This window comes from Kibdelosporangium banguiense (assembly GCF_017876405.1).
Taxonomy (GTDB): domain Bacteria; phylum Actinomycetota; class Actinomycetes; order Mycobacteriales; family Pseudonocardiaceae; genus Kibdelosporangium; species Kibdelosporangium banguiense.
The window spans coordinates 2455715-2683129 of sequence record NZ_JAGINW010000001.1 but is presented as its reverse complement, the minus strand read 5'-3'; the positions used below and the strand labels follow the sequence as shown (position 1 = coordinate 2683129).

At 66.6% G+C, this 227415-nt stretch carries 222 protein-coding genes, 1 tRNA gene and 1 pseudogene (2 of these 224 only partly in view); 94 read left to right on the top strand and 130 right to left on the bottom strand.

Features of this window, described 5'->3' with window-relative positions; genetic code table 11:
• From JOF56_RS12855 to JOF56_RS12845, 3 genes are all read left to right on the top strand, one after another.
• Positions 1-2687 carry the 3' end of a LamG domain-containing protein gene (locus JOF56_RS12855; RefSeq protein ID WP_209637518.1) on the top strand. 3988 nt of this gene lie to the left of the window's left edge, so 2687 of the gene's 6675 nt are visible here — the last part of the coding sequence; the start codon falls outside the window, past its left edge; it ends in the stop codon at positions 2685-2687.
• Positions 2688-2707: 20 nt separating this feature from the next.
• Positions 2708-8098 (top strand): RHS repeat-associated core domain-containing protein, encoded by a 5391-nt coding sequence (locus JOF56_RS12850; protein WP_307855074.1) that lies wholly within the window; start codon positions 2708-2710, stop codon positions 8096-8098.
• A gap of 67 nt (positions 8099-8165) precedes the next feature.
• Entirely contained in the window at positions 8166-8615 is a 450-nt protein-coding gene (locus tag JOF56_RS12845; protein WP_209637515.1) for a VOC family protein, read from the top strand.
• Here the strand turns inward: JOF56_RS12845 and JOF56_RS12840 are convergent.
• Positions 8612-9031: a nitroreductase family deazaflavin-dependent oxidoreductase gene (locus JOF56_RS12840; protein ID WP_209637513.1), complete on the bottom strand. Its 420-nt coding sequence runs from the start codon at positions 9029-9031 to the stop codon at positions 8612-8614. The genes JOF56_RS12845 and JOF56_RS12840 overlap by 4 nt on opposite strands.
• Before the next feature lie 172 nt (positions 9032-9203).
• Between JOF56_RS12840 and JOF56_RS12835 the strand changes: the two genes are divergently transcribed.
• Entirely contained in the window at positions 9204-9842 is a 639-nt protein-coding gene (locus JOF56_RS12835) for a class I SAM-dependent methyltransferase (protein ID WP_209637511.1), read from the top strand.
• Here the strand turns inward: JOF56_RS12835 and JOF56_RS12830 are convergent.
• Entirely contained in the window at positions 9839-11200 is a 1362-nt protein-coding gene (locus JOF56_RS12830; RefSeq protein WP_209637509.1) for a zinc-dependent metalloprotease family protein, read from the bottom strand. The two genes, JOF56_RS12835 and JOF56_RS12830, sit on opposite strands and share 4 nt — an antisense overlap.
• Positions 11201-11381: 181 nt before the next feature.
• Between JOF56_RS12830 and JOF56_RS12825 the strand changes: the two genes are divergently transcribed.
• The 3 genes from JOF56_RS12825 (at position 11382) to JOF56_RS12815 (ending at position 15435) form a co-directional block, all read left to right on the top strand.
• Positions 11382-12581 (top strand): endonuclease/exonuclease/phosphatase family protein, encoded by a 1200-nt coding sequence (locus tag JOF56_RS12825; RefSeq protein ID WP_372447866.1) that lies wholly within the window; start codon positions 11382-11384, stop codon positions 12579-12581.
• Positions 12578-13048, top strand: a complete 471-nt coding sequence (locus JOF56_RS12820; protein WP_307855073.1) for a SixA phosphatase family protein — start codon at positions 12578-12580, stop codon at positions 13046-13048. The genes JOF56_RS12825 and JOF56_RS12820 overlap by 4 nt, the downstream gene beginning before the upstream one ends.
• 107 nt (positions 13049-13155) lie before the next feature.
• Positions 13156-15435: an ATP-binding protein gene (locus JOF56_RS12815; RefSeq protein ID WP_209637506.1), complete on the top strand. Its 2280-nt coding sequence runs from the start codon at positions 13156-13158 to the stop codon at positions 15433-15435.
• Here JOF56_RS12815 and JOF56_RS12810 read toward each other — a convergent pair.
• The 3 genes from JOF56_RS12810 to JOF56_RS12800 all read right to left on the bottom strand — a co-directional run bounded on the left by JOF56_RS12810 (position 15407) and on the right by JOF56_RS12800 (position 17572).
• The gene (locus JOF56_RS12810) at positions 15407-16360 is read right to left on the bottom strand and encodes a nucleoside hydrolase (protein ID WP_209637504.1); all 954 of its coding nucleotides are present in this window, start codon (positions 16358-16360) and stop codon (positions 15407-15409) included. The genes JOF56_RS12815 and JOF56_RS12810 overlap by 29 nt on opposite strands.
• A gap of 310 nt (positions 16361-16670) precedes the next feature.
• A complete protein-coding gene (locus tag JOF56_RS12805; protein ID WP_209637502.1) occupies positions 16671-16877 on the bottom strand; it encodes a hypothetical protein in 207 nt (68 codons plus the stop codon).
• 137 nt (positions 16878-17014) lie between these two features.
• Positions 17015-17572 (bottom strand): TetR/AcrR family transcriptional regulator, encoded by a 558-nt coding sequence (locus JOF56_RS12800; protein ID WP_209637500.1) that lies wholly within the window; start codon positions 17570-17572, stop codon positions 17015-17017.
• Positions 17573-17677: 105 nt separating this feature from the next.
• On the opposite strand from JOF56_RS12800, the gene JOF56_RS12795 reads away from it, so the two are divergent.
• Positions 17678-18325 carry a response regulator gene (locus JOF56_RS12795; RefSeq protein WP_209637498.1) on the top strand — a complete coding sequence of 216 codons (648 nt, stop codon included), beginning with the start codon at positions 17678-17680 and terminating at the stop codon, positions 18323-18325.
• On the opposite strand, the gene JOF56_RS12790 is transcribed toward JOF56_RS12795, so the two are convergent.
• Positions 18292-18879 carry a TetR/AcrR family transcriptional regulator gene (locus JOF56_RS12790; RefSeq protein ID WP_307855072.1) on the bottom strand — a complete coding sequence of 196 codons (588 nt, stop codon included), beginning with the start codon at positions 18877-18879 and terminating at the stop codon, positions 18292-18294. The two genes, JOF56_RS12795 and JOF56_RS12790, sit on opposite strands and share 34 nt — an antisense overlap.
• A gap of 48 nt (positions 18880-18927) precedes the next feature.
• Here JOF56_RS12790 and JOF56_RS12785 point away from each other — a divergent pair, with 48 nt between their 5' ends.
• The 4 genes from JOF56_RS12785 (at position 18928) to lysA (ending at position 22096) form a co-directional block, all read left to right on the top strand.
• Entirely contained in the window at positions 18928-19365 is a 438-nt protein-coding gene (locus JOF56_RS12785) for an SRPBCC family protein (RefSeq protein ID WP_307855071.1), read from the top strand.
• A gap of 19 nt (positions 19366-19384) precedes the next feature.
• Complete coding sequence (locus tag JOF56_RS12780) at positions 19385-19993, top strand: TetR/AcrR family transcriptional regulator (RefSeq protein WP_209637492.1); 609 nt, start codon at positions 19385-19387, stop codon at positions 19991-19993.
• 54 nt (positions 19994-20047) lie between these two features.
• Positions 20048-20665, top strand: a complete 618-nt coding sequence (locus JOF56_RS12775; RefSeq protein WP_209637490.1) for an FMN-dependent NADH-azoreductase — start codon at positions 20048-20050, stop codon at positions 20663-20665.
• A 108-nt stretch (positions 20666-20773) separates the two neighbouring features.
• The gene (lysA, locus tag JOF56_RS12770) at positions 20774-22096 is read left to right on the top strand and encodes a diaminopimelate decarboxylase (RefSeq protein ID WP_209637488.1); all 1323 of its coding nucleotides are present in this window, start codon (positions 20774-20776) and stop codon (positions 22094-22096) included.
• On the opposite strand, the gene JOF56_RS12765 is transcribed toward lysA, so the two are convergent.
• Positions 22093-23061, bottom strand: a complete 969-nt coding sequence (locus JOF56_RS12765; protein WP_209637486.1) for a helix-turn-helix transcriptional regulator — start codon at positions 23059-23061, stop codon at positions 22093-22095. The genes lysA and JOF56_RS12765 overlap by 4 nt on opposite strands.
• A gap of 343 nt (positions 23062-23404) precedes the next feature.
• Between JOF56_RS12765 and JOF56_RS12760 the strand changes: the two genes are divergently transcribed.
• Both JOF56_RS12760 and JOF56_RS12755 read left to right on the top strand, forming a co-directional pair.
• Positions 23405-24238: a hypothetical protein gene (locus tag JOF56_RS12760; RefSeq protein WP_209637485.1), complete on the top strand. Its 834-nt coding sequence runs from the start codon at positions 23405-23407 to the stop codon at positions 24236-24238.
• Positions 24238-24858 carry a class F sortase gene (locus JOF56_RS12755; RefSeq protein WP_209637483.1) on the top strand — a complete coding sequence of 207 codons (621 nt, stop codon included), beginning with the start codon at positions 24238-24240 and terminating at the stop codon, positions 24856-24858. Before JOF56_RS12760 ends, JOF56_RS12755 begins: the two co-directional genes overlap by 1 nt.
• 132 nt (positions 24859-24990) lie before the next feature.
• Here JOF56_RS12755 and JOF56_RS12750 read toward each other — a convergent pair whose 3' ends face one another.
• The 3 genes from JOF56_RS12750 to JOF56_RS12740 all read right to left on the bottom strand — a co-directional run bounded on the left by JOF56_RS12750 (position 24991) and on the right by JOF56_RS12740 (position 26388).
• A complete protein-coding gene (locus JOF56_RS12750) occupies positions 24991-25548 on the bottom strand; it encodes a hypothetical protein (protein WP_209637481.1) in 558 nt (185 codons plus the stop codon).
• 130 nt (positions 25549-25678) lie between these two features.
• Positions 25679-25882, bottom strand: coding sequence for a hypothetical protein (locus tag JOF56_RS12745; protein ID WP_209637479.1), 204 nt, complete (start codon positions 25880-25882; stop codon positions 25679-25681).
• Positions 25883-26067: 185 nt separating this feature from the next.
• Entirely contained in the window at positions 26068-26388 is a 321-nt protein-coding gene (locus JOF56_RS12740; RefSeq protein WP_209637476.1) for a hypothetical protein, read from the bottom strand.
• A 65-nt stretch (positions 26389-26453) separates the two neighbouring features.
• Between JOF56_RS12740 and JOF56_RS12735 the strand changes: the two are divergent.
• Positions 26454-26786 (top strand): annotated as a pseudogene (locus JOF56_RS12735) (tRNA-dihydrouridine synthase); the annotation flags it as partial.
• A gap of 30 nt (positions 26787-26816) precedes the next feature.
• Here the strand turns inward: JOF56_RS12735 and JOF56_RS12730 are convergent.
• Positions 26817-27368 carry a hypothetical protein gene (locus JOF56_RS12730; RefSeq protein ID WP_209637474.1) on the bottom strand — a complete coding sequence of 184 codons (552 nt, stop codon included), beginning with the start codon at positions 27366-27368 and terminating at the stop codon, positions 26817-26819.
• A gap of 132 nt (positions 27369-27500) precedes the next feature.
• Between JOF56_RS12730 and dusB the strand changes: the two genes are divergently transcribed.
• The 3 genes from dusB (at position 27501) to JOF56_RS12715 (ending at position 30113) form a co-directional block, all read left to right on the top strand.
• On the top strand, positions 27501-28634 hold the full coding sequence (gene dusB, locus JOF56_RS12725; protein WP_209637473.1) for a tRNA dihydrouridine synthase DusB: 1134 nt from the start codon (positions 27501-27503) through the stop codon (positions 28632-28634).
• An 8-nt stretch (positions 28635-28642) separates the two neighbouring features.
• On the top strand, positions 28643-29089 hold the full coding sequence (locus JOF56_RS12720; protein ID WP_209637471.1) for a hypothetical protein: 447 nt from the start codon (positions 28643-28645) through the stop codon (positions 29087-29089).
• 157 nt (positions 29090-29246) lie between these two features.
• A complete protein-coding gene (locus tag JOF56_RS12715; RefSeq protein WP_307855070.1) occupies positions 29247-30113 on the top strand; it encodes a GGDEF domain-containing protein in 867 nt (288 codons plus the stop codon).
• Positions 30114-30654: 541 nt separating this feature from the next.
• Here JOF56_RS12715 and JOF56_RS12710 read toward each other — a convergent pair.
• Complete coding sequence (locus JOF56_RS12710; RefSeq protein WP_209637467.1) at positions 30655-30933, bottom strand: hypothetical protein; 279 nt, start codon at positions 30931-30933, stop codon at positions 30655-30657.
• A gap of 412 nt (positions 30934-31345) precedes the next feature.
• On the opposite strand from JOF56_RS12710, the gene JOF56_RS12705 reads away from it, so the two are divergent.
• Together JOF56_RS12705 and phoU are read left to right on the top strand one after the other, a co-directional pair.
• Complete coding sequence (locus JOF56_RS12705; protein ID WP_209637465.1) at positions 31346-33205, top strand: LCP family protein; 1860 nt, start codon at positions 31346-31348, stop codon at positions 33203-33205.
• A 79-nt stretch (positions 33206-33284) separates the two neighbouring features.
• Positions 33285-33947: a phosphate signaling complex protein PhoU gene (phoU, locus tag JOF56_RS12700; protein ID WP_209637463.1), complete on the top strand. Its 663-nt coding sequence runs from the start codon at positions 33285-33287 to the stop codon at positions 33945-33947.
• On the opposite strand, the gene JOF56_RS12695 is transcribed toward phoU, so the two are convergent.
• From JOF56_RS12695 to JOF56_RS12655, 9 genes are all read right to left on the bottom strand, one after another.
• Entirely contained in the window at positions 33944-34699 is a 756-nt protein-coding gene (locus JOF56_RS12695) for an ESX secretion-associated protein EspG (RefSeq protein WP_209637461.1), read from the bottom strand. The genes phoU and JOF56_RS12695 overlap by 4 nt on opposite strands.
• Positions 34696-35724 carry a PPE domain-containing protein gene (locus tag JOF56_RS12690; protein ID WP_209637459.1) on the bottom strand — a complete coding sequence of 343 codons (1029 nt, stop codon included), beginning with the start codon at positions 35722-35724 and terminating at the stop codon, positions 34696-34698. Before JOF56_RS12690 ends, JOF56_RS12695 begins: the two co-directional genes overlap by 4 nt.
• Positions 35725-35746: 22 nt before the next feature.
• On the bottom strand, positions 35747-36157 hold the full coding sequence (locus JOF56_RS12685) for a hypothetical protein (protein ID WP_209637457.1): 411 nt from the start codon (positions 36155-36157) through the stop codon (positions 35747-35749).
• A gap of 272 nt (positions 36158-36429) precedes the next feature.
• The gene (gene pstB / locus JOF56_RS12680; RefSeq protein WP_209637455.1) at positions 36430-37206 is read right to left on the bottom strand and encodes a phosphate ABC transporter ATP-binding protein PstB; all 777 of its coding nucleotides are present in this window, start codon (positions 37204-37206) and stop codon (positions 36430-36432) included.
• Positions 37207-37213: 7 nt separating this feature from the next.
• Positions 37214-38122 (bottom strand): phosphate ABC transporter permease PstA, encoded by a 909-nt coding sequence (gene pstA, locus JOF56_RS12675; protein WP_209637453.1) that lies wholly within the window; start codon positions 38120-38122, stop codon positions 37214-37216.
• Positions 38119-39204, bottom strand: coding sequence for a phosphate ABC transporter permease subunit PstC (pstC, locus tag JOF56_RS12670; RefSeq protein ID WP_209637451.1), 1086 nt, complete (start codon positions 39202-39204; stop codon positions 38119-38121). Before pstC ends, pstA begins: the two co-directional genes overlap by 4 nt.
• Positions 39205-39230: 26 nt before the next feature.
• Positions 39231-40355, bottom strand: a complete 1125-nt coding sequence (gene pstS / locus JOF56_RS12665; RefSeq protein ID WP_209637449.1) for a phosphate ABC transporter substrate-binding protein PstS — start codon at positions 40353-40355, stop codon at positions 39231-39233.
• A 197-nt stretch (positions 40356-40552) separates the two neighbouring features.
• Entirely contained in the window at positions 40553-41398 is an 846-nt protein-coding gene (gene mshD, locus JOF56_RS12660; protein WP_307855069.1) for a mycothiol synthase, read from the bottom strand.
• Positions 41399-41402: 4 nt separating this feature from the next.
• Positions 41403-42128, bottom strand: a complete 726-nt coding sequence (locus JOF56_RS12655; protein WP_307855068.1) for a winged helix-turn-helix transcriptional regulator — start codon at positions 42126-42128, stop codon at positions 41403-41405.
• A gap of 135 nt (positions 42129-42263) precedes the next feature.
• Here JOF56_RS12655 and JOF56_RS12650 point away from each other — a divergent pair, with 135 nt between their 5' ends.
• The 12 genes from JOF56_RS12650 (at position 42264) to JOF56_RS12595 (ending at position 57107) form a co-directional block, all read left to right on the top strand.
• The gene (locus tag JOF56_RS12650) at positions 42264-42986 is read left to right on the top strand and encodes an alpha/beta hydrolase family protein (RefSeq protein WP_245378248.1); all 723 of its coding nucleotides are present in this window, start codon (positions 42264-42266) and stop codon (positions 42984-42986) included.
• Positions 42983-43900 carry an LmeA family phospholipid-binding protein gene (locus tag JOF56_RS12645; RefSeq protein WP_209637447.1) on the top strand — a complete coding sequence of 306 codons (918 nt, stop codon included), beginning with the start codon at positions 42983-42985 and terminating at the stop codon, positions 43898-43900. Before JOF56_RS12650 ends, JOF56_RS12645 begins: the two co-directional genes overlap by 4 nt.
• Complete coding sequence (locus tag JOF56_RS12640) at positions 43897-44307, top strand: TlpA family protein disulfide reductase (RefSeq protein ID WP_209637445.1); 411 nt, start codon at positions 43897-43899, stop codon at positions 44305-44307. Before JOF56_RS12645 ends, JOF56_RS12640 begins: the two co-directional genes overlap by 4 nt.
• A 212-nt stretch (positions 44308-44519) precedes the next feature.
• Positions 44520-49820, top strand: coding sequence for an SdrD B-like domain-containing protein (locus JOF56_RS12635; protein ID WP_209637443.1), 5301 nt, complete (start codon positions 44520-44522; stop codon positions 49818-49820).
• Between the two features lie 284 nt (positions 49821-50104).
• Complete coding sequence (locus JOF56_RS12630; protein WP_209637441.1) at positions 50105-50539, top strand: DUF4395 domain-containing protein; 435 nt, start codon at positions 50105-50107, stop codon at positions 50537-50539.
• A gap of 37 nt (positions 50540-50576) precedes the next feature.
• The gene (locus JOF56_RS12625; protein ID WP_209637439.1) at positions 50577-51419 is read left to right on the top strand and encodes a sulfurtransferase; all 843 of its coding nucleotides are present in this window, start codon (positions 50577-50579) and stop codon (positions 51417-51419) included.
• A gap of 4 nt (positions 51420-51423) precedes the next feature.
• Entirely contained in the window at positions 51424-51720 is a 297-nt protein-coding gene (locus JOF56_RS12620) for a DUF1416 domain-containing protein (RefSeq protein ID WP_209637437.1), read from the top strand.
• Between the two features lie 145 nt (positions 51721-51865).
• Complete coding sequence (locus JOF56_RS12615; protein ID WP_209637435.1) at positions 51866-52498, top strand: peptidoglycan-binding domain-containing protein; 633 nt, start codon at positions 51866-51868, stop codon at positions 52496-52498.
• Between the two features lie 169 nt (positions 52499-52667).
• The gene (locus tag JOF56_RS12610; RefSeq protein WP_209637433.1) at positions 52668-53309 is read left to right on the top strand and encodes a heme-binding beta-barrel domain-containing protein; all 642 of its coding nucleotides are present in this window, start codon (positions 52668-52670) and stop codon (positions 53307-53309) included.
• A gap of 6 nt (positions 53310-53315) precedes the next feature.
• Positions 53316-53924, top strand: coding sequence for a 5-oxoprolinase subunit B family protein (locus JOF56_RS12605; protein ID WP_209637431.1), 609 nt, complete (start codon positions 53316-53318; stop codon positions 53922-53924).
• Entirely contained in the window at positions 53921-54799 is an 879-nt protein-coding gene (locus JOF56_RS12600) for a 5-oxoprolinase subunit C family protein (protein ID WP_209637429.1), read from the top strand. The genes JOF56_RS12605 and JOF56_RS12600 overlap by 4 nt, the downstream gene beginning before the upstream one ends.
• Positions 54800-54869: 70 nt before the next feature.
• A complete protein-coding gene (locus tag JOF56_RS12595; RefSeq protein WP_209637427.1) occupies positions 54870-57107 on the top strand; it encodes a glycosyl hydrolase family 18 protein in 2238 nt (745 codons plus the stop codon).
• A 45-nt stretch (positions 57108-57152) separates the two neighbouring features.
• Here JOF56_RS12595 and JOF56_RS12590 read toward each other — a convergent pair whose 3' ends face one another.
• The 3 genes from JOF56_RS12590 to JOF56_RS12580 form a co-directional block, all read right to left on the bottom strand.
• The gene (locus tag JOF56_RS12590; protein ID WP_209637425.1) at positions 57153-57791 is read right to left on the bottom strand and encodes a hypothetical protein; all 639 of its coding nucleotides are present in this window, start codon (positions 57789-57791) and stop codon (positions 57153-57155) included.
• Positions 57792-57876: 85 nt separating this feature from the next.
• Positions 57877-58581 carry a Crp/Fnr family transcriptional regulator gene (locus tag JOF56_RS12585; protein ID WP_209637423.1) on the bottom strand — a complete coding sequence of 235 codons (705 nt, stop codon included), beginning with the start codon at positions 58579-58581 and terminating at the stop codon, positions 57877-57879.
• 104 nt (positions 58582-58685) lie between these two features.
• The gene (locus JOF56_RS12580) at positions 58686-59534 is read right to left on the bottom strand and encodes an aminodeoxychorismate lyase (RefSeq protein WP_209637421.1); all 849 of its coding nucleotides are present in this window, start codon (positions 59532-59534) and stop codon (positions 58686-58688) included.
• A 92-nt stretch (positions 59535-59626) separates the two neighbouring features.
• On the opposite strand from JOF56_RS12580, the gene JOF56_RS12575 reads away from it, so the two are divergent.
• The 3 genes from JOF56_RS12575 to JOF56_RS12565 all read left to right on the top strand — a co-directional run bounded on the left by JOF56_RS12575 (position 59627) and on the right by JOF56_RS12565 (position 63074).
• On the top strand, positions 59627-60007 hold the full coding sequence (locus tag JOF56_RS12575; protein ID WP_209648209.1) for a Fur family transcriptional regulator: 381 nt from the start codon (positions 59627-59629) through the stop codon (positions 60005-60007).
• Positions 59986-61071 carry a CAF17-like 4Fe-4S cluster assembly/insertion protein YgfZ gene (ygfZ, locus tag JOF56_RS12570; RefSeq protein WP_209648208.1) on the top strand — a complete coding sequence of 362 codons (1086 nt, stop codon included), beginning with the start codon at positions 59986-59988 and terminating at the stop codon, positions 61069-61071. The genes JOF56_RS12575 and ygfZ overlap by 22 nt, the downstream gene beginning before the upstream one ends.
• Before the next feature lie 236 nt (positions 61072-61307).
• A complete protein-coding gene (locus JOF56_RS12565; RefSeq protein ID WP_209633904.1) occupies positions 61308-63074 on the top strand; it encodes an IS1634 family transposase in 1767 nt (588 codons plus the stop codon).
• A gap of 48 nt (positions 63075-63122) precedes the next feature.
• Here the strand turns inward: JOF56_RS12565 and JOF56_RS12560 are convergent, their stop codons facing one another.
• Complete coding sequence (locus tag JOF56_RS12560) at positions 63123-65903, bottom strand: S8 family serine peptidase (RefSeq protein WP_209637419.1); 2781 nt, start codon at positions 65901-65903, stop codon at positions 63123-63125.
• A 312-nt stretch (positions 65904-66215) separates the two neighbouring features.
• Between JOF56_RS12560 and JOF56_RS12555 the strand changes: the two genes are divergently transcribed.
• The gene (locus JOF56_RS12555) at positions 66216-67073 is read left to right on the top strand and encodes a beta-keto acid cleavage family enzyme (RefSeq protein ID WP_209637417.1); all 858 of its coding nucleotides are present in this window, start codon (positions 66216-66218) and stop codon (positions 67071-67073) included.
• 24 nt (positions 67074-67097) lie between these two features.
• Positions 67098-67664 (top strand): RsiG family protein, encoded by a 567-nt coding sequence (locus tag JOF56_RS12550; RefSeq protein WP_209637415.1) that lies wholly within the window; start codon positions 67098-67100, stop codon positions 67662-67664.
• Here the strand turns inward: JOF56_RS12550 and JOF56_RS12545 are convergent.
• Complete coding sequence (locus JOF56_RS12545; protein WP_209637413.1) at positions 67661-68545, bottom strand: DUF8083 family protein; 885 nt, start codon at positions 68543-68545, stop codon at positions 67661-67663. The genes JOF56_RS12550 and JOF56_RS12545 overlap by 4 nt on opposite strands.
• A 194-nt stretch (positions 68546-68739) precedes the next feature.
• Here JOF56_RS12545 and JOF56_RS12540 point away from each other — a divergent pair, with 194 nt between their 5' ends.
• Positions 68740-68916, top strand: coding sequence for a DUF3073 domain-containing protein (locus tag JOF56_RS12540; protein ID WP_209637411.1), 177 nt, complete (start codon positions 68740-68742; stop codon positions 68914-68916).
• Positions 68917-68979: 63 nt separating this feature from the next.
• Here the strand turns inward: JOF56_RS12540 and JOF56_RS12535 are convergent, their stop codons facing one another.
• Positions 68980-69531 (bottom strand): flavodoxin family protein, encoded by a 552-nt coding sequence (locus JOF56_RS12535; RefSeq protein WP_209637409.1) that lies wholly within the window; start codon positions 69529-69531, stop codon positions 68980-68982.
• A gap of 103 nt (positions 69532-69634) precedes the next feature.
• Between JOF56_RS12535 and JOF56_RS12530 the strand changes: the two genes are divergently transcribed.
• The gene (locus tag JOF56_RS12530) at positions 69635-70066 is read left to right on the top strand and encodes a MarR family winged helix-turn-helix transcriptional regulator (protein ID WP_209637407.1); all 432 of its coding nucleotides are present in this window, start codon (positions 69635-69637) and stop codon (positions 70064-70066) included.
• A 349-nt stretch (positions 70067-70415) separates the two neighbouring features.
• Here the strand turns inward: JOF56_RS12530 and iolD are convergent, their stop codons facing one another.
• The 7 genes from iolD to JOF56_RS12495 form a co-directional block, all read right to left on the bottom strand.
• The gene (gene iolD, locus JOF56_RS12525; protein ID WP_209637405.1) at positions 70416-72260 is read right to left on the bottom strand and encodes a 3D-(3,5/4)-trihydroxycyclohexane-1,2-dione acylhydrolase (decyclizing); all 1845 of its coding nucleotides are present in this window, start codon (positions 72258-72260) and stop codon (positions 70416-70418) included.
• Positions 72257-73204 carry a 5-dehydro-2-deoxygluconokinase gene (iolC, locus tag JOF56_RS12520; RefSeq protein WP_209637403.1) on the bottom strand — a complete coding sequence of 316 codons (948 nt, stop codon included), beginning with the start codon at positions 73202-73204 and terminating at the stop codon, positions 72257-72259. The genes iolD and iolC overlap by 4 nt, the downstream gene beginning before the upstream one ends.
• Entirely contained in the window at positions 73201-73980 is a 780-nt protein-coding gene (locus JOF56_RS12515; RefSeq protein WP_209637401.1) for an ATP-binding cassette domain-containing protein, read from the bottom strand. The genes iolC and JOF56_RS12515 overlap by 4 nt, the downstream gene beginning before the upstream one ends.
• Positions 73977-75020: an ABC transporter permease gene (locus JOF56_RS12510; protein WP_209637399.1), complete on the bottom strand. Its 1044-nt coding sequence runs from the start codon at positions 75018-75020 to the stop codon at positions 73977-73979. Before JOF56_RS12510 ends, JOF56_RS12515 begins: the two co-directional genes overlap by 4 nt.
• A gap of 215 nt (positions 75021-75235) precedes the next feature.
• On the bottom strand, positions 75236-76234 hold the full coding sequence (locus JOF56_RS12505; RefSeq protein WP_209637397.1) for a sugar ABC transporter substrate-binding protein: 999 nt from the start codon (positions 76232-76234) through the stop codon (positions 75236-75238).
• A gap of 27 nt (positions 76235-76261) precedes the next feature.
• The gene (locus JOF56_RS12500) at positions 76262-77062 is read right to left on the bottom strand and encodes a sugar phosphate isomerase/epimerase family protein (RefSeq protein WP_209648207.1); all 801 of its coding nucleotides are present in this window, start codon (positions 77060-77062) and stop codon (positions 76262-76264) included.
• A gap of 56 nt (positions 77063-77118) precedes the next feature.
• Entirely contained in the window at positions 77119-78120 is a 1002-nt protein-coding gene (locus tag JOF56_RS12495) for a Gfo/Idh/MocA family protein (protein WP_209637395.1), read from the bottom strand.
• 135 nt (positions 78121-78255) lie between these two features.
• Here JOF56_RS12495 and JOF56_RS12490 point away from each other — a divergent pair, with 135 nt between their 5' ends.
• Positions 78256-79254: a LacI family DNA-binding transcriptional regulator gene (locus JOF56_RS12490; protein WP_209637393.1), complete on the top strand. Its 999-nt coding sequence runs from the start codon at positions 78256-78258 to the stop codon at positions 79252-79254.
• Here JOF56_RS12490 and JOF56_RS12485 read toward each other — a convergent pair.
• A complete protein-coding gene (locus JOF56_RS12485; RefSeq protein ID WP_209637391.1) occupies positions 79210-79977 on the bottom strand; it encodes an alpha/beta fold hydrolase in 768 nt (255 codons plus the stop codon). The genes JOF56_RS12490 and JOF56_RS12485 overlap by 45 nt on opposite strands.
• A 61-nt stretch (positions 79978-80038) precedes the next feature.
• On the opposite strand from JOF56_RS12485, the gene JOF56_RS12480 reads away from it, so the two are divergent.
• Complete coding sequence (locus JOF56_RS12480) at positions 80039-80662, top strand: TetR/AcrR family transcriptional regulator (protein WP_209637389.1); 624 nt, start codon at positions 80039-80041, stop codon at positions 80660-80662.
• Here JOF56_RS12480 and JOF56_RS12475 read toward each other — a convergent pair.
• The gene (locus JOF56_RS12475) at positions 80637-80957 is read right to left on the bottom strand and encodes a hypothetical protein (RefSeq protein WP_209637386.1); all 321 of its coding nucleotides are present in this window, start codon (positions 80955-80957) and stop codon (positions 80637-80639) included. The two genes, JOF56_RS12480 and JOF56_RS12475, sit on opposite strands and share 26 nt — an antisense overlap.
• A gap of 430 nt (positions 80958-81387) precedes the next feature.
• Between JOF56_RS12475 and JOF56_RS12470 the strand changes: the two genes are divergently transcribed.
• Positions 81388-82224, top strand: a complete 837-nt coding sequence (locus JOF56_RS12470; RefSeq protein WP_209637384.1) for a helix-turn-helix domain-containing protein — start codon at positions 81388-81390, stop codon at positions 82222-82224.
• Between the two features lie 9 nt (positions 82225-82233).
• On the top strand, positions 82234-82401 hold the full coding sequence (locus JOF56_RS12465) for a DUF397 domain-containing protein (RefSeq protein WP_209637382.1): 168 nt from the start codon (positions 82234-82236) through the stop codon (positions 82399-82401).
• Here JOF56_RS12465 and JOF56_RS12460 read toward each other — a convergent pair whose 3' ends face one another.
• The 7 genes from JOF56_RS12460 to JOF56_RS12430 all read right to left on the bottom strand — a co-directional run bounded on the left by JOF56_RS12460 (position 82402) and on the right by JOF56_RS12430 (position 89055).
• Entirely contained in the window at positions 82402-83274 is an 873-nt protein-coding gene (locus JOF56_RS12460) for a Vgb family protein (protein WP_209637380.1), read from the bottom strand.
• Between the two features lie 18 nt (positions 83275-83292).
• Positions 83293-84807 carry an alpha/beta hydrolase gene (locus JOF56_RS12455; protein ID WP_209637378.1) on the bottom strand — a complete coding sequence of 505 codons (1515 nt, stop codon included), beginning with the start codon at positions 84805-84807 and terminating at the stop codon, positions 83293-83295.
• A gap of 14 nt (positions 84808-84821) precedes the next feature.
• Positions 84822-85391 (bottom strand): hypothetical protein, encoded by a 570-nt coding sequence (locus JOF56_RS12450; RefSeq protein ID WP_209637376.1) that lies wholly within the window; start codon positions 85389-85391, stop codon positions 84822-84824.
• Positions 85391-85903: a SigE family RNA polymerase sigma factor gene (locus JOF56_RS12445; protein WP_209637374.1), complete on the bottom strand. Its 513-nt coding sequence runs from the start codon at positions 85901-85903 to the stop codon at positions 85391-85393. The genes JOF56_RS12450 and JOF56_RS12445 overlap by 1 nt, the downstream gene beginning before the upstream one ends.
• Positions 85904-86033: 130 nt before the next feature.
• Positions 86034-87551 carry a tripartite tricarboxylate transporter permease gene (locus JOF56_RS12440; protein ID WP_209637372.1) on the bottom strand — a complete coding sequence of 506 codons (1518 nt, stop codon included), beginning with the start codon at positions 87549-87551 and terminating at the stop codon, positions 86034-86036.
• Complete coding sequence (locus JOF56_RS12435; RefSeq protein ID WP_209637370.1) at positions 87551-88072, bottom strand: tripartite tricarboxylate transporter TctB family protein; 522 nt, start codon at positions 88070-88072, stop codon at positions 87551-87553. The genes JOF56_RS12440 and JOF56_RS12435 overlap by 1 nt, the downstream gene beginning before the upstream one ends.
• Positions 88069-89055, bottom strand: a complete 987-nt coding sequence (locus JOF56_RS12430) for a Bug family tripartite tricarboxylate transporter substrate binding protein (protein ID WP_372447865.1) — start codon at positions 89053-89055, stop codon at positions 88069-88071. Before JOF56_RS12430 ends, JOF56_RS12435 begins: the two co-directional genes overlap by 4 nt.
• A gap of 126 nt (positions 89056-89181) precedes the next feature.
• On the opposite strand from JOF56_RS12430, the gene JOF56_RS12425 reads away from it, so the two are divergent.
• Together JOF56_RS12425 and JOF56_RS12420 are read left to right on the top strand one after the other, a co-directional pair.
• Positions 89182-90747, top strand: a complete 1566-nt coding sequence (locus JOF56_RS12425) for a sensor histidine kinase (protein ID WP_209637367.1) — start codon at positions 89182-89184, stop codon at positions 90745-90747.
• A complete protein-coding gene (locus tag JOF56_RS12420; RefSeq protein WP_209637365.1) occupies positions 90744-91415 on the top strand; it encodes a response regulator in 672 nt (223 codons plus the stop codon). The genes JOF56_RS12425 and JOF56_RS12420 overlap by 4 nt, the downstream gene beginning before the upstream one ends.
• Positions 91416-91606: 191 nt before the next feature.
• Here the strand turns inward: JOF56_RS12420 and JOF56_RS12415 are convergent, their stop codons facing one another.
• Entirely contained in the window at positions 91607-92248 is a 642-nt protein-coding gene (locus JOF56_RS12415; protein ID WP_209637362.1) for a GntR family transcriptional regulator, read from the bottom strand.
• Between the two features lie 143 nt (positions 92249-92391).
• Here JOF56_RS12415 and JOF56_RS12410 point away from each other — a divergent pair, with 143 nt between their 5' ends.
• Positions 92392-93387 (top strand): pyridoxal-phosphate dependent enzyme, encoded by a 996-nt coding sequence (locus JOF56_RS12410; RefSeq protein ID WP_209637360.1) that lies wholly within the window; start codon positions 92392-92394, stop codon positions 93385-93387.
• Here the strand turns inward: JOF56_RS12410 and arfB are convergent.
• From arfB to JOF56_RS12375, 7 genes are all read right to left on the bottom strand, one after another.
• Positions 93377-93802, bottom strand: coding sequence for an alternative ribosome rescue aminoacyl-tRNA hydrolase ArfB (arfB, locus tag JOF56_RS12405; RefSeq protein ID WP_209637359.1), 426 nt, complete (start codon positions 93800-93802; stop codon positions 93377-93379). The two genes, JOF56_RS12410 and arfB, sit on opposite strands and share 11 nt — an antisense overlap.
• Before the next feature lie 36 nt (positions 93803-93838).
• On the bottom strand, positions 93839-94939 hold the full coding sequence (gene purM / locus JOF56_RS12400; protein ID WP_245378246.1) for a phosphoribosylformylglycinamidine cyclo-ligase: 1101 nt from the start codon (positions 94937-94939) through the stop codon (positions 93839-93841).
• Between the two features lie 14 nt (positions 94940-94953).
• Complete coding sequence (gene purF / locus JOF56_RS12395) at positions 94954-96537, bottom strand: amidophosphoribosyltransferase (RefSeq protein ID WP_209637357.1); 1584 nt, start codon at positions 96535-96537, stop codon at positions 94954-94956.
• A 66-nt stretch (positions 96538-96603) separates the two neighbouring features.
• The gene (locus JOF56_RS12390) at positions 96604-96930 is read right to left on the bottom strand and encodes a sterol carrier family protein (RefSeq protein WP_209648205.1); all 327 of its coding nucleotides are present in this window, start codon (positions 96928-96930) and stop codon (positions 96604-96606) included.
• A gap of 53 nt (positions 96931-96983) precedes the next feature.
• A complete protein-coding gene (locus tag JOF56_RS12385; RefSeq protein WP_307855064.1) occupies positions 96984-97793 on the bottom strand; it encodes an ESX secretion-associated protein EspG in 810 nt (269 codons plus the stop codon).
• Positions 97790-99094, bottom strand: coding sequence for a PPE domain-containing protein (locus tag JOF56_RS12380; protein ID WP_209637355.1), 1305 nt, complete (start codon positions 99092-99094; stop codon positions 97790-97792). The genes JOF56_RS12385 and JOF56_RS12380 overlap by 4 nt, the downstream gene beginning before the upstream one ends.
• 35 nt (positions 99095-99129) lie before the next feature.
• Positions 99130-99507, bottom strand: coding sequence for a hypothetical protein (locus JOF56_RS12375; RefSeq protein WP_209637353.1), 378 nt, complete (start codon positions 99505-99507; stop codon positions 99130-99132).
• Positions 99508-99741: 234 nt separating this feature from the next.
• On the opposite strand from JOF56_RS12375, the gene JOF56_RS12370 reads away from it, so the two are divergent.
• Positions 99742-100281 (top strand): type VII secretion system-associated protein, encoded by a 540-nt coding sequence (locus JOF56_RS12370; protein ID WP_209637351.1) that lies wholly within the window; start codon positions 99742-99744, stop codon positions 100279-100281.
• Here the strand turns inward: JOF56_RS12370 and JOF56_RS12365 are convergent.
• Positions 100271-102403 carry a putative bifunctional diguanylate cyclase/phosphodiesterase gene (locus JOF56_RS12365; protein WP_209637349.1) on the bottom strand — a complete coding sequence of 711 codons (2133 nt, stop codon included), beginning with the start codon at positions 102401-102403 and terminating at the stop codon, positions 100271-100273. The two genes, JOF56_RS12370 and JOF56_RS12365, sit on opposite strands and share 11 nt — an antisense overlap.
• A 225-nt stretch (positions 102404-102628) precedes the next feature.
• Between JOF56_RS12365 and JOF56_RS12360 the strand changes: the two genes are divergently transcribed.
• Positions 102629-103465 (top strand): lysozyme, encoded by an 837-nt coding sequence (locus tag JOF56_RS12360; RefSeq protein ID WP_372447864.1) that lies wholly within the window; start codon positions 102629-102631, stop codon positions 103463-103465.
• On the opposite strand, the gene JOF56_RS12355 is transcribed toward JOF56_RS12360, so the two are convergent.
• Complete coding sequence (locus tag JOF56_RS12355; protein WP_209637347.1) at positions 103462-104331, bottom strand: LysR family transcriptional regulator; 870 nt, start codon at positions 104329-104331, stop codon at positions 103462-103464. The genes JOF56_RS12360 and JOF56_RS12355 overlap by 4 nt on opposite strands.
• A 110-nt stretch (positions 104332-104441) precedes the next feature.
• Here JOF56_RS12355 and JOF56_RS12350 point away from each other — a divergent pair, with 110 nt between their 5' ends.
• Both JOF56_RS12350 and JOF56_RS12345 read left to right on the top strand, forming a co-directional pair.
• Positions 104442-105302, top strand: a complete 861-nt coding sequence (locus JOF56_RS12350) for an aldo/keto reductase (RefSeq protein WP_209637345.1) — start codon at positions 104442-104444, stop codon at positions 105300-105302.
• Between the two features lie 54 nt (positions 105303-105356).
• Entirely contained in the window at positions 105357-106523 is a 1167-nt protein-coding gene (locus JOF56_RS12345; RefSeq protein WP_209637343.1) for a pentapeptide repeat-containing protein, read from the top strand.
• A gap of 108 nt (positions 106524-106631) precedes the next feature.
• Here the strand turns inward: JOF56_RS12345 and JOF56_RS12340 are convergent, their stop codons facing one another.
• A complete protein-coding gene (locus JOF56_RS12340; RefSeq protein ID WP_307855063.1) occupies positions 106632-108194 on the bottom strand; it encodes a GMC family oxidoreductase in 1563 nt (520 codons plus the stop codon).
• Positions 108195-108227: 33 nt separating this feature from the next.
• On the bottom strand, positions 108228-109193 hold the full coding sequence (locus JOF56_RS12335; protein WP_209637341.1) for an NAD-dependent epimerase/dehydratase family protein: 966 nt from the start codon (positions 109191-109193) through the stop codon (positions 108228-108230).
• A 127-nt stretch (positions 109194-109320) separates the two neighbouring features.
• On the opposite strand from JOF56_RS12335, the gene purS reads away from it, so the two are divergent.
• The 6 genes from purS to JOF56_RS12305 all read left to right on the top strand — a co-directional run bounded on the left by purS (position 109321) and on the right by JOF56_RS12305 (position 115868).
• Positions 109321-109560: a phosphoribosylformylglycinamidine synthase subunit PurS gene (purS, locus tag JOF56_RS12330; RefSeq protein WP_209637339.1), complete on the top strand. Its 240-nt coding sequence runs from the start codon at positions 109321-109323 to the stop codon at positions 109558-109560.
• The gene (gene purQ, locus JOF56_RS12325; protein ID WP_209637337.1) at positions 109557-110228 is read left to right on the top strand and encodes a phosphoribosylformylglycinamidine synthase subunit PurQ; all 672 of its coding nucleotides are present in this window, start codon (positions 109557-109559) and stop codon (positions 110226-110228) included. Before purS ends, purQ begins: the two co-directional genes overlap by 4 nt.
• Complete coding sequence (purL, locus tag JOF56_RS12320; RefSeq protein WP_209637334.1) at positions 110225-112501, top strand: phosphoribosylformylglycinamidine synthase subunit PurL; 2277 nt, start codon at positions 110225-110227, stop codon at positions 112499-112501. Before purQ ends, purL begins: the two co-directional genes overlap by 4 nt.
• A gap of 281 nt (positions 112502-112782) precedes the next feature.
• A complete protein-coding gene (locus JOF56_RS12315) occupies positions 112783-113088 on the top strand; it encodes a lactococcin 972 family bacteriocin (protein ID WP_209637332.1) in 306 nt (101 codons plus the stop codon).
• A 70-nt stretch (positions 113089-113158) separates the two neighbouring features.
• The gene (locus JOF56_RS12310; RefSeq protein WP_209637330.1) at positions 113159-115207 is read left to right on the top strand and encodes a bacteriocin-associated integral membrane family protein; all 2049 of its coding nucleotides are present in this window, start codon (positions 113159-113161) and stop codon (positions 115205-115207) included.
• Between the two features lie 4 nt (positions 115208-115211).
• Positions 115212-115868: an ABC transporter ATP-binding protein gene (locus JOF56_RS12305; RefSeq protein WP_209637328.1), complete on the top strand. Its 657-nt coding sequence runs from the start codon at positions 115212-115214 to the stop codon at positions 115866-115868.
• A 37-nt stretch (positions 115869-115905) separates the two neighbouring features.
• Here the strand turns inward: JOF56_RS12305 and JOF56_RS12300 are convergent, their stop codons facing one another.
• Positions 115906-117393: an aldehyde dehydrogenase family protein gene (locus JOF56_RS12300; RefSeq protein ID WP_209637327.1), complete on the bottom strand. Its 1488-nt coding sequence runs from the start codon at positions 117391-117393 to the stop codon at positions 115906-115908.
• 34 nt (positions 117394-117427) lie between these two features.
• Complete coding sequence (locus JOF56_RS12295) at positions 117428-118555, bottom strand: MFS transporter (protein ID WP_209637326.1); 1128 nt, start codon at positions 118553-118555, stop codon at positions 117428-117430.
• A gap of 67 nt (positions 118556-118622) precedes the next feature.
• Between JOF56_RS12295 and JOF56_RS12290 the strand changes: the two genes are divergently transcribed.
• Positions 118623-119591, top strand: a complete 969-nt coding sequence (locus tag JOF56_RS12290; RefSeq protein WP_209637325.1) for an ArsR/SmtB family transcription factor — start codon at positions 118623-118625, stop codon at positions 119589-119591.
• 14 nt (positions 119592-119605) lie between these two features.
• Positions 119606-120241 carry an MBL fold metallo-hydrolase gene (locus JOF56_RS12285; RefSeq protein ID WP_209637324.1) on the top strand — a complete coding sequence of 212 codons (636 nt, stop codon included), beginning with the start codon at positions 119606-119608 and terminating at the stop codon, positions 120239-120241.
• Here JOF56_RS12285 and JOF56_RS12280 read toward each other — a convergent pair.
• Together JOF56_RS12280 and JOF56_RS12275 are read right to left on the bottom strand one after the other, a co-directional pair.
• Positions 120163-120897: a DUF2334 domain-containing protein gene (locus JOF56_RS12280; RefSeq protein WP_209637323.1), complete on the bottom strand. Its 735-nt coding sequence runs from the start codon at positions 120895-120897 to the stop codon at positions 120163-120165. The two genes, JOF56_RS12285 and JOF56_RS12280, sit on opposite strands and share 79 nt — an antisense overlap.
• Positions 120898-120983: 86 nt before the next feature.
• The gene (locus tag JOF56_RS12275; protein ID WP_209637322.1) at positions 120984-121859 is read right to left on the bottom strand and encodes a phosphoribosylaminoimidazolesuccinocarboxamide synthase; all 876 of its coding nucleotides are present in this window, start codon (positions 121857-121859) and stop codon (positions 120984-120986) included.
• 147 nt (positions 121860-122006) lie between these two features.
• Here JOF56_RS12275 and JOF56_RS12270 point away from each other — a divergent pair, with 147 nt between their 5' ends.
• The 3 genes from JOF56_RS12270 to JOF56_RS12260 are packed head-to-tail and all read left to right on the top strand — an operon-like array spanning position 122007 to position 126086.
• Positions 122007-123497: an ABC transporter transmembrane domain-containing protein gene (locus tag JOF56_RS12270; protein WP_307855062.1), complete on the top strand. Its 1491-nt coding sequence runs from the start codon at positions 122007-122009 to the stop codon at positions 123495-123497.
• Positions 123494-125227: an ABC transporter ATP-binding protein gene (locus tag JOF56_RS12265; RefSeq protein WP_209637321.1), complete on the top strand. Its 1734-nt coding sequence runs from the start codon at positions 123494-123496 to the stop codon at positions 125225-125227. The genes JOF56_RS12270 and JOF56_RS12265 overlap by 4 nt, the downstream gene beginning before the upstream one ends.
• A gap of 49 nt (positions 125228-125276) precedes the next feature.
• Positions 125277-126086 carry an SAM hydrolase/SAM-dependent halogenase family protein gene (locus JOF56_RS12260; RefSeq protein WP_209637320.1) on the top strand — a complete coding sequence of 270 codons (810 nt, stop codon included), beginning with the start codon at positions 125277-125279 and terminating at the stop codon, positions 126084-126086.
• On the opposite strand, the gene JOF56_RS12255 is transcribed toward JOF56_RS12260, so the two are convergent.
• Both JOF56_RS12255 and JOF56_RS12250 read right to left on the bottom strand, forming a co-directional pair.
• Positions 126083-126718, bottom strand: a complete 636-nt coding sequence (locus JOF56_RS12255; RefSeq protein ID WP_209637319.1) for a hypothetical protein — start codon at positions 126716-126718, stop codon at positions 126083-126085. The genes JOF56_RS12260 and JOF56_RS12255 overlap by 4 nt on opposite strands.
• A complete protein-coding gene (locus JOF56_RS12250) occupies positions 126715-127500 on the bottom strand; it encodes an ATP-binding cassette domain-containing protein (protein WP_307855061.1) in 786 nt (261 codons plus the stop codon). Before JOF56_RS12250 ends, JOF56_RS12255 begins: the two co-directional genes overlap by 4 nt.
• 165 nt (positions 127501-127665) lie before the next feature.
• Between JOF56_RS12250 and JOF56_RS12245 the strand changes: the two genes are divergently transcribed.
• Positions 127666-128922, top strand: a complete 1257-nt coding sequence (locus JOF56_RS12245) for a M14 family metallopeptidase (protein ID WP_209637316.1) — start codon at positions 127666-127668, stop codon at positions 128920-128922.
• On the opposite strand, the gene JOF56_RS12240 is transcribed toward JOF56_RS12245, so the two are convergent.
• The 7 genes from JOF56_RS12240 to JOF56_RS12210 are packed head-to-tail and all read right to left on the bottom strand — an operon-like array spanning position 128919 to position 134512.
• Positions 128919-129731, bottom strand: a complete 813-nt coding sequence (locus tag JOF56_RS12240) for an MOSC domain-containing protein (protein ID WP_209637314.1) — start codon at positions 129729-129731, stop codon at positions 128919-128921. The genes JOF56_RS12245 and JOF56_RS12240 overlap by 4 nt on opposite strands.
• A gap of 48 nt (positions 129732-129779) precedes the next feature.
• Positions 129780-131207: an adenylosuccinate lyase gene (gene purB, locus JOF56_RS12235; protein WP_209637312.1), complete on the bottom strand. Its 1428-nt coding sequence runs from the start codon at positions 131205-131207 to the stop codon at positions 129780-129782.
• A 20-nt stretch (positions 131208-131227) separates the two neighbouring features.
• A complete protein-coding gene (locus JOF56_RS12230; protein ID WP_209637310.1) occupies positions 131228-132010 on the bottom strand; it encodes a hypothetical protein in 783 nt (260 codons plus the stop codon).
• Positions 132007-132546 (bottom strand): RNA polymerase sigma factor, encoded by a 540-nt coding sequence (locus JOF56_RS12225; RefSeq protein WP_209637308.1) that lies wholly within the window; start codon positions 132544-132546, stop codon positions 132007-132009. The genes JOF56_RS12230 and JOF56_RS12225 overlap by 4 nt, the downstream gene beginning before the upstream one ends.
• Before the next feature lie 60 nt (positions 132547-132606).
• Positions 132607-133194, bottom strand: a complete 588-nt coding sequence (locus tag JOF56_RS12220; protein WP_209637307.1) for a TetR/AcrR family transcriptional regulator — start codon at positions 133192-133194, stop codon at positions 132607-132609.
• A 20-nt stretch (positions 133195-133214) separates the two neighbouring features.
• Positions 133215-133979, bottom strand: a complete 765-nt coding sequence (locus JOF56_RS12215) for a hypothetical protein (protein WP_209637305.1) — start codon at positions 133977-133979, stop codon at positions 133215-133217.
• A 14-nt stretch (positions 133980-133993) separates the two neighbouring features.
• Entirely contained in the window at positions 133994-134512 is a 519-nt protein-coding gene (locus tag JOF56_RS12210) for a SigE family RNA polymerase sigma factor (protein ID WP_209637304.1), read from the bottom strand.
• 150 nt (positions 134513-134662) lie between these two features.
• Here JOF56_RS12210 and JOF56_RS12205 point away from each other — a divergent pair, with 150 nt between their 5' ends.
• Both JOF56_RS12205 and JOF56_RS12200 read left to right on the top strand, forming a co-directional pair.
• Positions 134663-135667 (top strand): threonine aldolase family protein, encoded by a 1005-nt coding sequence (locus tag JOF56_RS12205; RefSeq protein WP_209648200.1) that lies wholly within the window; start codon positions 134663-134665, stop codon positions 135665-135667.
• A gap of 1 nt (position 135668) precedes the next feature.
• A complete protein-coding gene (locus tag JOF56_RS12200) occupies positions 135669-136253 on the top strand; it encodes an HAD-IA family hydrolase (protein WP_209637303.1) in 585 nt (194 codons plus the stop codon).
• Here the strand turns inward: JOF56_RS12200 and JOF56_RS12195 are convergent.
• From JOF56_RS12195 to JOF56_RS12145, 11 genes are all read right to left on the bottom strand, one after another.
• Complete coding sequence (locus JOF56_RS12195) at positions 136248-136409, bottom strand: hypothetical protein (RefSeq protein WP_209637302.1); 162 nt, start codon at positions 136407-136409, stop codon at positions 136248-136250. The genes JOF56_RS12200 and JOF56_RS12195 overlap by 6 nt on opposite strands.
• 133 nt (positions 136410-136542) lie before the next feature.
• Positions 136543-137688, bottom strand: a complete 1146-nt coding sequence (locus JOF56_RS12190) for a pyridoxal phosphate-dependent aminotransferase (RefSeq protein WP_209637301.1) — start codon at positions 137686-137688, stop codon at positions 136543-136545.
• A gap of 186 nt (positions 137689-137874) precedes the next feature.
• Positions 137875-139029: a transglycosylase SLT domain-containing protein gene (locus JOF56_RS60055; RefSeq protein ID WP_209637300.1), complete on the bottom strand. Its 1155-nt coding sequence runs from the start codon at positions 139027-139029 to the stop codon at positions 137875-137877.
• Between the two features lie 23 nt (positions 139030-139052).
• Positions 139053-139349: a hypothetical protein gene (locus tag JOF56_RS12180; RefSeq protein ID WP_209637299.1), complete on the bottom strand. Its 297-nt coding sequence runs from the start codon at positions 139347-139349 to the stop codon at positions 139053-139055.
• 64 nt (positions 139350-139413) lie between these two features.
• Positions 139414-140172 carry an ESX secretion-associated protein EspG gene (locus tag JOF56_RS12175; RefSeq protein WP_209637297.1) on the bottom strand — a complete coding sequence of 253 codons (759 nt, stop codon included), beginning with the start codon at positions 140170-140172 and terminating at the stop codon, positions 139414-139416.
• Positions 140169-141410 carry a hypothetical protein gene (locus JOF56_RS12170; RefSeq protein WP_209637295.1) on the bottom strand — a complete coding sequence of 414 codons (1242 nt, stop codon included), beginning with the start codon at positions 141408-141410 and terminating at the stop codon, positions 140169-140171. The genes JOF56_RS12175 and JOF56_RS12170 overlap by 4 nt, the downstream gene beginning before the upstream one ends.
• Before the next feature lie 9 nt (positions 141411-141419).
• Positions 141420-142016, bottom strand: coding sequence for a DUF3558 domain-containing protein (locus JOF56_RS12165; RefSeq protein WP_209637293.1), 597 nt, complete (start codon positions 142014-142016; stop codon positions 141420-141422).
• A gap of 19 nt (positions 142017-142035) precedes the next feature.
• Positions 142036-142428, bottom strand: coding sequence for a PE domain-containing protein (locus JOF56_RS12160; protein ID WP_209637291.1), 393 nt, complete (start codon positions 142426-142428; stop codon positions 142036-142038).
• A 111-nt stretch (positions 142429-142539) separates the two neighbouring features.
• Positions 142540-143802 carry a phosphoribosylamine--glycine ligase gene (gene purD, locus JOF56_RS12155; RefSeq protein WP_209637289.1) on the bottom strand — a complete coding sequence of 421 codons (1263 nt, stop codon included), beginning with the start codon at positions 143800-143802 and terminating at the stop codon, positions 142540-142542.
• A gap of 29 nt (positions 143803-143831) precedes the next feature.
• Positions 143832-144821 (bottom strand): TAXI family TRAP transporter solute-binding subunit, encoded by a 990-nt coding sequence (locus JOF56_RS12150; protein ID WP_209637287.1) that lies wholly within the window; start codon positions 144819-144821, stop codon positions 143832-143834.
• Positions 144814-146814 (bottom strand): TRAP transporter permease, encoded by a 2001-nt coding sequence (locus JOF56_RS12145; RefSeq protein WP_307855060.1) that lies wholly within the window; start codon positions 146812-146814, stop codon positions 144814-144816. Before JOF56_RS12145 ends, JOF56_RS12150 begins: the two co-directional genes overlap by 8 nt.
• 168 nt (positions 146815-146982) lie before the next feature.
• On the opposite strand from JOF56_RS12145, the gene JOF56_RS12140 reads away from it, so the two are divergent.
• Positions 146983-148083, top strand: a complete 1101-nt coding sequence (locus JOF56_RS12140; protein WP_209637283.1) for a glycerophosphodiester phosphodiesterase — start codon at positions 146983-146985, stop codon at positions 148081-148083.
• A 342-nt stretch (positions 148084-148425) separates the two neighbouring features.
• Here the strand turns inward: JOF56_RS12140 and JOF56_RS12135 are convergent, their stop codons facing one another.
• The 5 genes from JOF56_RS12135 to JOF56_RS12115 form a co-directional block, all read right to left on the bottom strand.
• Positions 148426-149547: an LLM class flavin-dependent oxidoreductase gene (locus JOF56_RS12135; protein WP_209637281.1), complete on the bottom strand. Its 1122-nt coding sequence runs from the start codon at positions 149545-149547 to the stop codon at positions 148426-148428.
• On the bottom strand, positions 149544-150554 hold the full coding sequence (locus JOF56_RS12130; RefSeq protein WP_307855059.1) for an ABC transporter substrate-binding protein: 1011 nt from the start codon (positions 150552-150554) through the stop codon (positions 149544-149546). Before JOF56_RS12130 ends, JOF56_RS12135 begins: the two co-directional genes overlap by 4 nt.
• Positions 150535-151206, bottom strand: coding sequence for an ABC transporter ATP-binding protein (locus tag JOF56_RS12125; protein ID WP_209637277.1), 672 nt, complete (start codon positions 151204-151206; stop codon positions 150535-150537). The genes JOF56_RS12130 and JOF56_RS12125 overlap by 20 nt, the downstream gene beginning before the upstream one ends.
• Positions 151194-152006 carry an ABC transporter permease gene (locus JOF56_RS12120; RefSeq protein ID WP_209637275.1) on the bottom strand — a complete coding sequence of 271 codons (813 nt, stop codon included), beginning with the start codon at positions 152004-152006 and terminating at the stop codon, positions 151194-151196. Before JOF56_RS12120 ends, JOF56_RS12125 begins: the two co-directional genes overlap by 13 nt.
• Positions 152007-152107: 101 nt before the next feature.
• Positions 152108-153397 carry an adenylosuccinate synthase gene (locus tag JOF56_RS12115; RefSeq protein WP_209637273.1) on the bottom strand — a complete coding sequence of 430 codons (1290 nt, stop codon included), beginning with the start codon at positions 153395-153397 and terminating at the stop codon, positions 152108-152110.
• 66 nt (positions 153398-153463) lie between these two features.
• On the opposite strand from JOF56_RS12115, the gene JOF56_RS12110 reads away from it, so the two are divergent.
• Complete coding sequence (locus JOF56_RS12110; RefSeq protein ID WP_209637271.1) at positions 153464-154144, top strand: hypothetical protein; 681 nt, start codon at positions 153464-153466, stop codon at positions 154142-154144.
• Here the strand turns inward: JOF56_RS12110 and JOF56_RS60050 are convergent.
• The gene (locus JOF56_RS60050; RefSeq protein WP_209637269.1) at positions 154137-154820 is read right to left on the bottom strand and encodes a zinc-binding dehydrogenase; all 684 of its coding nucleotides are present in this window, start codon (positions 154818-154820) and stop codon (positions 154137-154139) included. The genes JOF56_RS12110 and JOF56_RS60050 overlap by 8 nt on opposite strands.
• 244 nt (positions 154821-155064) lie before the next feature.
• On the opposite strand from JOF56_RS60050, the gene JOF56_RS12100 reads away from it, so the two are divergent.
• Positions 155065-155691 (top strand): HNH endonuclease family protein, encoded by a 627-nt coding sequence (locus tag JOF56_RS12100; RefSeq protein ID WP_209637268.1) that lies wholly within the window; start codon positions 155065-155067, stop codon positions 155689-155691.
• Here the strand turns inward: JOF56_RS12100 and JOF56_RS12095 are convergent.
• On the bottom strand, positions 155688-156086 hold the full coding sequence (locus JOF56_RS12095) for a DUF3151 domain-containing protein (RefSeq protein WP_209637266.1): 399 nt from the start codon (positions 156084-156086) through the stop codon (positions 155688-155690). The genes JOF56_RS12100 and JOF56_RS12095 overlap by 4 nt on opposite strands.
• Before the next feature lie 233 nt (positions 156087-156319).
• On the opposite strand from JOF56_RS12095, the gene JOF56_RS12090 reads away from it, so the two are divergent.
• Positions 156320-157786, top strand: coding sequence for a trypsin-like serine protease (locus JOF56_RS12090; RefSeq protein ID WP_307855058.1), 1467 nt, complete (start codon positions 156320-156322; stop codon positions 157784-157786).
• A 159-nt stretch (positions 157787-157945) separates the two neighbouring features.
• On the opposite strand, the gene fbaA is transcribed toward JOF56_RS12090, so the two are convergent.
• A complete protein-coding gene (fbaA, locus tag JOF56_RS12085; protein ID WP_209637265.1) occupies positions 157946-158980 on the bottom strand; it encodes a class II fructose-bisphosphate aldolase in 1035 nt (344 codons plus the stop codon).
• Positions 158981-159260: 280 nt separating this feature from the next.
• On the opposite strand from fbaA, the gene JOF56_RS12080 reads away from it, so the two are divergent.
• Positions 159261-160271: a nitric oxide synthase oxygenase gene (locus JOF56_RS12080; protein WP_307855057.1), complete on the top strand. Its 1011-nt coding sequence runs from the start codon at positions 159261-159263 to the stop codon at positions 160269-160271.
• Here the strand turns inward: JOF56_RS12080 and JOF56_RS12075 are convergent.
• On the bottom strand, positions 160260-161096 hold the full coding sequence (locus tag JOF56_RS12075; protein WP_209637264.1) for an LLM class F420-dependent oxidoreductase: 837 nt from the start codon (positions 161094-161096) through the stop codon (positions 160260-160262). The genes JOF56_RS12080 and JOF56_RS12075 overlap by 12 nt on opposite strands.
• Positions 161097-161146: 50 nt before the next feature.
• Here JOF56_RS12075 and JOF56_RS12070 point away from each other — a divergent pair, with 50 nt between their 5' ends.
• Together JOF56_RS12070 and JOF56_RS12065 are read left to right on the top strand one after the other, a co-directional pair.
• Positions 161147-162085: an aldo/keto reductase gene (locus JOF56_RS12070; RefSeq protein ID WP_209637263.1), complete on the top strand. Its 939-nt coding sequence runs from the start codon at positions 161147-161149 to the stop codon at positions 162083-162085.
• A 43-nt stretch (positions 162086-162128) separates the two neighbouring features.
• Complete coding sequence (locus JOF56_RS12065) at positions 162129-163022, top strand: SDR family oxidoreductase (RefSeq protein ID WP_209637262.1); 894 nt, start codon at positions 162129-162131, stop codon at positions 163020-163022.
• On the opposite strand, the gene JOF56_RS12060 is transcribed toward JOF56_RS12065, so the two are convergent.
• On the bottom strand, positions 163019-163306 hold the full coding sequence (locus JOF56_RS12060; RefSeq protein ID WP_209637261.1) for a YciI family protein: 288 nt from the start codon (positions 163304-163306) through the stop codon (positions 163019-163021). The genes JOF56_RS12065 and JOF56_RS12060 overlap by 4 nt on opposite strands.
• A 158-nt stretch (positions 163307-163464) precedes the next feature.
• Between JOF56_RS12060 and JOF56_RS12055 the strand changes: the two genes are divergently transcribed.
• From JOF56_RS12055 to JOF56_RS12035, 5 genes are all read left to right on the top strand, one after another.
• On the top strand, positions 163465-164046 hold the full coding sequence (locus JOF56_RS12055) for a SigE family RNA polymerase sigma factor (protein WP_209648197.1): 582 nt from the start codon (positions 163465-163467) through the stop codon (positions 164044-164046).
• A 99-nt stretch (positions 164047-164145) separates the two neighbouring features.
• Positions 164146-165291, top strand: coding sequence for an N-acetylglucosamine-6-phosphate deacetylase (nagA, locus tag JOF56_RS12050; RefSeq protein WP_209637260.1), 1146 nt, complete (start codon positions 164146-164148; stop codon positions 165289-165291).
• 166 nt (positions 165292-165457) lie between these two features.
• On the top strand, positions 165458-165898 hold the full coding sequence (locus tag JOF56_RS12045; RefSeq protein ID WP_209637259.1) for a hypothetical protein: 441 nt from the start codon (positions 165458-165460) through the stop codon (positions 165896-165898).
• Positions 165899-165959: 61 nt separating this feature from the next.
• On the top strand, positions 165960-166223 hold the full coding sequence (locus JOF56_RS12040; protein WP_209637258.1) for a hypothetical protein: 264 nt from the start codon (positions 165960-165962) through the stop codon (positions 166221-166223).
• A gap of 37 nt (positions 166224-166260) precedes the next feature.
• Entirely contained in the window at positions 166261-166938 is a 678-nt protein-coding gene (locus JOF56_RS12035) for a DedA family protein (protein WP_209648196.1), read from the top strand.
• On the opposite strand, the gene JOF56_RS12030 is transcribed toward JOF56_RS12035, so the two are convergent.
• Complete coding sequence (locus tag JOF56_RS12030; protein ID WP_307855056.1) at positions 166935-168308, bottom strand: FAD-binding oxidoreductase; 1374 nt, start codon at positions 168306-168308, stop codon at positions 166935-166937. The genes JOF56_RS12035 and JOF56_RS12030 overlap by 4 nt on opposite strands.
• Positions 168309-168436: 128 nt before the next feature.
• On the opposite strand from JOF56_RS12030, the gene JOF56_RS12025 reads away from it, so the two are divergent.
• From JOF56_RS12025 to JOF56_RS12010, 4 genes are all read left to right on the top strand, one after another.
• Positions 168437-169381, top strand: coding sequence for an alpha/beta hydrolase (locus JOF56_RS12025; protein ID WP_209637257.1), 945 nt, complete (start codon positions 168437-168439; stop codon positions 169379-169381).
• A 24-nt stretch (positions 169382-169405) separates the two neighbouring features.
• Entirely contained in the window at positions 169406-170323 is a 918-nt protein-coding gene (locus JOF56_RS12020) for an alpha/beta hydrolase (RefSeq protein WP_209637256.1), read from the top strand.
• A 40-nt stretch (positions 170324-170363) separates the two neighbouring features.
• A complete protein-coding gene (locus JOF56_RS12015) occupies positions 170364-170999 on the top strand; it encodes a DedA family protein (protein WP_372448376.1) in 636 nt (211 codons plus the stop codon).
• Positions 171000-171067: 68 nt separating this feature from the next.
• Positions 171068-172357 (top strand): DUF2207 family protein, encoded by a 1290-nt coding sequence (locus JOF56_RS12010; RefSeq protein ID WP_209637254.1) that lies wholly within the window; start codon positions 171068-171070, stop codon positions 172355-172357.
• On the opposite strand, the gene JOF56_RS12005 is transcribed toward JOF56_RS12010, so the two are convergent.
• From JOF56_RS12005 to JOF56_RS11980, 6 genes are all read right to left on the bottom strand, one after another.
• Positions 172354-172764, bottom strand: coding sequence for a VOC family protein (locus JOF56_RS12005; RefSeq protein ID WP_209637253.1), 411 nt, complete (start codon positions 172762-172764; stop codon positions 172354-172356). The two genes, JOF56_RS12010 and JOF56_RS12005, sit on opposite strands and share 4 nt — an antisense overlap.
• Before the next feature lie 132 nt (positions 172765-172896).
• Entirely contained in the window at positions 172897-173508 is a 612-nt protein-coding gene (locus JOF56_RS12000) for a nucleoside/nucleotide kinase family protein (RefSeq protein ID WP_209637252.1), read from the bottom strand.
• Positions 173492-174295 carry a PfkB family carbohydrate kinase gene (locus JOF56_RS11995; RefSeq protein WP_209648194.1) on the bottom strand — a complete coding sequence of 268 codons (804 nt, stop codon included), beginning with the start codon at positions 174293-174295 and terminating at the stop codon, positions 173492-173494. Before JOF56_RS11995 ends, JOF56_RS12000 begins: the two co-directional genes overlap by 17 nt.
• Positions 174295-175098: an ATP-binding cassette domain-containing protein gene (locus JOF56_RS11990; RefSeq protein WP_209637251.1), complete on the bottom strand. Its 804-nt coding sequence runs from the start codon at positions 175096-175098 to the stop codon at positions 174295-174297. Before JOF56_RS11990 ends, JOF56_RS11995 begins: the two co-directional genes overlap by 1 nt.
• Positions 175095-176066 (bottom strand): ABC transporter permease, encoded by a 972-nt coding sequence (locus JOF56_RS11985; protein WP_209637250.1) that lies wholly within the window; start codon positions 176064-176066, stop codon positions 175095-175097. The genes JOF56_RS11990 and JOF56_RS11985 overlap by 4 nt, the downstream gene beginning before the upstream one ends.
• Positions 176067-176070: 4 nt before the next feature.
• On the bottom strand, positions 176071-177075 hold the full coding sequence (locus JOF56_RS11980; protein WP_209637249.1) for a substrate-binding domain-containing protein: 1005 nt from the start codon (positions 177073-177075) through the stop codon (positions 176071-176073).
• A 117-nt stretch (positions 177076-177192) separates the two neighbouring features.
• Here JOF56_RS11980 and JOF56_RS11975 point away from each other — a divergent pair, with 117 nt between their 5' ends.
• Positions 177193-178185 carry a LacI family DNA-binding transcriptional regulator gene (locus tag JOF56_RS11975; protein ID WP_281065678.1) on the top strand — a complete coding sequence of 331 codons (993 nt, stop codon included), beginning with the start codon at positions 177193-177195 and terminating at the stop codon, positions 178183-178185.
• Positions 178186-178189: 4 nt separating this feature from the next.
• On the opposite strand, the gene JOF56_RS11970 is transcribed toward JOF56_RS11975, so the two are convergent.
• From JOF56_RS11970 to JOF56_RS11915, 12 genes are all read right to left on the bottom strand, one after another.
• Positions 178190-178918: an SDR family oxidoreductase gene (locus tag JOF56_RS11970; protein WP_209637245.1), complete on the bottom strand. Its 729-nt coding sequence runs from the start codon at positions 178916-178918 to the stop codon at positions 178190-178192.
• Positions 178919-178927: 9 nt separating this feature from the next.
• Positions 178928-180040: a glycoside hydrolase family 76 protein gene (locus tag JOF56_RS11965; RefSeq protein WP_209637243.1), complete on the bottom strand. Its 1113-nt coding sequence runs from the start codon at positions 180038-180040 to the stop codon at positions 178928-178930.
• A 77-nt stretch (positions 180041-180117) separates the two neighbouring features.
• On the bottom strand, positions 180118-180759 hold the full coding sequence (locus JOF56_RS11960) for a TrmH family RNA methyltransferase (protein ID WP_209637241.1): 642 nt from the start codon (positions 180757-180759) through the stop codon (positions 180118-180120).
• Complete coding sequence (locus JOF56_RS11955) at positions 180756-181124, bottom strand: DUF2784 domain-containing protein (protein ID WP_209637239.1); 369 nt, start codon at positions 181122-181124, stop codon at positions 180756-180758. The genes JOF56_RS11960 and JOF56_RS11955 overlap by 4 nt, the downstream gene beginning before the upstream one ends.
• 42 nt (positions 181125-181166) lie before the next feature.
• A complete protein-coding gene (gene pyrE / locus JOF56_RS11950; RefSeq protein WP_209637237.1) occupies positions 181167-181718 on the bottom strand; it encodes an orotate phosphoribosyltransferase in 552 nt (183 codons plus the stop codon).
• A 323-nt stretch (positions 181719-182041) separates the two neighbouring features.
• Positions 182042-182851: an LURP-one-related family protein gene (locus JOF56_RS11945; protein ID WP_209637235.1), complete on the bottom strand. Its 810-nt coding sequence runs from the start codon at positions 182849-182851 to the stop codon at positions 182042-182044.
• Positions 182852-182860: 9 nt separating this feature from the next.
• On the bottom strand, positions 182861-183631 hold the full coding sequence (locus tag JOF56_RS11940; protein ID WP_209637233.1) for an SDR family NAD(P)-dependent oxidoreductase: 771 nt from the start codon (positions 183629-183631) through the stop codon (positions 182861-182863).
• Positions 183632-183640: 9 nt separating this feature from the next.
• Positions 183641-184330 carry a TtfA family protein gene (locus JOF56_RS11935; protein WP_209637231.1) on the bottom strand — a complete coding sequence of 230 codons (690 nt, stop codon included), beginning with the start codon at positions 184328-184330 and terminating at the stop codon, positions 183641-183643.
• 42 nt (positions 184331-184372) lie between these two features.
• A complete protein-coding gene (gene clpB, locus JOF56_RS11930) occupies positions 184373-186958 on the bottom strand; it encodes an ATP-dependent chaperone ClpB (RefSeq protein WP_209637229.1) in 2586 nt (861 codons plus the stop codon).
• A 324-nt stretch (positions 186959-187282) separates the two neighbouring features.
• Entirely contained in the window at positions 187283-187729 is a 447-nt protein-coding gene (locus JOF56_RS11925) for a MarR family winged helix-turn-helix transcriptional regulator (protein WP_209637226.1), read from the bottom strand.
• Between the two features lie 41 nt (positions 187730-187770).
• Complete coding sequence (locus JOF56_RS11920; RefSeq protein ID WP_209637224.1) at positions 187771-188229, bottom strand: MarR family winged helix-turn-helix transcriptional regulator; 459 nt, start codon at positions 188227-188229, stop codon at positions 187771-187773.
• On the bottom strand, positions 188226-188999 hold the full coding sequence (locus JOF56_RS11915) for a pyridoxamine 5'-phosphate oxidase family protein (RefSeq protein WP_307855055.1): 774 nt from the start codon (positions 188997-188999) through the stop codon (positions 188226-188228). The genes JOF56_RS11920 and JOF56_RS11915 overlap by 4 nt, the downstream gene beginning before the upstream one ends.
• Before the next feature lie 332 nt (positions 189000-189331).
• On the opposite strand from JOF56_RS11915, the gene JOF56_RS11910 reads away from it, so the two are divergent.
• On the top strand, positions 189332-190435 hold the full coding sequence (locus JOF56_RS11910; RefSeq protein ID WP_245379403.1) for a globin domain-containing protein: 1104 nt from the start codon (positions 189332-189334) through the stop codon (positions 190433-190435).
• Positions 190436-190494: 59 nt separating this feature from the next.
• Here the strand turns inward: JOF56_RS11910 and JOF56_RS11905 are convergent, their stop codons facing one another.
• The 10 genes from JOF56_RS11905 to JOF56_RS11860 all read right to left on the bottom strand — a co-directional run bounded on the left by JOF56_RS11905 (position 190495) and on the right by JOF56_RS11860 (position 201123).
• The gene (locus tag JOF56_RS11905) at positions 190495-190947 is read right to left on the bottom strand and encodes a heat shock protein transcriptional repressor HspR (RefSeq protein WP_372447863.1); all 453 of its coding nucleotides are present in this window, start codon (positions 190945-190947) and stop codon (positions 190495-190497) included.
• Positions 190947-192113, bottom strand: a complete 1167-nt coding sequence (dnaJ, locus tag JOF56_RS11900) for a molecular chaperone DnaJ (protein ID WP_209637218.1) — start codon at positions 192111-192113, stop codon at positions 190947-190949. Before dnaJ ends, JOF56_RS11905 begins: the two co-directional genes overlap by 1 nt.
• A 24-nt stretch (positions 192114-192137) precedes the next feature.
• Positions 192138-192863: a nucleotide exchange factor GrpE gene (gene grpE, locus JOF56_RS11895; protein ID WP_209637216.1), complete on the bottom strand. Its 726-nt coding sequence runs from the start codon at positions 192861-192863 to the stop codon at positions 192138-192140.
• Positions 192860-194710: a molecular chaperone DnaK gene (gene dnaK, locus JOF56_RS11890; protein WP_209637214.1), complete on the bottom strand. Its 1851-nt coding sequence runs from the start codon at positions 194708-194710 to the stop codon at positions 192860-192862. The genes grpE and dnaK overlap by 4 nt, the downstream gene beginning before the upstream one ends.
• Before the next feature lie 145 nt (positions 194711-194855).
• Positions 194856-195689 (bottom strand): DUF4097 family beta strand repeat-containing protein, encoded by an 834-nt coding sequence (locus JOF56_RS11885; RefSeq protein ID WP_209637212.1) that lies wholly within the window; start codon positions 195687-195689, stop codon positions 194856-194858.
• A 245-nt stretch (positions 195690-195934) separates the two neighbouring features.
• Positions 195935-198280, bottom strand: a complete 2346-nt coding sequence (locus JOF56_RS11880; RefSeq protein ID WP_209637210.1) for a glycoside hydrolase family 65 protein — start codon at positions 198278-198280, stop codon at positions 195935-195937.
• A complete protein-coding gene (locus tag JOF56_RS11875; protein WP_209637208.1) occupies positions 198280-199008 on the bottom strand; it encodes an HAD family hydrolase in 729 nt (242 codons plus the stop codon). Before JOF56_RS11875 ends, JOF56_RS11880 begins: the two co-directional genes overlap by 1 nt.
• 39 nt (positions 199009-199047) lie before the next feature.
• A complete protein-coding gene (locus JOF56_RS11870) occupies positions 199048-200163 on the bottom strand; it encodes a serine hydrolase domain-containing protein (RefSeq protein ID WP_209637207.1) in 1116 nt (371 codons plus the stop codon).
• A 62-nt stretch (positions 200164-200225) separates the two neighbouring features.
• Positions 200226-200792, bottom strand: a complete 567-nt coding sequence (locus JOF56_RS11865) for a TetR/AcrR family transcriptional regulator (RefSeq protein ID WP_209648192.1) — start codon at positions 200790-200792, stop codon at positions 200226-200228.
• A 4-nt stretch (positions 200793-200796) separates the two neighbouring features.
• Positions 200797-201123 carry a DMT family transporter gene (locus tag JOF56_RS11860; protein WP_209637205.1) on the bottom strand — a complete coding sequence of 109 codons (327 nt, stop codon included), beginning with the start codon at positions 201121-201123 and terminating at the stop codon, positions 200797-200799.
• Between the two features lie 114 nt (positions 201124-201237).
• Between JOF56_RS11860 and JOF56_RS11855 the strand changes: the two genes are divergently transcribed.
• From JOF56_RS11855 to JOF56_RS11845, 3 genes are all read left to right on the top strand, one after another.
• Positions 201238-203412, top strand: coding sequence for a (Fe-S)-binding protein (locus tag JOF56_RS11855; protein WP_209637203.1), 2175 nt, complete (start codon positions 201238-201240; stop codon positions 203410-203412).
• Between the two features lie 150 nt (positions 203413-203562).
• Complete coding sequence (locus JOF56_RS11850) at positions 203563-204930, top strand: dihydrolipoyl dehydrogenase family protein (protein ID WP_209637200.1); 1368 nt, start codon at positions 203563-203565, stop codon at positions 204928-204930.
• Entirely contained in the window at positions 204927-205928 is a 1002-nt protein-coding gene (locus JOF56_RS11845; RefSeq protein WP_209637198.1) for a cation diffusion facilitator family transporter, read from the top strand. Before JOF56_RS11850 ends, JOF56_RS11845 begins: the two co-directional genes overlap by 4 nt.
• Here JOF56_RS11845 and JOF56_RS11840 read toward each other — a convergent pair.
• Entirely contained in the window at positions 205905-206774 is an 870-nt protein-coding gene (locus JOF56_RS11840; RefSeq protein ID WP_307855054.1) for an alpha/beta fold hydrolase, read from the bottom strand. The genes JOF56_RS11845 and JOF56_RS11840 overlap by 24 nt on opposite strands.
• A 129-nt stretch (positions 206775-206903) precedes the next feature.
• Between JOF56_RS11840 and JOF56_RS59475 the strand changes: the two genes are divergently transcribed.
• Entirely contained in the window at positions 206904-207074 is a 171-nt protein-coding gene (locus JOF56_RS59475; protein ID WP_307855785.1) for a LuxR C-terminal-related transcriptional regulator, read from the top strand.
• Between the two features lie 6 nt (positions 207075-207080).
• Here the strand turns inward: JOF56_RS59475 and JOF56_RS11830 are convergent, their stop codons facing one another.
• From JOF56_RS11830 to JOF56_RS11820, 3 genes are read right to left on the bottom strand one after another with little or no spacing between them, the layout of a single operon-like run.
• Positions 207081-207701, bottom strand: a complete 621-nt coding sequence (locus tag JOF56_RS11830) for a GntR family transcriptional regulator (RefSeq protein WP_209637193.1) — start codon at positions 207699-207701, stop codon at positions 207081-207083.
• Positions 207698-209941 carry a xanthine dehydrogenase family protein molybdopterin-binding subunit gene (locus JOF56_RS11825; protein WP_209637191.1) on the bottom strand — a complete coding sequence of 748 codons (2244 nt, stop codon included), beginning with the start codon at positions 209939-209941 and terminating at the stop codon, positions 207698-207700. Before JOF56_RS11825 ends, JOF56_RS11830 begins: the two co-directional genes overlap by 4 nt.
• Entirely contained in the window at positions 209938-210417 is a 480-nt protein-coding gene (locus JOF56_RS11820; RefSeq protein ID WP_209637189.1) for a (2Fe-2S)-binding protein, read from the bottom strand. Before JOF56_RS11820 ends, JOF56_RS11825 begins: the two co-directional genes overlap by 4 nt.
• Before the next feature lie 110 nt (positions 210418-210527).
• Between JOF56_RS11820 and JOF56_RS11815 the strand changes: the two genes are divergently transcribed.
• A complete protein-coding gene (locus JOF56_RS11815; RefSeq protein ID WP_307855053.1) occupies positions 210528-211745 on the top strand; it encodes an RNA-guided endonuclease InsQ/TnpB family protein in 1218 nt (405 codons plus the stop codon).
• Between the two features lie 14 nt (positions 211746-211759).
• On the opposite strand, the gene JOF56_RS11810 is transcribed toward JOF56_RS11815, so the two are convergent.
• Both JOF56_RS11810 and JOF56_RS11805 read right to left on the bottom strand, forming a co-directional pair.
• Positions 211760-214024 (bottom strand): xanthine dehydrogenase family protein molybdopterin-binding subunit, encoded by a 2265-nt coding sequence (locus tag JOF56_RS11810; RefSeq protein ID WP_245378240.1) that lies wholly within the window; start codon positions 214022-214024, stop codon positions 211760-211762.
• Positions 214025-214068: 44 nt separating this feature from the next.
• The gene (locus JOF56_RS11805; RefSeq protein ID WP_209637186.1) at positions 214069-214902 is read right to left on the bottom strand and encodes an FAD binding domain-containing protein; all 834 of its coding nucleotides are present in this window, start codon (positions 214900-214902) and stop codon (positions 214069-214071) included.
• 44 nt (positions 214903-214946) lie between these two features.
• On the opposite strand from JOF56_RS11805, the gene JOF56_RS11800 reads away from it, so the two are divergent.
• The 4 genes from JOF56_RS11800 to JOF56_RS11780 are packed head-to-tail and all read left to right on the top strand — an operon-like array spanning position 214947 to position 219475.
• Positions 214947-215609 (top strand): enoyl-CoA hydratase/isomerase family protein, encoded by a 663-nt coding sequence (locus JOF56_RS11800; protein WP_209637184.1) that lies wholly within the window; start codon positions 214947-214949, stop codon positions 215607-215609.
• Entirely contained in the window at positions 215606-218014 is a 2409-nt protein-coding gene (locus JOF56_RS57830) for an AMP-binding protein (RefSeq protein ID WP_245378239.1), read from the top strand. Before JOF56_RS11800 ends, JOF56_RS57830 begins: the two co-directional genes overlap by 4 nt.
• A gap of 10 nt (positions 218015-218024) precedes the next feature.
• Complete coding sequence (locus tag JOF56_RS11785) at positions 218025-218822, top strand: SDR family oxidoreductase (RefSeq protein ID WP_209637182.1); 798 nt, start codon at positions 218025-218027, stop codon at positions 218820-218822.
• Positions 218822-219475, top strand: a complete 654-nt coding sequence (locus JOF56_RS11780) for an SRPBCC family protein (RefSeq protein WP_209637180.1) — start codon at positions 218822-218824, stop codon at positions 219473-219475. Before JOF56_RS11785 ends, JOF56_RS11780 begins: the two co-directional genes overlap by 1 nt.
• Before the next feature lie 75 nt (positions 219476-219550).
• Here the strand turns inward: JOF56_RS11780 and JOF56_RS11775 are convergent.
• A tRNA-Gly gene (locus JOF56_RS11775) sits at positions 219551-219624 on the bottom strand.
• A gap of 68 nt (positions 219625-219692) precedes the next feature.
• On the opposite strand from JOF56_RS11775, the gene dcd reads away from it, so the two are divergent.
• Complete coding sequence (gene dcd / locus JOF56_RS11770; protein WP_209637178.1) at positions 219693-220286, top strand: dCTP deaminase; 594 nt, start codon at positions 219693-219695, stop codon at positions 220284-220286.
• 53 nt (positions 220287-220339) lie between these two features.
• Positions 220340-222541, top strand: a complete 2202-nt coding sequence (locus JOF56_RS11765; protein ID WP_209637176.1) for a CLIPPER-2 domain-containing protein — start codon at positions 220340-220342, stop codon at positions 222539-222541.
• Here the strand turns inward: JOF56_RS11765 and JOF56_RS11760 are convergent.
• The gene (locus tag JOF56_RS11760) at positions 222509-223156 is read right to left on the bottom strand and encodes a class I SAM-dependent DNA methyltransferase (RefSeq protein WP_209637174.1); all 648 of its coding nucleotides are present in this window, start codon (positions 223154-223156) and stop codon (positions 222509-222511) included. The genes JOF56_RS11765 and JOF56_RS11760 overlap by 33 nt on opposite strands.
• A gap of 74 nt (positions 223157-223230) precedes the next feature.
• On the opposite strand from JOF56_RS11760, the gene JOF56_RS11755 reads away from it, so the two are divergent.
• Positions 223231-223836, top strand: coding sequence for a TetR/AcrR family transcriptional regulator (locus JOF56_RS11755; RefSeq protein ID WP_209637172.1), 606 nt, complete (start codon positions 223231-223233; stop codon positions 223834-223836).
• A gap of 110 nt (positions 223837-223946) precedes the next feature.
• Here the strand turns inward: JOF56_RS11755 and JOF56_RS11750 are convergent, their stop codons facing one another.
• The 4 genes from JOF56_RS11750 to JOF56_RS11735 all read right to left on the bottom strand — a co-directional run.
• Positions 223947-225233 (bottom strand): sensor domain-containing diguanylate cyclase, encoded by a 1287-nt coding sequence (locus JOF56_RS11750; RefSeq protein ID WP_307855052.1) that lies wholly within the window; start codon positions 225231-225233, stop codon positions 223947-223949.
• 235 nt (positions 225234-225468) lie between these two features.
• Positions 225469-226728 (bottom strand): MFS transporter, encoded by a 1260-nt coding sequence (locus JOF56_RS11745; RefSeq protein ID WP_209637169.1) that lies wholly within the window; start codon positions 226726-226728, stop codon positions 225469-225471.
• Positions 226729-226912: 184 nt separating this feature from the next.
• Entirely contained in the window at positions 226913-227176 is a 264-nt protein-coding gene (locus tag JOF56_RS11740) for a DUF1707 SHOCT-like domain-containing protein (RefSeq protein ID WP_372447862.1), read from the bottom strand.
• 184 nt (positions 227177-227360) lie between these two features.
• Positions 227361-227415, bottom strand: partial view of a sodium:solute symporter family protein gene (locus JOF56_RS11735; RefSeq protein ID WP_209637167.1) — the 3' end only. It continues 1454 nt past the right edge of the window; 55 of the gene's 1509 nt are visible here — the last part of the coding sequence; its start codon lies beyond the right edge, outside the window; the stop codon is at positions 227361-227363.

The following is a 227415-nucleotide window of genomic DNA, read 5'->3' as shown; positions in this document are numbered from 1 at the left end:
AGGTGACCCTGTCCGGCGGCGCGACTTTCGCGCCCGGACGGGTCGGCAACGCGGTCAAGCTCGACGGTGTCAACGACGTCGCTTCCACCACGGGCGTGGACATCCGCACCGACGCGAGCTTCAGCGTGTCGGCGTGGGTTCGCCTGGAGGGCAACGAATGTGACACCGACGTCACGCAACGGTGCCTGGTCAGCGCGGTCTCCCTGGACGGCGGTGAAACGCGGACATCAAGCAAGTTCCGGCTCGGCCACATCAAGGACGACGAAGGCCACGACGGCAACTGGGTGTTCGAGATGGCCGAAGAAAGCGGCACGATCACCGAAGCGGCGTTCGAGGTCGTCCCCGGTCAGCTGAACTCGTGGGTGCATCTGACCGGGACCTACGACGCCACGGCAAAGACGATCTACCTGTATGTCAACGGAGTCCGCAAGGACGACGGCACCATGCTCGGCCCCTGGCAGGCCAAGGGCGGGCTGCAGATCGGCCGCGGCTGGGAAGGCGGTAAGGAGAACGGTTTCTGGAAGGGGTCCGTCGACGACGTCCGGATGTACGGCGGTGCGCTGACCGCGGACCGCGTTTCCGCTTTGTACCGCGGCTACCCAGCGGTGGAGGGCTCGACGACGCTGCCCGTCGCGAACAAGGGGCGCTGGAAGTTCGACGAGAACACCGGCACCTCAGTGGGTGACTCGAGCGGCCGTGGCCTGACAGCGACGCTTCAGGGCGGTGCCGGGTGGCACACCGGACGCGATGGGACCACCGGCTGGTTCGACGGCGCCGCAGGCTATGCGGAGACCGCTGGGCCGGTGATCGACACCAGCGAGAGCTTCTCCGTCGCCGCGTGGGCCTTCCTCAAGGAGGGCACGCACTACGCGACCGTGTTCGGGCAGGACGCAGGCCGGGTGAGCGGATTCCACCTGCAGTACGACCTTGGCTCGAAGACCTGGGGCGTGGTGGCGCCGAAGGCGGACCAGAACGACCCGGACCTGCGCTACGTGCTCTCCACCGAGCCGGCACAAGTGGGTGGCTGGTCGCATCTGGTGATGGTGTACAACGCCGGGCTCAAGCAGGTGCGCCTGTACGTCAACGGTGCGCTGTCGGGAATGCAGTCGGACATCACGATCCTGCCGTCCGCCGGGAAGTTCTCCGTCGGCCGGTGCCGCTGGAACGGCAACAACGGCTGCTACTTCCCCGGCGGTGTCGAAGAGGTCAGGGCATACGGGAAGGCGTTGTCCGACGGCGAAGTCCGGCGGATCCACGACGACATCCTGCCCGCGTCGCACGGCTACTGGAGGTTCGACGACGGCACTGCGCGCGACTACTCGTGGGCGCAGAACCCGACGGCTGTGACCGGAACCGCGACCTACCCCGAGGGCGTGATCGGGAAGGCGCTGAAGCTCGACGGCAACTCGTATGCGCAAGCATCCGGGCCGGGTGTCACCATGCGGGACAGTTTCACGGTCGCCGCGTGGGCTCAGCTCTCGAAAGCGGACAAGGTCGCCACTGTGCTCGGGCAGGATGGCGTTCAGCACAGCGGGTTCGTACTGCAGTACCGGCCTGAGGTGAACCGGTGGATCTTCGGTGCGGCGCGGGAGGATTCGGCGAGCGCGGACCACACCCCGCTGGTGTACGCGAACTCGTTGCAGCCGCCGGCGTTGAACACGTGGACGCATCTGGCCGGGGTGTACGACTACCCTGCGCGGCAGTTGCGGTTGTACGTCAACGGAGAACACGTCGGCACCAAGGACAACGTGCTGTTGTGGACCGCGTGGGGAAGCTTCTCCATCGGTCGCGGCAAGGCGAACGGTGTCCCGTCCGGGTTCTTCCCCGGCGCGATCGACGAGGTCACCACTGATCTCGGTGTGGTGTCCCCGGACGAGATCCGCAGGCGCGCCGGCTGGCCGGAGCCCCCGGGCGGTCAGTTCGGCCGGTTCATCCGGACCGGCGGCGATCACCGGTCGGTCCTGCTGGGCGGGGACTTCTTCAGCAAGGCAGGGGGACTGCCGCCGGGTTACCGGTTCGAGAAGTCGCTCGGCATGATGCTGCCCTCGGCCCGGCCGGGCACCCAGCGGGTCTACAGCTGCCTGGCCGATGAGACCGACGCGTTCACCTCGGCCGATCCAGCCTGTGAGGGCAAGACGAAACTCGGGGATCTCGGCTGGGTGTACACGCAGAAACCCACAGGCGTGACAACGGTTCCGCTGTACCGGTGCCTGAGCAACGGCGAACGGTTCGACTCCTACCTGGCCGACTGTGAAGGCCAGCAGGTGGACGTCCTGATCGGCCACGTACTCGCCTACGCACCGCTGGCGCGGTACTACCACCCGCGGATCGGCGAGCACGACGTCACGACGAGAGGTACTCCGCCCGGCTACCGGTACGAAGGCACGTTCGGCCTGCTGGCGATGTCGAACGAGCCCGGCACACAGCTGGTCAAGTCCTGTGTGGACGGCACGGACCGGTTCCTGTCACTGGATCCGGCCTGTGGCGGGAAGACCGTGTACCGCGACATCGGCTACATCTGGACGCAGCCGCCTGCCGGGCAGCCCAGCATCCCGCTGTACCAGTGCACGTTGAATTCCGGCCCGTCGACAGGTCAGCTGTTCGTCTCCGCCGAGGCGAACTGTGAAGGCCAGACCGTGCGCGGACAGCTAGGTCATGTTCTCCGCGCGGCACCACCCGCGGTATGAGGCGACGTAAGGGGATGCTCGTGCGGAGAACATCGAACACACGCCGTGGTATCGCGTTACTGATCGCAGGTCAGCTCGCGGCGTCGCTGATGATGGTGGCGGCGCCTACGGCGTCCGCTGCAGGCGGCCCGTCGGCCGGCCTGGAGACGACCGCGTCGACTCCGGTGCAGAAGCAGGAGCGGGTCGCGCCTGAGAAGGATCAGGCCACGGCGAGCCAGTTGTCCGGTGACCAACCCGCCCGGACCAGCAAGGAAGGCGCCGGGTCGACCGAGGCGACGTCGTTGTCGCCGTCGGCGACCTGGGCGGTTTCCGCGCACACCGGGGACTTCACCTGGTCGTATCCGATGCGGGTGCCGCCCGCGGCGGGCGGGCTGGAACCGGAACTGTCGCTGCGCTACCGGTCGTCCGCTGTGGACGGTCGGACCAGCGTCACCAACAACCAGCCGACCTGGGCCGGTGACGGCTGGGACCTTTCAGCCGGATTCGTCGAACGGACCTACGGCGGCTGCGCCTCGGACACCCAAGGCGGAACCACCCCGCCGAAGACCGGCGACCTGTGCTGGCGCAGTGACAACGCGATCGCTTCGTACGGCGGTAGCGGCGGCATGCTGATCCGCGACGACGCCAGCGGGCAGTGGCGTGCCCGCAGCGACGACGGTTCACGGATCGAGCGGCTCACTGGCGTGGACAACGGGGACAACGACGGCGAGCACTGGCGTATCACTACAGTGGACGGTACGCAGTACTGGTTCGGTTCCCAGCCGGACTCGCGGTCCACGTGGACGGTTCCGGTATTCGGCGACGACGCCGACGAGCCTTGTCACGCCGAGACGTTCGACGCATCGCATTGCGTGCAGGCGTACCGGTGGAACCTCGACAAGGTCGTCGACCGCAACGGCAACGTGATGCGCTACTTCTACGACACCGAGACCAACTCCTACGGAATGAACCTCAAGGAAGCCGCGGTTTCCTACGTCCGCGGTGGCACCTTGGCTCGGATCGACTACGGATTGGCCGACGGCGTGACCACACCGAGCGGCCGGGTCGTGTTCACCACGGCAGACCGGTGCGTTCCAGGCAGCGCCTGCACGTCCGACAAGCCGGACAACTGGCCGGACGTCTCTTGGGACATGAAGTGCGACACGGCGACCTGCAAGGACAAGTACTCGCCGTCGTTCTGGACGACCAAACGCCTGGCGTCGGTGACTACGCAGGTCCTGCGCGGCACGGCGTACACCGACGTCGACCGGTGGGATCTCGACCACCAGTTCCCGGATCCCGGCGACGGTGAGAAGGCCGCGTTGTGGCTCAAGGGGATCAAACACACTGGGTTGGTCGGCGGGACCGCCGAAATGCCATCGGTGACCTTCCAGGGCAAGGCGCTCTACAACCGTGTGGCGACCCCGGGCGACGGCGTCTCGGAGCTGATCCGCTACCGGGTCAACGGGATCGTCTCCGAGACCGGTGGCGTGACCTCGGTGGAGTACGAGTCCGAATGCAAGGCGGGCGGCCCGATGCCGGCCAACGCCGAGACCAACACCATGCGCTGCTTCCCGGTGCGCTGGGCCAAGAAGAACCATGCCGAACGCACGGACTGGTTCCACAAATATATGGTCAAGCAAGTCAACCGGTCCGACCGGTTGAGGGTGCATGGCACCACGACGTCGACGTTCACCGACCAGGTCACGTCCTACGAGTACCTGGACGGCGCCGCCTGGCACTGGGACAGCTCGGAATTCACCAAGGAAGACAAGAAGACCTGGAACGAGTTCCGCGGCTTCGGCCGGGTTCGTGTCCGCAGCGGCCGGCCGGACGATCCGGCGGGTCCGATGACCATGGCCGAGCAGCGGTTCTACCGCGGGATGGACGGCGACAAGCTGCCGTCCGGAACGCGGCAGGCCACCGTGACCGACTCCGAAGGCGGGGTGCGGGCCGACGCGGACTGGCTGAGCGGTTTCGGTTTCGAGTCCGCCACCTTCGACCGTGAGGTCGCCTCCGGCCAGCCGGATCCGGACCGGGTGCGCAAGTCGATCAGCGAGCCCAGCGTCCAGGGGCCGACGGCCACCCGCGGCTCCTTCCGCGCCTATCAGGTCAATCCCGGCGTGCAGCGGGACTTCACCGCGCTCTCGTCCGGTGGATGGCGCACGACGAAGACCGAGACGTTCTATGACGACCGCAGCCTGCCGATCAGGGTGGACGACCAGGGCGATCTGTCGACGGCGGCCGACGACCGGTGCACGCGCACCGACTACACGCGCAACACCGACAAGTGGCTGCTGAACCTCGCCGGCCGGGTGGAGACCGTATCCGTCGCCTGTGGACAGACGGCTGTATTCCCCGCGAACGCGCTTTCCGACACCCGCAACACATACGACGACAAGGGAAACCTCACGAAGGTCGAGGTCGCCAAGGAACGTCCAGCCGCCGGGGCGGAGTTCGTCACCGCGGCCACGTCCGAGTACGACATCCACGGGCGGGCCACGGCCACCACCGATGCGCTGGGCCGGACGACGAAGACGGCGTTCGTCCCGGAGACAGGCGGCCCGGTCACCCAGACCGTGAGCACGACCCCGGCGACCGCGGCCGTTGCGGCCGGGCTGGTCACCACGACCACCGTGGAACCGGCCTGGGGCCTGCCGACCCTGGTGAACGACCCCAACAAACGCAAGACAGAGCAGGCCTACGACCCGCTCGGCCGCAAGACGAAGACCTGGCTGCCGAACCGGTCGAGGACGAGTTACCCGAATTCGCCGAGTGCCCAGCACGAGTACCTGGTCCGTGCGGACGCGCCGACCGTGGTCTCCACAACGAGGATCGGGCCGCGAGGGACGGCCTCGACCAGCGCGGTCATCTACGACGGGCTGTTGCGGGAACGCCAGGTCCAGGCCCCCGCGATGGGCGGAGGCCGCCTGCTCACCGACACCCGATACGACACGCAGGGCCGGGCATGGAAGTCCACGCAGCCGTACTTCCAGGACGGAGCCGTCGACACCGACCTGTGGGTGGCGTCGGACGCTGACGTTCCCGGCCACACCCGGAAGCTCCACGACGGCGCCGGGCGTGCGGTCGCTTCGGTCTACTTCGGTGGCGCGAACGAGAAATGGCGGACCACAACGGCTTACGACGGTGACCGGGTGCGCGTGACCCCGCCTGCCGGCGGCATCGCGACCACCACGATCACGGATGCCAAGGGCCATACGACCGAACTGCGGCAGCACCACGGCCCCACGCCCGACGGCGGCTACGACGCCACCGTGTTCACCTATACCAAAGCGGGGAAGCTGGAGACGGTCACAGATCCGTCCGGCGCGTTCTGGCGAAACGGTTACAACCTGCTCGGCCAGCAGACCACCCGCGAGGATCCCGAGACCGGGACGTCGGTCATGACCTACGACGCGGCGGGGCAGCTCGCCACGATACGTGATTCGCGAGGCAGCACGATCGCCTACGACTACGACACGCTGGGGCGCAAGACCGGGAAGTTCGTCGGGCAGATCGGCGGCACGAAACTGGCGGAATGGACCTACGACACGGTCGAAAAAGGCCAGGGAAAGCCGGCGGTTTCGACGGCATGGACCGATGGCAAGGCGTACTCAAGCGCAGTGCTCTCCTATGACGCCCTCTACCAGCCGACCGGCACGTCGGTGACGATCCCGGAGGAGGAGGGACTGCTTGCCGGGACGTACAACAGCTACGCCGGGTACAACCCTGACGGCAGCCTGTCCAGCCTGTCCTACGCGGCGGCCGGGGACCTGCCTGAGGAGACGGTCAACTACGTCTACCACGACCTCGGGCCGATCAGGTCCAGTTCCGGCGGCTTCGATGGCGTCACCACGGAACACGTCACTGAGACCGAGTACACGCGATACGGAGAACTGGCACGGATCCAGCTCGGCGCGGGAACGAAACGCGCCTGGCTGTCGCAGTACTACGACACCAACACCCGGCGGCCAACGCGGTCCATTGTGGACGCCGAGGTGGCGTCGCCGATGCAGTCCGACGTCCGCTACACCTACAACCCGGCGGGCGCGATCACCTCGGTCGCGGACCTTAGTTCGTCTACTGTGGATACTCAGTGCTACGGCATGGACCAGCTCGGCCGGATCACCGAGGCGTGGACGCCCGCCGCGGGGACCTGGTCGCAGGAGCAGGGCTGCCGGGAAACGCCCAGCGTCGGCGGCCTGCGTGGACCAGCGCCGTACTGGCATTCCTACACCTACGACAAGGCAGGCAACCGCAAGACCGAGACAAAGCACGCAGCGGCCGGGAACACCGTGCGCACCTACACCGGCAACGTGGCGGGCCACGCGCACGCGCTCGGTTCGGTGACCACGGCGGGACCGGGCGCGAGTGGTCCGGCCAACTATGCCTACGACGCGGCGGGGAACCTTTCCAGCCGGACGACCGGAGCAGTGTCCCAGGCACTCACCTGGGACGCCACCGGGAAACTGACCAAGGTGACCGAAGGCAACAAGACGACTTCGTTCGTCTACGACGCCTCCGGAACCCGGCTGATCCGGCGCGACCCCACCGCTACCACGCTGTACCTGGGCAGCCAGGAGATCAAGGTCGCCACCGCGGGCGGCAACCCGACCGCGACCCGCTACTACCAGCATGGCGGGAAGACGATCGCCATGCGGCAGGGCACCGGTCAGCTGACCTGGCTGGCAGGCGACCACCAGGGAACCTCGCAGATCGCGATCAAGTCGGATACGCAGGAGGTCGTCCAGCGCCGCCAGCTGCCGTTCGGCGATCCTCGTGGCACTGCGGCCGCCTTCCCCGGCGAGCGTGGTTTCGTAGGCGGCACAACGGATGCCAATACCGGGTACACGCATCTCGGTGCCCGGGAGTACGACCCGGACACCGGCCGGTTCATCTCGGTCGACCCAGTCCTGGACCTAGGAGACGCGCAACAGCTGAACGGGTACACCTACAGCAACAACAGCCCGGTAACGCGTAGCGACCCGTCAGGTCTGCTGTCCTGCCCGGACGGTGACTGCCGGAACGGCAAGAGCGGATCGCGAGCACCGGCGAAGCCCACGCCCACACCGCCGCCTGCCCCCAAGAACAACGCCGCACAGCCGGCCGCGAGCCCGCCGAGCCAGGTTCCGTCCAAGCCGGTGAAGCTGTCGAGGGTCGACCAGCAGGTCTGGCGGGCGGAAATGTGGGAACAGGCGATCGTCGACAAGAGCTGCTACGGCGGCCGCAGTGTGGTGCTGATGAGATGCATGGAAATGAAGGGACAGCCGACCCGGTCCTTTGAAGAACTCAAGGCTCAGCTGGACAGGAACAACCTCGGCATCACCGCCAACTCACCGGCTGCACATACCGTGAACGGTGCCAGTGCCGCGGGTACCGAGGTGTCAAAGGGCATCGGCGACGACATCCGCGATGCCGCGTCCGGCCGCTGAGGTCTGGTTGCCTCACACAGGTGTGTACCTTGCCGACAACGGACAACGAGCTCAGCGGAGGTGCCCGGTGAACTGGACACTGGAGGTCATCTGCCTGCCGGTCACGGATGTCGATCGTGCCAAACAGTTCTACGGCGGGAAGCTCGGGTTCACCGTGGACTTCGACTCCCAGCAGGGTGATGTCCGGGTCGTGCAGGTGACTCCGCCGGGTTCGGGGTGCTCGATCGCATTCGGCGTCGGGATCATGGACGAGAAGACCGAGGCGCTTCGGTTCACCGGGCGTCCGCCGATGGCGCCCGGATCACTGCAGGGCGTCCAGCTGGTCGTCCCGGACATCAAGGCCGCGCACGCCGAGCTCGTCGGGCGGGGTGTCGAGGTGACCGGCATCCAGGTGTACGGCCAGAACGGCGTCCGGCCGTACACCGACGGCGACCAGCTCGACAATGTCGGGTTTTTCTTCTTCACGGACCCCGACGGCAACGGCTGGGCCGTGCAGCAGATCAGTTCCCGCGGTTAGGCCTTGCGCTCGACGGCGACGACGGGGATGACCCGGTTGGTGTTCTTCTCGTAGTCGCCGAAACCCGGCATGACGGCGACCATGCGCGCGTACAGCTCGTCGCGCTCGGTGCCGCCTTCGATCGGCTTGGTGACGGCTTCGTACTTGTCGGTGCCGACCTCGACGGTGATGTCCGGGTTGGCCTTGACGTTGTAGAACCACGCCGGGTGGGTGTCAGCGCCGCCGTTGGACGCGATGATCACGATGCGGTCGCCGTCCGGCAAGTACACCAGCGGGTTGGTGCGCTGGTTGCCGCTCTTGGCACCCGTGGTCGTGATCAGCACCATGTTGGCGCCCTCGAACATGCCGCCGACCTTGCCCTCGTTGGCACGGAACTCTTCGATGATCTTGGCGTTGAAGTCGTTCGGGGTGGTCATACCCAGTCCTCCCAGTCCGGATTTTCTTCTCCGAGAAAGTCACAAGCCTGCCAGATTGTTCCCGTCGTCACCGATCTGGCTCGCGGCCAGAAGGGGGCACGCGGCGCGTGCGGTAACGCAGAGCCGGTCCAAAACGGACTTATCGGGTGTACCCCCGAGGCGAAAGCGAGCCATGAAGACTTCCTACGAACGCCTTCGCAGGACCATTGGCAAACTCGCGTACGAGCGTCGCTACAACGTGCGGACCGCCGAGCTGATCGAGCTCGACGAGCTGGGTATCGCCGGCGCCGGGCGCGGCTACTACGTGGCCGCGAGCTGGCGGACCCTGCGGCGGACGCTGTCACGCAAGGAGATCACGCCCAAGGACGTGTTCGTCGACTTCGGTTCGGGCATGGGACGCATGGTGCTGGAGGCGGCCCGGTTCGACTTCGGCCGTGTCGTCGGCGTGGAACTGTCCGGGCAGCTGCACGAGATCGCCCAGGACAACGTCCGGCGCACCCGCCAGCGGCTGCGGTGCCGGGACATCGAGCTGCTGCAGACAGACGTGCTCGCCTACGAGATGCCCGACGACATCAGCGTCGTCTTCTTCAACAACCCGTTCCAGGGTCCGGTGTTCGAGACGGTGATCGACCGGCTGGTCGCCACGATCGACCGCAACCCCCGGCAGATCAAGATCATCTACTACAACCCGGTCGAGGAGCGGACCATCCTCGGCACCGGCCGGGCCGAACTGGTCCGCGAACTCGTCCACGCCAGGCGCCGAACGGCGGGATCGCCGTTCGGCCTGACAAAAGTGTTCGCTCTGTCCTAACCAGCGTCCACGGTCAGCGTGTACTGGCCGAGGCTCGCGTACCCGGTGTAGCCGTTGGTGGCCGGGTCTCCGGCGCCGGTGCCCTCGATCTGGAAGGTGTACCGACCGGCCGCGAGGCTCTGCGAGAAACGCGCGTCCAGTCCTGTCGCCTCGTTCGCCGAAACGCGGCGCACCGCTGGATCGACCGTGGCCACGACTGTGCCCGCGGCATCCCGGATCGTGAGCTTGATGTCCAGGTCAGGGGCGTAAATCGCCGGCACCGCGGTCGCGGTCAGCGTGCCGCCCGCGTGCTGGATGGCGAACACGTCCACATCGGCGTCGGTGGCGATGATGCCGGTCACGGCGGTGTTGTCGGTCAGTGCCGAGGCCGACGCGGGGTCGTTGGGGAAGTCATCGGCCAACGTGGGGGCGCCGTTGGCTGGAATGACGGCCAGATCGTCCTCTTTGTTGTTCGCGCTGCCGTACTCGCCCTTGCTCCACTGGGTGACCGGCTGGCTGTAGCCGACGCCCATGATCGGGGCCCAGTTGGTGTGGCCGCCGTAGTACTCGGTGCCGTTGGTCTGGCCGTCGTGGCCGAGGCCCAGGTTGTGGCCGGTCTCGTGGGAGACGATCTCCGCGATCGACTTGCCGTCGTAGCTGCCGCTGGCGTACGCCCAGGCCGGCTGGTAGTTCGCGTGCCGGTTCGCCTCGTCGAACGTGCCGATGTAGGCCTGCCCACCGCAGCCGCAGTTGGTCACGTCCTTGGGCGTGATCACCGCGCGGGTGCCGTAGACCTGGTCAGCCGTGCTGGAGCGGGTGATCCGGTCGGCCGCGGGCTCCTGCGTGGTCACGTCCACGTCGAACGAGCGGTAGTCCTCGGAAACGGCCAGGAACGCCTCGTAGATCGTCTCGCGCTCGGCGGCGCTGAACGTGGCCGGGTCGTTGTCGGCGTCGAAAGGTGGCGCGTCGATGCGGGCACCGCCGTTCCAGGCCGTGCCCTCAACGCTGTGGCCGTTGAAGTCGAGGTAGATCGTCCGGTTCGAGCCGGGCCTGCTGTGCAGGGCGAACACGTCCACGCCGGGCGGGACGGCGATGTCGGCCGACACCGCGACCCCCGCTTTGGGCGCGTTGTCCTTCTCGACCGATCTGATTCTTCCGTACTGGTCGGCCTGGAAGTGGTCGCCGCGAGCCAGCTGGCGGACCTTGGTGATCGACAGGTTGTTCAGCGCGGCCAGGGCGATCGGCGACACGTCGGCCAGCGACCGGGGCTGCTCGAAGAGCACCTCAGGGGCGGACTGGGCGGGAGCTGGGATGAGCACCAGCAGTGCGGCGGCCGAGAGGACAGCCGTCACCGTGACGACTCGTGCAGGGTGGGACAACCGAGACAACTCCTTTGGGTTAACCCAAATGGGTTCATCGGCGGCCCAAGATACAAACAAACAGTCGAATTGAGAACCGTCCGAACGGACGTTTATCCCTCGAAAGACTGAACTAGCTGTTCATGAGTGTTCATCTCGAGGTTCGTGCGGATGCCGCCATCGCATGGCAGAGTCCTTCGCTGTGCGAATCCGGGTACTGCTTGCGTGTGCGCTGTTAGGTGTTGTCGTCGCCCAGCCCGCTGAGGCAACAAGTGGGGCGAAAGGTGGACCTGCCCAGGTCCGGTTCTCGACGTTCAACGCGTCGCTCAACCGGTCCGCGGCCGGTCAGCTGGTGTCCGACTTGTCCACTCCGGACAACGCCCAGGCCCGCAAGGTCGCCGAGGTCATCCAGCGCGACCGGCCGGACGTGCTGCTGATCAACGAGTTCGACTACGTGCCGGACAACAAGGCCGCGGACCTGTTCCGGACGAACTACCTCAAGCACGGGCAGAACGGCGCCAAGCCGATCGACTACCCGTACGCCTTCACCGCGCCGGTGAACACCGGCGTGCCCAGCGGCCTGGACTTCAACCGCAACGGCAGCACCACCGACCCGGACGACGCGTACGGTTTCGGCTTCTTCCCAGGTCAGTACGGCATGCTCGTGCTGTCGAAGTTCCCGATCGACCGCAAGGACGTGCGCACCTTCCAGAACTTCAAGTGGAAGGACATGCCAGGCGCGCTGCTGCCGGACGACCCGGCCACCCCGGCCAAGGGCGACTGGTACAGCCCGCAGGTGCTGGACGTTTTCCGGCTGTCGTCGAAGTCGCACTGGGACCTGCCGCTGAAGATCAACCGGCAGACCGTGCACTTCCTTGTCTCGCACCCGACGCCGCCCGCGTTCGACGGTGCCGAGGACCGCAACGGCACCCGCAACAACGACGAGATCCGGCTCTGGGCCGACTACATCACCGGCAAGGCCGGCTACCTGTACGACGACAAGGGCAAGCGCGGTGGCCTTGAGCGTGGCGCCAAGTTCGTGATCGCGGGCGACAACAACTCCGACCCGATCGACGGCGACAGCGTGCCGGGCGCGATCCAGCAGCTGCTGAACTCGCACCGCGTGATCGACCTCAAGCCGAGCAGCAAGGGCGCGGTCGAGGCCGCGCAGACGCAGGGCGGCGCGAACCTCACGCAGAAGGGCAACCCGCGCTACGACACGGGCGACTTCAACGACAACGCGCCGGGCAACCTGCGTGTCGACTACGTGCTGCCGTCCTACGGTCTGATCCCGCTGCATTCCGAGGTGTTCTGGCCGGTCGCAGGCTCGCCGCTGGCCCGGCTCAACGACACCTCCGACCATCACCTTGTGGGTCTCAGCCTGCTAGTTTTGGGCTGGTGACAAGGACTCTCGCGGTTATGCGGCACGCCAAATCGGCCTGGCCGGACGGCGTGCCCGACCTCGATCGCCCGTTGGGGGAACGTGGCCGCCGGGACGCCCCGGCGGCCGGTCGCTGGATCGAGAAGAACCTGCCCGGCCTTGAGCTGGTGACGTGCTCGACCGCGTTGCGGGCACGCCAGACCTGCGAGCTCGTCGTTGCCGAGTTGTCCAGTCCACCCGAGGTCCGGCACCACGCCAAGATCTACTACGGACCCGTGCTCGATGTCGTCCGCGAGCTGCCGGAGAACACCGAGTCCGCGCTGCTCGTCGGGCACAACCCGGAACTTGAGGACCTGGTCGAGCTGCTGTCCGGCAGGCAGGCCACGTTCAAGACCTCGACCATCGCGGTGCTGTCCACCGAGCTGCACTGGGCCGAAGCGGGCCCGGCCTGGGCGAGTTTGGTGACCGCCGAAACACCGCGTGGATAGGACTACTCCAATCGAGGGACGCTGATCACCCAGGTTGTCGCTATAACCCAAACCCTGAAATCCTGCCAAGGGGAGTCAACGGATTGGGTTACGGGACCATGCCGCAGGTGAAGCTGGGGGACGACAGCTCGCCGTTCGGACGGGAACTGCGCCGGCTGCGCACCCGGCGCGGACTGTCCTTGCAGAAACTCGCCGAACTGGTCAATTACACCCGCGGGTACATCGGCAAAGTCGAGGTAGGCGACAAACCGCCGACCTCGGAGCTGGCCCGGCGGTGCGATCAGGTGCTGGAGGCCGGCGGACAGCTGGTCGCCCTGGCCACGTCCGAGGGACTGCCCCGGCTCGCCCAGCTCCCGGCCGCCGCGGCCACGTTCGTCGGCCGCGAGACACAACTGAGCCAATTGGACATCGCGCTGGCCGGGGACAGCCATGGCGCGCCGTGGACCGTGGCCGTGGACGGCCCGCCCGGCGTCGGCAAGACCGCGCTGGCGTTGCGCCTCGCACACCAGGTCAAAGACCGGTTCCCGGACGGCCAGTTGTACGTCGACCTGCACGGTTACTCCCCCGACGGGCAGCCGTCGCGGCCGGACGTCGTGCTCGAGGAATTCCTGGTCGCGCTGGGTACGAGCGCAAGCGCGATTCCGTCTTCCACCAGCCAACGCGCCGCGCTGTACCGCTCGTTGCTCGACGGCAGCCGCATCCTGCTTGTCCTCGACAACGCACGCGACTCTCGTCAAGTCGAGCACCTGCTGCCGGGGTCCGCCGGTTGCGGCGTGATCGTGACCAGCCGCATGCGCTTGTCCGGGTTGCCGATGCGGCAGGACCAGCGAATCACGCTCGGCCCGCTCAGCGAGCACGAATCCATTGCGTTGCTGCGCACAGTGATCGGCAGCGATCGCGCGGACGACGAGCCGGAAGCGACCGCCGGGCTGGCGCGCCGATGTGGACATTTGCCGCTGGCGCTGCGGATCGCGGCCGAACGGGTTGCCACGCATCCCCACCACTCGGTCGATGAACTGGCCGATGAGCTTGGCGCCGAAGAAGAACGGCTGGACGTGCTGTCCACTGACGACGACTCGGTGGCCGTACGGACGGTGTTCTCGTGGTCCTACCGGGATCTGTCCGGTGAGTCCGCCCGGATGTTCCGGCTGATCGGCCTGCACCGTGGACCGCATCTGAGCGCACACGCCGCGGCCGCGCTCGCCGGTGTGCCGGTCGCTCACGCCAAACGGTTGCTTGACCGGCTTGTCGGCGTGCATCTGGTGCAGGGACTGGGAGGCAACCGATACCGCTGCCACGACCTGCTGCGCGTCTACGCGGCCGAGCGTGCCGCCGAGGAGGAGCCGCAGAGCGAGCGGAACCTTGCGGTGCGGCGGGTTCTGCACTGGTACCTGCACACGGCCTATGCAGCCAACCACACGCTCTCCCCGCAGCGCTTCGACCCGCCGCTGGAGCCGTCCGAGTTCTCGTTGCCGTTGCTGGACTTCACCTCGTACAACGAGGCGTTGGCCTGGTGTGAGCAGGAAACGGCGAACCTGGTCGCGGCCACCCGGCTCGCACTGGAGGTCGGCGAGGACGCGATCGCGTGGAAGATCCCGGTCGGCAGCTGGAACTTCGTCTTCCTGCGCAAACGCTGGAGTGCGTGGATCAGCGCGCACGAACTCGGCCTGGCCGGGGCACGGCGGATGGGCGACCGGTTCGGCGAGGCCTGGGCGCTCAACAACGTCGCACACGGCTTCCGTGAGCTGCGCCGCTTCAAGGACGCGAAGGAGCACCTCGCAGAGGCGTTGGAGATCCGCAAGGAGATCGGCGACACCGTCGGTCTGGCGTGGACGATCACCGCGATCGGGTTCGTGGACTGCGATCTGCGCCGGTTCTCCGTCGCGGTCGACACCCTCAGGGAGGCGCTGCGGATCCGGGAGGAAGTCGAGCGCGACTACGCAGGCAACGAATCGATCATGATCGCCAACCGGCAGGGCCAGGGCATCGCGCGGGCCTCACTCGGCGACGCGCTGCGGGAGCTGGGCCGGTTCGACGAGGCGCTCGACGAGCTCAACGAGGCACTGCTGACGTTCCGCAACATCGCCGACAAGCACGGCGAGGGCTACACGCTGGTGAAACTCGGCGACACCTACGCGCGGATGCGTCGCCCGCAGGACGCGCTGGCCAATTTCGAGCAGGCGCTGGAGACCCGTCGTGAGATCGGCGACCGGTGGGGTGAGGCGGAGACCCTGCACAGCCGCGGCCGGGTACTCCTGGACACAGGTGAGCCCGAGGCAGCGCGGGAGGCGTGGCGGCACGCGCTGGCGATCTTCACCGACCTGGACGACCCGCGCGCCGACGACGTGCGCGCGTTGCTTACTTCAACGCCTCGAACAGCCGGCTGAGAAACGTCTCGGTGTCCACCGACACCGTCGCCTTCACCGGACAGCGGCCGTGCCCGGCCTGGCTTTCGATGTGCGAATCGTCCACAATCGGCCGCCAGTCGGAGATCAGCTGGCCACGCGTGTGCGTACCGCGTAACTCCAGAGTCACCACGACGTCCTTGTACCGGCCGAGCGACGGATCGTGCAGCAGTGCGGCGGCGAGCGGGTCGTGGATCGTGCACGTCCGGAAGCCGAACATCCGCGAGTAGAAGTCCGAGTAGTGCTTGAGCAGCGCCGAGGCGAACTGCGCGCGGGGGCTGCCGATCTCGGCCAGCGCGCCCATCCACGCCTCGTCGGCCCGCGCGGTCTCGGTGACGTCCAGGCTGACCAGGGTCAGGTTCTCGAACCCGGCGTCGAAGACGAGATCCGCGGCTTCGGGGTCGTGCCACATGTTCGCTTCGGCGTGTGTGGTCACGTTTCCCGGGACGCCGAGCGCCCCGCCGAGCACCATGATCGATTTCAGCAGCCGGGGAAGCTCCGGCTCCAGCAGGACGGCCAGCGCGATGTTGGTCAGCGGGCCCAGCGCGAGGATCGACAATTCGCTCGGATTGGACCGTGCCAACCGGACGATCTGCTCGGCCGCGGAACCGTCGACCGGCCTGCGCTGCGGGGAACGCCCTGCCTGGCCGCCGAGACCGTCGTCACCGTGCACGAACTCGGTCGTCCGCAGCTCCTGCGCCAACGGCCGGTGAGCACCGACCGCGACCGGCACGTTGTCCAGACCAGCCAGTTCCAGGACACGCAACGCGTTGTCCGCCGCGGTGGGGGCCGGCACGTTGCCGTGCACACTGCCGACGGCGACGATCTCCATCTCCGGCTGCGCCGCGAGGTAAAGAATGGCCAGCGAGTCGTCGATGCCCGGGTCGGTGTCCAGGATGATGCGCACGAGACACGACTCAACCAGACAGACGCGCTGGACGCAGCCACTAACGATAAACACCGACAGTGTGTTGGTGACTTGCCATCATGGTTTCCGCAGGTCGTTCGCATGACAGTGCCTGCTCCAGCAGGGTGACGGCCGCATGTCTCCCAAAAGAGTCGACAAGTCACCCCTGCAAACGAATGCTCAGGCAGTCAATCGTTGACCATATGCGGAACGCCTTTTGCGTGTCCGCGCCAGAACAGCAGCATGTCTAGGGGTCTTGCTGGTGTCAGCGGACTGGCGCGGGCACACGCGTTCTGGCGAAGCCCCGAAGCTAACGGGAGCGAATCCACTCCGTGGCCAGCGCGTACGGGTCCATCGTGGACGCAGTGCCCTCAGCGATTCGTTGCACGGCGAACCTCAGCAGGTGACCGGCGTGTTCAGGGCCGATCCCGGCGTCCCGCGTGAGGCGTTCGTACGCCACCTCGGACCGCCACGCGCGCTCGCACGACGCGGCTACCAGGTCGGGTAGGTCGTCCATACCTCTCTTGACTCCTCCAACTCGCATGAGGTTGGGACGTGCGGTGAACCTAGTGGTTACGCGACTGCGATGGTGACCCTTGCCATGCTGCGTTCGCGTAACGTTCACCGGTAACGCCCCAGTCCCCCCGGGTCGATCTAAGCCCGGACGCTCTCGATCATCAAGGCCCCCAACCGGCCCGGTTCCCCGCCGATCTGGCGTTCCGTGGCGACAATGCCGACCAGGATCGCCTTGAGATCATCCCCCGTGAGATCGGCCCGCACGGCGCCTGCCCGCTGAGCCCGATGCAACAACTCGTCCTGCGCGGCCCGTAGATCCCGGCCGGCCGTCGCGGTGATCTCCATGAGGTCGCGGCCCGCGGCGCTCAACGCCTCGCCGAGCGCCTTGTTCCCGACCACCCGCCGAATCATGTTCTTGTAGAAACCGAAGAACGCATCTCCCGGCTCCTCGGCGTCCGCAAGCGCTTTCGCCTCGGCGACCAACTGCTCGACCCGATGCACCAGGATGGCCTCAAAAAGGGCCTCCTTGGTGGGAAAATGCCGGTAGACGGTGCCCACTCCCACGCCCGCACGCCGGGCCACCTCGTCAACGGGCACGGCAAGCCCCTCGGTCTCGAAGACCTGCTGCGCCACCTCAAGCACGCGCGCGCGGTTCCGCCGCGCATCCGCCCTCAGCGGCCGCTCAGTCTCCGTCATCCCGACCCAACCCAACACACCGAAAGGCCCCGCCATCCCAGCATGCGGAGCACCCACTCCGATTCTATCGGGATCGATGAGGTGAATCGACCTAAACTGGGCGACATGGCCGACGACACGATCACGGTTGTGATCAGTGACGACGCGCCGATCGTCCGAATGGGTCTGCGGATGATCGTGCAGTCCGAACCAGATCTCACTGTCCTCGCCGAAGCCTCGAACGGCGCTGAAGCCGTCGCGGCGGTCAGGGCCGAGCAACCGGACGTCGTCCTGCTCGACATCCAGATGCCGGGCGTCAACGGCATCGAGGCGGCTCGCCAGATCCTGGCGGGAACCACGAAAACCCGCGTTCTCATGCTCACGACATACGACCACGACGACAACATTCACGCCGCGTTGAGCGCCGGTGCCAGCGGATTCCTGGTCAAGGACGCCCCGCCGGAACGCGTCGTCGAAGCCATCCGCGCGATCGCGGCCGGCGACGCGATGCTCTCCCCATCCGTGACCCGGCGACTGCTCGACCGCGTCGCCCTACCGACTGGCCGGCTACCCGACTTGTCCGAACAGGACAGTCAAATACTGCAGCTGATCGCAAAGGGCCACACGAACAGCGAAATCGCGACCGATCTCCGCCTCACGCCGGCGACCGTGAAAACCTACGTATCACGGCTGTTCACGAAAATCGGTGCGCGAGACCGTACCCAAGCCGTCGTCCTCGCCTACGAAAGCGGACTCGTCCGGCCAGGCAGCTGAGCCTCGTAGCTCTGGATGAACCGTTCCATCGCCGCGTCGACTCCCTCGCGGTCGCCCGTGGCCAGCAGGTCGAGCAGCAACCCGCGGGTGACGGCAACGCCAAGCCGGGCGTTCGCGCGAGCGTCCTCTTCGGACAAACCCTGCGCGATGCCAAGCGCTGTCGCCGGCTGTACCCAGGTCTCGACGACATCGTCGAGCAGGTGGGTCGTTCCCGGCCTGCCCTGCAGCGCCTGGCCGTAGACCTCGAAGAACAGCCGTTCGTTGGGCCACAACACCGGATCGGAGATCCGCTGCCAGAACCTGCGGGCCAGATCGCCAGGCGACTCCCCAGGCTCGGCGGCCAGCTCGGCGAGCACTTCGCGCTGCCGCGTCTCGACCGCGCGAATGATCTCCACGAGCATGCCCTGCTTGGAGCCGAAGTGATAGATCAGCATGCGGTGGCTGGTGCCGAGCCCGGCGGCGAGCTGACGCAGGCTCTGGTCGCTGACCCCGTGTTCGGCGACGTAGTCGACCGCGGCGGCCAGCAGGCGTTGTTTCGCGTCCTTGTCACTCACTGAACCGAATGGTACATGTACCATCTGGTACACGAAGGAGGCAGGGCAGTGGGAACTCAGGAAATCGATGTTCAGGTGCACTCAGCGGCACAACCCGCGGCGGTCTACGCACTGCTGCGCGACGGTTCGACGTGGCCGACCTGGTCGCCGATCGAACGGTTCGCCCTGGAACGCCCCAGCTCACCGGAGCCGGAGAGCGTCGGCGCGATCCGCAATTTCTTCACCGGCAAGTACAAGATGCGTGAGGAGGTCGTCGAACTCGTGCCGGACAAGCGGTTCAGCTACGCCCTGCTCGAAGGGCTGCCGCTGACCGGCTACCGCGCCGTGGTCGACCTGACACCGGCCGCCGACGGCGGCACGGACATCCGCTGGCACACCACGTTCAAGTGCAAGATCCCCGGAATGGGCTTCATGTACCGCCGCGGCCTGCACAAACTGACCAGAACCGTCGCACACGGCCTCGCCGACCACGCCGCGAAGTCCTGATTCGGACTACAGTCCCCTTGTGCCTGACGAAGACCCGCTGAAAATCGGCGCCGGACCGCCCAAAGAACGTGCCGACGCGGCCCGAAACCGCCAGAAGATCCTGGACGCCGCCGCTCGACTGTTCGAGCGGCACGGCGTCGCAGGCGTGTCGATGGACCAGATCGCTGCGGAGGCCGGCGTCGGCAAGGGCACGTTGTTCCGGCGATTCGGCGACAAGTCCGGCCTGGCCGTGGCCCTGCTCGACGACCGGGAACGCGAACTGCAGCAGGGCGTGCTGTCCGGCCCGGCGCCGCTCGGCCCGGACGCGCCCGCCGGCGCCCGACTGGTGGCGTTCGTCGAGGCCTATGCCGATTTCCTGGAAGCCAATCTCGATCTTGTCCACCTGTCCGAGACGGCGTCGCCCGGGGCGCGCTACCGGGTCGGGGCCTACCAGTTCTGGCACCGGCACGTGACGATCCTGCTCGCCAAGGCCCGCCCCGACCTGGACGCCGACTATCTGGCCCACGCGATCCTCGCGCCACTGGCCGCCGACCTGCGCAAAGCACTGAACCACCAGGCCGAGCGTGCCAAGGCCGGCGCTGTGACGCTCGCCCTGCTCACACTCAGCGGGGTGACAACCGGACCGTAGTCCGCTAACCTCAGTCGAAGCGGACCGGAGTCCGTTTCGACTGAGAGGGCTGTCATGAGCAAGGTTCTGCACATTTCGGCCTCGCCTCGCGGCGAGGCGTCCGAGTCACTCGCGATCGCGCACACCTTCCTGGAGACCTACCAGGAAATCCATCCCGGGCACGAGGTCACCACATTCGACCTGTGGGACGGCTCGCTACCTGCGTTCGGGCCGGACGCCGCAGCCGCCAAGATGGCCGTTTTCGCCGGCCAGGAGCCGTCCAGCGAGGCCTGGGCGAAGGCGGTCGCGACCTTCGAGCGGATCAACGCGGCCGACAAATACGTGTTCAGCGTGCCGATGTGGAACGCGGGTATCCCTTACATCCTCAAGCAGCTCATCGATGTGATCAGCCAGCCGGGCATGCTCTTCTCGTTCGACCCGGCGGCCGGATACACAGGACTGTTGCGCGGCAAGAAGGCTGCGGTGATCTACACGAGCGCGGTCTACGGCGAAGGCCTGGCACCGGCGTTCGGCGCCGACTTCCAGCAGCCGTACCTGGAGAACTGGCTGCAATGGGCCGGAATCCACGACATCACGCCAATTCAGTTCCGGCCCAATCTGGTCACCGCGACCGCCGACACGGACCGGAAGCTCGCCCACGAACAAGCCCGTGAGGTGGCCAGGAAGTTCTAGTGGCCAGCGTCACCTGGCCGTAAACACCGCGCTAACAACAACGTCCGGATCGTCATGACTGTGTCCACTCGGGGCGCTGGACGGCCCGCGACGCGCTGTGGTGAAGCTGTGACTCTCACCGAAGTGCTCCCGAGCATCGCCGGATCACTGCACACCAAACTGGAGCCGGATGTCTGGCCGCGCAGCGCATGTGCGGGACCGGACGGACTGAGCATCGCCGGAATCTCCGTCAACGAACTCGCCGCACGGTTCGGCACGCCCGCGTACATCCTCGACGAGGACGAAGTCCGGCGCCGGTGCCTGGACTACCGGGTCGCCCTCCCCGACTTCGAGATCGCGTACGCGGGGAAGGCCCTGATGTGCCGTGCGGTGCTGCGTTTGATGGCTGAGCAGGGGTTCTCCCTGGACGTCTGCTCGGCGGGCGAGGTGGCGGCCGCCCGCGCGGCAGGCTTTCCCGCCGAGCGGATCCTGTTGCACGGCAACGCGAAGACCAGTGAGGACTGGAAGGCGGCGCTGGGTTACCAGGTCGGCCGGATCGTGGTCGACTCGCTCGACGAGATCCAACAGTTGGGTTCGCTGGCCCGATATCCGCAGCGTGTGCTCATCCGGGTGACCCCGGGCGTGGACGGGCACACGCACAAGGCGATCGCGACCGGGGTGGAGGACCAGAAGTTCGGGTTCTCGCTGCGTAGCGGGGCTGCGATGGCCGCGGTCGACGCCGTGCTGGCGCAGCCTGGCCTGCGACTGGCCGGACTGCACTGCCATATCGGTTCGCAGGTGGCCAGTGTGGCCGGGTATGAGCTGGCCGCGCGCCGGATGGTCGAGTTCATCGGGAGAATCCGTGACCGGCACGGCGTTGTCGTGGGCTCGCTTGACCTCGGCGGTGGGCACGCCGTGCCTTATCTGCCAGGCGAGCAGGAGTTCGATCTGACCGGGTACGCGCAGCGGGTGCGTGTCGCGGTCAACTACACCGCCTCGGCGCTCGGGATTCCCGCTCTGAAGCTGACTATTGAGCCAGGTCGCGCTCTTGTCGCCAACGCCGGTGTGACGCTTTACCGTGTGGTGACTGTGAAAGGTCCTTACGTTGCTGTGGACGGCGGGATGAGCGACAACATGCGCGTTGCCCTGTACGGCGCTCGTTACCTTGTCCGGTTGGCGGGCCGGCCTTCAGGTGCTCCAATTAGGACAGTTTCAGTCGTGGGACGGCATTGTGAGGCAGGCGATGTACTCGCTACCGACGTGCCTTTGCCATCGGACGTGCGGCCAGGTGACGTGCTCGCAGTGCCGGTGACCGGCGCGTATCACCATTCGCTTGCTTCCAACTACAACCAGGTCTGCCGTCCGCCGATCATCGGGGTGCGGGACGGCTTCGCGCGGCCGCTCGTCCGCCGGGAAACTGAGGAAGACCTGCTGGCCAGGGACGTCGGCTAGGTGTAGATCCGGGCGAGATCGGTCGCGGCCCGTACGAACATCTCGCGGAGTTCTTTCGGCTCAAGGACTTCCGCGTCCGGGCCGAGCTGCAGGATGGCGTGCAGGGCGTGCAGGTTCGTCTCGATCGGCACCACGACCGTGGTCCAGCCGTCCTGATCGGGCTCGCCGGCGCGGTCGGCGAGCGCGCGGTTCACCACCGGGCCGAGCAGGAAAGCCATCCGCCGGCCCTGCGGGGACAACCGGACCTTGGCCTCGCCCCGCCACAGTGTGGCCTCCACGCGTTCGGCCGCGATCTCCCAGTGTTTACCCAGGTCGAAGTCGGCAGGCCGGTCGAACTGCTCGTCGGACACGGTGAGCGCCAGGATTCGCGACACGCGGTAGGTGCGAGGCTCGCCGCTGCCCTTCGCGACCAGGTACCAGACGCCGTTCTTCAGCACGATTCCCAGCGGCTCGAGGATTCGGTCCACTTCGGAATTTCCCCACCGCCGGTAGCGCACGGAGATCCGGCGCTGGTCCCACACCGCCCCCGCGACCGCTGCCAGATACCGCGGTGGCTCATGCTGCTCACGAAACCACGCGGGCGCGTCCAGCAGGAACCGTTCGCGGATCGACTCCGCCCGGCTGCGTAGTTCCGGCGGCAACGCGGCCATCAGCTTGAGCTGCGCGGCGGCCACGACCTCACCCAACCCGAGCTGTTTGGCCTGGTCAGGCAGGCCGGCCAGGAACAACGACTCGGCTTCGGCAGTGGTCATGCCGGTCAGCTGGGTGCGGTAACCGGCCAGCAGTTGGTACCCGCCGGCCGGGCCGCGGTCGGCGTACACCGGCACCCCGGCGGCGCTCAGCGAATCCACGTCCCGGTAGATCGTGCGGACCGAGACCTCCAGCTCGTCGGCCAGTTCCTGCGCCGTCATCCGGCCCCTGGCCTGCAACAGCAGGAGGACCGACAACAACCGGCTTGCTCGCACGATCCGATTGTCCCAGGTACCGGCCTGATGGCCACCTGCCTGTCCGAAGCGACCGAATGCACTCCCAGTCGCGCGAAAAGCACTTGATCCTGAGGGTTTCAGGCTCAGCTGAAACCGTTGCCGATGCAGCGCACCGGCAACGGTGAAGGTATTGTGTAGATATCAGGAGGATTGAACGTCGATAGCAGTCTTGACCTGGGGATTCGCTTTTCGTTACAGGGTTTGTACGTGACTTCCTTCACGCATAACCGGTTTGGCGTTGATTACTCCTTTCGTGTTAGCTGGCGTCGTCCCCGCGATTAGGGGATTTGCCAGTGGGGTAGAACATTCAGGGGAGAAAGTCTTGAAGAGATCCTTGGGCGTACTGTCGCGCGCCGTGCTCGTCAGCGTTTCCGCCGCTGTGCTGGTGGCGCCGGCCGCGTTGGCCGCCACCCCGCCCGGCGCACCCGCCGCCGAGCAGCAGCAGAACAAAGAGACCCTGCAGGAGCGGCTGGACGCGTTCATCAAGCGCGCCGACCAGCTCGAGAAGGACGCGGCCGAAGCCACGACCGCCGTGGCGAAGGCCAAGACCCAGGATGAGGCCAAGAAGGCCAAGCAAGCCGCGGTGAAGGTGAAGTCCGAGGCAGCGACGATGCGGCAGGACATGCAGGCGTTCCTCGACGACAAGAGCCTGGAGTGGACCACCGACCTCCGGGTCAAGGCGGCGCAGACCCTGTCCCGCTCGGACCGCGCGGCCGAGAGCGCCGAGAAGGCGATCGCGGCGGCCGACAAGAAGATCAAGGACCTGGAGCCCGCCCCGGCGCCCGCCAAGGGCGAGATCGCGGTCGAGCCGAGCAGCGCTGCCCGTGGCAGCCTCGTCGTGATCGTCGTGTTCTGCCCGGAGGGCAAGGTTTCCGGGTTCGCGTCGGAGGCCATCGACCTGGTGTCCGGCTCCCGGTACGACGAGGACAACGTCAGCGCGATGGGTGGCTTCGTGAAGAAGGACGCGACTGTGGGCCAGCACACGGCCACAGCCACCTGCGGCACCGACAAGCTGACCGCCACCTTCACCGTGACCCCTGACGCCCCGGTCCAGGCCAAGCCGCCGACAGCAGATGACGTGCGGCGCAAGACCGTTCTGAAGCCGAAGGGCAAGATCGAGACCGGTGGCGGCGCCACCGCCCAGTTCTCGATCTGATGTCGCTCAAGTCCTGGGGCGGCCGCGGCCTGGTCGCGGCCACTCTGACCCTGGTCCTGGCCGCCTGTGGCACCAGCCCGGCCGACACCGCGACCAGCGCGCCGCCGCCGGTGACCACGCAGTCGGAGTCCACTGTGGCCACCCCGGCCGAGGCGTCCGCGAAGGACGGCAGGCCGATTCCGACAAACGTGCGCATCCCCAAGATCAGCGCCGAATCAACCCTGGTAGCAGTCGGCCTCAACAAGGCCAGGGCCATCGAAGTGCCGTCGGTCGACCAGCCGATGCAGGCCGCCTGGTACAAGCACAGCCAGGTGCCAGGCGACCCCGGCCCCTCGATCCTGCTTGGGCACGTCGACGGAAACCAGAAGCCAGGCATCTTCTACAAGCTGCACGAACTGAAGGCCGGCGACGAGATCTTCGTCAAACGCGCCGACGGCCAAGACCTCCGCTTCGTGGCCACCCGCACCCAGCAGGTCCCCAAAGAGCAGCTCCCCGAAGAAGCGATCTTCGGCACCACAACCGAATCCGAACTCAGACTGATCACCTGTGGCGGCGCCTTCGACAAAGCCGCCCACAGCTACAAGGACAACATCATCGTCTACGCCAAACTCGCCGCGTAGCACCAAACCTCGGGCCGGGCCACCCACGGGTGCCCGGCCCGAATTGTCCGGCGTGCGAAAGGTGGCGGCTGGCACCGGCCACGGGTTTGTGCCCGCGGTCGACGACGAACGGCTCCACTGGAAAGCCGCTGGCTAGCTTTCCTGATGGATGGCCTGGGCATGCAGTCGGTAGGCAAGCGGTGCCACCGTCGCCCGGTCGGCGATCTCAGTGAACCTGATGGGCCTGCCCTTGCCCCGGTGATGGCGGATCAGGCAGACGTTGCGCACCTTGCCGAACAGCCCGGCTCGGACCTGCATCGTGAGTCCCGGACCCGCCCCCTCTATCCGGGACACGTCCCGCCAGTTCACCACCCGGACCACACGTCCGGAGGCCGCTGTGGCGATATAGCCCTGCGGGTACAGATAGAAAGCACGCCGGTTCACCGAACCGATCGCCTGGCGGGCAAGGAGAACACCCAACGCGGCCAGCACGGCGACGGCCGGCAACGCAACCGCCCATCGTGCTCCCGCCGAAGGCCCTCCGATCATGACCGCGAGCATGATCACGGGGTACACGATCAGCATGAACGCCCAGCCGCCATAGACGATCGCGTACACCCGACCGTTGGGGTGGAGGAACTTGGCTGTCAACGGGCCGAATCCGGCCTTCTCCGCACCGGCCTGGACCCGAAGCGGCACATCCGTGGTCATGGTGCGAACGGTAGGCCGAAGCCCGGCAAACCGTGACCGGAGATTTCCCCTTGACCGCGCACCAGCCGACACCTCCGATCAGCCTGCCGGCAAGACCACACCTCATCTTCGCCGGAGAGGGCAACAACGATCAGACGGTGATCAGCGGTATCTGTACACCAGCGGCGTCCGCGAGTTTCCCAAGGTCACCGGGATCCGAGGTCAGTACCGCGCCGCCGTGGCTGATCGCGGCAATGACAACGGCTGCGTCGACAACGTCGGCCGTTCCAGCCAACGCGAGCAAGCGGCCGACTGCTTCCGCGACATCCTCGGTGAACGGGACGGGTCGGCACATCCGGCGGAGCATCGAGACCGGGGCCTGCCTTGGACTCGCCCGCCATACCTGTGCGAGTACGACTGTTGGCAGCAGCGCAGGTGTTCCCGCATCAAGAGCATCACGGCATGCCCCATAGACGCGTCCCCTGGGATTGCCTTCGACGTGGATCAGCGCACCGGCATCCAAGATCAGACCACGAGCACTCAACCGGCTCGCCTTTCGTTCGGCAATCCCAGAAGCCGGGCCAGAGCATCCGCACGCGCCGAAGCCTCCTCCGGCGACTCGGGCGAGCCGGCACCCACTTCCGCGAGCTGGGCACGAATCTGTGCCAGCTCAGCGGGATCCGGCTCACCGAACCTGGCCGCGTACTCCTGTGCGGCGGCCTGAGCCTCGGCAAGATCCGCAGCAGCTTCAGCGGCTTGCGCCAGCCACGCCGACAACGGCACACCTGCCCGGTCAGCTGCTCGCCGAGCTCGCGCCGCGACGATGTCCGGAAGGGACACGCTCAACTTCTCCACCGCCATGACCCGATGATAGCTCGTCCGGTACTACCAAGGTAGCACCACGACTGCAACCATTAGCCGTGGGCATGACTGCTGGAACTCCGTCGTTGAAAATTGGCCCTTACGAGGTCGATCCTGCTGTTGTGCTCGCCCCCATGGCGGGCATCACAAACGTGGCGTTCCGGCAGCTGTGCCGGGAATTCGGCAGCCCCACCTCCCTGTATGTCTGCGAGATGATCACGGCGCGGGCAATCGTCGAACGTGACGAGAAGACCATGCACATGATCACGTTCGGGCCCGGCGAACACCCGCGGTCGTTGCAGCTCTACGGCGTGGACCCGGCGACGATCGCTGAGGCCACCAAGATCATTGTCGGGGAGGACAAGGCCGACCACATCGACATGAACTTCGGATGCCCGAAGTCAACACGATGATAATGTCCGCGCTCTTCAGCGTGCCGATCGACTGGCCTCGGCGTGCAGTTTGCAGATGAGTGGTCCCAGTACTTCCCGGCCGACGGGCTCGGTGAACTTGATGGGCCGGGGTTGGTCGAAGGCGTGGTGGATCTTGTAACTGACGCGCGGTTCGAGGCCAACGATGGCGATCCGGAATTGGAACGTGAATCGGTCGATCCTCCCCACGTCCTCCCATTTCACCGCCCGGCCCACACGCCCGGAGGGCGCCACGACAAGATAGCCCTGCGGATACAGGTAGAAGGCATGCCGGGTCACGCAGCCGACCGCACGAACGGCGAGAAAAACACCCAGCGCGATCGCTACCGCGTTCAACGGCAGGATCACCCCCCACTGTGGCGTCGTGCCTTCGTCCGCCAACCGTCCGGTGATCGCGAGCAACACAGCGGACAGGGGAAGTATGGCCAGCAGGGCCACCCACGCCCAATAGGCAGATGCGTTGACCGCTCGGTTGGGATGTGGGCATCTGGCCACCAATGGGCCGAACCCCGCGGCGTTGACACTGGCTTCGACCCGCGGCCGAACCATGGCGCGCTCCCAACAAAGTCGGCACAACGGACCGATGCGAACGGTAGGCCGAAGACCGGGTAACCGTGACCGGAAATTTCCCCTGACCGCACGTCGGGCGACACCTCCGGCCAGCCGGTTAGCCTTGATGTCGTGACTGCCGGAACCCCGTCGTTGAAAATTGGCCCTTACGAGGTCGATCCTGCTGTTGTGCTCGCCCCCATGGCGGGCATCACAAACGTGGCGTTCCGGCAGCTGTGCCGGGAATTCGGCAGCCCCACCTCCCTGTATGTCTGCGAGATGATCACGGCGCGGGCAATCGTCGAACGTGACGAGAAGACCATGCACATGATCACGTTCGGGCCCGGCGAACACCCGCGGTCGTTGCAGCTCTACGGCGTGGACCCGGCGACGATCGCTGAGGCCACCAAGATCATTGTCGGGGAGGACAAGGCCGACCACATCGACATGAACTTCGGGTGCCCGGTGCCGAAGGTCACCAAGAAGGGGGGCGGCGCCGCTCTTCCTTACAAACGCCGCCTTTTCGGGGACATTGTCAAGGCCGCGGTCGAGGCTGCCGGGGATGTGCCTGTGACAGTCAAGTTCCGGGTCGGGATCGATGATGAGCACCTGACTTATCTGGATGCCGGGCGGATCGCCGAAGCTGAAGGGGCACAAGCGGTTGCGTTGCATGCGCGGACTGCTGCCCAGCGGTATTCCGGTACGGCCGACTGGTCGAGGATCGCGCGGCTCAAGGAGGCCGTCACCACTATTCCCGTACTGGGCAACGGGGATATCTTCAGCGCGGGCGACGCGATCAGGATGATCGACGAGACCGGGTGCGACGGTGTTGTCGTCGGCCGGGGATGTCTTGGGCGGCCTTGGCTTTTCGCCGAACTGCAGGCCGCTTTCCGGGGCGAGCCGATTCCGGACGGCCCGAATCTGGGCCGGGTCGGCGAGATCCTGCACCGGCACGCCCTGCTGCTGGAGGCCCATCTCGGCCAGGACAAGGGCATCCGCGACCTTCGCAAGCACATGGCCTGGTACCTCAAGGGTTTCCCGGTCGGCTCCGAGCTGCGCCAGAAGTTCGCGCTTGTGGACACCGTCGGCCAGATCGAGGACCTGGTCGCCCAGCTCGACCACGATGCCCCCTTCCCTGCCGACGCTGAGGGCCCGCGCGGCCGTCAGGGGTCGCCGGGCAAGGTCACGCTGCCTGAGGGCTGGCTCGACGATCCGGATGACCGGTCCGTCCCGATCGGCGCCGATGTCATGCACTCCGGGGGATAACGCCGGCCATGCGTGCTGTCCTGGCGGTGGTCGCGCTGGCGGCGGGCTGCGCGACCGCCTGTTCAACCACAGTCGCAGGCAGCCCGGTCCCGGCCCATTTCGGCGATGAGGCGCTGATCGCCCGATATTTCAGCGAGTTCGGCAAATCGGCCGAAGAGGGCGCCGCCGCCCAACGGGATTTCCTTCGCAAGACGCAACATCCGGACTACACCGACCGGCTGTGCGATCTGCAAGGTGCCATCATCACGGTCGATCCGACCATGGCAACACTTCGCCAGGACCCGGACTGGTCGCCCGAAGCCGGCCGCAAACCGCGCGGCAGCGTGTATGTGGTGGCTGTCTCATTAACGATCACGAAGGACGGCAAGGTGCTCGGCGACCAGATCGGTTCCGAGCGTGTTGTCGTGCTCGATGGCGCTGTTTACGGCTTCATGCCGTGCTTCCGGGAGAACTGACCCGGCTGCGAGACGTGTCACACACCTTCACCGGGTTGGAGCAACCGTTCGTCAACCGTTCGTCAACCAGTCGAGGGAAATCTGCATACACCTGCCCTCAGTGTCTCAAGGCGAGCCGCCATCCGGTCGACAGAGGTACATGAGGGAGGTGAAGGCGGTGACCGGACTCGGACGCGGTATCGCCGAGCCTGAGCCCGTGTCAGACCCGCCGGAGTGGGCCGCGCACGAGGACACAGGCGGAGTGAACACGCCTGATGGCACAAGCCTTGTGCAGCTGCACGAGTCGATCGCCACGCTGCTCGCCTCCCGTGGCCAGTGGCGGCAGGCCTATCAGCACCTTCGTTCCGCCCTTGAACTCGTGCACGCGGACAAGACCGAGACCCCGCGCATCCCCGAGCAACTACGCCGCGAAGTCGACCGGTTGCGCCGTGAACACGCGGAGGCTCGCGAGCAGAGCATCCGCGACAGCCTGACGGCCAGTTACAACCGTCGCTACTTGGACCAGCGTCTGGTCACGTTGCTCAACGAGCGGCGGGACAAGCCCGGCGGGCTGGCGATCGCGCTCGTCGACCTGGACTGGTTCAAACAAGTCAATGACACGTTCGGGCACTTGATCGGCGACCGTGTGTTGCAGCGCGTCGTCGAGCTGTTGCAGGACGGCCTGCCCGGGGACGCGTTCTGCGCACGGTACGGCGGCGAGGAGTTCGCGCTGGTCCTGCCCGGTGTGGACGGCCCGGCCGCGGTCGCGATGGCGGAGGCCGCCCGGATCAAGATCGAGAACCACCCGTGGGCCAAGATCATGATCGGCCTGCGGGTAACAGTCAGTATCGGCATCACCCACGAGCCGTCACCGGGCCTGGTCGCCGGGCCGGAACGGCAGCTGCGCCAAGCCGACGGCTTGCTCTACACCGCGAAACAGTCCGGCCGAAATGCTGTCGCATATCGGGTCGGCGGACGGACATTTCTGGCGGGGCCGGCGGCCGGCCGCCGGGCTGTGACGGAGTCGAGGGCACTGGCTCACTAAGGCGTCTTCAGTCCCCCGTTTGGCCTAGCTGCCTGCGCGATTCTGCGTACCGAACGTGAGCAATAGTCCTCGGCCTGTCGTCAGAAGTGGACGCCGCCCGTACTATCGCTGGGCAACGACCACTGTCGGTCTGCAACACTGGGAACTCCCGGCGCTTCTGGACAAGCGGGACCGTGTTGATATCGTGACGTGACTGAGATTGGAGGGAGACCTGGTGCCCGAAGACGATCGCCCGTACGGCACCGGTGCTCGCCGCAGTCGTCACTCGACCGAGGATGCGTCACCCGACCAGCAGCCTCGCCGTCGCAGACGGTCAATGGAAGACTCGGGTGGCGTCAGCGTTTCGGACCTGGTCAAGCGGCATGCTTCCCGCACTGACCTCCCGATTCCCCAGGTCACCGGGGTAGCCCAGGCGCCGCAGACACCGCAGCGAGCTCCGCAGCGGGCCGCACGCGAGGCGGAACCGGTACAGCCCCCGCAGCCGCCCCGACGGGCCGCCGCACCCCGCAGGCAGGCCCAGCCGCCCAGGCAGGAGCAGCTTTCACAGCAGTTGCCGCGCCCGGAGCAGCACTCGCAGCAACTGCTTCGCCCTGAGCCCCAGCGGCCGGAACCACAGCGGCCAGAGCCGCCACGGGCCGAGCAGCCGCCGCGCACCAGGCCTGCGGCCAACGGCCGTCGTGCCGCCCAGCCGGCACGCGAGGCTCCCCAGCGTGAAGCTGTCCAGCGAGAGGTTCAGCAGCGGGAGACGCCGCCGCGCGAGGCTCCGCCAAGGGATGCCACGGGGCAGCGCCCAATGCCCACGAAGGGGCAAAACGGCCAAAAGCCCGCACCGAGGCCGATTGCGCAAGCATCCGGTACATACCAGGTGCCGCCTTCTCCGCGTGGTCACACGTCGGGCCCGCGCCCGATGCCGGCCCCGGGTCAGCAGAGCTCCGCGGCACTGCCCATACCGCAGAACTCAGGCGTTCTGCCGCGGCCGCAACAGCGTCCGCCGGCCCCTCAGCCGTCCCAGCAGATGCCCGTGCCGAACGCCGGCCAACGGCAAGGGCCGCCCGCCCCAGCCGTCCGCCCAGATGCCGCAGCCGTCGGCGCAATTGCCCCAGCCGTCGGCTCAGCTGCCAGTGCCGCCTGTTGCAGAGCGCAACCCGGATCGGAACCCGAGTATTCCCCCGGCGCTCAAGCGCCCCGCTCCGCCTGCGCCGCCACGGCGCGACGACATGGACCCGGTCAGCATGACCACGGAGATGGAAGCCATCTCCGAAGGAGTGCAGCAGATCCGCCGTGTCGACGCCACCCTCGCGCGGTTCTCCGCCGTCCACGACGAGCTCGCCGAAGAGGAACGACTAAAGAAGGAAAAGCGCGAGCGCTTGATGCCGTGGCTAAAAGGCGAGGGGGAGGGCGACGCAGAGCCTGACGTCCTCCCGCTAGACCAGGCAGGCAATCTCGACCAGGAACTGGCCGAGCTCCCGACTGTGCACGTCGAGCCCCCGGAACCAGTGGAAGTACTGGAACCGCCGGAGCCACGACGCGAGCCCGCAGCGGCCGCCGCCGGAGGTGGCGGGACGCGCAAGCCACCGCCCAACCGCAGGCTGCTGCTGACCGGCCGGATCACCGCGGCCAGCATCGCCGTCGTCCTGCTCGTGGCCACCGGCTTCGTCTGGGGCACGAAGCAATGGGTGGACGACCAGTTCAGAGAGGTCGAGTCGCTCGACCAGAACTCGGCCGACATCAAGGACGGCGCCGCGCAGCTCGGCGACGAGAACTTCCTGATGGTCGGTTCGGACACCCGGGAAGGCGCGGCAGCCGAGGACGGCGTCGGCACTGCCGGGGGCGTACCCGGCGCCCGCGCGGACACGATCATGATCGCGCACATTCCGAAGGACCGGAAACGCGCTGTCATGGTGTCCTTTCCGCGTGACTTAGAGGTGCAGATCCCCGACTGCGACAAGTACGACTCGGTCACCAACAAGTACCCGGGCGGCAAGGTCACCCCGGCCAAGAACCAGAAACTCAACAAGGTCTTCCAGGTCGGTGGCCCGAAGTGCGTCACCAGGGTGATCCAGAACCTGACCGGGTTGAGCATCAACCACTTCGTGGGCATCGACTTCAACGGCTTCAAGGGAATGGTCAACGCCGTCGACGGCGTCGAGGTGTGTGTCGAGCGTCCGATGTACGACACCGAGCTGAAAACCTGGATCGTCGAGAAGCCCGGCCAGAAGGTCGTACTCAAGGACGACGAGGCGCTGAACTTCGTGCGCGCCAGGCACGTCCGGGACAGCCCGACCTCCAAAGAGGGCGACAAGACCTCCGACTACGGCCGGATCCAGCGCCAGCAGCGCTTCCTGTCGTCGTTGTTGCGCAAGGCCATGTCCGGCCAGGTGCTGCTGGATGTCAACAAGCTGACCAACTTCGTCGGCGAGTTCACCAAGTCCACGTTCGGTGAGGGCATCGACACCGACCAGCTGATGACGCTGGGCCGGTCGCTGCAGAACGTCAGCGCGGGCAAGGTCACCTTCATCACGGTGCCCACGGTCGGCCTGCCGAACGAGCGCGGCAACGAGGTTCTGCGCGTCAAGGACAACCAGAATCTGTTCAACGCGATCATCAAGGAACTGCCGCTGCCGGGTGAGCAGGCGGATGGCAGCCCGCAGGCCCAGGCCGGCGGCAAGCCGCCGGAGTCGTTGCAGACGCAGCAGGGCCAGCTGGTCGACCCGAAGACGGTCAAGGTCCAGGTGATCAACAGTGGCGCCAAGGACGGCGAGGCCCGCAAGGCCGGGACCGGTCTGCGCAATCAGGGTTTCCAGGTCATGCAGACCATCGACGGCCCGGCAGTGCCGGCCACGGTGGTCAAGTACGGCACCGATCTGAATGCCGCGTTCACCGCCGCCGCCTCGGTTCCAGGTGCGAAGCTCGAACAAGACCCGGCACTCGGTGGCGCCGTGCAGATTCTGCTCGGCCCGAACTACGCCGGAAAGATCACCGCGCCCAACCCGAGCGGCCCCGGTACGCCGACCACACCACCCCCGGCTGACAACCCGCAACTGCCCAAGGACTTGTCGACAGTCAACGCCGGGGATGTCAGCTGCGCCTAGGCCTAGTTGTTGACTGTGGTTCACTGACGGTTCACTTGGCGATTCGGTAAGAACAGATGCCTGGCCGTAGGCTTGCGGCATGCGTGAGGCCTACCGTGACCAGCTCGGTCAACTCGCAAATCAGCTGGCCGACATGTGCTCCATGGTCGGCGACGCGATGGCGCTTGCCACTCGTGCCCTACTGGAAACCGATCTGGCGCTCGCCGAGCAGGTGATCGGGGACGACGCCAAGATCGACGACGCCCGGGCGACCTCGGAAGAAGAGGCATACGCCCTGCTCGCGTTGCAGGCCCCGGTCGCGACCGACCTGCGTACCGTGCTCGCCGTCATCCACGCCGCGGAAAGTCTCGAGCGGATGGGTGACCTGGCGTTGCACGTGGCCAAGGCGGCCCGCCGTCGTCACCCGAACCCGGTGCTGCCGGATTCAGTCCAGCCGTACTTTGCCGAGATGGGCAAGGTCGCGGTCAAACTGGCCGGCCAGGCCGAGCAGGTGATCCGGACTCAGGACGTCGCGCTGGCCCGTGCGCTGGACGACGCCGACGACGAGATGGACGACCTGCACCAGCACCTGTTCACCGTGCTGATGGACCGCGACTGGCCACATGGTGTGGCCGCGGCCGTCGACGTGACGTTGCTGGGCCGCTTCTACGAGCGGTTCGCCGACCACGCCGTGTCGGTCGCGAACCGGGTCGTCTTCGTGGTGACCGGCAAGATGCCGGGTTACAGCACCGACGAGCTCTAATCCAGCACGGAGGCCATCAGGTCTTCGAGCTGTTGAACCAGGCGAATGGTGTCGGCGGGAGCGAACGTCCCGCCGCCCTCGCCTGGGTGTGCCTGCGCCATGTAGCGCCCTTCTTCGGTGTCCAGCCAGCTCAAACCTGGTGCCCGGGTCTCCCGGCCTGCACTGTCCATTGCGGACACGACGAAGTATCCGGCCCCAGTCCGAGGCTTGCGCAACATCTCTTGCGCGGCAGCCATTTGTGACTGCGACGGGGTACGCGGGGGCCGGACCTGACGGCTGAAGCCCTCGGGTTTCTCCGCCGTGGCAACGGGTGCGGTCGTGATCGTGACCGACTGGCCGTGCCCGGGCCGCAACCTGGGCAGCAGGCTGACCGCGGTCCTGGCCAGGGATTCCGGCCGGACGAACTCGAACCGGAACATCTGGCCTTCCTGGGTGACCAGCAGACCACGGTCGTTGCCCGCGGAAACCCTTGCGTACAAACCACTTTCGTCGTCGAGCGTGCCCATCACGGCGATCGCCACGCGGTAGCGGGCCATCAGCCGCAGACCCTCGGCCACGGCCGGGTCCAGCTTTTCGTTGCGCACCAGCCGTCGCCGGCCCAGATCGGCGAACACGGCCTGCGCGATGCGCACCCGGTCCTCGGCGAAGTCCCCGATCCCGGGCAGCTGGAACGGATAACGGCGGCAGTCCACTCCCAGGCCTTCGGACAGGATGTCGACCGCGGCCAGGGACAGCGTGAATGTGTCGGTCATCCGCCGATCACCGGCGGTGCCGTGCGCTGGGAGCCGAAGTCGCCTTCGACCATGTAGTCCGCGGCCGCGGCCCCGCCTGGCACAGCTGGTTCGATCGTGCGCTCGGTATTGCCGTTCATCAGCGGCGCCGCGGCGAAACCACCTGCGAACGGCACAGCAGCTGCTGCTTGTGGTGGCGTATCGGCCGATGCGGGCGTGCTTTCCGAGGTCTTTGACGTCACCGACATCGGCGCGGTGCCGGATGCCGACTGCGGGGACGTGCTGCCTGCGGGTGCGTCGGTCGATGAGCGTGGCATTGGCGGCACATTCGTGCGCACATTCTCGCTGCCTGCCATGGCGGGTGGCGGCGAGAAGGCGGGCATGGTGCCGGATTCCGCGAGCGCCGCGTCGTAGGCCGTGACCACCTCGGCTGCCCTGCGCTGCGCGGCCTGCTGGGCTGCATAGGCCTTCATGTGCTCGGCGTACCGGGAGATCAGCTGGACCGGGTCGGTGATCTGACGCAGTTCGGCGTTGGCCGCGTCCACGTCGAAGGCGACCGGCTCAGGCATCGCGTTCTTGGCCGCCGCAAGCGCCTCAGACTGCTTGGCGGCCTGGTCGCCGGCCAGTTTGGCGCCACGGCCGGCGTCGCCGATCCAACGCCCCACGTCGGCCATGAACTGCCGCGCGGCTTCACCGGCGTCGCCCTGCCACTCGGCCCGGCTGGTGTTGATCGCACCGGTCACGTCGTCCTGGAACTGGGTCAGCCGCGAGCCTGCCTGCTGCCAGTTCGAGGCGATGGTGCCGACCTGGGCGGGATCCACGCCTTCGGTGACCATCGCCTTGAGACTCGGGTGGTCGACGTTCTCGTACAACACACCGACGGGCATCGGCGCCTGCCGCGTGCCGTCGCAGGTCGTCTGGTGCTGGGCGGCACGCACATGGGCGGCGATCCTGGCGAGCAGGCCGGACACGCCCAGCTCAGCCGGGCCGGTGGACCCCACGGTGCCCAGGTCGTCGATGCGGACGCCATCGGCCTCGTTCGGCATGGCCACCTCTCCTTGCCTGTGCTTATCGGCGGTACGTGCCCGCAACCGCGTGCTCGGTCCGGCGGTAGTTGGCCATCGCCTGGTGGACGCCTGTCTCGGCGTCGGCGAGCACGTCACGCAGCCGCGCGAGCTGGGGGATGAAGCCCTGCTCGTCGGACGCGATCTCCTGCAGGAAGGGCGCCATCACCTTGGCGCCGTAGCTGCCGCCGAGCATCGGTTTCTGCTCGAGCGTGCCGGTGTCGTGGCCCTCCAGCCAGTCCTGCAGCATCCGGATCACCTTGATCAGGCTCTCACCACCGGATTCACTGATCGCGAACTGGCCGGACGCCGCGCTTTCCTTGAAGTTCTTCATGTTCTCGAGCATCTGGTCCATGGCGTTGCGCGCGGGATCATTCCAAGCCGCCGGAACGGTTGACTTGTCGTCGAGGTACATGAGGACCCCTCGGGTTAGCGCCGGATCTGACCGCACGGTATCAACCGAACACCCAGCGTGTCCCTAGCGAAGTGCGGGTTCCACCCACTTGGTCCTTACCTGAAAGCGGTCCGTGACCATCTATTTCGGCAAACTCCGTCAAACACCCCATAGATAGTGATCCAGAACACACAATGCCCCTGATGAGTAAAGATCACTCACCAGGGGCATTCGGTCTAAATGATCACGCAATTCGGAGTAGCGGGCTCGCGCGTCCGGAATCGGAGTTTCGGTCAGCCGAAGCGGCCGGAAATGTAATCTTCCGTCGCCTTTTCGCTGGGGTTGGAGAAGATCTTCTCAGTGTCGTCGATCTCGATCAGCTGGCCGGGCTGACCGACGCCGAGCAGGTTGAAGAAGGCCGTCTGGTCGCTCACCCGGGCAGCCTGCTGCATGTTGTGGGTGACGATGACGATCGTGTAGTCCTTCTTCAACTCCGTGATCAGGTCCTCGATGGCCAGAGTGGAGATCGGGTCCAGCGCGGAGCACGGTTCGTCCATCAGCAGGACGTCCGGCTGGACGGCGATCGCCCGGGCGATGCAGAGACGCTGCTGCTGACCACCGGAGAGGCCACCGCCGGGCTTGCCCAGGCGGTCCTTGACCTCGGCCCAGAGGTTCGCGCCACGCAGGGCGCGCTCGGCCACCTCGTCGAGCTTCTTCTTGTCGCGCACGCCCGCGAGCTTCAGGCCGGCCACCACGTTGTCGCGGATGGACATCGTGGGGAACGGGTTGGGCCGCTGGAACACCATGCCGATGGTGCGCCGGACCGACACCGGGTCCACGGTGGAGCCGTAGATGTCCTCGCCGTCCAGCAGCACCTCGCCCTCGGCGCGGGCGCCGGGGATCACTTCGTGCATCCGGTTGAGCGAACGCAGCACTGTGGACTTGCCGCAACCGGACGGCCCGATGAAGGCGGTCACGTTGCGCGGCGGCACGGACAGCGTCACCTGGTTCACCGCGTGGAACTTGCCGTAGTACAGGTTCAGGTCTTTGACGTCTATGCGCTTGGCCATGGCCGCCTCACTTGGTCTTCACTGATGTCAGCCGCGAGATCACGGTCGCCAGCAGGTTGATCACGGTGATGATCAGGATCAGGGTCACCGCCGCGCCCCACACCCTGGCCTCGCCGATTTCGTTGGTGGTCAGCCGCTCGGAGTTCATGAACAACGGCAGCGACGCCATGTTCCCGCCGAACGGGTCGTAGTTGATGTACTGCGTGTAGCCCACCAGGATCAGCACCGGCGCGGTCTCACCCATCACGCGGGCGATCGCCAGCATGACGCCGGTGATGATGCCCGACAGCGCGGTCGGCACGACGATTTTCACGATCGTCTTCCACTTGGGAATGCCCAGCGCGTAGGAAGCCTCGCGCAGTTCGTCCGGAACGATCTTCAGCAGTTCCTCTGTGGTCCGCACGACCACGGGGATCATCAGCAGTACCAAGGCGAGCGACACCGCGAAGGCGCTGCGTGGCAGGCCCAACGTGGTGACCCACAGGGCGTAGATGAACAGCGCGGCGACGATCGACGGAACACCGGAGAGGATGTCCACAGTGAACGTGATCCACTTGGCCAGCCGCGAGTTGCGGCCGTACTCGACCAGGTAGATCGCCACCATGATGGCGATCGGCACGGCGATGACCGCGCAGATCACCGCCTGGACCAGGGTGCCGTAGATGGCGTGGTAAGCACCACCGCCGGACTGCCGTCCGGTCAGGCCGGCCAGCGACTTCTGCCACCAGTCGGCGTTCAGGACATGGGTGAGGCCCTTCTCCAGAACCGTCCACAGCAGCCAGATCAGCGGCGCCACGGCGACGACGAAGGCACCACTGACCAGGATCGTGGCCGCCCGGTTCTTGGCCTTGCGGCCGGCGCTGATCTCCTGGAACGCGGGCGCCGCGGCGGGGCGTTCGAGATCCGTGGTCGTCACTCGTACTCCTTCTTGCCGACGATGAACGACCTCGCGATCGCGTTGACGACGAAGGTCAGCAGGAACAGCACGAGACCGGCGGCGATGTACGCACCGGCGCTGCGCGGGTCGTTGAACTCCGCCGCCGCGCGGGCGATCTTCGACGCGATCGTGTCGCCACCGTCGAACAGGCTCCAGCCGAAGTTCCGGGACGTGGTCGCGAGGATGATCATCACGGCGATCGTCTCGCCGAGGGCACGGCCGAGACCCAGCATCGACGCGCTGATGTAGCCGGCCTTGCCGAACGGCAGCACGGTCGTCCGCACGACCTCCCACCGCGTGGCGCCAAGGGCGAGCGCACCCTCGATCTGCATCGTCGGCGTCCGCTCGAACACCTCACGGCTGATCGCGGTGATGATCGGCAGCAGCATCACGGCGAGCACGATGCCCGCGGTGAAGATCGTCTGACCGATGCTGCGATCGACGTTCCCGGTGTCGAACAGGAAGAACCAGCCGAAGACACTGTTCAGCCAGCCGGTGATCGGATCGAGCGCGGGCGCGAGCACGACCGCGCCCCAGAGGCCGTAGATGATCGACGGTACGGCGGCGAGCAGGTCCACGATGTACGCGAACGGCCGGGCGAGTCTGCGTGGCGCGTACTGCGTCAGGAACAACGCGATGCCCAGCGAAATGGGCATCGCGATGGCCAGCGCGAAGATCGAGCTGAACACCGTGACCAGCAACAGATCCAGCACACCGAACGAGAGGTTGTTCGGATCGCCGGCCACCCACTGGCGGCTGAACAGGAAGTTCGCCTTGTTGTCCACAAGCGACGGAATCGCCTGGGCAAGCAGGAACGCCCCGATCGCGACGATCATGACAACGATCAGGACGCCGGAGCCCTTGGCCAGACCGCTGAAGATGCGGTCGCCTGGCCGGGTCACGATTTTGTTCGGCTGGCCCTCCGAAGGCGGAGGGTCTTTGGGTCGAGGTTCCACCGAGATCGGTGCCTCCGCTGATGTCTCGGTCGCCGAACCGCCCCGCCGGTCACCGGCGGAGCCGGTGGCGACGGGGCGCGGAGACCTCTTCCGGATCTCACTCATGGCGAAGTGTGCCAGCCCTTACCTGGTCAGGCGATAGCCTTGATGGCGGTCAGCAGCTTGTTCTGGAACTCCTGGGGAAGCGGCACGTAACCGGCGTCGGCCAGGCCCGACTGGGCGTCGGTCGCGGCGACGGTCAGGAACGCCTTGACCGCCTTGGCGGTGTCCGCGTCGTAGCCCTTGGAGCACACGATCTCGTACGTGGCGAGCACGAGCGGGTAGGCACCTGCGGCCTTGCTGGCGTACAGCGCCTTCAGGTCCAGAACCAGGTTGTTGCCCTCGCCCTTGACCTTGGCTTCCTTGATCGCGGCCGCCGCGCTCTGCGCGGTCAGCTCGACGGCGCCGGCACCGCTGTCGATCTTGGCCATGTTCAGCTTCTTGTCCTGCGCGAAGGACCACTCGACGTAACCGATGGTGCCGTCGGCGGCACCGATCGCCTCGGCCACACCCGGCGAGCCCTGCGCACCCTGGCCGACACCGCCGGCGAACTTCTTGCCCGCGCCCTTGGTCCAGGCGCTCGGCGCGGCCGCACCCAGATACTGCTGGAAGTTGTCGGTCGTGCCCGACTCGTCACCGCGGTAGATCACGACGATCGGCTTGGCAGGCAGGGCCTTGCCGCCGTTGGCCGCGGTGATCGCGGCGTCGTCCCACGTCTTGACCGCGCCGGAGAAGATCTTGGCCAGCACTTCGGGGGTCAGCGTGACGCTGGTCGCACCGTCGAGCTTGTAGGACACCGCGACCGGGCCGAACACCAGCGGCAGGTTCCAGGCCGGGTTGCCCTGGCAGCGCGTCTTGGCCGCGTCGGTCTCGGCGCCGTCCTTCAGTGCCGAGTCCGAGCCGCCGATGTCGGCGATGCCGCCGTTGAACTGCTTGACGCCGTTGCCGGATCCGGACGGTGTGTAGGCGAGCTGCTGGCCGGAGCACTTCTGGCCGTACTGCTGGATGAACAGCTCCATCGCGCCCTTCTGGGCGCTGGATCCCTCGGAGACGAGGCTCTTCTTGCCACCGCACTCCACCTGTGCGGTGCCGGTCGCCGCCGGCGCTCCGGAGCTGCCCCCACTCTGCGGGGTGTTCGAGTCGGAGCCGCACGCGGTGAGCGCGAGCGCGCCGGCCGCGATGAGGCCGATCACGGCACCGTGCCGCTTGATCTTCACCTGGATCCTCCACTTAAGCCGTTTGGCGACGAGCTCGCCGCTCGCACGGGACGCTAAGCAGCCCGGCCGAACGTCTGGCCCTGTAGAGGTGAACGGCAAGTGAACAAGGCACCCATTGTGAGCAGGGCTACCCCATTGGAACGGGCCCGTGACCTTGCCGCGACCTGGGCGTTCGCACTCAGTGATTGAACGTGCGACTACCGTGCGTACTGAACACCTACATCCAGCAAACGGAAGCCGAGCTTCGTGTAAACGGCGATTGCCGCCGCGTTGTCGCTTTCCACGTAGAGCATCACCTTGGGCAGGCCGAGTCCGCGCAGGTGACGCAGCCCGGCGAGGGTCAGGGCCTTGCCGAGACCGCCGCCCTGGGAGTCCGGGTCGATGCCGACGACGTAGACCTCGCCGGTCGAATCCGGGTGCACTTTCGTCCAGTGAAAGCCGAGGACCTTGTCGCCGGAGTCCACCGCGAGAAAGAAGCCGGCCGGGTCGAACCAGGCTTCCTGCTCGGTGTTCCGGACGTCCTCGACCGTGAGCCCGCCTTGTTCCGGGTGCCACGAGAAGGCACGCGCGTTCACCGCGACCATGGCTTCCTCGTCCTGCCCCGGCACGAACGTCCGCAACCGGACACCGTCAGGCAGCCGGGGCTCAGCAAACTCGTCGGCCCCGAAGTCCATCCCCATCCGATGCAGCGCACGAACCCGCTCGAAGCCGAACCGCGAGGCCAGCCGTGCCGCCCCGGGATGATCGAGATGCGACCAGATCCGCAACGGCGTGGCGCGCTCCGCAACGGCCTCCACCAGCCGGGCGCCGATGCCCTGGCGGCGGAAACCCGGGTGCACGACCAGCTCGGCGACCTTGTTGCCCAACTGGTCGCCGGCCGTGTCGAGATGTGCGTAGCCGACCGTGCCGCCGTCGCGGAGGGCGAGCAGGTGCTCGCCGCCGCCGGGCAGGTCCATGCCGGCCTCGTCCGACGCCAGGAGCCCACGCACCTGGGCAGCTTCCAGCTCCGACAGTTCTGTTCGCCAGACGAGTTGTTCGGTCACACCTTTACTGAACCACGTCCAGGCTCATTGATTCCGCCACTGGCGCAGGGGCGGCTCCTTTGGGCGGCTGGACGAACTTGTAGCCGACGTTGCGCACGGTGCCGATCATCTGCTCGTGCTCGATGCCGAGCTTGGCGCGCAGCCGCCGGACGTGTACGTCCACCGTGCGGGTGCCGCCGAAGAAGTCGTAACCCCAGACCTCCTGCAGCAGCTGGGCACGGGTGAAGACCCGGCCTGCGTGCTGGGCGAGGTACTTGAGCAGCTCGAACTCCTTGTAGGTGAGGTCGAGCGGACGGCCGCGCAGCCGCGCCATGTAGGTGGCCTCGTCGATCACGAGCTCACCGAGCCGGATCGCGCCGTCGGCACCGGACACACCGGCCGGGCCGCGTGAGGTCAGCAGCCGCAGGCGGGCGTCCACCTCGGCCGGGCCCGCGGTGGGCAGCAGGATCTCGTCGATCCGCCAGTCCGAGGTCACGGCCACCAGGCCGCCCTCGCTGACGATCGCGATCACGGGGCCGGAGTCGCCGCCGCTGGCCAGCAGCCGGCACAGGCTCTTCGCGCCGGCCAGATCGACGCGGGCGTCGACCAGCACGGCATCCCTCGAACCGGCCTCGAGCAGGGCAGTCACCTCGGGCGGCTGCGTCCGCACAGCGTGCGGGAGCAACATCAACGAGGGAAGTACGGAACCCGGCTCTGGGTCCGCGGTCAGCAGGAGAAGATCCAAACTCACGCGCCACACCGCCTCTCAGGGAACTAACGCGGTTGTTCGAGCAGAATAAACGTCGTGGCCGAGAAATCCCCTGTTCGTAACACGCGGTTCACACACGTGGGGCAAGTCACCGCTGATGGAGTAGCGTTAAGTGGTTTGTACGCACCATGCGAAACACCGTCTGACCTGGCGATCGTCCTCGCGCACGGGTTCACCGGCAGTGTCGAGCGGCCCGGTTTCCGGCGCATCGCCGAGCGCCTGGCCAGGACAAACGCAATCGTTGCGCTCAGTTTCCGTGGCCACGGAAACTCTTGCGGCCGCAGCACGGTCGGACCGCAAGAAGTTCTCGACCTGGACGCGGGTGTCCGATTGGCGAAAGAACTCGGATTCCCCCGGGTCGCGGTGGTCGGTTTTTCGATGGGTGCCGCAGTTTCGCTGTTATACGCGTCTCACAATCGCGTCGAAGCGATCGTTTCGGTGAGCTCACCGTCACGTTGGTACGTCCGTCAGACCCCGGCCATGCGCAGGCTGCACTGGCTGATCGAAGCGCCACACGGCCGCCTGCTGGCGCCTATCCTGGGTGTGCGGCTGGGCCGGCCGTGGGCGCAGCTCCCGGTCAGCCCGATCGAGGTGGTCAACCGGATCGCACCGACCCCGCTGCTGATCGTGCACGGCGACCGGGATCATTACTTCCCGGCCGAACACGGCACGGCCCTGTATCGCGCGGCCGGCGCGGGTACCCGGCTGTGGCTGGAGCCGGGCATGGGGCATGCCGAGTCGGGCGTCACACCGGGTCTGGTAGACCGGATCGCGACCTGGCTCAACCAGATGTGCCGCGACACGTCTGACCAAGAAACATCGACACAGGTGGTGGCATGACGACAGTGCCGAACGCAACGGCGAACTCCGGCCGGACGAAGCGGTCCGGCAAGCCCAAGCGGTCGAAGACGCGTCCGATCGTCATCACCGTGGTGATCCTGCTCGCGCTGCTGGTCGGCGCCGACTTCGGGGCCGCGGCGGTGGCCGAGTACCAGGTCTCCAAGCGGGCCAAGGCCGCCTTCAAGCTCTCCGACGACCCCGCGGTGACCGTGCGTGGCTTCCCGTTCCTGACCCAGGCGATCGGCGGCGACTACGACCACATCACCGTGGACGCGAAGGGTGTGCCGATCAAGGACATCCTCAAGGACGTCGAGGTGCACGCCGACCTGCGCGGCGTCCAGGCGCCGCTGTCGGACCTGCTGGCCGGCAAGACGGACTCGATCCAGGTCGACGAGATCGAGGGCCAGCTGCGGGTCAAGGAGGCGGACTTCAACCGGGCGCTGCAGTCCAACGCGCTGCGGGTGCGTACCAGCGACATCACGAACGTGACGATCGCGCCGGCCAGCGAGAAGCGCGTGATGGAGCCGCCGGGCACCGAGTCGGGCGACGGCATCGACGACAAGGCCGACCAGGAAGCACTCAAGCAGGAGACCGAGGACCAGACCGCGGGTGTCCGGGTCGGTGCCACCGTCGACTTCGCCGGCGTGCAGACCGACCTCGTCGTGTACGGGATCGTCAGCCTGGACAACGCCAAGATCCAGGTCACGCCCAAGCGGATCGAGCTGGGCAACTCGCTGGGCAGCAACCTGCTCGCGCCCAACCTGCAGTCGCAGTTGCTGAAGCTGTTCACGGTGAACCTCGACCCGGGCACCCTGCCGGTGGCGATCACGCCGACGGCCGTGCAGGTCGATCCGGGGTCCCTGTCCCTGAAGGGCAAGGCGACCAACGTCAAGCTCAGCGGAGCCGTGGGATGACAGGCGTCTGGGTGCTGATCGGCACGCTCGCGTTGGCGAGCGTGTTCGGTCTCGCCTGGCGCAGCTCCCGTGGCCGCGTGCGGACCGCGAAAAGCTCTTCACTACCTTCTGAGCTGCAGAAACTCGTCGATCCGGGCAGCGCGGTGACGCTGCTGCAGATCTCCACCACGTTCTGCGCGCCGTGTCGGCACACCCGGATCCTGCTGGCCGATCTGGCCGGCCGGACCGAGGGCCTGCAACACGTGGACTTCGACGTGACCGACCACCCCGAGGTCGCCCAGTCGCTCGGGGTGCTGTCCACGCCGACCACGCTGGCCGTGGACGCTCAGGGCGTGGAGCTGATGCGGGTGGGTGGCGTGCCCAAGCGCGACACGCTGCTCGACGCGCTCCGCCCGCACCTGCCCTGAACGGGTGGTTCAACCCGCTTCCGGAGGACACCTGGCCGCGATCCGCGGCCGGATTCCGATCACGGTGTGCCGTTCTCCCGCTCGCGGATCCACCGTGGAGGGATCGCACGGCCGATGCCGGGCGACTGTCGGTGACGCGGGCCGTCGCGCACGCCCTGACGATCATGATCGACAGCTAGCTTTTCCTTGATGTCGCAGGAAAAGGAGCTGTTGTGAGCAGAGTGGTCGGGCTGGCTCTCGCTGGGTCGCTCGTACTGGCGGGCGCGATATTCACGCCTGCCGCGTCGGCCGTGCTGGCGGACGGGACGCTGACCGTCCGGCTGGTGCGTGACGTCAACGGGAACGGTTCCTACGAGCCCGCTCTCGAGATCGGCGTGCCGGGCATCCCGGTCACGGTGACCGATCCGGCCGGCAGCACCGCCAACGGCACAACCGGCCCGGACGGCGTGGTCAAGATCGACCTCGGTCCGGTCAACGGCGGCGGCTACCGGGTCGAGGCGGCGATCCCGTCCTCGATGCCGCACCTGAAGCCTGCTCCCAGCGGCAACGGCCTGTCGTCACTGACGGAGTTCGTCAACGGCCCGAACCCGTCGATCACCATGGGCGTGTGGAACCCGGCCGACTATTGCCAGGCCAACCCGTCTGTCGCCACCGCGTGCCAACGCAACACGCACAAGGCAGGCAATGACGCGGCGGCACGCTCGCTCGTCAAGTTCCCCTTCACAGCTCGCGGCACCTCGCCCGCACCGACACAAATCGCCAAGCAGGGCGACACAGGGGCCGTGTTCGGTCTCGCGTATCGCAAGCAGGACAAGCGGCTTTTCTCCGGCGCTTTCGCGAAACGCTTGGCGCCCTACGGTTCTGGCGGCCCGGGCGCCATCTACGTGACCTCAGCCGGGTCGACGTCCCAGTTCGCCACAGTTCCGGAAGCCGGCAGCACCCAGCACAGCGACGGCCACGACGGCTCGTTCTTCGCCGCACCCGGCAAGGAAAGTCTCGGCGATCTGGAGATGTCCGAGGACGGCACCGCGCTGTACGCGGTGAACCTTGCCAACAAGACGTTGTATGTCTTCGACGCGACCATCCCGGCGGCTTCCGCACCGGTCGGCTCGTACCCGATCCCGAATCCAGGGTGTCCGGCCGCGGGTGACTGGCGGCCCGGCGGGCTGGGCGTACGCGACGGAATTCTGTATGTAGGTGGCGTGTGTTCAGGCCAGTCGACCGCCAAGGTCGCTGACATGAAGGCTGTTGTCCTGCCGTTCCAGTCCGGCGCGTTCGGCTCGGCGGTGTTCACCAAGCCCCTCGACACCGGCTGGCATCCGTGGCTCGACCGTTGGGATCCCAGGCAGTTCACGCAGGTAGACGGCAACATCAGCTACACCCAGCCACTGCTGACGAACGTCGCGGTGGACAAGACCGGCGACCTGGTCCTGGCGTTCCGGGACCGGTTCGGCGACCAGCTCGGCCAGCAGACCCCGGCGCCCACGGGCAACGGCGCGTTCAGCGCGGCGGTCGGCGGTGCGCTGAGCCGCGCGTGCAAGCAGGCCGACGGGAAGTACGCGACCTGCCCGGACGCCCTGAAAGCCGACGCCTCGATGGGTGCCGTCGCGCTGGTTCTGGCCGCGGACAAGATGCCGGTCACGTCGAACCCGGGCGTCGGCTGGTTCGACCGCGCGACCGGCGCCAAGCAGGGCACGTTCCAGGTCGGCGACCAGGAAGGCTGGGGCAGGGCCAACAGCCTCGCCGACCTCGAGGCACTGTGTGACCTCGCGCCCGTGCAGGTCGGCAACCGCGTGTGGTTCGACGCGGACACAGACGGCATCCAGGACGGCAATGAACCGCCGCTTGCCGGCGTGAAGGTCACTGCGACTCCTTGTGCCGGTGGCGCAGCCCTGCCGCCGCAGACCACGAACGCCAAGGGCGAGTACATGCTGACCGGTCTGCAGCCGGACACGTGTTACAACTTGAAGTTCGACTTCACCGGTGCGCAGACGTCCGCATTGCCTGGCGCACCACCAGGTTCCTCGTTGAAATGGACAGCGCGGCAAGCCGGTGCCAACCGGGCCGTCGACTCCAATGTGGACCCGGGAACCGGCCTGGCCACGGTCAACACAGGTGGCCACGGCTCGGTGGACACGACCGTCGACGCCGGTGTTCTCGCTCCGACCAGCACGCTGGGCGACCTGGTCTGGATGGACAACAACCGCAACGGCCAGCAGGACGCCGGTGAGCCACCGGTGCCTGGGCTCGCGGTGACGATGGGCTCGTTGAAGACCGTGACCGGCCCGGACGGGAAGTACATCTTCGACAAGCTGCCGGATGGCACGTACCAGGTCTGTTTCGACGTCAAGAACCTGCCGGACGGCTATCTGCCGGCAGTTGCAAACCTCGGTTCGGATGCGATGGACTCGGACGCGGATCCGGCCACAGGCTGCGCACCACCCGTCACTGTCGGCCCGGCCAAACGCGAGGATCTGACGCTGGACTTCGGGATCAGACCGGCGAACAAGCTCGGTGACCTGGTGTGGAGCGACGTGAACCGCAACGGCCGTCAGGACGCGGACGAGCCGCCGGTGCCGGGCGTGACCGTGACCACGGGTTCGTCGACCGCGGTGACCGGGCTCGACGGCAAGTACCTGTTCGACAAGCTGCCCGACGGCAAGTACACGGTCTGCTTCGACCTGAAGACCCTGCCCGCCAGCTTTGTCGATTTCCAGGCCACCAAAGCCAATACCGGTGATGACGGGCTGGACTCCGACATCGACATGGCCACCGGCTGTGCCCCGCCGGTCACGTTGTCGGCCACGGACGATTTCACTGTGGACGCGGGCCTTGTGCCACCGGCCAACCGCATCGGTGACTTCGTCTGGTCGGACGTCGACCGCAACGGCAGGCAGGATCCCGGCGAGCCCGGCCTGCCTGGTGTCCCGGTGTCGCTCGGCAAGACCAAGACGACCACAGGTTCCGACGGCCGGTACATGTTCGACGGCATGCCCGACGGCAAGTACCAGGTGTGTTTCGGCGGGTTCTCCGACTATGTGGTGACCACGCCCAACACTGGTGACGACAACAAGAACTCCGACGCCGACCCAGTCTCGGGATGCGCGCCGGAGGTCACTGTCGGGCCGGGGAATCGTTCAGTGCTGTCGATCGACGCCGGGCTGGTCGCGCCACCCGGCCAGATCGGCGACTTCGTCTGGCAGGACACCAACCGCAACGGCCTGCTCGACGCGGGCGAACCCGGGATCGCCGACGTGCCGGTCTCGGTGGGCAACCGGAAGACCAAGACCGGCGCGGACGGCAAATACCTGGCCTCTGACCTGCCCGAAGGCAAGTACACGGTGTGCTTCGGGCCGTACGCGGACTTCCAGCTGACCAAGCCGAACACCGGCGACGACAACTTGGACTCGGACGCGGATCCGGACACCGGCTGCGCGCCCGAGGTGACGCTCGCGGCAGGCAGCCGGTCGAACCTGACTGTGGACGCCGGGTTCAGCTCGCCCGGCAACCGGATCGGTGACCTGGTCTTCTCGGACCTCAACCGCAACGGCCGCTTCGACTCCGGCGAGCCAGGGGTCCCTGGCGTGGCCGTTTCTGCAGGTTCGATGAACACGACCACTGGCCCGGACGGCAAGTACCTGTTCTCCGACGTGCCGGACGGGAAGTACCGGGTTTGCTTTACTGCCAAGGGATACACGTTCACGAAGCCTGACATGGGCGCGGACACCGCCGACTCGGACGCGGATCCCGCGACCGGCTGCGCGCCGGAAGTCACTGTGGGGCCGGGCAATCGTTCGGTACTCACGGTCGACGCCGGGCTGTTGTCGGCGCCGAACCTTCTCGGCGACCTGGTGTGGCGGGACGTCGACCGTAACGGCCTGGCCGACACCGGCGAGCCCGGAATCCCTGGTGTCACCGTGACTGTGGGCGCGTTGTCGACCGTGACCGACGCGAACGGCAAGTATCTGTTCCCAGAGCTGGGCGACGGCAAGCATGTGGTCTGCTTCGGCCTCAAGGACGATCTGCAGATCACCAAGCCGTTCGCGGGGTCGGCGGACAAGGACTCCAATCCGGACCCGAAGACCAGGTGCGCGGCCGAGGTCACGCTCGGTCCCGGCAACCGCTCGAACCTGACCATCGACGCGGGCCTGATGTCGCCGATGAACCGGCTGGGCGGCTTCCTCTGGCTGGACCGCAACCGCAACGGCAAACCCGACTCGGGCGAGCCACCCGCAACAGGCGTGCCGATCACCGCGGGCCAGCACAAGACCGTCACCGATTCTCTTGGGAAGTACCTGTTCTCGGATGTCCCGGACGGCGCCTACCGCGTATGTTTCGGTTCTTTTGAGGACTTCAGAGCCGAGTGCGCACCCGAGGTGAAACTCGGCATGGGCAATCGCGAAAGCCTGAGCATCGACGCAGGGCTGGTCGCGCCACCCAACCAGATCGGCGACCTCGTCTGGCTGGACAACAACCGCAACGGCACCCCTGACCAGGGCGAACCCGGAATCCCCGGGGCAACGGTGTACGCCGGTTCAGCCAAGACCACGACAGACGCGGCCGGGAAGTACCTCTTCACGGACCTGCCCGACGGCGACTACCGCGTCTGCTTCGAACTGCCGGCCGAGTACAGCAAACACCTCTACAAGAAAGCCGACGGCTGCGCGGACACAGTCAAGCTGGGCACCGGCAACAGGTCTGTGCTGTCGGTCGACGCCGGATTCCGGCCACCGAACTCCCTCGGCGACCTCGTCTGGCTGGACCTCAATCGCAACGGCGTCGCTGACGCGGGCGAACCTGGCATCCCAGGCGTAACCGTCACCGTCGGGACTCACAAGGCGGTGACCGACGGTTCCGGCAAGTACCTGATCACAGACCTGGCCGACGGTTCCTACGTCACCTGCTTCGACCGCAAAACCGTGCCCACGCAGTACGCCTCGTACCAAATCGGGCGCGGGACAGTCGACCCGTCAACATGGTGCACCGCCCCAACCCGCTTGTACTCAGAGAAATGGGAGGACCTCACAGTCGACGCAGGCCTCGTCGAACCCGGCAATCGAATCGGCGACTTCATCTGGATCGACACCTCCCGCAACGGCCTGCAGGACCGCGACGAATCCGGCGCCCCAAGCGTCGCCGTCACGCTGCGAGCCGCATCCGGCGAAGAGGTCGCCAAAACCGTCACAGACCGCAACGGCAGGTACCTCTTCGACAACCTCGCCAACGGCAGCTACATAGTCTGCGTCCCCAAATCCGAACTCCGCGGCTACACGATCGCCAACCGCGACACAGGCGAGGACACCCGCGACTCGGACGCCGACCCGACCAACGGCTGCACAAAACCAGTCACCGTCAGCGCAGCGAAACGTGAGATCCTGACCGTCGACTTCGGCCTGCTGCCGCCCAAGGCCCTGGCCAGCACCGGCGCCTCCTTCGGCTGGCTGATAACCGGCGGAATAGTCGTTCTCGTACTCGGCCTGCTGATGATCCTGTTCCGCCGCCGAAAGGCCTGAGGAAGGTGTCGGGTCACCAGGTCAAGGAGGAGCTGGGGTTGTCACCCGTTCGAGGGCCTGGACTTACTCGTTCGCTTGATCGGGTTTCTCAGTGGATGGACAGCTCTGCTCTGCATTGTGAGATCGAGGTACTCTCGCGACCGTGTACACATTGCTGACCAGGCGCCGCGCGGTGGACTACTGCCGCGTTGACTCCAGTCTGTGTCGCAACCCTCTGACCAGGTGATTTCGTGCGCCCTTCAGGCGCCAATGAACCCGCTTGTACCCAGGTCAGGAGTACACGAATGTCCGCTGTCGACCCGCGCGGTCCCAGGTTCGCTGCCTGGGTCACGACCGTCGTGCTTGCCGTCGCAGTTGCCGCCCAATGGTGGCCGCTGTTGGCCGTGCAGGCCGCCATCTTCGCTGTCGGTGCGTTCGCTGGATTGAAGTACGCGCCTTATTCACTGCTTTACAAGTACCTCGTGGCGCCGCGCCTGCAGCCGACTGACGAGCGGGAGGACGCCACGCCGCTGCGCTTCGCGCAAGGTGTGGGGTTCGCGTTCGCCCTGGTCGGCACGGTTGCGTTCGCTCTCGGTAGTGCCACGGTAGGCGTCATCGCGGCTGCGTTCGCGCTGGCCGCGGCATTCCTCAACGCGGCCTTCGGCTTCTGCCTGGGCTGCGAGACCTACCTGCTGTTGCGCAGGCTCACCCCGTCCGTACGCCGGCAGTCACCGGCCTGAGAAACCCAACCCCCGCAGAGAAAGTGAGAGACGCTCGATGAGCCGCGAAAACGTGCTGGTGTCGGCCCAGTGGGCCGAGGACAACCTGGAGACGGCGGGGGTGGTGTTCGTCGAGGTCGACGAGGACACCAGCGCATACGACACCGGCCACATCCCGGGTGCTGTCAAGATCGACTGGAAGAACGAGCTGCAGGACCCGGTCCGCCGCGACTTCGTCGACCGGGCCGGCTTCGAGAAGCTGCTGTCCGGCAAGGGAATCGCCAACGAGGACACTGTGATCCTCTACGGCGGCAACAACAACTGGTTCGCCGCGTACGCGTACTGGTACTTCAAGCTGTACGGCCACGAGGCCGTGAAGCTGCTCGACGGTGGCCGCAAGAAGTGGGAGCTGGACGGCCGTCCGCTGTCCCAGGACGTGGTCAAGCGCGACGAGACCACCTTCTCCGCGCAGGAGCAGAACCTCAAGCTGCGGGCGTTCCGCGACGAGGTCGTCGACGCGATCGGCAAGAAGAACCTGGTCGACGTGCGGTCGCCGGACGAGTTCTCCGGCAAGCTGCTCGCCCCGGCGCACCTGCCGCAGGAGTCCGCGCAGCGTCCGGGCCACGTGCCGTCGGCGATCAACGTGCCGTGGGCCAAGGCCGCGAACGAGGACGGCACCTTCAAGTCCGACGACGAGCTGCGCGAGATCTACAAACAAGCCGGCATCGACGAGTCGATCGCCACGATCGCGTACTGCCGCATCGGCGAGCGCTCGTCGCACACCTGGTTCGCGCTGCACGAGCTGCTCGGCCACGAGGACGTGAAGAACTACGACGGTTCATGGACCGAATACGGGTCGCTGGTCGGCGTGCCCGTCGAAACCGGCACCGGCAAGGAGTAACAAAGTGAGCAGCTGCGGAGCACCTGACCAGTCGGCACCGATCGCCGACGCGGGCGGCCAGACCGTCCTCTCCGGACGTGTCCTGTCCGGCGAAGCCCCGGTCGGCGGCGCGTTCGTGCGCCTGCTGGACGGCAACGGCGACTTCACCGGCGAGGTCGTGACCTCGCCTGAGGGCGAGTTCCGGTTCTACGCCGCCCCTGGCTCCTGGACGGTGCGCGCGCTGCACCGCACGGGCAACGGCGAGGCGTCGATCACCGCTGAAGGCCCCGGCATCCACGAGGTGGCCGTCGCGGTCGCCTGACAAGCCAGATAGCGACAAAAATCGGGTGGCCCCGTGTGGGTCACCCGATTTTTTCGTGATCCCACCGTGACCAACCTCCCCAGGGCAAGGCCGTCTTTTATTGCAGAAGGGCCGAGGGGGCCCAAATCTTGGGGAGATAATCACAATGAAGCGCATGATTGTTCGTGCTGCCGTTTTGGCCATGTTCACCGCCGGTATGGCGACCACCGTCGGAATTGCCGGCGCCGGGACGGCAATGGCGTGCGGTCAGGAAAACCAGCGATCCGACCAGTTTGCCGCGAGCCTGCCGCAGGTCAACCCGGGTGACACCGGCCAGCACGTACTCGCCCTGCAGCTCTCGCTGCGGCACGAGGGCTACACCCAGCTCAACGGCACCGGAACCTATGCCCAGAACACTTTGAGCGCCGTCCAGGATTTCCAGCGCAAGAATGGAATCAACGCCAGCGGAATTGTCGGCTCGAAAACGTGGCACGCCCTGGTCGGCAAAATGCCGCCGTCGTTGACCGGACAGGGCTGGGCGACGCCGCCTTCTTTCGGAATCAACCCGGGCGAGCGCAACGGCAACAAGCTCTCTGCATTGTTCGACGCCATGCAGCGTATTCACCCGTACACCTCCCAGGGCCTGCCCGATGAGGGCGACGTCTACGGCCCGCAGATGCAGCGGCTCGTCCAGGACTTCCAGCGCCGCGCCGGCATCAAGGACAGCGGCATCGTCGGCCCGAAGACCTGGGCCGCGCTCTACGAGGTCGTCGCCGCGAGCGGCCAGTGGGGCTGCTGACGCCCACGTCACCTGTGTATGCGGGCACGTCCGTTTCGTGCCCGCACACACGCTCGTTAAGCTCACTTCCCGTGGAGCTGATTTTCACCTCGTTGCTGGTCATCATGGCCGTCGCGGTCCTCTGGTTCGCGGGCTACGTCATCTACCGCCTGTACAGCGACCAGCGCTGATGACGACCGATAACAGCGAGACCGTCCCTGGCAGCGGCGACGCGGCAGTGCAGGCGGCAGCGGAGCGGGCCAAGGCGACCCGCCACCGCAACCTGCCCCAGTTCGACGACCTGCCGATTCCGCCGGACACCGCGAACCTGCGCGAGGGCCCGAACCTCAACGACGGGCTGCTGGCGTTGCTGCCGCTGGTCGGCGTGTGGCGTGGTGAGGGCGAGGTCGTCTATCCCACCCTGGACAAGACGCACAAGTTCGGCCAGCAGGTCACGTTCGCGCACGACGGCCGGCCGTTCCTGTACTACGAGGCCCGTGCCTGGCTGCTGGACGACGACGGCAACGTGATTCGCCCGGCCGCGCGGGAGGTCGGCTGGTGGCGTCCCCAGGCCGACGACACGATCGAACTCCTGCTGGCGCACGCCACCGGAGTCATCGAGCTCTTCTACGGCAAGCCGCGGACCCAGACGTCCTGGGAGCTGACCACTGACGCAGTGGTGCGTACCGCGACCGCCAAGGAGGTCCAAGGCGCCAAGCGGCTGTACGGCCTGGTGAACAACGGTGACCTGGCGTACGTCGAAGAGCGCGCGATGATGGGGCAGGAACTGCAGCCGCACACGTCGGCTTACTTGACGCGCGTCGTCGGCTGACCGCCCATGCGCTTACGGCGGTGCGGTGCGGACGCGATGCTCGTCGAAGTCGACTCATTGGACGAGGTTCAAGCCGTACGCACCGCGTTGGCCGACGCCGACCTCCCAGGTCTTGTCGAGCTCGTTCCTGCCGCTCGGACCGTCCTGGCGTCATTCTCGCCAGGCTCCGGCGGGTTGGCGCGCCTACGGCCCTTGCTGGACACCGTCGACCTGTCACAGCGCACGGCGTCAGCACCGCGCGAGGTCGTGCTGCCGGTGCACTACGACGGTCCGGACCTTGAGCTCGTCGCCCAGACGGCAGGTACGGACGTTGCTGGCGTGATCGAGCTGCACACGGGCGCCGAGTACAAGGTGGCGTTCTGCGGCTTCGCGCCCGGTTTCGGGTACATGGTCGGACTGCCTGGGGCTTTGCAGCAGCCACGGTTGGACAACCCGCGTAAACGCGTCCCTCCAGGGTCCGTGGGCATCGCGGGCGAGTTCACCGGGGCCTATCCGACCGCCTCACCAGGCGGTTGGCGGTTGCTGGGGCACACCGACGCGACACTGTTCGACTCCCGCCGTGAACCCGCCGCATTGCTTGCGCCGGGTGATGTCGTGCGATTCGAGGCCGTATGAGGGCGCTCACCGTACTGGCCACCGGCCCGTTGGCGCTGGTGCAGGATCTCGGCCGGCCTGGGAACGGGCATCTGGGCGTGCCGCCGTCAGGTGCGCTGGACCAGCCCGCGCTGCGGCTGGCGAACCGGCTTGTCGGCAACCCCGAGTCAGCTGCGGGTATCGAAATGCTGCTGGGCGGGTTGTCGGTGCGCGCCGAGGACTCGTGCACAGTCGCGATCACCGGCCCGCAGGTGAACGTCTCGCTGCGTGGGCACGAAGTCGGCTCGCACAGCCCGGTCCACCTTTCGGCCGGGGACGTGCTCACGGTCGGCAGTCCGTCGTCGGGTTTGCGTTGCTACCTGGCCGTTTCCGGCGGTGTCGAGGTCACTGCGGAACTTGGTTCGCGGGCCACCGACGTGTTGTCCGGGATCGGACCTGACGCGTTGACGGCCGGAACCGTGCTGCAGCTGGGCAAACCGGGTCTGCCGGTCGGCGTGGACGAGCTCGCGCCCTCGCGTGCGCCGGACGATCTGGTGATCCCGGTTCTGCTTGGGCCACGGGACGACTGGTTCGACGACGCCGGGACACAGCTGGCGGCCGGATCGTGGAAGGTCTCGCCGGAGAGCAACCGGGTCGGCGTCAGGTTGATCGGTACAGCCCTGCGGCGCACGGACGCGTTCACCGATGTCGAGCTCGCCAGCGAAGGTCTGGTCACGGGCGCGATCCAGGTGCGCCCCAACGGTTTGCCGGTCGTGTTCCTCGCTGATCACCCGACCACCGGCGGATATCCGGTGATCGCTGTTGTGGACCCGGCCGGTCTCCCCGCGTTGGCGCAGGCCAGGCCGGGCGTACAGGTCCACTTCCGGCCGATGCGTTTCAGCATGCAGAACAACTGACCCGGCCCGTTGTGCCGTGGGTCACAGCGCCGCACCCTGGTCTAGACCACTACGGCGTGAGGACCCTGCCATGTCACAACACGCTCGCTCCATCAGATCCGCACTGGCCGCGGTTCTACTCCTACTCGCCCTGAGCACCCCCGCACAGGCAGCAGGCAGCTTGCGGGCCGCGTTTTCCTTGTCCGGCAACGTCGGCACGTACACCGTGACCAACGCAGGCACTGCCACAGTCACCGGTTGGACGATCACGTTCGAGGTTCCGTCCGGCGTGGCCGTGACAACGGGTGAACACGGCACAGTGTCGCAATCGGGCACGTCAGTGACCGTCACCCCGGCGTACTACATCAATTCCTTGGCACCAGGCCGATCCACATACCCGTATAGCCCGACGGTCCGGTTCAGTTCGCCGACAACCCCGACGAGCTGCCGGATCGACGACGGCAACTGTGACGGTTCAGCCGAAACACCGCCGTCCGCGCCAACTGGCCTGCGAACGACCGTGAAAACGACCCGGACCATCACACTGGCTTGGAACGCGGCCACTCCAGGATCGCTCCCAGTCGTGGGCTACCAGGTGTATCGCGGCACCACACTCGTGGCCTCACCGCCAACCACGACCGCGTCCGTGACCGGGCTGACCCCGAACACCGACTACTCGTTCACCGTTGTCACACTTGACCGCAAGGGCACGAAATCCGCTCCCAGCGCGCCTTTGACCGTACGCACGAACAATCCGAGCGATGACACGCAGGCTCCTTCTGTCCCTGGGAACTTCCGTTCAACCGCAGCAGATTCCGGCAGTATCTCGTTGGCATGGAACGCATCGGCCGACAACACCGGTGTCGTGGCGTACGACGTATACCAAGGCTCGACGCTGGTTCTGACCGTGACCACGACGACCGCACGGGTCACGGGTCTCGCGCCCTCCACCCGGTACACGTTCACTGTGCGGGCCCGCGACGGCTACGACAACACTTCTGCCGCCAGCGCCGCCGTCACCGCGTCTACTTCGGACATTGTCAGCGGCTATGCCAAGGTCGCCTACTTCGTCCAATGGGGAATCTACGGCCGGCAGTATTTCGTGCGGAACCTGCAAACCTCTGGGGCGGCGGCGAAACTGACACACGTGTTGTACGCGTTCCAGAACATCGACCCGGTCAACCTGACCTGTTTGTCCGGTGTCACCAAGGCAACCAGCGCCAACCCGCAGGACCCGAACCAGGGCGACGGCGCGGGCGACGCCGAAGCCGACTATTCACGGCCGGTCGCGGCCTCGCAGTCGGTCGACGGTGTCGCGGACACCGGCTGGGAGACGCTGCGCGGGAACTTCAACCAGCTCAAGAAGTTGAAGGCGCTCAACCCGAACCTGAAAGTCCTGGTCTCGCTGGGCGGCTGGACATACTCGAAGTACTTCTCCGACGTGGCCGCGACCGACGCGTCCCGCAAGAAGTTCGTCTCGTCATGCGTCGACACCTGGATCAAGGGCAACATCAGGCCGTACGGCGGCGCAGGCGGCCCCGGGACCGCAGCGGGCATCTTCGACGGCATCGACATCGACTGGGAATGGCCCGGCAGCCCCGACGGCCACCCCGGAAACCACTGGAGCCCGAACGACAAGAACAACCTGACATCGCTGCTGGCCGAGTTCCGCGCCCAGTTGGACGCGCACGGCGCCACCACCGGCAAACGCTACGAACTGCAGGCCTTCACGCCCGCCGACCCGGCCAAGGTCACCGCGGGCTGGGACGTCGGCAAGATCTTCCAGTACCTCGACGTCGCCAACGTCCAGGGCTACGACTTCCACGGCTCCGGCAGCGACAACTCCTGGGAGCCCAACCGAACCGGCCACCAGGGCAACCTCTACCCCGACGCGGACGACCCGTACCCCGTGAAGTTCAGCGCCGAAACCGCGATCAACGCCTACACGAACGCCGGCGTCAACCCCCGCAAACTCACCCTCGGCCTCGCCTTCTACGGCCGCGGCTGGCAAGGAGTCGGCAACGGCGGCAAAAACGGCGAATGGCAAACCGCAACCGGCGGCGCCCCAGGCCAATTCCCCGAAGAAACCGGCACCCGAGGCTACGGAAACCTCGTCGCCGGCGTCCCCGGCTGTACAGTCCACCACGACGAAGCCGCCGTCGCGACCTACTGTTACACCGGCAACCAATGGTGGACCTTCGACGACCCATGGTCCATCGAACGCAAAACAGCCTGGATCAGACAACGCGGCCTCCTGGGCGCCATGGCCTGGGAAATGTCCGGCGACCCAGGCCAGCTCATGACCGCCGTCGACACCGGCCTGCGCTGAATTCGACAGTCGTGGGTGGCCGCTTCGCCGCAGCCACCCACCGATTCAGTCTTGTCCCTGCGGGAGCTGTGCGATGTCCTCGATCCCGGAGGCTGTCAGGTACGGCAGCCCAGGTATCCACAGCCACGCATCGGCCTCGAACTCCTTCTCCATGACGTGCACCCGATAGAACTCAGCCGGACGCAGCGTAGTGTGCAGAGGCTCGATGGTGTCCTTGAAGATGTTCCCGGAAACCATCAGCGCGAGATTGGCTTCCGGGATCTCGGCGATCGCCCTGCGCAACGGCGCCGAGTTGAGCATCCGAGACACTTCGACCGGCCCCGGCCCGGCATATCCGTTGTCACCCGGCATGATCCGGCCGAAGTGGACCGCAAACCTCAGTCTGAGGCGAGCTTCTGGCAGCAACAGCGTATTGTGCCTGGCCAGTGCCACATCAACCTGGCGGATGAAAGTGTCCACCACAATGTGTTCAGGCTCGTCCTCCGGCAGCACGGCCAGTTCGCCGTCACCGACCGCTTGCCGCTCCCAAGTACCCCGGCGCAGCTTCGACATAGCCGCCGCGTAGTCCAGTATGTCGATCATGTGTCGCTGGATCGCCAGTTGCTGATAGTCGTGCCAGCGCCCGTAGCCGACGGCGTCGGCAGCCACAAGCAATCGCCGACGGCTTGGCCCGACAGGTTTCATCAGTGAACCTTCCATGTCTTGATCTCGAGCGCCCTCATTGTTCTGACACCCGTGTTCACAAGACACCGCATTTATGCGGAATTCTTCACTGTCGGTCATCAGCGATACGCCGCAGGCGAGGCATGTCGATCACTTCGACCACACGCCACTCACATTCGATCACACCATTGTCTCGCAGTTCTTTGAAGCACTTCTCCGCGGTTCGCTTCTTCAGACCGACGAGCGATCCGATCTCCGCCTGGTTGAGCTCGATGTCCAGCCGCCAGCGCAACCCCTTTCTCGCACCGTGGCTGGCAAGGATGCTGATCAGTGCTCGGCTCAGCCGGGTCAGCGAGCCGTACGAGGTGATGTCGACGCATCGTTCGTCGGCCTTCCGTAGTCGGCCGCTGATCGTGGCAGCAAGCTGTACAGCGAGCACCGGATAGGTGATCATCAGCTCGTCCAGCAGCGGACGCCTGATGAACAGGGCTCGACCTGGCCTGCAAGCGGTCACAGTAGCCATTCGAGCAGCGCGTTCCAACGCCGCCATCTCCCCCACCACGTCCCCACCAACTCGGATTCCGAGCAACACCTTCTGCCCGGGCTCAGAGTCCGCGATGACCTTCACCAAGCCATCGAGCAGCAGTAGCACGTGATCATCTTGATCACCCTGACGCATGAGGACGTCCTCGGCCGAGAAGTCACGTTCTTCGCCCGCGCGCAGGACGTCGGCACCTGCCGAGTCCGGCAGTCTGCCGAGCAGAGTTGATGACAGCCATCCGCGCAATTCGACTCCAGCCGTGGTCGTCATCACAATTCTCGTCCATGGCTCAGATCTCATTGGCGGCGCATCAACATCATTTCCCAGGGAACAGAAAAGCGCAGTTCAGACGCCTGGACTGATCATTTCATAGATCAGCTGGCGTATTCGGAGTTGTAGAGGCGGACGAGCTCGGTGTGCAGCGGGGTGCTGTCGGGGAGCTGGATGCCGTTGAGGGTGTGGACGCGGGTGATCTTGCGGACGCTGGAGGCGAGGAAGATGCCGTCGGCGGTGGGGAGTTCGGCGGCCTGGATGGGCTCGGTTTTGATTGACCAGCCTTCGCGTTCGGCGGCGCGGAACAACGCTGCCTGGGTGGTGCCGGGGAGGATGCCGATGGTGGCGGGCGGGGTGCGCAGGGTGCGGCCGGAGACCGCTATCAATGTCGAGGTCGGGCCTTCGAGGACTGCGCCGTCCGACGTTGTGAAGATGACTTCTTCGGCGCCGCGGCGTTCGGCCTCGCGGAGTGCTGCCATGTTCACGGCGTATGACAGCGTTTTTGCTCCGAGCAGGAGCCAGGGGGCGCGTTCGGCGGCTGTTGCGTCGAAGCCTCGGTCCAGGGTGACCGCCGAGATTCCGGAGGCGCGCTGACGCTTCACCTTTTCGGCTATTTCCAGGCCGAGGGCGAAGCCCGTTGGCGTTCCGTCGCCGCCTTCTATACCTCGGGTGTACACCCATTTGAGTGCGATTTCGGAGCCGCCGGTCCAGTTGTCGAGGACTGCCTGGGTCGCGCGGTCGAAGGCTGCCCGGGAAGGTTCCGGCAGGTCGAGCATGGCCGCCGAGCGGACCAGCCGGTCGAAGTGGGGGCCTAGCTCACGGGGTTGTCCGTCGACCACGAGCACTGTCTCGAATATGCCGTCGCCGCGCATCACCACCAGGTCGTCCACCCTGATCAGGGGATTGTCGGGATCGGCCAGGGTTCCGTCGAGGAGTGCAAGCACGCGCATGACCATGAACCTACTCCCGCCTACTATGTACGGGCGTGGAGACGACTCGTAAGCAACGGGCGGCGCTGAAGTCCACGCTGCACCAGCGCGGCATGCGGATGACGCCGCAACGGCAGCTTGTTCTGGACGCGGTGATGGCGCTGGAGCACTCCACGCCGGAACAGGTCTGCAAGCACGTGCAGCTGACCACGCCCACGGTGAACATCACGACCATCTACCGAACGCTTGACCTGCTTGAGCAGCTCGGGCTGGTGCGGCACGCCCATATCGGGCACGGCGCGCCGACGTACTCGGCGCACGGTCACGAACATGTGCACCTGGTGTGTCACGTCTGCAGCGAGGTCGAGGAGGTCCCGTGTGACCTGCTCGACGACCTGGCGGGAACACTGCGCGACCAGTACGGGTTCAAACTTGATGCAAGCCATGTCGCGTTGTCCGGCACGTGCCGGCGCTGTCTGAACAGGGAGAGCTAGTGCTGCTGCCCGGAGCCGTGCCACCGCAAGAGGAGAACCCCGACCAGGCGGTGGCCTGGCACTACGGCGACCCGTTCGGTGAGCAGCGGGCGGCCGCACGTGGTGTCGCGGTGGTCGACCGGTCCAACCGCGAGATCATCGCGGTGCCTGGTGACGACCGGCTGAGCTGGCTGCATCTGATGATCTCGCAGCATGTGAGCGAGCTGCCTGACGATCAGGGCACGGAGGCGCTTGTCCTGGACAGCCAGGGCCGCGTCGACGCACATATGGTGCTCGCGCATGTCGACGGCACCGTATGGATGGACACCGAGCCTGGGGCGTCCGCGACGGGTGCGCGTGGTGACCGTCAGACGCTGCTGGCTTACCTCGAGGCGATGAAGTTCTGGTCCAAGGTCGAGCCGCGGGACGCGACGAGCGAGATCGCGCTGCTGTCACTGGTTGGGCCGGAGGCGCCGGCCGCGCTCGCAGCCGTGGATCTGCCCGCGCCGACGGACACGTACGCGGTCGAAGGCATGGTCAGGCGCATGCCAGGCTCGTACGACCTGCTTCTGCCGCGCGATGAGATGACGACCTGGTGGACCAAGCTCACGACCGCCGGTGCGCGGCCGATGGGCAGTTGGGGTTACGAGGCGTTGCGCGTTGAGGCGCTCAGGCCGAGGGTCGGCGTGGACACCGACGAGCGGACGATTCCGCACGAGGTGAACTGGGTTCCGGTGGCCGCGCACGTGGCCAAGGGCTGCTACCGCGGCCAGGAGACAGTGTCCAAAGTGCACAACATCGGCCGGCCGCCGCGCCGGATGCTGTTGCTGCACCTGGACGGTTCGGCGGATTCGCTGCCGGAGACCGGCGATCCGGTGCGGTCGGGCGAGCGCACCGTCGGCCGCGTCGGCACTGTGGCGCAGCATCACGAGCTGGGGCCGATCGCGTTGGCGCTGGTGAAGCGGTCCATCGCGCCGGAGACCGAACTGACCGCCGGGGGCTCCCCGGCCGCGATCGACCCGGATTCAGTCCCGCCGGACACTCCCGGCCTCGGCCGGGAAGCGGTCAAGCGGCTGCATGGTTAGATCCGGGCCCCAGCAGGGCGAGGCCCGGATCCAGGCCTGCTAGGCCCGTTTTCCGCATCGTGACCGGATAGCGGGGTGGCTGCCTGTTGCTGGGATGGCTCCAGGCTGCGGGTTTGGGCCCGGAGCGGTCTCGACGAGAGAGTCGGACTGTTGTGACAAACTTGATGTATGAGGCCACCCGGATACGGCGTGTCGCAAGCCGATTCCGGCGCCAACTACGCTAGCGTTGTGACAACATGTACCCGAAGGTAAAGCGGGTTCGCCGCGGCGACCGCGTGTATGAGTACCTGGAACTGGTGGAAGGCCACCGGGTCGACGGCCAGGTGCGGCAGCGCGTTGTGGCAAAACTGGGCCGGTTGGACGAGCTGACCGCCACGGGCCGGTTGGAGCAGCTGGTAGCAGGCCTGGCCCGGCTGGACTCACCCCCGGTCGGCACCCGCCGCGAGGTCGGCCCGCTGCTACTGGTCACGCACTACCTGAACCGGCTGGGACTGACCGAGATCGTCGATGACACCGCCCCGATGCGGGGACGGGCCTCGGCCACCCACGGGGAGATCATCGCCGCGCTGGTCGCCAACCGGCTGTGCGGGCCGGCGCCGCTCTACGACGTGGCCGGATGGGCCACCTCCGCAGCGGTAGCCGAACTGATCGGCGTCCCGGCGTTGCTGCTCAACGACGACCGGCTCGGCCGGGCGCTGGAAGCGCTGGCACCGGTGGCCGAACAGGTCCGCTGCCAACTACTCCTCCGCGCGATCGAGACCTTCGCGGTGGCCGACGCCTCCCGGCTGCACCTGGATCTGACCGCGGTCCGGTTCGCCGGCCGGCACACCGATTCGGCGCTGGTGGCCAAGGGATGGGCCGCCGATCGCAGTTTCGGCCGGCAGGTCAAAACCCTGCAAGCAACCACGACAACCGGAGTATCGCTGTACTTCCGGCCGCACAAAGGCTCCGCCAACGAACTGCCCGCGTTCACCGCGGCCCTGGACGCACTGCGCGCCTGTCTGCCAGCCGGGCTGGTCGCGGTCGCCGACTCCGGCCTGGGCTACCTGACCACCCTGTGCGCGCTCGATACTGCGGCAACCCGGTTCGTGGTCCCGTTACGCGCCGACACCGGCTGGGCCCAGCGCTTCCGCGCCGACGCAGGCACCCTCGATGCCCTGGCCGAGCTCGATTACCGCTCCCAGCGCGAACAACACCTTCCCCCGGACCGTCGAACCGTCTACAAGGGACTACTACGGCCGTTCACAGTCACCGACCGCCAGACCGGGCAGCACCGGCTGCGCGTGGCCTACATCCACTCCAGCGAAGAAGCCGCCTCCGTTACCGAGGCACGCGAACGCACCCTGACCCACGCCGAAACCGCGCTGACCAGGATCCGCAACGGGCTCGGTGGCCGCTACTACAAGACGAAGACGCAGGTCGACACCCGTGTTGCGAAGATCATCGGACCGCACATCGCCGACCTGATCACCGTCACCACCGGACCCGCCCGTCACGGCAAACCCAGCATCCACTGGCAGCGCAACCACGACGCCATCACCGCCGCCGCCCAACTGGACGGGCTCTACGCCCTGGCCACCAACCTGCCCGACCCACCCAACCGTGAACTGACTGCACTGGACGTGCTCACCGTCTACAAAGACCAGTGGATCGTGGAACAACGCCACCGCGACCTCAAGCAAACACTCAAAGTCCGCCCCATCTTCCTGCACAACGACGACCGGATCGAAGCCCTCATCGCGATCATCGGGATCGCGCTGCTCATCTACGGGCTCATCGAAGCCGAACTCCGCCACGCCCTCGGCCCCGACACCCCACTACCCGGCCTGCTGCCCGAACACCGAGCCGCGATCCCCACCAGCCGAGCCGTCCTCACCGCCTTCCACGGCCTGCACCTGACCTACACCCCCACCGGCCCACACCTCGACCGCCTCACCCCTCCCCAACGCGCCATCCTCGCTCACCTCGACATCCCCCTGCCCTGGCCCGAAAAGACCAACTAACCCTTCGAACCTGACAGGCGCAGCCGCCCAACAGTGCGGAAAACGGGGCTAGGAGACGTTCACGGCCGTGTCGTCGATGGCGAATGTCGTCTGCAGTGACGAGTCTTCGCTTGCCTGCCAACGAATACGGATTGTCTGTCCCTTGTAGGCAGACAGGTCGAACGTCTTCTGTGCATACGCCGTACTCTTGTCCAAGTTGGACAGTGTGGCCAGCGTGCCGAGAACCGTGCCCGCCGAGTTCAGTACCTGCAGCTGCAGTTTGTCGTACTGGGTCGAGGTTGTGGTCTCGGCCGTGTCGATCCGCACCCAGAAGGACACCGAAGGCGTTCCGGCGGCCGGGACAGCGATCTGCTGGTACACGTTTTCGGTTGAGGTGGAGCCGTTTCCGCCGAGACCGGCGTAGAATGATCCGCCGCGCGCCGGGCGTGCAGCGCTGTTGGTGATCGACGCGGTCGTGCCGGTCCAGCCGGTCGCACCGGACTCGAAGCCCGGGTTGGCGAGCAGCTGCTGGCCAGGGCCGGGACCGGGGTCGGTGCCGAAGGAGGCACGGGCGACCAGGGCGTACGTCTGCGGGCCCTGCGGGACGTTGAAGCCCTTCACCCGGACCTTCCAGGTGCCCGCGGCCGGGTTCTGGATGTAGACGTTCTCCACGTTGTTACGCCGGTCGGCGCTGCCGCCGGTCTGCGTCCAGCCACCGGCGAACACGTTGCCGCGGTAGATGGTGTTGTCCGGTGCGACAAGCTCCAGGTCGAGGTCGTTGACCAGGCTGACCGCGGCGGTCGTGGAGCCTTCCTTGTCGGTGTACGCCAAGCTGACCTTCAACGGCTGGCCCGCGTTGACCTGGTAGCTGTACTCGGTCACGCCGTTGGTGGAAAGTCCAGCGCCCTCAACGTATTTCGCGGCCGCGTCGGTGGCGCGGTCCAGGTTGACCCGGCCCCAGCCCTCGTGGTTGTTCGGGATCGGGAAGTCGTTGTCGTCGACGCCGTCGTTGTTCTCGTCGAGCAGGTCGTCCGCGCTGTTCACCATGGTCGCCTTGACCAGCGCGGAAGAAGCTTCCACGGTGTACTTCTTCTTGTAGAAGTCGCGGATCACGGCCGCACCGCCCGCGGCGAGCGGGTTGGACATCGAGGTGCCCGAGAAGTACTTGTACTTCGAGTTGACCGGGTAGCCGTAGCCGTCGTGCTGGTACGCACCGTTCTGCGGGTTCGGCGCGGAGTCGTACTGCTGCTGGTACATGTCCGAGTAGCCGGACACGATCCAGCTGCCCGGCGCCACCACGTCCGGCTTGATCCGGCCGTCGTCGGTCGGGCCACGGCTGGAGAACGCGGCCATCTGCTGGTCGTTGCCGGCCTGCGAGTCGGACTTCAGCGGCTCGGCCGGGTAGTCCGACGGCCACCAGTCGCCCCACTTCGGCAACGGCTGCGTGCCACCGAGTTCCTTGCAGGACTTGCCGCCGACGGTCGCGGTCTCCTTGGCCGTGGCGATGTATGTCAAGGAGCTGTCGCAGGCCCAGGTCGGCTTCTTGTTCTCCGAAGCACCCACTGACAGCACGTTCTTGCCGGTCGCGGGCGACCCCATCGAGTCGTTGTCGATCACGCCGTCGGCGTTGGCGTCGACGCCCTCGTTGCCGGCCGAGAACGTGATCAGCATGTCCTTGTGGGAGTTGCTGAACGCGTCCGCCTGCCGGGCGTTCTCGGTGTACACACCGGCTTCCGAGGAACCCCAGGAGTTGGAGTGGATCCGGGCGCCGTCGTTGTACGCCTGCTGGAACAGCGTGGTCAGGTCCTCCGGCAGGCCGAGCAGGTAGTAGCCGTCGGCGTACTGGGCCGCGCAGGAGCCCGTCATGTCGACGTAGTCCTCGACCGCCTGGAAGACGAGCTTCGCCTTGTATGCGGCGGCTTTGCCGATGCCGTTCGCGTCGCCGCCACCGACGACGGAGACCGCGGTGTGCGTGCCGTGGCCGCTGTCGACGTCTGCAGCGCCGTTGGGCTTGGCCGTGTAGCAGCCCGCCGCGCTTGTCGTCGCCCAGTCGCGGATCGCGGTGATGCGGTCCTGCGGGACGTCGGCGTGCGCGGTTGTCTTCGTACCGCCGCCGAGGCCCGTGTCGGCCACTGCGACCGTCTGGGTGGAACCGTCATATCCGCGGGAACTCGCCGCGTTGCCGCCCATGATCACGCCGGCCGCGGTCTCGTTGTGCTTGACCGGGATCTTGAACTCCTCGACCCACGCGACCTCGTCCAGTCCGGCGATCTTGGTGGCCTGGCTTGGTTCGGCGGCGACAAGCAACGTGCTGTCGGCCGACTTGGTCACCACGGCGCCGGTCTGCTCGGTCAGCTTGCGCGCCTGGTCGACGGTGTTCGGCGCAGTGGCCCGGACCTTGTAGACACCCGCCCGGCCGCTGTCGATCTTCCGCTTGGCGGCGTTGTCGACCTTCCAGGCCGGCTGGAACCGGCCGACCCACCGGACGCTCGCCAGCTTCTCCGCGCGCCGGGCCTGCGCCGGGCTCATCCGGACTTTGAACGCGAAATCCGGCAGATATTCCACTATCTGGGCGCCTGCGCCGCGAAGTGATTCAACCCACTCGGTCCGGATCGGCCCGCTGAACTGGACGAGGTAGCTCGTCGAATCGGCGTCACCGACGGATTTGGCGTCCAAACCGGGCGCGGCGGGGCCCGAATGGCCCGCCACCGGGTAGAAGTCGCCGGTGATGAGCCGGATCGGCGGGCCCGCCGGTGCGGCGTTCGCCGTGGGCACGGTCAGCGCGGCGGCCAATAACGCCGCACCGAGCGTTGCGGCTACTGCCGCGCGGCGGGGATTTCCTACGCCCATGAAGGTCCTGCTTTCTAGCCGGGAGAAACATGCTGTGAGCGGGAACTATGAGCGTCTGACCAGCGCGAATGACCAAACTATTCGCTGATGTGAACACGGATCGGCCGAACGGCTCAGCTCTTCGGTAGGGCGATCGCCCCAATGGGCCCCGCCGTTCGTCTGGCATTTTTTTCGCAGCCGCAGCAGCGTGTATTTCGACCAGCAACCATGTCGGTCGGTAAACAGCGAACGATTGCAACAATCGGGTTCTGCCTACCGGTCTCGGGCCCATCCCCGACGACACACGGCCCGGCGCTGTGTCACTATCACGCCATGTCCCAGTCGACAGGCACGATCATCACAGTGGCGCCGACCGGGGCCGAGCACGCCAAGAGCGATGTGCCGAACCTGCCGGTGACCCTCGACGAACTTGTCCGCACGGCCCAGGACTGTGAGCGCGTGGGCGCGGCCATGATCCACGTGCACATCCGGGACGACGACGCCAAGCCAACGCTCGACCTCGGTCGCCTCAAGGACACCGTGGGAGCCCTGCGCGAGCAGACGAACCTGATCGTGCAGCTGTCCACGGGCGGCGCCGTCACCGATCCGGAGTCCGACCGGCTGCGTGTGCTCGATGCCATGCCCGACTCGGCCTCCTGCACGATGGGCACGGTCAACTTCGGCGAAGACGTCTTCCTCAATCGCTGGGAATTCGTTGTCGAGCTGCACAAAGGCATGATCGAGCGCGGCATCGTGCCGGAGTACGAGATCTTCGACCTCGGCCAGCTGTCCTCGCTGCAGCGGCTGCTGGACAAGCACGGCCTGCCCGCGGGCGGGCACGTCCATGTAGACCTGGTGATGGGCGTCCCCGGGGGCATGCCGGGGGACACTGAGACGTTGGTGGCCGCGTTGCGTCTGATTCCCGAAGGTGCGACCTTCTCGGCAACGGGTATCGGCCGGAGCACCCTTCCGGTGATGCTCGCGTCGTTGTCGGCCGGTGGGCACCTGCGGGTGGGGATGGAGGACACCATCACCTACGCGCGGGGCGAGCGGGTCAAGGACAACGCACAGTTGGTGGCGCGGGCCGCGGGTTTGGCGCGGATCGCACAGCGGCCGCCGTTGGCGTCCGTTCATGTCCGTGAACTACTGGGGGTCAAGGGTGAAAAGGGGCTGGCCGATGTGGCGGTCTAGGCGTGGTTGCCGGAGGATGATCCCGTGATCGAAGTCCGACCTGGTGGGCGCCGACGTATCGACCGTGTGCTCGACCCGGACTACATCGAAGGCCTCGACCGTCTCGGCCTGGCCGAGGTCCGGGCGAGGCGGGACGATGCCGCGCAGGAGGAGACGGATCTCTCCTATCTGCGCAGGCTGCTGCACGGCCGGATCGACATCGTGCGGGCCGAGCAGAAGCGCAGGACCGAAGGCGGATCGGCGTCCGTCGTCGAGCAATTGGCGACGATCCTGGCCGACAACGCGGTCGGGCCGGCGATGGGCATGGGGCGCTACCAGACCCTTGAGCCGTCACGTGCCGAAGCTCACCGCAGGCACGTCGAGGCCCTTGTCTCCGATGCGGACCTGTCCGACGTCGCGGCCCTGCCCGACGAACGACTCGAGCTCGCGCTGCAGACGTACGCCAAGGAGGAGGCTTCGGTCTCCCAGCGGCGCCGTCAGGTCCAGGTGGTGATGGACCTGCTCAACGCCGAGATCGCCAAGCGCTACCGGGAAGGCAAGGCCTCGGTGGACGAGCTGCTGGCCGCCGAGCGTGAGCGCGACGAAGGCTAGTTGAACCGTTCCCTGACGGCCAGATGCCCCCAGAAGTCCCTGAGCTGATCGAACCGCTCAGCGACTTCTTCGGCGTCGCCCGCGTCCAGCGCGGCCACGATCGCGTTGACGTCCTCGCATGAGCTGTCCTCGGTGAGCTCCTCGTCGTCCAGGAGCTGAACCAGGCCGCCGTAGTCGAGCTCGACGGCCGAGTTGTCGTCGAAGTGCTCAAGCCACCCGGCCGTGTCCTCAAGAACCTTCGCAGGCCCCTGCTCACCGAACGTGCTGGCCGTCAGCTCATAGGCCTGCGCGACGCGCTGCCGCGCGTCAGCCATCGTCGCGCGCCACGAGCACTCCCGCTCCGGCGCAGTCCGGGTGGCCAGCTTCAGGCGGCGCTGCGTGGGATCGAACATCACAAACCATGGCAATGGCACGGTCCACGTCGTCGATACGGCGTGCACGGCGCCTGACGGCTGTTCGGACAGGACCGACGCCGCGCGGGCCCGCACGGCGTCCACAGAGGCCGTGATGGCCGCGTCTCGCAGCGCTGGGTGCGCCGTGGTGATGAAGCCGACAAGTGCTGCCGCCGAGCGCGGCATGACGTCCAGCGGGCACGCCAGGGGCCCGATCTTGGGATCCGCGCCGGGTACCTCACCCGGGTTCAGGACCAGTACGTCACGAATCGACTTCGATGTCGGTTTTCCGTCGGCCGACTCGCCCGGGAGCAGGCGGGGCGGCACAGAAAGTTGTGACCTGAACCACATCTCCCGCTCGCGTTCGCCCACGGCCGAACGCACCAAGGGACCGGTTTCAATGACGTTCCGTAGCCGATTTGACAACTCTGTGTCAAAAGCCGACAACGGTTCGTACACCCGAAGGTAGGCGACGAACGGACGAGGCACTACAGCATGCTTTCACGAGCCGGCGGGTAATGGCTCATCGACCGATCGAGGCTGATCTGTCATCACCGGCACACGGTGCCGCGTCGCGTCCAACCCCGTCGGCACGGTACGGTAGTTGTCAGGAATCAGTTGTCGAGACGAGTGGGGCCGCCGTTTCCCCCGGCCGCCCCATCCCTGTGCGAGGGGGTCGAGCCATGGGGCGCGGCCGGGCGAAGGCCAAGCAGACGAAGGTGGCCCGAGAGCTCAAGTACAGCACTCGGAACACGGACTTTGACGCTCTCCAGCGAGAGCTGTCAGGAAAGCCCGAGGACCACCAAGAAGAGGACCGCAGCGACGACTACGACGACGGTTACGACGACTACCGTCGCTGAATCTCGGCATACGGACACCAGGGCGAGACCACTGGCCTGCCCTGGTGTCCGTATGCCGGATACTTACTTGGCGTAGACGCTCTGGAAGAAGTCCTTCGCGGCTTCCATCGCCGGCGCGTCGTCCACCACCTCGCCCGGGTGGTGGCCATGGCCGAGTAGCACGCCACCCCAGCGCATCTTGAGGTAGTTCGCGCTCTTGTGCAGGGTGTCGACCAGCGCGCTGAACATGTCGTCCTCCTCGGCGGCGGAGACGCCCCACAGCGTCTTCTCACGCATGCTCGCCTTGAACTGAAGGCCGGGTATGTGCAGCCAGCCGCTCCAGTAGTCGAGGTACTGCTTCGCTGTGGCGGAAACGCTGTACCAGTACAGCGGTGACGCGATGACGATGTCGGTCGCCTCGAGCGTGGCGTCGAGCAGCAGTTGCTCGTTGCCCTCCTGCAGCGGATGAGGCACGCGGTCCTGCCGCGTGTCCCGGAACGGTGCCAGCGGCACGTCCTCCAGCCAGATCCAGCGCTGCTGCGCGCCCTCCGGCAGATACTCGGCGGCCTTGCGGGCAAGAGTCTCGGTGTTGCCGCCGGCGCGGGAGCTGCCGAGCACGAACAGGAACTTCTGCATCTCAGGCCTCACTATGTCTGCTTGTTAAATGTATGTGCATGCAGATGCTGTCACTACATGTAAACTTTCGTCAAGGGGCTGGCCTCACAGAGCGGACGGGCAGATGACCACAGACGAGAGCTCGTGGAACAGGGTCGTCGCGCTGCACGCCCGCATCGAGAACGAACTGACCAAAGCGCTGAGCCGCCGCCACGGCCTCGGCCTCTCGGAGTACCGAGCGCTGAGCAGACTCGTCGCGGCCGTGGACAAAAGCTGTTCCCTGCGAATCCAGGAACTGGCCGACATGCTCTGCCTGAACCAGAGCTCAGTCAGCCGCCTCGTCGCCCGCCTCGAAGCCAGCGGCCTGACCGAACGCGACATCTGTGAACAAGACCGCCGCGGCATCTACACCATGATCACAACCGAGGGCCGCACCCGCTTCACCCAAGCCGAACCCACCTACCAGGAAACCCTCAAAACCGCCCTCGACAAAGCCGCCGCCGACCCAGACCTGGCCACAGCCGTCGTCGCCTTCCGCACCCTCACGCCTGCTTAAGCGCTCTCTGACCAGCAGGTTCGCTCTCGGTAGGCAGCCTCCGGCCCCCGGAATCCAGCGTAACCGCGGGGTCCGACAGTTCAGGACTGGCGAAGATCCACAGCTTCGAGTTGTCCACAGTCGCGGGTTATCCACAGGCGAGGCACCTGTTTGTCCTGGACTGTCGGTGGGTGAACCTAGGCTGGATTCCGGGGGCCGGAGGCCGCCCATCGCGAAGGAAGCCTAGGCAGTGCCCTTCCGTTCGGGGAGGCTCAACGGCTGGAGTTGGTGGAGGTCGACCGCAAGGTCTCTGCGCTGGTAGAGGGGCGAATGAAGGCGGGAGTAGGAGGTCGGCTGGCTCAAGGGGCGGTCAGGTGAGGTAGCGGAGTTGGCGGGTTTTGGCCTGGGTCAATTCGTCGTGGGCATGGGTGATTTGGGGGCGGTGGGACACCTCGGGGACGCCTACTTCCCACCAGGCGCCGGATTCGGTCCAGGAATTCGGGTGGGTTTTGATTACCACCACGGCTGGGGTGCCGGATTGGGCGTGTTCGCGGGCTTTTGTGTAGGCCGCGCGGAGTTCGGGGATTGTGTTCGCGGCCAGCACCGCGCAGCCCATGGCGGCGGCGTGGGAGGCGAAATCCATCCTGGGTGGGACCGTTTGCAGGCTGCGGACGTCTGGGTACATGTTGTTGAAGCCGGCGCCGCCCTGGCCGCGTTGCAAGCGGTCGATTACGGCGTAGCCGTCGTTGTCGCAGACTACTGCGACGAATCCGTGGCCTGCGAATGTTGCTGAGAAGAGTTCTGAATTCAGCATCAGATATGAGCCGTCGCCAAGCAAGGTGGTCACCACGCCGGTCGAGCGGGCCATGGCCGCACCCCAGGCGCCGGCGATTTCATAGCCCATGCAGGAAAATCCGTATTCGACATCCATGGTTGATTCGCCGGACGCGCGCCAGCCCCCGATGAGTTCGCCGGGCAACCCGCCTGAAGCGGTCATCACATAGTCGTCAGGCCCGGAAATGTCATTCACAGCCCCGACAACCTGGGCGTACGTCGGCAGCCCGTCAGATCCAGCGCGCAACCCGTCGATGTACGAGTCCCACTTGGCGAGCTCGGCCGGAGCGCGCGAAGCCCACGAGTCGTCGGCGCGCCAATCACCAAGGGACAGCTCGCAAAGAGCAACCTCGGCGTCCCCGACCACGGCCACCGCGCCGTGTTTCACGGCGTCGAACCGGGCGGCGTTCACAGTCACGAGCCGGACATCGGGCGAGAACACCGACCAGGAAGCCGTGGTGAAGTCCTGCAACCGAGTCCCGACAGCCAGGACCACATCGGCTGAAGCCGCCAAGGCGTTGGCCGATGCCGAGCCTGTGATGCCCAAAGGACCAGCGTGCAACGGATGCGCGTGTGGCACCAGCGTGCGTCCGGCAGTGGTCTCGACCACGGGAATGTTGTGGCGCGAAGCGAAAGCAAGCGCAGTGGAAGCCGCATCGGAGTAGCGGACGCCGCCGCCGAGGACGAGCAGCGGCCGCAAGCTTGAGCGCAACACGGACGCGGCGCGTTCCAGAGATCGGCTGTCCGGGCGAGGGCGCAACACGTGGTGCACAACCGGATCGAACAACGACGGTGGAAAGTCGAAAGCTTCAGCCTGAACATCCTGTGGCAGAGCCAAAGTAACCGGCCCGCACTCCGCTGGATCGGTGAGCACACGCGCGACTTGAGGCAGGGTGGCGATCAGCTGTTCCGGCCGGGTGACCCGGTCGAAATACCGGCTGACGGGCCGGAAAGCGTCGTTCACACTGACCGTGGCGTCGGCGAAAGGCTCGATCTGCTGCAGCACAGGGTCGGGCGCACGGTTGACGAAAGTGTCACCAGGCAACAGAAGCAGCGGCAACCGGTTCGCGTTGGCGACCCCGGCAGCCGTGATCATGTTCAGAGCGCCCGGCCCGATCGAAGAAGTGGCGACGCCGACCTGACGCCGATGAGTCGCCTTGGCGTAGCCGACCGCGGCCAGAGCCATGCCCTGCTCGGTGTGCCCACGCCACACCGGGATCTCCGAGCGGTACTCCTCGAAGGCCGCGCCGAGGCTGAGCACGTTGCCATGCCCGAAAATCGCGAACACCGCTGGGAAAAGCGGAGCATCGGAGCCGTCGAAAAGCTCAGTCCGTTGCGCCACAAGCCAACGAACGAGGGCCTGCGCGGTGGTCAGCTTCATGCCTGTGCTCCTTTGTGCAAGCGCTCCTCGATCTCGTTTTCGAACGGCATCGCGTCCGCGCATGCCAGTCTGCCTGCGACAATCGCACCGGCCACGTTCGCGAACGAAGCGATCCGCACCGGCTCCCAGCCAGACAGCAGCCCGTGGATGAGCGCGCCGCCGAAGGCGTCCCCAGCCCCGAGACCGCACACGACCTCGATCGGATCCGGCGGAACGGTCCACGAACCCTCGGGCGTGGCCACGAGCACGCCCTCGGCACCCTTCTTGATCATGACGAGCGAGACGCCACGATCCAGGATCCGGCGCGCGGCCTCGTCGGGATCCGACGTGCCCACCGCGACCTCGGCCTCGGTCCGGTTGCCCACGGCCACCGTGACGTGGTCCAGCATCCACGAGATCTGCTCGCTCGCAGCGTCCACATCGGACCAGAACATCGGGCGGTAGTCCATGTCCAGCACTGTGTGATCCTGGCGCCCCCTCGCCTCCAGGATCTCGCGCTGCGTGCTGCGAGCCGGTTGCACGCTCACGCCCGTGCCGGTCACCCACAGCACCGGAACGTCGGCGACCACGTCCCAGGGAACGTCTTGCGAGGTCAACGTCAGGTCAGGCGCGGTCGGCAAGCGGTAGAACAAGAGCGGTGGGTCCTCGGGCGGGTCCAGCGCGCAGAACACCACGGGCGTCAGCAGATCCGGCGACGTACCCACGTACGACGGCGAAACTCCGAACCCTGTCAACGCATCACGGACATACGTGCCGAACCCGTCCGGCCCCACCTTGGTCAGGACAGCGGTTTTGCGGCCGAGCCGCGCGGCGGCGACCGCGACATTGGTCGCGGTGCCGCCGAGCGACTTGGCAAAGGTCTGCACCTCGGCCAGCGGAACCCCGCTCTGCTCGGGGTAGAGGTCCACCCCGACCCGGCCGATCGTCAGAGCTTCCAGACTCACTTCTCTACCGCCCGCAGCTCGTGTTCAAGTGCTTCGAGTTCCGCACCGCCGGCCATCTGCCGGGTGAGCTCCTCGATGGTGATGTCGCCCTTGTCGAAGCAGCCCAGGCTCCGGCCGCGCTTGAGCAGCAGGAACCTGTCGCCCACCGGGTAGGCGTGGTGCGGGTTGTGCGTGATCAGCACGACCCCGAGCCCGCGGTCACGAGCCTGAGCGACGTACCGCAGCACCACCCCGGCCTGTTTCACACCGAGCGCAGCCGTCGGCTCATCCAGAATGAGCACCTTTGCTCCAAAGTGGACGGCACGCGCGATCGCGACACACTGCCGTTCACCGCCGGACAACGTGCCCACGGGCTGCTCGACATCCCGCAGGTCGATGCCCATTTCGGCGAGAGCGGTCTTCGTGGTCTCCCGGCCTTTCCTGCGATCCAGCCGCCGCAACGGTCCCCATCCGACCGTGGGCTCGGAACCCAGGTAGAAGTTCCGCCACACGCTCATCAGCGGAACAACTGCCAGGTCCTGATACACCGTCGCGATTCCGCGGTCCAGAGCTTCACGAGGAGAAGAAAACCGGACTTCGGAACCTTCGACCAGAAACGAGCCGTGATCGTGCTGGTGCACTCCGGCCAGGATCTTGATCAGCGTGGACTTGCCCGCGCCGTTGTCGCCGAGTACGCAGGTGACCTCACCCGCGTTGACCACAGTGGACACATCAGCCAGGGCGATGACGCTGCCGTAGGTCTTGCCGATGTCACGGACTTCAATGAGCGGGCTCATCGGCGGACCCTCTCTGCGCGTCGCCGGAACGTGTTGTTCACCAGCACGGCGGCCAGCAGCATGATGCCGAGGAACAGCATGAACCAGTCACTGTTCCACTGCGCGTAGACGATTCCCTGCCGCGCCATGCCGAAGATCAGCGCGCCGATCGCGGCACCGACGGCCGAACCGAAGCCGCCGGTCAGCAGGCAGCCGCCGATCACGGCCGCGATGATGTACTGGAACTCCAGGCCGATGCCCTGGTTGGCCTGCACACTGGCGTTGCGCAGGATGTTGATCGAGCCGACGATCCACGCGGCGAACGCGGTCGTCATGAACAGCATGATCTTCGTGCGGACCACCGGCACACCGACCGCCCGCGAGCTGAGCGAGGAGCCGCCGACCGCGAACGTCCAGTTGCCGAACCGGGTCCGGACCAGCACCCACGCGGCGACCGCCGCGAACAGGATCCACCAGAGAATGGAGATCTGGAACTCCGTGCCGCCGATGTTGATCGTGGACGCGAACAGCATGCCCGCGGACTCGTACCCGTCGGTCGAGCGCATTCCGGAAACCTGCACGGTTCCGGTGATCAGCCGGGTGACACCGAGGTTCAAGCCTTGCAGGGCAAGGAAAGTACCGAGGGTCACGATGAAGCTCGGCAGCCCGGTGCGCATCACCAGCCAGCCGTTGAGGGCTCCGACCGCCAGCGCGAAAATCAGCGAGAACACCAGCGCGAGCCAGACGCTGACTCCTAGCTGAGTGGCGAAGATCGCGGTGACCAGGGCAGTCGACGCGGTCATCACGCCTGCGGAGAGATCGAACTCGCCGCCGATCATCAGCATCGCCACGGCGACCGCCATGATGCCCAGCGTGGAGGCGTCGTCCAGCCAGTTCGCCACGCCCAGCGGGCTGAGAAACTGGCCGGTGACGATCGAGAAGAACGCGAACACGAGCAGCGCCCCGAGCAGGGACCCGATCTCGGGCCGCACGACAAGGCGATCCCAGAGCCGGGGCTTGACGAGGCGCTCGTCTGGTGCGGCCTGCACCGCGACACTCATGGGTCACCGACTCCTTTCCCGGCGACCGGCCACACTCGGATCACTCAGCCGCGGCTGCGTCAAACCCGGAAAGGCGCCAGCACATCCCCCACCACTCCCTGGGGGGACAGCCCTGCTCCAGTCTATCGGGGGGATGGGCTGGTCAAAGGGGTTACTCGCGGGTTGTGGACAACCGGATTTGCGAAAGGGCCGTTGGCTCGGTCGCAGTGCGAGTGTCACCGCGTGCCCTTCTCGGTGTAGGGCGCGATGGTGTCCACATTGGTCTTGTCGACGAAGCCTGGGCCGGTCAGTACTGGGCGTCCGCCGCCCACTGTGTTCGCGTTTTCCTTGTACAGCTTGAGGAACACGATCGGCAGGTAGCCCTGCTCGTACTGCTGCTGGTCGACCGCGAAGAGGACATCGCCGGACTTGATCGCCGCGACCACGTCGGAGTTCAGGTCGAACGTAGCGACCTGTGCCTTGGAGCCCGCGCCCTTGATCGCCTGGACGGCACCGGCCGCGACCTGCGAGTTCAGGGCGAGCACGGCGTCGACGGCGGGGTCGGCCTGTACCGCGCCCTTGATCCGGGACTGCGCGTCGGTCGGGTTGTTGATGTCGACCTGCAGGGTCTGGACGTTGCCGAAGGTGGTCTTGGCGCCGTCGCAGCGCTGGTTCTGGCCGATGTTGCCGGCTTCGTGGATCACGCAGAGCAGCTTGGTCTTGCCGGCGGCCTTCAGGCGCTGGCCTGCGCCCTCACCGGCGATCGTCTCGCTCTGGCCGACATGTGCGATCGCGCCGAACTGGGCGCTGCGGGCCTCGCCGGAGTTGATCGTGACGACCGGAATGCCCGCCTTGACTGCGTTCTCGATCGAGGTCTGCAGGGCGTCCGGGTTGGCCATCGAGACCACCAGGCCGTCGACCTTCTGGGCGACCGCGTTGTCGATCAGCTTGGCCTGGGCGCCGGGGTCGCCGTCGGACTTGTAGTCGACCTGCGCGCCGAGCTGCTTGCCCGCCGCCTCGGCGCCGTTCTTGACCACGTTCCAGAACGCGTCACCGGCCGAACCGTGGGTCACGACAGCGACACGCAGGCTTCCACCGCTCGGCGGCTGAGCGGCCCCGGCAGTGCCCGAGCTGGCGGGCTGGTCGCCCTGCGGACCGCTGCACGCGGCCAAGACCAACGCCCCAGCCGCGGCGACGGCCGCGAACTTGAACTTACGGAAGCGATCGGACGTCATCGTCTCTCCTCGCCTGAGCGACTGTGCTTACAGTTCGCCGGTTATCTGATTGAGGTGTCGCAGGCTGCGAGCCGTGTCCAGTTTGGGTGTGTCCACCGGACTCTGCTCGCTCAAGGCGGTGTCCTGTTCCAGGACGTACCACCCGTCGTAACCCGCTTGGTGGACGAAGCGAACGACCGCTTCGATGTCCACATCCCCCTGCCCGAGCGGCACGTACATGCCCTGCCCGACCGCTTCGGTGTAGCCGAGCTCGCCGGCGCGGACCCGGTCGGCCAGGTCCGCCCGGACGTCCTTGAGATGCAGGTGCCCGATCCGGCCCGGGTACTCACGGGCCAGCTCGACCGGGTCGGTCCCGCCGATCATCAGGTGCCCGGTGTCCAGGCACAGGTCCAGATCCGAGTCGGCGACGAACCGCTCGACCTCCGCGCGCTTCTCCACATGCGTACCGACATGCGGGTGCAGCACGGTTCTGAGGCCGTAGCCCGCCGCGATGTCGCGGATCCTGGCCGCGGTGCTGATCAGGGCCGCCCACTGCTCGTCGGTGAGCACGAGGCGCTCGTCGTATCCGTCCAGCCCAGTCGCCGCGGCGAGAACAAGCACCTCGGCGCCACACGCGGCCAGCAGCTTCGCGGTCCGGTCAGCCTCTTCGACGCTGGACTCGTCGTGCAGCGGCACGGCAAGGAAACCGCCGACGAGCGTCAGGTTGTACGTGCTGAGCAGGGCACGCAGCTTGGTCGGGTCGGTCGGCAGGTAATCCGGCGGGCCCAGTTCGGTCGCGGTCATACCGAGTTCGGCCATCTCGGACAGCACGGTGTCCCGGTCGAGCATCAGGCCCCAGCCCGGGACCTCGCACACGCCCCAGGAAATCGGCGCTCCAGCGATCTTCACGCGGTCACCTCCTGAGTGATCCGCACGGGTGAGCCCGAGCGGCGCGATTCGTCGCAGGCCAACGCAAGGCGCAGGCTGGTGAGGCTGTCGCGGGCAGGCGACGGGTTGGCCACCTTGCCTGCGACAACGTCTACGAAGACGGCCATTTCGTTGAGGTACGCGCGGTGGAAGCGCTCCGGGAAGCCTGGGTATGCGTCCGCGCTGACGACGGGACCACCCGGTTCGAGCGACGTCAGAGGCGTGCGCGGGTCGAGCCCGACGGCCAGGGAATCCTTGCTGCCCAACACTTCGATGCGGTGGTCGTAACCGAGCGGGTCATGCCGTCCACCGACGAGTACAGCATGCGCGCCACCTGCGAACTTGAGCGTCACCACGGCGTTGTCGACGTCGTCGGCGTCCGCGAAGGCCTGGTCGACAAGGACGGAACCGGAGGCGTAGACCTCGACGACCGGCTCTCCGACCAGCCACGGCACCGCGTCCAGGTCGTGGATCAGCAGGTCACGGAAGATCCCGCCGGACGCGGGCAGGTATCCGAAGTCGGGTGGTTCGGCGTCGTTACCGGTGGACCGGACCAGGTACAGCTTGCCGACCTCACCAGCGCGGATCCGCCGGTACAGCTCGGCGACCGCGGGGTCGAACCTTCGTTGAAACCCGACGAGCACCTCGACACCGGAGGCCTCGATGTCGTCGACCAGCGCGCTCATCTCGGCGTAGTCGCTCGCGATCGGCTTCTCGCACAAGGCGGGCGTCTTCGCTGCGAGGGCGCGGCGGATGGTCTCTGGGTGTGTCGTGGTCGGAGTCGCGATCAGCACACCGTCGCTGGCCGCGAGCAACGCGTCCAGGTCGTCCACCGCGCTCGCGCCGATCTCGGTGGCCACCTGCGCGGCACGCCCCGGGACCGGGTCGAACAGCACCACCTCGTCGACGGCGTCGAGCGAGGCCAGGTTCCCGGCGTGCATCGTGCCGATGCGGCCGACCCCAGCTACTCCGATACGCATGCTTCTCCAAAGGATCCGCTGGTCAAGGCTACTCCAAATTAGAGCGCTCTATTTGTTGGAGCGCTCTAATGCTGTAACGTGGTGCACGTCATGTCAAGGGCGAGTTGCCCGCTTGTTACGCCCCGGAGGCCAGCCTTGACTCGCCCGACCATGCAGGACGTGGCCCGCGTGGCCGGTGTGTCCCGCGCCCTGGTCTCCCTGGTGATGAACGGTTCGCCCAAGGTCAGCGAGCGACGGCGGCAAGCCGTGCTGGCAGCCGCCGAGAAACTCGGCTACTCCCCGCACGCGATGGCCCGCTCACTGGCCAGCCGCACGTCGACAGTGCTCGGCGTGATGGTCTCCGACCTGCACAACGCGTTCTTCGCCGAAGTCGTCGACGGTCTCGAAGAAGTCGCGGCAGCCGAAGGCTTCGAGCTGATCATCAACACCGGAGGCCGCAGCCCATCGCGAGAAAAACGCGCCGTGACAAGCCTGCTGGCATTCCGGCCGGCCGGAGTGGCCTTGCTTGGCCCCGTCGTGCCGCCGACAACGCTGGCTGCCGCAGCCGAGCAAGCGCCTGTGGTCCTGGTCGCCCGATCGTCCCGTCTGTCCACGTTGGACACAGTCAACGACGACGGTGAAGCAGGCTCAGGTCTGGCGGTGGACCACTTGGTCTCGCTTGGCCACAGTCTGATTGCCCACCTGGATGGCGGTGTCGGTTCCCAGGCGCCGCAACGAAGGCGGGGCTACGTAAGCGCGATGCAGCGGCACGGCCTGAAACCCTGGGTGATTCCCAGTGAATACACCGACATCGCCGGCGCCAAAGCCGTGCGCCAGTTGCTGCAAGGCGACGAGCTGCCCACAGCCTTGGTCGCAGCCAACGACTTCAACGCCGTCGGAGCGATCTCGGCGTTGGAAGAAGCCGGATTGCGTGTCCCACAGGACATCTCGATCGTCGGCTACGACAACACATCGCTGGCCGGGCTGCGGCATGTCTCCCTGACCACCATCGACCAGCCCCGCCACGAGATCGGCCGCCTCGCCGGTGAGGCCCTGCTGCAACGGGTCCGCGGCGAGCGCACCGAGCCGGTCAAACGGCTGCTGCACCCGTCACTGGTGGTCCGCTCGACCACCCAGGCCAGAAGCCCAGAATGAGGTGAGGGCCCGCGCGCCGCGGACCGGGTCCTGCACCATCCACCAGTGGCCCAGCCCTTCGAGGGTTGCGACTTGGGCCCCTGCTTGGGTTGCGGATCGGCGGCGCATGTCCTCGGAGCCGACGATGTGGTCGTCGGTGGCGAGGATGGCGAGGCCGGGACGGGCCGCGGCAGCAGGGAGGTTGCGGCCTAGGCCGGCCATGACCGGTTGGACGGCCGAGCGGTAGTAGGCGAGGATGGCCTGGCCCATCTGCGGTCCTTGACCGACGGCCACTTGTGCGGCGACCGGTCTGGCGATGCCTCTGGCAACCAAGCGCTCGGTGCGTTCTTCGAGCGTGCCGCCCAGCCGTTGCGCGACCGACTTTTCACCGATGCCGGGTGTTTGCCACTGCTGGGCGAGGTCGTGCCAGACATAGTCCGGATCGAACGCGCCCAGGCTGTCACTGACCCAGGTCCGCAGCAGGTCAGGCCGTGTCATGGCGACGGTGACGACCGTGCTGCCGCCCACGTCGTGGCCGACGAGGTCGACTGGCTCGCCGAGTGTCTCCAACTCGGCGATCAGCCAGTCGCGGTAGGCGGTCACGGTGCAGTCGAAGCCTTCAGGAATGGGCGCGCCGAAGCCGGGCGGGGACAGGCGCAGCACGTCCGTCCGGTCCAGCTCGGCGCACAGTGGATCCCATATCGCAGCGGTCTCAGGGTTGCCGTTTACGAACACAGCGGTCATGAGCACACACTCTCACATACTTGTTATTCAACACGCAAGTGCGCCTGATACGCTCCCGGCCATGCCACCCGAACAGCGACGCACGCAGGAACAGCGACGCGCCACGACAAGAGCCGCGTTGCTCGCAGCAGCCGCGGAACTGGTGGTGGAGTCCGGCGTGCGAGCGGTGACCCTGGCTCGCGTCGGGGAGCGTGCCGGGTACAGCCGAGGGATCGTCACCCACAACTTCGGATCGAAGCAGGCCCTGCTCGACGCACTGGCGAAGTCGAGCCAGAGCGGGTTCGTCCCTGGCGTCGTCACCATGTCACCTGGGCTCGAACGCCTGCTGGCCCTGGTCGAAGGCTATGTCGCGGAACTTGGTCGCGACAGCGTCGCAAGTCGCGCGTTTCTGTTGCTGTGGGCCGAAGCCGCCACGGCCGCCGAACTCTCGGCGAGTTTCCGGGAACGCGACGAGGCATTCCGGGCGGACCTACGCGACGACGTCGCCGCCGGTATCGCGGACGGCACAATACGAGCGGACATCGACCCGCAGGACGTGGCCGTAGCAGTGCTGGGACAGTTGCGGGGCATAGGAATGCAGCGCCTACTGGACCCGGACGCCGTCGACACCGAACGGGTCGGCCGCGCCTGCGCACAGCAGTGGCGCCAGGCATTGACGGTCATGTCTGGGATCGATCCCGGCTGACAAGCACAGCGGGAGCGACCCACACGAGGTCGGCAGTGGCGCCCGGCTCACTGCGGACATACATCAGCGCGTTCTCGGCCTCAGCCAAGAAGTACTGGTTACGGCCGTCAGCGGTGATCATGTAGGCACTGTCGTCGAACTCCATGCCCCAACCGATGATCTCGGTGTCGGCGTCCTGTTTGGTCACGACAGTGGCGAAAAGGCGAGGCGCCTGCGCCGCGACCATCGCGGCTGCGCGCTCGCTGAATGCGGCCTGTTCGGCGAGGTGCTGTTCGCGCTCTGCGTTGTCAGACATAGGTGGACTCCTATCGTGCGGTTCGAGGGACAAGCAGATGACGGTGGGCGATCAGCCAGACTCGGCAAGGAAACTTGCGATGGCGCCGCCATCCCGGGCAGCCCCGGCACCGGCCGTCACAGTCAGGCTGGTGCAGGGCAAGGATTTCGCGCATCGCCGATGTCAGGTGCCCGAGTTCAGTGGCAGGCGCGGCATCGGCTTTGCCCGCCAACCGCTCCAGGCCGGCCAGGCGTTGGATCATCGCGTCCCTGAGGGCCGCGGCAAGGACATAAGTCATGGGGTGCCCCGAGCCATCCGTATACCTCCCGCTAGACTTGGTCTATTAGCGCTCCCGAGCGCTAGTTACCATAGCGTGTAACCGGCAACGCATGCGGCAATTCACCCGATCAAGCGACATACATTCCTTGGTGGAACAGCTATTCTTCGTTGCATGGCTGGTAACAAAACAGCGACATCAAAGGGCATGGCCCTAGGCGCCGCACTGCGAGAAGCGCGCGTGAGTGCCGGCCACGAGAACCTCACCAAGTTCGCGGAGCGGCTCAGCAAAACCGCCGCCACACTGTCCCGCTGGGAGACCGGTCAGCGGGCACCCCGCCCCGAAGATGTCGCCCAGATCCTGACGCTTCTGGGAGTCACCGGGGAACGGTACGAGGACATCCTGGCGCTGAGCCGGGATCCGGACTCCTCTTCATGGCTCGCCACTTCGCTGCCAGAGCAGCGCCGCCAACTGGAAGCGCTGCTGCGATTCGAGCGCGATGCGAAAAAGATCACTACAGTCGCGCCTCTGCTCGTACCAGGCTGGCTGCAGACGGCCGCCTACACCCGGGCAATCATGACCGCAGGTGGAGTGCCGGAAGATGAAGTCGAGTCCCGGATCGCGATCCGGCTGGGTCGGCGCGAGGCACTGCGACACGCCACGCTGACTGCCTACGTTGGGCAAGCCGCGCTCATGCAGCATGTCGGTGGCCGAGAGGTTCTGTGCGGCCAACTTGAGTTCCTGCTCGACATGACCAAGCAGGTGGATCTGTGGGTCATCCCGTTCACGGCAGGTTGGCACCCGGCGCTCGAAGGACCGTGGTACCTACTTCAAACCGAGTCAGGGAAAACCGTGGTGTACTTGGAAAACCGCCAGTCGGGCTTGTTCTTGCACGAGCAGGCCGACATCAAGGTGTACCAGGCGGCGGTCGACTCAGTGCGAAAGGTGGCGATGAGTCCGCAGGAGTCGGCACAGTTCATCGCCGAGCAGATCGACAACCTGAAGAAATGAGGGCCGATCATGACTACTGGTAGCTGGAAGAAATCGAGCCACAGCCAGAACGGCGGTGACTGTGTCGAGGTCCGCGCGGACCTCGGGGCCGTCCGCGACACGAAGAACCCGGACCAGTCGATCCGGGCCGACGTGCGTGCCCTGGTGAACGCCCTGCGGAGCGGCCGCCTCAGCTAGTCAGGCCGTGATCCGGGCCAGGTTTCCGTTCTCCAATGCCACCCAGGCTGCGCCGTCGGGGCCGATGGTTATGCCGTGGGGTTCGGAGTTCGGGGAGGGCAGGTCGTACTCGTCGATCTTGCCTGCGAGGGTGATCCGGCCGACTTTGTTGGCGCCCCATTCGGTGAACCAGAGGTTGCCCTCGTCGTCGGCGACGATCGCGTGGGGACGGCATCCCTTGTCCGGCAAGGGGAACTCGTCGACGTGGCCGTCCACCGCGATTCTTCCTACTTGGCCTGCGCCTATTTCCACGAACCAGAGGCCGCCGTCGCCGCCGTCGGCTATCCCGACTGGGGCGGCTGCCTCGGTGGGCAGCGGGTGAATGGTCACGTCGCCGCCCAGGTCTATCCGGCCGATGGCGTTGGCCTGGTTCAGGGAGAACCAGAGGCCGTCGTCGGGGCCCGCAGTGATCATGCCTGGGTATGAGCCTGAGACTGGCAACGGGAACTCGGTGATTTCGCCGTCTGGGGTTAGGCGGCCTATCCGGTCGAGGTTGATCTCGGTGAACCAGAGGGCGCCGTCCGCGCCGGAAGCTATGCCGTAGGGCTCGGCTTCGGCTGTGGGTACGTCGAACTCGGTGATCGAGCCGTCCGTCGCGATCCGGCCGATTCGGTGGCCCTTCAGCTCGGTGAACCAAAGCGCGCCGTCTGGGCCTGGGGTGATCACGGATGGGCTGCTTGCCGGGTCCAGGTCGAAGACCTGCAACGAGCCGCCGGGCTGGAACCGGCCGATCTGGCCGGCGTGCACCAGGGTGAACCACAAAGCGGCGTCAGGGCCGGTCGTGATCCCGTAGGGACCCGCGTCCGGCCCTGACACCTCGAACTGCTCGATCATTCTCAGACCATAGCTCGGCTAACGTCCCCAGCCGGGAATGACCTGCGGTCGGGCATCGCTGGTCCGCAACGCGGCCCCGCCTGGTTCGACAGCCGCACAGCGGGCACCTGGTGCCGGCGTCTCCAGTGTCGCGAAGTAGGAGTCGACGGCCTTGTCGGTGCACTGGCTGCGGCGATAGACGCCGTGGCCCCAGCCCTCGTAGGTCAACAGCACCGTGGTGTCCTTGGACTGGCGGTGGGCGTTGGCTGCCCATGAGTACGGGGTCGCCGGGTCGTACAGCGCGTTGAGCATGAGGATCTTGGGCGCGTTCTTTATGCTCAACTGGCGCTGCGGGTTGTTGACCTTCTCCGGGAATCCGATGCACCTGGCGATCGAATCGTGCCCCAGGGCGCCACCGCGCATGTGCGGCGCCAGCGCGTTCTCGGTGGCTTCCAGCATCTTGTACTCGGTGAAGCTGCGTACCGGCAGGCTCCAGTCGGAGCAGAACGTCGCCTGGCGCGCGAAGTTGATCTCCGCGTCACCGAAGGATCTGCGCTGCGGGGGCTTCTGCGCGTCCAGTTGGGCCGCGTACTTGGCGAACTCCTGGAAGGACGGGCCATAGAACGCGTCGAGTCCGAGAGCGGCGATGTTCCGGGCCGTGATCACCGGGGGCTCGGACGGGTCGCCGGGGTCGAGCACGTCGGTGACCTCACCGCGGTCGGCCCTGGCCAGCAGGTCGTCCCACATCTTGGTGACGTCCTTGCCGTGCAGCGCACAGGAAACCGTGCGATCGCACCATTTCACCCACTCGTTGAACGAGCTTTCCGCGGTCTGGGCCTCGGTCGCCGCGAAACTCCAGGTGCGCTGGCTGTGGTCCATGTTGCTGTCGATGACCATGGCACGGATCTTGTCGCCGTAGCGCTCGGCGTACTGCTGGCCCATCAGGGTGCCGTACGAGATGCCGTAGTAGTTGATTTTCTGCTCGCCGAGGGACCGTCGGATCGCGTCCATGTCCTGGATAGTCGCGCCGGTGTCGGCGTGGTCGAAGATCGGGCCACTGCGTTTGCGGCAGTCCTCGCTGAACTCCCGGTTGAATTTCACGAGGGCGTCGAACTCGGCCTGGGTGGCCGGATTTTTCGATGGCTCTTTCGCCCACATGTCCAATGAGCACTTCACGGGCTGACTGCGCGCCACTCCACGTGGGTCCCATCCGATGATGTCGAAACGGGACCGCACGTCAGCGGTGAAGTAATCCTTCTGAGAGATGGCGAAACCGACGCCCGAGGCACCCGGTCCGCCCGGGTTGACCAGCAGGATGCCCACCCGCTTCGCCGGATCGGTCGCCCTGCGGCGCGCCACCGCGAGGTCGAACTTCTCTCCTGACGGGTTGGCGTAGTCGATGGGCAGCCGCAGGGTGCCGCATTCCGCTGTCGCGTCCTCCGGACACGGCTTCCAGTCGATGGCCGACTGCGCGTTCGCAACCGGGACACTGACACCGGTCACCAACGCGGCGCTGATGAGCGCCAGTCCGAATACTCGCGTGATCGTCGACAAGATGTCTTCCCCCGTCAGTTTTCCGAGCGCAGGGCCGGGTCATGGGCTGGGTCGAGCACGCAGGACGGGGCCGGGTCCTTCACCGGCGCGGTGAAACCGAGCCCGGTGCCACGGCCCGGCTGGTGAGTGACCGAAAGCAGCACGGTGTAACCCTCAGGAAGCCGAGGGCCGAGGGTGATCGAGCCGTCCGAGCTGTCTTCGTCGAGGTCCCAGTCTCCCTGGTACGTCTCGCGGTTCTCGAGGCTCGCGCAGTCCGATGTCAGGGGGACGACCTTGGCCCGCACGCCGAGTTCCCGCAGCTTCTCGTTCGCGGGATCGATCGCCTTGATGTCCTTGATGGACACTGTGATGGAACCGTTGGGGTTCTTGGTCACCGCGTAGGCAGCCGGAGCATTGCCGAAGATCGTGAGCCCGGCGATGGTCAGGCCGGCGACAGCGGCGGCCCCGGCGGCGATCCACATCAGACGGCCACGGCGACGTGGTGAAGGCACGGGTTTCCGCAGTGCCATCAGGATTTCCTGGCTTCCATGCCGGTACTCCGCGTGTTGGGCGAGAGCCTCACGCAGGACAGTCTCGTCTGACATCAGCTCTTCTCCTTCACCATCGACGGGGGCATGCTGTGGGACCGGATCCGCAAAGTGGACAGTCCTCGTGAGATGAGGCTGCGTACCGTGCCCGGACGGCAGTCGAGCTCCGCAGCGATCTGGGCATCGTCATAGCCCTGGTAGTAACGGAGCACCAGCGCGGCGCGCTGGCGGCGTGGCAGGGTCGCGAGTTTGGCCATCATGGCCTCACGCTCGTCATAGCGGTATGTCAGATCCGCCGTCGGCGAGCCAAGCTCGTCCAGAACCTGCAATGAGGCGCCGACCTCACGGGTCGACCTACGGCGACGCCAGGACAGAAACTCGTTGGTCACCATGCGTTTGACGTATGCCGATGGAGAGTCCACTTCGGATGTGATACGCGGCCACTGCTGTTGGGCCCGCAGCAACACGTTCTGCACTATGTCTTTTGCCAGATGCGGGTCGTAACACAGCACTGTGGCGTAACGCAGCAACGAATCCAGCCGTTCGGCCACGAAGTCATCGAAAGTCATGCACACCTCGCATCGGCCGTCTGCTCTGTTGTGGTGTCACGCCCCTTGGACGTTTGAGCCGAGCCGAAGTGTTGCACCCAAAAAATACCGGCCTGCCGGGATGGTCTCCCAGCAGGCCAGTCTCCCTCTGTCAGACGCCGATCTTCTCCCGGTCCGGATCGGACGGTACGGATCGGCGGAATGCCCTGCTGACCAGCGGCCACGCGATGATCACCAGGATGATCACGTACAGCGTGACCGACATCGGGGTGTTGAACAGGCCGCTGATGCTGCCGTCGCTGATCTGCAGCGCGCGGCGCATCTGCTGTTCGGCTGCCGGGCCGAGGATGACGCCGATCACAGCGGGCAGCACCGGCAGGCCGTAGCGGCGCATCGCCAGACCCAGCAGACCGATCACGAACAGCACGATCAGGTCGACCACGTCACCGCTGACCGCATACGCACCCACGCTGGCGAAGAACAGGATGCCCGCGTACAGGTACGGCCGTGGGATGCGCAGCAGCTTCGCCCACACCGGGGCCAGCGGCAGGTTGAGCACCAGAAGCAGCACCAGCGCGATGAACAGGCTGGCGATCAGGCCCCACACCAGGCCGGACTCCCGCTCGAACAGCAGCGGGCCAGGCTGGATGCCGTACTGCTGGAACGCGGCGAGCATCACCGCGGCGACTGCCGTGGTGGGCAGGCCCAGAGTGAGCATCGACACCAGGGTTCCCGACGCGGACGCGCTGGCCGTGGCCTCAGGCCCGGCGACACCTTCGATGGCGCCCTTGCCGAACTCGTCCTTGTGCTTCGAGAGCCGCTTTTCGGTGACGTACGACAGGAAGGTCGGGATTTCCGCGCCGCCGGCCGGGATCGCGCCGAACGGGAACCCGATCACCGGGCCACGCAGCCACGGCTTCCACGACCGTTTGAAGTCCGCCCGGCCCAGCCACGGCCGCCCCACCGGAATGGGCTCGGCCTGGATGCGGCGCAGGTGCGCGGCCACCCACAGCGACTCGCCGACCGCGAACAGGGCCACGGCCACGATGACGACGTCGATACCGTCGGACAGGTGCAGCGAGCCGAAGGTCAGCCGCTGCTGGCCGGTCATCTGGTCCAGCCCGATCAGCCCGATCGACAGGCCGATCAGCAGCGACGCGAAGCCACGGACCCGGGACTTGCCCAGCACGGACGTGACCGCGATGAACGCCAGGAGCATGATGGCGAAGAAGTCCGGCGCACCGATGCCGACGGCGAGCTTGGCGACCGTGGGAGCAAGCAGCACCAGCAGGATCGTGCCGATCAGGCCGCCGACGAAGTGCCCGATCGCCGCCGTGGCAAGCGCTTGGGCGCCGCGGCCGCGTTTGGCCATCGGATTGCCTTCGATGGCCGTGACCACCGCCGCCGTCTCACCAGGGGTGTTGAGCAGGATGGACGTGGTCGATCCACCGAACATCGCGCCGTAGTAGATGCCGGCGAACATGATGAAGGCGCCGGTCGGGTCGAGGCCGTATGTCACCGGCAGCAGCAGCGCGACCGCCATTGCCGGGCCGATCCCCGGCAGGACACCGATCGCGGTGCCCAGCAGCACGCCGATCACCGCGAACATCAGGTTACCGGGCGTTAACGCGGTGCCGAAACCGTCGATCAGCGAGGCGAAGGAATCCATCACAGCACTCCCATCAGCGGCCCGCCCGGCAACGCGACGCCGAGCAAGTCGTTGAACACCAAGTAGGTGACGAGCGAGAGCCCAGCTGCGACGAGCGGGTCACGCACGAAATTGCGGCTGCCCAAGGCATACGCGGCGCCCCAGAACAGCACGGCGCCCGAGATCGGGAAGCCGACCAGGCCGATCAGCACGACGTTCGCGAGGAACGCCGCGGCCAGCAACATCACTGTGCGCCAGTCACCGGGCGCGCTCAGGTCGACGTCCTCGCCGCCCTCGGCCTCGCCTTTGCCGCCTTTGAGCACATCGAGCGCCAGCAGACCCGCGACCAGGAGAAGAGCACACCCGATCACGATCGGCACGACATCCGGGCCGATCCCGCGGTGGTTGGGGATCGCCGGCAGGCTGATCGCATCCACCAGCACCAGCACGCCGAGCACCGCCAGCACAGCGCTGATCCCCAGCTCGGAATGCTCTTTCAGCCAGGACTTGCCCTCCGCGGGGCGGACTTCGGTTGTGGTCATACCAGCCCCAGCTCCTTCATCGTCGAAGCAACTCGGTCGTTCTCGGAGGTCAGGAACTTGGCGAAGTCGTCACCGGCCTGGAACGCCGCCGTCCAGCCGTTGCGCTGCAACGCTTCCTGCCACTGTTTGGACGCGCTGAGCTTGGTGAACAGGTTCACCAGCCGAGTCCGTTCGCCGGGCGTGATGCCGGGCGGCGCGACAATCCCACGCCAGTTGGCGAAGTCAACGTCCACACCGGACTCCCGCAGGGTCGGCGCGTCCACCCCGGGCAGCCGGTTCTTGCTCGTGACCGCGAGCACCCGCAGCTCACCGGCCTGAATCTGGTCGCGGTACTCGCCGATGCCGGAGACCCCGAAGGCGATCTTGCCGCCGAGCACCGACGCCAGCAGCTCACCGCCACCGTCGAATGGCACGTAGTTCACCTGGCGCGGCTCGACGCCCGCGCCCTTGGCGGTGAGCATCCCAGCGAGGTGGTCCGGGCCGCCGGGCTGCGAACCGCCGCCGACCGGGACCGCACCCGGATTGGCCTTCCACGCGGCGATCAGCTGCCCCATGTTCTGGTACGGCGAGTCCTTGCCCACCACCACGATGTCCGGTTCCTCGATCAGCTTGGCGATCGGGGTGGTGCCGGACAGTGAAGACGGCGATTTGTTCGTGTACACCGCGCCGACGACACCAAGGCCCATCGACATCACGAGCTTGCCGTTGCCGCGCTCGTTCACGATCCGTCCAAGGCCGACAGTGCCACCCGCGCCGGGCAGGTTGAACACCTCGATCCGCCGGGTCAGCTCCGCGTCCTCGATCGCCTTGGCCGCGGTCCGGGCGGTGATGTCGTAACCGCCTCCCGGCGAGTTGGGTACCAGGACGCGCAGGCCGCGGACCTGGTCGCCGACATCGTCGTCGCTGCCGGAACTCAGCAGCGGGGGGATCAGCAGCAGGGCGGCGATGGCGCCGAGCACTGCCAGCCACGTCTTCCCTCGCACTACGCCACCTCTCTGTGACATGGGCTACAGCGTTGACTTATGTTGCATGCGGTTTACCGTGATGTCGCGCTTAGGCGCTTAAGAGAGGGTTTCGGTCCTTGTGGTCACGTGATCAAGGAGGTGAGCATGGGTTCACTGGCCCGGCAGCTGCTGGCCTGGCAGGTCGTGATCGTGCTCGCCCTGCTCAGCTCGGTCGCGGTGTTCTCCACCATTCAGTCCAATGAGAACTTCATCGACGTGGAAGGCCGCCGGATGCTGTCCGCGGCCGAGAACGTGGCCGCGACCCCGATCGTGCGGGGCACCGACAAGGCGGACGGCGCCATCACCGACCCGCTGCGTTACCAGCAGCTGATCGTGCCTGCGACGCAGATCCGGGACCTGACCGGAGCCGATGCCGTCACCATCACCAAGCCCGATCTGACCGTGCTGACCTCGACCGATCCAGGTAAGACCGGCTCGAAACTCGAGATCGGCGACAGCACCGTGACCAACGGGCGGTCATGGGTCGGCGTCGTTGACAACTCGCTCGTCGCGTACGTACCCGTGATCGCCAACAAGGGGCAGCTGATCGGGATCGTGGCGGCCTCCGTGGACCGGCCCGGGTTCTTCGAAGGCGTGCTGGACTCGCCGACCAACGCGCTCGCCCTGCTCGGGATGGCCACCGTGCTCGGCGTGGTCGGCTCGTTGCTGCTGGCCCAGCGCGTGAAGAAGCAAACGCTCGGTCTGGAGCCTGCCGAGATCACCAGCCTGGTCGAGCAGCGTGAGGCGATGCTGCACGGGATCAAGGAAGGCGTGGTCGGCATCGACCGCAACGACCGGATCGTGCTGGTCAACGACCACGCCCGGACACTGCTGTCGCTGCCCGAGGACACCGTGGGCCAATCGGTGTCCGATTTGGACATCAACGAACGGCTTTTCGACGTGCTGACCGGGCGGGCGGCGGGCGCCGACCAGATCGTGCTGCGCCGCGGGCGCGTGCTGACCATGAACCGGATGCCGATCTCCCTGCACGACCAGTCAATCGGATCGGTGGTGACGATGCGGGACCGTACCGAAATGGTGGCGCTGCAACACGAACTGGCCGCGACCCAGAACACGACGGACACCCTGCGCGCGCAGGCCCACGAGTTCTCCAACCGGCTGCACACGATCTCCGGCCTGATCGAACTCGGCGAGTACGACGAAGTCCGGCAGTTCATCAGCACGATCAGCAATACCCAGCAGCAATGGCACGCCGAGGTCAGCGCCCGCATCCTGGATTCGGCGGTCGCGGCATTACTGATCGCCAAGGCCAGCTTCGCCGCCGAGCACGGCGTCGGCCTGCGGCTCTCACCCGGTAGCCGACTGTCTTCAGTAGACTCATTGCTGGCGGCGGATCTGGTGACCGTGCTGGGAAACCTGGTGGACAACGCGGTCGACGCGCTGGGTGGCGTGCGGGACGGGTGGATCGAGGTGGACATCAGCGAGCTCGATGCCGCGATCCAAGTGGTGGTGCGGGATTCCGGTCCGGGTGTGGCGCCGGAGATCGTGCGCGAGGTCTTCCGCAACGGCTTTACCACCAAGGCTGCGGAACAGGGCGGCCAGCGTGGTCTCGGTCTCGCTTTGGCCCGGCAGACATGCATTCGCCGGCAAGGCTGGATCGACGTGCACAACGAAGGTGGCGCGGTGTTCACGGCGCTGGTGCCGCGATGATCCGGGTCTTGGTCGTGGACGACGACTTCATGGTCGCAAAAGTCCACAGTGGATACGTTGCCCGCACGCCAGGCTTTACTGTCGTGGGCGTCGCACACACCGGCGCCGATGCACTCCGCGCGGCCCGCTCGCTGCGTCCAGACCTGGTCCTGCTCGACATCTACCTGCCCGACATGGATGGAATCGCTGTCCTGCAAGAACTTCGCTCGCAGGACGGCGACACCGACGTGATTATCATCAGCGCCGCCAACGACGTCGACACTGTCCGTCGTGCGATGCGCGGCGGAGTCCTGCATTACCTGATCAAGCCGTTCTCGTACTCGGCTTTGTTCGACCAGCTCCGCCATTTCGCCACCCTGCAGGAAAAACTGGGCAGACTGGCGGTCGCGGGCCAGGCCGATGTCGACCAGGTTTTCGGTGCCCGCCCCCGCAGCGCGGCCAACCTCCCCAAGGGCCTCACCGAACAAACCGCGGACCTGGTCGAACGCGTTCTACGCCAACACCCCGAAGGCCTCTCCGCCACCGAATGCGCCCAGGTAACGGAACTGTCCCGCGTCAGCGCCCGCCGCTACCTCGAACACTTCACCTCAACAGGCAAAGCCGAGGTAACCCTCAAATATGGTGGAACAGGCCGCCCCGAACGCCGCTACCACTGGCTCAACCGCTGAACCCAGCCCACCTGAATACAGAACTCCTGCATTCAGAATGAAACATGCTTGTGCCCAGACCTCGAAGGACCTTCGTTGGCGCGAGGTGGGCGGCGCCAGGCAGCTGGCCAACCATGAAGATCCTGTTGGCACGGGTAAATAACCAGGCACGCGCGGCAAGACCACCCGTCAGGCGGTCAAGCGGAGAAGGATCATCCCGCGGCGCGGGTGATTTCAGCCAGGACCTCGGTGTCTACGTCCCAGTTGGCGGCTAGTTCGGTGGCGGCGCGGCTTATGTCGTTGGCGACTATGGCGTCGACTATTTGGCTGTGTTGGGTGGCGGCGCGGTCTATGCGGCGGGGGTCGGTGAAGTAGGCGAACTCGTAGCGGTGGACGACGGTTTTCTGGGACTTGATCTGTTCCAGGAGGCGCTGGTTGGGGCAGGACTTCAGTAGTTCGTTGTGGAACTTGTCGTCGATGGCGCCTGCGGTTGCGGCTGGGGCGGTGCGCATTTCGGTGATCAGGTCGAGCAGGGTGGGGACGCTGGCAGCCAGGTCGCCTGGGTTGCAGGTGCGCAGGGCGAGGGCCTCGAGGGCGCCGATGATCGGGTACGTCTCCTTGACCTCGTCGACTGTCACCGGGGAGAGCCAGAAGCCGCGGTTGGGCCGGAGTTCGAGGACACCTTCCTGAGCGAGGCCGGCGAGGGCCTCGCGGAGCGGGGTGCGGCTGACGCCGAGCTCATCGGCGAGCTGGCCCTCGTTGATTCGGTTGCCGACGGGGTAGTCGCCACGGACCAGCCGAGTCAGGATCTCGTCGCGGATCTGCTCACGCAGCGGTCGTCTGGTGATCACCATGCGTACAGCGTACTACATTCAGTGCTCTACATTCAGCGTTTTACATTCTGAATTCAGAATGTAAAGTTCAGAGTATGTTCCTCAACATGCAGGCCAGAGGGTGGGAGGCGCCGGGCAGCGCGCCTGAAGGAGACCCGAGGGCGGTGCATCAGACGTTGCCCGGGTTTGAAGCGACGCCGCTGACCGAGGCGCCGAAGCTGGCGAAGGAGCTCGGCGTGGGCCATGTCTTCGTGAAGGACGAGCACATCCGCGCCGGACTGCCCGCATTCAAAATTCTTGGTGCGGCGTGGGCGGTGTTCAAGGCCTTGGGTGGCGAGGACGAGAGCCGAGGGCTGCCTGGGCTGAAGGTGGGTCCGGAGACCACGCTGGTCTGCGCCACAGCGGGAAACCACGGCCGGGCGGTGGCCTACCTGGCGAAGCTGCTGAAGATCAAGGCGCACATCTTCATCCCGGCGGGCACGTCACCGGCGAGAATCGAAGCCATCCGCAGCGAAGGCGCCGACGTTCAGATCGTCGACGGCGACTACAAACTCGCGGTCGCGAAAGCCACCGCGAGAGCCGAAGCCGACCCGAAAGCATTGCACGCCGCGGACGTCGGCAACTCGATGTCCCCGGTCTGGGCGTCCCAGGGATACCGGACCATCCTGCAGGAGATCGACGAGCAGCTCGGTGGGCTCAACCCGGACATCGTCGTGGTCCCGGTCGGCGCGGGGGCATTCGCGTCAACCGTGGTCAGGCACTACCGAAGCGACGGCGCACGCCCCGCAATCCTGGCAGTCGAGCCAGAATCAGCTGCGTGTCTGCTGAAGTCGTTGCAGACAGGGAAACCTGTGCACATCCCAGGGCCGCACCCCTCGGTCATGGCCGGGCTGAACGCAGGCGATGTCGACGAACATGCCTGGCCGATCCTTCAGCAGGGCGTGGACGCGGCGATCACGATCACGGATGACGAGACACACCAAGCAATGCGCGACCTGGCCGACGAGAACATCGTTGCCGGCGAATGCGGAGCCGCAAGTCTCGCCGGATTGCGCAAAGCCCGCAACGGTCTCGAACTCAAGGAAGACGCCGTAGTCGTGCTGATCAGTACCGAAGGCGTGCACGACCCGGCGGCGTACCAAGCGATTGTCAGTCGCTGATACGTCCGCGCCCACGCTTCGTCTCGCTGCGATGACGCTTGTTCGCGAGACGACGCTCCTTCGCGCCCCGGCTCGGACGCGTCGGACGGCGCGCGGGCGGAGGCGGTTCAGCGGCGGAACGCAACAACGTCGCCAACCGATCCCGCGCGGCTTGACGGTTCGCAAGCTGCGCACGGTATTCGCTCGCCGCGACCGTCACAACGCCACTGACCAAGCGCCGGCCAAGCCGTTCCAGGATGCGCGGACGCAGCGTGTCCGGGATAGACGGCGAAGTGGCCACGTCGAACGACAGCTCCACCCTGCTGTCCGCGGTGTTCACACCCTGCCCACCAGGCCCCGACGACCGAGAGAACCGTTCGCGAAGCTCGGCCGCTGGTATCACCAGCGCACCGCTCACGATCAGGTCCTCTGCCATACCGTCAATTGTGACCGATAAGGCGAGTCATTTATTTCAGAACCTGGGGTGGTCTCCGCGAAGCACTGCGCGTGGCGCGTCCGCGTCGGCTGCGTTGATCTCGCCGAGGATCCAGGCGGGTACGTGGCGCGCGGTCAGTATCGCGAGGGCGCGGTCCACGTCCTCGGGGCTGACCACGGCGACCATGCCGACGCCCATGTTGAATGTGCGCTCCAGTTCCTCGCGCTCGACTCGGCCTCGATGGCCGATGAGGGCGAACACTGGGGCCGGGGTCCACGTGCCTCGGTCGAGCATCGCGGTGAGGCCGGGCGGGATCACGCGGGCGAGGTTCATCACCAGGCCGCCGCCGGTTATGTGCGCGAACGTGCGGACGTCCGCGTCGGCGGCCAGGGCCAGGCAGTCCTTGGCGTAGATCCGGGTCGGCTCGAGCATCTCCTCGCCGAGCGTCCGGCCGAACTCCTCGACCTGGCCTTCCAGCGGCATCCGGGCGATGTCCAGCAGGACGTGCCGGGCCAGCGAGTAGCCGTTGGAGTGCAGGCCGGAGGACGCGAGGCCGATCACCACGTCACCGGGCCGGACCCGCTCCGGGCCGAGCACCTTGTCCGCCTCGACCACGCCGATGCCGGTCGCCGAGACGTCGTAGTCCTGGTCGGCCATCAGGCCGGGGTGCTCAGCGGTCTCGCCGCCGAGCAGCGCGCAGCCGGCCTTCACGCAGCCGTCTGCGATTCCCTTGACCAGGGCCGCGATCTTGTCCGGCACGACCTTGCCGACCGCGATGTAGTCCTGCAGGAACAACGGCTCCGCGCCGGACACGACCAGGTCGTCGACGACCATCGCGACCAGGTCGATGCCGATCGTGTCGTGCACGTCCAGTGCCTGGGCGACGGCGATCTTGGTGCCGACGCCGTCGGTGGACGCCGCGATCACCGGCTCTTTCCAGCGATCCAGCTTGAGCTTGAACAACCCGGCGAACCCGCCGATGCCGGACAGCACTTCGGGCCTCGAGGCCTTGCTGGCCCATGGTTTGAGCTTCTCGATCGCCTCGTCACCCGCGTCGATGCTCACCCCCGCGGCCGCATAGGTCGTCCCGGGACCGTCCTGAGTCATCACAGCGGGGTCTTCCTTGTCGTCAGTCATGGGGCAAGCCTCATTCAGGGGCGCTGCAACGCGTCCTCGGCACCGTACCCGTTGACCATGACAGGTGTCGCCGACCCGGCGACACCCTTTTCCAGGCCTTCCAGCAGGTGTTTGCCGATCATGGCGTCGCCGGGCAGCGGAATCGGGTACCGGCCGTCAAAGCACGCCATGCATAGCCGGGAACGCGGCTGCTCGCTGGCGGCGACCAGGGTCTCGGTCGAGACGTAACCGAGCGAGTCCGCGCCGATGGACCGGCGGATGCCGTCGAAGTCCAGACCGTTGGCGATCAGCTCGGCACGGGACGCGAAGTCGATGCCGTAGAAGCATGGCCAGCGCACCGGCGGCGACGCGATCCGCACGTGCACCTCGAGCGCACCGGCCTCACGCAACATCCGGACCAGCGCACGCTGGGTGTTGCCACGGACGATCGAGTCGTCCACGACGACCAGGCGCTTGCCCCGGATCACGTCCCGCAACGGGTTGAGCTTCAGCCGGATGCCCAGCTGGCGGATGGTCTGCGACGGCTGGATGAAGGTCCGGCCGACGTACGCGTTCTTCACCAGACCCTGGCCGTACGGGATACCCGACGCCTGCGCGTAGCCGATCGCCGCGGGTGTGCCCGACTCCGGCACCGGGATGACCAGGTCGGCTTCGGCCGGGTGCTCACTGGCCAGGCGACGGCCGATCTCCACGCGCGTGGCGTGCACGCTGCGGCCGGAGATCGTGGTGTCGGGCCTGGCCAGGTAGACGTACTCGAAGATGCAGCCCTTGGGCTCGGGCACGGCGAACCGCGACGACCGCAGGCCGCCCTCGTCGATCGCCAGCAGCTCGCCCGGCTCGACCTCACGGACGAACGACGCGCCGACGATGTCCAGCGCGGCGGTCTCGCTCGCGACAACCCAGCCACGCTCAAGACGGCCGAGCACCAGCGGGTGCACACCGTGCGGATCACGCGCTGCGTACAGCGTGGTCTCGTCGGCGAAGACCAGGCAGAACGCGCCACTCAACGTCGGCAGCAGCTCCATCGCGGCCTGCTCGAAGCCCTTGTCCGCGGCGGCGGACGCCAGCAGGCCACAGATCAGGTCCGAGTCGGTGGTCGCGCCGTTCTTGATCGTGATCCCGGCTTCGCGCGAGCGTTCCAGCAGCTCAGCGGTGTTCACCAGGTTGCCGTTGTGGCCCAGCGCCAGGCCGCTGCCCGCGGCCGTGGTGCGGAAGGTCGGCTGCGCGTTCTCCCACGTGCCGGAACCCGTCGTGGAATACCGGCAATGGCCGACGGCCACGTGACCGCGCAACGAGAGCAGGACTTGCTCGTCGAAAACCTGGCTGACCAGGCCCAGGTCCTTGAACACGACGACCTGCTTGCCGTCGGAGACCGAGATACCGGCTGCTTCCTGGCCACGGTGCTGTAGCGCGTACAGCCCGTAGTAGGTGAGCTTGGCTACTTCCTCACCAGGCGCCCAGACTCCGAACACTCCGCATTCCTCGCGGGGTTCCGGGTCGATGGGGCCGGCTTGGGGGGCTGACTGGTCCGTGACCACCGAAGAGCTCCCTGGGGACGAATGCAGGCTGTCTTCAGTGTAAGGGGCGGCGACACCCATTCGGACCATCCCCATGTGGCGAGCCCCACTTTCGAGACTCCGTTACCGCCCGATCGGCCTAGGCCGTCAGACCCGGACGACCGGTAATAGGCCCGAAATGTCGGCTCGGGTTCCGGACGCGGAGACTCTGGCGGCAGCCAGTGCCTCATCCCAGGTCAGGCGGCCGGTCGCCAGCTCCAGCCAGGTTTTCGGGTCGGTCTCGATCACGTTCGGCGGCGTGCCGCGGGTGTGGCGGGGACCGGGGATGCACTGGATCGCCGCGAACGGCGGGACACGGACCTCGACCGTATGCCCGGGAGCTATCTGTTCGAGAGTCCGGAGACTCGCCCGCACCGCGGTCGCCAGGACCGCTCGTGCGGGCGCTTGTTCCGAAGAACCGGTCAGCCAGGGCATGACCGCTTGTACCGCTTCGCGTAGCTCGTGCGGATCGACGGGTTTACGCGGCACTACCTGCTCTCAGCCTCGCGTACTACTTCGCCGAGCATCTGCTCGACCTGGTGAGTCAGCCGGCGGGTGTCGGTCGGCGAGATCGTGGTCCACACGCTGCCGTCCTGCGACGGGCGGCGAACCTGCAGGTAGCGGCCGTCCTCGGTATCGAAGAACGCCACCACCCGGCCGGCCCGGTGCCGCTTGCCCCACTTGTCCCGGGCCGCCGCGCCGAAGTTCCCGGTCGCCTTCACGTCTTTGATCATCGTCGCGAGCGTGGTGACGTCGTCCTCACGGATCCCGCGCGACCGCAGGGCTCGTTCGAAGCCCTCCTTGGTCCCGCCCGCGCTGTTGGCGGCCGTCTCGAAGTCGTCCGCGCGCACGCTGACCGACTGCCCTGGCCCGGCCGGGACCGGGGCCAGCACGCCGATCGCCACGCTCGGCAACGCCGTCGCCGCGATGCTGTGGAACGTCAGGAACTCGTCGGCGAGGATCGTGAGCACCGCTTCCTCACCGCGGGAGGCGGCGAGGAAGCGGACGCTACGGCCAAGCCATGTCCGGCCGTCGACCTCACGGTCGGGCCGGGCCAGCACGTCCAGCGCGTGGTGCAGAGCCGGGTTCAGATCGACCTGACGGCCGAGGCCGCGCTGCTCGATCGCGGCCCAGGCCTGCTCCTCGAGCTGTCTGCGCTCGGTGTGCGTCGTGCCCGGTGAGGGCACCTTGACGGCCAGCGGCATGTCCTCGTGGCCGAGGTGCTGCCACAGCACGTCGAACTCAAGCGCCGAGATGGTGATCGGCCTGGCTTGCACGGGTTGGCCCAGGTCGATCACTGTTCCGGCTTCTCACCGATCACGGAGGGGGCGATCAGCCGCTCGTCGCCGAAGACGTCCTCGGTCTCGAGCAGGTAGTCCGGCGTGTCGTGCTCTTCGTCTTCCTCGCCGTCGGCGCGCCGTCCACCGGCACCCATCGGGCCGGCCGCACCGCGACCACCCGCGGCGTTGGCCGCGCCACCGCGGACCGCGCCTTCCTGGAGCATCGGGTTACCGGACGCGGCACCCGGGCGGGCGCCCTGGTTACGGCCTTCCGGGTCGAGCGTGGAGTTCTGGCCGAACCCGCTGCCCGGACCACCGACGCCGCCACGGCCACCGCCTGTACCGGAACCCTGGCCACCACCCAGGCCGAGGCCGGGACGACCCATGCCGGGGCCACCGCGACCAGTGCTGGTGCTGGGGTTGCCGGGGAACGGGCCGCCAGGCGGCACGAACGGACCGCTCTGGTACTGGCCGCCACCGCCACCCTGCGTCGGGGTGGGGAGCCCCGGCTTGGGCATCGGCGGTTTGTACGCCGCCGGCGGGGTGATGATGTTCTGGTTGGGCGTCGTGGTCTGCGCAGGCCCGATGTTGTTGCCGATGTTCGGCGGCGGCGTGGTGTGGGTCTGCGGGATGGTGTTGTGCGAGACCGAACTCGTCGTGGTCTGGTTGTGATGCACGTTGGTCGTGTTGTACATCCCGCTGGTCTCGACCGTGCCGATGTTGTGGTTCGGCGCGGGCGGCGGAGTGGAGACGACCAGCTTCGGCGGCTCCTCGAACCGGCCGAGCGTGTCGGCGTTCCAGTCGCTGCTCGTCTCGTACTTCTGCATCGCCTGCACGGCCTTGCGCGCGGCCTCGTCCTGGGCTCGCTCCTGGCCCTCGTGGTCAGCGGCCTGTGCGGCGACCACGGCGGCCGGGCCCAGGTTGCCGGTCGCGGCGGACACAACCGCGCCCGCGACAGCCCAGCCGGAAGGTGCGGGAGTGGTCACCTTCACCGGCGGGGGCACCTCGGCGCGGGCCTCGCCCACGTAGTTGCCCTGCAGCTCGTACGACGTCTTCATCACGTCCGAGCCGTTCTCGGCCTTGCCGGCCCAGTCCTTCAGCGGCGACATGCCGGCGATGGCGTTCTCGCTGGACTGGCCTTCCCAGTTCACGTTCAGCGTGCTGAGCTTCTCGTGCAGCTTGGTGCTGATGTCGTTGAGACCGGACGACAACGTGCCCCAGAAGTCGGCGGGCGGGCCGGACACCGCCGGACCACCGCCACTGTTGATCATCTTGTAAATGGCCTCGTGGTCCAGGCCCATCCACCGAACGTCACTCATTTTCTCAACCCCTCAGCTGAGTCTCGTGTGGTCGCTCAGGCCTCGATGGCCTGGCCCTTCCACTTCTCGGTGTTGGTGCCCTCGACCCGCACGTACTCCTTGTAGGCCTCGTTCAGGGCGTCGCCGGTGTTGCGCAGTTCCACGCCGTATTTGGTCAGCGCGTTGATCGCGGCGTTCGTGCCCATGTCGGCCGTGCCGTTGTCGAAACGGTCCGCTGTGGTCTTGCTCACGGGGTCGTTCGCCCACGGCGGGGTGCTGATGGAGTTGAGTCGCTGGACCAGCGCCTCAATCTTCTCCGCGGCCTCGTAGAACGCGTCGCGTGCGCCCGGAATCGCCGGCGGGTCGACCTTCAGTGTCTGCGGTCCCGTTGCCGTGGGGCTCGATGCCGACCCCCCACCATCAGCTATGAACACGGCTGGTCTCCCTGATCTGCCTGTGTGTTTGTGATGACTTTAGCTCTGATGCAGCAACCCTGGGAGTGGTTCCCGCAACCTCGCGACTTCGCTCGGTGAATATGCGACGGACCGGGTGACTTCGTATGGCGGAAATCCCGGTGAATTGCGCTTGATGCTTCCCCCATGAGTGAGCACCGTACCGAATGACACCCGCCCGTTGGGCCAGATGGTGTAACTGGTTACGCTGATCCGATGTCGCCGGACATCACGCCCGAGATGCGGGCGAGCGCGAAGACGAACCCGAACACCTGGCTGTACGTGATCGACCCGCTCTTCGAGTCCGAAGCGGACGTACCGCCGTGGGGTGTGGTCGGTGCGTACCCAGTGGACGCTCGCGGCGAGATCGAGGACGCCTTCCAGCCCAACGAGCGGTACCGGCCGTCGCCGCAGGCGCTGAAGATGCCCACGCCGGCCAGCCCGTTGGACGAGTTGCTGCAGCTGATCCGGACTGGTCACCGCGAGACCGACGATCTGCTTCCCGCGCTGAAGGGCGCGACGCTGCTGCTGTACGCGTCCGCTCCCGGCGAGTACGACGTGATCGGCTTCCCGGACGCCGAAGGCCGGGTTTACGTGCCGGTCTGCACAGCCGAGGAACACGTTCCCACGGCATGGCCAGGCTGGCGGCTGGTCACCGGCCAGGACATCGGCCCGCTGCTGGACGGTTTCCCGTTGCTGGTCAACCCGATCGGCCCGATCAGCGCGATCGTCCCGGCCGGTCAGCTCACGTCGTGAGCCAGCGCTCGATCTCCTCGGGCGGCCCGGACTTGGCGTAGAGCCAGCCCTGGGCGCAGTCCGCGCCGATCCGGCGCAACCGGTTGGCCTGCTCGGTGGTCTCCACGCCTTCCGCGGTGACCGTCAGGCCGAGCAGGTGCGCGAGCGACACCAGGGTCCGGACGATCTGGGTGTCGACCAGGCTGGCATTTCCGGGATCACGCAGGCCTTCCAGGAACGAGCCGGCGATCTTGAGCGTCCGCACCGGCAGCACGCGCAGGTACGCCAGATTCGAGTACCCGGTTCCGAAGTCGTCGATCGCGATCGTCAGGCCCAGGTCGACCAGGGTGCGCAGCATCTCCAGCGGTTCGCCGGTCGCGCCCATGATCGCGCTCTCGGTGAGTTCCAGCTGGACACGGTGCGCGGGCAGGCCGGTCTCGGCCAGGATCTTGCGGACGTCCTCGACCAGCCCCGGGTCCTTGCATTGGCGCACTGCCAAGTTGACGCTGACGTACGGCGCGTCGTCGCCGAACCGGTCCCACCACTGCTTTGCCTGGATGCACGCGGTCCGCAGCACCCAGCGGCCAAGCGGGACGATCAGCCCGGTCTCCTCGGCCAGCCCGATGAACCGGTCCGGGCCCAGCGGCCCGAACTCCGGGTGCCGCCAGCGCACCAGCGCCTCGACACCGTGCAGCTCACCGTCGGGCAGCCGGACGATCGGCTGGTAGTCCACATAGAACTCTTCGCGCTCGAGCGCGGCGGGCATCCGTGCCGACAGGGTGAACCGGGCGACCTCGTGGGCGTTTCGTTCCGGGTCGAAGCAGGCGTACTGGTCCTTGCCGTCCGATTTGGCCCAGTAGAGCGTGACGTCCGCGTCCCGCATGGTGTCCGCGGGCGTGGTGCCTTCGATGGCGCGCTCGACGATGCCGATGCTGGCCGACACCATCAGGTCGTGGCCGCCGATCCGCACCGGCTCACGCAGCGCGGCCAGCACCTTCTCGGCGAGCAGGGTCAGATCCTCGAGCGACTCGCAATCCTGAACCAGGACAACGAATTCGTCGCCGCCCATCCGCGCGACCATCCGGTCCGGACCGTGCACAAGCGCGCCCAGCCTCGTGCCGACCGCGACCAGCAACTGGTCACCGACGTCGTGGCCGAGGCTGTCGTTGATCACTTTGAAACCGTCGACATCGAGGTAGCAAAGGCCGACACGGGTCTCCGGGCCGCCGGCGAAGACCTCGGCCAGGCGTTCCTGGAACAAGGCCCGGTTGGGCAGGCCGGTCAGCGGATCGTGGGTGGCCTCGTGGCGCAGCCGCCGCTGCAACGTGTGCCGTTCGGTGATGTCCTCGATCATCCCGACCAGGTACTGCGGCTGGCCGGTCTCGTCGCGGACGACGGAGACTTTCACGTTGGTACGAACCGTGATCCCGTCGCGCCGGGTGAACTTGCGCTCGAGCTGGTACGCGTCGCGCCGCCCGGCCAGGGCTTCGTCGTATTCCGTGCGGAGTTCCGGCCCGATGTCCTTCTCGAAGAACTCCTCGATGTTCATCGTGCGCAGTTCGCTCAGCGGCACACCGAGCAGTTCGGACATCGCCCGGTTGGTGTCGATGATGTTGCCGCGCATGTCACAGATGCCGATACCGACGGCCGCCTCGTGGAAGACCGCCTGGAACCTGGCTTCGCTGGCACGCAGCGCCGCGTGGGCACCTCGGCGGGCGTCCATCGTGGCCGAGCGCAGTGACTCATCGTGTTCATGTTCGCCAAGAATTCGCTCGTGCGTCGCCTCGTTGAAGCCGGTGACAAGCGAGGCGAGAATTCCCGGCATCCGTTCTGTCGCCCGTTCGGCCGAATCCGCCAGGGCGACAAGTCCTTCACCAATCACCCGAATGGACGCAGCCAGCGACTCCGTTTCCGAGAACCGCATCCGGACCAGCTCGACGCCGACCCACTCGACGGCGTCCTGCGGATAGAGATCCGCGGCCGCGGCGACGGCGAGCACCTTGGTGAACTCGGTCAGCCGCTCGACTATCTCCTGGGTCTCCAGCGCCACATAACTCGTGTTGCGGACGGCATTGGCCCAGCGTTGTGCGAAAAGCTCATACCCGCCTGCACCCTCGGCCGCGGGCCAGCTCGGGCTCTCCACCGTCCACACCCTTCGGCACTCACAGGATCGATCCAACTGGGCCGGCGAGCGCAACCTTACCGGCTTTGAACAGCAAGGTACTCAGCCCCGCAACTGTCGACTCGGTCGAGCCCAGTGATTCTTTCACACCAAAGCGTGACAAATGGGTAGTTATGGGCTCACAATCCTGTTCCAGACGGCTACTTTCAGTGAGCCGTCGAGCGAGGGCAAGGAAAGGGCATCCCCATGAAGATCCCTGCATTTCCCCGGGGCCGCCGCCTGCTGACCGCAGTTGCAGCGGTGTCCTCCGTCGTCATGGGCCTTGGCGCGTTACCAGCAAGCGCCGGGCCCGAAGCAGTCGATCCGATCGACAGGATGGTGGCCGAGTTCGACCACCCGATGGGCTCGCAGATCGCCAAGCACGAGGGCACCGACGAGATGGTGCTTGTGCCGCCGGACATGGGCGTCGAGGCGGTGGTGTACGGCATCGACGTCAGCGGCTGGCAGGGCAATGTGGACTGGGCCGCGCAGTGGAACGCGGGCAGGCGGTTCGCGTACGTCAAGGCCACCGAGAACACCAACTACCGGAACCCGTATTTCGCCCAGCAGTACAACGGTTCCTACAACATCGGCATGATCCGCGGCGCCTACCACTTCGCGACCCCGAACACGACAAGCGGCGCGGCACAGGCGGACTACTTCGTCAGCAACGGCGGCGGCTGGTCAAGGGACGGCAAGACGCTGCCGGGTGCGCTGGACATGGAGTACAACCCTTACGGCGCAACGTGTTACGGCCTGTCCAAGGCTGCGATGACCAGCTGGATCAAGGCGTTCAGCGACCGCTACCAGGCACGCACCAGCCGGTGGCCGGTCATCTACACGAGCACCAGCTGGTGGTCACAGTGCGTCAGCGGTGACTTCTCGTCGACGAATCCCTTGTGGGTGGCCCGTTACAGCACGTCTGTCGGCGCCCTGCCGTACGCGTGGGGCTTCTACACGATCTGGCAGTACAGCTCGTCCCCGATCGACCAGAACCAGTTCAACGGCGCCTACGACCGGCTACAGGCACTGTCCAACGGTTAGCCGGCACCGCTTTTCGCCGCGGCGACCGCGTCCAGCAGGGCGGTCGCCGCGGCACTGGGCGCGGGTGACGTGACCACCCCGGTCTGCCAGGGCGGTGGCTGATCGGCCAGGCCGACGAACTGGACCTTGTCGGTCTTGACCGAAAAGGACTGCGGCACCAGCGCGACGCCCAGCCCGAACATGACCAGGTCCAGCAGCGAGTGCACGTCGTTGACCTCGAACGCGATCCGCCGGTCGGCCAGCACGGCGTCCACCGCGTCCCGGGAACCCCAATCGGGTTGGAAATCAACAAACGGCTCGCCGTCCAGGTCATCAATCGACACCCGTTGGCGGTCGGCCAGCCTGTGCTCCAGCCCGCAGGCGAGCACGAACGGTTCGCTGGCCAACGGCCGGACGCGGAGGTCGTCGACCTGGCGTCGCGGCATCGCGACGAACGCGATGTCCAGCCGGCCGGCCCGGATCTGATCCATCAGCTCGCCGGAACCACCCTGCTTCAGCCTGATCTCCACGCCTGGATGCGCGCCGTGGAATCCGGCAAGCACTCGCGGCAGGTTGACCACGTGCAAGCACTGCAGCGAGCCGACCGCCAGACTGCCGCGGATCAAGCCCTGAACAGCGGCAACAGCGTCACGCGCGGCGTCTGTCGCCGACAGCGCGCGGCGCGCTTCGACGAGCAGGGCCCGTCCGGCGGGCGTAAGTTCGACCTGGCGCGTGCTGCGGAGGAACAAGGAGGCGCCGAGTTCGCGCTCGAGCGACCTGATCGCCGAGGACAACCCGGACTGGGCGACGTGCATTCGTTTGGCGGCCCGGGTGAAATGGCACTCCTCAGCGACCGCGACGAAGTATTCGAGCTGGCGCAGCTCCACGATTGATCACCCAGACTGCTGAACGGAATCAGTTTTCTCTGTTGGACAGATTAATGCCGCTGGCGCAGGCTGGCAGTACATCCGGAAAACTCACAGGGAGAGAAGGTTCCATGCGGACTCGTCGGATCGGCGACACGCAGGTAAGCGCGATCGGCCTCGGTGGCATGCCGTTGTCCATCGCGGGACGGCCGGACCGGGAACGCGCGGTCGCCACCATTCACGCGGCGCTGGACGCGGGCATCAACCTCATCGACACAGCCGACGCGTACTCCTTCGACCACAGCGACTTCGGCCACAACGAGTCGCTCATCGCCGGCGCCCTGGCCTCCTACAGCGGCGACACGTCCGACGTGCTCGTGGCCACCAAGGGCGGCCACACCCGGCTTCCGGGCGGCGGCTGGGGCCTCAACGGCACACCCGAGTACATCAAGCAGGCCTGCGAGTCGTCGCTGAAGAACCTCGGCGTCGAGGCGATCGGGCTGTACCAGTTCCACCGGCCGGACCCGGGCGTGCCGATCGCGGAGTCCGTCGGCGCGGTCCGCGATCTGCTCGACGAGGGCAAGATCCGGTACGCCGGAGTCTCGAACTTCAACCCGGCGCAGATCAAGCAGGCGCAGGAGATTCTCGGCGGCAGGCTGGCTTCGGTGCAGAACGAGTTCTCGCCGTCGTTCCGATCCAGCGAACCCGAGCTGGAGTTGTGTGCGGAACTGGGCATCGCTTTCCTGCCGTGGAGCCCGCTGGGCGGCATCAGCAAGGCCGGTTCGTTGGGCTCGCGGTTCGCCGCGTTCGCCACAGTCGGCGCGGGTCGGGGCGTCAGCGCGCAGCAGGTGTGCCTGGCGTGGATGCTGGCGAAGGCGCCCGTTGTGATCCCGATCCCAGGTTCGTCGCGACCGGCCAGCATCCAGGACTCGGCACAGGCCGCTGACCTGGAGTTGTCAGCCGAGGAAATCGCGGAACTCGATAAGTCTTGACGACTGCTGCATCCGGCCCTATGCGAAGGGCCGGATGCACTCCAAAATGTGCGGATGAACCTGGCCCTGGTGATTGTCGGCATCCTGCTACTGATCGGCGCCGGAGCGGTGTTCGCACAGCAGACCCGAGCACTCGTGGGCACCCTCGTCGGCGCGATCGGCCTGCTGCTGACAGTGGCCGGCTGGGTCCGTCTGGACGGTGCCGCGACCCTCAGCGAAGCACTGCGCACCGGCGGACTGGCCGCAGCGAGCGTCGTCGCCCTCTACGCCCTATGGCTCAACGACCGCCGACGCAAGATCGACGAGGATCGCCAGGACATCGAGCGCCGCAGGCACGACCTGGAAAACCAGCGGCACTCACTGGAGCAGACCCGGCAAAGCATGGAAGCCCAGCGGATGCAGCACGACCGCGAGCGCTCCACCGACGAACGCTTCGCCAGGGCGATAGAACTGCTTGGCAGCGACGCCGACCAAGTCCGTGTCGGCGCGATGCACGCCCTCGCAGGCCTGGCCCGCAGCCGCAGCGAGTACACCCAGACCGTCCTCGACGTGTTGTGCGCGTATCTACGCCGTCCGTTCGACCACGCGCACTACGCGCGCCTGCGCGGAGCCGAGGAAATCGCAGAATCGGCTGAGGCAGACCGCGAGCGCCAGGTCCGGCTGACCGCGCAGCGCCTGATCGGAGAGTTGTTGCCGGAAAGCGGAAACGGCCGCGGCCCGACCTACGACCTCGACCTGACCGGCGCGACCCTGGAGTACTTCGACATCTCCGAGCGCGTGGTCGGCCAGCTCACCGCCCGCTCGGTGAACCTCTACGAAGCCAACGCCTTCGGCGGCATGGAAATCTACGGCGACGCCTGGTTCACCTCAGCCCACAGCTGGGGCAAGTTCATCGCCCAGGGCACGACATTCCACAAGCGCGCATGGTTCTCCGGCTTCGAGGCCGACCAACTGGTCGACTTCAAACAGTCGAAGTTCGACGGCGTGACAAAACTCGCCCAAGCCAAGTTCACCGGCAAGGTCGTGTTGCGCGGCAGCAAGTTCGCGCAGCCAGTCGACCTCAACCACAGCGCCTTCCACGGTGGCCTCGACATGACCTCCGCGGCCACCGCCACAGCCGACACATACGGCATGACCGTCTCCCTCGACATGAAGAACGAACTCCCCCAAGGCTGGGTCGTCGACCACAAAGACGACGGCATCGGCCTAGTCCGCGCCTAACCCAGGCTCAGTCCGGGGCCCGGCCACCAAGGCGGGCCCCAATCGTGACCCTGCCCAGGTTGGCGCCCCCAGTCGCGACTCAGGCGGTGCCAGGTCTTCAGGTAGTGGTCAGGTCTTCAGGAGGTCGGCTGCTTTTTCGCCGACCATGATTGTGGGGGCGTTGGTGTTGCCGCGGGGGATGACTGGCATTACGGAGGCATCGGCTACGCGGAGGCCTTCGACGCCGTTGACCTTCAATGAGGGGTCTACGACTGTGCCGATCGAGCATGTGCCGACCGGGTGGTAGAGGGTCTGGGTGTTGTCGCGGACGTGTTGGGCCAGTTCGTCGTCGGTTACGTTGAGGCTGGCCGGTTTGAAGGGCTGGTCGAGGTAGCGGGCCAGGGCCGGCCGGCCGCCGATCTCGATCAGTATTCGCATCGCGGCGACCATTGTGTCCATATCGGACTGGTCGCTGTAGTAGGCCGGGTCGATCACCGGGCGCCACTGCGGGTTGCTGGACTTCAGGCGCAGGTTGCCTCGGCTCTTGGGGGCGATCAGGGTTGCGGCTGAGGTGAATCCGCGTGCTGTCGGCTCGTGCAAACCGTTGTCGTAGAACAGGGTTGGCGCGACGACGAACTGGAGGTCGGGGGCGGGCAGGGCGTCCTGGGTGTGCAGGAACGCGCCTGCTTCACCGACGTTCGACGCCATTGGGCCGCGACCGGTTAGCTGCCATTGCACGAGCCTGCGTGGATTTGCGTAGTCCACCAGATCTGTTGTCTTGCGGGTCGTCCAGATGACTCCGGCCGCGGGGTGGTCGTGCAGGTTCTCGCCGACATGGTCGTTCGCGGCGATGACGTCGATGCCAAGTTCGCGCAGGTGCGCGGCTGGGCCGATGCCGGACAGCATGAGCAGCTGCGGGGAGTTGATCGCGCCACCGGACAGTACGACTTCGCCGTCGACGTACGAAGTTCTCGACTCGCCTGCGTGCAGGTACGAAACGCCGACTGCGCGGCCGGATTCCATGACGACCTTCGTTGCCTGGGCGTGTGTGCGGACGGTCAGGTTCGTCCTGGTCATGGCGGGCCGGAGGTACGCGTCAGCGGTCGACCAGCGCCTGCCGTTGTGGCAGGTCACCTGGTACTGGCCGGCGCCTTCCTGGTCGGCGCCGTTGAAGTCGTCGGTCGGCTTGAGGCCCCATGCCACCGCGGCCTCCACCCACGCTCGCGAGAGCTCATGCGTGAAGCGACGGTCTTCGACGAACAGCGGGCCTTCGGTGCCGTGTAGTGGGCCGCCGAGGCGCGTGTTGCGCTCGGCGCGTACGAAGTACGGCAGGACGTCGTCCCAGCCCCAGCCGGTGGCGCCGTGGTCGTCACGCCAGGTGTCGTAGTCCGCCGGGTTGCCGCGGATGTAGATCATCGCGTTCATCGACGAACAGCCGCCGAGCGCTTTCATCCGCGGCCAGTACGAGGTCCGGTCGCCCATGTGCTTCTGTTCGACCGTCTCGTAGTTCCAGTCCCATTTGGTCTTGAACAGATTGGCGAACGCGGCCGGGATGTGGATCTCGTCGGCGGTGTCCTCGCCGCCCGCCTCCAGCAGCAGCACCCGCACATCCGGGTTCTCGGTCAACCGGCTGGCCACGACTGCCCCGGCACTGCCGGCGCCTACCACGATGTAGTCGAAAGTCTCGCGCACCTGGACCTCCTTTGGGTGAATCCTGCCCTCCGGTCAGACCAAGCTCAACACATGCGCCTCGTCCTGCGGCGTCAGTCCGGCGCGGCGTGGCCGGTCAAGGCCCAGTTCACGTTCGTACGCCAGCGCGCTCGACGCCGCGTCCTCAAGTGACCTGAACTTCAGGCCCGCGTCGATCGCGGGCTGCACGTCCCAGTTCTTCTTCAGCGGATGGTCCTCGGGGATCCACAGCGGCAGCGACCGAGGCCCGGACCACGCGTTCACGTCATGTTCGATCAGCTTGGCCTCGCTGACCGGCACCAGTTCGGCGTCGCCACCGGCCGCGACCTGGATTCGGCTGAGCAGTTCGCCGAACGCGATCGGCAGGCCCGCGGCGTTGAACGTGCCGCCGAGCCTGCGTTCACTGCCGTCGACGATCCACCTCGCGAGGTCGTGCACGTCGATGTGATGAGTCGCCTGGTCCGGTGCGTCCGGCACGACCGCGCGGCCGGTCCCGGCCAGGCGCGCGGGCCAGTAGCCGAAGCGGTCGCTCAGGTCCCCGCGTCCGGTGATCAACCCGGCGCGGATGATGAACGCGCTCTCACCCCATACGCCACGGACCGCGTTCTCACTGGCCACCTTGATGCCGGCGTAGTTGTGCATCGCGTCGTCGGAGCCTTGCTCTTCGATCGGTTCGTGCAGCGGGTCGTGAGTGTGGCCGGTCCGATGCTCCGCGTACACACTGATCGACGAGACGAACGACCAATGGTCGGTTTTGATCATCTCGACGGCTCGGCGTACATGTGGATAGGAGATTTTCGCCACGTCGATGACCGTGTCGAAATGTTCACCCACAAGTGGGGCAAGACCATCTGGATCATCCCGGTCGATCTTGATCAGCCGGCCGGGCGCGCCACCGCTGCTACCCCTTGCCGCGCAGGTCACATCATGCCCACGGGCCACCGCGTCGGCCGCGATCGCGTGTCCGAGGAAGACCGTTCCGCCCAGTACGAGAATTCGCATACCGGTGATCCTGGTTGTGACCGGGTGCCCTCCGCGACCCTGTACGCGCAGGGCGAAACCCCCAGGTCAGGTACGCTTCGCAAAGTCCGCCGTCACCCGCAGTGATGTTGAAATGGGAGCAACGACCGTGGCTCGAGTCGTCGTCGACGTAATGCCCAAGCCGGAGATTCTCGACCCGCAGGGACAGGCGGTGGCCAAAGCGTTGCCCCGTCTGGGCTTCGCCGGTGTCACCGAGGTCCGCCAAGGCAAGCGGTTCGAACTGGAGGTGGACGACTCGGTCGACGACGAGACGCTCACCAAGATCGCCGCTGATCTGCTTGCCAACACCGTGATCGAGGACTTCACCGTACGGCGGGTGCAGGCATGAAGGTCGGTGTCATCACCTTCCCCGGCACGCTTGATGATCAGGACGCCGCCCGCGCGGTGAAGTACGCCGGTGGCGAGGCCGTCTCGCTCTGGCACGCGGACGCCGACCTGCACGGCGTGGACGCGGTGATCGTCCCCGGCGGCTTCTCCTACGGCGACTACCTGCGCTGCGGCGCGATCGCGCGGTTCGCCCCGGTGATGGGCCCGGTGATCGAGGCGGCCGGCAAGGGAATGCCGGTTCTGGGGATCTGTAACGGTTTCCAGATCCTGTGCGAGGCGGGCCTGCTGCCCGGTGCGCTGGTTCGTAACTCCGAACTGCACTTCGTCTGCCGGGACCAGTGGCTGAAGGTGGAGAACACCTCGACCGCGTGGACGACCCGGTACGAGGGGGGCGCGGAGATCCTGATCCCGCTGAAGTCCGGCGAAGGCGGTTACGTCGCTGAGAAGCACGTCCTGGATTCGTTGGAAGGCGAAGGCCGGGTGGTGTTCCGGTACGTCGGCGCCAACCCGAACGGGTCGCTGAACGACATCGCCGGCATCACCAACGCGACTGGCAACGTTGTCGGCCTGATGCCGCACCCCGAGCACGCCATCGACGCGCTGACCGGACCGTCCGACGACGGCCTGGGCATGTTCTTTTCCGCCCTCGACGCACTGGTGAAGGCATGACTGCCGATAACACTGACACTGTCAAAAACGCTGAAACCACTCCGAACACCGCCCAGCCGTACCGCGAGCTGGGCCTCAAGGACGACGAGTACCAGCGAATCCGGGAGATCCTCGGTCGCCGGCCCACCGACGCCGAGCTCGCGATGTACTCGGTGATGTGGAGCGAGCACTGCTCCTACAAGTCCTCCAAGGTGCACTTGGCCTACTTCGGCAAGACCACCACCGAGCAGATGCGCGCCAAGATGCTCGCGGGCATCGGCGAGAACGCCGGTGTGGTCGACGTCGGGGACGGCTGGGCGGTCACCTTCAAGGCGGAGAGCCACAACCATCCGTCCTATGTGGAGCCTTATCAGGGCGCGGCCACCGGCGTCGGCGGTATCGTCCGCGACATCATGGCGATGGGTGCGCGGCCGTTGGCCGTGATGGACTCGCTGCGCTTCGGCCCCGCTGACGCTCCCGACACTCGCCGCGTACTGCCTGGTGTGGTCGCCGGTGTCGGTGGTTACGGCAACTGCCTCGGCCTGCCGAACATCGGCGGCGAGGTCGTTTTCGACTCGACGTACATCGGAAACCCGCTGGTGAACGCCCTGTGTGTGGGTGCGATGCGGGTCGAGGACCTGCACCTGGCGCACGCGTCGGGCACCGGCAACAAGATCATCCTGTTCGGCGCGCGGACCGGCCTGGACGGCATCGGCGGCGTGTCGGTGCTGGCTTCGGACACGTTCTCCGGCGACGAAACCTCGGCGGGCCGCAAGAAACTGCCGTCGGTGCAGGTCGGCGACCCGTTCACGGAGAAGGTGCTGATCGAGTGCTGCCTTGAGCTGTTCCGCGAGGGCATCGTGGTCGGCATCCAGGACCTCGGCGGGGCGGGCCTGTCCTGCGCCACGAGCGAGCTGGCTTCGGCCGGCGACGGCGGTATGCACGTGAATCTCGACCAGGTTCCGTTGCGTGCCAAGGGAATGACACCTGCCGAAATCCTCTCCAGCGAGTCGCAGGAGCGGATGTGCGCGGTGGTCAAACCGTCCGATGTGGACGCCTTCATGGCGGTCTGCGCCAAGTGGGACGTGACCGCGACCGAGATCGGCGAGGTCACCGACACAGGACGGTTGGTGATCACCTGGCACGACGAGGTCGTGGTGGACGTCCCGCCGCGGACCGTCGCCCACGAAGGCCCGGTTTACCACCGTCCGATCGCACGGCCAGCCGACCAGGATGCCTTGCAGCAGCCGGTTTCCCTGCCGCGTCCGTCCACTTCGGAGCTCCGGGATCTGGTCCTGCGGATGGCCGGTTCACACAACCTGTCGTCGCGCGCCTGGGTGACCGACCAGTACGACAGGTACGTCCGCGGCGGCACAGTCCTCTCTCAGCCCGCGGATGCCGGCATGATCCGGATCGACGAAGAGACCGGCCGCGGCGTCGCGCTTTCCGTTGACTGCAACGGCCGCTACTGCAAGCTCGACCCCTATCTAGGCGCGCAGCTCGCTTTGGCCGAGGCGTACCGGAACGTCGCCGTCAGCGGTGCGACTCCGGTCGCGGTGACGAACTGCCTGAACTTCGGCTCGCCGGAGGACCCAGGCGTGATGTGGCAGTTCGAGCAGGCCGTCCGTGGCCTCGCGGACGGCTGCGTCGAACTCGGCATCCCCGTGACCGGCGGAAACGTCAGCTTCTACAACCAGACCGGCTCCACCGCGATCCTGCCGACCCCGGTCGTGGGCGTCCTGGGCGTCATCGACGACGTCCGCCGCCGCATCCCCACCGGCATCGGCGCCGAAGCAGGCGAAACCCTGTTGCTGCTGGGTGCGACCCACGACGAGTTCGGCGGCTCCGAATGGGCCCACGTCGTGCACGGATCGCTGAGCGGTCGGCCACCTCGCGTGGACCTCGCCCACGAGCAGTTGCTCGCGGAGATTCTGCGCGCCGGCTCCCGCGACGGCATGGTCTCCGCAGCGCACGACCTCTCCGACGGCGGCCTCGCACAGGCATTGATCGAGGCCTGCCTCATCGGCCAGACCGGCGCCCGGATCTTCCTCGACCCCGACCAGGATCCGTTCGTGCAACTGTTCTCGGAGTCGACAGGCCGCGTCATCGTCGCAGTCCCCCGCACGGAGGAGCTGCGCTTCACCGACATGTGCACCGCCCGCGCGTTGCCATGGCGCAAGCTGGGTGTCGTCGACCTTGAATCGCAGTCACTGGAGATCCAGGACATCGCCACGTTCGGTCTGGACGAACTCCGCAACGCCTGGGAGGGCACCCTCCCCGCGCTGTTCCACTAGGCACCTTGTCCGGGCCGCTGTCTGGGCGGCCCGGACAAGGCGATTTACCGAATGGCATTCTCTATGATTTCTATTACACCCGAGAATGTGATCAAAAACACCGTACAAGGTTCGCGCATTACACAGGTAAATCCCCCGGCAAAGCCTCGCGATGACCGGTTTCAAGCTCAGCTGAAACCCCTTTCGAATTCACCCGAAACCGGCTAACTTTCACCCCCGGCAACCAAGAAATACGGTTTCCGGTTATTTGTCGGCTTTTCCTTGAGGTGGGATTCAGAGATATGGGTTTCAAGAAGATCGCCCTGACCGGCCTTACCGCGGCCGCAGTGCTGACCGGTACCGCGGGCATCGCCGCCGCGACCATCGCATACCCCAAGGAGGGTGGCACGTGGGACTACGGCGCCAACGCCAACAGCGTCTGGTCCCTGTACAACCACCCGTCCAACTGCCACAGCTCCGCCACCGACGGCGCGAGCGGCCGGAGGACGTCGGGCGCCACCCGGGGTGGCCAGTGGGCAGCCTCGACTGACTCCGCCGCCTTGTGGGGCAACAAGGCCTACTACAACCCGTCCGCCTCGGGCTGCTGATTTACGAAGGAAATCCTGCGGAGTGGAAATCGAACCCACTCCGCAGGACCCCGAGGGGTAAGGAAAGTCTTTGTTCCCCAAGAGCCTCCGGTTCGTTCTTCTCGCCAACTGGATATTCGCCTGCTTTCTCTCGTTCACCGTGGTGACGCACTGGGACGAACTCGCGCCGCTACCGGCCCGGTCAGCCGTCACCGTCACGGCGTGGGACAAGAGCACACCGACGGGCGAGTTGCGTTCCCAGATCGAACAGTTCATGGTCGACCACGCCATCACGGGCGGGCGGCTGACCGACGACTTCGCGGGGGAACAACGCGGCCGCACCCTGTACCTGGCGGGTACGGACCCGGCTGTGGCCGAATGGCTGCGCGACGGCTACACGGACTTCACGCGATCGCTGACCACACGCGTGCGCCCGTTCGCCGAGGCAGGCGATCAAGAACCGACCGGCGTCTACGTGGTACTCGGCGACTACGCCGAAGCCGCTCGGCTGGGCGACTTTCTGTCCTCGAAGGGCTTGGTGGTCGGCGAACGGTTCGACCGGTGGAGTCTGGCCGGTGCCGACCGGCAACTGCAGGACGATCACGTGACCATCCTGAACATGATGATGCTTGTCTCGGTCGCGATAGCCGCCGCAGGTGTGCTGATGGGGGCGCGCTCGTACAGCATCAAACGACTTCAGGGCTTGGGTTACGCCAGTCTCCTGCTGTCCGACGTGCGCCATGCCGCCAGGTACTGGCTGACCGGTGGCGCTTTGATCGTTGGCGCCACCACAGGTTTTCTCCTGATGTACAACGGTTTGGCGGCCTTCGGCAGCTACCTGCTGACGACCTTGGCCATCGGTTGCGTGCTGGCCGTCGCCGCCGTCGGAACACACGCCCTGGCATTGTCGGTCCTCATGCGACTGAGCGTGGCAGCCTCCGTGAAAGGTGAGCTTCCCGCCCGGACGGCCTCAGTTGTCGCGTACACGTTGCGGGTGGCAACCGTCATCGCGACGGTGGTTCTCGTCGAGAGGGCGGTCGCGACCGGACTGGACATTGAGCGGCGCGAAGACGCGCTCACCGCCTACACACAGCTGGGCAGCACGTCGCGGATCGGCCTTGGCAGCGTCTGGTCCGCCGCCGAGGAGAAACAAGCCACTTCGGTCGTCGGCGCGTGGCTTCGAACCGAAGATCGAGCGGGCCACCTGATTCTCGCCGGACGAGAGCTCGTCCAGGACATGGGTCCGTTGCGGGGCAGGGATCTGCTCTACGTCAACGACAACTTCCTGCGGGAACAACCGATCCGGCTCGCCGACGGGGCCAAACCCGCAGTGGGCGAGCCCACTCTGTTCATCCCCGCCGACCTGTGGAACGACCGGGACGCTGTGGCCCCGCTGTTGCCAAGCAGCATGTCCACAGTGGAATTCAAGCAAGCCATGGCCGCCTCGCGCCAGCAGGTCTTCACCTACACGTCCAAGATCGACGGACCGACCGCGCCAGGTGTGGCGAACGAGGACCACTCCTTGGCCACCGATCCCATCGTGGTCTTCCTGCCCTCGCAGCTGGGACTGCTGGACGGCGAGAGCTTCACGGCCTTCGCCACGCAGGGACGAGTGCTGTTCCCGAATCCGCAAGTGGTTCGCGACGCGATCGGCGCCGATCCCGGCCTCCGCCGGTTCGTCGTGTCGGTCACTCCCGCGGCGACCGAAGCCGCCACTGCGCACAACGAGGTGATTCGCAAGTTCCAGCTGACGTTGTTCGGCGCAGCGGCAGGTGTGCTGGTCCTGCTTGTCACCGGAATCGGCGCTGTGCAGATCCATACCCGGCGCAACGCACAGCTCATCTTCGCGAGGCACGTCAGCGGGTGGCGGTTCACCGCGACTCACCGGATGTTGCTGGCTTTCGAAGCGGCTGTGCTCGTCGTTCTGGTCGGCTGGCTGCCATACCAGGTGTGGCGCGTCAATAGTGAGCTGGCGGTGTTTCTGCGCCGGGGCATGATTCCCCCGTTCGATCCGGTGGCGCTGAGTGCCACTGCGTGGGTGGCCATCAGCCTGCTCGCCGCGTTGACCGTCTGTGGTGCACTCGCGGCTCTGATCCGTGCGCACCACCGTATGGTCCGCGCCGGAGCCAGTGAGGCGTGAACCTGTGACCCGAGTTGGAGGCACGACCATGCTGGAAACCAACGACCTCACCATGACCTACGGCGAGCGAACCCTGTGGAGGGGCCTCGACCTGACGTCGAAGCCGGGCCAGTTGACGGCGCTGACGGGCCCCAGCGGCTCGGGCAAGTCCACTTTGCTCAACTGCATGGGTCTGCTGGAACAGCCGACCAGTGGTGAGATCTGGTTCGACGGGCAAGAGCTGACCCGGATGCGACCGAGAGCGGTGCGACGGTTCCGCCGTGACCATCTGGGCTACCTGTTCCAGAACTACGCGCTCGTGGAGAACGCGACGATCGCCCAGAACATCGATGTGGCGCTGCAAGCGAGAGGCGTTCGCGGCGCCGCCGCCCGGACAGCGTTGTCGGAGTCACTGGAGCGCGTGGGGCTTGCGGGGCGCGAAGGTGACCGGGTCAGCAGGCTCTCTGGCGGCGAACAGCAGCGCGTCGCGGTGGCTCGCCTCATCGTGAAGGAGCCGAGCCTGGTCCTGGCTGACGAACCTACTGGCGCGTTGGACCACGGCAACACGGAAACCGTGGTCTCACTTCTGCGCGGCCTCGCGGACAACGGCGCGTGCGTGGTCATCGCCACTCATGACGACTGGGTCTGCGAACAGTGCGACGACACGGTGTCACTGGACTGACTTGCCATGTCGTCGCCCTGCCGCTCGGTTGTCCGGGCTACTTGCGTTTGCCGTGCAGGATGGTGATGAGTTTGGCGACGGCTGCGTCGGTTTTCTCGGTGCGGGAGAAGGTGGTCAGGGCGATGGGGGGCTTGAAGCGCTGGCGGGCGATTGCTTTGGCGCGGGTGAATTCTTTGAGGCCGTCGGGGCCGTGGATTCGGCCGAAGCCTGAGTCGCCTACGCCGCCGAAGGGGAGGGTGGGGATGCCGGCGAAGCTGATGACGGAGTTCACGGCTGTCATGCCGGAGCGCAGCCGGCGGGCCAGTTCCATGCCGCGCCTCTTGGCGAAGACTGTGGAGCCCAGGCCGTAGCGGGAGTCGTTGGCTTTTGAGACTGCTTCGTCCATGTCCTTGACCTTGGCGATGGTCAGGGTTGGGCCGAAGGTTTCGTCCTGTACCGCGATTGAGTCTTCGGGGACGTCGACCAGCACTGTGGGCTGGACGAATTTTTCGCCGACCGCATCCGGGCCGCCGACGAGGGCTTTGCCGCCGCGTTCGATGGCGTCGGCGATGTGGCGGCGGATTATGTCGAGCTGGGCGGGCATGGTGATCGGGCCGATCTTGGCTTCGGGGTCCGAGCCCGCGCGGACCGACTTGGCGATCTCCACGGTCTTGGCCACGAAGGCGTCGTAGACCTTCTCGTGCACGTAGACCCGTTCGACGCCCACGCATGTCTGGCCAGCGTTGGACATTCCGCCCCAGACTGCCGCGTCGGCCGCCGCGGCTATGTCGGCGTCCTCGTCGACCAGCAGGGCGTCCTTGCCGCCGGCTTCGATCAGCACGGGGGTCAGGGTTTCCGCGCAGGTGGCCATGATCTTGCGGCCGGTCGCCGCCGAGCCTGTGAAGGCCAGCTTGTCCACGCCGGAACGGCACAGTGCCGCGCCGGTGGCGCCGTAGCCGGTGAGCAGCTGGAAGACCGGGTATTCGGGCACGGCCTCGGCGAAGGTCTCGACGAGCCACTTGCCGACGCCGGGGGTGTACTCGCTGGGTTTGAAGACCACGGCGTTGCCCGCTGCCAGGGCGTAGACGATCGAGCCCATCGGGGTGAAGACCGGGTAGTTCCACGGGCCGATCACGCCGATGACACCAAGCGCTTGGTACTCCACGGTCGCGGCCTGGTTGGCCATCAACAGACCTGCGGCGCGGCGTTTGGGGCCAAGCACCTTGCGGGCGTTCTTCGCGACCCAGGCGGTGTGGTCGACCGCGAGGACCACTTCGATCATCGCGTCGGAGTGCGGCTTGCCGGTCTCGGCGTGCACGACTTCGGCGAGCTGGGCGCCGCGCCGGGTGATGATGCCCTTCCAGCGCTGCAGCCGCTCCGCGCGGCCTGCGTAGCCGAGGGAGTTCCACCAGGTATACGCGTTGCGCGCGCGGGCGACGGCCTGTGCGACGTCCTCCTCGGTATGGACCGGGTACGTCCCGACGACCTCGTCGGTGGCCGGGTTCAACGAGTCGAATGTCTCGACCTTGTGCTCCACAGTGGTCATGAGAGCGCGCCTCCTGGGTTGCCTACCCTGGAGGCTACTCGACAGTAACGGGCATGGCGACGGGCGTTCTTGACTGCACGCCAATGAGCGCCGCGGCCACACATCCGATCATCGCGCCAAGCAACGGCGCCCCTGCGAGCGGCAACGCGGACACGGACAGTGAGCCCAGCGCGAACCCGGCTCCCTGGGACGTGAAGATCAGCCCGAAGCCCTCTGCCTTGCGTTCGTCGGGCAGTGTCGTCTGCAGATGCATCGACATCGTGGTGTTCAACGGCCCGATGCATATACCGACCGTGACAACCCCCGCGACGAGCATCGGCCAGGTCCCGCCAAACGCGACGAGGACCGCACCCAACGCCATCCCGGTCAGCAGCACGACCGCACGAATCCGCCGGTCCAGCGTCAGCCGTGGCCCGAGCCAGGCGTACAGCCCAGCTCCGGAAAGGCTCGCCGCGGTCAGCACCACGATCACGATCACGGCTGCCCCTGGACCGCCGCCGACTCGTTGCGCCAATGGGAGCGAGGCGACTTCGATCGTGCTGCACAAATACCCGAACGCGAACGCGCACAACAGCCAGGACAAGATCGATCCCAGTCGCGGCCGAACACCGTGTTCCTTGCGCGCAGGCGACCCTGACGGCACAAAAAACGCAGCCAGCACATAGGAAACAGCCATCCCCAGCACGGGAGCGACTCCGCCGAGCGGTGAAAGCAAAGCGACCACAAGCGGTCCGCCGACGACCACACACTCAACGATCATCGCGTCGACCGCGATGGCACGTTCAAGAGATCCGGCAGCCACGGCAGAAGGCAGTAACGCCCGCATGCCGCCGGCAAGCCCACCGGCGACGACCCCGGTCAGCACGACAAAAACGATCATCAGCACCGGTGACCCGCTGACCGCAGCCAGCCCGCACAGACACAAAGCACAGAGGACAAGCAGCACCCGCAAGCCGCGAGCCACACCAATGCGGTCGAGCAGGCGCCCAACCAAGCCAGCGGTGGTGATCTCGGCGCCGACGAACACGGCCATCATCAGCCCGCCCAGCCGATACGACCCGGTCACCTGCGTCGCGAGCACGGCGAACGCCAGCGGAGCCATCATCGACGGCAGCCGCAGCAGTTGCGTGCCCAGCGACCAGCGCCAATAGCGAAGATTCATGCCGAGGACAGTGCCGTTTGGCCGGTCGGCGGCGATACTGATTCGGATATTCCCGAAAGGACGCCCGGTGATCGAGATCCTGCCCGGCGAAATCGGCGCCCAGCACGTCCGGCTGGCGATCTCGCCGTTGGAAGAAGTGCTCAACGCCGTCCGAGTGCTGAGCAAGCCCGGCCGCTCAGCCGTGCACGCGCGCTGGGCTGCGGCCAACAGGTCCACGCTGACCTGCCTTGACGTGCCCGAACTCGTTTCGCTGCTGGCCGGCGACCAGTACTTCCCGGATTTCCTCAGCCCGCCTCCGCAGGACTCCGCGACCACGGTCGAGGACCAGCTCGAGGCCGTCATCCGGACCTCCGCCGAGCAGGTCCGCACCGAGATCGTGATGTCCACGGCGGGCCGGGACATCCCCGGTGAGCTCGACGAACTGCTACGGGACCCCGGCGAGGCACGTGATCTGCTGGCCGAACAGCTGCGCAAGTGCTGGGACATGCTGGTGCGACCGGTCTGGCCGAGGCTGCAGGACGTGCTGCGGACCGACATCGACTACCGCACCAGGCAGTTCGGTGCAGGCGGCCTGGCCAAGGTGCTGGGCAGCGTGCACCCCGGCGTGACGATCAACCATGGCCGGGTTCTGCTGCCCACGTTCAACACCGGACGGCTCGAACTGGACGAACGCGGCCTGTTACTCGTGCCGAGCGCGTTCGCCAGCCATATCGGCGTGATGATGGTGCCGCCGTGGCAGCCTTCGCTGGTCTACCCGGCGCGCGGCTCCGCGACGCTATGGGAGGACGTGCCCGCGCCGGACGGCGATCTACTCGCCGGGGTCGTCGGCCGGACGAAGGCACGGCTGCTCAGGGCGCTCGACTCGCCCGCGAGTACGACGGTGCTGGCCGAGCGGCTGGGCGTCGCCCCCAGCACGATCTCCGAGCATATCAAGGCCCTGGCCGCGGCCGGTCTGCTCAACGGCAGGCGCGCCGGGCGTAATGTCAACTACAGCCGCAGCTCGCTGGGCGACGAACTGGTGTCAAGCGCGACCTGAAAGGGAAACCGGCCATGCAATTTGTCCATTTCGGACATTCCTGTGTGCTGGCGGAGAGCGGATCGGCCAGGCTGCTGTTCGATCCCGGGGTGTTCTCCGCCGGTTTCGAGGACGTCCGCGACCTGGACGCGATCCTGATCACGCACCAGCACCCCGACCACCTTGACATGCAACGACTTCCGGCCTTGGTGGCGGCCAACCCCAAGGCGGTGGTGATCGCCGACCCCGCGTCCGCCCAGGACGCCGCTGCTGCCGGTGTGACCGCACGGGTCGTCCGGCCTGGCGAGAGCTTCCAGATCGGCGGCGCGCAGGTGAACGCCGTCGGCGGCAATCACGCGATCATCCATCCTGAGGTCCCGGTGCCGCCGAACGTCGGTTACGTGATCGACGACGGCGCCTTCTACCACCCTGGCGACTCGTTCTTCCGGCCTGAGCAAACCGTTGACGTGCTGGGCATGCCGACCGCGGCGCCGTGGCAGAAGCTCTCCGAGGCGATCGACTACCTGCGGATGATGAAGCCACGCGTGGCACTGCCGATCCACGAGGCCGTGGTGTCGGTCCCGCAGATGTACTACGGCAGGTTCACCGAACTCGGCCCCAAGGAGACCGAGGTCCGCGTGCTGGAGCGTGGCGAGGCAACGGCTCTCTGATACGTGGTGGGCTCGGCGCCGTGGTGGGTAGCGATGTCGATCGCATCGAGAATCGCCCGCCGCGGCCCTGGCCTGGCCAGGTCGGCCGCGTCCACGGACAACCGCACCAGGCCGCCACGCCGTGCGGCTCGTGCGACCCCTAGTACCAAAGCAAAACAAGACCACGGCTCGACGCGTTCGCCGTACGCGAGTCCGTGGACACGTCCTTTGTGGACGGCTCCGGACTTCAGGTCGTAAACCTTGCTCATGTCGGCGCACAACACAAAACCATTGCGCTGCAAGGCAGTGAGCGTTCCGGCTGAGGCAGCCCACTGCGGCGGCGCGAAGCTGTCCAGTTCGAGGCCGTGCCGCTCCATGGTCCGGCACGCCGCGGTCAGCCGCAGACCGGCCTCATGTGCGGGCAACGACCCGAATTCGGCGCGGCGACGTGGCACGTCCGTGTGATCGAAGCCGTGCAACAGCAGCGCGTCCCCTCGGGCGCGCCGCTGCCGCACCCAGTCCACTACCACTGAGGGCTGCCCCAACCCTGCCAGCCGCGGCGCGAACAAGAGCGAGAGCGCGACCCCCCGAGGGTCCAGCTCTCCAGCCAGTTCGGCGCAGCGGTGCAGAGTCCGGGTCCCGATCCCGGACAGCGAAACCACCAGACGCGCGGACACACCACCATGACGCCTCACCCGCATGGCGGCCGTTTGTCATCCGGGTAACGGGCAGGCGCTATCCAGAAGAATTCACGAAAGGGTGATCATGCCCAGTCGGCGAACGACTTTCCGGAAACGCGCTCGTACGCCTCGACATACCTCGACCGGGTGTATTCGGCGACCTCGTCGGGCAGTGGCGGCGGTGCCTCGCCGGAATGGCGGTCCCAGCCGGACTCCGGCGAGGTCAGCCAGTTACGCACGACCTGCTTGTCGAACGACGGCTGGACGACACCTTCCTCGTATCCGTCGACAGCCCAGTACCGCGACGAGTCGGGTGTGAGCACCTCGTCGCCGAGCACGAGCTCACCGGAGTCGTCCAGGCCGAACTCGAACTTGGTGTCGGCCAGGATCATGCCGCGCTCCAGCGCGTGCGCGGCCGCACGCGTGTACAGGTCCAGCGTGGTGCTGCGCAGCTTCTCAGCCAGGTCGTCGCCGACGGTGGCCCGGACGGCGTCGAAGTCGATCGCCTCGTCGTGCAGCCCGACCTCCGCCTTGGTGCTGGGCGTGAAGATCGGTTCGGGCAGTTTGGACGCCTCGGTCAGGCCCTCGGGCAGCCGCACGCCGCTGACCGCGCCGTCCCTGCGGTAGTCGATGATGCCGGATCCCGTGAGGTAACCACGGGCCACGCACTCCACCGGCAGCATCTTCAGCTTGCGAACCAGCAGGGCACGGCCACGGACCTCCTCGGGAATCCGCGGGTCGTCGGCGGACACCAGGTGGTTACGGCCGCCGAGCAGGTCGAACCAGAACACGCTCATCGCGGTCAGCACGCGGGCCTTGTCCGGGATCGTCGTCGGCAGCACGTAGTCGAACGCCGAGATCCGATCGGAGGCGACCAGCAGCAGGTGGTCGTCGTCCACTGCGTACAACTCGCGGATCTTTCCAGCGGCTACCTGCGGATACTCAGAGAGCGTTGGCACCTCCGCAGCTTAATTGCGTAGCGCGGGTCACACGCGACGCGGTAGCTTCCGGCCATGCATTGGCATTGACTCACTCCAGACTCGAGATCGCCGCTGCGGTTCCTGTGGTGGCTGATCCGATCCGCACCGCGCCCGATCGTCACGGCCGTGGTGTTCGGTGCACTGTGGATGGTTCCGCTGGCGCTTGTGCCGCTGGCCATCGGCAAGGCGATCGACGAAGGTATCGCCCCGCGAGACACCGGTTCGCTGCTGACCTGGACAGGCCTGATCCTCGGGCTCGGTGTGCTGCTGGCGCTGAGCAACGTCGTGCTGACGCGTGCGGGAGACCGAGCGTGGCTGGACGGCGCGAGTCTCATGCAGCAGGCCGTCCTGCAGCACGCGACGCGTGTCGGCGCCGCCTTGCCCAAGAAGATCAAGACCGGTGAGATCGTCGCGGTCGGCTCGTCCGACCTGTACAGCATCGCCGGGCTGCTCGAAGTGATCGGCCGGCTGACCGGTGCCGTGGCCTCGTTTGTCGTGGTCGCGATCGCGCTGTTGTCGAGTACGCCGATCCTGGGCCTGGTCGTGCTGATCGGTGTTCCGCTGGCGACTCTCGGTTTCATTCCGTTGCTCGGGCCGTTGCGCAAACGGACCGAAGCGCATCGTGAAGAGGTCGGCGCGGCGACCGCGATGGCCGCCGATATCGTCTCCGGCCTGCGGATTCTCCGGGGAATCGGTGGTGAGAAGCAGTTCACCGACCGGTTCGCCGAGACCAGTCAGCGAGTCCGCAAGGCGGGCGTGAACGCGGCCAGGATCGACTCCTGGCTGTCCGGGATCGAGGTGTTCCTGCCTGGCCTGGTCACGGTCGTGGTGCTGTGGCTGGGTGCACGGCTGGCCTTGGACGGCACGATCTCGGTCGGCGAGCTGGTCGCGTTCTACGGTGTGTCGGCGTTCCTCGTGGTCCCGGTGAGTGTCGCGACCGAAGCGGCACACCACTACAACGAGGCCACGGTCGCGGCCCGGCGAGCGTGCGAGATTCTGCGCCTGACGCCTGGTCTCGAATCGCCGGCGGACCCGAAACCGTTGCCGTCCGGTGCTTTCGGGCTACGGGACGAACTCGACGGGTACGACTGCCCAGCCGGGCAGTTGACCGTGATCAACACGACGGGCTCGGACGCGGTGGCCGACCGGCTTGGCCGGTACGTCGACGCGCCGGTGTTCGCCGACGGTATCGCCTTGCGGGACGCGGACATCACCGAGATCCGAGACCGGATCCTGGTGGCGCACAACCAGGACGTGCTGTTCTCCGGCAAACTCGCCGACGAGGTCGACATGGGCAGGTCGGTCGATCTACGCACGGCGTTGTGGGCCGCGGACGCGATGGACGTCGTCGACGGCCTGGAACACGGCACAGACGAGTACCTGGCCGAGCGCGGCCGGACCCTGTCCGGTGGTCAGCGGCAGCGAATGCTGCTGGCCAGGGCGTTGAGCTTCGACGCGGACGTACTCGTACTGGACGAGCCGACCTCGGCCGTGGACGCCCACACCGAGGCCAGGATCGTGCGGCGGGTCGCGGAGTTGCGCCGTGGCCGTACGACGGTCGTACTCAGTCAGAGTCCTTTGTGGACAAATATCGCGGACAAGGTGTACGCGCCATGAGGACGACACTTCCCCTTGCGGACAAACGCGAAGTCCGGGCCTGGATCTGGGCGGTCGCGGTGGCCAACAAGTGGTCGTTCGCCGCCATGATGTCGTTGTTCGGTGCCGCGACACTCGTCGGCCTGATCGGCCCGCAACTGCTGGGTGACCTGGTCGACGCGGTTGTGGCCGGTACCGACACCTGGCGGGTCGACGTGACCGCGTTGATTTTCGTCGGCGTGCTCGTGGTCCATGCCCTGCTGCGGCGGCAGGCCCGGTTCCGGGCCGCGGTGTTCGGCGAACGACTGCTGGCCGAGGCCCGCGAGGGCATGGTTCAGCACGTGGTCCAACTGCCGTTGTCCACCGTCGAGTCGGCAGGCACGGGTGACCTGCTCAGTCGTGCCACGTCCGATGTGGACAAGCTGGACGAGGGCCTTCGGCAGGCCGCGCCGGAAATCGTGATCGCCGCGGTGACCGTGGCACTGACCGCGATCGCGATGGTCATCACCTCGCCGGTGATCGCGCTGGGCATGCTCGTCGCGGTGCCGTTGCTGGTCGCGGCCACCCGCTGGTACCGGCCGCGAGTGATCCCGAAATACCAGGAGGCACTGGCCTGCTGGGCGGATGTGCATTCCAGCACGCATGAGACCGCTGACGGCGGCCGGACCATCGAAGCGCTCCGGCTGCGCGGGCGACGGATCGAGCACAACACCAAACTGCTGGGCAAGGCCGTCGACGCCGAGTGGTACTCCAGCCGGTTGTGGTCGGTGTTCCTCGGTGCCCTGGACATCGGTTTCATCCTGCCGATCGCCGTGATCCTGCTGATCGGTGGCGTGGCGTACGCCACCGGCACGGCCGGGATCGGCGAGATCACCGCAGTCGTGCTGTACGCCCGCGCGTTGGTGGACCCGTTGAGCGAGGCGCTGACCTGGCTGGACGAGCTGCAGGTCGGCAATGCCGCGCTGCGCCGGATCCTTGGCGTGCAACGGATCAAGCCGGATCCGGGTGACGAGTCCGCGATCCCGCACGGCACGAACATCGCCGTCCGGGACGCCAAGTTCGCCTACAGCCCTGGCCGGGAAGTGTTGCACGGCATCGATTTGGACATCGTGCAAGGCGAACGGCTGGTCATCGTCGGCCCGTCCGGCGCAGGCAAGTCCACGCTCGGCCGATTGCTGGCGGGCATCAACGCGCCGGACACCGGCTCGGTGAGCATCGGCGGGGCCGAGGTGAGTTCGTTGCCGCCGGCCAGGCGCAGGCGGGAAGTCGTCCTGGTAACGCAGGAACAACACATTTTCACAGGCACGCTCCGTGAAAATCTGACCCTGCCGAGGCCAGCGGACGACGAGGAACTCTGGGACGCGCTGCGCACCGTGGACGCCGACGAGTGGGCGAAGTCGTTGCCGGACGGGCTGGACACCGTACTGGGCTCCGGTGGTGAAGCCGTCGCACCCGCGATGGTTCAGCAGATCGCGTTGGCACGCCTGGTGTTGGCCGATCCGCACACGCTGATCCTGGACGAGGCCACGTCTCTTCTGGACTCGTCGGCGTCCAGGCACCTGGAGCGGTCATTGAGCGCGGTTCTGGCTGACCGCACGGTGATCGCGATCGCTCACCGGCTGACCACAGCGCGTGACGCGGACCGTATTGCCGTCATGGAGGAAGGCAGGATCGTCGAGCTCGGCAGTCACGACGAGTTGATGGCTGCGCAGGGGTCGTACGCAAGTCTTGTCAATAGCCTGTCCGGCTAATTCGGCGGGCCCTCCGATGGGTGACCACCCGAACACGGTATTAATGCGCATGGCCATCGATTGGATTTCGTTGACCACCGACTATGGGCTGGCGGATGGTTTCGTCGCGGCGTGCCGTGGTGTGATCGCCCAAAAGGCTCCTCGAGCCCAGGTCATCGACGTTTCCCACGCTGTGCCTCCGCAAGATGTACGGCGTGGGGCGACGGTTCTCGCGCAGGTCGCGCCGTATCTGCCGCCTGCGGTGCACGTCGCCGTCGTCGATCCTGGAGTTGGTTCCGGGCGCAGAGCCTTGGTGGTCGTCGCTGAGGAAGGGCTGCTGGTCGGGCCGGACAACGGCTTGCTGCTACCGGCCGCGGACGCTCTGGGCGGGGTCCACGCTGCCTATGAGCTGGTGGCTGAGGAGTTCCGGTTGCCCGCTGTATCGCACACGTTCCACGGGCGGGACATCTTCGCGCCGGCCGCCGCGTATCTCACTCTCGGTGTCGAGCCGGCCGACTTCGGCCCGCAGATCGAGCTGGAGACCCTGGTCCAGCTGGCTGAGCCGAACGTCGTGGTGGCCAGCCAGCGGCTGATCTCGGACGTGCTGACGGTGGACCATTTCGGCAACATCCAGCTGGCCGCGCAGGTCCGCGACATGATCGCGACCGGCCTGCTGCTGCCGGGTGCTTCCGTCCAGGTCCAGATCGGCATGCACACCATCGACGCCACGATCGGCCGCACGTTCGACGACGTGGAACCGGGTGAGGCCCTGGTGTACGTCGACTCGGCCGGTCACGTGGCGATCGCGGTCAACCAGGGCTTCGCGTCCTCGATGCTGATGCTGAGCCAGCGCAGCGCGGTCGCTGAGATCAGACGTTAGATCCTCCTGCGTGCCAGGACATGCGCGAGGCCGATGACCAGGGCGGACAGCACCAGGGTCTCGGCGGCGATCACCAGGATCGGCCCGGGGCTCGGGGACCGGTCGGCGTACAGGTCGATCATGGCGTTCACCGGCGGGGCCTGCCGGATCAGCAGCTGGGCCAGGCAGATGCCGACGCCCACCAGCGCGGTCCAGGAGATCTTGGTCAGCACCGGGCGGCTGATCAACGTCCCGAACGCGACACCAGCCAGTGCCGTCATCACGTAGTCGACGAACCCGACGCCGACGTGCTCGTACTGATTCGCGGTCACCGTGAGCCAGATCAGCGACACGAGCCCGAGAACCAGGGTGCACAGCAGCGCGGTGAGGACCTTGGCGGGCCAGACCCGGCCGAAGCCGCCGGTGATCGCCATGGTCATCGCGGCCTGCGCGGGTTCCTCGCTGTGGAAGACCACGACAGTCAGCCACATGCCGATCGGCACGAGCGCCGCCGCGGCCATCGCGTAGGTCGGCAGCACCGGGCCGGTGGGCGGGCCGATGATCATCAGCGCGACCAGGTAGGTGAGCAGCGGCGGGACCCAGCGCTGGGTCCGCAGGACGTCCGCGAGCAGGTAACGAACCAAAGAGATCATGGCTTCGCCTCGATCAACGACCAGCCGCCGGCCAGGGCCGTCAGCAGGAGTTTGTCCGCGTCCTCGGTCCGGACTGTCACCCGGCCGGGCTCTTCGAGCAGGACTTCCGCGCCCAGAGCAGACGCCGACAAGCCTTCCCTGGTGGGCTGCAACGTGATCCGCATGCCACGAGCAGCCTCCGCGACGAGCCTGCCGTCGAGCAACCGGTACATCCTGCCGCCGGCGGGAACGGCGCTTTCGTGGGCGCTGAGCAGGATCGAGGCGCCGTTGTGCTCGGCTTCCGACATCAGCCTGGCCAGTTCCGCCTTGGCGGGAGCGTCCAGACCCGTCGCCGGTTCGTCCACGACAAGCAGGTCCGGCGGTTTCAGGAACGCCTGCATGACCGCCACTTTCTGGCCGTTTCCCTTCGACAGGGAGGCGATCGGCACGTCCGGGCCGGGCGCCAGGGCCAGTCGCTCGGCCAGTTCGTTCGTCCGCGTCAGGACCTCGTCGGGCGGCATCCCACGCATACGCCCCACGTGCGCCAGGTACTGCCGCGCGGTCATCCGCATCGCGGCGGGGGCACGCTCGGGGATGTAGCCGACCGTTTGCGGCAGCTCGGTGATCCGGCCGGCCGTCGGCAACGCCGCGCCTGCGATGATCCTGAGCAGCGTGGACTTACCGACGCCGTTACCGGCGACGATGACCGTGACCACGCCTTGCTCGACCTTCAGGTCGACGCCGTCAAGCACCCATGGACCCACGCGGGTGTACCGCTTGCGGACCCCTTCAACCAACGTCACTTGGCCATAGTGCCGTGGATCGGGAACCAGACGATCGCCTCGCCGCCAAAGGGCTGACCTATTTGGTCCGGAAGACGGCAATCGTCCGGTCATGTCTTGCGCACGTTCGGTGAGCGGACCCACGCTACGAGACACCCTGCAGACAACTGAACAAAGGGAGGGCCCATGAGGTCTCGTCGCGGTCGCTTGGCCGCGGCGGTGCTCGGCGCTGCCATGCTGATGCCCCTGCCGATGACGGCGGTGGCGCAGCCTGACCAGAGCACGGCCGTTGTGTCCGACAGCCAACAGGCTGGGACTGCCACCTACTCGGTGCGTAACACGACCCCAGAGTCACGTACTGCCATCAGCCGTTTCAACGTCGACATGCACGGTGTCGACAGCGGCACGCTCACGTTCGCGGCCACCCCGAGCCAGGCGAAGGCCCTGCGCGCGGCGGGGTACAAACTGGAGCAGCACGTCCAGGTGATGGACTTCCCTCCGGCCGACTCGATGTACCACAACTACGCGGAGCAGAACGCCGAGCTGCAGAAGATCGCGGCCGACCACCCGTCGATCGCGCGGCTGTCGAACATCGGCACCAGCTTCCAGGGCCGCAACCTGATGCTGCTGAAGATCAGCGACAACGTGGCCAGCGACGAATCCGAGCCCGAAGTGCTGTTCACGTGCCAGCAGCACGCACGCGAGCACCTCACACCGGAGATGTGCCTGCGGATCGCCAACCGCTACACCGACGGCTACGGCAGCGACACGGCCATCACCAACATGGTCAACAGCCGTGAGATCTGGATCGTCACGAGCGTCAACCCCGACGGCTCCGAGTACGACATCGCGACCGGCAGCTACCGCAGCTGGCGCAAGAACCGGCAGGGTCCAGGTACTGACCTCAACCGGAACTTCGGCTACAACTGGGGCTGCTGCGGCGGTTCCAGCGGGTCGACCGGCAGTGAGACCTACCGCGGCCCGTCGGCCTTCTCGGCACCGGAAACCCAGCGGGTGCGCGACTTCGTGAACTCCCGCGTGGTCGGCGGCGTGCAGCAGATCAAGTCGCACATCGACTGGCACACCTACTCCGAGCTGATCCTGTGGCCGTACGGCTACACGTACAACAACACCGCGCCTGGCCTGGACGCCAACCAGGAACGCGCGTTCCGGACGCTCGGCCAGCAGATGGCGGGCACGAACAACTACACCCCGCAGCAGTCCAGCGATCTGTACATCACCGATGGCACGATCAACGACTGGCTCTGGGGTGTGCACAAGATCTGGAGCTACACCTTCGAGATGTACCCCCGGTCGGGCGGCGGCGGTTTCTACCCGCCTGACGAGGTCATCACCCGGGAGACCTCACGCAACGACGCGGCTGTCGCGTTGTTCCTGAGCTACTCCGACTGTGTGCCGCGCGTCATCGGCGGTACCTGCTAATCCCACTCGGTAACCGAGACGGGGTCACCGACGGTCAGCTCGCCGGGCTCGAGCACGGCGAACTTGGTGCCGAAGGTGACCCCGCCTTCGGGTGCCCTTCGGTAGCTCGCCAGCGTCTTCGTGGGCTCGTGCCCGGCTTTCTGCCCGGTGGCCTGGTCCACGGTGGGCACCACGCAGCGGATCGCGTACTTGGCGTAGCCCACCTCGACTGAGCCCACGGTCATCCGGCGCACCTTGTCCTCGGAGTACGGCTCGTCCCAGCCGCCGATCACCACGTTGGGCCGGAACCTGTTCATCGGCAAGGAGTCCCCGCCGCTCTGCAGGATCAGGCCGTTGAGGTGGTCCAGCGACGACAGGCTGGTCACGAGCAACGCGTGCCCGTCGGCGAACCCGACCCAGCCTTCGTTCAGCCCGCCCGACCTGCGCTGATGCTCCGGCGGCACCCGCACCAGGCGGCACGGCTCGCCCATGAACTCGGTGAACCATTCCGCGGCTTCGGCGCCCTGGTCGACGGCCTTGCCGGTCCATGTATGCAACAGGACCTCCAGCTGTTCACCGTCGGGGACGATGTCGAGCTGAAGGTCCTGGATTCCGGGCGCGGCCAGCGTCAGCGTGCCGTCGCCGAGTCTGGGCGTGACCACGGCCATGCGCGGCCTGGTGCGCTGGGTGATGAACTTGCCGTGCTGGTCGACCACCATGAACAGCCGGTCGTGGGCGAGACCCGTCTCGCCCACGGCCGCGCGGTCCAGCGACTCGCCTGCGCAACCCTTGACCAGGTATCGGATCAGTTCAACCACCCGTGCGTGCATGCGCCAAACCTAGAACACTCGGCGCCGGATGTGCCTGCCGTATCCGGGCTACAGAATGGGAGCAGGCACGTAACCGGCCGCTTCCGGGTAGTCCTCAAGGACCTCGGAGACGCGCTTCACGACCGCGCTGACCTGGCTGTCGGCGACACCGGTGAACGACAGCCGGTCGGCCAGCAGAGCGTCCAACTGGGACCGGTCCAACGGCAGGCGCTCGTCGGCGGCGAGCCGGTCGAGCAGGTCGTTTTCGGCCGCACCCTGCTCACGCATGGCCAACGCCACCGCGACGGCGTTTTCCTTGATCGCTTCGTGGGCGGTCTCCCGGCCGACACCGGCCTGGACCGCGGCCATCAGGACCTTGGTGGTGGCCAGGAACGGCAGGTACCGGTCGAGCTCACGCGCGATCACCGCCGGATACGCGCCGAACTCGTCGAGCACCGTGAGGAAGGTCTGGAAAAGCCCGTCCAGCGCGAAGAAAGCGTCCGGCAGAGCCACTCGGCGGACCACGGAACAGGACACGTCGCCCTCGTTCCACTGGTCGCCGGAGAGCTCACCGACCATCGACAGGTATCCGCGCAACACGACCGCGAGGCCGTTGACCCGCTCGCAGGACCGCGTGTTCATCTTGTGCGGCATGGCCGACGAGCCGACCTGGCCGGGCCGGAAGCCTTCGGTGACCAGCTCGTGGCCGGCCATCAGCCGGATCGTCTTGGCCACACTGCCCGGCGCGCCGGCCAGTTGCACCAAAGTGGACACCACGTCGAAGTCCAGCGACCGCGGGTACACCTGGCCGACACTGGTGAAGACCCGGTCGAAGCCGAGGTGCCCGGCCACCCGTCGTTCCAACTCGTCCAATGTGGACTTATTGCCGCCGAGCAGGTCCAGCATGTCCTGGGACGTGCCGACCGGGCCCTTCACGCCGCGCAACGGGTACCGGCTGATCAGGTTCGCCAGCCGCTCGAACGCCACGAGCAGCTCGTCGGCCGCGGTCGCGAACCGTTTGCCCAGGGTGGTCGCCTGTGCGGCCACGTTGTGCGAACGGCCCGCCATCACCAGGTCGGTGTGCTCGGTGGCCAGCCTGGCCAGCCGCGCGAGCACGGCCAGCGTGCGGGACGCGATCAGCTCAAGCGACCGCTTGACCTGCAACTGCTCGACGTTCTCGGTCAGGTCCCGCGAGGTCATGCCCTTGTGCACGTGCTCGTGCCCGGCGAGCGCGTTGAATTCCTCGATCCGGGCCTTCACGTCGTGCCGCGTGACCCGCTCGCGATCGGCGATGGACGCCAGGTCGACCTCGCCGATCACGCGCTCGTAGTCCGCGATCACGCCGCCGGAGATGGCCACCCCCAGCTCGGCCTGGGCCCGCAGGACCGCAAGCCACAGCTCACGCTCCAGGATGACCTTGTGCTCCGGCGACCAGAGCTGGGCCAGCTCGACCGAGGCGTAGCGGTTGGCGAGGACGTTCGGAATACGCGGCTTCACGTCTACACAGCGTAGGGCACCTACAAGTGCAGAGCCGGATCCGTGGCGAGCCTGGTGATCTGGTCCACAGTGAGCGCGACGTCCGGCTGGTACACCGGCTCGGTCCCGCTCGTCGGGTCGTAGTTGTAGGTGGTGATCCGGACCAGGGTCCCGTCATTGCGGAAGTGGATCGCGCTGACGATCCGCATCTGCGTGGAATTACCTTCTGGCGTGCGCACCTGCTCGATCACCACCAGGCTGCCGTCCTGCTGTGGCCGCGGCTGGCAACTGTCACAGGTGCGGTCCACGTTCTCCTGGTCGTTCTGGACGTGGATCTCGACGGCCGTCTTCGCACCGAGCCTGAACGTCGCGAAACTGCCGAGGTACTTCTGGCCGTCCGCCACGGCTCCCTCAGCCTCGCCCTGGAACACGCCGATCTTCAGTTCCTTGGCCTCAGGAACCACCACCGGTACCTGGGTGCGCAGGTACTCCTGCATCTGCGTACCCCGGGTGATCAGCTGGTCCCTGGTGAGCGGCGGTTTCGTCGGTGGCGCCGTCTTGGCCGGGCTGCTCGGAAAGGGCGCCGCGGACGAAGGTGGCGCCGCCATCGGCAGCTCGGCGGAACCACCGGAAATGCCCAGCACCACGGGAATCATGACGGCGGTGACGGCCACCGCCGCGGTGCTCGCGCCGACAGCGATCAACGCCCGGCGACGCCGGGCCAGCCGCTCGGCGGTGTCCACCAGCTCGTCCAGATCGAACTTCATCGGCGGTTCGTCGGCGACGGCCAGCTTCAGGCCATCCCGGAACTCCTGCTCACTCAAGACACGACCCTCCTTGCCGGCCTGCCGGCCGATAGGTTCTCCACCACTGACCGCAATGTGTCCAGGCCGCGGGCGGTCTGGCTCTTGACTGTCCCTTCCGAACAATTGAGGACCGCGGCCGTCTCCGAGACCGACAGGTCGTCGAAGTACCGCAGAACGAGGGCGGCCCGCTGGCGTGGCGGCAGTTCGAGCAGAGCTCGGTGCGTCATGTCCTTGGCCCAGGAACGCGCCTGCGCGGCCTCCGGGTCGGCGCCCGTGTCCGGGTGGTCCGGCGGCGCGGCGACCCGCAGTTCACTGCGCCGCCATGGCCGTCTTTTCTCGTCCAGCCAGGTGTTCAGCAGAACCTTGCGAGCGTAGTTCTGCATGCTTTCCTGTTTCTGCACCGTCGGCCACGCCCGGTAGATCTTGATCAGCGTGGTCTGCGTGAGGTCCTCGGCGGTGTGCCAGTCCCCGCAGAACAAGTAGGCACAACGACGCAGCGCGGCCGCATGCTTGCCGGCGAAGGCGCGAAACCTCTCCTCGTCGGGCTTGCGCAATGTGGCTCCCTTCCCTTTCCCGCCCTACCTCACGCGGCGGGCGGCAGGAAGGTTGCATGGCTATTGCGTGAGCGTCGTCCGCAGCATCCGGCGTGCGGTAGCCCGCGGGTCAGAGTGGATCTCCAGCAACGCGTTCACCACGGCGCCGTCGACGAGCGCGATGACCTGTTCGATCCGTTCCTTCGACAAGGGCATGCCACATCGGGTGAAGATGTCCGCCAGCAGGCTGTGCAGCTCGACCGCCATCGCCCGCATCACAGGCCGCAGATAGGGCCTGCGTCCGGTCGCGACCAGCCGCTCGTATCGCAGCAACACCGCTTCGGCGTCGCCGGACTCCGGCTCGACGCCGAGCAGCTGGTCGAGCACCAGTTCGACGAGCTGGTCGAACCCGGGTTTCTCTTCCTCGACGGCCTCGAGCTGGCGACGGCCCCGGCCCAGCTCGGTCCAGCCCTGGTACTCCGCGGCGGCGGTGATCAGCTCGTCGAGGGAATCGAAGTAGTAGGTGGTGGACGCGAGCGGCAAGCCGGCCCGATCAGCCACAGCACGGTGCCGGATCGCGTCGAAGCCGCCCTCGGCGAGCAGCTGCGCGGCTGCTTCGACAAGCGCTTGGCGCCTGCGCTCACCTTTGGGCGTACTGGCGGCAGTCATGGTCTGACCAGCGTAGTGGTTCAGAACCTCGTGCCGATCTCGGCCGCGTAGCGCGGGATCTGATCGCTCAACGGCGCCCCGGACGTGCCGGGCGCGGGCTGGCTGACGATGTACACCAGTCCGCCCTTGGCGGCTTGGGCCTGTGTGGGGACGTAGCCTTCGACGTTGCTGCCCATCGGGACGAAACCCGGCTCGACTCCCGGCGGCACGAGGACGATCGAGATCGTGCCCTTGCGGACACCGTCCGTGACGGCGAAGGCGGCCGCACCGGCGCCCGCCGGGCAGCCGAACGGGACTGTGACCTGGCCCTGGTTTGCGGCGGCCGGGAGCTCGCCCGCGAGGGCAGCAGCGAGCTCCCGGTCCGCCTTGCACCCACTCGGGGTGCCGCCGGCTCCGCCGGCATTACCGGACGGAGTGCCTCCCTGCTTAGGCGGCCCCGTCCGGTCGTCCTGATTGGTGCTCAGCTCCTCGGTACGCGGCGCTGGTACCGCCGGTGCCTGAGCCGAGCCTCCGCCGTCCATACTGCCACTGTTGGCCATGGGTGCGCCGCCCATTGCAGGGGCACTGACCTCTGACGAGTCCCGCATTTCACCCGATAGGGCAACGGTCGTCACCGCTCCGCCGGCCAGGAGCACCAGCGCCAGGGCGGATCCGGCGACAATGCTGTTCCGCCGCTTGATCGTCGCTCTGTGTGACGCCGTGCGGACCGCACCCGCGTCGAAGGAGGCGGGTGGCACGTCCCGCACGGCGTCATTGAACAGATCAGCCAGTTTTTTCTCGTCCACCTACATCCACCTCCTCACGAAGCAGGCCGCAGATCGTCCAGCGAGTCACCCAACGCCTCCCGCAAGGCTGCCAGGCCGCGCGCGGTCTGGCTTTTCACCGTGCCCTCGGAGCACTTGAGCGCCTCGGCGGTGGCCGCGACGTCCAGCCCTTCCAGGAACCTCAGTACCAGCACCGCCCGCTGCCTCGGCGGCACCTGCCGTAGCCCGTCGATGAGAGCAGACCTGGTCGCCACCGTGTCGCCGACCTCGCCGTCCGGCTGAGCCGACTCGGGCAACTGATCGACGAATCGCTCCCGCCGCCAGGGCCGGCGCGACTCGTCGATCATCGCGCGCACCACCGTCCGGCGGACGTAGGCGTCCAGTGCGCCCCGGTCGCGCACCTTGCGCCACCTGCGGTGCAGCGCGACGAACGCGGTCTGAGCCAGGTCGTCCGCCCGATGCCAGTCACCACAGAGCATGTACGCGGTCCGACGCACGGCGTCTCGCCGCGCCTCGAAGTACTCCGCGAACTCCTGCTCCTCGCGCTGATCCACGCGGACGCTCTCCGCTCGTCGTCTACGGCTAATGGACGGAACTGATAACCCACACGGTTGCATGGTCTCGCGCTGAGTTCTACGCCACAGTCCGAATCGTGTTGCCTCCGGGGCCGGTCCGTATGGTGTGATCGGTTCGTGACCTCGGCGATGATCATCGACCTGCGTTCGGACACTGTCACAGCTCCCGACGAACGAATGCGCATAGCCATGGCGAGCGCCGTCGTCGCGGACGACGTACTGGACCACGACCCGACGATGCGCAGACTCGAGGAAACCGTCGCCGACCTGCTCGGAGTCGAGGCCGCGCTGTGGGTGCCCAGCGGGTCGATGGGCAACGTGATCGCGCTGATGGTGCACCTGCGCCGCGGCGACCGCTTCCTCGCGCCGTACGCCGCGCACGTGCTCGCCAACGAACTCGGCGCCGGGGCTTGGCTGGCCGGCGGGATGCCCGAGCCGCTCGCGTGGGACGCGGGGCCAGGCCGGATCTCGGTCGAGTCGCTGCGGGCCGCGATCGGCGGGCCCGTGCCGTACCACGGGCTGAACACAACGCTGCTGTGCTTGGAGAACACGCACAACGCCGCCGGCGGCGCCGTCACCCCGCCTGACGAACACGCGCACCTCGTCGCCACCGCTCGCGAAGCCGGACTTACCGTGCACTTGGACGGCGCCCGGCTGTGGAACGCCTCGGTCGCGCTCGGCGTGCCACCTGCCGCGCTGACCGTCGGCGCCGACACTGTTCAGGTCTGTTTGAGCAAGGGCTTGGGCGCACCGGTCGGGTCCGTTGTCGCAGGCTCTTCGTCGTTCGTGACCGAGGCCCGCCGGGTCCGCAAGATGCTGGGCGGCGGCGTGCGGCAGGGCGGCGTGCTGGCCGCTGCGGGGCTGATCGCGTTGGAGAACATCGAGTCCCTGGCCGACGACCACCGTAACGCGCGGATGCTCGCCGACGGCCTGACCGCGCTGGGGTGGGACGTGAGCCCGCCGCAGACCAACATCGTGATGGCAAGCGTGCCCGACGTCGAGCACGCTTTGACCGGACTGCACCGGATCGGTGTGCTGGCCACCCCGATGGCCGGGCGCGTCCGGTTCGTCACGCATCGGGATGTGTCATCCGATGACATCGTGGAAGCGTTGCGACGACTGGAAAAGGAGTGACATGCGCTGGATCGTGTTCGACTACGGCGAGGTCATCAGCAAGCGCACCAACGCATTGCCGGAGCTCGCCGAGGTACTGGGGGCGGACCCGATCGCTTTCGAAAGCTCCTACTGGGCGCACCGCGAGGCGTACGACCGCGGCCTGGCCGACCTGGAGTACTGGAGCCTGGTGGCCGGTCAGTCGCTGGAGCCGCAGGTCTCGGCCCAGCTGACGAAGATCGACACGACCGGCTGGCTGTCGGTCGAGCAGTCCACAATGGACCTGATCGCCGACGTCAAGGCGGCCGGGCCCGGCCTGGCGCTGCTGTCCAACGCGCCGTCCGCGTTCGGCCGGATGGTCGAGGTGGAGGCGTGGTCCAAGCAGTTCGCCCACCTGATGTTCTCCGGCGACCTGGGCATCGCCAAGCCCGACGCGGAGATCTGGGCCGCACTGCTTGACCGGATCGGCGCACAGCCGGCCGACTGCGTGTTCTTCGACGACCGGCAGGTCAACATCGACGGCGCCACAGCGGCCGGTCTGCACGGGCGGCTGTGGCGCTCGGCGGCGCAGGCCCGTACGGACCTGGCCGGCCTGGGATGGCTATGACTTGATCTGGGAACGCTTCACGGCGCCGTAGGCGATCGCACCGACCGTCACGACGGCACCGATGATCAAAACCCACTTGAAGATCGAGAAAATCGCCCCGATCAGCATGAACGCCAGCCAGATCACGACGATCGCGCCGATGATCTTCATCAACATGTCGGTCCTCCCCGATCAGGTGCGGCGGAAATCTCACGAAGTGAACGATCGGCGCTCACCAGCGGTTCCCGTGCTACCCAGTCAACCAGCGCGGGGCCGCTGGGGGCATCAGGAATGATCCTGATTTCACCCCTCAGGGTTTGCCGAGCCAGCCCCCGAGCCGGGCGACGGCCTGCTCGATCTCGGCATGCGAACCGGCGAACGACATCCGGATGAACCTCGACCCATGCTCCGGATCGAAGTCGATACCAGGCACGATGGCCAGGCCCGTATCGGCCAGCAAGCGCTGGCACCAGCTCATCGCATCATGCGTGAGATGCCCGATATCGGCGTAGACGTAAAACGCGCCATCGGCCGGGGCAAGCCGATCGATCTTGAGGTCCTTGAGGCCTTTCAGCAGGATGTCCCGATTGGTCCGGTATTTCTCGACATGCCCGTCCAGTTCGGCGTACGAATCCTCGGTGAACGCGGCGACTGCGGCATGCTGCGCGATAGCCGGGGCGCAGATATTGAAATTCCCGATCAGGCACTCGACAGCGCGATGAAGTCGTTGCGGAACAAGCAACCACCCGAGCCGCCACCCAGTCATGGCGAAATACTTGGAGAACGAGTTCACAACAACCGGTTCGCGACTGAACTGCCACGCGGAGGCGGGCTTCAGGCCGTAGTCGATACCGTGATAGATCTCGTCACTGATCAGCTGAACCCCATGCTCGGCACACCACCCCGCGATCGCCGCCAGCTCCGGCCCCGCGACAACAGTCCCCGTGGGATTCGCCGGGCTCGCGATCACCACGCCCTTGACCGGCCCCAGCTCATCCAGCATGGCCACGGTCGGCTGAAAGGTCTCGATCTCCACAACCTCACAGCCCAACGCCTTGAGAATATTCCGATACGCCGGATAGCCCGGCCTCGCCAGCGCCACCCGATCCCCCGGATCGAACGCCGCCAGGAACGACAGCAGAAACCCTCCAGAGGACCCGGTGGTCACCACAACGTCCTGCGGACTTACCTCCAGGGCGTAGGTCCGTTCGTAGTGCGCGGCGATCGCTTCCCTGAGTTCCGGGATACCCAACTGCTCGGTGTACCCAAGCTTGGTGCTGTACAAGGCTTTCTGCGCCGCCTCAAGCACAGGCGCCGAGGCAGAGGCAGAGGGCTGGCCCGCCGCCAGCGACACAACATCCCCTTTGGCACGTTGCCGGGCGTTCGCCGCCTCAAGCACATCCATGACATAGAACGGCGGCACAGCAGCCCTGGCAGCAACAGTCAGATCCCGCATACCGCCAGCCTAACTCCGCCCCAACCGGGTGATCCCCGTACGAACGGCCCACTCGCCCCGGTTCGCCCTTCACAACCCCCCGCTGATCTTGCTCCCCCTGTAGTCTGGCGCAGGGCTGTCCCCCCGGTGGTCGGGTGGGGGATGTCTTTCTTATGGAGGGCTCGGGCAGCGAGGCTTCAGTTGGGGTCAGTAGCCGCGGTAGGCGCCGCCGCTGTTCATTGCCTTGATGCCTGGGACGTTGTCGAGGGAGCCATAGCGGGAGATCGCGTAGTTCACACCCGCGCAGATGTTGTCGACTGGGTTCCAGATGTCGTTTCGGCCGGGCAGTTTGTAGCTGTTGAAGGTCGGGTCGATGCATTGCATCAGACCTTTTGATGGGGTTCCCTTGGCGGCGTTGGAGTCCCAGTTGTTTATCGCGTGCGCGTTTCCGCCGGATTCGTGCTGGATTATCGCCCAGATTTTGGGGACGTCCGCTTCGCTTACGTTGATTCCGTTGGCGCGCAGGATTTCCATTGCTTGCTTTATCCAGTCCTGGACGTTGCCGGGGACTGGGCCTGCGGGTGGGCCGCCGCTTGAGCCCATGCCTCCGCCACCCCCTCCACCGCCGCCGGAGAAGCCGCCTCCTCCACCGCTGCTTGAGCCGCTGCCGGTGCTGGTGTGGCTGCTGTTTCCGGGGCCTGTCTGCTTCGGCTGGGGGTCGGTTCCGGATGGCGTTGTGCTTTGGTCGCGGGGTGTCCTGTCCCATTCGACCTTCTTGCCGGGGCCTGGGACGTAGGGCTGGGTGCCTGGGTCGGGGATGTCAACGAAACGGGAGCTGGGGTTGGCCGCCGCTTTGACTTCCGTGGCCGCCGCTTTCAGCTGTTCTTCCGTTTCTTTCAGCTTGTTCTCAATATCGGTGGCCGCTGCTGCGGTTATTGGGGCTGCGGCCGCGTCTATCTGGGCTTGGTCGGCGTCGGGGTTTTGCTGGGCGAAGCGTTTGATCTCACTGAGGGCCTGTTCGCAACGATTTGCGACATAGTGTTTCGCGTCGTCGATCGCGGAGGCGACCTTGCCCAATGCGACGCCTGCCTTGGTCAGGGATTCTCCGTTGGCTGTGCCGGCTTTGGAGAATCTGTCCATGTAGGCGACGAACTGGTCGGCTGAGGCGCCTTGCCAGGCGTCGTCGAGCTGCTTGACCGCCGTTGACACGCCGGTGCCGTGCTGGGCGGCGTTCGTGCCCGCTTTTGTCAGGCGTTCGGCCGCCGCGGTGATCGAGCCGGAGTCCGCGCTCTCGACTTTCTGCGCCGCGGCAAGGACTGCCTGGCCACCTGCGTATCGGGATACCGCCTCAGCAGCGCTCACGGTCGCTTCCTCCCCAGGAAACTCTAGACAGCCAAGTTCTTGGCGTTTTGCGTCTCGACGTTGTGCACGCTCTGCACGACCGCGTCCAACGCGCGGGCGATCTGGTCGAGCAACTGTTCGGCTTTGTCGAACTCGCCGAACATCAGCTGGTTGACCTCGTCGACCGCGCTGGAGACCGCGCCTGAGCTGGGCAGCTTGCCGTAGGCACCCGCGTCGTTTGGCACGTTGTGAAACGAATCCGCGATCTCGCCGAACTTCGGTTTGAAGCCCTGCACAGCCGTCATGCAGTTGTTGATCGCGTCGATGTTGTAGTCGGCCACGTCCCCACCCTTCGCCACCGTTGTGACTGCGACGGATCAAGCCACTCGCCGGTTCCCGGTCACTCTAGATCTCGTCGAGTAATTCCCGGACGAATGCGGCGAGCCGATTGTTGTCGGCAGGCGAGACCGTGCACCACATGCGGCCGTCCGGGCTTGGCTTCACCAAATCGAGGTAACGACCGTCGGGCGTGTCGTGGAATGCGACAACACGGTCAGCCCGGACAATTCTCTGATCGCGCTGACGGCGTTCGGCGCCGAACTGACCGCGTGTGGTGATTCCGGCGAGCATCGACGTCAGCGTCTGCGCCTCCCGCAGGCTGATGCCTTTCGACTCGAGTCTGGTGATGAATTTCCGGGGATCACCGTGGGATTCGTTGTCCGCGGCCACCACGAGATCGTTCGGCAGACTGACCGAACGGCCACCACCGGCGACCATGTCCCCGGCCACGGACACAGCGGACTCGGCCAGGCCACTGTCGCGGGCCGGGATCAACCACACCTGGCCCTCGTCGATCACCGCGAGCTGGGCCGCGCGACCGGCCTGGGCGGCGAACGCCTTGACCTCACGGCCCGCCCAGATCCACACGTCGACGCTGATATGCGGATGTGCCAGCACCTCAAGCATGTCGACAAGCTCGGGCACGGCCCGGCCGGATTCGGCGAGTTTGCGCGATTCCAGCCCGGCCCACGTCTTCTTGACCAGTTCAGCGCGTTCCGCGTGGGTCTTGCCAGGACTGGGCACGTCCAGCGCGACATGCCGCTCAGGCAGCCGCTCACTTTCCCAGACGACGTCGAACTCCAGCGCGGAGAGAACCAGGCTCACTCGTCGTCGTCTTCACCCAGAACCGACGGGATGACCATCCGGTCGTCGGCGAACACGTCCTCGGCTTCGATCCCGTACTTGCGCACGTGCTCATCGTCCTCTTCGCCCTGAGCAGTGCCCGCAGCGGGCTGCATCATGGACGTGCCAGGCTTGCTCTTCGCCCCGACCCGGTCGGCCGTCCGCGCGGCAGCCTCCTCGTGCGGCAGACCACCCATCGAAGCCGACGACCCACGAGAACCACCTGGCACAGCACCCGTCCCTGGGCGCCCGCCACGGACAAGCCTGTCCTTGTCAGCGACCGCACCCACAGCCGCGCCGCCACCAGCGCCACCGGCCATACCGACCGCAGCCGCGCCAATCCCCTCGAAAGACGGCCGCATCATGGGCGACGGCGGCGGCGTCACACCGGGCGGAGTCACGCCCGGCACACCCGGCAGAGGCCCGGTACCGATCAGTTTGCCTGGCCCGCCTGGGTTTCCGGGCACACCTGGGCCGCCACCCGGCTGACCCGTCGGACCGCCGCCCGGATTCTGTGGCACACCGTCGTAGGAGCCGATCGGTCCACCTGGGACACCAGGGGCACCGCTCGTCACCGGAATATTGGAACTACCAGGCGTGAAGGGGGACACACCCCCGCTGAAACCCGACACGCTCGTGCCCGTCGACGGCCGCTGGATCGGCTGCGACACCAAGCCCAAAGCAGGCGGCACCGGCAGCGACTGATAGCCGGTCAGATTCTGCTTGCTCGAGTTCGCGTAGCTGTTCATCGCATCGACGGCCTGGGCACGCGCCGCCTGCGTCTGCTGCACTTCCTTCGAGTGGTCAGTCGTGTGGCAGAGCAGCTTGTCGACCAAGTTGTAGTCCGTCGCGCCGCGCAGAGTCTTGGACTCCGGCGCGCAGTTGCGGGTCCGCGAGAAGTCGCTGCCCTGGTTGCCCACCGCGCCCGCCGAGCCGGTGATCGTGCCCGTGGCCGAGCCGCCGTACTGGGCGGAGTCGGTCATCACGACCTGGGCCTCCTCACCGGAGCCGCCCTCCCACTCCACGCCGAGCTTCTGCAGCTCGGTGCGCAGGACCTCGTCGGTCTGCTTGAGACTGTTCGCGATGGCCGTGAGCGCGTCGACCGCGCGGTTCATGCTTTCCGAGCCAGGGCCTTGGCGGACCTGGTCGACCATGGTCGCGAGTTCCTCGTTGCTGTAGCCGGCGAAGCGGTAGTCACCGATCTCGTGTTCCCCGGACATGGCGGTCCCTCACTTCAGGGTCTTGAGAGTCTGCATGGCAAGCGTTGCGGCCTGCTGGCTCATCTGGCACAGCTGCTCGCCGCTGAAGGCCTTTTTGGTGTGCGGGTCGATGGCGATCATCAGCTGCTGGCCGCCGGCCACACCCACCGATGTGGTGCAGCGGAAGTTCGCGTCGGAATCACCGCCGATCACAAAGCTGGCAGCCGGAAAGCCCTCGATCGAGACCAGTTTCGCATCGACATTGCGTTTGCCCGACAGCCAAGGCTCAACACCTTCCGTGGTGATCAAGCTGGCCGTGTAGTCGTAGAAGGGCTCCTTGGCGTTCACATTCAGAACGCATTCCGGCGCGCCCCGGTATATCTCGCTCGCGGAGCTGCGGCCACGAGTCCGGTTCACTTTCAGCTCATCGAGCTGGGCGGCGGTGAAGAGCTTGCAGGCATCGACACCGGTCAATGAAAGTTCACTGGGCCTGGGAGGCACCGCGATACTGGTCGGTGCCCCGCCGCCAGGAGGGGCCGCATTGCCGGAACCATTCGCCGGAATCGCCTGGCCGGGATCTGTATCAGTGCATCCCGCCAGTGCCGCGCCCGCCACCAGGGCGAGCACGACCGACCGGATCGCGCGATTAGTCAATCCTTGTCCCGAAGGTGGCGGCGATATCACTCTCGCTGAATCCGTAGGATTTGGCGCTGTCCTGCAGCTGGGTGATGAGTTTCTGCAGGCTGACCATGTATTCGTCGATGCGGGCCTTGTAGGAGTCGTCCGCGATGACCAGGCGGTAGTTCCAGGCCCGGGCGGCGTCACGGCTCACCGGATCGTCCGCCGCCGGCTCGACCTGCAGCGATGGGCTGTTCGCGTCGACACTGTCCTTCAGGGCGTCGATCTGGGTTTGGATGATCTTGGCCGCGGCGAGCACGTTGTCGTGGTTCACCTTGAGTGTGGCCGAACCCGACGGTGCTGCCGGCACCGCTTTCAGCACTTCCGCCCAGGAAAATGCCGAGCTTTGCGCTTCGTTCACGCCGCACCCCCATACGTTGCGTAGTCGTCCGGTCTCATTTTGTAGGCTACCAACGCTGGTAGACCCCTACATGGAGTTTGACGAAGAAACCGGCGGTGCGGTTCCGCCGAATCAGCTAGCGGGAACTGCGACCTCGCCGCGGGAAGCACGCAGGGCGATATCCGTCCGGTGGTGCGACCCGGCCAGGTGCAGGTTCTCGATTCGACGGTACGCATCCTGGCGCGCGGCCTCCAGGTCGTCGCCTACGCCGACCACCGAGAGGACCCGGCCGCCATTGGAGACCACGGCGCCGTCGTCGCGGCGGCGGGTGCCTGCGTGGAGTACGCCTTCGGCCTCGCTACCTGCGATAACGTCGCCAGTCCTCGGCCGGCCTGGGTAGCCCTCGGCGGCGATGACCACGGTGACCGCGGAGCCGTCGGCCCAGTCCAGCGGCGGCTGGGCGGCCAGAGTGCCGTTCGCCACAGAGAGCAGCAGCTCACCCAGCGGGGTCCGCAACAGGGCCAGCACTGCCTGGGTCTCCGGGTCGCCGAAACGGCAGTTGAACTCGATCACCTGCGGGCCGGTCGGGGTCATCGCGAGACCCGCGTACAGCAGGCCGGAGAACGGCACGCCACGGTTGGCCATCTCGTCGACGACCGGCTGGATGATCTTGGTCACGACCGAGGCCGCGAGGTCGTCCGCGGCCCATGGCAACGGCGAGTACGCGCCCATTCCGCCAGTGTTCGGGCCGGTGTCTCCGTCGCCGACACGCTTGAAGTCCTGCGCGGGCAGCAGCGGCACCACTGTCCGCTCGTCGACCAGGCAGAACAGGGAGACCTCGGGGCCTTCGAGGAAGGACTCCAGCAGCACGGGGTGGCCGCCGTCGAGCAGCGTCATCGCGTGCGCCCGCGCGGCTGCGAGGTCCGCCGTCACGACGACACCCTTGCCGGCTGCCAGGCCGTCGTCCTTGACGACGTAGGTGGGGCCGAAGCGCTGCAGGGCGGCGTCCAGGCGGGCCGGGTTGTCCACGATCTCGCTGTGCGCGGTCGGGACCCCGGCTGCCGCCATGATGTCCTTGGCGAACGCCTTCGAGCCCTCGATCTGCGCGGCCTCGCCGGACGGCCCGAAGCACGGGATGCCCGCGGCTTTGACCGCGTCGGCGACGCCGGCGACCAGGGGGACCTCGGGGCCGATCACGACGAGATCGGCGTTCCACTTGGTGGCCAGGGCCGTGACCTCGGCCGGGTCGGACGCCTCGACGCCGTAGAGCTCGGAGACCGCCGCTATGCCCGCGTTGCCGGGGGCACACGCCAACGCGGTGACTCCGGGGTCACGGGACAGGCCGAGGACCAGGGCATGCTCTCGGGCGCCAGACCCGATGACCAGAACGCGCACGACTGAAGAGGGTAGATGTCGCCGCGGCCTCAACTCACGCCGAGGGCCTGCTTCGCACCCGGATGCAGCTGCACTGGATCGGTTTTGACCGCCGTTTCCTTGGTGATTTCCTTGGCCGACGGGTGCGTCTTCTCCAGGTCCGCCTTCTTGTCGAAGATCAGTTTGGTGATCGCGCAAGCGTTTGCTGCCGGGAAGTCGTCGCGCACCAGCAGCAGGTTCGGCACCACGATGGTCGGGGTGTCGCCGGGCTGCTTGTAGGTCGCGGCCGGGATCGAGCCCTGGTCGTAGACCGGGTTGAGCTGCTTGAGCGCCGGCAGCTGCGGGGTGATGTCGATGAACTTGACCTTGTCGGCCATGGACGTGGTCAGGTCGGTGATCTCCGGGGTGGGCAGGCCGCCGGACCACACCAGCCCGTCGATCTTGCCTTCCTTCATCCCGTCGACGGTCTGGCGCAGCGCCAGCCGCTGCGGCGAGAAATCCGCGTCCTTGAGCCCGGCGGCCTGCAGCAGCCGGTTGGCGATCACCTCGGTGCCGGACTTGGGCGAGCCGGTCGAGATCCGCTTGCCCTTGAAGTCCGCGACACTGTTGATCCCGCTGTCGGCACGCACCACGACCTGCGTGTAGTTCGAGTAGATCCGCGACAGCGCCTGGATCTTCTGCGGCTTGCCCTCGAACGCCGACTTGCCCTGTACCGCGTCCGCGGCGGTGTCCGCCAGCGAGAACGCGATGTCGTACGTCTTGTCACCCAACTGCTGGATGTTCTGCACGGACGCGCCGGTGTCGGCCGCGGTGGCCTTCAGCTTGGAGTTGTTGCTGATCACCTGCGCCAGGGCGCCGCCGAGCACGTAGTAGACGCCGCCGACGTTGCCGGTGGCGATGGTGACCCGGCCCTCGCCGGCCTCGCAGGAAGTCGTTCCGCCGGGTTGCTGCGCGTTGGGCGTGTCTTCGCGTTTGCCGCCGCAGCCGGTGGCCACCAGGGCGAGCCCGAGCACGCCGACGAGTGTCCTACTCCTACGCACGGTTGATCTCCTTGTCCTTGTGCCGGAACAGCAGGTGCACGATCACCGCGGCGACCACGAAGCCGACGCCGATCGCGATTGACAGAGGTTGCAGGTACAGCAGCAACAAGGCAGCCGGAACGCACAGGATCCGCTCCGGCATGCGCGCCGGTCCGATCAGCCAGCCCGTGGTGACGACCGCGAGCGCGGCGACGCCCACCGCGGACACCAGCACGACCCACAGCACGTCCAGGAACGGGCGCTGCAGCAGCAATGCCGAGCCGTTGTCGGTGAGCACGAACGCCAACGGCACGAGGAACGCCGGCAGCGTGTACTTCCACGTCTGCCACATGGTCTTGAGCACCGCGCCACCCGTGATCGCGGACGCGGCGACTGCTGCGAGCGCTGTCGGCGGCGTGACCTCGGACAACACCGCGTAGTAGAAGATGAACATCGCGGTCTCGGCCTTGGCTACGCCCAACGTGATCAGCGCCGGGCCGATCACGACCCACGAGATGATGAAGGACGCCGTCACCGGAACGGCGAGGCCAAGCACGCACACCGCGGTGGCGGAGAACACAACCGTGAACGCGAGCACGACGGTCGGGTTGTCGGACAACGAGTTGGCCGCGCCGACCAACGCATTCGCCAGTACCTGACCGAGACCGGTCTTTGTGATCACCGACGTGATCACGCCTGCGGCCGCACAGACCGCGATCACCGGAAGCGCGCCGCGAACACCTTCTGCCAGCGAGTCAACGATTTCCTTCAGCCACGCGATCACCGCGGCCCGCTTGTCCTCGCCGAAAAGCTTGGTGGCCAACGAGAACAGCGCCGCGACGCCGGAGGCGTAGACCACTGCGGAGAACGGCGGGATGTCCAGGGCCAGGAACACCACGATGATCGCGAGCGACGCGAAGTGGTAGCCGCCCTTGGCAAGCACCGCCCAGGCTTTGGGCGTGTCGACGTCCACCGCGTGCGCGCCGAACCGGCGGGCATCCGCCTCGACCGCGAACACGATCCCGAGGTAGTACAACAACGTCGGCACGATCGCCCACAACAGGACCGTCAGGTACGAGGTTTCCAGATACTCGGCGATGATGAACGCCGCCGCGCCGAGTGTCGGCGGGGACAGGATCGCGCCGATGCCGGACGCGGCGAGCAGACCGCCCGCGTTCTCCTTGGGATACCCGGCTTTCTGCAGAATCGGCCACGTGATCGCGCCGAGCGTGACGGTAGTGGCGGTGCCCGAACCGGACACTGTGCCGAGCAGGAATCCCGACAGCGCGGTCGTGCGACCGGGCGCGGTCCGGGACTTGCGGAAGATCGCGAAGCTGAAGTCGACGAAGAACGCGCCCGCGCCGGAGTTGGCCAGCACGGCGCCGTAGATCGTGAACAGCACGATGTAGGTCGCGGCGACGTCGAGCGGTGTGCCGAAGAAGCCGTTGCTCGGGTCGTACAACGCGCTGATGATCTCGTCGAAGTTCATCCCCGCGTGCGAGATCTCCCAGCTCTGTGGCAGGTATCCGCCGTAGTAGGCGTATCCGAGGAAGACCAGGCAGATGATCGGCAGGATCAGGCCGGTCGTGCGGCGGGTGGCCTCCAGGATGAGCAGGAGCAGCACGGTGCCGGCGACGACATCCAGCGTGGACAGCTGGCCCTGCCGGTCGAGGAAGTCGTCGAAGCCGGTGAACAGGGGGTAGAGCGCGACCAGGAACGTGACCGCGGTCAGAGCCCAGTCGATCGGCCCGGGGTCGTCCTTGTCCTTCGTGCGCCGGCCGCGCGGGCGGTACGACAGGAACACCAGCGGCAGCGTGACCCCGAGGAAGATCACCAGGTAGTACTGGTTGCCCTGGTCGAACGGCAGGAACACCTGCTTGAGCACAAGCAGCGCGACACCCGCGCCGACGATCCAGAGCGCACGCTCCCAGCGCTCGGACAGCTTGCGCGCGGGACGTTCCTCATCGTGCGCACCGACGATCTCATCGAGATCCGGCCTCGGACCGACCGTCACCCAAAATCTCCCGAACTGGTCTTTTCCCGACAAAGGCAGGAGCACGTTACCTCGTGACGTGGCGACGGCCACAAGATTGACTCTCATCCGAGATGTTCATCTTCAGATCGGTTGCCGGACGACAGCCGGATGTAGCGTCCGTGCACTTCGTTTCAAAGGAGGCAGACGATGGGTAGACGACTCGCCGCGCTGGCGCTGTCGGGAGTCGCACTGGTCAGCATGGTCGGCGTGACCGCGGCCGCGGACCAGGACTCACGAGGTCACACGCAGGCCGGCCCACTGATCTTCGGCCACCGCGGCGCCTCGGGCTACCGCCCCGAGCACACCCTGGCCTCGTACGAACTGGCCGCGCGGATGGGCGCGGACTACATCGAGCCGGACCTCGTCTCGACCAAGGACGGCGTGCTGGTGGCCCGGCACGAGAACGAGATCAGCGGCACCACGAACGTCGCCTCCAAGCCGGAGTTCGCCGGCCGCAAGACCACGAAGACCATCGACGGCATCCCGCTGACCGGCTGGTTCACCGAGGACTTCACCCTGGCAGAGCTCAAGACGCTGCGCGCGATCGAGCGCATCCCCGACATCCGGCAGCGCAACACGATCTACAACGGCCGCTTCGAGGTCCCGACCTTCCAGGAGGTCATCGACCTGAGCAAGCGCTTGTCCCGCGAACTGGGCAGGGACATCGGGATAGCGCCGGAGACCAAGCACCCGACCTACTTCCAGACCATCGGCAAGCCACTCGAGCCGGCCCTGATCCGAACCCTCGACCGCAACGACCTGAACAATCCGTCGGCCAAGGTAGTGGTCCAGTCCTTCGAGGTCGGCAACCTGGTAGCCCTGAACCGCTCGCTGCGCGTCCAACTCGTACAGCTGACCAGCGCGACAGGCGCGCCATACGACTTCATCGCCAAGGGCGACCCCCGCACCTACGCCGACATCATCACGCCCGCAGGCCTCCGCGACGTAGCCCGCTACGCCGACTGGCTAGGCCCCGAAAAAGGCCAGATCATCCCGCGCAACGCCGCCGGCTTCCTCCAGGCCCCAACAACCCTGGTATCCGACGCCCACCGCGCAGGCCTGAAGGTCGTGCCCTACACCTTCCGCAACGAAAACGCCTTCCTGCCCGCCGACTTCCGCTCATCAACCGTGCCAGCCGAATACGGCAACGCATTCGGCGAGTTCGAAAAGTTCTTCGCCACCGGCATCGACGGCCTCTTCACCGACAACACAGACACAGCCATCGAAGCCCGCCGCACCAAGCGCTGAGCCACCCAGCAGGACAAACCCCGCCCGTATTGGGCGGGGTTCTGTCCCGATGGCACCAAAGCGCTGGTTGCTGACGGGCCCGGTCAGCGCCGAGCAACAAGCAGCCCTGACCAGCAAAACCCAACCCGTACGACCCCCACATAAGAAAAAGACATGCCCCCACCCATCCCGGGGGGCGTCCCTGGTCCAGTCTACAAGGGAATGGGGGTGGGCAGGGGTTTTCAAGGGTGAACCCCGTGCGAATGGGCCGTTCGCACGGGGTTCACTCTGTCGGGTCAATAGGTCGGGTCGACAGGACGGTCAGGTCGACAGGTCGGTAAGTCGGTCGGGTTGCTGGAAGGGTTAGGCGTTGACGAGGGTTGGTTCGGTTGGGGTCAGCAGGCCGCGGCGGGCCAGTTCGGGGCGGACGCCTTCGCCGAACCAGTAGGCCTCTTCCAGGTGTGGGTAGCCGGAGAGGATGAACTCCGAGATGCCTAGTGCGTGGTATTCGGCGATCAGGTCCGCGACCTCGGAGTGGCTGCCTACCAGGGCTGTTCCGGCGCCGCCGCGGACGAGGCCGATGCCGGCCCAGAGTCCTGGGTGGATTTCCAGGCCGCGTAGGCCTTTGTCGAGGGCGCCTTGGTGCAGTTCGACCATTCGTTGCTGGCCGACGGATTCGCTGGCGGCCAGTTGGGCTTGGGCTTTGGCTACCTGGGCTGGGTCTAGGGCGTCGAGGAGTTTTCCGGCTTCGGCCCAGGCTTCTTCCGATGTGTCGCGGGAGATTGTGTGCAGGCGGATGCCGAATCGGATCGGGCGGTCGGTCAGGGCTTGGACCGCCGCGATCTTTTCGGCGACTTGGGTGGGTGGTTCGCCCCAGGTCAGGTAGACGTCGGCAGACTTGGCGGCGACTGGCAACGCCGCTGCTGAGGAGCCGCCGAAGTAGATGTCCGGCACGGGATCCGGCGACGCCAGGGCTGTTGCGCCGGCTACTCGGTAGTGGGCGCCGTCGAAGTCGAAAGGTTTGCCGGACCAGACGCCTCGGACGATTTCGAGGAACTCGCCGGTTTGGGCGTAGCGCTGGTCGTGGTCGTGCCAGTCGCCGAATCTTTGCTGCTCGATTGCGTCGCCGCCGGTCACCACGTTCAGCAGCAGGCGACCGTTCGAAATGCGTTGGTATGTCGAGGCCATCTGGGCGGCGAGCGTCGGGGAGATGACGCCTGGGCGGAAGGCGACCAGGAATTTCAGGCGGGAGGTGTGCGCGATCAGTGCCGCCGTGGTCAGCCAGGCGTCCTCGCACCAGGTTCCGGTCGGGGTGAGCACGCCGGTGAAACCGAGTTGCTCGGCCGCTCGGGCGATCTGGGCGAGGTAGTCGATGTCGGGGGAACGTTGGGCCGGTGCGCCCAGGGACCTGTTGGCGTGGAAGCGTTCCACGATTGTCCGGCCATCGCCGGAGGTGGGCAGGAACCAGTGCAGGGTGATGCTCATTGGCTGCTCCTTGCCGCGTCGAGATCGGCCGCGTAGCGCTTGTCGACGAAACTCGCGAAGTCCACCTTGCCGGGCAGGATCTTCTCTTCGGTGAACGCGTCGGACAATTCCTGCTCGGACTGGATGACTGTGTCTTCGAGGGCGACCGGCTGGTCGGGGCCACGGTCGGTGGCCTTGGTGGTCACCTCGAGCTTCAGGCCGGTCTCCGCCGCCCACGCCTTGGCCCAGTCTGCACGATGTGCGTCGGACCACTTCTGCGCCTTGGCAATCCGGCTCACGTAGTCCTTGATCGCCGCGTTCTTGCCCGCGTCGGTCAACGCTGCCCGGCCGGCCACCTGGAAGGTGTAGCCGTTGGCCGTTCCCTTGCCGTCGACCAGGATCCGCGCACCGGTCTCCAGCAGCGCCTGTGAGGTGTACGGGTCCCAGATCGCCCAGGCGTCGACCTGCTTCTGGGTGAACGCGGCGTAGGCGTCCGACGGCTGCAGGAAGTTGAGTTTGACATCCTTTGTGGACAGACCGGCCTTCTTGAGGTTCAGCAGGATCTGACCGTACGCCGAACTGCCTTTGGCGACAGCGATGTTCTTGCCCCGCAACTCCTGAACCGACTGGATCGGCGAATCGCCGGGTACGAGCAGCACGTCGCTTTCGACGTTGCCCTTGCCGGAGCTGACGATCGAGATCTTCGCGTTGGCCGCCGCGGCGAAGATCGGCGGGGTGTTGCCGACACCGCCGATGTCGATCCCGCCGGCGGAGGCAGCTTCCAACAATGGCGGACCGGACGTGAACGTCGACCATTCGATCTTGTACGGGGTCTTCTCCAGGCCCGCGGTTGTCAGCAGGGTCTTCGAGCCACCCTTCTGGTCGCCGACCTTCAGTACGACTTTGGCCAGGTCGTCGGCACTGACCGGCGCGGGCACAGCGCTTGACACCGGGGTCTGCGACCCACACGCGGTCAACCCAAGCAATAGCGCGGTGAACAGAATTCCGTTACGCAGTCGCACTTTCACCCACTCCAAGATCGGCGAGGACTTTCGCCCGGACGTGTTCGCCGGGTTCGTATTCACTGACGATCCGGCCATCGGCCAGCACCAGAATCCGTTGGGCGAGCCGGAGCGCCTCGTCGACGTCGTGGGTCACCAGCAGCACCGAAGGCTGGTGCACACGCCAAAGGTCCTGCACCAGACGGTGCATTGCCAGACGCGTCAGGGCATCCAGAGCCGCGAACGGCTCATCGAGCAACAGCAGGCCAGGCTCACGGACCAACGCACGCGCAAGAGAAACGCGCTGCGCTTCGCCGCCCGAGAGCGTGCGCGGCCACTTGTCCGCGTGATCGGCGAGCCGCACCTCGTCCAGCGCCTTCAACGCGAGCTCACGGCCTGCTTCCGGCTTGTGCAGGCCCAGCACGATGTTTCGCCACACCCGGCGCCAAGGCAGCAGCCGGGGTTGTTGGAACGCGACCGAGACTGTGCCGTCGACGTGTGCTTCACCGTCGATGTCCCGGTCGAGCCCGGCCAGCACCCGCAGGAGCGTGGACTTGCCGCAACCGCTGTGCCCCAACAGGGCCACGAACTCACCAGGCGCGATGTCCAGGTCCAGCCGGTCGAGCACAGTGCGTTCGCCAAACCGTTTCGTCAGGCCGCGAACCGTCACCCTCGCCATGCCAGTGCCCTCTTTTCCAACAGTCGCACCAAAGCGTCGGTGACCAGGCCGAGGATCGCGTACACCACAAGGCCGACGACGATCACGTCCGTACGCAGGAACTCCCGCGCGTTGTTGATCAGGTAGCCGAGCCCGGCGTCGGCGTTGACCTGCTCGCCGACGATGAGCGAAAGCCAAGCAATACCAAGGGATTGCCGCACGCCAACGAGCGTCTGAGGGATCGCCGACGGCAGCACGACATGCCACAGCCGCTCCGCACGGGTGAACCCCAGCACAGTTGTGGCCTCGATCAGCTGCGGCTCGGTGTTGCGGATCCCGGAGTGCACGTTGAGGTACAGCGGGAACGCCACACCCAGTGTGACCAGCGCGATCTTCGGTTCCTCACCGATGCCGAACCACAGGATGAACAGCGGGATCAGCCCGAGGAACGGCAACGTCCGCAGCATCTGCACGGGCGGGTCGACCAGCGCCTGGCCCCACTTCGACAGCCCGGAGACCGCGCCAAGGACCAGCCCGATCGCCGCGCCCAGCACGAAACCGATCGCCACCCGGCGCAGGGAGACCACGAACGCCTCGCCGAGTTCGCCCGACCGCGCCAGCTCGACGCCGGACTGCAGCACAGTCCACGGCGAACTGAGTTTGTCCGCGGGCAGCAAGCCGGTGCCGCTGGCCAGCTGCCAGAGCACGACTATCGCAAGTGGACTGATCCACCGGCTCAGGTCCGGTAACCGGCGTCGTTGTCGTTTCGGTGGCGCCGCAGCAGGTTGCGCCGTCACACGGTCGGCCACGAGGGAGCTCATGGGCCCCGAGTGTTCGGACCAGGTCAGCGAACGGTCAATGCCTCCCAAATGCTGAACGGGCCGGGAAGACCCGGCCCGTTCTCAGATCCTGGGAGCTCTTTTCAGCGCACCATCTCGTGCCGGACGATGGTCTGGTCACGGCCTGGACCGACGCCGATCGCGGACACCCGTGCGCCCGACAGTTCCTCCAACCGCTCGACGTAGGCCCGCGCGTTCGCCGGGAGCTCACTGAACTCCCGGAATTCGCTCAGGTCCTCCCACCAGCCCGGCATCTCCTCGTACACCGGAATCGCGTGGTGCACGTCGGTCTGGGTCATCGGCATGTCGTCGACCCGGCGACCGTCCACTTCGTACCCGACACAGATCGGCACAGTGTCCAGCCCGGACAGCACATCCAGCTTGGTCAGGAAGAAGTCCGTGATGCCGTTGACCCGCGCGGCGTAACGCGCGATCACCGCGTCGAACCAGCCGGTGCGGCGCGAACGCCCTGTGGTGACACCGAATTCGCCACCGGACTTGCGCAGGCGCTCGCCCATCTCGTCGGTCAGCTCGGTCGGGAACGGCCCCGAGCCGACGCGCGTGGTGTACGCCTTCAGGATGCCGATCACCGTCGTGATCCGGGTTGGGCCGATGCCCGAGCCCGCGCTGGCGCCACCCGACGTGGGGTTCGAGGACGTGACGAACGGGTATGTGCCGTGGTCGACGTCCAGCAGTGTGCCCTGCGAGCCCTCGAGCAGCACGTTCTCGCCACGTTCGAGCGCCTGGTTGAGCAGCAGGCGGGTGTCGGCGATCCGGCTGAGGAACTTCTGGCCCTGCTCCAGCACGGTGTCGACGACCTGGCTGGGGTCCAGCGCGCGGTGGTTGTAGACCTTGACCAGCACCTGGTTCTTGAAGTCCAGGGCCGCGTCGACCTTCTGGCGCATGATCTTCTCGTCCAGCAGATCCTGGACGCGCACGCCCACGCGGGCGACCTTGTCCTGGTAGCAGGGGCCGATGCCGCGGCCGGTCGTGCCGATCTTGGCCTTGCCGAGGTAGCGCTCGGTGACCTTATCGATCGCCACGTGGTACGGCATGATCAAGTGCGCGTCCGCCGAGATCAGCAGGTTGCCGGTGTCGACGCCACGCGCCTCAAGGCCGGCCAGCTCGGTCAGCAGCACGCCGGGATCCACGACCACGCCGTTGCCGATCACGTTGGTCGTGCCGGGCGTGAGGATGCCCGACGGGATCAGGTGCAAGGCGAAGTCCTGCCCATTGGGAAGAACAACCGTGTGACCGGCGTTGTTACCGCCTTGGTAGCGGACGACCCACTGGACGCGGTCACCGAACAGGTCGGTTGCCTTGCCCTTACCTTCGTCGCCCCATTGGGCGCCGATGAGCACGATGGCCGGCATGTGAAACTCCAGGTTGGATTCGGGCGTGCGAAATGCCGGTACTGAACACTAGACCAGGAGCTTTGAGTGGGTGCACTCGTGTTGGCCTGCGGCGATACGGCCGGGCACCGTGGGTTGACGGCGCTGACAGAGCGTGATGAAGTCGAAGTGCGCGCGGTGGCGTCAAAGCCGGGCCGGACCGACGTGGATCCCCTGCTCAAAGGCCTCGACGGCCGGCGGCTGGTGATCGCCGGGACAGACGCCGACCTGGCCGCAGTCGTCCTCCGGCTGATGCGCAAAGAACTCCTCGAAGAGGTGACAGTCGGGTTCGTGGCGACGTCCGACTCCTGGGTCGCCGAGCTGTGGGGGCTGCCCGACGACGTCGGCCGGATGGCCGAGGTGGCGTTGCGTGCCGACGCCGACCCGATCCCATTGGTCCGCGACGACGCCGGCGGCGTGCTGGTCGGCATGGGCAAGGTCGGCGCGACGCGTGGCGTCGGCTACTGCGACGACACGACCGCGTTGCGTGGCCGGGCGTCAGCCATTGAGGTGACGCCCGACCCCGATGGTGGCCTGGGCCTGATCGTCCGGGTGATCCGGCGCGGCGTGCTCGGCAAGCGCGTCAGCTCGTTCAAAGGACGTGCGTTCCAGCTCGGCACGCTGCCGATTCAGCCGGTCAAGGACGGCGAGATCCATCCGCGGCCGACGTCCCGCTGGACCTGGTACCGGCACACATCCGACCTGCGGGTGGCTCGCGGGGTCATTTGACGCTGAGCAGCACGGTCCCGATGTTGCGGCGTTCCTCAAGGTCAGTATGTGCCTGAGCGGCGTCCTCAAGCGGGTATACGGCGTGGATCCGAGGCACGAGCCCGCTGGTCATGGCCTTGGCCACGTCGGCGCTCTGCTCGGCCGGAGTCCGGGACCGCAGCTTGGCGAACGGGCCGATGACTGTCAGCCCTCGTTCCGCGATCATTGCGGCGTCGAGCGTGGGCCATGCCCCTGAGGCGAACCCGTAGATGCCTACGCGGTCCGTCGCGGTCGCGATGGCCTGCTCACCGATCTTGCCGCCGACCGCGTCGAGCACCACAGATGCGTCACCCGACCAGGTGCCGTATTCCACAGCCTCGTCGGCACCGAACTCACGTACGGCCTGCAGTTTGCCCGGCCCCGCCGAACCGATCACCCTTACGCCAAGGGCCTTGGCCGACTGGCCGCATTCTACCGCAACTACCGGGACAAGTACGACCTCGCCGAGCAGATCTTCGACGAGGCGCTGGCCTCGTTGCTCGTCACTCTTCCCGAGGGTCAGGAAGACCGCTGGGTCGCCTTCTTCGAGCACATCGCCGAGTACGACCGACTCTACGGCACGCTGCTGAGCACGAAGTCCGGCAGCTGGTTCGCCGACAAGATGCGCACCGAACTCGGTGAGATGAGCGGCCGGCACCTTCCTGCGGCCACTGGCTCGATGACGCCCACGATCCTCGGTGCGATGTTCGTCCAGGCCATCTCATGGTGGCCGGCCCATGGGAAACCCACTTCACCAGCGGAGATCGCCGCACACACAGCCAAGCTCGCCAGAGCCGTCATCGCCGCCGAGTTAGGTGGTCAGCCTTCTAGTAGTTACTCACAGGTATTGCTTCAGCCATCTCAGTGAGCCACGGTCGAGTGACCTAAGCCACGGAGGTGACATGTCCGGTAAAAATGCCTTTCGGACCCTGCTGCTCGTCGTCGCACTGTTGCTCGGATTGGTGACAGTCGCGTCGGCGACACCGCCAGGCATTCCCAGCGCGGCGACCGCACGCACCCAGCTCGGGACGCTGCGGGTCGCAGCCGACGGGTCGATGACCGGCTACAGCCGAGATCTCTTCCCGCATTGGCACACCGTCACCGGCGCCTGCAACACCCGCGAACAGGTCCTTAAGCGTGACGGCACCAACGTCGTCACGAACTCGTCCTGTGCCGCGACGTCAGGCAGCTGGTACAGCCCGTACGACGGCGAAACATGGACGGCGGCTTCCGACGTGGACATCGACCACGTCGTGCCACTGGCGAACGCCTGGCGCACCGGCGCACGGTCGTGGACGACCGCCAAGCGCGAACAGTTCGCCAACGACCTGTCCAGCCCGCAGCTGATCGCCGTGACCGACAACGTCAACCAGGCCAAGGGCGACAAGTCGCCGGACGCCTGGAAGCCGCCGCTCACGTCGTACTGGTGCACCTATTCGCGAATGTGGATCGGCTCGAAGTACAAGTGGGCGCTGACCGTGAACGCCGCGGAGAAATCGGCCCTGACCTCGATGCTCGACCGCTGCTAGATGCCGGGCGCGGCCGGGTCGGAGTCCGTGAGGAACTTCCTGACCCGGTCGTACTCCTCGGTCTCGCCGATCGCGTCGGCGGCCCGGCCCAAGGCCGCCAACGCGCGCAGGAAGCCCTGGTTCGGCCGGTGCGCCCAAGGCACTGGCCCGAACCCCTTCCAGCCGTTGCGGCGCAACTGGTCAAGACCACGGTGGTATCCGGTGCGCGCGTAGGCGTACGCCGCGACGTTCTCGCCCTTCGCCAGGGCGTTCTCGGCCAGCAACGCCCAGCCTTCACTGAAGTCCGGCCAGCTCGCCACGACCTCGGCAGGGTCTTTGCCCGACTCGATGGCAGCCTGTTGCTCCGCCCGCTCGGGCAGCAACGTCGGTTCCGGGCCAAGCAGGTTGTTCTGCATGCCCCCATCAAATCAGCTCAGCAGACCCGCCAGCGCCCCCAGGGTGGCGATCGCAAGGCAGGCGAGAACAACAACGGCAACCACACGTTTCGGCATCACGCCATCGCACAATGGTTGTGTGGCGTCACCTTGACAAGGAAGTTCACCCGCCTGATCGAGTGACGTCTGCAACCCTGTACGTGTCATAGGCGTATTCCCGTTGAAAGAAATTCCCTGACACGTGAGGAGATGTCGTGCGCAGAACTGGGGCCCTGGGGGCCTTGGTCGTCTCAGTGCTGGCAGCGGCCACGGTGAGCAGCCCGGCAATGGCTGCACCCGTGCCGTCCTTTCACACGGCGCTCGACCCCGCTTCGGCGCGGGAGTCGGTGAAGTACCTGGTCGAGACCTACAAGGTGACCGAGCAGGAAGCCATACGCCGGTTGGAGTTGCAGAACGACGCCGTCAAGCTGGACCAGTTGCTACGCCGCGACCGCGGTACCGAATACGGCGGCCTCTGGCTCGACCAGGACAAAGGCCAACTGGTCGTGGCCATGACGAAGGCGACGGCAGCCGAGCCGTACCTGAAAGCCATGCCCGACCGTGCCAACGTGCGCACGCAGGAGGTCCAGCACTCGCTGCAGGAGTTGACGGCAGCGAAGTCGCGGATCGCCGCAAAGGTCGGCGCAGGACCGGAGGCAACCTACCTCCCAGCGGTAAGCGAGGCGGAGAACCGCGTCGTGCTGTGGGAACGCTCCTGGGTGGCGCAGGAGAAGGTGGCCACTCGCTCCACAGGCGCGAACGTCGAGGCTGACACCGCCCGCAAGGCCCTCGATGCAGAGCCCGGCATGGTCGTCTCCCGCGTCCTGCCGAAGCCGAACCCGCTGTCCACCCCGAACGTGGACTGGGGCTACTGCCACCCGCTCTACTGCACCAACTACGGCCCGATGCGCGGCGGCATCCGGCTGGACATGAAGCGCGACAACGGAACCTGGGGCGGCTGCACCAGCGGCTTCAACCTGCGTTCCACCGGCGGCGGTTTCGACGGCAAAGGCTGGGTGCTGACTGCAGGTCACTGCATGCGGACGAAGACCAACAACACGCCGACCCAGCACAACGGCAACGACGTGCTGAACCAGCACGGCATCGAGAAGAGCTCCTACCCGTACGACTACGCAGCAGTGCAGTACGTCAACGCCGCAACCGCCAACACATGGCTGGAGGGCCAGACCGGCCGCAACCGCGTGCTGAAGTACTGCCGCAACGGCGGCATGGACAGCAACGCCGACACTCCCTGCGGTGAGCAGATCAAGTCGGTGGACGAGTACATCACCGGCACCCACACACTCGCCGAGATCAAGGCAGGCTGGATCGTCTGCGCCACCGGCACAGCATCGAGCGTCGTGAACTACCCGGACTCGGTGGACAGCGGTGCGGGCGCGGGCTACCTCGTCGGCACCCGCTGCGGCCGCGTCCTCTCCACCGACGTCGGCATCAACACAGACCTGTGCGCCCGCCCAGGCGACAGCGGCGGCCCGCTCTTCAGCCAGGCCGACCACACAGCCCTCGGCATCCTGATCGGCAACCAGCAATCCCGCTCAGGCCCCTGCCAAGCCGGCGAACTCAACAACTACGCACCGATCGAAACAATCACCACCGACCTAAGCGCCCGCATCGCAAGCCAGGGCTCAAAATTCGCAGTAATCACAACCCCGAACGGCTGATCAACCCCGCCTGCGGGGTCCACGCCCCGGACCTCGCAGGCGCACACCCGCTGAGCTGGGGGTTTCAAGGGTGAAGCCGGTGCGAACGGGCCGTTCGCACCGGCTTCACTCAGGTGGGTCAGAACTTCAGCCGAGGCTGAAGTCGCGTCCTTCACATGGTCAGCCGGCGAGCATGCGGCCGGCGGACTTGAGGTGCTGGCAGGCCTCGATGATGCGGTCGCCCATGGCGGTTTCCGCTTTCTTGAGGTAGCTGCGGGGGTCGTAGGTCTTTTTGTTGCCTACTTCGCCGTCGATTTTCAGGACGCCGTCGTAGTTCTTGAACATGTGGTCGGCGATTGGGCGGGTGAAGGCGTACTGGGTGTCGGTGTCGATGTTCATCTTGACTACGCCGTACGAGAGGGCTTCGTGGATTTCCGACAGCTCGGAGCCGGAGCCGCCGTGGAAAACAAGCTCGAAGGGCTTGTCGTGGGCGGGGCGGCCGAGCTTCTCAGCCGCGACTTCCTGGCCGCGCTTGAGCACTTCTGGGCGGAGTTTCACGTTGCCGGGCTTGTAGACGCCGTGGACGTTTCCGAAGGTCGCCGCAAGCAGGTAGCGGCCGCGCTCGCCCGCGCCGAGGGCCGCGATCGTCTTGAGGTAGTCCTCTTCGGAGGTGTAGAGCTTGTCGTTGATTTCGTTGGCGACGCCGTCTTCTTCGCCGCCGACCACGCCGATCTCGACTTCCAGGATGATGTTCGCCTTCACTGCCTGGGTCAGCAGTTCGGCGGCTATCTGCAGGTTCTCGTCGATCGGCACTGCCGAGCCGTCCCACATGTGGGACTGGAACAGCGGGTTCTCGCCGCGGGCGACGCGCTCCTGGCTGATCGCGAGCAACGGGCGGACGAAGCCGTCGAGCTTGTCCTTGGGGCAGTGGTCTGTGTGCAGAGCGATGTTCACCGGGTATTTCGCGGCCACGACGTGCGCGAACTCGGCCAGCGCGGTCGCGCCGGTGACCATGTCCTTGACCTTGGTGCCGGACGCGAACTCGGCGCCGCCGGTGGACACCTGGATGATGCCGTCGCTCTGCGCCTCGGCGAAACCACGCAGCGCGGCGTTGAGGGTCTCCGAGGAGGTGACGTTGATGGCCGGGTAAGCGAACTCGTTCTGCTTCGCCCGATCCAGCATCTCCGCATAGACCTCGGGTGTGGCGATGGGCATCGGTCTCGTCCTCCTCGGGCTGGGATGCCTGTGCAGCCGAATCCTACGAGGCCTTGGCCCGGTGTATCCGCAGCGCATCGAACGTTGCTGTGCGTGACGACACAGTGGTAGGACGGCTCGCAATCGATTCAGTTGGGCCACACGCTATCGAGGTCTCAAGCCGAGGGGAACACCGCCGAGTGGGTCACACACGGTGGCAGTCTCACCCGATCGGCTGGGTTGGCCAGGTGACCCGTCTGGCAGTGTCGATCAGGCCTGACGGGCCCGTAGATTTCGGCCCGTGACCGCGCTTTGTAACGAAATGATCACCGGCGCACCGGTCACCTTCGCGGCGGCGGAGGACTTCCTGCGGATGTTCCACGACGCGCACCCCGAAGCAGGCGCGGTGCGCCAGCGGTTAGCCGAGGTGCGCGCGGAGATCGAGGAGACCGGCACGTACCGGCACACCCACCAGGAACTCTGCTACGGCGCCCGGGTGGCCCTGCGCGACACCGGCTGGTGCACCAGCGGCCTGCCGTGGCGCCGGCTGAAGGTCCGGGACCTGCGTGGCATCCACAAGGCCCAGGCCGTCGCGACACAGTGCTTCGAGCACCTGCGGCTGGCCGCCAACGGTGGCAAGATTCAGCCACTTGTCACCGTCTTCGCCCCCGATCGCCCCGAGGCTCCCGGGCCGCGGATCTGGAATCCGCAACTGGTCTCCTACGCGGGCTACCCCGAGATGGGGGACGCGCGCAACATCGACTTCACCGACTCGGTGGAGGCGCTGGGCTGGCAGCATCCGTTGCCGCGCAGCGCGTTCGATCACCTGCCGCTCGTGGTGAGCGCAGGTCTGCAGGATCCGCAGCTGTTCACGATCCCGCGCGAGGTCGTGACCGAGGTGCCGTTGACACACCCGGATCTGCCGTGGTTCGCCGACCTCGGGCTGCGCTGGCCCGCCGTGCCGGTGATCAGCAACATGCGGCTGCGCATCGGCGGCGTGGACTACCCCGCCGCGCCGTTCAACACCTGGTTCGTCGGCACGGACATCGGCACCCGGAGCCTGGCCGACGAGTCGGCGTACGCGATGCTCCGGCCGGTCGCGATCCACTTAGGACTGGACACGTCGACCGACCGGACGCTCTGGCGGGACCGCGCCACGCTGGAGCTGAACCGGGCGGTGTTGCATTCGTTCGACACCGCCCGGGTCACAATCACCGACCACTACGCGGAAACCCAGCACCGGCTGGCATGGTTGCGCTCCCGGCGCAACCGTGGCGACCGGCCCGCGTTCCGCCCGCATTCATCGAGGTAGCACGGCTCCCAGGGCGCGGAATCCGTCCACCGGAAGCACAGTGTTGTCCCCGGTGAGCACCTGGATCGTGACGTGGTCAGCGCCCGCGTCGTGGTGTTCACCAGCCCTGGCCAGCACCTCTTCCGGCTCGCCGTACGCGACCAACGCGTCCACCAAGCGGTCGCTGCCGCCATCTGCGAAGTCCTCGTCGGTGAATCCGAGCCGACGGAAGTTGTTGGTGTAGTTGGAAAGCGTCAGGTAGAACTGGAGGGTCTGGCGTGCCACGGCGCGCGCCTTCGAGGGGTCCGTCTCCAGCACGACCATGACTTCCGGCGCCAGCAAACGGTCCGGGCCGAGGATTTCACGCGCCTGACGCGTGTGCTCAGGTGTGGTCAGATACGGATGCGCTCCGGCCGTGCGATCAGCCGAGAGCTGCAATACCTTGGGGCCAAGGGCCGCCAGCGCACGCCCCTCGACCGGGACACCCTCCGCGTCCAGAGCATCCAAATAGGACACAAGCTTCTGGTACGGCTTCTCGTACGTGGCGGTCATCTGCGGGTGACCGATGCCGACGCCCAGCAGGAACCGGTCCGGGTGCTTCTTGGCGATCCGGTTGTACGCCGCGGCGATGCTCTCCGGGCCGTCCGCCCAGACGTTCACGATGCCGGTCGCGATGGTGAGCGTCTCGGTCGCGTCCAGCAGCTGCTCGGCCACGGCGAGGTCACCGCCTGGCGATCCGCCCAGCCAGAGCGTCCCGAAGCCCTGCTCTTGCAGCAAAGCACCGATCTCCAGCTTGCCCGGCCACAGATGTACCGAGCTCCAGATACCGAACCTGCCCAGGCGCATGTGATCTCCCTGATGTGTGCGGACGTTCCACAAGGAGTTACGTTCGACGCATGACGAACATTCCCGGAACCGATCTCGACGTCTACCCGCTCAACCTCGGCACCAACGTTTTCGGCTACACAGCGGACAAAACGGCCTCGTTCCGCATCATGGACCTCTACACCGAAGGCGGCGGCAACTTCCTCGACACGGCCGACTCGTATTCGGCGTGGGCGCCGGGCAACGTGGGCGGCGAGTCCGAAACGATCATCGGGGAGTGGCTCAAGGAACGCGGCAACCGGGACAACATCATTGTCGCGACGAAGGTCGGCGCGCACCCCGACTTCAAGGCGCTGGATGCCAAGACCGTCAAGGCCGCGGCCGAGGCGTCGCTCAAGCGCCTGCAGACCGACCGCATCGACCTGTACTGGGCGCACTTCGACGACCTGAACACGCCGGTCGAAGAGACCATTGGCGCCTTCAACGACCTGGTCAAGGAAGGCAAGGTCCGGCACATCGGCGCCTCGAACCTCAGCGGCGAGCGGATCACGGAGTCGCTGGCCGTGTCCGATCGTGAGGGCTTCGCCCGGTATGTCGCGTTGCAGCCGCACTACAACCTGATGGAGCGCGAGGGCTACGAGTCGCAGTACGCGCCGATCGCGGCCAAGGAGAACCTGGCCGTGTTCCCGTACTTCAGCCTGGCCAAGGGATTCCTGACCGGTAAGTACCGCGGCCGTGACGGCGACGGCGGCGGCAGCGCACGGGCCGCAGGCGCGTCGGCGTACTACACCGAGCGCGGTCAGCGCGTGCTCGCGGTGCTGGACGAGCTTGCCGAGCGGCACAACGTGCCGGTGGCGAGCGTGGCGTTGGCGTGGCTGCGGGCCCGGCCTCAGGTTCTCGCCCCGATCGCCAGCGCGCGGACGCCTGAGCAGGTGCCCCCGTTGCTGCAGTCCGTGACGCTGAACCTGAGCTCGGACGAGGTCGCGAAACTGACGGAGGCTTCTTCCTGACTATCAGTAGCTTACTGACAGTAGGTTCGGGTACCGTCGGCCCATGAGCCGACGAAGCGTCCAAGGCAAGGTCGTCCTGATCACTGGTGCGGCCCGCGGCATCGGCGCGGGCCTGGCCAAACGGCTTGCCGCGCAGGGCGCCAAGGTCGCACTGGTCGGTCTGGAACCCGACGAGCTCAAGCGGGTCGGCGAGCAGTGCGGCCCGGACGCCGCGGTCTGGGAAGCCGACGTGACCAGCTGGGACGCCCTGGAGAAGGCCGTCGAAGGCGTGGTCGGGCACTTCGGCGGCATCGACATCGTGGTCGCCAACGCCGGTATCGCGGCGACCGGCTTCGCGCGCTCGATGGACCGCAGGGCCTTCGAGCGGGTGATCGAAGTCGATCTTCTCGGGGTCTGGCGGACGGTTCGCGTCTGCCTGCCGCACCTGGTCGAACGCCGTGGCTACGCGTTGATCATCTCGTCGCTCGCGGCGGTCGTGCATATCCCGGGCAACGCGGCGTACAGCGCGGCCAAGGCCGGGGTCGAGGCGTTCGCCAACAGCCTGCGCGCGGAAGTCCGGCACCTGGGCGTCGACGTCGGCGTCGCGCACCCGACGTGGATCGCGACCGACATGGTCAACAGCGCGGACAAGCACCCCGTGTTCGGCGGGCTGCGCACCAGCGCACCGGGCCTGCTCAGCAAGACATATCCGCTGTCAGTCGCGGTCGATCTGATCGACGAGGGCATCGCCAGACGTTCGCGGGCGATCCATGTCCCGGGCTGGGTCGGCGCGTTGAAACTGATCCGTGCGATCCTGCCGAGGTTCGTCGAGCTGGCGGCGCGCAGCTTCATGCCGGCCGCGGACAAGGCCGCGATCGAGGACATCCAGAAGCGCGGCAGCCAGGAATCCAGCATCGTCGGCCCTGGTGGCCGGGCGGATCTCGAGGCGCGTAGCTAGCTCTTGGGCACCCACGCGCCGAGAGTGATCTTCCACTCGCGGATCTCACGGCCGGCGGCGACGTTCTCGGTCGTGTAGGGGTCGTCGGCCAGCAATTGATCCAATTGGGCTCGGTCGGCGACCTGGTAGACAGCGAATCCGCCGGTGTCGTCGCCCCAAGGCCCGCCGGCGACCACGAGGCCGTCGTCGGCCAGTGCACGCAGGTAGTCGCGGTGCCGCGGCCGCACGTCGAGCAGCTTCTCTCGATCATTTATGTACGTCGTGTCCACCGTGTACCAGGCCATGTGGCGGATGCTACCCAACGTGAACAGGGCAGTTGGCCAGGTTCCAGTCAACGGACGCTGTAAGTGGGGCGGTCGACCGATACGCTCACCACGTGACAGGTCATGGTGGCGACTTCGGTGGTAATCCGCCGTCGCAACAGTTCCAGGGTGGCCCGCCCATGTGGCCCGGCCCGGAGCACAACGCTGAGCGCAGCGTGGAGACCACGCTCACGCGTCTGCGTGCGATCGACGGCGGGTCGATCGCCGAACAGCCGTCCCGGCTGACGCTCGAGGACCTGTACCGCATGCACCGGATGCGTCTGGTCAGACTGGCTTTGCTGCTGGTCGACGAGCCGGCCACAGCCGAGGACGTGGTGCAGGAGGCCTTCACCGGCCTGCACCGGCACTGGTCCAACCTGCGGGACGGCGCGGCTGCGGTCGGTTACCTGCGGACCGCGGTGGTGAACGGATCGCGCAGCGTGCTGCGTCGCCGCAAGACCGCTCGCGACTACACGCCGCCGCACGCCGTGAACGCGCGTTCGGCGGAGAGCCTCGCGATGCTGACGGCCGAGCATCAGGCCGTGGTCCAGGCGTTGTCGCAGCTGCCGCCGCGCCAGCGCGAGGTGCTTGTGCTGCGCTACTACGGCGGACTGTCCGAGGCGGAGATCGCGGACGCGGCCGGTATCTCGAAGGGCACCGTGAAGTCAACGGCGTCCCGCGCCCTGGACGCCCTGCAGAAAATTATGGCGGGGCCCGCCTGACGCCTTTCGCCTGGAAACACGTGGGTGCCGCTCCTTCTGGCGAGTGACGCTCGCCCGTTGGTATAGACCAATCGCCCGCCATGACCCATCATCGTGGGCATGACTCACCTGGTGATCTCTGGGGGCAAGGTCGTGACGCCTGACGGCGTCCTCGATCCCGGGTGGCTGGAAGTCGAGAACGGCACGATCACCGCACTCGGCCAGGGTTACCCAGAGCAGTCCGGCGCCACCGTGACCGACGTGGCCGGAGCCTGGGTGGTGCCCGGTTTCGTCGACATCCATTGTCACGGTGGTGGTGGCGAGGCGTTCACCGACACGGACCCGCTACGCGTCGGCACAGCCGTGGAGGCCCACCGCAGGCACGGCACCACAACGATGCTGGCGTCCCTGGTCTCCCGGCCCGTGCCCGAACTGGTCAACCAGGTGGCGGCACTGTCGGAAATGGTCCAGGACGGGCTGCTCGCGGGCATCCACCTGGAGGGCCCGTTCCTGTCCGCGGCCCGCTGCGGTGCCCATGACCCGGCGATTCTCTGCCCGCCCGAGCCGTCGTCGATCCGCAAGCTGCTCGCAGCCGGGAACGGCGCGGTCAGCATGATCACCATCGCGCCCGAGTTGGAGGGTGCGGTGAACGCCGTGCGGACGCTCGTCGACTCCGGCGTGATCGCCGCGATCGGGCATACCGACGCGACCGAGGCCGCCGTGCTGCCGGCGATCGACGCGGGCGCGACTGTGGCCACGCACCTGTTCAACGGGATGCGGCCGTTGCACCACCGGGAGCCCGGGCCGATCGGCGCGCTGCTGGACGACCCCCGGATCACCGTTGAGCTGATCGTGGACTTGGTTCACGTGCACCCGACCGTCGTCCGGCTGGCCGCACGGCACGCTGGTCCCGCCCGGACTGTCCTGATCACCGACGCCATCGCCGCGGCGGGAGTCGGGGACGGGGTCTACGACGTGGGCGGGCTGGAGGTGACCGTGGTGGACGGGGTTCCGCGGATCGCCGGTGGCGGGTCGCTGGCCGGGAGCACGCTGACCATGGACGCCGCCTTCCGGAATCTCGTGCACTCGTGCGGCCTGACCATTCGGGAGGCCGTGACGGCTTGTTCCACTCGGCCGGCGGCGCTTTTGGGGCTTTCGGAGGAAACCGGCTCGCTTTCTTCCGGCCTCACCGCCGACCTGGTCGTGCTGGACACCGACCTGCGTCCGACCGCCGTGCTGACCCGCGGCGAATGGGTCAAGAGCTGATAAAGAGGATGACCGGGACGAAAAAGTCCCGACTGCGGGCGAATTCACATTTGCCCACTCTTGATCTTCCCCGCTGTGAATCCACTAGGATCCGGTCGGAAAAGGCAGCGAATACCGCTGCGATACCACTGGGGATTTTACCGGTTATTCCGATCGGAGTTTCATCATGCGGAAAAGCATGTTCACGGCCGCCTGCGCCGTCCTGGTTGTCGGCGCGTTGGCACCAAGCGCGAATGCCAGCACCACTGCCGCCGTTCGAGAGTGCCCCCGGGGCAACTGGGACTTCTGCATCGAGACCACGGACGACAACCCCGGCGGCCGGATGTGGGTGGAGCTGACCGGCGACAAGGTCCAGATCTGCGACACCGACGCTGACGACAAGCGCGCCGTGGGCAACGTCTACGACGGTTCGCGCTCGGCGGGGAACCTGCACAAGAGGTACACGTTCTACGCGGAGACGAGGGGCACCTGTGTGACCAAGCTGGCCAACATGGGCAGCCCCTATAACCTGCCCGAGGGCAGGGAGTTCACGTTCGAGATCTGCCTGGACGACGACCCGGGCCGGGACAAGTTCTGCACGTACTACGAGAAGTTCAACGACAACTGATCGGAATTCCCGTGGGAGGCGCCTCCCACGGGATTTTCCCGCGACAGGTAGCGTCGGCGACGTGGCGAGGGAGAGGGATCCGGAGCAGTTGCTTTCGGAGGCGTTGCGGGCGCAGGCGGTTCAGGCCGGGCCGCCGGCCACGCCTGGGTTCGGGCTGCTGTCAGGCAATGATCTTGGACTGGCAGCGCGGGTCCAGACGTTGGTCGAGGAACAGGTGGAAGTCGAGCAGCCACGGGGGCCGCTGAGCGGGTGGGCTGTGCTGGTCGTGGCGGTCGCGCTCGGGCTTGCCTGCGGTGCGGTCGCAGGTCTGCTCACGATGCTCTAAGAGAGCTTCTGTACCGTATGAAGGCGTGACGAACACCATGTCGATCATGCCTCAGTGGTTGGACGCCGAATACCTGCTCAGCGGGCTCGGCGGATTCATGCTGGTGGGACTGTGCCTCATCGTGTTCGCTGAGTGCGGTCTGCTGGTCGGGTTCTTCCTGCCCGGCGACTCGCTTCTGTTCATGGCCGGGCTGTTCATCTCCAAGGGCCTGATCACCGAGCCGCTCTGGCTGGTGGCCACGATCCTCACGGTCTGTGCGTTCCTCGGCAACGTGACCGGGTACTGGATCGGCCGCTGGGTCGGGCCGAAGTTGTTCAACAAGCCCGACTCCAAGCTGTTCAAGAAGGAGTACGTCGACAAGACCCACGCCTTCTTCGACAAGTACGGCCCCCGCGCGATCGTGCTGGCGCGGTTCGTGCCGATCGTGCGGACGTTCATCACCGCGATCGCCGGTGTGGGCAAGATGGAGCCCAAGAAGTTCTTCACGTACTCCGCCATCGGCGGCGTTTTCTGGGCCGCGGGCATCACCGTGCTCGGCTACTTCCTCGGTCAGATCGCGTTCGTGCGCGACAACATCGAGATGATGATCATCCTGATCGTGCTGCTGTCGATCGTGCCGATCATCATCGAGGTGATCAAGGCGCGCAAGGAGAAGAAGCACGAGGCGGCCACGGCGGCCGAGGCCACTCAGGTCATCCAGCGCATCGACGGCTAGAACATCGATCCCGGGTTGAAGAGATTGCCCGGATCCAGCGAGTTCTTGATGGCCCGGTGGACTTTCATGCCCACCGGGCCGATCTCTCTGGCCAGCCAGTCGCGTTTGATCTTTCCGACGCCGTGCTCGCCGGTGATGGTGCCGCCCAGGGCCAGGCCGACTTCCAGGATCTCGTCGAAAGCCTTGCGGGCACGGGCGAACTCGTCCTCCGATGACGCGTCGTAGACGATCGTCGGGTGCATGTTGCCGTCACCGGCGTGACCCACGACGGCGATCCGGAGCCCCACTTCCCGGCTGATTCGTTCGCAGCCGGACATCAGTTCCGCGATTCGGGTCCGCGGCACGCAGACGTCGTCGGTCAGCCAGGTGCCGTAGACCTCCAGCGCTGTCAGAACTGCCCTGCGGGCGCGTAGAAGCATCTGCCCTTCGGACAGATCATGGGTCGTGTAGGCAAGATCGGCGCCTTGGCCGCGGCAGACCTGTTCGATGACTTCGAGTTCGTGCCGGGCCGCCTCGCCGCCCGCGTCGGACTGGCACAGCAGCAGCGCCGCGCATCCCTTGCCCGCGCCCAGTTCCGTCTTCAGGTATTCCTCGACCGCCTGGATCGAGGCGGCATCCATGATCTCCATCAGAGACGGTACAAGGCCTTCGCGGACGATCTGGGACACCGCCGCGCCGGCCGCCTCGATGGTCGGGAAAGCCGCGATCGTCGTGCCCGGGACCTGGGGCAACGGCCGCAAAGCCACAGTGATCTCGGTGATCACGCCGAGCGTGCCCTCACTGCCGATGAACAGCTTCGTGAGGTCGTAGCCGGCCACGCCTTTGACTGTCCGGCGGCCGGTTCGCAGCACCTCGCCGGAGGCGAGCACGACTTCCAGGCCCAGCACGGAATCCGTGGTCACGCCGTACTTCACGCAACACAGCCCGCCCGCGTTGGTGGAAACGTTCCCACCGATCGTGCACCAGTCGTAGCTGGACGGGTCCGGCGGATAGAAAAGCCCGTGTTTCTCCACCGCATCGCGGAAATCGAGGTTCACCACGCCGGGCTGGACCACCGCGAGCCGGTTGTCCGGGTCGACCTCCAGGATCTCCTTCATCCGGGAGGTCACGAGCATCACGCAGCCGTCGATCGCGTTGGCCGCACCGGACAGGCCGCTGCCCGCCCCTCTGGGGACGATCGGGACGCCGAATTCACCGCACGCAAGGACGGTTTTCACCACGTCCTCGGTGCTGCCCGGAAGGACGACCAACAGGGGCGAACCATGGGGCGCCAACGGCATCATGTCGTGCTCGTAGCTGCTCGTGACGTCGGGATCCGTGATCACCGCGTCCGCGCCCAGCTCTGCTCTCAGCCGCTCTGCCAACGTCACGGTTAGCACGGTAACCCCTACTCATCGACCCCTGACAGTCTTTCGGAGGGCAGCGAACTACGCAGGTCGTGATCTACAGTGAGAACAGTCACGTCAAGGTCGACGAGGCGTCGGGGAGGCGAATCGCCATGGTTGAGCTACCTGCTACCCCCAGCATGGCCAGTCGCCTGCTGGCGCTGATGATGATGCGCAGCCTTCGCGTGTTCGGCGGCGTGGTCCGGCCGGGCACCGCCCCGCTGAGAATCGTGCGTGAGGCCTTCGACGCGGTCGGCCGGACGCCGCTGCCCCGCGGCACCAAGGTCAAGTGCATCACCGCAGGTGGCGTGCCTGCTCTGCTGGTCACCGCCAGGGAAGCCCAGGACTCGCCGGGGATGCTGCTGTACCTGCACGGCGGCGGATTCGTCTGCGGTTCGCCGAGGACGCACCGCCAGCTCGCGTCCCGGATCTCCGCGTCGACCGGCTTGCCGGTCATGCTCCTGGACTACCGGCTGGCGCCTGAACATCCCTTTCCGGCGGCGGCCGAGGACGCGCTCGCGGCGTACCGCTGGCTGCTGAGCGAGGGCTACGCGGCTGAGCGAATCGTGGTCGGCGGCGACTCCGCAGGTGGACACCTAACTGCGTGTTTGCTGGCCGACATCGCGAACGACCGGCTGCCGATGCCGGCCGCAGCCATCATGTTGTCGCCCTTCCTCGACCTGACCGGCAGTGAGCTCGCCGCTCGCGACAAGGCACTGCGCGATCCGTTCGTGCCCCCGGACTACGCGATGTGGTGTGGCCTGGCGTACGCGGGCGAGACGATGCTGACGCATCGCAGGCTGGACGTTCTGAAAGTCCGCAAACGCGGCTGGCCGCCAGTGCTGATCCAGGTCGGCGGCACGGAATGCTTGCTGGGCGACTCCGAGCGGATGGCCGAGTCGGTGCGGCGCTCCGGCGGTTACTGCGACCTGCAGGTGTGGCCCGGCCAGGTGCACGTCTTCCACTGGTTCGCGCCGTGGCTGCCCGAGGCCAACGCCGCGATCCGGCACATCGGCGAGTTCGTGCGTGAGGTATCCGACCAGATCGTTGCCGCGTAAGGATCCAACGCCGACAATCACCGCATGGAATTGCCGGTTACAGCGAGTGCGCAGAGCAGGCAACTGGAGCGGTTCTTCGCCACGCGCGTAAGGCCTGCCGCCGACCGGTGGGCCGCCCGTGGCTTCCAGTTGCAAGCACTCCGTCGGTTCGCCGACAGCGCGGGCCTGCAGCACCTGCCGACGGGCACCAAGGCGTGGGTGGCGCGGTACGGCTCGGTACGTGGCGTCTGGATCCAGGCCAAGGGCGCGAGCGTGGCCAACGGCATCGTGTTGCACCTGCATGGCGGTGGGTTCGTGTTCGGCTCGTCACGGTCGCACCGCGGCCTGGCGGTGATCATGTCCAGGCGGACGAAACGGCCTGTCTTCGTGCCGGACTACCGCAAAGCGCCGGAACATCCGTACCCGGCCGCCGCCGACGACTGCCTGGCTGTGTACCGCACGCTCGTGGACCGGGGCATTCCGGCGAACAAAATCGTCGTTTCCGGCGATTCGGCCGGTGGGCATCTCACCGCGTGCCTGCTGGCAGATCTGAGCCGCACGGGCCAGGCAATGCCGAGCCACGCCGTGCTTTTCTCCCCCTGGCTGGACCTCAGCGGCGAATTGGCCGCCGCACGGGACAAAACCCGCCGCGATCCGTTCGTGGCGGCGAGCGCGATTCTGGCGTGCCGGAAGGCGTATCTCGGCGACCGGGACCCGGCCGAGGAACGGCTCGCGGTGCTGGCGGCCGACAAGTCCGGCTGGCCGCCGGTGCTCATTCAGGTCGGCGACACGGAGTGCCTGATCGACGACGCACGGCAATTGGCGGTTTCGTTGCGGAATGCGGAAATCCCCTGCGAGCTGCAGGAGTGGCCGGGCCAGATCCACGCGTTCCCAGCGTTTTCCAACCTTGTCCCGGAAGGCCGCCAGGCCGTTCGTTACGTAGCCGATTTCGTTTCTTCTTGAGTGCGGCCACCTTTCACGTACGCTGCTGCAGATGAACGTGATGGGCTGGCTGGCGGACAACGGTCCGCTGATGGTCTGGCTGATCGTGCTCAGCTTTGTGTTCCTGGAATGCGCCTTCATCGTCGGCTTGTTCCTGCCGGGCGATTCCCTGCTGTTCACCGCGGGGCTGGTGCTGGCCCAGCAGGGCACACACGACGCGCAGGCGTGGGGCCTGTCCATCGCCGCGACGATCATCGCCGTGGTCGGCAACCAGCTCGGGTATCACATCGGCCGTAAGACGGGCTCGTCGCTGACCGGCCGGCTGGGCGGCAAGATGCTCAGCCCCGAGCGGCTGGCCAAGGCCCGTGACTTCCTCGATCGCCGCGGGTTCTGGGCGATCGTGCTGGCCCGCTGGATCCCGTGGATCCGCACGCTGGCGCCGCTGATCGCCGGCGCGGCCGCGATGGATTCCCGGCGCTACATGGCCGCCACCGCGACCGGTGCCGTGCTGTGGGTGCCCACGCTCGTCCTGCTCGGCTTCTACGGCGCGGGAGTGCTCGAGCGGTTCCCCTGGCTGATGACCACCGTGATGGCCATCGGGATCGGGTTCTTCGTGCTGGGGACGATCTGGGGCATCTGGCGCTACCGCCAGGAGATGCGCAAGCCCGCGGAGCTCGTGGTGATCACGGTGAAGTAGGCCGGTTTTCACAAATCCTGCCCGTTGGTCCATTGTGAGCGAATTCCCCGGCGGACACGCTTCCCGGCGTGACCGCGTTCCAGTTCAGCACTGCCTGCGTCGTCCTGCTCTGGTTCGTCCTGCAGGCGGCGATGCGGCACTGGACCAAGGGGACTCCGCTCCCGCACGGCACACCGGTGGACGAGCCACCGGCGATCGTGAACATGGCCGTGAACGGCTGGCAGATGACCGACGACGCGATCACCGCGACAGTGGTCGACCTGGCAGCGCGCGGGGTGCTGACGTTCGGGCCGGATCCGGAGCGAGTGACGATCCTCCTGCCCGAGGTCATCCCGTCCGGCCTGCGGACATACGAGCAAACACTGCTGCAGTACCTCCGCTCTCGCGCGGAGAGCGGCGTTGTACCTGCCGAAACGCTGAAAGATCGCCCCGTCGACGTCTATGACCAGTTCGAGCGGGAGGTCGATACCGAAGCCGACGCCCATGGCCGGGTCAGCAGGCGCTGGTCCGGCCGGCAACGTGCGGTCCTGATCTTCGCGTCCCTGCCGCCTGCCGTTCTGACCGTCTCCCTGGTCAATTGGACCAAGGCTGCGGACGTGTACTACGGGCGATGGATTCTCATCGGGCTGCTGTGGTGGCTGCTGGCATTGTTCGCGGTGCGGGGCCTGGACCCGCGACCCACGCCGCCCGGCGCTGAGATGACAGCGAGGTGGCTGAAGTACCGGGAGTTTCTCCGCGAGTCACCGGACATCGAGACCGCCCGCCCGGCCGACCTGGCGCTTTGGGGCAGGCAGTTGGCGTACGCGGCAGCGCTGGGCCTCGCGGAGGTGACCTTCTGGCTGATCCCGGCCGGCCGCGACGAGAAGACCATCGCCTGGTCGAACCATCAGGGCGGCTGGCAGAAGATCAAGATCTGGTACCCCTGGATGCTCGGCTGGGGACGTTCGCCTGGCCGCCGGGCCCTGCACGGTGTGTGGAAACTCGTTGTCGGTGTGGTGGTGCTGTTCATCGCCCGGCCTGAGCTCTTCGGCGTCCGGCCCGTCCCGCTGGCTGCCATCTGGACAACCGGTCTTCCGCTTACCGGAGCCTTGGTCGCGCTCGCCGCCGGTGTGCTGGACTTCTGTCTGCTCGTCACAGAAGCCCTGACCCGCCGCACCCGCACCGGTCTGGTGCTACGGCAAAGCACGGCCAGACACACCGGCGTCTACCTCGCGCTGTGCGATTTCCCGAAGTCCAAGGCGTACATCGTGCGGACGCACCTCGTGCGCGGCGGCTCCGCGGCCCTGAAGCAGGGCACCAAGGTGGAACTCACCTGCGGTTCGGGCATCGGCTGGGTCACCAGAGTGCGGATCCTCTAGGGCTTTTCCGCCCAGAGCACCAACTGGATGCCGTCCGGGTCACGCAACGCGATCACGGACGTCCCTGGTGCGCTGTGTTCCTCGGTGATCGGGGAGTACATCACGCCGTGCTCGTCGAGCCGCTCGGTCCACTCGGTCAGACAGGCCTCGTCGGGCACGGAGAACGACAGGTGATCCAGCCCCGGTCTCTTCTCGTCGAACACGTTGCCGGCCGCGTACGGGTGCTGGATCAGGGTCAGCGCGAACGCGTCGCCAGGGCCGCGCAGGAACGCCCGGCGTACACCGATCGCGTCCTCGTCCTGGCCGCCGACCACGCTGAACCCCAGGACGCGCTCGTACCAGGGGACGCTCCGATCCACGTCGGTCACGGTCAGCGCGATGTGATGCACGCCGCTCAACGTGGGCATTTCAGTCCGTCCTTTCGTGCGGCCAGGCGAGATCGGGGAAAGGCCGCTCCGCCATAGTGCCGTACGACTGTCCACTGATCGGAGGTCGTGAGCACGCCGTTATCGGACGTTCCGCAGCGCGAGACCCGCGGGTTACCCGCGTAGCACGAGATCGGCTCGGCCAGCCGTCGCGTTGATCACGGTTGCGTTGCGTTCATCGGACCCCAACGCCCTGTCACGAGCCTCGTCCGGGCTCCGGCCGAATTCCTCATGCCTCGCGATCAGCCGGCGGTGCCGCTCGTCCTCGCCGGGACGCAGGAACCAGATCTCGTCCAGCAGGTCGCGGACCATGCCCCACGGACCGTCCGGGACCAGCAGATAGTTGCCCTCGGTGACGACCAGTCTGGTGGTCTGGAACACCGGGACCGCGCAGGCGACCGGTTCCTCGATCTCCCGGCGGAACTCGGGTGCGTAGACGACCTCGTCGGTCTGGTCCCGCAGCCGTCGCAGCAGGTTGACGTATCCGGCTCCGTCGAACGTGTCCAGCGCGCCTTTGCGTTCGGTCCGGCCGAGCCGCTCCAGCTCGACTTGCGCGAGGTGGAAGCCGTCCATGCCGACGTAGACGGCTTCGTCGCCGAGCGCCTCGACCAGGCGGGCCGCGAGCGTCGACTTGCCCGCGCCGGGCGCGCCGCAGATGCCGAGCATCCCGCGCTTGTCCGTGGCCAGCGCTCTCGCGCGGTCGACCAGGTCATCGAAGTCGTGCACGCCAGCTCGCCCCCTCATGCTGAACCCGGACACCCGCGATGCGGTTGGCGAACGCGATGAGCTCGGGCATGTCCGCAGCTTTCGGCACGTGACCCAGCCGTGCTACCCCCAACGTCAGCGCGCCGTGCCAGACATCCCCTGCTCCAGAGGTGTCTTTGGCCTGTACCTCCGGCACAGGCACCGCACCACGCTCATCGCCCACGAACCACTGCACGGGATCAGGTCCATGTGTCCGCGTGATCACCGGGCAGTCCACGGGATCAGTGAAGGCCGACGAGCAGGCACAGACGTCCACCTGCGGTAACAGGTCCTCGAACACCGGCTTCCGGCTGCCCGCGTCCAGGATCACCGGCACTTCGGCCTTCGCGGCGGCCAACGCGAGTCCGGGATGGTGCCCGTCCAGCAGCACAGTGTCCACATCGGACAGATTGATCGCGGCCGAAGCCGTTGAACCTGAAGCGTTGTGTGAGACGACAGTTCTTTCGCCGTCACCGATCCGGACCGAGACCGCGCTCACCGCAGGCGGTTCGGCACGATCGGGTACGGCGTCCACGACCTCGACGCCGTACTGTTCCAGATCGCGCCTTGCCAAGTCCGCCAACGGATGCGCACCAAGTACGGTCACCAGGCGAACCTGACCGCCCAACGCGGCGATGGTGATCGCCGCGTTGGCAGCCGGGCCGCCTGCCACAAGCTCGACTGAGCTCGACTGGACTTTCTGGCCTGGCACAGGGAGATCGTCCACTCGCTGAACGAGGTCCACTGTGCACAGACCGACTGCGAGGATCAACGGTTCAGCCCGGTGGTGACACCGACTTCCTGGATCGAGCCGTCCTCGTTCATCCGCAGGGCACCGGTCAGCAGGCCGACGACCTCGTTCATCGAATGCGTCCGCGGTGAGACCACCGCGACCCGCCTGCCCAGCCGGTGCACGTGCACCCGGTCGGCGATCTCGAAGACATGCGGCATGTTGTGGCTGATCAGCACCACCGGCAGGCCGCGATCCCGGATCCGGCCGATCAGCTCGAGGACCTTGGCCGACTCGGCGACACCGAGCGCGGCCGTGGGCTCGTCCATGATCACCACACGGGTGCCGAACGCGGCCGCCCTGGCCACCGCGACGGCCTGCCTTTGCCCACCGGACAACGTTTCCACCGGCTGGGTCATCGATTTGATGTCGATCCCCAGCTCGTCGAGCACGCGCCGGGCCTCGGTGCGCATACCGCTGGAATCCAGCAGCCGGAACGCGCCGCCGAGGAATCCGGCACGGCGTTTTTCCCGGCCCAGGAACAGGTTCGTCGCGATGTCCTGGGCCGGCGCGAGCGCCAGGTCCTGATAGACCGTCTCGATGCCGTGCTTGCGGGCGTCCAGCGGGCCGTGGAACCGGACTTCGTTGCCGTCCACCAGGATCGTGCCCTCGTCCGGGATCACCGCCCCGGACAACGCCTTGATCAGCGTGGACTTGCCCGCGCCGTTGTCGCCGACCACCGCGAGGACCTCGCCGGCCCGCAGGTCGAAGTCGGCACCGTCCATCGCGGTGACCCGGCCGTAGCGTTTGACCAGGCCTTTCGCTTCCAGCACCGGGGTCATCGCTGCCTCCCTCGGGAGAACCGGTCCACCGCGACCGCGGCGATCACGAGCACGCCCGTGGCCACGTCCTGGTAGAGGTTGTCGATCCCGGCCTGGGTCAGGCCGGACCGCAGCACGGCCACGATCAGGGCGCCGATCAGCGTCCCGATCACGCTGCCCCGGCCGCCGAAAAGGCTCGTCCCGCCGATCACGACCGCGGTGATCGAGTTGAGGTTGTCCAGCTGCATCGCGTTCGGGTCGGCGTTGGGTACGCGGCCAAGTGCTTGCCACGCAGCGATTCCGTAGATCACGCCCGCGATGATGTAGACGCCCAGCAGGCTGCGCCGCACGTGGATTCCGGACAGGCGCGCGGCTTCCGGGTCGTTGCCGACCGCGTACACGTGCTTGCCCCATGCCGTGCGGGTCAGTGCGTACCAGGCGACCAGATACATCGCCAGCATGAGCACCATGCCGTACGTGATCTCTATCTGGCCGAACAGGTACTGCGACTGGCCGAGGAACCCGAGCATGTCGTCGGTGACCGGAAAGCTCTGTCCCGCGGCGTAAATCCGGCCGACCGCGGTGACGATGGTCAGCATGCCGAGGGTGACGATGAACGGCGGCAGGCGGAACCAGGTCACGACCGAGCCCGTCGTCGCGCCGAGTGCCGTTGCCACAAGGACACCGATCAGCAGGGCCACGATCCCGGGAAGGTCGTGCAGCAGCGCCATCTTGGCCATCAGCAGCGTCGCCAGGACCGCGATCGCCGCGTTGGCCAGGTCGATGCCGCTGGTCAGGATCACCAGCGTCTGGCCGAGCGCGAGCGTGCCGATCACCAGCGACTGCTGGACAACCAGCGACAGGTTGTCCACGGTGAAGAACGTGTCGGTGGTGACCGCGAAGACAGCCACCGCGACGACCAAGGCGATCGCCGGGCCGATCGCCGGCGTGCGCAGAATGAATTCGCTGCGCTCTTTAATTGTGGTCATGTGCTCAGCCCCAGCAGTTCTGCAATCCCCATGCGGTGTCCTGGCTCTGAATTCCAGGCACCGGCTTGTCGGTGATCACCGTAACGCCGGTGTTCACGAAGCCGGTCGGCTTCTTGCCCGACTTGGCGAACTCGATCGCGGCCTTCACGCCCTCGGCCGCCATTTTCTTCGGGAACTGCATCACGGTCGCGACGACTTTGCCGTCCTTGACGTCGGTGACGCCCTGGCATGAGCCGTCGATCGAGCCGATCACGACCTGACCTGCGATTCCCTTGGCCTGCAATGCCACATACGCACCGCGTGCGGCAGGCTCGTTGAGCGTGTAGACGGCCGTGAGCGAGGTGTCTCGCTGGAGCAGATTCTCGGTCGCGGTCTGGGCCTTGTTCTGCTCGCCGTTGGTGGATTCCACGCCGAGAATCGCCGGGTCACCGGTCTTGAGACCGATGCCTTCGAGGAACCCGTTGTGGCGCTGCTCACTCACCGTGGAGCCCGGGGTGCCGTCGAGCATGATCAGCTTCGGCGGCTTGGTGCCCAGCGCGGCTTTCACATACGTGCCCTGCATGCGGCCGGCCTCGGTGTTGTCGCTGGCGAACGTGGCGTCGACGGCGTCCTTCGGGTCGGTTTCGGTGTCCAGTGCGATCACCAGCACACCCTTGTCGCGAGCCTTCTTGATGGCGCCGAGAATGCCGGTCGAGTTGCTCGGCGTGATCATGATCGTCTTGGCGCCTTGCTGCACGAGGTTCTCGATCGCGGCGACCTGTCCCTCGTTGTCGCCGTCGAACTTGCCCGCCAGTGCGACCAGTTCGGCGCCGCCGCGTTCGGCCTCGGCTTTCGCCGAATCGCGCAACGCGACGAAGTACGGATTGGAGTCGGTCTTGGTCACGAGACCGACCTTGATCCTGCCGCCATCGGCGGGTTGATCCCCACTCCCGGCCTTCTGGCTGGTACAACCACTCGCGGCAAGCGCGAGCAGACCGGCGGCGATGATGGCGAGACCACGTCGTCCCATGACTTCCCCTCCTAGGCGTGCCTGGTTGCGGGGAAGTTAATGATTCACTTAGCCTGTCGCAACCGTTTGCGCAAACGCTTCCGCCCGTTTTGTCACAGGGGGCCCGGCTTGGTCACCATGAAGGATGTCGCCCAAATGGCGGGCGTCTCCATCACCACGGTCTCGCACGTGGTGAACTCCACGCGCGCCGTGGCACCGGAGACCAAGTTCAGAGTGCTGGACGCGATCGAGCGCACGGGTTACACCGGCGACGCAATCGCCCGATCGTTGGTCACCGGCGGCACCCGATCGTTGGGCGTCGCGATCTCGCTCGTGGCCAACCCGTACTTCGCCGAACTTATCCAGGCGATCGAGCACGAGACCTCGAAATCCGGCTACACGCTCGTGCTCACCGACACCCACGACGAGCAGTCAGCCGAACAGGCCGCGGTCCGCACGCTGCGTTCCCGGCGGGTCGACGGGCTGATCCTCACGCCGTCGCCCCGGGCGACCGGAACGGTGCTGCCGGAGCTCAAGCAGCTCGGCATCCCGATCGTCCTGGTCGACCGGCTCACCGTGGGCCAGGACTTCGACCAGGTCGGCCCGGAGAACGTGCACGCCACCTCGGCGCTGGTGCAGCACCTGGCCGAGATCGGGCACAAGCGAATCGGCATGGTCAGCGGCGCCGGAGGCCTGGCAACGTCATCCGAACGTGTACTGGGCTACCGGCTGGGCCTCGGCCGCTCCGGCCTGATCTGGGACGAGGCCCTCGTGCAGTCCGGCGAGTCCCGTGCCGAACCCGCTGCGGCGGCCCTGGGCCGGTTGCTCGACTTACCAAATCCCCCCACCGCCATAGTCGCCGGAAACAACGTGATGCTGTCCGGCGTCCTGCATGAAGCCCGTAAAAGGGACCGGAAAATCGGCCACGATCTCGCCGTTGTCGGATATGACGACGTCGAGTGGGCAGATTTGCTCGACCCACCCATCACCACAATGGCGCAGCCGATCGCCGAAATCGGGCGGACCGCCGTCCGAATGCTCCTCGGCCGGATCGCCGACCCTTCCCGCCCACCGGCGACAACGCGACTGCAGCCGATTCTGATGCACCGCAGATCGTGCGGCTGCGCCTGAGAATTTATCGTCCGCCGCTGATCGTGACAATCGATCCGGTGACGAACGCGGCCGCGTCAGAAAGCAGCCAGACGACGCCGTCGGCGATTTCCTCGGGCTTTCCGGCGCGGCCCATGGGAATGAGGGGAGCTGTGCGCGTCACCCGGTCGGGAGCACCGGCTGCCTCGTGCAACCCGGTTTCCACAAGGCCTGGGGCGACACAGTTCACCCGGATTCCCTCTGCGGCGACTTCGTCGGCCAGGCCCTTTGTCAGGGTCTCCACGGCCGCTTTGCTTGCGGCGTAATGCACCCATTCGCCGGGTGAGCCACGCTGAGCCGCGGTGGAGGAGATGTTGACGATCACGCCGCCTTCGCCGCCGTATTTCGTCGACATCCGGCGGACCGCTTCCCGGTCGCACAGAAAGGTTCCGGTCACGTTGACCTCCAGAACCTCGCGCACTGTCGAGACTTCGTGCTCGTCCAGGCGGGCGATCTTGTTGCCGGTGATGCCGGCGTTGCAGACCAGGCCGGTCAACGTGCCCAGTTCTTGCGCGGCGTCGAACAAACGCGTCACGTCGGCTTCGTCGGCCACGTTCGCTTTCACCGCGATGCCGCCGATCTCCTTCGCGACCGCCGCGGCCGCGCCCGCGTTGCCGACATAGTTCACGACCACCTGATGGCCCTGCTTCGCAGCCAACCGGCAGATCGCTGCTCCGATCCCGCGGCTGCCCCCAGTCACGATGACAACGCCCATCAGTTCACCCTAGTGCGAACGCTCCAGCAGGGCAGCGGCCTCCAGGATCATCCAGCCACCCAGCTGGGACGCCAGCTCCCGCTCCGCAATCCGGTGCCGGGGCGAACGCGGCACGCGGGACGGGATTGTCCAATCCGGACCGAAGAGCGGGCCGCCCCGGCCCACCGCCCGGTTGCGCCAAGCGGCCGCCGCGCTCGTCAGGACCAGCCGCTCGGCGACGTGGCTGGCGGCCATGGCGGTCGCCGAAGCGCCGGTCAACGCGGGCAGCCGGAGCGCCGCCAATGCCAGGTAGCGCGCCAGAATCCCGGTGTACAGCCCGCCGTCGTCACCACCGTGACCACGTAGAACACCGTTGTTGGCCAGGTGTTCGGACACCGCGATGATCGTGCGCTCGGCGCGCTCGGCCCAGACCGGGTCGCCGGGCGCGAGCTCCAGGCATACGCCGAGGTAGACGCCTTGGATGTAGGTGTAGATCTCCTTGATCGTCTCGCGGATCTCGCCGTCGAGGTTGACGTGCAGGCCGATCCAGATCAGCCCGGTCGTCTCGTCGAGCAGGGTGTCTTCCATCCACTCCGCGATCGCGCGGGCTCGTTGCATGTCAACGCGGTCGCCGACGCGGGCGAACAGGATCGTCGCGGGACCGTTGGCCCGGATGCTCTTGAGATCCTCGTCCGCACGTGACCACAGGCCACCGCCCGCGTGGTCCGTCCACGCGCCCCGCAGGCCGCGAGCTATGTCCCCAACCGCGATCTTCACCGGCGTGTACGGCGCCGCGCGCAGCAACGCCAGGCCCAGCCAGGCCGCGTCGCCGTAATCCTCCGTGACCCACCTGCGGCCGTGCCGCAGTCGCACACTGCGCACGATGCGTGCGATGGACGTCGCCCGGGTCGCGGTCGGTTGGCGCTCCTGGGCGTCCACCAGGCAGTCGATCAGGTGCGCTTGCGCGAAGTAGTTCCACCTGCCGAACAACCTCTCGCCCCGCGTGGGTGGCCAGCCGTCGACGCCGAGCAACGTGCCTGGACGCGCCCACAATCGGCGTAGGTGCCTGGCTTGCACGCCAAGCTCCGACACCGCGGCGCGCGCCGCCCACAACCGGGCGGTCGCCACGAGCTCTCTGGCCATGAGGCCATGGTGGTATCTGAAATGGCCACGAGATACCCCTGAGCGTGGTACGTGCCCCACTTGGGGTAATTATTCAGTCACCAGGCGGAACGCAGATCGGCGTGATCACGGATCCATGAGTGCATCACGACGCCCGCCGCGACCCCCGCGTTGATCGACCGGGTGGACCCGAACTGGGCGATCGACACCACCATTCCGGCTGCCTGCTGGGCCTGTTCACTCAGGCCAGGGCCTTCTTGGCCGAACAGCAGAACGCAGTGGCGAGGAAGCTTGACAGTCTCAAGGCGGGACGCACCCGGCGTGTTGTCAACCGCCACGACGGTCAAACCCTCGGCTTTCGCGAACGCGGCCAGCGATTCCACGTCTGGGTGATGGGCCACATGTTGGTACCTGTCAGTGACCATGGCTCCCCGGCGGTTCCACCGCCTCCGGCCGACGATGTGCACCGCCTTGGCGAGGAACGCGTTCGCCGTCCGCACGACCGTACCGATGTTGTGGTCGTGCTGCAGATTCTCGATCGCGACGTGGAAATCGTGCCGCCGCGTGTCGAGATCCGCGATCACCGCCTCACGCCGCCAGTACCGGTACTTGTCGACGACGTTGCGCCGGTCACCCTCTTTGAGCAGCTCAGGGTCATACCGGTCATCCGTGGGCAACGGCCCTTCCCACGGCCCAACACCGACAGGCTCGCCGAACACCCACTCAGTCGGACCGGTCACGCTGCCACTTTGGCTTTTCTACGCCACAACACAACCGTGCCGACGTACGAGACGACAAGAAGGACCACCGCGAGAACTGCCACCACAGGCAGAAGGCTACGCGGGATCAAATCGTCGTAGATGTAGTACTCGTTGAAACCGCCCGGCAGCGACGAGAGGCCCTGCTGGTGGCGGAAGTAGTCCTCCGCGGTGGTCAGCGGGCAGGGCAGGCCGGGGACCACGTTGATCGCGACCCCCCACAACGCGAAGAAGACGTGCACAAAGATCGATTTCGGCCAGCGCCATGCCAGGAACCCACCCAACCCGATGTACAGCAGCGCGGCGAAATGAACCACAACGATCACGCCGGCCAGGAACGCAGCCACAGGGTCAGTCTGGCCTTGTGGCCGCGTCCACGGCAACTGCGCTTACAGGCTCAGGTCGTCGAGCCCCAGGAGGTGGCGGTAGGGAACGCCCTGGGCCTCGATGGCCTCCTTGGCGCCGGTCGCCCGGTCCACAACCGTGACGACCCCGACAACCTCAGCCCCAGCCTCCCGGAGAGCCTGGACCGCGGTCAGCACACTGCTACCGGTGGTGGACGTGTCCTCCACCGCCAGCACACGCTGCCCCGCAACCTCAATACCCTCGATGCGGCGCTGCATCCCATGCTCCTTCGTGGCCTTACGCACCACGAACGCATCCAGCACATCACCCTGAGCAGCGGCCGCATGCATCATCGCGCACGCCACCGGGTCAGCCCCGAGCGTCAAACCGCCCGCCGCCACGTAATCCCAGTCAGCGGTCAACTGCCGCAGCAACTTCCCGATCAACGGCGCCGCCGCATGCTGCAACGTGGCCCGCCGCAGGTCAACGTAGTAGTCAGCCTCCTTCCCGGAGGACAGCACTACCCGGCCGCGGACAACCGCCAACTCAGACACAAGACGCGCGAGTTCGGACTTGGCATTCTGATCAACGAGCACAAGACCCCACCCTAAGCCACACCGCCAAAACCCACGAAACCCCGCATTCCCCCAGGTCAACCCACCGCCACACGACGATTTCCCCGCCACCTCACAAGAACAGTCCCCCCAACCCGGGGGGCGTCCCCTGGTCCAGTCTACCGGGAAAGGGGGTTGAGCAGGGGTTTTCAAGGGGTGAACCGGGGCGAGTGGGCCGTTCGCACTGGGATTACACGGGCGGGTGAAGGCGCTTGGTGGCTGGGCGGGGGCAAGGTTCCGCGTCTGGGCGTGGGCTTGCCACGCAGTGGGTTCTTCTGCGTGGCAAGGGGTTGAGTGAGTCTGGATCAGCCGAAGCCGCGGGAGTCTTGTTTGAGGGCGGTGTCGATGGCGAGGCCGGAGGCTACGACGAGGCTGATCATGGGGTTCTGGAGTTGGCGGTGGATCTGGACGACGTAGTTGTCGGCGGTGGTGAACATGGTTTTGGCGAAGCCTTCCCATGTTTTTGTTATGCGGGCTACTTCTTGGCCGGTGTGGTCGTGGATCATGAAGTTCCAGGCGCGCCAGTTCTCTGCCCGGATTCCGCCGATCTGCTGACCGTTGGACATGAAGGCGAAATTGATCTTGCCGACCATGTTCTCCTGGACGATTTCGCCTATCTGGTGGCCGTTGCCCTGTTCGACGATGATGCGTGATTTGAAGACCTTGGCGGGCCGGGTGAGGCGCAACAGGACTTGGCCGTGCAGGTCGCGCACTTCCAGTTTGTGGGTCATGAACTGGTCGTAGCTGGACAGGAATCGCACGGCTTTCTTCAGTGCGCTCTGGCCTACCTGCGCGACTGTGGCTATCTGCTGACCACCTTGGTTGAACACGCTGTACTCGTTGGCCATCTCGATGAGCTTGACCTTCTGGTTGACCACGAGCACCGGTTCGGTGAACAGGGTTCCGCCGCCTGCCGACGGGGTCGCGCCCACGCCGGCCTGCTGGACCTGCTGCTGGACGCGGCCCGGGTCGTGCTGGCGGCCGACCTCCACTTCCCAGGGGCTGGCGTCGCTCTGTTGCTGCTGCTGGGTGTGGGCCGTCCATTGTGTACCGTCCCACCACCGCAGGACCGGGGAACCTGGACGCTCGGGATACCACCCCGGAGGCTGAGTCATGCGGGAATCCTACGTGCGTTCGCGGCTGCCACTCGATTCCAATTTGCGCATCAATCCGTGCGGCAGGAAACGGATCAGACCGACGAGGAACTTGTACTGCGGGCCCGGGACCGAACGGATCCGGTCACGCTTGAGATCGGCCAGGCAATCGGCGACCACCCGGTCTGCCTCGAGCCACATGAAGCCGGGCAAAGGGGACTTGCCGTCACCCGCGCGGGCGTGGAACTCGGTATGGGTGAAACCGGGACACAATGCCATAACCCGGACTCCGGTGTCCTTCAACGACATCGCCAGGCCTTCGGAGAACGCGGTCACCCAGGCCTTTGTGGCGCCGTAGGTCGCGCCGGTCGCCGGGAAGTAGCCGGCGATGCTGGAAACGTTGATCACGGCGCCGCGGCCACGGGTGATCATGCCGGGCACAGCCGCGTGCGTCAGCCGGAGCACGCTCGTGACGTTCACATCCAGCTGCGACTGCAGCCATTCGATGTCGGCGTCCTCGAACCGCCCGCGGGTGCCGAAACCCGCGTTGTTGACGAGCAGATCGATCGGATCGCCGTCAGAGAGCCGCTTCTCGACCTTCGACCGCCCGTCAGCCGTGGACAGGTCGGCCGGCAGCACCTCGGCCTCGACCTTGTACTTCGCACGGATCTCGGTGGCGACTTCGTGCAACCGGGTCTCGGTACGGGCGACAAGCACAATGTTGTGGCCGTCAGCCGCGAGCCGGTGCACGAACGCGGCACCGATTCCCGCGGTCGCGCCGGTGACTAGAGAAGTTGGCATGCGGCCAAGCTACTGGCCGTGACGTCCTGGCGGCAGTTGGGCGGTGCCGTCCGACGGCTCATCGTCTTCGAACGGGTCGACGACGTCAGCGACCTCGCCGAGACTGCGCAGCAGACGCTCGAGCCGCGACGGGTTGGCGTTGACGGGCGCGGCGGCCAGGACCCAGCCGTCCTCGATCCACGCGACCATCACGTCCGCGCCGACTTCCTCGGACGCGTCCACCAGATCGGGTGTGATCAGCGCTCTGGCCTTGCCAAGGTCCGACACGAACGCGTACCGCTGGCCGACCGGGCCGAGCAGTTCCGGCATGTGCTCCTGCTCGAACGGAACACTCGGCAGCCACAGCTCGACCACCACCGGGTGCTTACGCCGGCACTGCACCGCGGCGATCACGGCACTGATCCGGCCACCGTTGTCGAGGTCGTAGATGTACACGCGACGACGGCCGTCAGCGGTGAAGGTGGAACCTGCGACCACGTCACGGGCTATGCCGTCGCCGTAGTACGCGAGCGCTCCGCCTTGCCACTGCGTCGGCAGCACGTTGTCGGTCTCGGTGAACTGCCAGCCACGCAATGCGGCCCATCTACGGCGCTCGCGGTTGCGTGATGTCCGAACGGCACGGTCTCGAGCGAGCAGGGCAGCTCCACCGAGAGCCGCCAGAGCGGCCACGGCGAACCAAACCCACGCGGGGATGCCCACCAGCCAGAGACTAGCGGACACCCGCCGCCTGGCGGCGATGACTCACTCGGCCCTGCCCACAACCAGTGCCGAAGAGTCGTCCGTCACGTCCACAGTGACGCGGTCACCGTCGCGGATTTCACCCGACAGGAGCTTCCTCGCCAGCTGGTCGCCGATCGCGGAGGACACCAGGCGCCGCAAGGGACGGGCGCCGTATACCGGGTCGAATCCGTTGAGCGCCAGCCAATCGCGGGCCGACGGGGTGACGTCCAGGGTGAGCCTGCGCTGGGCGAGCCTGCGGCCGAGGCGCTCGACCTGGATGTCCACGATCGAGGTCAGCTCCTCGGTGGCGAGCTGGTGGAAGACCACCACGTCGTCCAGCCGGTTGAGGAACTCCGGCTTGAAGTGCCGCTGCACGGTGGCCAGCACGGCCTCCTTGCGCTGCTGCTCGTTCAGGTTCGCGTCGGCGATCACCTGCGAGCCCAGGTTCGAGGTCAGCACCAGGATGGTGTTGCGGAAGTCGACCGTACGGCCCTGCCCGTCGGTGAGCCGGCCGTCGTCGAGCACCTGGAGCAGCACGTCGAACACGTCCGGGTGAGCCTTTTCGACCTCGTCGAGCAGCACCACGCTGTACGGCCGCCGCCGCACGGACTCGGTCAGCTGACCGCCCTGGTCGTAGCCGACGTAGCCGGGAGGCGCGCCGACGAGCCTGGCCACCGAGTGCTTCTCGGCGTACTCGCTCATGTCGATCCGGATCATCGCGCGCTCGTCGTCGAACAGGAACTCCGCCAGCGCCTTGGCCAGCTCGGTCTTGCCGACACCGGTCGGGCCGAGGAACAGGAAAGAGCCAGTTGGCCGGTCCGGGTCCGCGACTCCGGCACGCGAACGGCGCACCGCGTCGGAAACCACGCGTACCGCCTCGGCCTGGCCGACGACCCGCCTGCCCAGCGAGTCCTCCATCCGCAGCAGCTTGGCTGTCTCGCCTTCGAGCATCCGGCCGGCCGGAATGCCGGTCCACGCGGACACGACCTCGGCGACGTCGTCCGGGCCGACTTCCTCCTTGAGCATCACCGATTCGGTTCTGGTGGACTCGGTCGCGGCCTCGAGTTCCTTCTCCAGCGCCGGGATCCGGCCGTAGCGCAGCTCAGAGGCGCGGGCCAGGTCGCCGTCGCGCTCGGCGCGGTCGGACTCGCCGCGCAGGTGCTCCAGCTCTTCCTTGAGGTTGCGGACCTTCTCGATCGAGCCCTTCTCGTTCTGCCAGCGAGCCGTGAGACCGGAGAGCGTCTCGCGCTTCTCGGCCAGCTCCGCGCGCAACGCGGCCAGCCGCTGCTTGGAGGCCGGGTCCTCTTCCTTGGCCAGCGCCATCTCCTCGATCTCGAGGCGGCGCACGGCGCGTTCGACCTCGTCGATCTCGACCGGCCGGGAGTCGATCTCCATCCGCAGCCGGGACGCGGCCTCGTCGATCAGGTCGATCGCCTTGTCCGGGAGGAACCGCGCGGTTATGTAACGGTCGGAGAGCGTCGCTGCGGCCACGAGAGCGGCGTCGGTGATACGGACACCGTGGTGCACCTCGTAGCGCTCCTTGAGGCCACGCAGGATGCCGATGGTGTCCTCGGTCGACGGCTCGCCCACGAGCACCTGCTGGAAGCGGCGCTCCAGCGCGGGGTCCTTCTCGATGTGCTCGCGGTACTCGTCGAGCGTGGTCGCGCCGACCATCCGCAGTTCGCCGCGGGCCAGCATCGGCTTGATCATGTTGCCCGCGTCCATCGCGCCCTCACCGGTCGCGCCGGCGCCCACGATGGTGTGCAGCTCGTCGATGAACGTGACGACCTGACCTGCGGAGTCGGTGATCTCCTTGAGCACGGCCTTGAGACGCTCCTCGAACTCGCCTCGGTACTTCGCACCGGCCACCATCGACCCGAGGTCGAGGGCGACAACACGCTTGCCCCGCAAGGATTCCGGCACGTCACCGGCGATGATCCGCTGCGCAAGGCCCTCGACGATGGCGGTCTTTCCCACGCCGGGCTCGCCGATCAGGACCGGGTTGTTCTTGGTGCGCCGGGACAACACCTGAACGACGCGCCGGATCTCGGAGTCACGGCCGATCACCGGGTCGAGCTCGCCCTTACGCGCACGGTCGGTCAGGTCGACGCCGTACTTCTCCAGCGCCTGGTAGTTGCCCTCAGGATCGGGGCTGGTCACCCGGGCGGAGCCACGGACCTTGACGAACGCTTCCTTCAGGGCTTCCGGGGTGGCGCCGTGCCGGCGAAGCAGTTCGCCGACCGGGCCGCGCTCGTACGCCAGGCCGTAGAGGACGTGCTCGGTGGAGACGTACTCGTCGCCCATCTCGGTCGCGAGTTTCTGGGCCTGGGAAAGGGAGCGGGCCGCCTGGGCGTTGAGATTCGGCGTGGAGACGGTCGCGCCGGTCGCCGACGGCAGCCCGGCGATGATCTTCTCCAGCTCCTTGCCGACCACCGCCGGGTCGGCGCCGACCGCGGTCAGCAGGGGCGCGGTCAGCCCGTCGCCCTGAGCCAGCAGAGCGCCGAGGATGTGCGCGGGCGACACATCCGGGTTCCCGGCGACCGTCGCTGCCTGCACCGCGGCCGACACCGCCTGCTGGGTCTTCGTGGTCGGATTGAAAGCGTCCATGCCTCACCTCAGTACGCGTGGTCATCCCCCGTGCCAGCTTTCCGCACGAGGCGTCATCATGCTCAACGTCAGAAAAGTTGAGTGTGTTCCGCTCAACTCAGCTTCACTCACATGTACCAATGGGGTTGTCCACACGAAGTGGGCACTTATCCACAAACCGCAGGTCGCTATCCACAGGAGGGTGGACAACTCGGCGAATCGTCGTATCCGACGGATGTCAGCAAGCGGCCGTCCGGGTGGACCCGCTCTCGCCGACAGTGACTGTGCCCCCAAAGTGGCTTTCGGAGCGCTGGATGCTCCCAACGCCACTTTGGGGGCAAAAAATCAGCCTGAAAGGGCGGCGCGGAGGCCGTTGTTGAGCTGGTCGAGGTAGCCGGAGGCGATCGCCACATCGGCTGCGTCCCAGTCCTGGACCGCGGCGGCGAGCATCTCGACCTGCCGTTCCCGCCACTGCTCAAGCACCTTCTCGCCCTCGGGCGTGATCCGGAGCAAGGCGACCCTCGCGTCGCCAGGTGCACGCCGACGCTCGATCAGGCCGAGTTTCTCCAGCTGGGCGGCCTGACGGCTGACCACCGAGGTGTCCACGAACCGCCGTTCGGCCAGGTCGGAGATCCGGGCTTCGCCGCCGTAGGACAGCTCTGCCAGCAGCTTGCCGGCACCGGGCTGGAGCTGGGACCTCTCCCAGTTGCGCATGGTGGCCGCGTGCTGGATCTCCATCAGGGCACGAATCTGCCGCAGCAGGCCGATGTAGTCGTCGGCAGTGGGCTTCATCGCCCCACCTCCAGCACTAGTTGCTGAGTACAACTATATCCCTACAAGTCCCGGTTGAGCTTGCCGAGCAGGGCGGAGAAGGTGGTGATCTCGTCGGTCGGCCAGCTGTCGAAGATCGCCCGCAGGCGCGACCGGCGTTCCTTGCGGACGGTTTCCAGGCGTTTGGTGCCCATCTCGGTCAGCTGGACCAGGCGGGCGCGGCCGTCGTGCGGGTCGGCGACCCGTTCGATCAGGGCGAGTTCGTCCAGGCGGGCGATCTGACGGCTGATTGTCGACTTGTCCAGGCCGGTCCGTTCGACCACGTCGGCCGCACGGACCGGCCCGATGTCGTTCAGATGCAGCAGCAAGGCGTAGCAGGCCGCGTCGAGTTCGGGGTGGACACGCGCGGCCAGCGTCAGCGAGACGCTGCGAGCCCGGCCGAACAGCACGGACAGCTCACGTTCCAACGCGTGAGTGGCTGATTCGCGCTCACCGGACGGGTTCGACTGCTCGCTTTTCACTGCCCGGAAGTCTGCACCACTTGGTGCCGTGGGCGCGGCGTGCCCTTGGCTTCGAAGTAGTCCCCGCCCTTGCGGCGCGTGTCGTCCGTGCCCCAGTCGCGGTTGCGGTCGACCGGCTGCAGGTGGGGAATGTGCTTTCGGCAGTGGATATAGGCCTCCTCGACCTCCACTACCACCCAGCGTTCCGGGGTGCGGCCACGGTCGAACTCGGCCGGGATCTCCGGGTGCGCGGCGCGCATCTCGTCGTCGTCGACGACTCTGGCCACACCGTTGACGTGCAGGCCGATCAGGTCGCGGACGAAGTCGACCATCAGGATGGCCAGGTGTGGGTTCTCGCTGATGTTGCCGAGGCTGGCGAGCACACCGTTGCCGCGGTACTCCGGATAGGCGATGTGCCGCTCGTCGAGTACCTGGATGAAGCCCGGCGGCCCCGCCCGGAAGGACGAGTCGCACTCACCCTTGGCGTCCGCGCTGGCGATGAACGCCATGTCCATCCGGCGGATGAAGGCCGCCATCGCGTCGTTGAGGTGGTCGAGTACCTGGGTGTCGTAGAACTTCTTGGCACGATCACGGCTGCCATAGGCACACTGGAGGAGATGTTCACCATGGGAACCCGGCAGACGGTCCGCCTCGTGATCGACGAGCGGGTCGTCGATCTGGGCTGCGAACGCCAGCACCGGCCGGGGCCGGGGCGGTGGTTCGGCGAGTTCCAGGTCGTCCAGCAGCTGCGCTTCGGCGATGCCGGTGGGGGTCGGGGTGGCGGAAGGCACGCGCGTAACAGTTTCATATCGGCCGCCCGGAACCCAGGCCGCCCATCGGATGTCCACCAGAAGAGGGACGTGAGCCAACATTCGGTCACACACAAGTACACGAAGGTGGCATCAAGGCGGACATCCCACGAGAATCGGGTTACTGTCCAACCCTGTCGGGGGACGGATGTATGAGAAGACCGTGACGTTCGAGCATGACGTCTGAGCCAGAGGTTGGAGTCCGTGCCCCGACCATGACCGCAAACGCACTAGTGAGCCCACTACCTCAGTCCCCCAAGTCCGTGACTGCCACGCCCAGCCGGTCCGCGGACGCCGCGTCCGGTGCGGCCGCGATGGTCCGTCTGGTCCGCGAGAGCTGGGCCTTGGTCGAGCCGCACGCGGAGGATGTCGCCAGGTTCTTCTACGGCATGCTGTTCAGCCTGTCGCCGAACGCGCGCGAGATGTTCCCGGCGAACATGGAGGTCCAGCGATCCCGCCTGCTGCGGGCACTGGTCCACTTCGTGCAACTGGTCGACCGGCCCGACGACTTGGTCCCGTTCCTGCGGCAACTGGGCCGCGACCATCGCAAGTTCGGTGTGATCAGCGCCCACTACGAGGCCGTCGGCACCGCCCTGATCCACGCCGTGAAGAAGTACGCCACCAAGTCATGGACCGACGAGACCGAACGAGCCTGGGCCGAGGCGTACACGATCATGGCCCGCGCGATGCTCGACGCGGCCAACGCCGAGGACGGGCCCGCCTGGTGGCCGGCGGCCGTGGTGGACCACCACCGGATCGGCTTCGACCTGGCCGTGGTCACCGTCCGCCCCGACTACCCGGTGCCGTATCAGCCCGGGCAGTACGTGAGCGTCGAGGTGCCGCAGCGGCCGCGGCTCTGGCGGTACCTGTCGCCCGCGAACGCACCACGCGAGGACGGCTCGATCGACTTCCACATCCGCACGGTCGACGGCGGCTGGGTCAGCCGCGCGATCGTCGGGCACACCAGACCCGGCGACGTCTGGCGGCTCGGCCCGCCGATGGGCCGGATGCGGGTGGACCGGGAGAACACCCGGGACTTAGTCATGGTCGCCGGTGGGACGGGCCTGGCCCCGATGCGGGCGATCATCGACGAGCTGTGCCAATGGGGTGAGAACCCGCGGGTGCACCTGTTCTACGGCGGCCGCGTGCTCGCTGATCTGTACGACCTGCAGAACCTGCAGCATCTCGCGGCCACCAACCCCTGGCTGACCGTGGTCCCGGTCCTGGAGTCCGAACCGGACGCGACCGGTGTCGAGCACGGCACCCTGGCCGACGTGGTCACCCGCTACGGGGCCTGGTCGGAGCGCAACGTCCTGGTCAGCGGGTCACCCGCGATGATCCGGTCCACTGTGTCCCGGATGCTGGTCGCGGGCACGCCGCTGGACCACATCACCTACGACCCGTTCACCCTGGACTGAACCAGCCCAGGGTTTCCAGGTCGAACATGAAATTTTTCGCGTTAGCCGCAAGATCGCGGCTAGAACCCGCGGCGGGGCTGGGGTTTCCAGACAACCAGCGCGGTCTGCTTGCGTACCGGGACAAGTTCGTGCCGGTAGGACGCGTGAATCGCGGCGGCGGCCTGTTCAGCGGCCGCGTAGGCCGACGCCAGCTCCTCAGTCAGCTCCTGGATGCGGGACTGCAGCGCGGTGACCTGGTTCTCCAGGGAGATGATTCGCTTGATACCCGCGAGGTTCACGCCTTCCTCCTGGGAAAGGCGTTGTACCTCACGGAGAACCGCGATGTCGCGCATGGAGTACCGGCGCCCGCCGCCGGAGGTACGGCCTGGTGAGACCAGGCCGAGCCGGTCGTAGCTGCGCAACGTCTGGGCGTGCAGCCCGGACAGCTGTGCGGCCACCGAGATCACGAAAACCGGGCTGTCCTCATTGGCTCCGGCCGGAAACGGCACACCACTGGGGAACGAGGGCATCATCAGTCGCTCCTCTGCTGTAGCAGCGCGGTCAGCTCAGGCCTGGGGTCCTGGCCCGAGGTGGCCTTCGTGTACTCCGCCAGCGCCGCCTGCGCTTGTTCGCTCAGCTTGGCAGGCACCGCGACCTGCACGGTCACGAGCAGATCGCCTGCCGTGCCCTCACGTTTGACGACACCCTTGCCACGGACGCGGAAAACCCGGCCGTTGGCCGTACCGGCCGCGACCCGCAGACTCACCTTGCCGTCCAAAGTCGGCACGGTCAGCGTGGTGCCGAGCGCCAGCTCCTGGAACGTCACCGGAACAGTGATCGTCACGTCGTTGCCGGATCTGCCGAAGACCGCGTGCGGCGTGACGTGCACGCGGACGTACAGATCGCCTGCGTGACCGCCGTTCTGGCCCGGTTCGCCCTGCTCGGCCAGCCTGATCTTCTGATCGTCCTCGACACCGGCGGGAATCCGGACGGTCAGCGTGCGGCTCTTCGTGCTGACACCGTCGCCACCGCACTCGGGGCATGGGTCGTCCACGATCCGGCCGGTGCCACGGCAGTCGCGGCACGGCTCGCTGAACGCGAACGCACCTTGGCTGCGGTTGATCAGGCCTGCGCCGTTGCATGTCGGACAGGTCCGCGGCGTCGTGCCAGGACGGGCACCCGACCCGGTACACGTGCCACATGTGGACGGGCTCGACAGTCGCAAAGGGACAGTCGCCCCCTTGACCGCTTCGAGGAAGTCGATACGGACCTCGGTGTCCACGTCAGCACCTCGGCGTGGCCGGCCGGCCGCCGAACCCTGGCCGCGCCTGCCGAACAGGCCGCCCAGGATGTCGCCGAGCCCGCTGAAGCCACCACCGGCCGCGCCCTGCTGGCCGGCGTTGCCGAAGATGTCGCTGACGTCGAAACCGCCGCTGCCACCACCGAAGCCGCGCAGACCACTGCCGAACAACCGGCGGGCCTCGTCGTACTGCTTGCGCTTCTCGGGGTCACCCAGGACGCCGTACGCCTCGGACACCGCCTTGAACCGCGTTTCGGCCTCGGCGTTGCCCGGGTTGGCGTCCGGGTGCAGCTCACGGGCCAGTTTGCGGTACGACTTCTTGATGTCCGCGTCCGTCGCGCTGGACGAGACGCCCAGCTCACGGTAGAAGTCCTTGTCGATCCAGTCCCTCGCGCTCACCGGACGTCCCCTCCCTTCGCCTTACTAGTTACGGTCCGCCGACTCGCCACCGGCGTTGCCTTCGGACGGCTCCAACCATTCGCCTTCGACCGGCTTCTGCTCGGCGCCGGGCTCGTGATCAGTCACGGCCACCAGTGCCGGGCGGAGCGTGCGCTCGCCGAACCGGTACCCGCGGCGGAGTACCGCGGTCACGGTCGGGCCCTGCACGTCCGGGGACGTGCTGTGCTGCACGGCCTCGTGCACGGCCGGGTCGAAGGCCTCGTTCTCGTGGCCGAACGCCTCGAGCCCGACGCGCTGCAGCGTGGCGGTCAGCTTGTCCGCCACAGCCTTGAACGCACCGGTCAGGTCGCCGTGCGCCGCGGCCCGCTCGACATCGTCGAGCACAGCCAGCAGCTCACCGGCCACCGAAGCCTTGGCCGACGAGACCACGGTCTCCCGGTCCCGGTCCACCCGCTTGCGGTAGTTGGCGTACTCGGCCTGCAGCCGCTGCAAGTCCGCAGTCCGCTCGTCGAGCTGGGTCTGCAAGGAGGCTTCCGGAGACGGCTCCTCGCTGACGACCTCGCCTTCGACCGGGACCTCGTCGCTGGCCGCGTGCTTGCCGCCCTCGGGAGCGCCCGCCGCGTCGACGGGCACCTCCTCGGTCACGGTCCGGACCTGCCCGGTGTCCGGGTCGATCCGGCGACGGTCACGCACCACCACGCGGGGGTCCTCAGCAGAATTGCTGTTGTCGTGCGGTACCTGGTCGGTCACTTCTTCTCGTCCTCATCGACGATCTCGGCGTCAACAACGTCGTCCTTCGGCGGAGTGCCCGCGCCACCGGCCGAGGCTCCCTCACCGGCGCCACCGGCCGCGTTGGCCGACGCGTACATCGCCGCGCCCATCGCCTGCGACTCCTGGGAGAGCTTCTCCACCGCGGCCTTGATCTTGGCGGTGTCCTCGCCCTTGAGCGCCTCGTTGGCCTCCAGGATCGCCGCGTTGACCTTCTCCTTGGCGTCGGCCGGGACCTTGTCCTCGTTGTCCTTGAGGAACTTCTCGGTCTGGTAGACCAGCGTCTCGGCCTGGTTGCGGGTCTCGGCCTCCTCGCGGCGGAGCTTGTCCTCCTCCGCGTGCGCCTCGGCGTCCTTGACCATCCGGTCGATGTCCTCCTTGGGCAGCGCCGAGCCGCCCGTGATGGTCATCGACTGCTCCTTGCCGGTGCCCAGGTCCTTCGCCGAGACGTGCACGATGCCGTTCGCATCGATGTCGAAGGTGACCTCGATCTGCGGCACGCCACGCGGGGCGGGCGGCAGCCCGGTCAGGTCGAACGTGCCGAGCTTCTTGTTGTGCGCCGCGAACTCCCGCTCACCCTGGAACACCTGGATGCCCACAGTGGTCTGGTTGTCATCGGCGGTGGAGAAGATCTCCGAGCGCTTGGTCGGGATCGTGGTGTTGCGCTCGATGAGCTTGGTGAACACGCCACCCTTGGTCTCGATGCCCAGCGACAGCGGCGTGACGTCCAGCAGCAGGACGTCCTTGACCTCGCCCTTGAGCACACCGGCCTGCAGCGCGGCACCCACGGCCACGACCTCGTCCGGGTTGACGCCCTTGTTGGGCTCCTTGCCGCCGGTCAGCTCCTTGACCAGCTCGGTCACCGCCGGCATCCGGGTGGAGCCACCGACGAGCACGATGTGGTCGATGTCGCCGAGGTTGATCCCGGCGTCCTTGATCACGTTGTGGAACGGCGCCCGGGTGCGGTCCAGCAGGTCGGAGGTGATCCGCTGGAACTCCGCACGGGTCAGCGTCTCGTCGAGGAACAGCGGGTTCTTGTCCGAGTCCACCGTGATGTACGGCAGGTTGATGTTGGCGCTGGTCGAGCTGGACAGCTCGATCTTCGCCTTCTCGGCGGCCTCGCGGATGCGCTGCAGCGCCATCTTGTCCTTGGTCAGGTCGATGCCGCTGGACTGCTTGAACTTGTCCACCAGCCAGTCGACGATGCGCTGGTCCCAGTCGTCGCCACCGAGGTGGTTGTCGCCGCTGGTCGCGCGGACCTCGACCACGCCGTCGCCGATCTCCAGCAGCGAGACGTCGAAGGTGCCGCCACCGAGGTCGAAGACCAGGATGGTCTGCTCCTTCTCGCCCTTGTCCAGGCCGTAGGCCAGGGCGGCGGCGGTCGGCTCGTTCACGATCCGCAGCACGTTCAGGCCGGCGATCTGGCCAGCCTCCTTGGTGGCCTGCCGCTGGGCGTCCTCGAAGTACGCCGGGACGGTGATCACCGCGTCGGTGATCTGCTCGCCCAGGTAGGACTCCGCGTCGCGCTTGAGCTTCTGCAGCACCCGCGCGCTGATCTCCTGCGCGGTGTAGGTCTTGCCGTCGATCGATTCGGTCTTCCAGTCGCTTCCGACGTGCCGCTTGACCGAACGGATGGTGCGGTCCACGTTGGTGACCGCCTGGTTCTTCGCCGGCTGGCCGACGAGCACCTCGCCGTTCTTGGCGAAGGCGACAATGGACGGAGTCGTCCGCGAACCCTCGGAGTTGGCGATGACCGTCGGTTCACCGCCTTCGAGAACGGCGACGACAGAGTTGGTCGTCCCCAGGTCGATGCCGACCGCTCGCGCCATGGAATCCTCCCGGTAGTGTTCTTTCCCTTGAGCGTGTGCGGCTCAAGTCTGCTACCGAGAGTCTACGCCGGTCAAATCAGACTTGAGCGAGAGCCGCTCAACCTTTCTGACAGGCCAACGAGCGGGTAAGCGGGTTTGTTCCCGCTCAGCTGTAGTCCACTGTGATGTCGCCGCTGCTCGCGTTCAGCTGCAGGACGCTGGCCGAGCTCGGGCTCGTGTCGATGTTGACGTTGCGCTCCCCGCTATTGGTCCGCGCATCGAGCTTGTAGGCATTGCCGCGCGGCACCCGGATGAGGATGTTCCCGCTGCTCGCGGTCACCTTCGCGTTCTGCGCGGACGCCATCGTGAGCTTCACGTCCCCCGACGAGCTGTCGATCGAGGCCTTGCCGCCGATCCCGGACGCGTCGACCTCACCGGAGCGCGACAGGACCGTCACGTCTCCTTTGACGTTGGACATCACCACGTCCCCCGAGCCGGCCTCGACGACCGCGGACTGCGCGAGCCCGCTCAGCTCCGCCCGGCCGGAGGACACGTTGACCGTGACCGGGCCGGGGACGTCCCTGACTCGGACGTCCCCGGACCTGGCCTCAACCCCCACCTCGGTCATCGCTGTGATCTCGACCTCTCCGGAGCCGACCTCCCCCATGACCTTGGCCCCGGCCGGCAGCGTGACGTCGTAGTCCACCGAGCAGTTGCGCCGCTTGCAGTCCTCGAGCACCAGGGTGTCTCCCTCGAACCGGAAGGTCTGCCCTGGTTTGTCGCTGACGTAGAAGACCGTCCGGTGGATGGTGGGCTGTGCCCCGGTCTTGATGCGGACCGAGCCCGACCCGGTCTCCAGCCGTACCGCCGTGACCTTCTGCTGCACACCTGTGTCGTCGCTGAACTGCGACGAAGCCGCCCGGAAGCCATCGCACCCGGAAAGCAGCAACGTCCCGGCACCGATCGCGCAGACCCCCAGCACAACACGTCGACGAGACATCCCCACTCCTGCTTTCATCAGCTCCGTTGTGACGATCCGAACCTATTGAGACCGGCTGCGCCGCGGCATCCGGGACCACCCGGAGCCGACCCGGGTAGCCGACCCTGAGTGGATCCTCAGCAAGGAAGTTACTGATCGGCGTCGTCCCGCGCCCTGGAGTTGGCATCACTTTCCCGGTGGAGGTGCCCCTACCCCCATTCGGACCAGCCCGAGGTGTGTCCCCAATGTGGCATTGGGGGCAAAACTCAGCGGGGGCGGCGGCGGGCGGGGGCGCGGCCGTGGGGCTGGTGGGGCGTGGGATTGGCCGGTGGGGCGGGGATCGGCAGGATCACGGGTTCGTTCGCCAGGGTGAACTGTTTGCCGTGGTGTGCCAGTTCCAGCGATTTGCCTGACAACAGGCGGTATGCCGCGCGTTCGGGGCGGACTTCGACACCGATCCGGCTGTCCCGGAAGGACATCCGGAAGGCGATCTTGGCAAGCTCCTCGGGCAGCCGTGGTGCGAACGTGAGTTTTCCGTTGTGGTCACGCATGCCGCCAAAGCCTGCGATACAAGCGATCCAGGCGCCTGCGAGAGAGGCGATGTGCAGTCCGTTCTGCACGTTGTCATGCAGATCGTGCAGGTCGGTCAGCGCGGCTTCGGCGAAGTAGTCGTAGGCCAGCTCAAGATGCCCGACCTCGGCTGTCATGACTGCCTGGGTACAGGCCGACAGGGACGAGTCGCGCACAGTCAGGGCCTCGTAGTAGTTGACGTCACGGGCTTTCTGCTCAGGCGTGAACTCGTCGCCGCACAGGTGCAGGGCAAGCACGAGATCTGCTTGTTTGACAACCTGTTTGCGGTACAGGTCGAAGTAGGGATAGTTCAGCAGCAACGGATAACGCTCGGCTGACGTGTGTTTGAAGTCCCAGCGGGCGTGCTGGGTGAAGCATTCCGACTGCGGATGGACGCCGAGTTCTTCGTCGTACAGCACGACCATCGCGTCGGCGGCGTCACGCCAGCGCGCGGTTTCCTCCTCGTCCACGCCGAGCTTGTGCGCTTCTTCGGAGTGCCGTTCCGCGAGCGCTGCCGCGGAGCGCAAATTCTTGCGCGCCATCAGGTTTGTGTAGACGTTGTTGTCCACGACGGCGGTGTACTCGTCCGGGCCGGTCACGCCGTCGATCCGGAAGTTGCCGTGTGTGTCGTGGTGGCCGAGGCTCATCCACAGCCGAGCGGTCTCCACCAGCAGTTCGAGTCCGCACTCGACCTCGAATTCCCGGTCCTCGGTGGCATTGAGGTAGCGGGTGACCGCGTCGGCGATGTCGGCGTTGATGTGGAACGCCGCCGTACCGGCAGGCCAGTAGCCGGAACACTCGTCGCCGTTGATGGATCGCCAGGGGAACGCGGCGCCCTTCTGGCACAACGTTTCCGCGCGGGCACGTGCTTGGTCCAAAGTGGTGTGACGCCAGCGCAGGGCGTCGCGGGCCGCGTCCGGGATCGTGTACGTCAGCACCGGCAGCACGAAGGATTCGGTGTCCCAGAAGGCATGTCCGTCATAGCCGGGCCCGGTCAGGCCCTTGGCCGGGATCGCCCGGGACTCACCGCGGGCACCGGCCTGCAGCACGTGGAACAGCGCGAACCGGACAGCCTGCTGCAACTCGGCGTCGCCTTCGATCTCGACGTCCGCAGTGTCCCAGAATTCGTCCAGGAAGGCCCGTTGCTCGGCGAGCAGACCGTCCCACCCGGTCTGCAACGCGCCGACCAGCGCGGCTTCGACCTGGGAGCGCAGCGCGGGTGACGAGCGTTGGCTGGACCAGCCGTATCCGAGATATTTGGTCAGGCTGAGTTTGCCGCCTTTGGGCACATCGGCCGCGATGGTCAGGCGCGCGAGATCGGCGCTCGCGCTGATCTCCGACCGGACACCGTCGTCGTCGAGATGCACCTCGTGGTCCATGGTCGCGGCCATCCGCAGGCCTGACTGGCGCGTGTGGTGCGCGAGCACCGCGCGGGTGCCTTCCGCCCATGCGAAGTCGCTGACCAGCGGCTGGTCGAGGGCAGCGGCGACGCGCGGATCCTCGGTGCGCGACAGGATGGGCTCGTTGGCCAGCAGATCGGACTGGACCACCAGCTGGATCTTGTCGTCCAACGGCTCCACCGTGTAGTGGATCGCGGCGATCGCGCGTTGCGTGAAGGAGACCAGCCGCTCGGTGGTGATCCGGACGCGACGGCCCGTCGGCGAGATCCATTCGGTGCGCCGGCGCAGTGTGCCGGACCGGAAGTCGAGGGTGCGCTCGTGCTGCGGGGCGCTTCCGTAACGCATGTCCAGCGGCTCGTCTTCGACCAGCAGGCGGATGATCTTGCCGTCGGTGACGTTGACGACTGTCTGGCCGTCCTCCGGGAAGCCGTAACCGGCCTCGGCGTACGGCAGCTTCCGCTGCTCGTAGAAACCGTTGAGATAGGTGCCGGGCAGGCCGCGCGGTTCGCCTTCCTCGAACGTACCGCGCAGGCCGATGTGCCCGTTGGACAGCGCGAAGGTGGACTCGGTGCGGCGCAAGGCTTCCAGGTCCAGGCCACGCCAGCGCAGCTGCCACGGCGAGATCTCGTAACTCGGGTCCATCACGGCTCCAGCAGTTCGGCGAGGTCTTCAACGACGGCGTCCGCGCCGTGCTCCCGCAGGGCATCGGCCTGGTTCGCGCGGTCCACACCGACCACGAACCCGAAGTTACCCGCACGCCCGGCCTGTACGCCGGACAACGCGTCCTCGAACACCGCGGCCTCGGCCGGTGACACGCCCAAAGCCTTGGCACCGGCCAGGAACGAGTCCGGCGCCGGCTTGCCGCGCAGCCCCTGGGAGGTGATCGTCAGGCCGTCCACCCTGGCTTCGACGAACTGGGTCAGGTCCGCTGCTTCCAGTACTGCGGCGCCGTTGGCCGACGAGGTCACCACACCGATCTTGAACCCGGCGTCCCGTGCGGCCTCGAGGTAACGCCTCGACCCGGGATACGGCCGGACGCCCTCGTTCTGAATGATCGACAGCAGCAGCTCGTTCTTCCGGTTGCCGACGCCGTTGATCGTTCCCTCGCCGGGCGGATCGTCCGGATTGCCCTCGGGCAGATGAATGCCGCGCGACTCGAGGAACGTGCGTACCCCGTCGGCGCGCGGCCGGCCATCCACATGATCCAGGTAGTCCCGATCGGTGAAGGGCCGGAAACCCGGCCCGTCCCGATGGGTGAGGAAATCGTCGAAAGTCCGTTTCCAGGCCTGCCGGTGCAACTCGGCGGTGCCGGTGAGCACTCCGTCGAGATCGAACAGCAGGGCTTTGATCGCATCCGGCAGTCCCATCACCTAAGCGAAACTACCGGCCCTGGAGGAATCCGGCTGATCTCAGCGAGTGGCCGCGTCGGCGATCCTGAGCACGATCTTGGGCTGGCCCTCGGTCGACTTGGTGGTCGCGTTCACCGAGTAGACGGCCTTTCGTGCCAGGTCACGCGTGGCGAACACACCGCTGGAGTAGCCGTAACGGCTGCCGGTCTTGCCCCACATCGTCACGCCGTTAAGCGTGATGGTCTGCAGGCCCTGGCTGTACATGGCCGGACCGCCGTTGTTGACCGTCTCGACATTCGGGACTGTGAACAGCCGGTCCATCATGGCCGGGCCAAGCAGCCTGCCACCCAACAGGGCCGTGATGAACTTGTCGAGTTCCTCAGCCGTCGAGATGATGCCGCCGGCCGCCCACGGGATCGACTGGTTCATCTCGGTCATGTCGACGAGCTTGCCGTTCACGGTGACGTAGCCGCGCGCCGCGGGGTTCGGCAACCGGGGGTCGTTGCCGGGGTAGTAGGTGTGGCACAGGCCCAGCGGGTCTGTGATGCGCTCACGCACAGCCCTCGCGTACGAGTGTCCGGTCACCTTCTCGACGAGCAGGCCGGCCACGATGTAGCTGGTGTTGCTGTACTTCTGCGCGCTGCCGGGCGTGAACTCGTGCGGGTGCTTGGTGGCGGTGGCCAGCACCTGACTGGGGCTCCAACTGTCGAACCGGTGGTCGGACACCCACTGTGGGTCGGCCATTTCCGGGATGTCGATGTGCGGCAGGCCGGAGGTGTGGTCCAGCAGCGTGTACACCGGGATCGGCGGGTAGTCCGCGGGCAGCACGCCCGGCAGGTAGCGCTGGACCGGCTGGTTGAGGTCGATCTTGCGCTCCTGGGCCAGTCGCAGGACCAGCACGGCGGTGAAGACCTTGGTGACACTGCCGATCCGGAACGAGCCGTTCGGGTTCACCGGCGCGTTCGTGGTGATGTCGGAGACGCCTGACACACCGCTCCACTGGCCACCGGAGCCAGTGATCCGGACGAGTGCACCTGTGGTGTCCGGGCTGGGTAAACCGGAGATCGCGGCTTTCAGGGCGTCCTCGTTGACCGGCGGCACAGTCGCGGCGTTCGCAGGGATCGCGGTCAGGGCAACAGCGGCCGCGGTCATCGTCGCGATGATGGTTTTCCTCATGCCGCAAAGCTTTTCGGTTTCCAGGCCGCACGCCATCCGGGCACAGCCCTGGGTGATCAAGATCAGGGTTTTGAGGGTCGCATGAGGTAGGCGATCACCGGTTCGAGCTCCGCCACGGTCGGCGGCTCGTCGTCGATCAGGCCCTGCATCAGCAGGCCGTCCATGCCGGCCAGGAAAGCCCGGAACGCGACCTCGTCGTCGTGCTGGACAAGGCTTGTCAGCACGTCAAGCCACAGGCGCGCGGCCGGGCGCAGCGCCGGACGACGGGCCGCGAACAGGTACAGCTCGTACTCGGCCATGGTCCGGCCGCGCTGTGGGCCGAGCGACTCCACGATCATCTCGGCGACCTCGCGGGCACCCTGACTTCCCCTGATCCGGGCCCGCTCCACCAGATCCCGTACCGCGAAGGCGAAACTGTCCGCGCACGCTGTGAGCGTGGCGACGAGCAGGTCTTCCAGGCTTGCGAAGTGGTACGTCGTCGACGTCGTGGGCACCCCGGCCTCTTTCGCGACGGTCCGGTGCGTCACCCCGGCCACGCCGTCGCGCTCGATCACGCGCAGCGTCGCCGCGATGAGATCCTGCCGCCGCTTGTCACCCCGGGCTTTGCGGCCGTCGACCTGCTGTCCGATCACCTCAGTGCGCCCTGCCGAGTTCGAGCATCACGACGCCGCCGATCACCAGCAGCAGGCCGCCGGCCATCGTCCAGTTGATCGGTTCGCCCAGGAACAACGCCCCGATCAAGGCGACCGCGGCGATACCCGCGGCGGCCCAGATCGCGTACGCGACGCCGACCGGGAATCCGTCCTTGAGCAGCTTGCTCAGCACGCCGAAGGCGACGACGTAGCCGACGACCACGACGACGCTCGGCACGAGTCTCGAGAAGTTCTCCGACAGCTTCAGGGCCGTCGTCGCCGACACCTCGCCCACAATCGCGATGCTCAATAGCAGGTAGGGGTGCATGCTGGCCAGTTTAGCCGAGTTAACGGGACTATCGTCCCAATAGTTTGCCAATTTGCGCGATCCAGATCACGCTGGACTGGTTACTGACGAGTAACTTCGGTTACCGTCCCCGCCATGACAGCTTTGGGGCTGATCCTCGGGATCGTCTGCGCACTGCTGACCGCGGTCGCGGTCGTCATGACGACCATGACGGTGCGCAAGATGCTGGCCACGATCCGGCTCGGGCAGCCGGACTCGACGCGCAACGGCCCCTTCGGCCGTCGGCTGGGGACCATGCTCAAAGAGGTCCTGGGGCACACCCGGATGCTCAAGTGGAGCCACGTCGGGGTGCTGCACTGGTTCGTGATGGCCGGGTTCGGCGGGCTGATCCTGAGCGTCGTCGCCGCGTACGGCGAGGTGTTCGTGCCCAGCTGGGACCTGCCCGTGATCGGGCACTGGGGACCGTACAACCTGTTCGTCGAGCTGCTCGGCATCTCGACCGTCCTGGGCATCCTCGGCCTGGTCTACATCCGGCTGAGCAACCACCCGCGTTTCAAGGGCCGCAAGTCGCGGTTCACCGGCTCGCGGATGGGCCGGGCGTACTTCGTCGAGGCGATCGTGCTGATCGAAGGCCTTGGCGTGATGGGCATCCGTGCCGCCAAGTACGCCGCGGGCTACTTCGACGTGCCGACGTGGTCGGCGCCGGTGTCCAAGCTGATCGGCTCGCTGCTGCCCGCCGAACCCGCGCTGGTCTCGGTGTTCGCCGCGATGAAGATCTTCAGCGCGATGATCTGGCTGATCGTGATCTCGCTGAACACCACCATGGGCGTGGCGTGGCACCGGTTCACCGCGTTCTTCAACATCTACTTCAAGCGCAACGAGGGCACCGCGCTCGGCGCGTTGAAGCCGATGATGAGCGGCGGCAAGCCGCTGGACTTCGAGGAGGCCGACCCCGAGAAGGACGTCTTCGGCGCAGGCAAGGTCGAGGACTTCTCCTGGAAGGGCTGGCTGGACTTCACCACGTGCACCGAATGCGGCCGCTGCCAGTCGCAGTGCCCGGCGTGGAACACCGAGAAGCCGTTGTCCCCCAAGATGGTCATCACCCAACTGCGCGACCACGCCTACGCCAAAGCGCCGTACCTGCTGGCCGGTGGCCGCCGGGACATGGCAGGCGACGAGATCGGCCTGGACTCGCACGCCGGGATCGACGTCCTCGCACTGGCGGAGTCGGAGAAGGCCCTGATCGGCGACGTGATCGACCCGGACGCACTGTGGTCGTGCACCACCTGTGGCGCCTGCGTCGAGCAGTGCCCGGTGGACATCGAGCACGTGGACCACATCGTCGACATGCGCCGCTACCAGGTGATGATCGAGTCGAACTTCCCGGCCGAGCTCAACGGCATGTTCAAGAACCTGGAGAACAAGGGCAATCCCTGGGGCCAGAACGCCGGCGACCGGCTGGCCTGGACCGAGGACCTGGACTTCGAGGTCCCGGTCTACGACGGCTCGGCGGACTTCGAGTACCTGTTCTGGGTCGGCTGCGCGGGCGCGTTCGAGGACAAGGCCAAGAAGACCACCCGCGCGGTGGCGGAACTGCTGCACATCGCGGGCGTGAAGTACGTGGTGCTGGGCTCAGAGGAAGCCTGCACCGGCGACCCGGCCCGGCGGGCGGGCAACGAGTTCCTCTTCCAGATGCTGGCCCAGCAGAACGTCGAGGTCCTCAACGGGGTCTTCGAAGGCCGCAAGGTCAAGAAGATCGTCGCCACCTGTGCGCACTGCTTCAACACCCTCGGCAACGAGTACCCGGAGCTGGGCGGCCAGTTCGAGGTCGTGCACCACACCCAGTTGCTCAACCGCCTGGTGCGCGAACGCAAGCTGGTGCCGGTCGCCCCGATCGCCGAGGACGTGACCTACCACGACCCGTGCTACCTGGGCCGCCACAACCAGGTCTACGAGGCACCCCGTGAGCTGATCGGCGCTTCGGGCGTGTCCATGCGGGAAATGCCGCGCCACGGCGACAAGTCGATGTGCTGCGGTGCCGGCGGCGCCCGGATGTGGATGGAAGAGCGAATCGGCAAGCGGATCAACGTCGAGCGCGTGGACGAGGCCCTCGGCACGGCGCCCACGAAGATCGCCACCGGCTGCCCGTTCTGCCGCGTGATGCTCAACGACGGCCTCACCCAGCGCAAGAGCGACGGCACCGCCAAGGAGAGCATCGAGGTCGTGGACGTGTCGCAGCTGCTGCTGACAGCGGTGAAACGCGGCCAGCCGAAACCCGAGCCGACCAGGGAGAACGCACCTTCCACCTGATCGAGCGCGGGTATTGAGCTGCTGGATCTGCAGGAAACCGGGTGACAGCGGGCCCTGAGAAGCAAGGCCGCCGGCGCGGGCAGCCGATATGCAGATTCTCGCCGTGAAGCGCTAGTCGCGCTGAGGCCGCATTCGTGGTGGGGTGTGGCCATGACTGTTGAGGATGTGGACGTCGTCGTCATCGGGTTGGGTCCGGGCGGTGAGGCAATCGCCGCCCGGCTCGCCAGGGCCGGACTGTCGGTTGTCGGCGTGGACGCCCGGCTGGTCGGCGGCGAATGTCCGTACTACGCCTGCATTCCGACAAAGATGATGATCCGGGCAGCGGACGCCCTGGCTGAGGCACGCCGCGCGAACGAGCTGGCCGGGTCCGTGCAGATCAAGCCCGACTGGGCGCCGGTCGCGGCACGGGTCCGTCACGACGCCACGGACAACTGGAACGACCAGGTGGCAGTGGACCGGCTGCTCGCCTCCGGGGCGAGGTTCGAGCGCGGCTGGGGCAAGATCACCGGCGCGGACGAGGTCACTGTCTCCACTTCGGACGGCGACAAGGTGTTCCGCGTTCGCAAGGGCGTGGTGCTCAACCCGGGGACCGATCCGGCGATCCCGCCGATCGACGGGCTGACCGATACTCCATTGTGGACAAACAGGGAGGCGGTCGCCACCGAGACTGTGCCGTCGTCGCTGATCGTGCTGGGCGGCGGGCCGGTCGGCTGCGAGTTCGCGCAGGTCTTCTCCCGGTTCGGCGCTTCGGTGACGCTTGTCCAGTCCGGACCGCGGTTGTTGCCGAACGACGAGCCCGAGTCGAGCGACCTGCTCCGCGAGGTGTTCGAGCGCGAGGGCATCCGCGTGGTCACGGGTTCACGCGCGACCAAAGTGGAGTACGACGGCACCAACTTCCACCTCCAGGTCGGCGACGAAACGCTTACCGCGGAACAGCTTCTGGTTGCGACGGGCCGAACCACGGACCTGAGCGCGCTCGGTGTGAAGGCCGCCGGCATCCCCGACGACGGCAGGGTCATCAACGTCGACGAACGGATGCGCGCGGCGGACAAGGTGTGGGCGATCGGCGACATCGTCGGCAAGGGTGCGTTCACGCACATGTCGATGTACCACGCGGACATCGCGGCAGCCGACATCCTCGGGGAGGACGGCCCGCAGGCCCAGTACCACGCGGTTCCGCACGCCACGTTCACCGATCCCGAGGTCGCGTCGGTCGGTCTGACGCAGGCCGAGGCCGAGAAACAGGGCATCAACGTCCGCGTCGGCCTGACCAAACTGCCCGACTCGTCCAGGGGATACATCCACAAGCTCGGCAACGACGGGTTGATCAAACTGGTGGAGGACGCCGACCGCGGTGTCCTGGTCGGAGCGTCGGCCGTGGGGCCCGGCGCCGGGGAAATCCTTGGCGCGCTTCTGGTCGCCGTGCACGCACAGGTCCCCACGAGCACACTGAAGGGCATGATCCTGGCGTACCCGACGTTCCACCGTGCGATCGGCTCCGCGCTGGCCGAACTGTGAGCTCACCCGAGGAGAAACCGGGCGGCGAGAGCACCCTCACCGTCGTCCTGGCGCTGCTGGTCAACCTGGCGATCGCGGCCATGAAACTGATCGCCGGGCTGATCACCGGCTCGGCCGCGATGCTCGCCGAGGCGGCGCACTCGGTCGCGGACACGTTCACCGAGGCGTTGCTGCTGACCGCTTTGCGCCGCTCGGAGCGTCCGGCCGATCGCGCGCATCCCTTCGGCTACGGCAAAGAGCGGTACTTCTGGTCGTTGCTGGCGGCGGTGTCGATCTTCGTGTCGGGCGCGGTGTTCTCGTTCTACGAGGGATTCAGCGCGATTTTCGGCGAACCGGTCGAGCAGGAGTCGCCGATAGTCGCCTACATCGTGCTGGCGATCGCGTTCGCGTTGGAGTCGGTCTCGTGGGCGCAGGCGGTCCGCCAGACGCGCCGGGAGGCCCGCGCCGAGAGCCGGACAATCGTGGAATACCTGCGCCACAGCGACGATCCGACGTCCAAGACCGTGTTGTTCGAAGACAGTGCGGCGCTGCTGGGACTGTTGATCGCGTTCGCGGGCATCGGCCTGCACCAGCTCACCGGGTCGCAGCTCGCGGACGGCATCGCGTCGCTGATGATCGGGCTGTTGCTGGCTGGCGTGGCGTACCTGCTGTGCAGGACCAACCTCGGGCTGCTGATCGGCCGTCAGGCCGACCCAGTCCTGGTTCGCGGGATCGGCAAGCGATTGCGCGAAGCGCCCGAAGTCGAGGCCGTGGTCGATCTGCTGACGATGACCACTGGAACCGACAGCGTGCTGGTGTGCGCCCGGCTGGACTTCGACGACTCGCTGGGCGCAGCCGACCTGGAACGCGCATGCGTCCGGATCGACGGCGAACTGCGGGCCGAGTTCCCGGAACTGTCCGAGATCTTCCTGGAACCCGTGCCCCGCAACGATCCTGAGCTGCGCGCCAAAGTCCTGGCCCGCTACGGAACCGAGCTACATGGTGGCGCCGCTAAGTGACCGCGGGTCGCGGCGGCGCCACGAGCCACGGTCCACAGCCGAGATGAACCTGTCGACAACGGCGTTGAACAGGTCCGGCTCCTCAAGATTCGCGGTATGCCCAGTCTGCGGCAGAACAGCCAGCCCAGACGTCGGGATAGTGCGTTTGAGCATGAGATCCGGCTCCAGACAGCCCTCATCCTCATCGCCGACCACAATCAGCACCGGCGTCTCAACCTTCGCAAGCTCATCCCGAAGCGCATACAACGAAGGCCGCGAAGCCTGCACACCCCGCATAGTCAGCGCCGAGCCAAGCGACGAATGCTGAGCCAACCCCTCAGCAAATTCGGCCCAACCACGCGGATTCTTGTTCTGGAACTGCACACGCGCAGGCCCGACGGCGTACGACTTCGCCACCTCGGCAGCACCCTTGTGCTCAAAGCTGTCCGCAGTCGCGTGACACTCCGCGCGAAACCCTTCCTGCCTTTCGGGCTGCGCTCCGTAACCCGCACCCGCGACAACCGCAGAGGCAACCCGGTCCGGGTGGTTGAGGACCAGGTGCAACGTAGTGAAACCACCCATCGACAGCCCCACAACATGGGCCTTCTCAACCTTCAGGGCATCGAGAACAGAGATCGCGTCCTTGACCGCACGCTGCTGCGAATACGCCGCAGGATCAGTCGGCACATCCGAGGGCGGATAGCCACGCGCCGAGTAGGTAATGCATCGATGAGTGTTCGAGAAGTACCGGACCTGAGGCTCCCAGCTCCGGTGATCCCCCGCGAACTCATGCACGAACAGCAGAGGAAACCCCGACCCAGCCTCTTCTACGTGCAGAAACACCCCGTCGTCGGTCTCAATCCCCACCACAGACCACCCTCCGACTTGATATACCAACTGGTATACCAGGTTCCGTTACGAATGTCTCCGGAGTCTCGCCACGAGCTCGCCCCACTGCCGTGCCTGATGCCCCAACTCGTCATGAAGCGCTGACAAATCCTCGATCACAGCCGCCTGACACCGCAGATCGCGGGCACGCTCGGGATGAGCGAGAAGACGGTGGAGAACAACCTCACCCGCCTGTTCGCCAGGACCGGCTGCCGTTCCCGGCTGGACCTGACGCTGGCCTGCATGCAAGGACGGCTCCGGCTCAGCAGTGCGGCCTGAGGGGTCTCAGTCGAGGGGTTCGGCTCCCATGATGTGTTCGTAGGTGGCTTTGCGGGCGGCTTCGGCGTCGCCTTGGCGGAGGGCTTCGATGATCTGTTCGTGTTGTTTGATGGATTCGGCGTGACTGCGGGCTACGCGGGGGCCGCCGTGCAGGGCCTGCCAGAGCAGGCGCATCAGGGACAGCAGCAGGGGGCTGTGGGCGTATTCGTAGAGGGTGAAGTGGAATTCGCGGTTCAGCTCCGGGTATGCGGGGTCGTTCTCGGCGAGGTCGCGCATGCGGTCGTTGAGCTGGGTCAGTTTGGCGAGGCCTGCTTCGTCGACCTTGGGGGCGGCCAGCGCCGCGCCGAGGGATTCGAGGGCGGCGCGGATCTGGTAGTTCTCCTCGGTCGAGCCGGAGTCGGCTTCGACGACTGTGAAGCCTCGGTGGGCGTCGCCGACGACCAGGCCTTCGGATTCGAGTCTGCGCATCGCCTCGCGGACGGGGGTCTGACTGACGTGGAACCGGGCGGCGAGGTCACGCTGTCTGAGCTGCTTTCCGGCCGGCAGTTCGCCGGTGATGATCAGCTCGCGGATCAGCGCGACCACCATGTCGGTCTTGCTGACGTAGTTCAACGTCGGCTCCGTCATTTCCCCTCCTTGATGAGACCGCGCACCCGCTCCGCGGTCATCGGCAAACACCCCACCGAACCGGTGAGGCCCAGCGCGTCCCGGATCGCCCCCGCGATGGCCGCACCGGCCGCGGTCAGCCCACCTTCACCCGCACCCTTGACCCCCAAGGGGTTTCCCGGCGCTGGTGCGTCCTGCGCCACCAGGATGTCGATCGGCGGCAGCTCGGCCGCGGTCGGCATCAGGTAGTCCATGAACGTCACCGCCTGTGGCTGCCCGGCGTCGTCGTACCGGAACTCCTCCAGCAAAGCGCCCCCGACCCCCTGTGCGACACCACCGAGTAGCTGACCTTCCACCATTGTCGGATTGATCGCCCGGCCGACTTCGTACGCCACGAGGTAGCGAAGCACCTTCACCTGTCCCGTTGCAGCGTCCACGTCCACCAGAACGATATGCACACCGTACGGATACGTCATGTGTTCGACCTCGAAGCGGCGGCGTTCGGTCAGGCCGGCGGGTTCGTCCGGCAGCAAATGGGGACTACCCGGCCGGCACGCCTTGGCAACATCCGCGAACGTGACACTTGAACCGGGTGCGCCTTTCACACCGATGGCGCCGTTACGCACCTCAAGATCTTCTTCGGCGACTTCGAGCATCCGCGACGCTATTTCTACCGCCCGTTGGCGGACTGCCAAAGCCGCGCGGTGCACAGCACTACCGCCGACAACGGTCGACCGCGATGCCCACGAACCCCCGCCGAACGGCTGCAGATTCGTGTCGCCGTTGATCACTGTGATCACGGCCGGATCGACGCCGAGCGCGTCCGCGGTGACTTGCGCGAGCGCCGTCTCGATGCCCTGGCCGAGCGATGTTCCACCCGAATGGACGCGCACATCGCCGGACGGGCTGATCATCACATCAGCCGTCTCCTGCGGGCCCAGACCGCTCTTCTCCAGGAACATCGCCACGCCGAGCCCGGCCTGACGGCCGGCACGCAGCTTCTCCACCTCGGCGAAATAGCCGAGCCGGTCGGCCTCGACCATCGCCTTGTCCAGCAGGCCGATGTAATCACCCGAATCGAGCACCACGTCTGTCCCGAGCGTGCTCATTTCCCTGGTGTGCGGCAATTCCCCGGCGGCCAGCAGGTTTTTGCGGCGCAGTTCGACGCGGTCGATGCCGAGGCGGTCAGCGGCCACGTCGAGCAGCTGCTCGCGCACCGCGGTGCCTTCGAATCGGCCTGGGGCACGATATGTCCCGCAGGGGGTCTTGTTGGTCAGCATCACGCGAATCCGGCCGTTGAACACCGGAACTCTATACGGGCCAGGGAACATCGCCACAGTCAGCTCGGGCACGATGATCCCGTGGGTACGGGCGTAGGCACCGTTGTCGTGCAGAACCTCGTCACGCAAGGCAAGCAGCGTTCCGGTTTTGTCGAACGCCGCCGCCGCGACATGCCGCTGCTGGCGGGAATGGTTGACCGCGACCAGATGCTCGGCACGATCCTCCACCCACTTAACCGGTTTGCACAGTTTCCGGGCCAGCCAGGGCACGAGGAAATCCTCGGGATAGAACTCACCGCGCACGCCGAAGCCGCCGCCGGCGTCCATGGCGTGCACGTGGATCAGGTTCTCGTCGATGCCGAGCATCCGGCTCAGCACGTCCCGGTTGAACACCGGCACCTTTGTCATGCCGAATATCTGCAGCGCGCCGGTCGCCGGGTCGACGTCGGCCAGCAGCGCCCTCGGTTCCAGCGGGACGGCACTGTGCCTGCCGACGTCGAACTCTATCTCCACGACATGGTCGGCGTTCTGGAAAGCCTGCTCGACGTCGCCGTAACCGAGCTCGAACTCCGCGGCCAGCTGACCATCGCCAGTCTCGACCGCGACTGGGAGCTCGTCGAACTCGATCTCGACCTGCTCGGCGATGTCCTCGGCTTCATACGGGTCGTCGGCCAGCACCACAGCGACCGGCTCGCCGACGTACCGCACGGTCTGCGACGCCAGAACCGGCTGGAGGAACTCGTCCAGGTCGATGTCCTGAACCTTCAACCGAACCGGAATTCGCAGGTCAGACGGCAAGTCCGCGGCTGTGATCACGCCTGGCGGGGCGCTGATCGACACGATCCGGCCGTGCGCGACCGGCGAGCGGACCACACGCATCCACAGCTGCCCGGGGCGGTCCTGGTCGTCACCGAACCGGCCAAGACCACGTAGTAGCCGCGGATCCTCCTTGCGTGGCAGCCGCTCGCCGATGAACGTCATCCCGCGCGCTCCTCGGCGACTTGCCGGACCGCCTCGACAATGCCCTGGTATCCGGTGCAGCGGCAGAGGTTGGACGCCACCACCTCGCGCACTTCGGCCTCGTCTGGCACACCGTCCTTTTCAGCCAGGTATGCCTCGGACAGCATCAGGAACCCGGGCGTGCAGAACCCGCACTGCAGGCCGTGGCACCGGCTGAAAGCCTTCTGCAGATCGGAAAGCTCCTCGCCGTCGGACAGGCCCTCGACCGTACGGACGTCACAACCGTCGGCCTGTACGCCGAACACCAGGCAGGCCCGCACCGGCTCGCCGTCGAGCAGAACCGTGCACGCGCCGCAGATCCCGTGTTCACACCCGATATGGGTGCCGGTGTAGCCGAGATCGTGGCGCAGCACGTCGGCGAGAGTGCGCCGGGACTCGACCACGATTTCGTGCTCTTTGCCGTTGACCGTCAGCGCGATCAGATGGATGTCCTTCATCGAAACTCCAATCGGCGGAGATCCTCAGCTTCAGCCGTAGGGAGGAACCTGTCCCCGCCAGGACCAGCCCCTTCACGACGTTCACATGCAGGCTTGTCAGGCTGTAAGGCGTGTCGAAGACGCTGGCGAAGCGGGCTTACAAATACCGCTTTTCTCCGACGGTGCAGCAGGAGCAGGAGTTGCTGCGCACATTCGGCTGTGTCCGGCTGGTGTACAACAAGGCACTCGAAACCAGGACGGCCGCGTGGTACGCCGAGCAGCGGCGAGTGAACTATGCCGAGACCTCCGCGATGCTCACCGGCTGGAAGAAGACCGAGAACCTCGCGTTCCTCAATGAGGTCTCGTCGGTGCCGTTGCAGCAGTGCCTGCGGCACCTGCAAGGCGCGTTCGTCAACTTCTGGGAGAAACGCGCACAGTACCCGCGGTTCAAGGGCAGGAAGCGGGGAAAGGCATCGGCGGAGTACACCCGGTCGGCGTTCCGCTGGCGCGACGGCCAGCTGACGCTGGCCAAAATGGATCAGCCGCTGGCGATCGTGTGGTCGCGTCCGCTGCCTGAAGGGACGGAGCCGTCCACTGTCACCGTGTCCCGAGACAGTGCTGGGCGTTGGTTCGTGTCGATTCTCGTCGATACCACCATCGCCCACCTGCCGCCCACACACGCCGCGGTCGGTGTGGACGCCGGGATCACCAGCCTGGTGACGCTGTCCACCGGAGAGAAGCTCATCAACCCGCGGCACGAGAAACGCGATCGCGTCCGGCTCGCGCTGGCTCAGAGATGTCTGGCACGTAAGCAGAAAGGCTCCAGCAACCGGGCCAAAGCCCGCCAGAAGGTCGCGCGGATCCACGCTCGGATCACCGACCGCAGGCGAGACTTTCTGCACAAACTGACCACTCGGCTCGTTCGTGAGAACCAAACGATCGTGATCGAGGACCTGAACGTGTCCGGCATGCTGCGCAACGGCAGCCTGGCACGCGCTATTTCCGACGCCGCATGGTGGGAGTTCCGTTTCCAGTTGGAGTACAAAGCAGCCTGGTATGGCCGCGAGGTGATCGCGGTTGACCAGTGGTTCCCGTCGAGCAAGACCTGCTCGGAGTGCGGACTGCTGCTCGACACCTTGCCCTTGGGCGTGCGGGAATGGACATGTCCCGGGTGTGGTGTCACGCATGATCGCGACGTGAACGCGTCGCGCACCATTCTGGCCGCCGGGCTGGCGGTCACTGCCTGTGGAGGCGGTGTCAGACCAACCCGGCAACGGCCGGCGAGGCAGTCGCCTGTGAAGCAGGAAACCCAACCCGCGAGAGTTGGAATCCCCCGTCCTCAAGTTTAGGCCTGGGGAGAAAGTCAATTCAGCACGTCCTCCGGCAGAACAGGAATGTGGTCGAACTCGGCGCCAGTGTGCGCCAACGCGTCGTTCACCGCGTTCAGCACCGCCGCGGGAGCGCCGATCGTGCCGCCCTCGCCCATGCCCTTCGAGCCGTTCTCGCTGAACTGCGAGGGCGTCTCCAGGTGGTGGATCTCGATCGGGCAGATCTCGGTCGCGGTCGGTACCAGGTAGTCCATCAGTGTCGTGGTGGTCGGCTGCCCTTCGGGGTCGAACGTGATCCGTTCGTAGAGCGCGGCCGCGATTCCCTGCGCGACACCGCCGCGCACCTGGCCGTCCACCACCAACGGGTTGATGATCACCCCGCAGTCTTCCACGACCATGAACCTGCGGGCCCGGATCTCGCCCGTTCCGGGGTCCACCGAAACGAGCACGGCGTGGCACGCGTTGGAGAACGTGCCCGGCGGATCCGCGCTTTCCCGTGCCTCCAGGCCGTATCGGACTTCTTCGGGCAGTTTGTGCGTCTGGAAGTGCACGATCCGGGCGAGTTCGGCGATCGGCAGCGAAACGTCCGGCACACCCCGGACTCCCGCGGCGCCGGCTTTCAACTCGACGTCGTCCTCGCTGACCTCAAGCAGATGCGCGGCGACCTTCCTGAGCTGACCGGCCACCACATCGGCGGCCTTACGAGCGGCGCCACCGCCGATCACGATCGACCGGCTGCCGAACGTGCCCCAGCCGTACGACGTCAGATCGGTGTCGCCCTGCCTGAGCCGGACCTGGTCCGGGTGCACGCCCAACTGGTCGGCGACGATCTGGGCGAACGTCGTCTCGTGTCCTTGGCCGTGCCCGCAGGTCCCGGTCGTGACGATCACCTCGCCGGACGGGTCCATCCGCACGTGCGCGGTGTCGTACCCCGGGGTCATCCGCATTCGGCGCTGCGACATCGTCGGCGTGCCATAGGCCGTGCGCTCGGAGAAGCACGAAAACCCAATGCCCGCGTAGAGACCCTGCTCCCGCAGCTGGTCCCGTTCGGTGTACCAGCCGGCTTCGGTGATCTTCTTTTCGGTCAGGTCGAGGGACTCCAGGTAGCTGCCCTCGTCGTAGCTGATCTTGTTGATGCCGGTGTACGGGAACTCGCCGGGCAGGATCATGTTGCGGCGCCGGATCTCCACCGGGTCGATGCCCAGTTTCGCGGCGGCCTTGTCCATCAGCCGTTCCATCACGAGCACGATCTGCGGCCGGGACACGCCCCGGTACGGCGCGGTCGGGGCCTTGTTCGTGGCGAAGCCGCGTCCCCGCGCCCGGTACGCCGGAACCTTGTAGATGCCAGGCAGTTCGGTCGCGGCCATCAACGGTTCGACCGCGCAGGTGAACGGGAACACCGAGTAGGCCCCGATGTCACAGCGGACATCCGCGGCCAGGCCGAGGATCCGGCCGTCCTCGGCGAACGCGGCCTGGACGTCGTACTCCTGCTCGTGACCGTGCACGGACGCGGTCAGGTTCTCCTGCCGGTCCTCCACCCAGACGATCGGTTTGCGCAGCCGCATCGCGGCCGCCGCCAGGATGACTTCCTCGCGGCTGACCACGCATTTCTGGCCGAATCCGCCGCCTACGTCAGGCGCGATGACCCGGACCGAACGCTCCGGGATGTTCAACGCCTGCGCGATGCCGGACCTGGCCTGGTGCGGCACCTGTGTCGAGGTGTGCACGACGACCTGGCCGTCCCGGTCGTCCCACTCCGCCAGCGTCGCCCGGCCTTCCATCGGCAACGCGGAGACTCGCGCACTGGAGAACGTCACACTGATCGTCAACGGTGCCTGCGCGAAGATCCCGTCGAGCGCGGGATCGTCGAACATGACCAGGTCGACCAGGCAGTTCCCGGTTCCACTGTGGACCTCAGTGTCCGCCTTGAGCGCGGTGGCGATGTCCATCACGACAGGATCGGTGTCGTAGTCGACCTCGACGGCCTCGACGCCGTCCTCCGCCGAGTACGCGTCCTCCGCGATCACGACCGCCACCGGCTCGCTGACGAACCGGACCCGGTCACCGGCCAGCATCGGCATCTCGGTCGGCTTGAACTCGTCGCGCTCCAGCACCGACCGCAGGAACGGATCGCCGAAGTCCTTGCTGGTCAACACATCCACAACGCCGTCGACCCGTTTCGCCCTGCTGACGTCGATCGACTTGATCCGGGCCGCGGCGAACGGGCTGCGGACGAAACTCACGTGCAGCGTGTCCGCGCGAACCATGTCGGCGACGAAACGACCGCGCCCCAACAGCATCCGGCGGTCTTCTTTTCGAGGTACTCGCGCCCCGACCCACGCCGTCATGCCGCAGCCTCCGCCAGTGCACGGGCGACCAGCGTCGCCGTCAGTTTCTTGCGGTACTCACCGCTGCCGTGCCCGTCGGACGGCGGATTCACCTGCGCCGCAGCGGTTTCCCCGGCCGCGCGCCAGGTCTCCTCGGTGGCGGGCCGGCCTGCCAGATCGATCTCGACGATCTTGGGTTTCTCGGCCACACCACCCAGCACGATCTTCGACGTGAGTACCTCGTTCTCGGCCAGGTCCAGCCGGGCACTGGCTGCCACGATCGCGAAGTCGCCCTGACGCTGGGAGAACTCGGTCAGTGCGGCGTGCGGGGCCGGCTTGGGGAAGCGGACCTCCACGATCATCTCGTCCGGCTCGGCCGCGGTCATGAAGAAGCCGTGGAAGAACTGCTCGGCCGCGACTTCACGTTTCCCCGCCGGGCCTTGCAGCACGATCACGGCGTCGAGCAACACGGCCAGGATGCACCACTCAGCTGTCGAATCGCCGTGCGCGAGGCTGCCACCGAACGTGCCGCGGCAGCGGATGGGGTAGTGGCCGATCCATCGCGCGGCTTTCGACAGCACGCGGAATCCGTCGATCTTGGTCGTCTCAACGGTCCGATGCCTGGTCAGCGCGCCGATCCGGAGACCGCTGACGTCTCGTTCCAGGTAATCGAGGCCGGCGACGCGGGTGATGTCCACCAGCGCGCTCGGCCGAGCCAGCCGGAAGTTCATCATCGCGACCAGGCTCTGCCCACCGGCCAGGATCTTGGCGTCCGGCCCGAGTTCGGCCAGTTGCTCGATCGTGTCGTTCACGTCATACGCACGGTGGTAAGTGAACGCCGCTGGCTTCACAAGACCCCTTCCAACAGATCAGATCTGGTATACCATATTTCAGCATGCGCCTCGTCTGCGAGCGATCTGACGACTATGTGCGACTCAAGCTGAACCGACCCGAGCAGCGCAACGCCATGGACGAGCAGATGGTGTCCGGTCTGCTCGCCGCACTCGAGCAGTCGCCCGCCGAACCGGTCGTGCTCGGCAGCACCGATCCGACCATTTTCTCGGCGGGTGCGGACCTTACGGTGCCCGACGCCGAGCGAACCCGCCTGTCCGACCTGCTCTACCAGTGCTACGAACGCATGATCACCCGTCCCGGGCCGGTCATCGCGGTCGTCGAGGGAGCCGCCGTCGGCGGTGGTGCCCAGCTCGCCAGTGCCGCCGACCTGCGGATTTCCAGCCCGTCCGCGCGGTATCGGTGGGTCGGTCCCGGGCACGGGCTCGCGGTCGGCGCCTGGATCCTGCCGTCGTTGCTGGGGCGCAGCGCCGCGCTCGATCTGATGCTGAGCTCCCGGTGGCTTGATGCGGATGAGGCATATCGGCTCGGGTTCACCGGATTGGCCGACGACCCATGGGCTGCTGCTTCCCGAGCGGTTGCGCACATTCGTAGTTTGGACCCGTCGGCCGTCGCGCGGATCAAGTCGATCACCGCGGCGGACGGGCTCGTGCAGCGCCTTGCGATGGAACGGATGGGGAACGGGACCTGGTCAGGAGCAGTATGAGCGTCTCGTGGAGCGAGGAGTCCTGGCGCGTCCACCTGCCTGGGGTGGCTGATCCGGCAGCTTTCGTCGCTTCACTGGGCGCTTCGACCATTCCGCTGCTGGCCCAGGCCAGTGCCGAGCGTTCGCCGGACAAAGTCGCGCTGGTCATCGACTCCGAGGCGATCACGCACGGCGAACTGGACGCCTCGGCCGCCTGCGCCGCGGGCTGGTTCGCCGCCCGGTTCGAGCCTGGCTCGCGGGTCGTTCTTGCTGGGCCTTCATCTTTGGGGTTCGTGCGGTGTTACCTGGGCGCGTTGCGGGCCGGGATGGTCGTGGTGCTCGCCAATCCGTCGTACACGCCTGCCGAGCTCGATCACTTGGTCGCCGACTCAGGCGCTTCGCTGACACTGACGGACTTCGACGAGCCTGTCGGCGAGCCGCTCGCGCCGGTCGGCGGTCCGGACAATGTCGCCGTGCTCGCGTACACCTCCGGGACGACGGGGAAACCCAAAGGCGTTCCGTTGACACACCGGAACTTGCTCACTTCGATCCGGTCCGCGATGGCCGCATGGCAGTGGTCTGAAGATGACGTACTGACTCATGCCTTGCCGTTGTTCCACCAGCACGGACTCAGCGGGGTGCACGCGACGCTCATCGCCGGGTCGTCCGCCCGGATCTTCTCGAAGTTCTCGGATTCGCTGGTGGAGTCGATGCGCACGGCTTCGGTGCTGTTCGCCGTGCCGACGATCTACTCCAGGCTCGTCTCCTCGCCCGATGCGTTCGAAGGCTTGCGGTTGTGTGTCTGCGGCTCGGCTCCGCTGAGCACCGCGCTGGCTGCGCAGCTGCCGCGTGTTCCGTTGGTTCGTTACGGCACAACGGAATCAGGGCTCGACGTGTCCAATCCGCTGTCGGCGCCCCGGGCGGACACGGTCGGGATCCCGTTGCCAGGCGTGCACGTGCGGCTGGCCGACGAGGAGATCCAGCTTCGCGGGCCGCAGGTTTTCGCCGGCTACTGGGGTGACGCCGAGGATCCGTTCACACCCGACGGCTGGTTGCGTACTGGCGATCTCGGCGTGATCGAGGACGGTCATCTGGTGATCCGGGGGCGCAGCAAGGAACTCATCATCACGGGCGGGATGAACGTGTACCCGCGCGAGGTCGAGCTCGCGCTGGAAACACATCCCGCGGTGGTGGAGGCTGCCGTCGCCGGGATTCCCGATTCGCGATGGGGCGAGCAGGTCACTGCCTGGGCGGCGCTCCGCGAACCTGCTGATCTTCGCTCGCATGTCCGCGCGGTGCTGGCGCCCTACAAGATTCCCAAGCAGGTGTTCGAGGTCCGGTCGTTGCCGCGCAACCACATGGGCAAGATCGACCGCAAACGCCTGGTCTCGCCTGTTCAACGGGCTACCGAGCTTGGTGCGTTCGTGTCGGTTTCGCCTCCGCAGGACGGGATTCCGGTCGCGGTCAAGGACAACATCGCCGCTGATGCCACGGTCTGGAAGCGGTTGGTAGCCGCAGGGTGCTTCGAGGCGGGCCGGACGACGTTGCCCGAGCTGGCTTATTCGCTGGTCACGCCGGGATGTGTGAACCCCTGGGATCCTTCCCGGCACGCCGGCGGTTCGAGCGGCGGATCCGCTGTCGCGGTTGCCGTCGGCGCCGTCCGGTACGCACTGGGGACCGACACTGGCGGATCGATCCGTGTGCCGGCCGCTTTGTGTGGCGTGGCCGGCCTTCGGCCCACGTACGGCGCCCTGCCGATGGATGGCATCACCCCGTTGGCGCCGTCGATGGACACGGTCGGGCCGATCGCTTTGACAGCGGCCGATTGCCTGTGGATGTTCTCGGCGATGGGCGGCTCGGTGGCGCCTGTTCCCGCACGGCTCAAGGTCGGGGTCAACCTCCAGTTCTGTGGTCCCGATGTTCGAGAGGTTCTGCTCTCGGCCGTGGCCGCGTTGCCTGACGTTGTCGAAGTCGAGATCCCGGACGCCCGGCCGGCCGCTTCGTCGCTCATGCAGTCTGAGGCGCGGGAGCTGTACTGGGACCGGCGAAGTGAGTTCTCCCAGCAGGTTGTCGACGTGCTGACGCCCTCGTCGCCGGTCGTCGAGTTCCCTTCCTGGCCGTTTCCGGCGGATCTGGACGCGATCCTGCTGCCGGTCGTGCCGATGACCGCGGCGCCGCTCGATGCGTCCGGCCTGGAGTCGAAGTACTTCCGGTTCACCGCGCTGGCTTCGATCACCGGGTACCCGGCCTTGTCGGTACCCGCCGGTCTGGCCGATGGCCTGCCAGTTGGCGCGCAACTTCTCGCCCGCCCCGGTTCGGAATCGATACTCTGCCGACTGGGGACCATGATCGAGGGGACCGCGGCCGGTTCGGCTCTCGCTAACGCCCGAGCAGATCTGGTATACCAAATATCACCACCGAGGTGAGGAGTGGTTCATGGACCTGCAGCTGACGGACAAGGTCGCCTTCGTGACGGGTGCCAGCAAAGGCATCGGCCGGGCGGTCGCCGAGCATCTCGCGGCCGAGGGATCGGACGTCGTGATCACTGCACGGACCGCCGATTCCCTTGAGGTGACCGCGAAGGAGATCGCCGCCGCCAGCGGCCGGACCGTCGTGCCGATGGCAGGCGACATGAGCAAGACCGAAGACGTCGAACGCTGCGTCGCCGCGACCCTGGAACGCTTCGGCCACATCGACACGCTGGTCACGTGCGCCGGCAGCTCCCCAGGCGGGCTGTTGGAAGAGCTGACCGAAGAGCAGTGGATGTCCAGCCTGAACCTCAAGTTCATGGGGTACGTCCGGTCAGTGCGTGCGGTCATCCCGCACATGCGCGAGCGAGGCTCAGGCTCCATCGTGCTCGTCGTCGGCAACGACGGCTTGAAGCCCAGCTACTGGGAGCTCACCGCGGGCGTCGCCAACGCCGCGGACATCAACTTCGCCTCGTCGATCGCCGAGCAGTACGGCCGCTACGGCATCCGCGTGAACACGGTCAACCCAGGACCAGTGAACACAGACCGTTGGGACACCTTGGAAAAGGCCTTCGCTCGGGACAAGAAGGTCACCCAGGACCGGGCCCACGAGCTCGCCACCAGCTCCATCCCGTTCGGCCGGATCTGCGAGGCGGACGAGGTCGCCGCCCTCGTCGCGTTCCTGGCCTCCCCACGGGCTAGCTTCATCAACGGCGCGCACATCCCCGTCGACGGCGGACAACGTAAGGCATTGATGGATCTGTAATGAAGCTGACCAACGAAGTACACATCGCCCAGGACCCGGCCGCGGTCTTCGAGACCCTGCTGGACGTCGAACGGGTCGCGGGCTGCATGCCCGGCAGCAAACTCACCGGCCAGGTCGACGACTCGACATACTCAGGCGAGGTGAAAGTCAAGGTCGGCCCCCTAGGCGTGGCATACACCGGCACCGTGAAGTTCCTGTCGGTCGACCCAGCCGCCCGCGTCGCCATCCTCAAAGCCTCCGGCCGCGAACAGCACGGCCAAGGCAACGCCGACGCCCACGTCACAGCCCGCGTCGTCCCCGACGGAACCGGCTCCAAGGTCGCCATCGAGACAGACCTGATGATCCGCGGCAAGGTCGCCCAGTTCGGCCGCGGCGTCATCGGCGAGGTCTCCCAACGCCTGATCGACCAGTTCGCGCAGAACGTCGAAAAGTCCTTCACCACAAACGGCTCAGCTGCTCCGGTTACCGCCTCGGCCGCTGCCGCCCCCGTCGAGGAAGCAGCCCCGGCCCTGGACGGCCTGGCCCTCGTGGCGACGCCGCTGCTGAAGCGGTTCGCCCCAGTTGCGGCAGGCGTGGCCATCGGCCTGCTCGCCGGCCTGGGCCTGCGCCGCAAACGCGTCATCGAGATCGTGATCAGACACGTCACAGACTGAAGACAGACCGTCAACAGCCGGAAGGGGTGCTTCCCAAGATCGGGAAGCACCCCTTCCGGCCTGCCAAAACTGTGGTGGAGCGGATGACGGGAATCGAACCCGCGTATTCAGCTTGGGAAGCTGATGTTCTACCATTGAACTACATCCGCAATGCCTGAGGCGAGCATACACAAGGTCGGCTTCGGGGCGCAGCAGGGCCAGGACCTATGGTGGGGACGTGCTGCTGAGTGATCGTGATCTGACCAAGGAGCTGGAGTCCGGCCGGCTGGGGGTGGAGCCCTATGACCCGGCCATGTTGCAGCCGTCGAGTATCGATGTGCGGCTGGACCGGTTCTTCCGGGTGTTCGACAACAGCCGGTACACGCATATCGATCCGATGCTGCAGCAGGATGAGCTGACCTCGCTGGTCGAGCAGGAGGGTGACGACCCGTTCGTGCTTCATCCGGGTGAGTTCGTGCTGGGGTCGACCTACGAGCTGGTGACGTTGCCGGACGATCTGGCGGGCCGGTTGGAGGGCAAGTCGTCGCTGGGCCGGCTGGGGTTGCTGACGCACTCCACGGCCGGGTTCATCGATCCGGGGTTCTCCGGGCACATCACGCTGGAGCTGTCCAATGTGGCGAACCTGCCGATCACGTTGTGGCCGGGCATGAAGATCGGGCAGCTGTGCCTGTTCCGGCTGTCCAGTTCGGCCGAACATCCGTACGGGTCCAAGCAGGCGGGTTCGAGGTACCAGGGTCAGCGGGGGCCGACGCCGTCGCGGGCGTACCTGAATTTCCACCGAGTGGATACAAGGCGCGACACAAGCGGGTGAAGTCGCGTGCCTGAGGGTGTCCGGGGCAAAAGTCGCTGACAAACTCAGGCGGTATGCGCCTTGTGCTGGTCGGGCTGATGTTGTTGACAGGCTTGACCGCAGGCGCACGCGCCGCGGAGCCCGAGCCGTTCACGGCGGCGTACACGAAAATCCTCAGCGGCGACTTTCATAGTGTTGGCAACGGTTCCATGCGGTGCCCGGTCGCGGCGGACAACGCGCCGATGACGGGCGAGGGCAACACGCCGCAAGCCTGTGCCGACGCGTCGAAACGCGCGAACAATCGGGTCAACGACAACTTCTTCATGCAGTGGGAGGACGTCGACAACGACCCGGCGACGTTCAACTCGAGCTCGGCACGGCCGGAGTTGCCGCGCGGGGCCACAGTGGAATTCGCGCGGCTCAACTGGGCAGGCAACACGGGTGTGTTCGCCGACTCGACTGTCAAGATGTGTCAGTCGCGCGAGTCCGAACTGCCCGCGATCCTGCCCAGCGGCACCCCGGACCAGCCCGTTCGGCTCACGGTCGGGTCGACGACAACGGTTGTCCCGCCCAAGTCCTATGTGGTTGACGCGCCCGGCAACTACCGTGGGTCAGGCCAGTACTACTCGGCTTTCGCGGACGTGACCGACGCCTTCAAGACCGCGTCATCGCCTGTGACGGTCGCGAACGTGTGGGCTCCCAAAGGTTTCGGCTGCATGGGTGGGTGGTCGCTGGTTCTCGTCCACAGTGAGCCCGGCGCCAAGAAGCGTCAGGTGTCCATCTACGACGGCCACGTCCGCCAGAACCCGGGCGAGCCGACGACGTTGAAGGCCGGCGGTTTCCGGGCCGCGACAGGCGAAGCGCGGATCGGCCTGACCGCGTACGAAGGTGACTGGGGCATCGGCGGGGACCAGTTCCTGGTCGGCAAGGCCGGTCAGGGCGACAACTTCTTTGTCTCGCAGGCAAGTGGGAACCTGAACAACTTCAGCGTCGACGCGCGGACGGTCACCGCCCCCATCCCGGTCGGTTCGTCCGAGGTCGAACTGGGGTTCGCCACCAGCGGCGACAGCTACCTGGTGCAGAACGTCGCGTTGTCCATCGCGGTCCCCGAGCTGCAGGTCGCCATGACCGTGGACAAGCCCGCGGTGCACCCCGGCGACCAGGTCACGTTCACGATCACCGTGACGAACTCCGGCGCTGTGCAGGTCCGGGACGTCAAAGCGGGCTGTGCCACCTTCCCCGTGCTCGAACCTGGCCAGTCGCAGACCGCGACGTGCCCGGTCACGGCCCCACAGGACGACTTCACCCACACCGTGAAAGTCACCGGCGCCACGGCGATCGGCGACGTCGAAGGCACCGCGGCCATCCCGGTCGAAGTCCTCAACCCGGCCGTCAAGATCACCAAGACCGCCGACAGGCAGGCCTACCGCGTGGGTGACACCGTCACGTTCACCATCAAGGTCGGCAACGCCGGCGACACACCGCTGAGCGGCATCGAAGTCACCGATACCAAAACTCCTTCCTGCGCCAGGAAACTGGACGCGCCGACCACTTTCACCTGTACTGCCACCGCACCGATCCCGGACAACGTCAACACCGCCGAGGTGAGCGCGGCCGACCGCCTCGGCAAGGCCGTGAAAGCGACGGCCGAGGCCCAGGTCAAGGTGATCCACCCGAACATCGCGATCACCAGGGACGCCAGTCCGGCCGTGGTCCGTCAGGGCGACACGGTCACGTTCACCATCAAGGTCAGGAACACCGGCGACTCCCCCTTGGACAAAGCCTCCATCACTGACGAGATCCCCAGCTGCACCAAGGAGATCGGCGCCCTGGAAGCCGGCGCCGAACACACCCATACGTGCACCGTGATCGCCGGGATGTACGGAATGACAAGCAAAGCAACGGCATCCGGCATCGACGTGACCCAACGTCCAGTCACAGCAACGGATGACGCCACCTACACAGTCATCCACCCCGGCATCGCCATCGTCCTCACGGCCAAAGGCCCGTACCAGCCAGGCGACCTGGTCACCTTCGCTGTCAGCATCCGCAACACGGGCGACACGCCACTCACCGACGTCACAGTCACCGACCTGCTGGCGCCGGACTGCGCCCGCACGATCGGTGAGCTCAAGGACAAGACCGACTACGACTGCACGATGACCGCCCCGCCCGACGACATCACGAACGTCGCCACGGTCACCGGCAAGCCGCCGGCCGGTCCGCCGGTGACCGGCGTCGGGTCAGCTTTCGTCGACGTCAGGCACCCGCGCTAAGAAGTACCCCTGCGGGCCTTTCTCATCGGCGTCAGCGATCCGGACCAGCCGGGCGACCTCGGTGAAACCGGCGTCGTGGGCGAGCTTGGCGACAAGGTCCGGCTCCAGCCAGTACACGTCGAGTTCGATGTCGTGCCCGTACCCCTGGGCGAGGTGGCGGATCTCGTCACCCGCCTTGAACGCGACCATCAGGTGCCCGCCCGGCACCAGCACCCGCCGGAACTCGGCGAAGATCTCCGGCAGCAGTTCGACCGGGGTGTGGATGATCGAATACCAGGCCACCACACCACCGACCGATGAATCCGCCAGGTCGAGCGAGTTCATGGAGCCCACCGAGAACTCCAGCTCCGGATGATCCCGCCGGGCGACCGCGACCATCCCCGGCGAAAGATCGACGCCGGACACCCGCACACCTAATCCCGCGAGATACCCGGTGACGATGCCGGTTCCGCACCCCAGGTCGGCCACAGGGCCGTCGACAAGCTCGGCGAAGGCAGCGAGCATCGCCCGGTCGAACGGCTTGTTGTCGTACATGGGGCGCACCAGGGAGGCGTAGGAGGAGGCCACAGTGTCGTAGGAGGCCCTGGTCGAGGTCAGGTAGGCGGGTTCCATCATGCTCCGCAACCTAGCCCCGGAGTCTGACAATTCAGGGTTATACACATGTTTAATACTGTCGTATGATAGGTGTTATGGGACACCGGGATGAGCTGCTGGCGGGCGCGAAACGTTGTCTGTACGAGCGGGGCTACGCGCACACGACGGCGAGGGACATCGTGGCCGCCTCCGGCACCAACCTGGCGTCCATCGGGTACCACTTCGGGTCCAAGGAGGCCCTGCTGTTCGCCGCCATGAGCGAAGCGATGAACGACTGGGCAGTCGAGCTCAGCCGGGCGATCGCCACGACCAAGGTGGATCAGGACGCGGCCATGTCCCAACGGCTGGAATCGGCCGTGACACGGCTTGTGGACACGCTCGCCAAGCACCGGCCACTCTGGGTCGCGACATACGAGATCCTGCCGCAGATCGAACGCTCGCCCGAGTTACGGGCCCAGATCGCGGCCGCGTACGAAGAGGGCCGGCGCGGGCTGGCGGCCCTGCTGCTCAACGTGACCGAGGAGCAGGTCGGCGAAGAGGAGATGCGGACCGTCGGGTCGCTGTTCTTCGTCCTGATTTCCGGTCTGATCACCCAGTGGCTGGTCGATCCGCAGCGGGCGCCGAACGCGGACGATCTGATGCGCGCCATGCGGATGACACTCGGCAATCAAGTAACCCACGCAATTCCCGGTGCGCAATAAACATCCGAATCGCGTGATGTCAATCACCCGCGAAAGGGAGAGACTAAAAGTGACCGCCGCTGCCCCTGCGGCAACGGCGGTCACTTTTAGCAATCAAAAACCGTATTTCGCTAACCAGGCGTGGCCGGTACGGCAGCCGGATATATCGATCCGACCACACGATTCCTGCCCTCGCGTTTGGCCACGTATACTGCCGCGTCCGCGGCTGCCAGAACCTCGTCGAGAGTCGATCCGGCGGCCGGATATGTGGCCACGCCGATGGACGCCGACCGGTCGGTGATCACCACCGGTTTGCCGTCGTTGGTCTGGCTCTGGACCACCAGCTCGGTGATCATCCGGCGGATCCGTTCGGCCGCGACCAGCGCCTGCACTTCGGGCGCGCCCGCCAGCAGGACCACGAACTCCTCGCCGCCGAACCGGCCGACCAGGTCATGTGTCCTGGTCTCCCGTTTCAGCAGATCGGCCAGGGCGATGAGCATGTCGTCGCCGGCCAGGTGGCCGTACGTGTCGTTGATCTTCTTGAAGAAGTCCAGGTCGATCATGAGCACGCTGAACTCACGGCCGCCGCGACTGGCCCGCGACAGCTCGTGGTTGCCGTTGTCGTGCCAGGCCACGGCGTTGAGCAGGCCCGTCTTCTGGTCCTTGGACGCCAGCTCCTCCAGCTGCTTGGCCAGCACGGAGCGCTGCAGCACGAAGATCGGCACGATGATCGCCACGCTGAGCAGCGGCAGGTGGACCATGGCCAGCGTCGCCAGGCCACCGAGGCAGAGGGTGGCCATGTCCAGCAGGTTGTCGTCCCAGCTACCGATCAGGCGCTCGACGCTGGCCTTCTCGGGAGCGGCCAGATACAGACCACCTGCGGTGATGGCGGTGTTGGTGATGAAGTACGCGGCACCCGCCACGCACACGGCCGTCGCGGCGTCCGGCCCGGCCAGCGGGTCCATCCCGAACATCAGGTCGGTGAGCAGGACGCCGGCGAAACAGGACAGCGCCATCGTGGTCGCGTTGGTCAGGGTGCGGTGCATCGCCACGTGCTGGATGCCCGACCAGCTGCGGATTCCCGAGTGCAGGTAGAGCGTGAAGCTCAGCAGCGCGATCAGCTGGGGCGGCAGCAGCAGGACGCTGGCCATCAGCCAGACCGAGATCATGCTGATGTGCGGTGTGACGTTCAACGACCGTCGCTGGCGCTCGATCTTGCGGCTGATCTCGGCCTGCAGGATCCCCAATCCTGCCAGGACCGCGAACATCGCCAGGTGCTTGCCGTCGACGGGGAAGTAGATGATCGCCGCGACGGTCAGCGCGAGCGTGAGCGCCTCGGCGGCCAGGGTGTACGCGATCCAGTTACGCGGCCGCTTCCACAACGCCCAGTCGCGGAGCGGCACCCATTGTCGCCTCACTGGTTCCTCTGTACTCGTCATCCGTCCCCCAAAACCCCTCTTTTGTCGCGCTAGGCGAACGACCCGTTTACTCACAGTTTCCACCGGAACGCATGCTGACGACAAGGGCCATAGGTGTGTATTTTCTGATAGTCGTCAAAGGAAGGGTGAGCACCGATGGGATGCGGCAAGGATCAGTAATGTCGTCGCACCTGAGCTTCTCCGGCTGCGCCAGATCATCACATCCACCGAATCGTTATGCGCGGTTCGAGGGTGTGGTGTCACCGGGAATCCAACGCTCAGGACTATGCGCGATGTTCCGGTGCCACGAGATGGCCAGCGGGACCGCCAGCAGCAGCCCGGCGGTCCCGAAGGCGGCCACCGTCAGCTGAGGTCCGATTGCGTCTGTGATCAGACCTCCAATCAACGGGCTCAGGCCCACGACGGTGGTGAGCCCCGTGTTCGACAGGCCCATCACCTGGGCCCTGTTCGAGTCCGGCACAGCGAGTGTCAACGAGGCTGTGGCCTGCATCAAGGCCACAGTACCCAGCCCCCCTGACACTATGAACAGCATTAACGACGTCACCAGCCCTGGCTGCAGGTAACAAAGCAACAACGGCACGGCCGCCGCCAGCGACAACAGGCCGGGCAGCTTCGGGCGTACCGCCGGCGAGACCCACCTGGTGTAGATGAACGCGCCCAAAACGCTGCCCAATGGGTCACTGGCCAGCACCAGGCCGACCGCGGTCGAGCCGCCGCCGAACACGTCGACGTAAGGCGCGGCGATGCCGTCATAAACGGGCAGCAGTCCCATCAGCCACGTGAACAACAACAGTGCGCGCAGCCCGGAGTCGGAGAAGAGCAGCGCACTGCCTTGGCCGATCGACGAGAAGAACGACGACTTCTCATTCTTGGCCGCCGCGGCAGGCCGCGACATGACCCCGGTCCTCAGCAGCACGGCGGACAGCACGAATGTGGCGGCGTCGATGGCCAGCGCGACCCGCGGGTCGAAGCTCGCGATCAGCGCACCACCGCCCGCGAAACCCGCCAGCTGCGCAGACTGCGTGGTGATGTTGCGGATCGCCATCCCGGTGATGAACCGCTCGCCTTCCAGGATGTCGGGCAGCATCGCCAGCTGGGCGGCCTTGAACACCGGGTTGAGCAGGGTGGCCGACGCCACCAGCACGCACATCACCCACAGCGGCACGCCGGGGATCGCGATCAGCGCGATCAGCAGCGCCCGGATGATGTCGACCATGACCATCACGTTGCGGCGCGGGAACCGGTCGGCCAGCCCGGTCAGCAGGATGCCGCCGATCAGGGACGGCGCGTACGTCAGCGCGTAGGTCAAGCCGGTCAGGGTGGCGGACCTGGTCTCCTGGAACACCAGGACGGACAACGCGACGCGGGCCATCTGGTCGCCGAAGATCGAGAAGATCTCGGCGAACCACAGCGCGCGGAACTCGGCTATGGCGAACACCTCGCGGAACGTGGCCCGTCGTGGTGCTTCGGTCATCGCCTACCTTCTTCGCTGTCCAGTCCGGGGAGACCTTCTCCGCCAAAGCTTCGATGCTAGCCGTCACGAGTCAATCACAAAGCGTCAGCCGCCAGCAGCAGTGTCTCTCATACCTGTCCGGCATGGACGATCTTGCACAGGAGAGTGACTCGGGAAACCGGCACACGGTTCCATGGCCGACGGGTCAACCGCCACGGCCATTCGGATCGTTTCGGATCACGACCCCCGGCAGGTCGATGACCACGGCGTTCAGCTCACCGCGGGTGCGCGCGCCGGCCGCGGCGGCCACCCGTTCGGAGAAGGTGTCGAGATCGATCAGGCCTCTGGCCAGAGCCTTGTTCAGCAGTCCGGCGACGTGCTCCCGCTCGCCGTCTGATACCCGCAGGTCACGCGGGTCGATCTCCGGTCGCGGCTGCATGCGCCCCAGCGTCTCACCCTCGTCAGCCACGCCGCCAACCGTAGCGAAGCGGCCTGGTCGCCGAAACGTTCCGCCGCGCCCGCCCGGTCCACTTTGGACCATTTGTCCCGGCGTGTTTACGCCATCCGGTCCAGCACGCGACTGTGGGCGGGAGCGCCTGCGTCCCGCCCACAGTGATGTCGGTCCTGTTGCCAATTCAGGCAGGCAACTCTCCCTACTTGGCCGCCGCGGTCTCAGCCGGGGTGCCCTGATCGGACTCAAGCGTGTCG

Excerpts from the sequence above, each read along its gene's own strand:
- JOF56_RS12495 (WP_209637395.1), bottom strand. The coding sequence starts at position 78,120 with ATGCGTATCGGAGTAGCTGGGGTCGGCCGCATCGGCACGATGCACGCC.
- JOF56_RS11745 (WP_209637169.1), bottom strand. The coding sequence starts at position 226,728 with ATGACCGAAGCACCACGACGGGCCACGTTCCGCGAGGTGTTCGCCATA.
- JOF56_RS12420 (WP_209637365.1), top strand. The coding sequence starts at position 90,744 with ATGATCCGGGTCTTGGTCGTGGACGACGACTTCATGGTCGCAAAAGTC.
- JOF56_RS12565 (WP_209633904.1), top strand. The coding sequence starts at position 61,308 with ATGTACCCGAAGGTAAAGCGGGTTCGCCGCGGCGACCGCGTGTATGAG.
- JOF56_RS11965 (WP_209637243.1), bottom strand. The coding sequence starts at position 180,040 with ATGGCCAGAGAGCTCGTGGCGACCGCCCGGTTGTGGGCGGCGCGCGCC.
- JOF56_RS12350 (WP_209637345.1), top strand. The coding sequence starts at position 104,442 with ATGCGGACTCGTCGGATCGGCGACACGCAGGTAAGCGCGATCGGCCTC.
- JOF56_RS12335 (WP_209637341.1), bottom strand. The coding sequence starts at position 109,193 with ATGCGAATTCTCGTACTGGGCGGAACGGTCTTCCTCGGACACGCGATC.
- fbaA (WP_209637265.1), bottom strand. The coding sequence starts at position 158,980 with ATGCCCATCGCCACACCCGAGGTCTATGCGGAGATGCTGGATCGGGCG.
- JOF56_RS12025 (WP_209637257.1), top strand. The coding sequence starts at position 168,437 with ATGGTTGAGCTACCTGCTACCCCCAGCATGGCCAGTCGCCTGCTGGCG.
- JOF56_RS12470 (WP_209637384.1), top strand. The coding sequence starts at position 81,388 with ATGGCTGGTAACAAAACAGCGACATCAAAGGGCATGGCCCTAGGCGCC.
- JOF56_RS12425 (WP_209637367.1), top strand. The coding sequence starts at position 89,182 with ATGGGTTCACTGGCCCGGCAGCTGCTGGCCTGGCAGGTCGTGATCGTG.
- JOF56_RS11975 (WP_281065678.1), top strand. The coding sequence starts at position 177,193 with ATGAAGGATGTCGCCCAAATGGCGGGCGTCTCCATCACCACGGTCTCG.
- JOF56_RS12630 (WP_209637441.1), top strand. The coding sequence starts at position 50,105 with ATGTCCGCTGTCGACCCGCGCGGTCCCAGGTTCGCTGCCTGGGTCACG.
- JOF56_RS12535 (WP_209637409.1), bottom strand. The coding sequence starts at position 69,531 with ATGCAGAAGTTCCTGTTCGTGCTCGGCAGCTCCCGCGCCGGCGGCAAC.
- JOF56_RS12625 (WP_209637439.1), top strand. The coding sequence starts at position 50,577 with ATGAGCCGCGAAAACGTGCTGGTGTCGGCCCAGTGGGCCGAGGACAAC.
- JOF56_RS12005 (WP_209637253.1), bottom strand. The coding sequence starts at position 172,764 with ATGCCCACGTTGAGCGGCGTGCATCACATCGCGCTGACCGTGACCGAC.
- JOF56_RS11825 (WP_209637191.1), bottom strand. The coding sequence starts at position 209,941 with ATGACGTTCATCGGCGAGCGGCTGCCACGCAAGGAGGATCCGCGGCTA.
- JOF56_RS12795 (WP_209637498.1), top strand. The coding sequence starts at position 17,678 with ATGGCCGACGACACGATCACGGTTGTGATCAGTGACGACGCGCCGATC.
- JOF56_RS12705 (WP_209637465.1), top strand. The coding sequence starts at position 31,346 with ATGACCACGGAGATGGAAGCCATCTCCGAAGGAGTGCAGCAGATCCGC.
- JOF56_RS11925 (WP_209637226.1), bottom strand. The coding sequence starts at position 187,729 with ATGAAGCCCACTGCCGACGACTACATCGGCCTGCTGCGGCAGATTCGT.
- JOF56_RS12475 (WP_209637386.1), bottom strand. The coding sequence starts at position 80,957 with ATGTCTGACAACGCAGAGCGCGAACAGCACCTCGCCGAACAGGCCGCA.
- JOF56_RS12020 (WP_209637256.1), top strand. The coding sequence starts at position 169,406 with ATGGAATTGCCGGTTACAGCGAGTGCGCAGAGCAGGCAACTGGAGCGG.
- JOF56_RS12415 (WP_209637362.1), bottom strand. The coding sequence starts at position 92,248 with ATGGTGATCACCAGACGACCGCTGCGTGAGCAGATCCGCGACGAGATC.
- clpB (WP_209637229.1), bottom strand. The coding sequence starts at position 186,958 with ATGGACGCTTTCAATCCGACCACGAAGACCCAGCAGGCGGTGTCGGCC.
- JOF56_RS12580 (WP_209637421.1), bottom strand. The coding sequence starts at position 59,534 with ATGCGCGTGCTTGCACTCCTCGACGGAACCCTGGCCGATCCCGACAAT.
- JOF56_RS11860 (WP_209637205.1), bottom strand. The coding sequence starts at position 201,123 with ATGCACCCCTACCTGCTATTGAGCATCGCGATTGTGGGCGAGGTGTCG.
- JOF56_RS11820 (WP_209637189.1), bottom strand. The coding sequence starts at position 210,417 with ATGAAGGACATCCATCTGATCGCGCTGACGGTCAACGGCAAAGAGCAC.
- JOF56_RS12775 (WP_209637490.1), top strand. The coding sequence starts at position 20,048 with ATGAGCAAGGTTCTGCACATTTCGGCCTCGCCTCGCGGCGAGGCGTCC.
- arfB (WP_209637359.1), bottom strand. The coding sequence starts at position 93,802 with ATGGCAGAGGACCTGATCGTGAGCGGTGCGCTGGTGATACCAGCGGCC.
- JOF56_RS12200 (WP_209637303.1), top strand. The coding sequence starts at position 135,669 with ATGCGCTGGATCGTGTTCGACTACGGCGAGGTCATCAGCAAGCGCACC.
- JOF56_RS12035 (WP_209648196.1), top strand. The coding sequence starts at position 166,261 with ATGTCGATCATGCCTCAGTGGTTGGACGCCGAATACCTGCTCAGCGGG.
- JOF56_RS12695 (WP_209637461.1), bottom strand. The coding sequence starts at position 34,699 with ATGACCGACACATTCACGCTGTCCCTGGCCGCGGTCGACATCCTGTCC.
- JOF56_RS12800 (WP_209637500.1), bottom strand. The coding sequence starts at position 17,572 with ATGACGGAGACTGAGCGGCCGCTGAGGGCGGATGCGCGGCGGAACCGC.
- JOF56_RS12560 (WP_209637419.1), bottom strand. The coding sequence starts at position 65,903 with ATGGGCGTAGGAAATCCCCGCCGCGCGGCAGTAGCCGCAACGCTCGGT.
- JOF56_RS12740 (WP_209637476.1), bottom strand. The coding sequence starts at position 26,388 with ATGGCGGTGGAGAAGTTGAGCGTGTCCCTTCCGGACATCGTCGCGGCG.
- JOF56_RS11905 (WP_372447863.1), bottom strand. The coding sequence starts at position 190,947 with ATGATGCCCTCGTTCCCCAGTGGTGTGCCGTTTCCGGCCGGAGCCAAT.
- JOF56_RS12220 (WP_209637307.1), bottom strand. The coding sequence starts at position 133,194 with ATGACTGCCGCCAGTACGCCCAAAGGTGAGCGCAGGCGCCAAGCGCTT.
- JOF56_RS11980 (WP_209637249.1), bottom strand. The coding sequence starts at position 177,075 with ATGGGACGACGTGGTCTCGCCATCATCGCCGCCGGTCTGCTCGCGCTT.
- JOF56_RS12255 (WP_209637319.1), bottom strand. The coding sequence starts at position 126,718 with ATGATCTCTTTGGTTCGTTACCTGCTCGCGGACGTCCTGCGGACCCAG.
- JOF56_RS11810 (WP_245378240.1), bottom strand. The coding sequence starts at position 214,024 with ATGCTGTTGGGGCGCGGTCGTTTCGTCGCCGACATGGTTCGCGCGGAC.
- JOF56_RS12315 (WP_209637332.1), top strand. The coding sequence starts at position 112,783 with ATGGGTTTCAAGAAGATCGCCCTGACCGGCCTTACCGCGGCCGCAGTG.
- JOF56_RS12190 (WP_209637301.1), bottom strand. The coding sequence starts at position 137,688 with ATGCGGGATCTGACTGTTGCTGCCAGGGCTGCTGTGCCGCCGTTCTAT.
- purL (WP_209637334.1), top strand. The coding sequence starts at position 110,225 with ATGACTGCCGATAACACTGACACTGTCAAAAACGCTGAAACCACTCCG.
- JOF56_RS11855 (WP_209637203.1), top strand. The coding sequence starts at position 201,238 with ATGACAGCTTTGGGGCTGATCCTCGGGATCGTCTGCGCACTGCTGACC.
- JOF56_RS12195 (WP_209637302.1), bottom strand. The coding sequence starts at position 136,409 with ATGTTGATGAAGATCATCGGCGCGATCGTCGTGATCTGGCTGGCGTTC.
- JOF56_RS12600 (WP_209637429.1), top strand. The coding sequence starts at position 53,921 with ATGAGGGCGCTCACCGTACTGGCCACCGGCCCGTTGGCGCTGGTGCAG.
- JOF56_RS12465 (WP_209637382.1), top strand. The coding sequence starts at position 82,234 with ATGACTACTGGTAGCTGGAAGAAATCGAGCCACAGCCAGAACGGCGGT.
- JOF56_RS11970 (WP_209637245.1), bottom strand. The coding sequence starts at position 178,918 with ATGGGCGTTGTCATCGTGACTGGGGGCAGCCGCGGGATCGGAGCAGCG.
- JOF56_RS11910 (WP_245379403.1), top strand. The coding sequence starts at position 189,332 with ATGGTCCGTCTGGTCCGCGAGAGCTGGGCCTTGGTCGAGCCGCACGCG.
- JOF56_RS12510 (WP_209637399.1), bottom strand. The coding sequence starts at position 75,020 with ATGAGTGTCGCGGTGCAGGCCGCACCAGACGAGCGCCTCGTCAAGCCC.
- JOF56_RS12075 (WP_209637264.1), bottom strand. The coding sequence starts at position 161,096 with ATGCGCCTGGGCAGGTTCGGTATCTGGAGCTCGGTACATCTGTGGCCG.
- nagA (WP_209637260.1), top strand. The coding sequence starts at position 164,146 with ATGACTCACCTGGTGATCTCTGGGGGCAAGGTCGTGACGCCTGACGGC.
- JOF56_RS12690 (WP_209637459.1), bottom strand. The coding sequence starts at position 35,724 with ATGCCGAACGAGGCCGATGGCGTCCGCATCGACGACCTGGGCACCGTG.
- JOF56_RS12070 (WP_209637263.1), top strand. The coding sequence starts at position 161,147 with ATGACGAACATTCCCGGAACCGATCTCGACGTCTACCCGCTCAACCTC.
- purQ (WP_209637337.1), top strand. The coding sequence starts at position 109,557 with ATGAAGGTCGGTGTCATCACCTTCCCCGGCACGCTTGATGATCAGGAC.
- JOF56_RS11945 (WP_209637235.1), bottom strand. The coding sequence starts at position 182,851 with ATGACTCAGCCTCCGGGGTGGTATCCCGAGCGTCCAGGTTCCCCGGTC.
- JOF56_RS11755 (WP_209637172.1), top strand. The coding sequence starts at position 223,231 with ATGGGACACCGGGATGAGCTGCTGGCGGGCGCGAAACGTTGTCTGTAC.
- JOF56_RS12485 (WP_209637391.1), bottom strand. The coding sequence starts at position 79,977 with ATGACCGCTGTGTTCGTAAACGGCAACCCTGAGACCGCTGCGATATGG.
- JOF56_RS12515 (WP_209637401.1), bottom strand. The coding sequence starts at position 73,980 with ATGAGCCCGCTCATTGAAGTCCGTGACATCGGCAAGACCTACGGCAGC.
- JOF56_RS12480 (WP_209637389.1), top strand. The coding sequence starts at position 80,039 with ATGCCACCCGAACAGCGACGCACGCAGGAACAGCGACGCGCCACGACA.
- JOF56_RS12445 (WP_209637374.1), bottom strand. The coding sequence starts at position 85,903 with ATGACTTTCGATGACTTCGTGGCCGAACGGCTGGATTCGTTGCTGCGT.
- JOF56_RS12115 (WP_209637273.1), bottom strand. The coding sequence starts at position 153,397 with ATGCCGGCCATCGTGCTCATCGGCGCCCAATGGGGCGACGAAGGTAAG.
- JOF56_RS12360 (WP_372447864.1), top strand. The coding sequence starts at position 102,629 with ATGAAGATCCCTGCATTTCCCCGGGGCCGCCGCCTGCTGACCGCAGTT.
- JOF56_RS12260 (WP_209637320.1), top strand. The coding sequence starts at position 125,277 with ATGGCCATCGATTGGATTTCGTTGACCACCGACTATGGGCTGGCGGAT.
- JOF56_RS12615 (WP_209637435.1), top strand. The coding sequence starts at position 51,866 with ATGAAGCGCATGATTGTTCGTGCTGCCGTTTTGGCCATGTTCACCGCC.
- JOF56_RS12205 (WP_209648200.1), top strand. The coding sequence starts at position 134,663 with ATGATCATCGACCTGCGTTCGGACACTGTCACAGCTCCCGACGAACGA.
- JOF56_RS11885 (WP_209637212.1), bottom strand. The coding sequence starts at position 195,689 with ATGTCTCGTCGACGTGTTGTGCTGGGGGTCTGCGCGATCGGTGCCGGG.
- JOF56_RS57830 (WP_245378239.1), top strand. The coding sequence starts at position 215,606 with ATGAGCGTCTCGTGGAGCGAGGAGTCCTGGCGCGTCCACCTGCCTGGG.
- JOF56_RS12840 (WP_209637513.1), bottom strand. The coding sequence starts at position 9,031 with ATGACCACCCCGAACGACTTCAACGCCAAGATCATCGAAGAGTTCCGT.
- JOF56_RS11785 (WP_209637182.1), top strand. The coding sequence starts at position 218,025 with ATGGACCTGCAGCTGACGGACAAGGTCGCCTTCGTGACGGGTGCCAGC.
- JOF56_RS12015 (WP_372448376.1), top strand. The coding sequence starts at position 170,364 with ATGGGCTGGCTGGCGGACAACGGTCCGCTGATGGTCTGGCTGATCGTG.
- JOF56_RS12135 (WP_209637281.1), bottom strand. The coding sequence starts at position 149,547 with ATGAGCATCACCCTGCACTGGTTCCTGCCCACCTCCGGCGATGGCCGG.
- JOF56_RS12555 (WP_209637417.1), top strand. The coding sequence starts at position 66,216 with ATGTCCCAGTCGACAGGCACGATCATCACAGTGGCGCCGACCGGGGCC.
- JOF56_RS12730 (WP_209637474.1), bottom strand. The coding sequence starts at position 27,368 with ATGGTTCGGCCGCGGGTCGAAGCCAGTGTCAACGCCGCGGGGTTCGGC.
- JOF56_RS12045 (WP_209637259.1), top strand. The coding sequence starts at position 165,458 with ATGCGGAAAAGCATGTTCACGGCCGCCTGCGCCGTCCTGGTTGTCGGC.
- pstC (WP_209637451.1), bottom strand. The coding sequence starts at position 39,204 with ATGAGTGAGATCCGGAAGAGGTCTCCGCGCCCCGTCGCCACCGGCTCC.
- JOF56_RS12245 (WP_209637316.1), top strand. The coding sequence starts at position 127,666 with ATGAGGTCTCGTCGCGGTCGCTTGGCCGCGGCGGTGCTCGGCGCTGCC.
- JOF56_RS12755 (WP_209637483.1), top strand. The coding sequence starts at position 24,238 with ATGTCGCTCAAGTCCTGGGGCGGCCGCGGCCTGGTCGCGGCCACTCTG.
- JOF56_RS11880 (WP_209637210.1), bottom strand. The coding sequence starts at position 198,280 with ATGGACCCGAGTTACGAGATCTCGCCGTGGCAGCTGCGCTGGCGTGGC.
- JOF56_RS12540 (WP_209637411.1), top strand. The coding sequence starts at position 68,740 with ATGGGGCGCGGCCGGGCGAAGGCCAAGCAGACGAAGGTGGCCCGAGAG.
- JOF56_RS11830 (WP_209637193.1), bottom strand. The coding sequence starts at position 207,701 with ATGACGGAGCCGACGTTGAACTACGTCAGCAAGACCGACATGGTGGTC.
- JOF56_RS12125 (WP_209637277.1), bottom strand. The coding sequence starts at position 151,206 with ATGGCGAGGGTGACGGTTCGCGGCCTGACGAAACGGTTTGGCGAACGC.
- JOF56_RS12610 (WP_209637433.1), top strand. The coding sequence starts at position 52,668 with ATGACGACCGATAACAGCGAGACCGTCCCTGGCAGCGGCGACGCGGCA.
- pstB (WP_209637455.1), bottom strand. The coding sequence starts at position 37,206 with ATGGCCAAGCGCATAGACGTCAAAGACCTGAACCTGTACTACGGCAAG.
- JOF56_RS12645 (WP_209637447.1), top strand. The coding sequence starts at position 42,983 with ATGACGACAGTGCCGAACGCAACGGCGAACTCCGGCCGGACGAAGCGG.
- JOF56_RS12585 (WP_209637423.1), bottom strand. The coding sequence starts at position 58,581 with ATGACGACCACGGCTGGAGTCGAATTGCGCGGATGGCTGTCATCAACT.
- JOF56_RS11850 (WP_209637200.1), top strand. The coding sequence starts at position 203,563 with ATGACTGTTGAGGATGTGGACGTCGTCGTCATCGGGTTGGGTCCGGGC.
- JOF56_RS12595 (WP_209637427.1), top strand. The coding sequence starts at position 54,870 with ATGTCACAACACGCTCGCTCCATCAGATCCGCACTGGCCGCGGTTCTA.
- JOF56_RS12805 (WP_209637502.1), bottom strand. The coding sequence starts at position 16,877 with ATGGACGACCTACCCGACCTGGTAGCCGCGTCGTGCGAGCGCGCGTGG.
- JOF56_RS12750 (WP_209637481.1), bottom strand. The coding sequence starts at position 25,548 with ATGACCACGGATGTGCCGCTTCGGGTCCAGGCCGGTGCGGAGAAGGCC.
- JOF56_RS12605 (WP_209637431.1), top strand. The coding sequence starts at position 53,316 with ATGCGCTTACGGCGGTGCGGTGCGGACGCGATGCTCGTCGAAGTCGAC.
- dnaK (WP_209637214.1), bottom strand. The coding sequence starts at position 194,710 with ATGGCGCGAGCGGTCGGCATCGACCTGGGGACGACCAACTCTGTCGTC.
- JOF56_RS12060 (WP_209637261.1), bottom strand. The coding sequence starts at position 163,306 with ATGGCCTGGTACACGGTGGACACGACGTACATAAATGATCGAGAGAAG.
- JOF56_RS12835 (WP_209637511.1), top strand. The coding sequence starts at position 9,204 with ATGAAGACTTCCTACGAACGCCTTCGCAGGACCATTGGCAAACTCGCG.
- JOF56_RS12055 (WP_209648197.1), top strand. The coding sequence starts at position 163,465 with ATGTGGCCCGGCCCGGAGCACAACGCTGAGCGCAGCGTGGAGACCACG.
- purF (WP_209637357.1), bottom strand. The coding sequence starts at position 96,537 with ATGGGTGTCGCCGCCCCTTACACTGAAGACAGCCTGCATTCGTCCCCA.
- purM (WP_245378246.1), bottom strand. The coding sequence starts at position 94,939 with ATGACTGACGACAAGGAAGACCCCGCTGTGATGACTCAGGACGGTCCC.
- JOF56_RS11800 (WP_209637184.1), top strand. The coding sequence starts at position 214,947 with ATGCGCCTCGTCTGCGAGCGATCTGACGACTATGTGCGACTCAAGCTG.
- JOF56_RS12120 (WP_209637275.1), bottom strand. The coding sequence starts at position 152,006 with ATGAGCTCCCTCGTGGCCGACCGTGTGACGGCGCAACCTGCTGCGGCG.
- JOF56_RS12380 (WP_209637355.1), bottom strand. The coding sequence starts at position 99,094 with ATGAGTGACGTTCGGTGGATGGGCCTGGACCACGAGGCCATTTACAAG.
- JOF56_RS12095 (WP_209637266.1), bottom strand. The coding sequence starts at position 156,086 with ATGCAGAACAACCTGCTTGGCCCGGAACCGACGTTGCTGCCCGAGCGG.
- JOF56_RS12450 (WP_209637376.1), bottom strand. The coding sequence starts at position 85,391 with ATGTCAGACGAGACTGTCCTGCGTGAGGCTCTCGCCCAACACGCGGAG.
- JOF56_RS12295 (WP_209637326.1), bottom strand. The coding sequence starts at position 118,555 with ATGAATCTTCGCTATTGGCGCTGGTCGCTGGGCACGCAACTGCTGCGG.
- JOF56_RS12345 (WP_209637343.1), top strand. The coding sequence starts at position 105,357 with ATGAACCTGGCCCTGGTGATTGTCGGCATCCTGCTACTGATCGGCGCC.
- iolD (WP_209637405.1), bottom strand. The coding sequence starts at position 72,260 with ATGAAGCTGACCACCGCGCAGGCCCTCGTTCGTTGGCTTGTGGCGCAA.
- JOF56_RS12500 (WP_209648207.1), bottom strand. The coding sequence starts at position 77,062 with ATGCTCGACCGGGACACCGTGCTGTCCGAGATGGCCGAACTCGGTATG.
- phoU (WP_209637463.1), top strand. The coding sequence starts at position 33,285 with ATGCGTGAGGCCTACCGTGACCAGCTCGGTCAACTCGCAAATCAGCTG.
- JOF56_RS12285 (WP_209637324.1), top strand. The coding sequence starts at position 119,606 with ATGCAATTTGTCCATTTCGGACATTCCTGTGTGCTGGCGGAGAGCGGA.
- JOF56_RS12300 (WP_209637327.1), bottom strand. The coding sequence starts at position 117,393 with ATGACCACTGTGGAGCACAAGGTCGAGACATTCGACTCGTTGAACCCG.
- JOF56_RS12390 (WP_209648205.1), bottom strand. The coding sequence starts at position 96,930 with ATGCCCTGGCTGACCGGTTCTTCGGAACAAGCGCCCGCACGAGCGGTC.
- JOF56_RS12530 (WP_209637407.1), top strand. The coding sequence starts at position 69,635 with ATGACCACAGACGAGAGCTCGTGGAACAGGGTCGTCGCGCTGCACGCC.
- JOF56_RS12685 (WP_209637457.1), bottom strand. The coding sequence starts at position 36,157 with ATGTACCTCGACGACAAGTCAACCGTTCCGGCGGCTTGGAATGATCCC.
- JOF56_RS12575 (WP_209648209.1), top strand. The coding sequence starts at position 59,627 with ATGCGGATGACGCCGCAACGGCAGCTTGTTCTGGACGCGGTGATGGCG.
- JOF56_RS12745 (WP_209637479.1), bottom strand. The coding sequence starts at position 25,882 with ATGTGCCGACCCGTCCCGTTCACCGAGGATGTCGCGGAAGCAGTCGGC.
- JOF56_RS12440 (WP_209637372.1), bottom strand. The coding sequence starts at position 87,551 with ATGGATTCCTTCGCCTCGCTGATCGACGGTTTCGGCACCGCGTTAACG.
- JOF56_RS12370 (WP_209637351.1), top strand. The coding sequence starts at position 99,742 with ATGTCGCCGGACATCACGCCCGAGATGCGGGCGAGCGCGAAGACGAAC.
- JOF56_RS11765 (WP_209637176.1), top strand. The coding sequence starts at position 220,340 with ATGCGCCTTGTGCTGGTCGGGCTGATGTTGTTGACAGGCTTGACCGCA.
- JOF56_RS12170 (WP_209637295.1), bottom strand. The coding sequence starts at position 141,410 with ATGTCCGGGGAACACGAGATCGGTGACTACCGCTTCGCCGGCTACAGC.
- JOF56_RS11780 (WP_209637180.1), top strand. The coding sequence starts at position 218,822 with ATGAAGCTGACCAACGAAGTACACATCGCCCAGGACCCGGCCGCGGTC.
- JOF56_RS11990 (WP_209637251.1), bottom strand. The coding sequence starts at position 175,098 with ATGACCCCGGTGCTGGAAGCGAAAGGCCTGGTCAAACGCTACGGCCGG.
- JOF56_RS12140 (WP_209637283.1), top strand. The coding sequence starts at position 146,983 with ATGGGTAGACGACTCGCCGCGCTGGCGCTGTCGGGAGTCGCACTGGTC.
- JOF56_RS12505 (WP_209637397.1), bottom strand. The coding sequence starts at position 76,234 with ATGACGTCCGATCGCTTCCGTAAGTTCAAGTTCGCGGCCGTCGCCGCG.
- JOF56_RS11760 (WP_209637174.1), bottom strand. The coding sequence starts at position 223,156 with ATGATGGAACCCGCCTACCTGACCTCGACCAGGGCCTCCTACGACACT.
- JOF56_RS11985 (WP_209637250.1), bottom strand. The coding sequence starts at position 176,066 with ATGACCACAATTAAAGAGCGCAGCGAATTCATTCTGCGCACGCCGGCG.
- JOF56_RS12720 (WP_209637471.1), top strand. The coding sequence starts at position 28,643 with ATGCGTGCTGTCCTGGCGGTGGTCGCGCTGGCGGCGGGCTGCGCGACC.
- JOF56_RS12640 (WP_209637445.1), top strand. The coding sequence starts at position 43,897 with ATGACAGGCGTCTGGGTGCTGATCGGCACGCTCGCGTTGGCGAGCGTG.
- JOF56_RS11940 (WP_209637233.1), bottom strand. The coding sequence starts at position 183,631 with ATGCCAACTTCTCTAGTCACCGGCGCGACCGCGGGAATCGGTGCCGCG.
- JOF56_RS12460 (WP_209637380.1), bottom strand. The coding sequence starts at position 83,274 with ATGATCGAGCAGTTCGAGGTGTCAGGGCCGGACGCGGGTCCCTACGGG.
- JOF56_RS12100 (WP_209637268.1), top strand. The coding sequence starts at position 155,065 with ATGTCCGGTAAAAATGCCTTTCGGACCCTGCTGCTCGTCGTCGCACTG.
- JOF56_RS12065 (WP_209637262.1), top strand. The coding sequence starts at position 162,129 with ATGAGCCGACGAAGCGTCCAAGGCAAGGTCGTCCTGATCACTGGTGCG.
- JOF56_RS12265 (WP_209637321.1), top strand. The coding sequence starts at position 123,494 with ATGAGGACGACACTTCCCCTTGCGGACAAACGCGAAGTCCGGGCCTGG.
- JOF56_RS11870 (WP_209637207.1), bottom strand. The coding sequence starts at position 200,163 with ATGAGGAAAACCATCATCGCGACGATGACCGCGGCCGCTGTTGCCCTG.
- JOF56_RS12435 (WP_209637370.1), bottom strand. The coding sequence starts at position 88,072 with ATGACCACAACCGAAGTCCGCCCCGCGGAGGGCAAGTCCTGGCTGAAA.
- JOF56_RS12240 (WP_209637314.1), bottom strand. The coding sequence starts at position 129,731 with ATGCACGCACGGGTGGTTGAACTGATCCGATACCTGGTCAAGGGTTGC.
- JOF56_RS12590 (WP_209637425.1), bottom strand. The coding sequence starts at position 57,791 with ATGAAACCTGTCGGGCCAAGCCGTCGGCGATTGCTTGTGGCTGCCGAC.